The 230,686-nt window shown below is 49.1% G+C and carries 194 protein-coding genes, 2 tRNA genes and 1 pseudogene (1 of these 197 cut by a window edge); 111 read left to right on the top strand and 86 right to left on the bottom strand.

Features of this window, described 5'->3' with window-relative positions:
- From B153_RS35540 to B153_RS0120900, 16 genes and pseudogenes are all read right to left on the bottom strand, one after another.
- A partial coding sequence (locus B153_RS35540) for a hypothetical protein (RefSeq protein WP_040761785.1) occupies positions 1 to 564 on the bottom strand: 564 nt, incomplete at its 3' end.
- 109 nt (positions 565 to 673) lie between these two features.
- Positions 674 to 907, bottom strand: coding sequence for a hypothetical protein (locus tag B153_RS0120830; protein ID WP_020598680.1), 234 nt, complete (start codon positions 905 to 907; stop codon positions 674 to 676).
- Positions 894 to 1,814 (bottom strand): DUF6371 domain-containing protein, encoded by a 921-nt coding sequence (locus tag B153_RS35545; RefSeq protein WP_020598681.1) that lies wholly within the window; start codon positions 1,812 to 1,814, stop codon positions 894 to 896. The genes B153_RS0120830 and B153_RS35545 overlap by 14 nt, the downstream gene beginning before the upstream one ends.
- Positions 1,815 to 1,910: 96 nt before the next feature.
- A pseudogene (locus B153_RS38590) lies at positions 1,911 to 2,087 on the bottom strand (PG0870-related protein); the annotation flags it as partial.
- Positions 2,088 to 2,252: 165 nt separating this feature from the next.
- Positions 2,253 to 3,872, bottom strand: coding sequence for an AAA family ATPase (locus tag B153_RS36795; RefSeq protein WP_157634770.1), 1,620 nt, complete (start codon positions 3,870 to 3,872; stop codon positions 2,253 to 2,255).
- A 52-nt stretch (positions 3,873 to 3,924) separates the two neighbouring features.
- Positions 3,925 to 4,356: a VRR-NUC domain-containing protein gene (locus tag B153_RS36800; protein WP_020598683.1), complete on the bottom strand. Its 432-nt coding sequence runs from the start codon at positions 4,354 to 4,356 to the stop codon at positions 3,925 to 3,927.
- On the bottom strand, positions 4,353 to 4,733 hold the full coding sequence (locus B153_RS36805; RefSeq protein WP_020598684.1) for a helix-turn-helix domain-containing protein: 381 nt from the start codon (positions 4,731 to 4,733) through the stop codon (positions 4,353 to 4,355). The genes B153_RS36800 and B153_RS36805 overlap by 4 nt, the downstream gene beginning before the upstream one ends.
- 89 nt (positions 4,734 to 4,822) lie before the next feature.
- Positions 4,823 to 5,725 carry a hypothetical protein gene (locus B153_RS0120855; RefSeq protein WP_020598685.1) on the bottom strand — a complete coding sequence of 301 codons (903 nt, stop codon included), beginning with the start codon at positions 5,723 to 5,725 and terminating at the stop codon, positions 4,823 to 4,825.
- A 2-nt stretch (positions 5,726 to 5,727) separates the two neighbouring features.
- Complete coding sequence (locus B153_RS0120860; RefSeq protein WP_020598686.1) at positions 5,728 to 6,966, bottom strand: site-specific integrase; 1,239 nt, start codon at positions 6,964 to 6,966, stop codon at positions 5,728 to 5,730.
- Between the two features lie 519 nt (positions 6,967 to 7,485).
- Positions 7,486 to 8,772, bottom strand: coding sequence for a polysaccharide pyruvyl transferase family protein (locus B153_RS0120870; protein ID WP_020598688.1), 1,287 nt, complete (start codon positions 8,770 to 8,772; stop codon positions 7,486 to 7,488).
- Between the two features lie 4 nt (positions 8,773 to 8,776).
- Positions 8,777 to 10,066 (bottom strand): polysaccharide pyruvyl transferase family protein, encoded by a 1,290-nt coding sequence (locus tag B153_RS0120875; RefSeq protein WP_020598689.1) that lies wholly within the window; start codon positions 10,064 to 10,066, stop codon positions 8,777 to 8,779.
- Between the two features lie 119 nt (positions 10,067 to 10,185).
- The gene (locus B153_RS0120880; RefSeq protein ID WP_020598690.1) at positions 10,186 to 11,628 is read right to left on the bottom strand and encodes a RagB/SusD family nutrient uptake outer membrane protein; all 1,443 of its coding nucleotides are present in this window, start codon (positions 11,626 to 11,628) and stop codon (positions 10,186 to 10,188) included.
- Between the two features lie 17 nt (positions 11,629 to 11,645).
- Positions 11,646 to 14,999: a TonB-dependent receptor gene (locus tag B153_RS0120885; protein ID WP_020598691.1), complete on the bottom strand. Its 3,354-nt coding sequence runs from the start codon at positions 14,997 to 14,999 to the stop codon at positions 11,646 to 11,648.
- Positions 15,000 to 15,155: 156 nt separating this feature from the next.
- The gene (locus B153_RS0120890) at positions 15,156 to 16,262 is read right to left on the bottom strand and encodes a FecR family protein (RefSeq protein ID WP_020598692.1); all 1,107 of its coding nucleotides are present in this window, start codon (positions 16,260 to 16,262) and stop codon (positions 15,156 to 15,158) included.
- A gap of 138 nt (positions 16,263 to 16,400) precedes the next feature.
- Positions 16,401 to 17,012 (bottom strand): RNA polymerase sigma factor, encoded by a 612-nt coding sequence (locus B153_RS0120895; protein ID WP_020598693.1) that lies wholly within the window; start codon positions 17,010 to 17,012, stop codon positions 16,401 to 16,403.
- Positions 17,013 to 17,369: 357 nt separating this feature from the next.
- Positions 17,370 to 17,891 (bottom strand): hypothetical protein, encoded by a 522-nt coding sequence (locus B153_RS0120900; RefSeq protein WP_020598694.1) that lies wholly within the window; start codon positions 17,889 to 17,891, stop codon positions 17,370 to 17,372.
- A gap of 579 nt (positions 17,892 to 18,470) precedes the next feature.
- On the opposite strand from B153_RS0120900, the gene B153_RS37770 reads away from it, so the two are divergent.
- Positions 18,471 to 18,659, top strand: a complete 189-nt coding sequence (locus tag B153_RS37770; protein WP_157634771.1) for a hypothetical protein — start codon at positions 18,471 to 18,473, stop codon at positions 18,657 to 18,659.
- A 103-nt stretch (positions 18,660 to 18,762) separates the two neighbouring features.
- Here B153_RS37770 and B153_RS0120910 read toward each other — a convergent pair whose 3' ends face one another.
- From B153_RS0120910 to B153_RS0120930, 5 genes are all read right to left on the bottom strand, one after another.
- On the bottom strand, positions 18,763 to 18,981 hold the full coding sequence (locus tag B153_RS0120910; RefSeq protein ID WP_020598696.1) for a response regulator transcription factor: 219 nt from the start codon (positions 18,979 to 18,981) through the stop codon (positions 18,763 to 18,765).
- 109 nt (positions 18,982 to 19,090) lie between these two features.
- A complete protein-coding gene (gene trpS / locus B153_RS0120915) occupies positions 19,091 to 20,068 on the bottom strand; it encodes a tryptophan--tRNA ligase (RefSeq protein ID WP_020598697.1) in 978 nt (325 codons plus the stop codon).
- 107 nt (positions 20,069 to 20,175) lie between these two features.
- A complete protein-coding gene (locus tag B153_RS0120920) occupies positions 20,176 to 22,443 on the bottom strand; it encodes an NADP-dependent malic enzyme (protein WP_020598698.1) in 2,268 nt (755 codons plus the stop codon).
- 76 nt (positions 22,444 to 22,519) lie between these two features.
- Positions 22,520 to 23,554, bottom strand: coding sequence for a hypothetical protein (locus B153_RS35565; protein WP_020598699.1), 1,035 nt, complete (start codon positions 23,552 to 23,554; stop codon positions 22,520 to 22,522).
- Positions 23,555 to 23,746: 192 nt separating this feature from the next.
- Positions 23,747 to 24,163, bottom strand: coding sequence for a hotdog fold thioesterase (locus B153_RS0120930; RefSeq protein WP_020598700.1), 417 nt, complete (start codon positions 24,161 to 24,163; stop codon positions 23,747 to 23,749).
- 149 nt (positions 24,164 to 24,312) lie between these two features.
- On the opposite strand from B153_RS0120930, the gene B153_RS0120935 reads away from it, so the two are divergent.
- From B153_RS0120935 to B153_RS0120965, 6 genes are all read left to right on the top strand, one after another.
- Positions 24,313 to 24,951, top strand: a complete 639-nt coding sequence (locus B153_RS0120935; protein ID WP_020598701.1) for a histidine phosphatase family protein — start codon at positions 24,313 to 24,315, stop codon at positions 24,949 to 24,951.
- A 149-nt stretch (positions 24,952 to 25,100) separates the two neighbouring features.
- On the top strand, positions 25,101 to 26,189 hold the full coding sequence (locus B153_RS0120940) for a sensor histidine kinase (RefSeq protein ID WP_020598702.1): 1,089 nt from the start codon (positions 25,101 to 25,103) through the stop codon (positions 26,187 to 26,189).
- A 91-nt stretch (positions 26,190 to 26,280) separates the two neighbouring features.
- Positions 26,281 to 27,015 (top strand): LytR/AlgR family response regulator transcription factor, encoded by a 735-nt coding sequence (locus B153_RS0120945; protein ID WP_020598703.1) that lies wholly within the window; start codon positions 26,281 to 26,283, stop codon positions 27,013 to 27,015.
- Between the two features lie 83 nt (positions 27,016 to 27,098).
- On the top strand, positions 27,099 to 27,896 hold the full coding sequence (locus B153_RS0120955) for a DUF3298 and DUF4163 domain-containing protein (protein WP_020598704.1): 798 nt from the start codon (positions 27,099 to 27,101) through the stop codon (positions 27,894 to 27,896).
- Positions 27,897 to 28,038: 142 nt separating this feature from the next.
- On the top strand, positions 28,039 to 29,577 hold the full coding sequence (locus tag B153_RS0120960; protein WP_020598705.1) for a hypothetical protein: 1,539 nt from the start codon (positions 28,039 to 28,041) through the stop codon (positions 29,575 to 29,577).
- Positions 29,574 to 29,861: a hypothetical protein gene (locus tag B153_RS0120965; protein ID WP_020598706.1), complete on the top strand. Its 288-nt coding sequence runs from the start codon at positions 29,574 to 29,576 to the stop codon at positions 29,859 to 29,861. Before B153_RS0120960 ends, B153_RS0120965 begins: the two co-directional genes overlap by 4 nt.
- Positions 29,862 to 29,889: 28 nt before the next feature.
- Here the strand turns inward: B153_RS0120965 and B153_RS0120970 are convergent, their stop codons facing one another.
- Positions 29,890 to 31,326, bottom strand: a complete 1,437-nt coding sequence (locus tag B153_RS0120970) for a glycosyltransferase (RefSeq protein WP_020598707.1) — start codon at positions 31,324 to 31,326, stop codon at positions 29,890 to 29,892.
- Positions 31,327 to 31,466: 140 nt separating this feature from the next.
- On the opposite strand from B153_RS0120970, the gene B153_RS0120975 reads away from it, so the two are divergent.
- Positions 31,467 to 33,005: a glycosyltransferase family protein gene (locus B153_RS0120975; protein ID WP_026262327.1), complete on the top strand. Its 1,539-nt coding sequence runs from the start codon at positions 31,467 to 31,469 to the stop codon at positions 33,003 to 33,005.
- 19 nt (positions 33,006 to 33,024) lie between these two features.
- Here B153_RS0120975 and B153_RS0120980 read toward each other — a convergent pair whose 3' ends face one another.
- Both B153_RS0120980 and ald read right to left on the bottom strand, forming a co-directional pair.
- Complete coding sequence (locus B153_RS0120980; RefSeq protein WP_020598709.1) at positions 33,025 to 33,507, bottom strand: group II truncated hemoglobin; 483 nt, start codon at positions 33,505 to 33,507, stop codon at positions 33,025 to 33,027.
- A gap of 119 nt (positions 33,508 to 33,626) precedes the next feature.
- The gene (gene ald / locus B153_RS0120985; RefSeq protein ID WP_020598710.1) at positions 33,627 to 34,763 is read right to left on the bottom strand and encodes an alanine dehydrogenase; all 1,137 of its coding nucleotides are present in this window, start codon (positions 34,761 to 34,763) and stop codon (positions 33,627 to 33,629) included.
- Positions 34,764 to 34,935: 172 nt separating this feature from the next.
- Here ald and B153_RS0120990 point away from each other — a divergent pair, with 172 nt between their 5' ends.
- The 10 genes from B153_RS0120990 (at position 34,936) to B153_RS0121035 (ending at position 44,058) form a co-directional block, all read left to right on the top strand.
- Entirely contained in the window at positions 34,936 to 35,397 is a 462-nt protein-coding gene (locus tag B153_RS0120990) for an Lrp/AsnC family transcriptional regulator (protein WP_020598711.1), read from the top strand.
- Between the two features lie 91 nt (positions 35,398 to 35,488).
- The gene (locus B153_RS35570) at positions 35,489 to 36,205 is read left to right on the top strand and encodes a DsbA family oxidoreductase (RefSeq protein ID WP_020598712.1); all 717 of its coding nucleotides are present in this window, start codon (positions 35,489 to 35,491) and stop codon (positions 36,203 to 36,205) included.
- A 184-nt stretch (positions 36,206 to 36,389) separates the two neighbouring features.
- The gene (locus B153_RS0121000) at positions 36,390 to 37,352 is read left to right on the top strand and encodes a Kelch repeat-containing protein (protein WP_020598713.1); all 963 of its coding nucleotides are present in this window, start codon (positions 36,390 to 36,392) and stop codon (positions 37,350 to 37,352) included.
- 31 nt (positions 37,353 to 37,383) lie between these two features.
- Positions 37,384 to 38,280, top strand: coding sequence for a 3-keto-disaccharide hydrolase (locus B153_RS0121005; RefSeq protein WP_020598714.1), 897 nt, complete (start codon positions 37,384 to 37,386; stop codon positions 38,278 to 38,280).
- A gap of 43 nt (positions 38,281 to 38,323) precedes the next feature.
- The gene (locus B153_RS0121010) at positions 38,324 to 39,490 is read left to right on the top strand and encodes an acetyltransferase domain-containing protein (RefSeq protein ID WP_026262328.1); all 1,167 of its coding nucleotides are present in this window, start codon (positions 38,324 to 38,326) and stop codon (positions 39,488 to 39,490) included.
- Positions 39,491 to 39,611: 121 nt separating this feature from the next.
- Positions 39,612 to 40,367 carry an SDR family NAD(P)-dependent oxidoreductase gene (locus B153_RS0121015; protein WP_020598716.1) on the top strand — a complete coding sequence of 252 codons (756 nt, stop codon included), beginning with the start codon at positions 39,612 to 39,614 and terminating at the stop codon, positions 40,365 to 40,367.
- A gap of 193 nt (positions 40,368 to 40,560) precedes the next feature.
- A complete protein-coding gene (locus tag B153_RS35575; RefSeq protein ID WP_020598717.1) occupies positions 40,561 to 41,754 on the top strand; it encodes a sensor histidine kinase in 1,194 nt (397 codons plus the stop codon).
- 77 nt (positions 41,755 to 41,831) lie between these two features.
- The gene (locus B153_RS0121025; RefSeq protein ID WP_020598718.1) at positions 41,832 to 42,605 is read left to right on the top strand and encodes a LytR/AlgR family response regulator transcription factor; all 774 of its coding nucleotides are present in this window, start codon (positions 41,832 to 41,834) and stop codon (positions 42,603 to 42,605) included.
- Between the two features lie 373 nt (positions 42,606 to 42,978).
- A complete protein-coding gene (locus B153_RS0121030) occupies positions 42,979 to 43,680 on the top strand; it encodes a hypothetical protein (RefSeq protein WP_020598719.1) in 702 nt (233 codons plus the stop codon).
- A gap of 132 nt (positions 43,681 to 43,812) precedes the next feature.
- Complete coding sequence (locus B153_RS0121035; RefSeq protein WP_020598720.1) at positions 43,813 to 44,058, top strand: hypothetical protein; 246 nt, start codon at positions 43,813 to 43,815, stop codon at positions 44,056 to 44,058.
- Between the two features lie 96 nt (positions 44,059 to 44,154).
- Here the strand turns inward: B153_RS0121035 and B153_RS37775 are convergent, their stop codons facing one another.
- Positions 44,155 to 44,331 (bottom strand): hypothetical protein, encoded by a 177-nt coding sequence (locus tag B153_RS37775; protein WP_157634772.1) that lies wholly within the window; start codon positions 44,329 to 44,331, stop codon positions 44,155 to 44,157.
- Here B153_RS37775 and B153_RS0121040 point away from each other — a divergent pair.
- Complete coding sequence (locus B153_RS0121040) at positions 44,330 to 45,253, top strand: RluA family pseudouridine synthase (RefSeq protein WP_020598721.1); 924 nt, start codon at positions 44,330 to 44,332, stop codon at positions 45,251 to 45,253. The two genes, B153_RS37775 and B153_RS0121040, sit on opposite strands and share 2 nt — an antisense overlap.
- 70 nt (positions 45,254 to 45,323) lie before the next feature.
- Here the strand turns inward: B153_RS0121040 and B153_RS0121045 are convergent, their stop codons facing one another.
- Together B153_RS0121045 and B153_RS0121050 are read right to left on the bottom strand one after the other, a co-directional pair.
- Complete coding sequence (locus B153_RS0121045) at positions 45,324 to 46,007, bottom strand: glycosyltransferase family 2 protein (protein ID WP_020598722.1); 684 nt, start codon at positions 46,005 to 46,007, stop codon at positions 45,324 to 45,326.
- A gap of 39 nt (positions 46,008 to 46,046) precedes the next feature.
- Positions 46,047 to 47,507: a glycosyltransferase family 39 protein gene (locus B153_RS0121050; protein WP_020598723.1), complete on the bottom strand. Its 1,461-nt coding sequence runs from the start codon at positions 47,505 to 47,507 to the stop codon at positions 46,047 to 46,049.
- Between the two features lie 405 nt (positions 47,508 to 47,912).
- Here B153_RS0121050 and B153_RS0121055 point away from each other — a divergent pair, with 405 nt between their 5' ends.
- From B153_RS0121055 to B153_RS0121065, 3 genes are all read left to right on the top strand, one after another.
- Complete coding sequence (locus B153_RS0121055; protein WP_020598724.1) at positions 47,913 to 50,738, top strand: TonB-dependent receptor domain-containing protein; 2,826 nt, start codon at positions 47,913 to 47,915, stop codon at positions 50,736 to 50,738.
- Between the two features lie 283 nt (positions 50,739 to 51,021).
- Positions 51,022 to 51,732, top strand: a complete 711-nt coding sequence (locus tag B153_RS0121060; protein WP_020598725.1) for a DUF4405 domain-containing protein — start codon at positions 51,022 to 51,024, stop codon at positions 51,730 to 51,732.
- A 287-nt stretch (positions 51,733 to 52,019) separates the two neighbouring features.
- Complete coding sequence (locus tag B153_RS0121065; RefSeq protein ID WP_026262329.1) at positions 52,020 to 54,554, top strand: DUF5686 and carboxypeptidase-like regulatory domain-containing protein; 2,535 nt, start codon at positions 52,020 to 52,022, stop codon at positions 54,552 to 54,554.
- A 10-nt stretch (positions 54,555 to 54,564) separates the two neighbouring features.
- Here B153_RS0121065 and pgmB read toward each other — a convergent pair whose 3' ends face one another.
- Positions 54,565 to 55,218, bottom strand: a complete 654-nt coding sequence (pgmB, locus tag B153_RS0121070; protein ID WP_020598727.1) for a beta-phosphoglucomutase — start codon at positions 55,216 to 55,218, stop codon at positions 54,565 to 54,567.
- 142 nt (positions 55,219 to 55,360) lie between these two features.
- Here pgmB and creD point away from each other — a divergent pair, with 142 nt between their 5' ends.
- A complete protein-coding gene (creD, locus tag B153_RS0121075; RefSeq protein ID WP_020598728.1) occupies positions 55,361 to 56,740 on the top strand; it encodes a cell envelope integrity protein CreD in 1,380 nt (459 codons plus the stop codon).
- 65 nt (positions 56,741 to 56,805) lie between these two features.
- On the opposite strand, the gene B153_RS0121080 is transcribed toward creD, so the two are convergent.
- From B153_RS0121080 to B153_RS0121090, 3 genes are all read right to left on the bottom strand, one after another.
- Positions 56,806 to 57,216, bottom strand: coding sequence for a hypothetical protein (locus tag B153_RS0121080; RefSeq protein ID WP_157634773.1), 411 nt, complete (start codon positions 57,214 to 57,216; stop codon positions 56,806 to 56,808).
- A 115-nt stretch (positions 57,217 to 57,331) separates the two neighbouring features.
- Positions 57,332 to 58,915 (bottom strand): sensor histidine kinase, encoded by a 1,584-nt coding sequence (locus B153_RS0121085; RefSeq protein ID WP_051097328.1) that lies wholly within the window; start codon positions 58,913 to 58,915, stop codon positions 57,332 to 57,334.
- 89 nt (positions 58,916 to 59,004) lie between these two features.
- Positions 59,005 to 60,879, bottom strand: a complete 1,875-nt coding sequence (locus tag B153_RS0121090; protein ID WP_020598731.1) for a glycoside hydrolase family 13 protein — start codon at positions 60,877 to 60,879, stop codon at positions 59,005 to 59,007.
- 197 nt (positions 60,880 to 61,076) lie between these two features.
- Between B153_RS0121090 and B153_RS0121095 the strand changes: the two genes are divergently transcribed.
- Both B153_RS0121095 and B153_RS0121100 read left to right on the top strand, forming a co-directional pair.
- On the top strand, positions 61,077 to 62,786 hold the full coding sequence (locus B153_RS0121095; RefSeq protein WP_026262330.1) for an alpha-amylase family glycosyl hydrolase: 1,710 nt from the start codon (positions 61,077 to 61,079) through the stop codon (positions 62,784 to 62,786).
- 61 nt (positions 62,787 to 62,847) lie between these two features.
- A complete protein-coding gene (locus tag B153_RS0121100) occupies positions 62,848 to 63,735 on the top strand; it encodes an N-acetylmuramoyl-L-alanine amidase-like domain-containing protein (protein WP_020598733.1) in 888 nt (295 codons plus the stop codon).
- 17 nt (positions 63,736 to 63,752) lie between these two features.
- Here B153_RS0121100 and B153_RS0121105 read toward each other — a convergent pair whose 3' ends face one another.
- Both B153_RS0121105 and B153_RS38280 read right to left on the bottom strand, forming a co-directional pair.
- Positions 63,753 to 64,346, bottom strand: a complete 594-nt coding sequence (locus B153_RS0121105; RefSeq protein ID WP_020598734.1) for a hypothetical protein — start codon at positions 64,344 to 64,346, stop codon at positions 63,753 to 63,755.
- A gap of 127 nt (positions 64,347 to 64,473) precedes the next feature.
- On the bottom strand, positions 64,474 to 64,995 hold the full coding sequence (locus B153_RS38280; RefSeq protein ID WP_020598735.1) for a hypothetical protein: 522 nt from the start codon (positions 64,993 to 64,995) through the stop codon (positions 64,474 to 64,476).
- A gap of 356 nt (positions 64,996 to 65,351) precedes the next feature.
- Between B153_RS38280 and deoC the strand changes: the two genes are divergently transcribed.
- From deoC to B153_RS0121135, 5 genes are all read left to right on the top strand, one after another.
- The gene (gene deoC / locus B153_RS0121115) at positions 65,352 to 66,125 is read left to right on the top strand and encodes a deoxyribose-phosphate aldolase (protein WP_020598736.1); all 774 of its coding nucleotides are present in this window, start codon (positions 65,352 to 65,354) and stop codon (positions 66,123 to 66,125) included.
- A gap of 78 nt (positions 66,126 to 66,203) precedes the next feature.
- Positions 66,204 to 67,118: a sugar phosphate isomerase/epimerase family protein gene (locus B153_RS0121120; RefSeq protein WP_020598737.1), complete on the top strand. Its 915-nt coding sequence runs from the start codon at positions 66,204 to 66,206 to the stop codon at positions 67,116 to 67,118.
- Positions 67,119 to 67,220: 102 nt separating this feature from the next.
- Positions 67,221 to 67,886: a Uma2 family endonuclease gene (locus B153_RS0121125; RefSeq protein ID WP_020598738.1), complete on the top strand. Its 666-nt coding sequence runs from the start codon at positions 67,221 to 67,223 to the stop codon at positions 67,884 to 67,886.
- Positions 67,870 to 68,454, top strand: coding sequence for a phosphatase PAP2 family protein (locus tag B153_RS0121130; RefSeq protein ID WP_040761812.1), 585 nt, complete (start codon positions 67,870 to 67,872; stop codon positions 68,452 to 68,454). Before B153_RS0121125 ends, B153_RS0121130 begins: the two co-directional genes overlap by 17 nt.
- A gap of 78 nt (positions 68,455 to 68,532) precedes the next feature.
- Positions 68,533 to 69,525 (top strand): ComEA family DNA-binding protein, encoded by a 993-nt coding sequence (locus tag B153_RS0121135; RefSeq protein ID WP_020598740.1) that lies wholly within the window; start codon positions 68,533 to 68,535, stop codon positions 69,523 to 69,525.
- Positions 69,526 to 69,597: 72 nt separating this feature from the next.
- Here the strand turns inward: B153_RS0121135 and rlmD are convergent, their stop codons facing one another.
- Positions 69,598 to 71,043, bottom strand: coding sequence for a 23S rRNA (uracil(1939)-C(5))-methyltransferase RlmD (gene rlmD, locus B153_RS0121140; protein ID WP_026262332.1), 1,446 nt, complete (start codon positions 71,041 to 71,043; stop codon positions 69,598 to 69,600).
- A 69-nt stretch (positions 71,044 to 71,112) separates the two neighbouring features.
- On the opposite strand from rlmD, the gene B153_RS0121145 reads away from it, so the two are divergent.
- Together B153_RS0121145 and B153_RS0121150 are read left to right on the top strand one after the other, a co-directional pair.
- Entirely contained in the window at positions 71,113 to 73,350 is a 2,238-nt protein-coding gene (locus B153_RS0121145) for a T9SS type B sorting domain-containing protein (protein ID WP_020598742.1), read from the top strand.
- 77 nt (positions 73,351 to 73,427) lie between these two features.
- Positions 73,428 to 74,237 carry an SDR family oxidoreductase gene (locus tag B153_RS0121150; RefSeq protein WP_020598743.1) on the top strand — a complete coding sequence of 270 codons (810 nt, stop codon included), beginning with the start codon at positions 73,428 to 73,430 and terminating at the stop codon, positions 74,235 to 74,237.
- A gap of 60 nt (positions 74,238 to 74,297) precedes the next feature.
- Here the strand turns inward: B153_RS0121150 and B153_RS0121155 are convergent, their stop codons facing one another.
- A complete protein-coding gene (locus B153_RS0121155) occupies positions 74,298 to 74,981 on the bottom strand; it encodes a tetratricopeptide repeat protein (RefSeq protein WP_020598744.1) in 684 nt (227 codons plus the stop codon).
- Positions 74,982 to 75,097: 116 nt separating this feature from the next.
- On the opposite strand from B153_RS0121155, the gene B153_RS0121160 reads away from it, so the two are divergent.
- A tRNA-Lys gene (locus tag B153_RS0121160) sits at positions 75,098 to 75,170 on the top strand.
- Positions 75,171 to 75,257: 87 nt separating this feature from the next.
- Here the strand turns inward: B153_RS0121160 and B153_RS0121165 are convergent.
- Positions 75,258 to 75,671 carry a DUF3127 domain-containing protein gene (locus tag B153_RS0121165; RefSeq protein WP_020598745.1) on the bottom strand — a complete coding sequence of 138 codons (414 nt, stop codon included), beginning with the start codon at positions 75,669 to 75,671 and terminating at the stop codon, positions 75,258 to 75,260.
- Positions 75,672 to 75,823: 152 nt separating this feature from the next.
- Between B153_RS0121165 and B153_RS0121170 the strand changes: the two genes are divergently transcribed.
- Positions 75,824 to 75,905 (top strand) — tRNA-Leu (locus B153_RS0121170).
- Positions 75,899 to 76,468: a hypothetical protein gene (locus tag B153_RS37350; protein ID WP_157634774.1), complete on the top strand. Its 570-nt coding sequence runs from the start codon at positions 75,899 to 75,901 to the stop codon at positions 76,466 to 76,468. Before B153_RS0121170 ends, B153_RS37350 begins: the two co-directional genes overlap by 7 nt.
- A gap of 113 nt (positions 76,469 to 76,581) precedes the next feature.
- On the opposite strand, the gene B153_RS0121180 is transcribed toward B153_RS37350, so the two are convergent.
- Positions 76,582 to 76,755 (bottom strand): hypothetical protein, encoded by a 174-nt coding sequence (locus B153_RS0121180; protein ID WP_157634775.1) that lies wholly within the window; start codon positions 76,753 to 76,755, stop codon positions 76,582 to 76,584.
- Positions 76,756 to 77,153: 398 nt separating this feature from the next.
- Between B153_RS0121180 and B153_RS0121185 the strand changes: the two genes are divergently transcribed.
- From B153_RS0121185 to B153_RS38040, 18 genes are all read left to right on the top strand, one after another.
- Positions 77,154 to 77,789, top strand: coding sequence for a Pvc16 family protein (locus B153_RS0121185; RefSeq protein ID WP_020598747.1), 636 nt, complete (start codon positions 77,154 to 77,156; stop codon positions 77,787 to 77,789).
- Between the two features lie 34 nt (positions 77,790 to 77,823).
- On the top strand, positions 77,824 to 79,137 hold the full coding sequence (locus B153_RS0121190) for a hypothetical protein (RefSeq protein WP_020598748.1): 1,314 nt from the start codon (positions 77,824 to 77,826) through the stop codon (positions 79,135 to 79,137).
- Positions 79,138 to 79,164: 27 nt separating this feature from the next.
- Positions 79,165 to 80,568 (top strand): phage tail sheath family protein, encoded by a 1,404-nt coding sequence (locus B153_RS0121195; protein WP_020598749.1) that lies wholly within the window; start codon positions 79,165 to 79,167, stop codon positions 80,566 to 80,568.
- Positions 80,569 to 80,607: 39 nt separating this feature from the next.
- The gene (locus B153_RS0121200) at positions 80,608 to 81,486 is read left to right on the top strand and encodes a hypothetical protein (protein WP_020598750.1); all 879 of its coding nucleotides are present in this window, start codon (positions 80,608 to 80,610) and stop codon (positions 81,484 to 81,486) included.
- Positions 81,487 to 81,563: 77 nt separating this feature from the next.
- Entirely contained in the window at positions 81,564 to 82,451 is an 888-nt protein-coding gene (locus B153_RS0121205; RefSeq protein WP_020598751.1) for a hypothetical protein, read from the top strand.
- 35 nt (positions 82,452 to 82,486) lie between these two features.
- Entirely contained in the window at positions 82,487 to 82,951 is a 465-nt protein-coding gene (locus tag B153_RS0121210) for a phage tail protein (RefSeq protein ID WP_020598752.1), read from the top strand.
- Between the two features lie 18 nt (positions 82,952 to 82,969).
- Positions 82,970 to 83,449, top strand: a complete 480-nt coding sequence (locus B153_RS0121215; RefSeq protein WP_020598753.1) for a phage tail protein — start codon at positions 82,970 to 82,972, stop codon at positions 83,447 to 83,449.
- A 2-nt stretch (positions 83,450 to 83,451) separates the two neighbouring features.
- Positions 83,452 to 83,631, top strand: coding sequence for a DUF5908 family protein (locus B153_RS0121220; RefSeq protein WP_020598754.1), 180 nt, complete (start codon positions 83,452 to 83,454; stop codon positions 83,629 to 83,631).
- A 6-nt stretch (positions 83,632 to 83,637) separates the two neighbouring features.
- Positions 83,638 to 84,336: a CIS tube protein gene (locus B153_RS0121225; RefSeq protein ID WP_020598755.1), complete on the top strand. Its 699-nt coding sequence runs from the start codon at positions 83,638 to 83,640 to the stop codon at positions 84,334 to 84,336.
- The gene (gene vgrG, locus B153_RS0121230; protein ID WP_020598756.1) at positions 84,333 to 86,105 is read left to right on the top strand and encodes a type VI secretion system tip protein VgrG; all 1,773 of its coding nucleotides are present in this window, start codon (positions 84,333 to 84,335) and stop codon (positions 86,103 to 86,105) included. Before B153_RS0121225 ends, vgrG begins: the two co-directional genes overlap by 4 nt.
- A 12-nt stretch (positions 86,106 to 86,117) precedes the next feature.
- Positions 86,118 to 86,408 carry a PAAR domain-containing protein gene (locus B153_RS0121235; protein ID WP_020598757.1) on the top strand — a complete coding sequence of 97 codons (291 nt, stop codon included), beginning with the start codon at positions 86,118 to 86,120 and terminating at the stop codon, positions 86,406 to 86,408.
- Between the two features lie 21 nt (positions 86,409 to 86,429).
- On the top strand, positions 86,430 to 86,843 hold the full coding sequence (locus B153_RS0121240) for a GPW/gp25 family protein (RefSeq protein ID WP_020598758.1): 414 nt from the start codon (positions 86,430 to 86,432) through the stop codon (positions 86,841 to 86,843).
- Between the two features lie 250 nt (positions 86,844 to 87,093).
- Positions 87,094 to 91,218 carry a hypothetical protein gene (locus B153_RS0121245; RefSeq protein WP_157634776.1) on the top strand — a complete coding sequence of 1,375 codons (4,125 nt, stop codon included), beginning with the start codon at positions 87,094 to 87,096 and terminating at the stop codon, positions 91,216 to 91,218.
- A 22-nt stretch (positions 91,219 to 91,240) separates the two neighbouring features.
- On the top strand, positions 91,241 to 97,345 hold the full coding sequence (locus B153_RS0121250; protein WP_020598760.1) for a hypothetical protein: 6,105 nt from the start codon (positions 91,241 to 91,243) through the stop codon (positions 97,343 to 97,345).
- A 32-nt stretch (positions 97,346 to 97,377) separates the two neighbouring features.
- Positions 97,378 to 99,132 carry a contractile injection system tape measure protein gene (locus B153_RS36810; RefSeq protein WP_020598761.1) on the top strand — a complete coding sequence of 585 codons (1,755 nt, stop codon included), beginning with the start codon at positions 97,378 to 97,380 and terminating at the stop codon, positions 99,130 to 99,132.
- Between the two features lie 15 nt (positions 99,133 to 99,147).
- A complete protein-coding gene (locus B153_RS36815; protein ID WP_020598762.1) occupies positions 99,148 to 101,286 on the top strand; it encodes an eCIS core domain-containing protein in 2,139 nt (712 codons plus the stop codon).
- A gap of 16 nt (positions 101,287 to 101,302) precedes the next feature.
- Positions 101,303 to 101,662 (top strand): hypothetical protein, encoded by a 360-nt coding sequence (locus tag B153_RS0121265; protein ID WP_020598763.1) that lies wholly within the window; start codon positions 101,303 to 101,305, stop codon positions 101,660 to 101,662.
- Positions 101,663 to 101,679: 17 nt separating this feature from the next.
- Positions 101,680 to 101,886: a hypothetical protein gene (locus B153_RS38040; protein WP_020598764.1), complete on the top strand. Its 207-nt coding sequence runs from the start codon at positions 101,680 to 101,682 to the stop codon at positions 101,884 to 101,886.
- A gap of 109 nt (positions 101,887 to 101,995) precedes the next feature.
- Here the strand turns inward: B153_RS38040 and B153_RS38285 are convergent, their stop codons facing one another.
- Positions 101,996 to 102,238, bottom strand: a complete 243-nt coding sequence (locus tag B153_RS38285; RefSeq protein ID WP_211221695.1) for a hypothetical protein — start codon at positions 102,236 to 102,238, stop codon at positions 101,996 to 101,998.
- On the opposite strand from B153_RS38285, the gene B153_RS36820 reads away from it, so the two are divergent.
- The 7 genes from B153_RS36820 to B153_RS0121300 all read left to right on the top strand — a co-directional run bounded on the left by B153_RS36820 (position 102,227) and on the right by B153_RS0121300 (position 111,738).
- Positions 102,227 to 105,508 (top strand): eCIS core domain-containing protein, encoded by a 3,282-nt coding sequence (locus B153_RS36820; protein WP_211221696.1) that lies wholly within the window; start codon positions 102,227 to 102,229, stop codon positions 105,506 to 105,508. The genes B153_RS38285 and B153_RS36820 overlap by 12 nt on opposite strands.
- Before the next feature lie 39 nt (positions 105,509 to 105,547).
- Positions 105,548 to 106,012 (top strand): hypothetical protein, encoded by a 465-nt coding sequence (locus tag B153_RS0121280; protein WP_020598766.1) that lies wholly within the window; start codon positions 105,548 to 105,550, stop codon positions 106,010 to 106,012.
- A gap of 25 nt (positions 106,013 to 106,037) precedes the next feature.
- Positions 106,038 to 107,795 (top strand): peptidoglycan-binding protein, encoded by a 1,758-nt coding sequence (locus B153_RS37780; protein ID WP_020598767.1) that lies wholly within the window; start codon positions 106,038 to 106,040, stop codon positions 107,793 to 107,795.
- A gap of 236 nt (positions 107,796 to 108,031) precedes the next feature.
- On the top strand, positions 108,032 to 109,417 hold the full coding sequence (locus B153_RS0121290) for an ATP-binding protein (RefSeq protein WP_020598768.1): 1,386 nt from the start codon (positions 108,032 to 108,034) through the stop codon (positions 109,415 to 109,417).
- Positions 109,418 to 109,863: 446 nt separating this feature from the next.
- Positions 109,864 to 110,322 (top strand): hypothetical protein, encoded by a 459-nt coding sequence (locus B153_RS35595; RefSeq protein WP_211221697.1) that lies wholly within the window; start codon positions 109,864 to 109,866, stop codon positions 110,320 to 110,322.
- Positions 110,300 to 110,548 (top strand): hypothetical protein, encoded by a 249-nt coding sequence (locus tag B153_RS37785; protein WP_157634777.1) that lies wholly within the window; start codon positions 110,300 to 110,302, stop codon positions 110,546 to 110,548. The genes B153_RS35595 and B153_RS37785 overlap by 23 nt, the downstream gene beginning before the upstream one ends.
- Before the next feature lie 212 nt (positions 110,549 to 110,760).
- On the top strand, positions 110,761 to 111,738 hold the full coding sequence (locus tag B153_RS0121300; protein WP_020598770.1) for a ThuA domain-containing protein: 978 nt from the start codon (positions 110,761 to 110,763) through the stop codon (positions 111,736 to 111,738).
- 793 nt (positions 111,739 to 112,531) lie between these two features.
- On the opposite strand, the gene B153_RS0121305 is transcribed toward B153_RS0121300, so the two are convergent.
- The 3 genes from B153_RS0121305 to B153_RS35600 all read right to left on the bottom strand — a co-directional run bounded on the left by B153_RS0121305 (position 112,532) and on the right by B153_RS35600 (position 114,277).
- The gene (locus B153_RS0121305; RefSeq protein WP_020598771.1) at positions 112,532 to 112,873 is read right to left on the bottom strand and encodes a LytR/AlgR family response regulator transcription factor; all 342 of its coding nucleotides are present in this window, start codon (positions 112,871 to 112,873) and stop codon (positions 112,532 to 112,534) included.
- Between the two features lie 212 nt (positions 112,874 to 113,085).
- A complete protein-coding gene (locus B153_RS0121310; protein WP_026262335.1) occupies positions 113,086 to 113,355 on the bottom strand; it encodes a hypothetical protein in 270 nt (89 codons plus the stop codon).
- 424 nt (positions 113,356 to 113,779) lie between these two features.
- Positions 113,780 to 114,277, bottom strand: a complete 498-nt coding sequence (locus tag B153_RS35600) for a LytR/AlgR family response regulator transcription factor (RefSeq protein WP_063672847.1) — start codon at positions 114,275 to 114,277, stop codon at positions 113,780 to 113,782.
- A gap of 527 nt (positions 114,278 to 114,804) precedes the next feature.
- On the opposite strand from B153_RS35600, the gene B153_RS36825 reads away from it, so the two are divergent.
- Positions 114,805 to 119,508: a beta strand repeat-containing protein gene (locus B153_RS36825; protein ID WP_020598775.1), complete on the top strand. Its 4,704-nt coding sequence runs from the start codon at positions 114,805 to 114,807 to the stop codon at positions 119,506 to 119,508.
- On the opposite strand, the gene B153_RS0121335 is transcribed toward B153_RS36825, so the two are convergent.
- A complete protein-coding gene (locus B153_RS0121335; RefSeq protein WP_020598776.1) occupies positions 119,503 to 120,150 on the bottom strand; it encodes a deoxynucleoside kinase in 648 nt (215 codons plus the stop codon). The genes B153_RS36825 and B153_RS0121335 overlap by 6 nt on opposite strands.
- Before the next feature lie 224 nt (positions 120,151 to 120,374).
- On the opposite strand from B153_RS0121335, the gene trhO reads away from it, so the two are divergent.
- Positions 120,375 to 121,346, top strand: coding sequence for an oxygen-dependent tRNA uridine(34) hydroxylase TrhO (gene trhO, locus B153_RS0121340; protein WP_020598777.1), 972 nt, complete (start codon positions 120,375 to 120,377; stop codon positions 121,344 to 121,346).
- A gap of 67 nt (positions 121,347 to 121,413) precedes the next feature.
- Here the strand turns inward: trhO and B153_RS0121345 are convergent, their stop codons facing one another.
- Positions 121,414 to 122,613, bottom strand: a complete 1,200-nt coding sequence (locus tag B153_RS0121345; RefSeq protein ID WP_026262336.1) for a threonine synthase — start codon at positions 122,611 to 122,613, stop codon at positions 121,414 to 121,416.
- A 64-nt stretch (positions 122,614 to 122,677) separates the two neighbouring features.
- Positions 122,678 to 123,583 carry a LysR substrate-binding domain-containing protein gene (locus B153_RS0121350; RefSeq protein ID WP_026262337.1) on the bottom strand — a complete coding sequence of 302 codons (906 nt, stop codon included), beginning with the start codon at positions 123,581 to 123,583 and terminating at the stop codon, positions 122,678 to 122,680.
- A gap of 220 nt (positions 123,584 to 123,803) precedes the next feature.
- Between B153_RS0121350 and surE the strand changes: the two genes are divergently transcribed.
- On the top strand, positions 123,804 to 124,580 hold the full coding sequence (gene surE / locus B153_RS0121355) for a 5'/3'-nucleotidase SurE (RefSeq protein ID WP_020598780.1): 777 nt from the start codon (positions 123,804 to 123,806) through the stop codon (positions 124,578 to 124,580).
- 122 nt (positions 124,581 to 124,702) lie between these two features.
- Positions 124,703 to 126,250 (top strand): GH3 family acyl-acid amido synthetase, encoded by a 1,548-nt coding sequence (locus B153_RS0121360; RefSeq protein ID WP_020598781.1) that lies wholly within the window; start codon positions 124,703 to 124,705, stop codon positions 126,248 to 126,250.
- A 76-nt stretch (positions 126,251 to 126,326) separates the two neighbouring features.
- Here B153_RS0121360 and B153_RS0121365 read toward each other — a convergent pair whose 3' ends face one another.
- On the bottom strand, positions 126,327 to 126,965 hold the full coding sequence (locus B153_RS0121365) for a LysE family translocator (protein ID WP_020598782.1): 639 nt from the start codon (positions 126,963 to 126,965) through the stop codon (positions 126,327 to 126,329).
- 114 nt (positions 126,966 to 127,079) lie between these two features.
- Entirely contained in the window at positions 127,080 to 127,628 is a 549-nt protein-coding gene (locus B153_RS0121370; protein ID WP_020598783.1) for an NUDIX domain-containing protein, read from the bottom strand.
- A 285-nt stretch (positions 127,629 to 127,913) separates the two neighbouring features.
- Here B153_RS0121370 and B153_RS0121375 point away from each other — a divergent pair, with 285 nt between their 5' ends.
- Together B153_RS0121375 and B153_RS0121380 are read left to right on the top strand one after the other, a co-directional pair.
- Positions 127,914 to 129,476: a M28 family metallopeptidase gene (locus B153_RS0121375; RefSeq protein WP_020598784.1), complete on the top strand. Its 1,563-nt coding sequence runs from the start codon at positions 127,914 to 127,916 to the stop codon at positions 129,474 to 129,476.
- 23 nt (positions 129,477 to 129,499) lie between these two features.
- Complete coding sequence (locus B153_RS0121380; protein WP_020598785.1) at positions 129,500 to 131,314, top strand: M61 family metallopeptidase; 1,815 nt, start codon at positions 129,500 to 129,502, stop codon at positions 131,312 to 131,314.
- Between the two features lie 120 nt (positions 131,315 to 131,434).
- Here the strand turns inward: B153_RS0121380 and B153_RS0121385 are convergent, their stop codons facing one another.
- Positions 131,435 to 132,427 (bottom strand): amidohydrolase family protein, encoded by a 993-nt coding sequence (locus B153_RS0121385; protein ID WP_026262338.1) that lies wholly within the window; start codon positions 132,425 to 132,427, stop codon positions 131,435 to 131,437.
- A 251-nt stretch (positions 132,428 to 132,678) separates the two neighbouring features.
- Between B153_RS0121385 and B153_RS0121390 the strand changes: the two genes are divergently transcribed.
- A complete protein-coding gene (locus B153_RS0121390; RefSeq protein ID WP_020598787.1) occupies positions 132,679 to 134,832 on the top strand; it encodes a glycoside hydrolase family 31 protein in 2,154 nt (717 codons plus the stop codon).
- A 106-nt stretch (positions 134,833 to 134,938) separates the two neighbouring features.
- Entirely contained in the window at positions 134,939 to 135,949 is a 1,011-nt protein-coding gene (locus B153_RS0121395) for a cation diffusion facilitator family transporter (protein ID WP_020598788.1), read from the top strand.
- Positions 135,950 to 135,963: 14 nt separating this feature from the next.
- On the opposite strand, the gene B153_RS0121400 is transcribed toward B153_RS0121395, so the two are convergent.
- The 4 genes from B153_RS0121400 to B153_RS0121415 all read right to left on the bottom strand — a co-directional run bounded on the left by B153_RS0121400 (position 135,964) and on the right by B153_RS0121415 (position 141,536).
- A complete protein-coding gene (locus B153_RS0121400) occupies positions 135,964 to 136,626 on the bottom strand; it encodes a Uma2 family endonuclease (RefSeq protein WP_020598789.1) in 663 nt (220 codons plus the stop codon).
- A gap of 66 nt (positions 136,627 to 136,692) precedes the next feature.
- Positions 136,693 to 139,026: a TonB-dependent receptor gene (locus B153_RS0121405; protein WP_245564921.1), complete on the bottom strand. Its 2,334-nt coding sequence runs from the start codon at positions 139,024 to 139,026 to the stop codon at positions 136,693 to 136,695.
- A gap of 89 nt (positions 139,027 to 139,115) precedes the next feature.
- Complete coding sequence (locus B153_RS0121410) at positions 139,116 to 140,156, bottom strand: DUF4249 domain-containing protein (RefSeq protein WP_020598791.1); 1,041 nt, start codon at positions 140,154 to 140,156, stop codon at positions 139,116 to 139,118.
- A 60-nt stretch (positions 140,157 to 140,216) separates the two neighbouring features.
- A complete protein-coding gene (locus B153_RS0121415) occupies positions 140,217 to 141,536 on the bottom strand; it encodes a Kelch repeat-containing protein (RefSeq protein WP_157634778.1) in 1,320 nt (439 codons plus the stop codon).
- 385 nt (positions 141,537 to 141,921) lie between these two features.
- On the opposite strand from B153_RS0121415, the gene B153_RS0121420 reads away from it, so the two are divergent.
- The 4 genes from B153_RS0121420 (at position 141,922) to B153_RS0121435 (ending at position 148,108) form a co-directional block, all read left to right on the top strand.
- A complete protein-coding gene (locus B153_RS0121420; RefSeq protein WP_020598793.1) occupies positions 141,922 to 142,968 on the top strand; it encodes a YheT family hydrolase in 1,047 nt (348 codons plus the stop codon).
- 119 nt (positions 142,969 to 143,087) lie between these two features.
- On the top strand, positions 143,088 to 144,992 hold the full coding sequence (serA, locus tag B153_RS0121425; protein WP_020598794.1) for a phosphoglycerate dehydrogenase: 1,905 nt from the start codon (positions 143,088 to 143,090) through the stop codon (positions 144,990 to 144,992).
- Between the two features lie 97 nt (positions 144,993 to 145,089).
- Entirely contained in the window at positions 145,090 to 147,021 is a 1,932-nt protein-coding gene (locus B153_RS0121430; protein WP_020598795.1) for a hypothetical protein, read from the top strand.
- A gap of 10 nt (positions 147,022 to 147,031) precedes the next feature.
- Positions 147,032 to 148,108, top strand: coding sequence for an aminotransferase class V-fold PLP-dependent enzyme (locus tag B153_RS0121435; protein WP_026262339.1), 1,077 nt, complete (start codon positions 147,032 to 147,034; stop codon positions 148,106 to 148,108).
- A gap of 64 nt (positions 148,109 to 148,172) precedes the next feature.
- Here B153_RS0121435 and B153_RS0121440 read toward each other — a convergent pair whose 3' ends face one another.
- Positions 148,173 to 148,685 carry a DinB family protein gene (locus B153_RS0121440; protein ID WP_020598797.1) on the bottom strand — a complete coding sequence of 171 codons (513 nt, stop codon included), beginning with the start codon at positions 148,683 to 148,685 and terminating at the stop codon, positions 148,173 to 148,175.
- A gap of 65 nt (positions 148,686 to 148,750) precedes the next feature.
- Between B153_RS0121440 and B153_RS0121445 the strand changes: the two genes are divergently transcribed.
- The 4 genes from B153_RS0121445 to B153_RS0121460 all read left to right on the top strand — a co-directional run bounded on the left by B153_RS0121445 (position 148,751) and on the right by B153_RS0121460 (position 151,500).
- The gene (locus B153_RS0121445; RefSeq protein ID WP_020598798.1) at positions 148,751 to 149,200 is read left to right on the top strand and encodes a DUF4920 domain-containing protein; all 450 of its coding nucleotides are present in this window, start codon (positions 148,751 to 148,753) and stop codon (positions 149,198 to 149,200) included.
- A 56-nt stretch (positions 149,201 to 149,256) separates the two neighbouring features.
- Complete coding sequence (locus B153_RS0121450) at positions 149,257 to 149,685, top strand: hypothetical protein (protein WP_020598799.1); 429 nt, start codon at positions 149,257 to 149,259, stop codon at positions 149,683 to 149,685.
- A 41-nt stretch (positions 149,686 to 149,726) separates the two neighbouring features.
- Positions 149,727 to 150,143 (top strand): hypothetical protein, encoded by a 417-nt coding sequence (locus tag B153_RS0121455; RefSeq protein WP_020598800.1) that lies wholly within the window; start codon positions 149,727 to 149,729, stop codon positions 150,141 to 150,143.
- A 79-nt stretch (positions 150,144 to 150,222) separates the two neighbouring features.
- A complete protein-coding gene (locus B153_RS0121460) occupies positions 150,223 to 151,500 on the top strand; it encodes a metal-dependent hydrolase family protein (RefSeq protein WP_020598801.1) in 1,278 nt (425 codons plus the stop codon).
- A 97-nt stretch (positions 151,501 to 151,597) separates the two neighbouring features.
- Here B153_RS0121460 and B153_RS0121465 read toward each other — a convergent pair whose 3' ends face one another.
- Together B153_RS0121465 and uxuA are read right to left on the bottom strand one after the other, a co-directional pair.
- The gene (locus tag B153_RS0121465) at positions 151,598 to 152,230 is read right to left on the bottom strand and encodes a PDDEXK family nuclease (protein WP_020598802.1); all 633 of its coding nucleotides are present in this window, start codon (positions 152,228 to 152,230) and stop codon (positions 151,598 to 151,600) included.
- A 105-nt stretch (positions 152,231 to 152,335) separates the two neighbouring features.
- The gene (gene uxuA, locus B153_RS0121470; RefSeq protein ID WP_020598803.1) at positions 152,336 to 153,514 is read right to left on the bottom strand and encodes a mannonate dehydratase; all 1,179 of its coding nucleotides are present in this window, start codon (positions 153,512 to 153,514) and stop codon (positions 152,336 to 152,338) included.
- Between the two features lie 181 nt (positions 153,515 to 153,695).
- Between uxuA and B153_RS35610 the strand changes: the two genes are divergently transcribed.
- The 4 genes from B153_RS35610 (at position 153,696) to B153_RS0121490 (ending at position 158,649) form a co-directional block, all read left to right on the top strand.
- The gene (locus B153_RS35610) at positions 153,696 to 155,057 is read left to right on the top strand and encodes an MFS transporter (protein ID WP_020598804.1); all 1,362 of its coding nucleotides are present in this window, start codon (positions 153,696 to 153,698) and stop codon (positions 155,055 to 155,057) included.
- 6 nt (positions 155,058 to 155,063) lie between these two features.
- The gene (locus B153_RS0121480; protein ID WP_026262340.1) at positions 155,064 to 156,056 is read left to right on the top strand and encodes a sugar kinase; all 993 of its coding nucleotides are present in this window, start codon (positions 155,064 to 155,066) and stop codon (positions 156,054 to 156,056) included.
- Between the two features lie 204 nt (positions 156,057 to 156,260).
- Positions 156,261 to 157,766: a tagaturonate reductase gene (locus B153_RS0121485; RefSeq protein WP_040761823.1), complete on the top strand. Its 1,506-nt coding sequence runs from the start codon at positions 156,261 to 156,263 to the stop codon at positions 157,764 to 157,766.
- A gap of 130 nt (positions 157,767 to 157,896) precedes the next feature.
- Positions 157,897 to 158,649, top strand: coding sequence for a hypothetical protein (locus B153_RS0121490; RefSeq protein ID WP_020598807.1), 753 nt, complete (start codon positions 157,897 to 157,899; stop codon positions 158,647 to 158,649).
- Between the two features lie 120 nt (positions 158,650 to 158,769).
- Here B153_RS0121490 and B153_RS0121495 read toward each other — a convergent pair whose 3' ends face one another.
- Both B153_RS0121495 and greA read right to left on the bottom strand, forming a co-directional pair.
- Positions 158,770 to 159,159 carry an HIT family protein gene (locus B153_RS0121495; RefSeq protein WP_020598808.1) on the bottom strand — a complete coding sequence of 130 codons (390 nt, stop codon included), beginning with the start codon at positions 159,157 to 159,159 and terminating at the stop codon, positions 158,770 to 158,772.
- Between the two features lie 101 nt (positions 159,160 to 159,260).
- The gene (gene greA / locus B153_RS0121500; RefSeq protein WP_020598809.1) at positions 159,261 to 159,734 is read right to left on the bottom strand and encodes a transcription elongation factor GreA; all 474 of its coding nucleotides are present in this window, start codon (positions 159,732 to 159,734) and stop codon (positions 159,261 to 159,263) included.
- A gap of 311 nt (positions 159,735 to 160,045) precedes the next feature.
- Here greA and fmt point away from each other — a divergent pair, with 311 nt between their 5' ends.
- Positions 160,046 to 160,969 (top strand): methionyl-tRNA formyltransferase, encoded by a 924-nt coding sequence (gene fmt, locus B153_RS0121505; RefSeq protein WP_020598810.1) that lies wholly within the window; start codon positions 160,046 to 160,048, stop codon positions 160,967 to 160,969.
- 81 nt (positions 160,970 to 161,050) lie between these two features.
- Here fmt and B153_RS0121510 read toward each other — a convergent pair whose 3' ends face one another.
- The 6 genes from B153_RS0121510 to B153_RS0121535 form a co-directional block, all read right to left on the bottom strand.
- A complete protein-coding gene (locus tag B153_RS0121510) occupies positions 161,051 to 161,506 on the bottom strand; it encodes a DUF3291 domain-containing protein (RefSeq protein ID WP_020598811.1) in 456 nt (151 codons plus the stop codon).
- A 36-nt stretch (positions 161,507 to 161,542) separates the two neighbouring features.
- Positions 161,543 to 162,526 carry an NmrA family NAD(P)-binding protein gene (locus tag B153_RS35615; protein WP_020598812.1) on the bottom strand — a complete coding sequence of 328 codons (984 nt, stop codon included), beginning with the start codon at positions 162,524 to 162,526 and terminating at the stop codon, positions 161,543 to 161,545.
- Between the two features lie 18 nt (positions 162,527 to 162,544).
- Positions 162,545 to 163,330, bottom strand: coding sequence for an SDR family NAD(P)-dependent oxidoreductase (locus B153_RS35620; RefSeq protein ID WP_020598813.1), 786 nt, complete (start codon positions 163,328 to 163,330; stop codon positions 162,545 to 162,547).
- 118 nt (positions 163,331 to 163,448) lie between these two features.
- Positions 163,449 to 163,826, bottom strand: coding sequence for a SnoaL-like domain-containing protein (locus B153_RS0121525; RefSeq protein ID WP_020598814.1), 378 nt, complete (start codon positions 163,824 to 163,826; stop codon positions 163,449 to 163,451).
- A gap of 60 nt (positions 163,827 to 163,886) precedes the next feature.
- A complete protein-coding gene (locus tag B153_RS0121530; RefSeq protein ID WP_020598815.1) occupies positions 163,887 to 164,750 on the bottom strand; it encodes an SDR family oxidoreductase in 864 nt (287 codons plus the stop codon).
- A 70-nt stretch (positions 164,751 to 164,820) separates the two neighbouring features.
- On the bottom strand, positions 164,821 to 165,612 hold the full coding sequence (locus tag B153_RS0121535; RefSeq protein WP_020598816.1) for an SDR family NAD(P)-dependent oxidoreductase: 792 nt from the start codon (positions 165,610 to 165,612) through the stop codon (positions 164,821 to 164,823).
- A 146-nt stretch (positions 165,613 to 165,758) separates the two neighbouring features.
- On the opposite strand from B153_RS0121535, the gene B153_RS0121540 reads away from it, so the two are divergent.
- Positions 165,759 to 166,736 (top strand): GlxA family transcriptional regulator, encoded by a 978-nt coding sequence (locus B153_RS0121540; RefSeq protein WP_020598817.1) that lies wholly within the window; start codon positions 165,759 to 165,761, stop codon positions 166,734 to 166,736.
- Positions 166,737 to 166,968: 232 nt separating this feature from the next.
- Here the strand turns inward: B153_RS0121540 and B153_RS0121545 are convergent, their stop codons facing one another.
- Positions 166,969 to 167,559: a GrpB family protein gene (locus B153_RS0121545; RefSeq protein WP_026262342.1), complete on the bottom strand. Its 591-nt coding sequence runs from the start codon at positions 167,557 to 167,559 to the stop codon at positions 166,969 to 166,971.
- A 274-nt stretch (positions 167,560 to 167,833) separates the two neighbouring features.
- On the opposite strand from B153_RS0121545, the gene B153_RS0121550 reads away from it, so the two are divergent.
- Entirely contained in the window at positions 167,834 to 168,469 is a 636-nt protein-coding gene (locus B153_RS0121550) for a porin family protein (protein ID WP_020598819.1), read from the top strand.
- Positions 168,470 to 168,600: 131 nt separating this feature from the next.
- Entirely contained in the window at positions 168,601 to 169,413 is an 813-nt protein-coding gene (locus tag B153_RS0121555) for an AraC family transcriptional regulator (protein WP_020598820.1), read from the top strand.
- 24 nt (positions 169,414 to 169,437) lie between these two features.
- Here the strand turns inward: B153_RS0121555 and B153_RS0121560 are convergent, their stop codons facing one another.
- The 4 genes from B153_RS0121560 to B153_RS0121575 all read right to left on the bottom strand — a co-directional run bounded on the left by B153_RS0121560 (position 169,438) and on the right by B153_RS0121575 (position 171,424).
- Positions 169,438 to 169,782, bottom strand: a complete 345-nt coding sequence (locus B153_RS0121560; RefSeq protein ID WP_020598821.1) for a nuclear transport factor 2 family protein — start codon at positions 169,780 to 169,782, stop codon at positions 169,438 to 169,440.
- A gap of 51 nt (positions 169,783 to 169,833) precedes the next feature.
- Positions 169,834 to 170,340: a GNAT family N-acetyltransferase gene (locus B153_RS0121565; protein ID WP_211221698.1), complete on the bottom strand. Its 507-nt coding sequence runs from the start codon at positions 170,338 to 170,340 to the stop codon at positions 169,834 to 169,836.
- A 115-nt stretch (positions 170,341 to 170,455) separates the two neighbouring features.
- Positions 170,456 to 170,866: a nuclear transport factor 2 family protein gene (locus B153_RS0121570; protein ID WP_020598823.1), complete on the bottom strand. Its 411-nt coding sequence runs from the start codon at positions 170,864 to 170,866 to the stop codon at positions 170,456 to 170,458.
- Positions 170,867 to 170,923: 57 nt separating this feature from the next.
- Positions 170,924 to 171,424 (bottom strand): hypothetical protein, encoded by a 501-nt coding sequence (locus B153_RS0121575; protein WP_020598824.1) that lies wholly within the window; start codon positions 171,422 to 171,424, stop codon positions 170,924 to 170,926.
- A 317-nt stretch (positions 171,425 to 171,741) separates the two neighbouring features.
- Between B153_RS0121575 and B153_RS0121580 the strand changes: the two genes are divergently transcribed.
- From B153_RS0121580 to B153_RS0121595, 4 genes are all read left to right on the top strand, one after another.
- On the top strand, positions 171,742 to 172,548 hold the full coding sequence (locus B153_RS0121580) for a helix-turn-helix domain-containing protein (protein WP_020598825.1): 807 nt from the start codon (positions 171,742 to 171,744) through the stop codon (positions 172,546 to 172,548).
- 89 nt (positions 172,549 to 172,637) lie between these two features.
- Positions 172,638 to 173,522 carry an NAD(P)H-binding protein gene (locus B153_RS35625; protein ID WP_020598826.1) on the top strand — a complete coding sequence of 295 codons (885 nt, stop codon included), beginning with the start codon at positions 172,638 to 172,640 and terminating at the stop codon, positions 173,520 to 173,522.
- 63 nt (positions 173,523 to 173,585) lie between these two features.
- A complete protein-coding gene (locus tag B153_RS0121590) occupies positions 173,586 to 174,083 on the top strand; it encodes an anthrone oxygenase family protein (protein WP_020598827.1) in 498 nt (165 codons plus the stop codon).
- Positions 174,084 to 174,173: 90 nt separating this feature from the next.
- Complete coding sequence (locus B153_RS0121595) at positions 174,174 to 174,725, top strand: dihydrofolate reductase family protein (protein ID WP_020598828.1); 552 nt, start codon at positions 174,174 to 174,176, stop codon at positions 174,723 to 174,725.
- Positions 174,726 to 174,745: 20 nt separating this feature from the next.
- Here B153_RS0121595 and B153_RS0121600 read toward each other — a convergent pair whose 3' ends face one another.
- The 4 genes from B153_RS0121600 to B153_RS0121615 form a co-directional block, all read right to left on the bottom strand.
- A complete protein-coding gene (locus tag B153_RS0121600) occupies positions 174,746 to 175,741 on the bottom strand; it encodes an alpha/beta fold hydrolase (protein WP_020598829.1) in 996 nt (331 codons plus the stop codon).
- A 387-nt stretch (positions 175,742 to 176,128) separates the two neighbouring features.
- Positions 176,129 to 176,806: a ClpP family protease gene (locus tag B153_RS0121605; RefSeq protein WP_020598830.1), complete on the bottom strand. Its 678-nt coding sequence runs from the start codon at positions 176,804 to 176,806 to the stop codon at positions 176,129 to 176,131.
- A gap of 130 nt (positions 176,807 to 176,936) precedes the next feature.
- Positions 176,937 to 177,155 carry a hypothetical protein gene (locus tag B153_RS0121610; protein WP_020598831.1) on the bottom strand — a complete coding sequence of 73 codons (219 nt, stop codon included), beginning with the start codon at positions 177,153 to 177,155 and terminating at the stop codon, positions 176,937 to 176,939.
- 5 nt (positions 177,156 to 177,160) lie between these two features.
- A complete protein-coding gene (locus B153_RS0121615; protein WP_020598832.1) occupies positions 177,161 to 177,718 on the bottom strand; it encodes an RNA polymerase sigma factor in 558 nt (185 codons plus the stop codon).
- A gap of 728 nt (positions 177,719 to 178,446) precedes the next feature.
- On the opposite strand from B153_RS0121615, the gene B153_RS0121620 reads away from it, so the two are divergent.
- A complete protein-coding gene (locus B153_RS0121620; RefSeq protein WP_020598833.1) occupies positions 178,447 to 179,445 on the top strand; it encodes a polysaccharide deacetylase family protein in 999 nt (332 codons plus the stop codon).
- A gap of 74 nt (positions 179,446 to 179,519) precedes the next feature.
- Positions 179,520 to 180,014, top strand: a complete 495-nt coding sequence (locus B153_RS0121625; RefSeq protein WP_020598834.1) for a dihydrofolate reductase — start codon at positions 179,520 to 179,522, stop codon at positions 180,012 to 180,014.
- 116 nt (positions 180,015 to 180,130) lie between these two features.
- Here the strand turns inward: B153_RS0121625 and B153_RS0121630 are convergent, their stop codons facing one another.
- The 6 genes from B153_RS0121630 to B153_RS0121655 all read right to left on the bottom strand — a co-directional run bounded on the left by B153_RS0121630 (position 180,131) and on the right by B153_RS0121655 (position 190,634).
- Positions 180,131 to 180,532, bottom strand: coding sequence for a hypothetical protein (locus B153_RS0121630; protein ID WP_020598835.1), 402 nt, complete (start codon positions 180,530 to 180,532; stop codon positions 180,131 to 180,133).
- Between the two features lie 82 nt (positions 180,533 to 180,614).
- Positions 180,615 to 181,541, bottom strand: coding sequence for a sugar phosphate isomerase/epimerase family protein (locus tag B153_RS0121635; protein ID WP_020598836.1), 927 nt, complete (start codon positions 181,539 to 181,541; stop codon positions 180,615 to 180,617).
- Positions 181,542 to 181,567: 26 nt separating this feature from the next.
- Positions 181,568 to 183,907, bottom strand: coding sequence for a glycoside hydrolase family 3 protein (locus B153_RS0121640; RefSeq protein ID WP_020598837.1), 2,340 nt, complete (start codon positions 183,905 to 183,907; stop codon positions 181,568 to 181,570).
- 119 nt (positions 183,908 to 184,026) lie between these two features.
- A complete protein-coding gene (locus tag B153_RS0121645; RefSeq protein ID WP_020598838.1) occupies positions 184,027 to 188,139 on the bottom strand; it encodes a glycosyl hydrolase in 4,113 nt (1,370 codons plus the stop codon).
- Between the two features lie 112 nt (positions 188,140 to 188,251).
- Positions 188,252 to 189,406 carry an esterase gene (locus B153_RS0121650; RefSeq protein ID WP_020598839.1) on the bottom strand — a complete coding sequence of 385 codons (1,155 nt, stop codon included), beginning with the start codon at positions 189,404 to 189,406 and terminating at the stop codon, positions 188,252 to 188,254.
- 43 nt (positions 189,407 to 189,449) lie between these two features.
- Complete coding sequence (locus tag B153_RS0121655; RefSeq protein WP_040761829.1) at positions 189,450 to 190,634, bottom strand: esterase; 1,185 nt, start codon at positions 190,632 to 190,634, stop codon at positions 189,450 to 189,452.
- A 379-nt stretch (positions 190,635 to 191,013) separates the two neighbouring features.
- Here B153_RS0121655 and B153_RS0121660 point away from each other — a divergent pair, with 379 nt between their 5' ends.
- Together B153_RS0121660 and B153_RS37790 are read left to right on the top strand one after the other, a co-directional pair.
- Positions 191,014 to 192,678 (top strand): glycoside hydrolase family 28 protein, encoded by a 1,665-nt coding sequence (locus B153_RS0121660; protein ID WP_020598841.1) that lies wholly within the window; start codon positions 191,014 to 191,016, stop codon positions 192,676 to 192,678.
- 405 nt (positions 192,679 to 193,083) lie between these two features.
- Positions 193,084 to 193,311 (top strand): hypothetical protein, encoded by a 228-nt coding sequence (locus tag B153_RS37790; protein ID WP_211221699.1) that lies wholly within the window; start codon positions 193,084 to 193,086, stop codon positions 193,309 to 193,311.
- Here B153_RS37790 and B153_RS37795 read toward each other — a convergent pair.
- Positions 193,279 to 193,602, bottom strand: coding sequence for a hypothetical protein (locus B153_RS37795; RefSeq protein ID WP_157634780.1), 324 nt, complete (start codon positions 193,600 to 193,602; stop codon positions 193,279 to 193,281). The two genes, B153_RS37790 and B153_RS37795, sit on opposite strands and share 33 nt — an antisense overlap.
- Before the next feature lie 737 nt (positions 193,603 to 194,339).
- Entirely contained in the window at positions 194,340 to 195,350 is a 1,011-nt protein-coding gene (locus B153_RS0121675) for an IS110 family RNA-guided transposase (RefSeq protein ID WP_020598844.1), read from the bottom strand.
- A 559-nt stretch (positions 195,351 to 195,909) separates the two neighbouring features.
- Between B153_RS0121675 and B153_RS0121680 the strand changes: the two genes are divergently transcribed.
- The 3 genes from B153_RS0121680 (at position 195,910) to B153_RS0121690 (ending at position 198,336) form a co-directional block, all read left to right on the top strand.
- Positions 195,910 to 196,497, top strand: a complete 588-nt coding sequence (locus B153_RS0121680; RefSeq protein WP_026262345.1) for a hypothetical protein — start codon at positions 195,910 to 195,912, stop codon at positions 196,495 to 196,497.
- Positions 196,498 to 196,948: 451 nt separating this feature from the next.
- A complete protein-coding gene (locus B153_RS36830) occupies positions 196,949 to 197,542 on the top strand; it encodes a hypothetical protein (RefSeq protein ID WP_020598846.1) in 594 nt (197 codons plus the stop codon).
- 278 nt (positions 197,543 to 197,820) lie between these two features.
- Positions 197,821 to 198,336: a hypothetical protein gene (locus B153_RS0121690; RefSeq protein WP_020598847.1), complete on the top strand. Its 516-nt coding sequence runs from the start codon at positions 197,821 to 197,823 to the stop codon at positions 198,334 to 198,336.
- Here the strand turns inward: B153_RS0121690 and B153_RS0121695 are convergent.
- Complete coding sequence (locus tag B153_RS0121695; protein WP_026262346.1) at positions 198,329 to 199,363, bottom strand: LacI family DNA-binding transcriptional regulator; 1,035 nt, start codon at positions 199,361 to 199,363, stop codon at positions 198,329 to 198,331. The genes B153_RS0121690 and B153_RS0121695 overlap by 8 nt on opposite strands.
- Positions 199,364 to 199,658: 295 nt before the next feature.
- Here B153_RS0121695 and B153_RS0121700 point away from each other — a divergent pair, with 295 nt between their 5' ends.
- The 7 genes from B153_RS0121700 (at position 199,659) to fbp (ending at position 208,807) form a co-directional block, all read left to right on the top strand.
- Positions 199,659 to 201,188: a tagaturonate reductase gene (locus B153_RS0121700; protein ID WP_020598849.1), complete on the top strand. Its 1,530-nt coding sequence runs from the start codon at positions 199,659 to 199,661 to the stop codon at positions 201,186 to 201,188.
- Positions 201,185 to 202,840 (top strand): UxaA family hydrolase, encoded by a 1,656-nt coding sequence (locus B153_RS0121705; protein WP_020598850.1) that lies wholly within the window; start codon positions 201,185 to 201,187, stop codon positions 202,838 to 202,840. The genes B153_RS0121700 and B153_RS0121705 overlap by 4 nt, the downstream gene beginning before the upstream one ends.
- 90 nt (positions 202,841 to 202,930) lie before the next feature.
- Positions 202,931 to 204,361, top strand: a complete 1,431-nt coding sequence (gene uxaC, locus B153_RS0121710; RefSeq protein ID WP_020598851.1) for a glucuronate isomerase — start codon at positions 202,931 to 202,933, stop codon at positions 204,359 to 204,361.
- 106 nt (positions 204,362 to 204,467) lie between these two features.
- Entirely contained in the window at positions 204,468 to 205,496 is a 1,029-nt protein-coding gene (locus B153_RS0121715; RefSeq protein WP_026262347.1) for a sugar kinase, read from the top strand.
- A 119-nt stretch (positions 205,497 to 205,615) separates the two neighbouring features.
- Positions 205,616 to 206,275, top strand: a complete 660-nt coding sequence (locus B153_RS0121720) for a beta/alpha barrel domain-containing protein (RefSeq protein ID WP_020598853.1) — start codon at positions 205,616 to 205,618, stop codon at positions 206,273 to 206,275.
- On the top strand, positions 206,272 to 207,591 hold the full coding sequence (locus B153_RS0121725; protein ID WP_020598854.1) for an MFS transporter: 1,320 nt from the start codon (positions 206,272 to 206,274) through the stop codon (positions 207,589 to 207,591). The genes B153_RS0121720 and B153_RS0121725 overlap by 4 nt, the downstream gene beginning before the upstream one ends.
- A 199-nt stretch (positions 207,592 to 207,790) precedes the next feature.
- Positions 207,791 to 208,807, top strand: coding sequence for a class 1 fructose-bisphosphatase (gene fbp, locus B153_RS0121730; protein WP_245564922.1), 1,017 nt, complete (start codon positions 207,791 to 207,793; stop codon positions 208,805 to 208,807).
- Between the two features lie 139 nt (positions 208,808 to 208,946).
- Here the strand turns inward: fbp and B153_RS0121735 are convergent, their stop codons facing one another.
- Together B153_RS0121735 and B153_RS0121740 are read right to left on the bottom strand one after the other, a co-directional pair.
- Positions 208,947 to 209,675, bottom strand: a complete 729-nt coding sequence (locus B153_RS0121735) for a LytR/AlgR family response regulator transcription factor (protein WP_020598856.1) — start codon at positions 209,673 to 209,675, stop codon at positions 208,947 to 208,949.
- A 109-nt stretch (positions 209,676 to 209,784) separates the two neighbouring features.
- On the bottom strand, positions 209,785 to 210,921 hold the full coding sequence (locus B153_RS0121740; RefSeq protein WP_245564923.1) for a sensor histidine kinase: 1,137 nt from the start codon (positions 210,919 to 210,921) through the stop codon (positions 209,785 to 209,787).
- 259 nt (positions 210,922 to 211,180) lie between these two features.
- Between B153_RS0121740 and B153_RS0121745 the strand changes: the two genes are divergently transcribed.
- The 9 genes from B153_RS0121745 (at position 211,181) to B153_RS0121785 (ending at position 224,713) form a co-directional block, all read left to right on the top strand.
- Entirely contained in the window at positions 211,181 to 211,657 is a 477-nt protein-coding gene (locus tag B153_RS0121745; RefSeq protein WP_026262348.1) for a (2Fe-2S)-binding protein, read from the top strand.
- The gene (locus B153_RS0121750; protein WP_020598859.1) at positions 211,654 to 213,822 is read left to right on the top strand and encodes a xanthine dehydrogenase family protein molybdopterin-binding subunit; all 2,169 of its coding nucleotides are present in this window, start codon (positions 211,654 to 211,656) and stop codon (positions 213,820 to 213,822) included. Before B153_RS0121745 ends, B153_RS0121750 begins: the two co-directional genes overlap by 4 nt.
- Positions 213,823 to 213,919: 97 nt before the next feature.
- Positions 213,920 to 216,064 carry a xanthine dehydrogenase family protein molybdopterin-binding subunit gene (locus tag B153_RS0121755; protein WP_020598860.1) on the top strand — a complete coding sequence of 715 codons (2,145 nt, stop codon included), beginning with the start codon at positions 213,920 to 213,922 and terminating at the stop codon, positions 216,062 to 216,064.
- A gap of 142 nt (positions 216,065 to 216,206) precedes the next feature.
- Complete coding sequence (locus B153_RS0121760) at positions 216,207 to 218,288, top strand: glycoside hydrolase family 97 protein (protein ID WP_020598861.1); 2,082 nt, start codon at positions 216,207 to 216,209, stop codon at positions 218,286 to 218,288.
- Between the two features lie 68 nt (positions 218,289 to 218,356).
- Positions 218,357 to 218,944 (top strand): hypothetical protein, encoded by a 588-nt coding sequence (locus B153_RS0121765; RefSeq protein WP_020598862.1) that lies wholly within the window; start codon positions 218,357 to 218,359, stop codon positions 218,942 to 218,944.
- Positions 218,945 to 219,122: 178 nt separating this feature from the next.
- Complete coding sequence (locus B153_RS0121770) at positions 219,123 to 219,476, top strand: PadR family transcriptional regulator (RefSeq protein ID WP_020598863.1); 354 nt, start codon at positions 219,123 to 219,125, stop codon at positions 219,474 to 219,476.
- 38 nt (positions 219,477 to 219,514) lie between these two features.
- On the top strand, positions 219,515 to 220,012 hold the full coding sequence (locus tag B153_RS0121775; protein ID WP_020598864.1) for a hypothetical protein: 498 nt from the start codon (positions 219,515 to 219,517) through the stop codon (positions 220,010 to 220,012).
- A gap of 127 nt (positions 220,013 to 220,139) precedes the next feature.
- Positions 220,140 to 222,542, top strand: a complete 2,403-nt coding sequence (locus B153_RS0121780) for an ABC transporter permease (RefSeq protein ID WP_020598865.1) — start codon at positions 220,140 to 220,142, stop codon at positions 222,540 to 222,542.
- A 68-nt stretch (positions 222,543 to 222,610) separates the two neighbouring features.
- Positions 222,611 to 224,713: an acylase gene (locus B153_RS0121785; RefSeq protein WP_020598866.1), complete on the top strand. Its 2,103-nt coding sequence runs from the start codon at positions 222,611 to 222,613 to the stop codon at positions 224,711 to 224,713.
- A gap of 88 nt (positions 224,714 to 224,801) precedes the next feature.
- On the opposite strand, the gene B153_RS0121790 is transcribed toward B153_RS0121785, so the two are convergent.
- From B153_RS0121790 to B153_RS0121805, 4 genes are all read right to left on the bottom strand, one after another.
- The gene (locus tag B153_RS0121790) at positions 224,802 to 225,389 is read right to left on the bottom strand and encodes a carboxymuconolactone decarboxylase family protein (protein ID WP_020598867.1); all 588 of its coding nucleotides are present in this window, start codon (positions 225,387 to 225,389) and stop codon (positions 224,802 to 224,804) included.
- 90 nt (positions 225,390 to 225,479) lie between these two features.
- The gene (locus B153_RS0121795; RefSeq protein WP_020598868.1) at positions 225,480 to 226,034 is read right to left on the bottom strand and encodes a peroxiredoxin; all 555 of its coding nucleotides are present in this window, start codon (positions 226,032 to 226,034) and stop codon (positions 225,480 to 225,482) included.
- A gap of 342 nt (positions 226,035 to 226,376) precedes the next feature.
- Positions 226,377 to 229,007 (bottom strand): ABC transporter permease, encoded by a 2,631-nt coding sequence (locus B153_RS0121800; protein WP_020598869.1) that lies wholly within the window; start codon positions 229,005 to 229,007, stop codon positions 226,377 to 226,379.
- A gap of 79 nt (positions 229,008 to 229,086) precedes the next feature.
- Positions 229,087 to 230,686, bottom strand: partial view of an ABC transporter permease gene (locus tag B153_RS0121805; protein ID WP_020598870.1) — the 3' portion only. 1,052 nt of this gene lie beyond the right edge of the window; 1,600 of the gene's 2,652 nt are visible here — the last part of the coding sequence; its start codon lies beyond the right edge, outside the window — the gene reads right to left on this strand; its stop codon occupies positions 229,087 to 229,089.

Consider the following 230,686-nt stretch of genomic DNA (forward strand, 5'->3'; position numbering starts at 1 on the left):
CGTTGGCAGCATATCGCCTGTTGGCTTGAGGAGCTCAAGTTTAGCGGCCGTCGGGGAGCTAGCTGTACTCAGGCCATTGATAAGCTGATTTTTCCCATCCTGAAGACTGCTCATGTCGAGTATACCAGTGTTTAGTGCTCCATTGTCGGGAGTCGGATTAACCGATTGCAGCTTGTTGAGTCGATCGGTAGACAACCCCTCTCTTCCCGGAACGATGTTGACCAGGCTGGAGAGGTTACTGAGTAGACCCGCTCGTGCCATCTCAGGAGCCAGGTCATCTTCGATCGTATTGAGGGCGTCGGTGGCCCCTTGTAGTCGGGCTTCGGCCGCATCGCGTCGGTTCATACCTGCCACAATGCCCTGACCCAGGGCCTGGCCAGCGGCTGAACCCAGCGGGCCACCCAGGGCCGTGCCCGCAATCGTGGTTAGTACCGGAACGGCCGTTTTGATGGTATCACCAAAGAAGGTGCTCTCGCCATTGCGTTTTCGAAACCAGGTCGGTTTCTGAAACTGCGGCAGGTCGGCTACCTGCGTGAGGGGTTGTAAATAATCGTAAACAGCCATAAGTAAACCTCGTCTAATTAAATGAAGTAAGTTATTGGCTTCTTGGTGAAGCCAGAAATGATTATTTACCGGATATGACCATACTGATCTTTTATTCTGGCTTTAATCATTAGTTCAGCCGAGGAGCGAGAGGCAGCAGATCATAGTGCTCCAGACACCCCTGCATAATGGCAATCAGCCGCATATTTTGATTAACCACTTGCTTATTCAGATCGGACAGTTGTTTATTCAAATCAGCCGTCTCACTGGCTGTACGCCGGATACTCTGATACTCCTCCTCCGTCTGATGTTGTAGCCTTTGCCAGTGCCTCAATTCTTGTTGTAATTGCTCAAGTTCTGTCATAATTTAAATATTTTTCAAGGGTGGTGATTTGCAAACTGGGTATAGCATTCGGTTCGATTGGCTTATCCCAATCCGGTGGATAGCCCTGCCAGTCAGCTAACAGGCAGTCAGCAAAGTCAATCCCTTCCTGACGGCCCAGGTCAGTAACTCTCTCTTCTAAAAAATTGGAAACATCGATCTGAAAAGCCGGATGATCTACTTCAGCCTTACGGAGCTGTTCGGCTTTCCGACTCCAGTTCAGATAGGCTTTTCCATAATTGGAGTCTTTTCCTAGCAGAGCAGCGTCGGGGAAGGCAGTAATGGATCGGCCTACCAGCGGTGCTAACCGTTCGGCATTGAGGTAAGACAGAGCCCCTACCGCCAGCCAAACAAACTGGTCAAAATAGAGACTACATATCACGGCTGTTTTAGGAGCCTCCACTAGCGCAACGGGTTTACCCTTTGGTACTGTCACTAATTGAGGAAGACCAAAAAGACAGGGCGAGAACTCTTTCTGCTCAATGTATGCCGTTAACCAGGCAGGGTAGGGTTGATTTTTCTGGGCTAACCGATAGGCTAAGGAGGTATGTACCCAATCGGTCTTACTACACTTTTTCCCTGCGGCATTAACATATTTAACCGTATGCCAGTTATCGTCAAATAACTTTATCTGCCCCCCTCGTTTACGGTTCTTCTCATCGATATACCAAAAAACACAAGCCCCAGGCCAACGACTAGACGTACCAATCTGAAACTGAGCCAAGGCTTGATTTGCGGCTTGGGCACCAAAATGTCGACTTAACAGTCTGGCAAACTGATTACGTTCATAATGGCCTATGGACTGCTGAAATACATCCTCTGGAATGGAGTAAACTGGCTTTTCGGGCTGACTAACGGGTGGGTTCTGGCTGACGGACTGAAGATACATTGAGTGATAAGCAGGCTGCCTTTGCGTTTCTTCTTTCCAACATTGATACACTTCGTCAGCATAACTTAGGCCAGATGGGCTTTTTGCATAAGGACTCAAGTGATAGCCACAATTCACTTCCCGATCGCAACGTCCATATGGTTCAGGCAGTGGCTCATCACTTCGCGTATCGATGTAACGACTCAAGGTTCGACGATACTTAGGACTACAATTGGGACAATCGCCTTTAATGGCTTTCTGAGGGAGTCGATATCGTAAGGAAGGGCTCGTCATACTATCTGTTCATCAATCGTCCTAACTGTCCTAACTGATTGTCCTAAGCGTCCTAAAAATCAATCGTCCTAACCGTCCTAACCAACCATCCTAAGCGTCCTAAAAATCAACTGTCCTAACTGTCCTAATACCCCCCCTATATAGGGGGGTATTCAGGACAGTTAATTAGGACGATTGAATCGTAATTTTTTCTGGGTTAAGTTGGTAAACTTCATACCGCTCTTTAGTCGGCTTAAACTTCGTTAGATAGCCATCAACTTGTAATCGATGAATCAACTGCTCGACTTTTGTCTTTCCTAGGGGCGAACCGACATACTCGGATGCCTCCATTAAATTGGTTCGTAACTCAGAAAAACGTAATGACTTATTTTCGGCAAATGCTCGGCGAACAAGGCTTTCCACCACTTCGGGCGATATACTACTTTTCTCTGCACCAGCTCCTCTAGTTGACTTCCCTTGATTAACGTCTACTAAATAAGGCAGTCCGTCTTCATCGATGGAAAAGGCAAAAGGCTCAAACTCTTTATCCCGGCAATATTCAGCCGTTACAATGGATGACTCTTTATCGGCTGGATCACGACTTACTGACACTACAGTTTCAGCTTTATTGACTAGCTCACTGCCTAGATGTCCCCGGGCGTTATTGCTCGATTTGTTTTCGTGAATAATGGTAATTAGATGTGCACCGGTCTCTTCGGTCCATCGAAGTAAATCAGTAGCCCGATCGGTGGCTTCCCTACCATCATTGATATCAAACGTTAGATCTCTAATTCCATCAATGATAATCGCTCCCAGATTGGTGGTATCATAAATCGCCACCTGGATTGCATTTAGCCGTTGACTGGGAGGATACTTTTTTAAGTGGAAAATCCGAAGGGTAGGTAACGTCTGCTGGCCAGCCAGTGTGGCAATCCGTCGAAGAATTCGCTTTACATGTCCAGGATGCTGCTCAGTGTCAAAATATAGAAGGGATCGCTGATTAGGAGGTAAACGTCCACGAATCTTCTGCATAACCGTATCGTTGGAGATTAAAGCAGCGACCAAGGCACTAACCAGGAAAGTCTTACGGCTTTTTGCTTTACCAACAATGAGCGAGAAGTTACCTAAGGAAGCGAAGGTAGTTTCCTGCTCCCCAGTAACAATCTCCAGGCAAGGCAAAGGCTCCTCAATTACATCATCCAGTTTGATTTCGGCCTTGCTTAGTAACTCTCGGTAAAAGGTATAATACTCAGCATTGCCCAATGGGGCTGACCGTTCTTCCGCGCTCAATGGCACTGATGCTTGCTGATCAGATATGTTAGGCGTACTATTCGATACAGGACTCGACAATTCCCGATCTTTTGTCAGCGAAGGGGAAGTGTCATCCAGTATTGTAGTTGCATAGTTGTTGAACTGCTCAACAAACGAACTTCCCAAATCGACTGAGCTTGGTAAACCAATAAGCTTACTCAGCCCTCCTGGGCTTTCTTTCTTCCGAAATGACTTTTGGTGTTCAGGCAGAATCCAGTAGTCAAAAAAATCATTACAAAAACCTTCCTGGTAGCCTGCTCGGCCCAATTCATTCCGGAGCTCATCGACGACAAAACTGGCGATGAGCGGTCGTTTCCGCTTGAGGTGATAATCAATCACTTGGGATTTGACAACAGTCGGTAAGGTCTCAATTTTATGCACCGATAGTCGCTTTGTATCAGGGTCATTAAGCTGCTGTCGAAGTTCATTCCACTGGGTGTCATCCATCAAGAGTTGCCGATCATCAAGTACTGACATCGTTTGATTAACTTGCATGGCAGTTACAATTTTACAGGCTGTCGCCAAGCTGGCCGATGGCCTGCTTTGATTAGAGAAAAGGTGGCCGGGTAAATTCTTCGTACCAGCGGTAGAATCCTTCAAATGACCGGACTTCAAGAAAAAAGCCAAGAGATGCTTCTATCTGGCGAGCGATAGCTTTTTGCGCTTCACTTAGTTTATCGGAACCAGATTTGATTTCAAGACCAACAAAACGTCCACGAATACAGCATAAAACGTCTGGGGTGCCCCGTGTAGATCCAGAAGGTCGATACTTACCTAAATTCTCATCGTAAATTCCGCCAGTGTTGATTCTAGCACAGAAGTGACCATTAAGCTGTAGCCAGGCCATGACACAAGTTGTCAGGCCATTGGCAGTTCTATCGGTGTATTTACTTCTGGGAATGCGACTCGCTGGAATATTGGGATATTTAGCAATTTTTGCTTCGTCGGCTATTCGACAAAGGTGCTGAAGGGCGTTCATTGGGCTTTACGCCCTCCTAAACGTTGCTTTGATTGTTTGCGGCGATCAAGACGAACTGCGACTTGGATACGCGATTCTTCATCTAGTTCTTGGGCTGTTGATTGACGTCCTTGCTTAATCCAAGCGACTAATTCAGACTTGATGAAGTAGATCCTTCCTCCTCCACTAGGTTTGCAAAAGGGTATCTTTCGCTCAAAAATATATCCGTAAATAGTAGCGTTGGTTACATTAAGCAATTCAGCAGCCTGACCAACTGTCAGTAGTTCATCAGTAGGTATCGAGGAAGTAATAGGCTGATTTAGTCTATCCAGAAGCGTTTGCACCAGACGGTGCGTTTCGGATACCTGACTTTGGAGTTTTTCAAAATCGATTGTCATACATCGGCTGGGTTATCGAAGCCGATGGCAAAAAAATAGGCGAAACATACCGCAACTCAATACCTAAGGTACACTTTGAGGTACGTTTTTTAAGGATTATATAGTATACGATGTGATTTCGCTGGCTTTTTATCTTTCGATAAAGCATCATATATAGTGGAAGGCTTTAATTTATTTATTGACATTCCGTCATATGCTCGAATCCAATAGACCAGCCAGTCTCTAATTTTGGTTTTTTCCTCAGTTATATAATCAGCCTCTTTTGCTTGTCGAAAGACATAAGCTATACTCCCTTGCATATGTTTAATTATTATAGGCCTGGAAGCCTGTTCACCCTTAAGTAATTTCAAAAAATCCTTACGTTGGCTTTCGTCTTCTATAAAATTTTCAAATGCCTTGCAAAGATCATCGCAGGCTTCAGTGGTAATTCGCAATCTTGGGACATCATAGTTATTTAGAGAATTATCAAGCTGCTCATCCTCTTCGATATCTGAGCCTAAAGTAGTTTTGATCCAATTATCAATATGTTGACGCGTATGGACAAGTGCATCCATATAGGACTGGTTCTGCCGAAATAGCTTTTCTTGGAATTTTAGTTTGAGAAAGTTTTTCTGATAATATTCACGAGCCTCTTCCAGTTGGTTGCTATCTATCTTAGCTAGTACTTCTTCCTGCAAAATAGCTTCTTGCTTTTCGTTGGCTCGCTGCTTTTCCCACAATGCTTTACAATACGTATCTCCTATTTGCATATAATCAGCATCAAACTGATTCTGCACCTGCTTGTAATAAATAATCTTTTCCCGCCATTCTGAATCAGGCAACGTCTTATATTGCCTGTCGATAAGTAATCTTACCTCGCTAGCCATTAGGTGATAATTCTGAGGCAAACTCTCTAATACACTCCAATCAGCGCGACCATTAAACACTAGTCGTAATGTCTTGATATAAGCCCGCATTAGCTTTAAATAAGCATCAAAATCGCTGTTCTGCATAGCTAATTGGACTTTTTGAAACCAGTTAACACGCTGGCATATTGCCGCTTGACATCGTCCTCAAAGCTGTCTAGATAGTTCTTGGTAGTAGCTACACTCTGATGGCCTAAGCTTTCACTAATAAATTCGGTTGGAGCACCTGAACGCTTCAGAATAGTCGCAAAAGAATGGCGAGCCGTGTAAGTCGTTACATCCTTCTCCACACCGACTGCTTTGGCAATCTGTCGAACATAGATGTTCGTCATCTTAACGAATTGTCGGATTTTGCCGATTTCTTGCTGAGGAGTCAGTCCTGGTGATAAAATTGAAAAGATATATTGATTTGGCTTGATAGGCCGCTGCCCCCATCGATCAATAATAGCTCGTACCTCATCCGTTAAGGGAATACTGATCGGCAAGGCATCCCGCTTAGTACGTTGGGTCTTAGCTCGTACAAACCTGATATAGTTGCCGTCAATTTGGGAATAGGTTAACCGACCAATATCCTTCGGGTTCATACCATTGCAGAGGTATGAAAATAGCCATAGGTCCCGATACCGCTCCTCGCTACTCCCCTCTTCTGCTGGATAAGTATAAATCTTTTCGATGTCCGAAAGCGTCAGTGCTTTCTTGACATTTCGACCCGCAGGGATCTGGTAGCGTCGCTTTGAGAAGGGATATGCCTCCCGGTCTATGATGCCATCCTCTATTGCCCTATTATAAATCGTTCTGAGGCTACGCAGATAAATCCCCACGGTCGTTAGTGCTCTCCCCTTCCCTGTCATCCACTGCTCAAAGCCTTTCAGCCAAGCAGGTGTTATCGCCGAAAATGGTAAAGGCTTCTTACTGTTATGGTAGGCTTTTACCGCCGTTAGCCCATCTTTATAGCTGTTAGCCGTTCCTGCCCTCCCCTCTTCCAGCAAGGCTTCTAAGTACTGTTCAAATACTAGTACGACGTTATCGGGTTGATCATTGGCACTCGTTGAATAGCGTTTCTCAAACTCCTCAAAACTAAAGACCGGCAAGGCCGAAATGACTCGTTCAGCACGGCGGCTAATAGCGCCAAGCATTGCCTTGGTATCCTTTATAAAATCCTCACGAGGTTTCAATGAGCTTACCTTCTTCCACTGCTCCAAGGTCAGGTTAATCTCTGTCGGGTAATACCGCTGTTGGCGCTGATAGGTAATGCGTAGCTTGACGGGATAGGTACCGTCCTGCTTTTGTCGCCTAGTATCGAAATAGAAGTTTGCCGTTGCGCTCATGCTGCTGAATGCCAGTAGTCAGGCATGCCTTTCTCAGTGTCAGGCATGCGACTCATTTGCATACAAATTTGCATACACACTTCCGTAATTACCAGTAATAGGACGAAAACATTTTACAAAAATAAGCCTATAATCATCGTATAGGGCTATTTTATTTTGACCTGTTTTGTCCCCTTTTCCTATGAAAACCGATTTGTAATCAGGATGCGCAAGCGCGTCGGGGGTTCGAATCCCTCCACTGGCTCTGTCAAAATCAGATAGTTACAAACAAAAAACCGCCTTCAGCAATGTTGGCGGTTTTTTGTTTGCATTCGTATTTGCCTGAACGATGTAGTATCAATCTCACAGGTATAAAATCCGTTTTATTGATCACGTCGAAAGTATTTATGGCGGGCTTAACTTTTAGCCTTTGTAAGTTTCTGAATTTGGAGAGAACCTTCGAAATTTCGGAAGCCATGTACGAACTAGCTTCATTTCCAGTCTCATCAACAGACCCGCCAGATACCCCCAAATATACTTTCAGGCTGACTGTACATTTTTCTTCAACACGCCCATCGTTTCACGCTGGCGCTGTTCAACGTATTGGCGCGCTTTGGCCACTTTCCTCTGGGCGTCTTTCGGATCTTTCGCCATAGCCAGAACAGCAGGTACGATCCCGGCTACCTCCTTGGGGTTGTCCATGTCGAAGAGCCAGTCGTCCAGACCAATATCCCGCCACATAAAGCCTTTACTCGTTTGCTCATCAAATCGGCAAACGATAGCTGGGATATTATTGGCAATACACATAATGGGCGAATGCATTTCAAGACCGAATAACCCCGCCGAGCGGATGTAGGTGCTCACCGCTTCGTCGGTGAGCCAGTAATGATCTCGCCAGACCACTTTCGCTTTTACATCGTCGGGAAGCGGATCGTAGAGCATCTCCTTCCCAATGCGAACCTGGGTTTCGTTTTCGGGAACGAGTAAAATTTTCAGGGGTGTCTGCCGAACAACAGCAATAATCGCTTCGCGGATGGGTGCATTGTCCTGCTCTTTCATTTTGTCGTTATAGGCTCGCCGGATCTCATTGGGTACCTGCTTTTTGCTGGGAAGCTCCCACCAGGGCGAGAATCGATACTGCGGAATGGCGCACAAAAACTTGCCCTTTTCCAAACCATGTTCGTTTAGAAACGCGATAGCCGCTTCGTCATTTTTTAAATCAACCGCAAATGCGCCGTCGGGGCAAAACTCCATAATGGGGCAATGAACCCCTTTTTGTTTGGCAAAAGCCAGCGAGACCGAATCCCGGAAATACGCAAATGTAGCGTTGCTCAACAACGCAATATCAACTGGGTTTACCTGCTGTCGCTCCTCAGCAAACCCATACACGCCGGGGAAGGTAATCCCGTAAATCCCGTATGGCTTACCCGTTTCTTTAGCCCAGCGTTCCACATCCTTTCGGGCCACAAGAGAAGGGCCCGATCCATGCAGCAAAAACACACAGTCCGAAAAAGCGAGGCTAATTTCTTCAGGCGTTTGGATGATGGGGACGGCAGGAAAGCGTTTTCGCAACATCTCTTCTACCCCATTCGCTACATTGGACGGCCACAAGCGCACTTCCACATCGGGCAGGTATTTTTCCAACAGGGCCAATACACCAGGCGTATGACCAATGTCGCCGATATTTTCGGTTTGCCAGGACGAGCGAAGAATAATTGATTTTTTCGCGAGTGCCCCGACGGTCGCTGCTTGTGCCAATGCCGGAACACTCGCCAGTAATCCAACCACTGCCGAAAACTGATTCAGAAAAGCTCTACGGTCTTGCATCGACTCAAACGGCAGTTACGTTCTTTTTGACTAAGCCCATCGTTTCGCGCTGGCGTTGCTCCACAAATTTGCGGGCTTTAGCCGCTTTCGCTTTAGCCGCTTTGGGGTCTTTGGCCATCGCCAGTACGGTTGGTGCATAGCGCGCAATATCCTGTTCGTTATCCATATCGAAGAGCCAGTCGCCCAGACCAATATCCCGCCACATAAACCCTTTGCTGGTTTGTTCGAAGAAACGCCCCACGATGGCCGGAATACCATTGCCAATACACATAATGGGGGAGTGCATTTCGAGACCGAACAACCCCGCCGAGCGAATGTAAGTACTCACGGCTTCGTCGGTGAGCCAGTAATGATCACGCCAGACCACTTTCGCTTTCACATCGTCGGGGAGTTTGTCCAGCAGAATTTCCTTACCTAGTTTCACCTGCGTTTCATCTTCCGGGCAAATCAGAATTTTCATCGGTGTCTGACGAACAACGGCGATGATGGCTTCCCGGAGTGGAGCGTTGTCGTGTTCACGCATCTCCTTATTTCGGGCATCCCGCTTTTCGTCGAAGGGCGTTTTTTTGGCCGGAATTTCCCAGTAGGGTGTGAAGCGGGTGCGCGGAATGACGCACATGAATTTCCCCTCTTCCAGCCCATGCGCTTTCAAAAATGCCGTGGCCGCCTGATCATTGCGCAGATCCACGCCAAATGCTCCGTCCGGGCAAAACTCCATGACCGGGCTGGTTACTCCGTTCTTTTGGGCAAACTCCAGCGAAATCGAATCACGAAAAAGAGCAAACCGGGCCTTACTTAGCAACTCAATATCGATTGGGTTGGGCGTCACGGCAGCTTTGGGGTCGTTGCTATATACCCCAGGAAATGTGATCCCGTAAATGCCAAAAGGTTTGCCCGTTTCTTTATCCCATCGCTTCACGTCGTTGCGAGCCACCAGCGAAGGGCCGGAGCCATGCAGCAGAAACACACATTCTTTCATTGCCAGCGCGATCTCGTCCGGCGTTTTGATAATAGGTACTTTCGGAAATCGTCGACGCAACAATTCATCTACGCCATTATCCACGCTGGATGGCCATAAACGTACTTCCACATCGGGCAGGTATTTTTCCAATAGGGCCAATACGCCGGGCGTATGACCAATGTCGCCAATGTTGACCGTTTGCCAGGACGAACGGAGAATGATCGATTTTTTACTAGCCAGGTTGTCTGTAGCCGATTGTGCCAGAGCAGGCAGGCTGGCCAGAAGGCCAATCAGGCTGGGAGTCTGTTTGAGAAAGTCTCTACGGTTTGCCATAGTTTTTAGTCAGTTGCTTGGCGTCAGTTCATCGTCATTTGCCATCAGTAGTTGTTCAGAAATGCCTTCGCTAACAACCCAACGACGCACAGCATATGATAATTGACTGACCTTTTATCTTAATAACCAGGGTTTTGTGTCAGGTTTGGATTCGCATCCATGTCGTTTTGCGGAATAGGCATCAACACATGGTAGGGCTGAATGGTCGGATTTCGGACGAAACTCGTCTCGGCTTTTACAGCATCGAGTAGACGTCCGGTCCGGATTAGATCGAAGCGACGATTGTTCTCAAAAACCAGTTCCAGTCGACGTTCCAGCCAGACAGCTTCCTTGAACTGCTGGTACGTCAGGGTTGCCAATGGCTCAAGGCCTGCCCGCGTTCTTACCTTGTTCAAAGCAGCATACGCATCGGCCGTAGGGTTCTTATTGGCCTCGTTCGTAGCTTCTGCAAACATGAGCAGCACATCGGAATAGCGGAGAATAGGTTTGCTGGTACCCTCTCCCCCAGCCACTTTGGAGGTTTTATCCCACAGTTTCTGAAACGATATAGCCTTGGTGAAATCAGGGTCTGAGATCGATAGATTGGTCGTTACCCCGTTGTACACGTATGAGGTCAGGAAGGTAACCGCTTTCCGGGTATCCTTCGCCGAATACAGGTTATACAGTTGGGCCGTAGGTCGGGCGATTCCTGAACCCGTACCCGGATAAATGGGCGCTGAGCGAACTCCGTAGCCGCGCCCGTCGCCATGCCCTTTTACATCGGTCAGGTACTGAATCTCAAAAATATTCTCTTTCCCACCCCGTGCGGTCAGCGCAAAAGCATCGGCAAAGTTGGCATACAGATCATGCACCCCAAGGTCCATTACTTCTTTGGCTTTCGCGGCTGCCTGCGCCCAATACGGTGAGCCTGCTGTAGTACCGGCACGGGTCAGATACACTTTTGCCAGAATACCTTTGGCAGCGCCCAGGGTAGCCCGGCCCGATTCGCTGGCCGGATAGCTTTTAGGCAGTACCGTTTCCGCATCTTTCAAATCGGCTTCAATCAGTTCATAGACCTTGTCGACCGGCTGCCGCGTAACGCCCAGTCCGTCCAACGACGTGGTTTCGGTAGTTACAATGGGCACATCGCCATACAGCCGAACCAGATTGAAATAATGCAGCGCCCGAAGGAATTTCGCTTCGGCGATGTACCGGCTTTTCAAGGACTCGTCCATCGAAATGGCGGGCAATCGGCTAATGACAGTATTGGATCGGTTGATACCGCTATAAGCCCCTGCAAATTGCGATACAAATGTGTTGGAAGGGGTAATGTTATACCGCCAGAGTAAAGGGCGGTCGGCCGATCCGGTCAGAAAAGGGATGGCGTCATCAGTTGTAACCAGGTCCAGGAACGGATCGGTACCCCCAATTTGGGCGTAGCAGGCCCCTACGGCTGCTTTCGCATCTTCGGCAGTCTTGTAATACGTGACGTTGGTCAGATTGGTGACGGGCGAGAGGTCCAGTTGATTTTCGCAGGCCGTCAGAAAAAGCGCCACGACCGGGGCTATGTGTTTGAATTTCATGGCTCTAGGTGAGTGGGTTAAAATTTCAGATTTAAGCCGACCAATACGGTTTTGGCTGCCGGGTACGCACCATAATCCAGCCCCTGGCTGAGCGACGAACTCCCATAACGGTTCACTTCGGGGTCGTAGCCCGTGTATTTCGTGATGGTGAACCAGTTTTGCGCGGTCACATAAATCCGGGCCGAGGTCATCGACAGGCGGGTCAGCAGCGTTTTAGGGATTGTATAGCCCAGCGAGATATTTTTGACGCGTAAGTAGGAACCATCTTCCACCTGAAAGCTCGATAGAATCCGCGAGCCACCGGCGCTGTTAGCCCTGGGAATTTCGTTGCTGGGATTTGTGGGCGTCCAGCGATCCAGTACACGAGCCGATTGATTATTCCCCCCCGTGAGGTTGAGCAAGTCGAAACTACCGTAATTGAGAATCTGATTGCCATACGTACCCTGAATGAAAACATTCAGGTCGAAACCTTTGTACGAAAAGGTGTTATTAAAGCCACCAAACGACTTCGGATTCGAATTGCCAATAATGTCGCGATCATTGTCGTTGATAACGCCATCACCATTCAGGTCTTTGTACCGGATGTCGCCGGGTTTGGCGCTGCCTTTCTGAGCCGATGCATCGATTTCGGCCTGATTCTGGAAAATACCATCCGTCACGCGTCCGTAGAAATTGCCCAGTGGGCTCCCCACTTTCAGCAGGATCGGATTAACTGTCGTATTAAAAATCTGAGCATCGGTTCCGGTGGTAAACTGCTGCCGCCCGTCGAGCGTCAGGATTTTGTTCTGGTTAAAGGTGATGTTGAACTCCGACGTCCAGCGAAAACCACCCCGGTCTATATTGATGGTGTTCAGCGAGAGTTCAAACCCTTTATTCTGGACACTTCCGATATTTTTAAGGGTTGTCGAAAAACCCGACGAGGTCGGAATTCCAACTCTAAATAGCAGATCGGAGGTGTTCTTAATGTAATAATCGGCCGTTACCTGAATCCGGTTGTTGAGCAATCCAAAATCTATACCCGCGTCGAACTGCGCATTTTTCTCCCAACGAAGGTCTGGATTGGCAACACCCGCTGTGGTAGCACCCGTATTGAGCGCCCCCCCCAGAATGTACGGGTAAGAGCTGATATTGGCTAAGTACTGATAATTGCCGATTTCCTGATTGCCCGATAAGCCATAGCTCAGTCGTAGTTTCGCATCGGAAATAGCTGTCAGATTTTTCATCCATTTCTCATTAGCCAGTTTCCAGGCCAGGGCTCCTGACGGGAAAAAACCGAATTTTTGGTTTGGCCCGAACCGACTGGACCCATCCCGCCGACCTGTGAGCGTCAGCAGAAATCGGTCGTCGAAACCATAGTTCACCCGGGCAATGTAGGAAATCAGCCGCCAGTCGCTGGACCCGGAATTCGGTGCTACCAGCGACGAGCCCGCCCCCAGGTTATTGAACTCCGCAAAGTCATCGGAAAAAGTATTGGCGTTGGCCGCTACGGTTTCGTTGGCAAGCCCCTGAATGGTATACCCCAACAACGCATTCAGGCTATGACGAGGAGCCAATTGCCGGGTGTAGTTCAGCGTATTCTCGTTCAGCCAGCCAATATTCTGGCTGTTGCCTACCGAAGCACGTCCACCCAGGGTGGCCCCATCGGTGGTAAGTCGGGTCGCGTAATAATTGGTTTTCGTATTTTGAAGATCGGCACCGAAGCTGGCTCGAATATTCAGGCCGTCGATAAGGGTGTAATCCAGAAATGAATTGGCCAGTAATCGGATCGTAGTGGCTGTATTGGTAATCTCGTTGGCGATGGCCAGCGGATTATCAACGCCATAGCCATTCAGTGCCCCGGTATTTTTGTAGTAGCTTCCGTCGGCGTTATAAACCGGAAAATTGGGGGCATAACTCAGCGCAGCACTGGTAACGCCCCCGCCATTGTTTCCATCGACTTCGGTGCGAGCATTGTTGCCCGTCGTAAAAGCGCCCTGCATGGTCAGTCCCGCTTTTAAGCGCGAGGTCAGGTTATTGTCGAGATTGGCGCGTAGCGTATACCGTTTAAAATTCGAGTTCAGGATAATCCCCTGCTGGTCGTAATAGCCAAACGAAACGGCATACCGGGATTTGTCGGACCCACCCGACGCCGACAACTGGTGACTCTGAATGGGCGCATTCCGAAAAATAAGCGATTGCCAGTCTGTTCCTGCACCCAGCGTAGATGGCAGGGGCTGGTCAGCCGTGGAGCCATCGAAATACGGTTTGGCTCCTCCATTTACCCGCGCTTCGTTGACAAAATCGGCAAACTGCTGCGCATTCAGCAACGGAATCGTATGACGTACCGATTGAACCCCGTAATAGCCATCGTAGCTGATGACGGTTTTACCGGCTTTACCCCGCTTGGTCGTAACCAGCACAACCCCATTCGAACCCCGCGACCCGTAAATAGCAGTGGCAGAAGCATCCTTTAAGACCTCAATACTTTCAATGTCGTCGGTGTTAATGGAATTCAGGTTGCCTGTTGGAAATCCATCGATGACGTAGAGCGGGTCATTACTGGCGTTGACCGAGCCAGATCCCCGGATACGAATGGTAGCACTGCCCCCCGGCCGGGCCGAATTCGTAATAACCTGTACGCCAGCCGCCCGGCCCTGCATGGCCCGATCCAGCGAAGGGATTGGCGTAGCTTTGATGTTGGCTTCACCGACTTTCGCAACAGCCCCGGTCAGATCACTTTTTTTGACGGTACCGTAGCCCACCACCACCACTTCGTCCAGATTTTTATTGTCGGTTTTAAGCGTAATATCGATCCGACTGCGTTTTTCTACTGTGAGTTCCTGCGTCTGAAACCCGACAAAACTGAACACCAGCACCGCCGATTCGTCCGGTACGACAATCTGATACTTTCCCTCTGTATTCGTCGATGTTCCGCGCTGCGTACCCTTTACCAGCACGCTCACCCCCGGCAATCCTTCCCCTTTTTCGTCGGTCACCGTACCCGTAACCGTCAGATCGGCCAGTAATTCGACAGGGTTCAATGTATTCAAAGCCGGACTGGCACTCTGATTGTCATTTTTAAACAGAATAATCTGTTTTCCAGCTACTTCGTACCGGATGTGCAAGGGCGTTAACAGTTCATTGAGAGCCTCCTTCAGAGTGGCATAACGAGATTCCAGCGTAACTTTCTGATTCACGGGGATTTCTCTGGGATTGTAAACAAAGAGCACCTCGGTCGATCGCTCGAGCGTTACCAATGCTTTCTTCAGATTTGTTTTTTCGGTTTTAAGCGTGATGCGCTGGTTGAGAACTTCCTGCCCACGGGCATTGTGTGCATAGGTTGCACCCATGAACAGGATGGTTATCAGCAACTGAATAACCGAGAGTTTCATAAGCTCCTGAAAGGGAAGTAAAGTTCTATAACATCGATCCATGAGATATAAGGGGTTTGCTCATGGATAGCAGCAACGAAGAATAGATACTGTTTTTTTGTGATTATTTTTAGAAAAAATTTATCACTACTAATTAATCAGTTCATTATCAATTACTTATTTTTCGCATCCTTTGCTATAAATAACAATCTGACCGTCGACCAGCTCGTACGACGAGCGGGTAATTTTGCAAATAATATTTAGTTTATCGAAGAGTGATTCGCCCGTCAGGTTGGCCGTCAGGTAGCAATTTTCCAAACTCGATGCATCATACACCACGGGTAATCCGTACGTTTTCTCGAGCAGGGTGAACACATCCGTAATCGGAGCTTCGTCAAAAATATAGTTGTTTACGGGTACTTTCTGGATCGCAATGGGCTGTTCAACCACCGATTTCACCAGCCGTTTTTCGGTCATCGAGAACACCGCTTGCTGGTTGGGCGTCAACACAACACCCGCTGATTCATGCTTGCCCGATGGCTGTTCGCGCTGTACATCTGTGCGCATATAAACCGAAACGCGCCCCGAGCGAACGGCTACTTTCGCGTGGCGGGCATCGGCTGTTACCAGAAAACTGGTTCCTAAAACCTGAGTCGAAATCTGATCAGTATAGACCCAGAACGGTTGCTGCGGATTTCGTTTGACCGAAAAGAAGGCCTGTCCTGTCAGGTACACTTCACGCTTAGCCTTATCGAACTGCTTAGGATACCGCAGTTTCCCATTTGGGTATAAGACAATGCGGCTACTATCCTGCAACAGGAACGTTCGGGGCTGGGTATTTTGGTTATTGATTTCGATATAGTCACTCGTCAGCGCCGGGCTAAAGTCTTCCAGAGAAGCAGGCACCTGATGGGTAACCTGTTCAGTATCTGCCTTTCGCACGTAGGTAAAGGCCAGATAACCCGCGCATAGTATGAGCAGAACTGTAGCCGCTACCCGAAAAGCAGGTCTTTGCCAAAAGGGAACGATCGTGGGCCCGCTAGCCTGGACAATTTTGGTGAATATATCTTCCAACTCAACGGGCGACAGGCCCGTGTCTTTTTCTTCAAGCGCCAGCAAAAATGCCCTGGCCAACTGTACTTTATCGGCACAGTCGGCATTTTCGGTCAGCCATTCCAGCCAAAACACTTCACTCAGGCTGTTACGATTGATCACCCAATCCCGGAACAGTTCGTCCTGAGTAAGGTCATCAACGCTATAGTCTCGATAATGGGCGTTTTTCATGAGAAACTATGGAGTGGAATTGAGCCGCTGTAACGGATCAGAAACCGATTTTAATCACATTCACATCCTTTGGTTCGACGGCTTGCTGTAAACAGATGGCAACAAAGCCGTTGGGATACTCGCTATTCGATGCCTTTTTCAGAATACTACGTCGCCCAGCCAGATCGCCAGCAGCACAGCTCCCGCCCAGTTTTCCCGAAAGGTCTTAAAAGCAGCCTGCAATAAGTTCGACACCGACTGTGGATTGACGCCCATAATTTCGGCAATCTCGTCCCGATCCAAATTTTGATAGTAACGCAGATAAATGACTTCGCGCTGCCGTTTTGGCAATTGATTCAGGGCATCCGAAATGCGCTGGGTGGTCTCGGCCAGGCTTTCCTGTTCAATCACTGACCATTCGGGAGAGAATTCGACAAACGTCAGATCATTTTCGAAGTCCGTAGATTCATCATCCCGATTGATCCGCTGCCGAAACCCCTCCCGTAACACCCGTTTACGCACTGAACCCAGCAGATAAGCCCGAACACTTTCTGGTGTGCTGATACGCGTCCGACGGCTCCAGATTTCAATAAACACTTCCTGCACACAGTCTTTTACGAAATCTTCATCCCGTACGAATTTGTAGCCATAATTCTGTAGGGCATTAAAATAGCGCTCTATCAGTTTTTTTAAGCCCAGTTCACTACCCCCTTGCAACTGCTGCCAGTACAGTATATCCAGATTGGCCTGAGTTTGTACATGCGTTTTCATGAAAAAGACCAATTTAATGACGAGTTAGGAACCATGGTGGCATCAGGAAAAGGCAAACACACGCTCGGTCGCTCGTGCGAAAAGAGATGACAAACGACAAGGGCATGCATAGAAACGAAATGAGTCGATAAACTACCGAATAAAAAAAGCAGAGTTGATTTGTTTCTACCCAGGCTCAACGGCTCCTGCCCTCCTTTAAGCGCAACAAAGCTCCTCTTCCTTAGTGGGAAATGACGGTGTCGAAGCACTATATACTGACTAATATAGCATTGGCGGCCATCCAACACCAGTACCCAAATAGCTTACTGACAGTAAATAGGTTGTCTATTCGATAAACTAGTAAACAGAAATCGTCAGCTACTCCCGCTGGGGGCTTTTAGCCGCTACTAATCGTTCAATCGAAGCACTGTGATGAATTAATGAACGACTACAGCGATCAATCGTCGTCTGATATTGCTGGATAAGCCTTGTTTTACGAGGTCCTTCTGGCAGACAGCAATGAGCGCTGTCCCACAAGAAAAGCATCTGGCTCAAGGTTTGTTCAATATTGACAATAAATGACTGGTGAAGGGCAATGAGCCGCTGGTTCAAATAGTTTCTACTGCCAGCACCTGACGGCTTACAGGCTGTTGCAGGAATGAGCCATTGCTCCCACTGCTGCCGGAGTTCCCGAAACGGATTAACCGGTTGCCCCTGGTTTAGTGTGTCCAGGGGTAGGCCATACCGATCCTGGTGATGGATCAATTCGGCCTTGAGAAACGTATCTCCTTTTTTGTGAATACCCCGCAGAAAATCCCAGGATTCTTCCAGGTCATCAAATTGGCAGCAAAAGTCTTTTACTTGCTGATCTGTGGTACGAACAAGGATGTATAGCAGCATGTCAAACGTCTGAATACCGATTAATGCCTTATCAGCAAGCTGTTACTAATTTAGAGAAATGGCTAACCAATCTACAAAAGAGTATCGATTAGTTACCAATATCCCTGTCTAATTAAGTTCAGTATACTATATATCAGACAGGCCCATAGGGTAACTAGCTACTAACAAAATGGTTTGAAATGCATGTAACTACCGCATACAAGTCTTTATATTTAGTAGTCTAATTCTATTTTCTAAGCTCAAATTTTATCACTAAAACCTATAAAAAATATACTAAAACCTATTTTTGTTGAACATATTAAATCATTTATGCGATACAAGATAAACAAAATCAAATTGACCTGCTTATACTATTTATGAACCTGTTCTATATTTTACAGATGAGGCTCAATCGATTTCCTTTTTGTACTTCCGACGAAGGAGAAAAAGGAAATCGAAAGAAAAGTCTAAACCGATTCGATGTTAACAACAGTACATCAAATCGAATACGAAGTATTTAAACGGCATGAAGTCATGACGGTGTATGCATTACGTAAACGGATCGCACACCTTCTAGAGCACCTGGCTCGCTTCCAGAGAATGCATCTGCAGCTCAAATTATTCTACGAGCAATCACTTCCACGCATCTGCAACCTGGCTGCCCAATGCGAATTCATGGAAAAGTATAGCATTCATCTGGATCGACAGCAAAAAGCCATCCAGACCATGACTCAACTCTATAAACAGGCAGTTGACCAATTAGAAGCCTTAGCATCGAAACAAAGCTAGCTTCGGCGGTACTTCCACGCACTACACAGCAAAGCTATTCCTGCGCTGACACCCGTTGAGGAGCGCTGTTCAGGAATAGCTTAAGTACATTACCATCTTTTACTTATAATGCCACCACACCTGTGCGTACAGCCCATAAGGCCAGGCCAACCCGGCTTTTTACCTGCAGCCGATCAAAGAGTGATTCGCGGTACCCATCTACCGTGCGAGGGCTGACACACATTTGGTCTGCAATCTGAACATAGGTGAGTTCCGAGCAGGCTAATTGCAAAAACTGCGTTTCGCGTTGATTTAGTTTGACAGAGTTACGTTGAACAGGCATAGTATGGAGGGTGCTTAATTAACCATTTGTTTAATTAGTCGATTGAATCTAACTAAACCGAAAGCCTAACTCCAAATCATATGAGTTAACGGTAGCTTTTTGCTACTTTTCAACTAAATCCCAATTTTTCACGTGCCCGTTCAATGGTCCGACGAGCCACTAAACGCGCTTTTTCTTCACCCGCTTTTAGTTCAGCTTCCAGCGCATCGTTGTTGGTCATGTAGTAATTAAACCGCTCCCGCTCGGTAGCGAACTGACTCAGGATCAATTCATAAAAGGCCTTTTTAGCCATTCCATATCCGTAATTGCCGCCTTCATACAGATTGCGCATTTCGGCAATCTGCGCATCGGAAGCGAGCAGTGAATACAGTTGAAAAGTAATATCTGTATCCGGATTTTTGGGATCTTCCAAAGGTGTCGAATCCGACTTGATCTTCTTAATTACCTTCCACAACTCATTTTCAGGCAGGAAAATATCGATGTAGTTGTTATAGGATTTACTCATTTTAGCCCCATCAATACCGGGTATCGTCATTAGTCTATCGTCGATACGAGCCTCGGGCAGCACGAACACTTCTTCGCCATACTGATGATTGAATGCACTGGCAATATCGCGGGTCATTTCAATATGCTGGCGCTGGTCTTTCCCGACCGGAATAATTTCCGCATCATACAGCAAAATATCCGCAGCCTGCAATACTGGGTAAACAAACAACCCCGCATTCACCCCCGATAACGCCCGGTCCGACTTCTCCTTAAACGAGGTGGCATTATTGAGCATTGGAAACGGGGTAAAACAGCTCAGATGCCAGGCCAATTCCGTATGCTCAGCTACCCTCGATTGACGCCAAAAGGTGTTTTTTTCGGTATCCAGCCCAAACGCCAGCCAGGTAGCGGCCACAGCCCGGGTAAACTCCCGGCGCTGATCGCCATCTTTGATCGTTGTCAGCGAATGCAGGTCCGCTATAAACAAAAACGACTCATTGTCAGGGTGTTTTGACAACTCGATGGCTGGTTTGATGGCCCCCAGAATATTGCCTAAATGCGGTCGTCCGCTGGATTGAATACCGGTTAATATACGTGACATAATTATGAGTATTAGGAGCGGGGAGGGAGCAGTGAGAATGCTGATGCATATTTTTTAGGTGCACCAGCATTCTCACTGCTCCCTCCCCGTTCCTCGCTTCTAGTACTTTACTTTCCCTGTGCCTCAACTACGGCGATGGCGACCATATTGACAATTTCGCGTTCAGAAGAGCCCAACTGCAATACATAGACGGGTTTACGAATACCCAACAGAATAGGCCCAATAGCATCGAACCCAGCCGCTTCGCTCATCAGGTTATAGGCGATGTTGGCGGCCGACAGGTTCGGAAAAATAAGCGTGTTGGCCCCTTCGGCTGCCAGCTTGCTGAACGGGTGATTCTGCTGCATCAACTCTGTATTAAAGGCTAAGTGGGCCTGAATTTCGCCATCAACGATTAAATCCGGGTGCTTTTTCTGCAAAATCTCGACCGCCCTGTTCATCTTCTCAGCATCTTCGCCTTTAGCACTGCCAAAATTGGAATACGTAACTAAGGCTATACGTGGTTTAATATTGAATCGCTCTACTGTTCGGGCTGTTAGTTCGGTAATTTCGACAATTTCCTCAGCCGTTGGGTTAAAATTAACCGTTGTATCTGAGAAAAACAGAGGACCGCGTTTGGTCAGCAGGATATACATACCCGCCACTTTCTGTACACCCGACTCTTTGCCAATGATCTGTAAAGCCGGACGAATCGTATCCGGGTACGAGCGGGTTAAGCCCGAAATCAGGGCATCGGCTTCGCCCGTTTCGACCATCATGGCTCCGAAGTAGTTGCGAACATTCATCGTTTTTCGCGCTTCGGTAGGGTTCACCCCTTTGCGTTTGCGTTTTTCAAAGAACAGATCACCGAATCGCTGAATGAGTGCTTCCTGCTCAGGCGATCGGGGATCGAGAATGGGGGTTCCGCCCAGATCCAGGCTATTTTCACGAATGAGCTTTTCAATCTTGTCCTTTTCACCCAGTAGTATAGGATGGGCAATGCCTTCGTCCCGCACCTGCTGAGCAGCCTTTAATACTTTCAGGTTCTCGGCATCGGCAAATACGACCCGCTTCGGATTGGCTTTGGCTTTACTCAGAATCACTCTGGAAATCTGGTTGTCCTGTCCCAATCGGCGGGCCAGTTGCTGCTCATACCCTTCCCAGTCGGTAATTGGCAAACGAGCCACACCCGATTCCATAGCCGCTTTGGCTACTGCCGGTGCTACCGTTGTCAGCAACCGGGGGTCGACGGGTTTGGGCAGGATGTAATTCCGGCCAAAAATCAGATTCGACTCACCGTAAGCCAGGTTGACCAGGTCAGGAACGGGCTTTTTTGCCAGTTCGGCCAGAGCATAGGTGGCAGCCAGCTTCATTGCTTCGTTGATTTCCGTGGCCCGTACATCCAGCGCCCCCCGGAATATGTAAGGAAACCCAAGTACATTATTCACCTGATTGGGATAATCCGAACGCCCAGTAGCCATAATGATATCGGGTCGGGCAGCCATGGCATCATCATAGCTGATTTCAGGATTTGGATTGGCCATAGCAAACACAATAGCGTCCTGCGCCATAGTGCGAATCAGCTCCTGACTGACAATGTTCCCTTTCGATAAGCCAACAAACACATCAGCCCCGGCAAATGCATCAGCGAGCGATTGAATAGGGCGGGATGTAGCAAACGGACGCATGATGTCGCTCAGGTCGGTGCGGTCGGTTGTTAGTGGCCCGTTCACATCGAACATAACCATATTCTCGTGCCTGGCCCCTAGTGCGATGTATTGCCGGGCGCAGGATATAGCGGCTGCGCCCGCTCCCAGAATAACGAATTTAGCGGTATCGATCGACTTACGAACGAGTTCCAGCGCATTGAGCAACGCGGCTCCACTCACAATAGCTGTACCATGCTGGTCGTCGTGCATGACGGGGATATTCATCTCGCGCTTCAGCCGCTCTTCGATCTCGAAACACTCCGGCGCTTTGATGTCTTCCAGATTGACCCCGCCAAAAGTAGGCTCCAGAATTTTAACCGTACGCACAAATTCGTCGATGTTCTTCGTATTCAGTTCAATGTCGAACACGTCGATATCGGCGTAAATCTTAAACAGCAGCCCTTTGCCTTCCATAACGGGCTTGCTGGCTGCCGCACCGATATCGCCTAAGCCTAACACAGCTGTTCCGTTGCTGATAACAGCTACCAGATTGCCTTTGGTCGTGTATTTAAAGGCGTCGTCGGGGTTGGCTTCAATAGCCAGACAAGGTTCGGCTACGCCCGGCGAATAAGCCAGCGAGAGGTCGCGCTGGGTGTTATATTCTTTACTCGGAATCACTTCCAGTTTACCAGGGCGCCCTTTGGCGTGGTAATCGAGCGCATCTTCGCGACGAATTTTTTGCTGCATACGGATTGTGTAGTTGATGAGCTTTGTTGTACCCCTTTGGGACCGCGAAGGTACGGAAACTAAGCGGAGTGGCGTATCACGACCTGTTTAATACTTTCTGCCGATCGACATAGACCCAGCCAGCCCAGCAAAAAAGCAGCAGAAAGCTTAAGAAAATCGTTCGCTGCACGGGCCTGGTATGGACGGGCTCCAGGACGGGTACAGTTGCCCGCAAACGGAGGCCATTGATCTGATCGATTCCAAAGACCGGGATTTGCTTAAAATCATCGTGCTTATCGCCAAACGTCAAGGGTTCAGTCTTTAACAACTTCTTCTGATAATCACTGTCCCGAATCCACATCCGAACGGTTCGGTCAGTTTCGATTGCTGGTTCCAGCGTCTGTATATCTTCTGGATAGGCTTTCCGACTGATGTAAAACTCAAAACCGGGCCAGGGGCTTAGCTGAACAGTCAATCCTTTCAGCCTCCCCACCCGGTCGGTATCTGGCCTGATACGTTCCAACGTACTCGTCAAGGCGACAAGCTGAGCGGGCTGATTTCCATTGGGATTATGGGCCACGTAAGCGTACACGATATTGGCAACAATCAGCAAACCCAGACTACCAATAAGCCACCGCAATCGACTCCGTTCTGCCCTCGTGATTACCTTCTGCCGGGTCACTACCAAACGCTGGTCAGTAAGTCGGTCTTTCAGTACGTCATAACCCTCAAAGTCAATCGACCGGATGGTAAAATAATCGTCGTGGAGGTAAACCGTCAACGCCATAAACGAGCCCCTCCTATCCCAATCTTCGTATTCATGATATCCTTCGATTGAATCATAGGCAAAATCCCGGGCCGATTGCATCCATTTTTTGACCGTAAACCGACAGGCGCCCAACTTTATTCTTGTGGTTTGTTTCCAGGCTTCAGACAGCCAAAGTATCCAGATAAACCCCAGCATCATACAAAAAATCGGTGCCTGACTCAGATCAGGGTAGAGCTGACCATCCGTTGCGAGTCGATAAGGTATATACAGGATAGACACCATCAGCCCAAACAGGAATCGGTGCAGCCATAGCCAGCGGCTTTTGATTCGAAACGTTTTTTCATGTTGAGTAAGCGTAGTCATTATTTTTTCGGCTAAAATCTAAATTTGGTATGACTCCAGAGCCTGTACGGGTAATAGCTAATCCTCATGACGAAGCATGCTTAATCCTCACAGATACAGACGAATAAGACCCCAGGAAGTACTTAGCCAATTCTACAAGCTCACCTGTTATGAGCTACTGAAGCGAAGCAGGCTGAACGCTGAACGAGAAGCCTATACTCCAATCACAGCTACCGTCAATCGGCTTATACAGACAAGTTTTTCCTGTTCGTCGGTTATACGAATATCCCAAACGTGGGTAGTACGCCCGGTATGAATGGGTGTGCAGCGCCCATAGACCCACCCCTCACGTACCGAGCGGATATGGTTGGCATTAATTTCCAGACCAACGGCCCGCTGTTTTGTCGGATCGGTCAGGAGCATATAGGAGGCCACGCTACCTAATGTCTCGGCCAGTACCACAGAAGCTCCCCCATGAAGAATACCAAACGGTTGATGGGTCCGTTTATCGACGGGCATACGGGCAGTCAGGTAGCCCTCCCCCGCTTCCAGAAACTCTATGCCGAGGTGTTTGGCAATTGAATCGTTATGAATAAAATCGAGCGCATTCAGGTCGAAGCCAGCTTTCATATTCGTTTGTTTCAAAATTCAGGTTTGAGGTTTCAGATTCACCCAGCAATGGTAACCCGAAACTTAAAACCTGAAACAATTTATAACCTGTTTTTTCGTAATTTTGCGGCTCAAATTTGACAAAAATTGCCGATAGGCAAAGGGGCAGCTTGACACAAAAAACAATTTATCTGATTCGCCACGGCGAGACAGACTTCAACCGACGGGGTATAGTTCAGGGAAGTGGCGTCGATTCGGACCTTAACGAAATGGGTCGGGCCCAGGCAATGGCTTTTTTTCTGGCTTACCAGCATGTGCCATTCAACAAAATTTATATTTCCGGCCTGAAGCGCACCTACCAAACAGCCGAACCCTTTATTGAGCTGGGAATTCCGTACGAAAAACTTACCGGACTTAATGAAATTAGCTGGGGCGTTATGGAGGGCAAAGCGCCTGGCAATCTGGACAATGAGTACTATCGGGCGCTCATCGAAGCCTGGGAATCGGGCCATACCGACCAGCCAACCGAGGGTGGTGAAAGCCCCGATCAGGTAGCGGCTCGTCAAAAAGAAGCCATCGACGTTATTCTTTCCCATCCCGATGAAGAAACCGTTCTGGTAGCTATGCATGGTCGGGCTATGCGTATTCTGCTTAGCTGGCTCACCAGCCAGCCACTGGCCCACATGGATCAGTTTGAACATAGCAACGTCTGTCTGTACAAACTCCTCTACGATTACGAGTCGACTACGTTTACTATTACACAAGCCAACGATACAGCTCATTTGCTGTCGCTGGCCCTCACGCAGTAAACGTTGCCGAACTTTGGCCTTACCAGTCAGCAATCGTCATTGGCCGATAATCCACGTATATTTCCATTAATAATTGCCGGAAACCAATTCTGTTCCGAAACGCGTATATTCGTTTATAGTCCAGTGATCAGCGGAAAAATGAAGTGAGCATGTCGAAGCAGAAAATATATTGGTATTGTCAGCTATTTGGCTGGTCTCTCCTGATGACAGTGGAGTATACGGCTTATCTGCTGCAAGACGGTTTCGACCCGGATGCACTATATCTGGCAATTGCTAATATTTTCCTGGGCATTACGCTTACTCACCTATACCGGCTGATGATCCGACACTGGAATTGGGTACGGCTGCCTTTCTTTCAGTTAGCTCCGCGTGTTCTCTTGTCTGTTTTTGTGCTCGCCCTAATTATGACGATGGTCAATCTGCCAATGGATCGACTCATCGTTCCTCAGCACCTAGTCGATGAACCCTGGCTAGTTATCGGTTACATTATGACGTGGGGAAAAACGATGCTGACCTGGGTGCTTACCTACACGGCTTTTCACTATGTTGAGCAAAATCGGAACGACGAAATTGAGAAGCTTTTACTGAAAACCAGCGTGCGCGAAACTGAAGCTAAAGTGCTGCGCTCGCAGTTGAACCCGCACTTTGTGTTCAATGCCCTGAACAGCATCCGGGCGCTGGTGTTTGAAAACCCAACCAAAGCCCAGCAGGGTATTACCCAGTTGTCCAATTTACTGCGCAACTCATTGCTTGCCGACCGACGAAAGACCGTCGAATTACGCGAAGAGATCAAAACGGTAGAGGATTATTTATCGCTCGAAAAAGTTCGCTACGAAGATCGGCTTACCTCCTATATTGAACTCGACAACCGGACGCTCTTCTGGCAGGTTCCCCCCATGATGCTTCAAACGCTGGTCGAAAACGCGATCAAGCATGGGGTTTCAAAAGCCGTTGGCGGTGGATTCATCGACATTCGGTCGGGCCTTGAAAGCGACAAGTTGCACATTACCATTCGAAACACCGGCATTTTGGGTGATAAAGAAGCGTCGGGTGGTTTCGGACTGGCCAATACGGCCCAGCGACTTGATTTACTATACGGACCCGAAGCAAAATTCAAGATCTATCAGGAAAACGATACCCGTGGCGACGGGCCCATCGTGTGTGCCGAAATTACCATCCCTGCCCAGTCGGAGGGTATGTTCCGACGTGAAAAACAGTCCTTGGGAGCGAGGAGTTAAGAGCGAGGAGTGAGAATCCATCCGGCAGCAATTTTCTTGCGCCAGCATTCTCACTCCTCACTCCTCGCTCCTAACTCCTACCCTCGAAACTATGAAGACCCTTATTATTGACGACGAGCGTTTAGCCCGCAACGAACTCCGCAGGCTTCTCGAAAACTTCCCTAAAATTCAGATTATCGGTGAGGCTGCCAACGCGGATGAAGCCTTACCCATGATCGAAGAGCTGGAACCAGAACTTCTGTTTCTGGATATTCAGATGCCCGGAAAAAATGGCTTTGAGCTACTGCAATCCATAGAAGGCAAAACTCCCGAAGTGATTTTCACGACGGCCTATGATGAATACGCCATTAAAGCGTTCGAATTCAATGCCCTCGACTATCTACTCAAACCTGTCGAACTGTCCCGGCTGTCGGAAGCCATCCATCGGGTAGAGGAAGAACAGCACATACCTGAGGCAACGGGCCAATCGGCCGGGGCATCTACAAAAATTCTGGGCGAAAATGACCAGGTCTTTGTAAAAGATGGCGAGAAATGCTGGTTTGTCAAACTGGGTAAAGTACGGCTATTCGAATCGATGGGCAACTACGTCCGTCTTTATTTCGACGACCAGAAACCCCTGGTTCTCAAATCCTTAAATGCGCTCGAAGACCGGCTCAACCCTACTACGTTTTTCCGGGCCAATCGTAAACACATTATCAATCTCCAGTGGATTGAGAAAATCGAACCCTGGTTTAGTGGCGGATTGCTGGTCACGTTACGCGGGGGCGATAAAATCGAAATTAGCCGTCGACAGGCTATTCGGTTTAAAGATTTATTAAGTTTGTAATAGCAGCTACCTGAACGTGAATGGCTTTTCGATAAACCAGGTACAGATTCATAGCTGCTTCCTCGATTAGCCATTGACGCTTCATGAAGTATATACATATCGTTTTACTGGCAGGTTTAGCCAGCACGTTTGCCGCTTGCCATACCTCTCAGAACGACCCTCCGGTATTAGATCGTCAGCAGTATACACTGGGAAGCCCTACCCCCTGCGATACCACAACCAACACGGGTGTAGATGTATCGGTGTCGTACATCCAGTTGAAAGATGATACCGAAGGGGCTCGTAAAATCAACGACAGTTTACGACTGCTAGCGGTCAACAGTGTGGTCAATTGGCTCGATAGTGCCACCATCGCCAGCCACCCCGACGTACGTAATAACCTGGCTAAAGCCGCATCACTTTTTGCCAAAGACTATGAAGTGATGCGGAAGGATATGGGAAGCCTGGGCGGGTGCTGGGAATTGGAAACCAGCGCCGACACAATGCATGTGGGACCCAAATCCTTAACGGTCAGGGTCGAAACAAGGGCATACACAGGCGGAGCCCACCCAAACTCGAATCTTTCCTTTTATACATTTGACCGGGAAACGGGGCGGGTGCTTACGTTAAACGATATGATTGCCGACACTTCTGCCCTGCTTGGGGTTCTGGAATCAGCCTTTCGGCAGCAGCAACACCTGTTGCCACAGACTAATCTGGAAGAACAGGGCTATTTTTTGCGCGATGGTCGCTTTTTCTTACCTGCCAATGTGGGTACCAGCCGGGAAGGGATGGTTTTCTATTACAATCCATACGAAATTGCGGCCTACGCTGTCGGACCTATTGAGGTGACTGTTCCGTACGAAAAACTGAACGGTATTCTGCGCGACGACTGGCAATAAATCAGCTCGTCAAATGCCACCGTTTGATTCCCCTCCTATCATCCGGCTATCAGGTGTGCAGGTCAATTAGCGCTATAATTCTCTATTTTTGCCTTTTACAACGAGTCGTGCCCCATGCGATGGAAGCTCGTTTCCGTACTGTATGAGACCAAACTGGATTGGCCCCGTAGCCCTCAGTAGCCTTGTTTTACTCTTCTTTTTCTGCTTCAAAGTCGTTCGATTTCAGGCGTTGTATTATACGTACAACGATATGTACATTTTCCTCCAGGAGTCGTATAGCTGGATGAATGGACGCCCTGTTTTGTACGAAAATATCTGGGGCTACGATGATCGGATTCATAATAACTACAGTATGCTCCTCTGGGGGCCTCTCATCTATATCTGGGGGGCTTATGGCGCTTTTTTCGTTCAGTTTGGTCTCACACTACTCAGTTACCTGTTACTCCTGCGGCACCTGGCTATTCGGTTGGCCAACTGGGCTATGTGGCTGATACTGGCCGTACTCCTGCTGGGGCCGGTCTGGTTCTGGTTCTATGAACACCCCAATATTGGCTGGCATCCCGAATTAACGTACTTCCCGCTGTCGATTCTTTTCCTTTTAGCTTTACTTCACGCACACACAGGCTGGTTCCTGGTAACGGCCTTACTTCTCGTTCTGGTAAAAGAGGACGGGGCTTTATTGGCCGGATCCATTCACCTGGCATTCCTGTGCCTTCAGTATCTGGTCACGAACCGACAGCAGTCAGTATTTGGTATTCTGCAGAAGCGCTGGTTTTGGCTGGTTCTTGGCGCATGGGCCATGCTGTTTATAGCTGGTATGGCCTTTTTATCGTTTAAAAACCATGCGGCAGAGCCTGAACCTCGTCTGCAACAGGCCCTCAATGCCATACGCACTGGCTTAAGTTCCCGTGCGTTTATTAATACCAATCTGCTGTTGCTTATCCAGACCCTATTGCTTCTGGCGCCCCCAATTGGCTTACTGAAATACGGTTTATATCGACTGGGCTGGCATCAGGCTGGTAGTATTTTGCTGGTATATAGTGCAGCCTTGCTGGCTATTCTGCTATCGAACTGGGTGCAGGGGGCCACGTATTACGGAACCAACGCCCTCTTCGATCTGGTGTCGCTGACCTGGCCGCCCCGCTTCGTGCTGGTTTATGCCTTTTCGACTGTTTATACAATTGGTTTCTGGGTACTGTACAAACCCGACCAAGTGCCCATACTGCGCTGGCAGCCCATACGAATTGGCCTTCTGCTGTTCTTTGTTCAACTGCCAATCGTACAATATGCCCGGCCCGATTTCCGGTTGTTGCCTATATTCTACGACCGTTTTACGCACCGTTTCGACCCGCAAAAAGAGCCTTTGCTCCCAGAAACCGAGGTGGCTGTTATCGAGAAGCTGGCCCAAACGCTCCCCCCCCACTCCAACGTATTTGTCTTTGATTATCTGGTTCCCCTATTTCACAAACATTACAACATCTGGCCTACTGAAAACCAGTGGGAAAATGCGGATCTTGCGGTTATTCCGACCAATGATTTTCAAAAACTGAGCGAGCGTTTGCCAAGGGTCATGAAACGCCCTTACAAACCCATCCGGCTCAGTACGTATACGCTTTATGTGACCCCGGCCTACGAACCTTACATTAACGCAGTACTTACCCCTAACGCCAACCCAAAATGACGTTCGATCAATTTACAGCGACGCTTACCGAACCACAACCTCCAACCCAGTTGCACCCGGTTTTACAAGGGCTCTGGTACGATGCCAAAGGCGATTGGGAGCAAGCCCATTCGATAGCCCAGAGCCGTGAAGGCACCCAATCGTACGACCGACTGCATGCGTATCTTCACCGAAAAGAGGGCGACCGCTTTAATGCCAATTACTGGTATCGACGGGCGGGGGCTTCGTTTTTCTCAGGTACGCTGGATGAAGAATGGGCCGTACTCGTCCAACAAAATCTATAAACAGGCTGACTCGACTGCGTTCAGGTCCTTAAACGAATTTGATTTTGTTTAGGGCGAAGAAAGTCATCTTCAGCAGAAGCCAGCCATGCTTAAACCGCGAAATATTGGTTTCGCCGTAGGTACGGGCTCGGTATCGAATCGGAATTTCGACAAACTTGAGGTTTAGCTTGGCCGATCCAAAAATAAGGTCAAAGTCGCCAAAGGGGTCAAAATCACCAAAATAGGCCCGGTTAGCACTTAATCGCTTATAGTTAGCCCGCGTAAGTACTTTGGTACCACAGAGGGTATCTTTGATACGCTGGTTGAGTAGCCAGGAGAAGGCAATGGAAAAGAATTTGTTGCCAATCAGGTTCAGCGTACGCATGGCTTCTTTCTCCATTGGATACACCAGACGGGTACCGTTGATGTACTCGCCCTTACCGTTGGCGATGGCTTCGTAAAACTTGGGAAGATCTTCGGGAGGTACAGTCATATCGGCATCCAGGATCATCAGGATGTCGCCCGTAGCCATGCCAAATCCTTTCCGAACCGCATCGCCTTTGCCTTTACCCTCCTGCTGCACGCACTTGATGTCATACTCAGCGCTGTATTTGGCGGTTATCCGCTGAATTTCGGACCAGGTATCGTCTGTTGAGTTACCTTCCACAAAAATCAACTCCGTATGGCTTCCCATAGCGGGCAGTCGCTGTACAATGGTTTCAATATTTCCTTTTTCGTTACGGGCTGGCACAATGACACTTACCGATGGCAAATTAGCCGATTTGTGGGCCTGCATCGAGCGGGCCACCATAAACGTGCACAAGCCGAGCCGATTGAAAAGAGGAAGATTCGCAATATACTTGTTGAGCAGCCCGGAAAGCAGGGGGATGTATCGGGGCATCAAAAACTTACGTCCTTCCCGAACCACATCAAACCCAGTGACATCGAGCAGATTTTCGATATCGCCCCGGTCGAGCCAGTTTTGACGATGTTCCGGCATTTTAAGCCCAATGGCTTCAGCCACCGACAGTACGGGCGTCCAGAGTTGATTTCGATAGGTAATGATGATGCGCGTATCGGCATGACAAACGTGATGCAGTTGATTAAAAACCTGCTGAACGTCATCAAAATAACCGATGGTATCGGAGATAACGATAAAGTCAAATACCAAACCATCCAGATCCAATTGCTTGGCATCGATGGCGCGTAAATCCAGATTTGGGTACTTTTGCTGACCGTAGTGAATGAGTTCTGCAGAGCTATCAATCCCTACTCCATGAGCGGGCTGCAACTGATTCAATACATAGCCCGTTCCACAGCCTATTTCCAGGATTGATTGGTTGGCGGGGATGTTATATCTCAGAAAATTTACTAAAATGCGATAATAATAGCTGTTTCGCTTAATCCAATGTTCCCGCTTAGAACCTTGTAAGTCTGATAGAGTACTATTTACCGGAAGATCTTCAACATGCCTGAATTCACTCATACTATTACGTCAGGAAGCGGCTAATTATAGGGGGTTAGCGTTAAAAGACAAAAATCATGTGCATTCCTAAGCACAAATAAAGTTATTTTATTTTTCAGTCACTCATACTGAGTCGCTTTTTTACCATATAGTCCTAATTCATGATGCCTAAAACCAACAGGCTATTCCTCCTTGCATGTACCGCAGGTTTACTCTTTTTCGCGTTCAAACTGGTTCGATTTCAGACCCTCGGCTATACCTTCAACGACATGTATGCCTTTATCCAGATGTCGTGTAGTTATATGGACGGGCGACCCTTCATGTACGACAACATCTGGGGATTTCACCATCGTATCCACAACTATTATACAGTACTCTTTTGGGGACCTCTTTGCTACCTGTGGGGCGCCTATGGTTTATTTGCCATACAGGCGTTACTCCTGACCATCAGTTACACACTGGTATACAAGCGCTTACAGGAACGGCAGGTTCCGGCCTGGGCCCGGCAGGGATTGCTTCTCGTGATTCTGCTCGGCCCGGTAGCCTTCTGGCTCAACGACCATCCTAATATTGGCTGGCATACCGAACTGACCTACTTACCCTTTGCTCTGTTCTTTATTCTGGCCCTGACGAGTCGGTCGGCCTCCCGGCCGTACTGGGTTATCAGTACGGGTCTACTTTTAGTATTGATAAAAGAAGATGGAGCCGTAGTAGCCGCATTGATCCACCTGGGTTGGCTGGCCCTAACCTTCCGGAAGGAATCTGACCGACCGTTGCTACAGCTGTTAAGTCAGGGCGCATTCTGGCGCATTGTCGGTACCTGGATAGCCATTTTTCTGCTCGGTATGTTTTGGCTATCCTGGAAAAATCACGCAGCCAAACCAGAACCACGCCTTCAACAGGCCCTGGCTTTATTGACTCAAAACGTTACGACAAAGGCGTTCTGGAAAGAAATGCTGTTCTTACTGGGGGCCGTTATTGTATTGCTACTGCCAGCCGTGGGATTTCTGGCTTTACTGGCACGGCAACAAAGCGCCAGAGTAGTCTGGAGTTGGCTGACGATAGCCGGAGTTGGTCTGATCGCATTAACAGCGCTGAACTTCGTACAAAGTGTGTTGTATTACGGCCAGCCTCTATTTTATCTGGTATCGCTGACCTGGCCTCCCCGGTTTATACTGGTTTGGTCGTTTGTGGCTGCTTTCCTGATCGCCTGCTCGCTCATTTTTAATGACCGACTGCCGGTCCGGGCCACTTCAGGGACAACAATAGCCCTGGTGGGATTGTGGCTCTTCCAAATTCCTATTGTATACATAGCGCGTCCTGATATCCCTCCTCTGAAAGATTGGGTAAGCCTGATTCGCTATCGACCCGCAAAAGACAAAAATCCAACCCTCATCCAGTCGGCTGATTTGGCAGCTATTAAGTGCATAGCCGCTCAGCTCCCCCCCCGGTCCAGTGTGTTTGCGTTCGATTATGTAATGCCTTTTTTTCATCGACACTATGGGATATGGCCCACAGGCAATGCCTACCGTCCTGCCGATATAGCCATCATTCCAACCACTGATCCTCAGCATTTAGCTCAGACGTCGGCCATGCCAAAAGCAGACACTACATTCCGGCTGAATGCCTATACGATTTATACCAGCCGCGCTTATGCTCGTTACGTCGGCTCATGCCTACCCGATACGGGCTCAAAATAATAGCGTGACTCGTTAAACATTAGGGAACATAAGGACCGCCTGTTTCACCCCATCCCCAGGTTGGCATAGGCGCGTCCAATTCCTCTTGTATCGAATCAGCGTTTGAATTGATGACGGCTAACCGGGAGCCCCACTCCAGGTAACCAACCAAGGCCGAACGGAACTCTGGATCATCGGGCATGCCAATGGAATCGGCCGTATCCAGGATCAGTTCAATCCAGCGCCGACGCTGGAGTTCAGTCAGGTGTCGCCCCAAATGTTTGCGAATCATCTGGAAGTGGCTTCCTCCTTCGGCGCTATACCGGGCAGGGCCACGAAACACTTCGGCGATAAAATGGGCTACATGCTGGGAATGTTCGGGCGCCATGTGTCGGAATACCGGCTCAAGGATCGAATCCTGTCGAACACGCTGATAAAAGAGATTGGTCCAGACTTCAAAGTTTTCCATACCGCCTACCCACTCATATAAAGTAGGGACGGAGCCTTTCGGTTGAGTTTCCATATAGCGTTTGCTCAGTTGCTTAAATTCGACTGTTTTCAGAAATAGCGTCCTGGCAAATTACAAAAAAAGGCCACACCCCGAAGAGTGCGGCCTGCGTCTGTCGATGAATTAGTAATATCTTAATGCGTTAGTTCTTCTTCTGTAATCAGTACCGAGCTTACATCGGTCAGAGGCAATCCAAACGCTTCGGCTACTCCTTTGTAGACCACTTTGCCTTCTACAACGTTCAATCCCAGTTTGAGGTCAGCATTGTCGCGGCAGGCTTGCTGCCAGCCCTTGTTGGCCAGTTGAATGGCATACGGCAAGGTTGCATTGGTCAACGCAACCGTGCTGGTATACGGAACAGCACCCGGCATATTGGCCACGCAATAATGCACTACACCGTCGATCACGTAGGTCGGATTTTCGTGCGTTGTGGGGTGGCAGGTCTCGATACAACCGCCCTGATCAACCGCTACATCGACCAGTACCGTACCCGGCCGCATTTGCTTCAGCATTTCGCGGGTAATCAGGTGTGGCGCTTTTGCGCCCGGAATCAATACGGCCCCAACAATCAGATCACAGACTTTGATCATCTCCCGAATGTTGTATTCGTTCGACATCATGGTCTGCACATTTGGGGGCATAATATCCGACAGATACCGCAACCGGGGCAGACTAACATCCATAATGGTTACGTGCGCTCCCAGACCGGCGGCCATCTTAGCTGCCTGTGTACCAACGATACCACCGCCCAGTATCAGGACATTGGCGGGTTTTACACCCGGTACACCACCGAGCAGAATGCCCCGGCCTTTCATTGGTTTTTCGAGGTACTTGGCTCCCTCCTGAATGGCCATACGACCCGCTACTTCCGACATGGGCACCAGCAACGGAAGGCTCCGGTCAGGGCGTTCGACGGTTTCGTAAGCCAGGCAAACGGCACCTTTCGCCAGCATGGCCTGGGTCAGCTCTTCCGACGAAGCAAAGTGGAAATACGTGAACAGCAGTTGATTTTCTTTAATCAGGTCGTACTCAGGAGCGATTGGCTCCTTAACCTTCATGATCATCTCCGCAATACCGTACACCTCTTCGATGGTCGGCAACATCACTGCACCAGCCGCTATATATTCCTCATCTTCAAAACCACTTCCCTCGCCCGCATTCACCTGCACATACACAGTATGTCCATGTTTACGGAGTTCGGTAACACCAGCCGGTGTAAGCGCAACGCGATTCTCGTTGTTTTTGATTTCTTTAGGAACACCAATGACCATAGCGGCTTAAATGAATGTTTGTTGTACGTCGATACCACAAAGGTAAAGGAGCTATAAACGTTTTCTAGTGGTTTTTATTTTTTCAGGAAAACAGGCATTACCTTTATGTGTTTATAGGAATATTTCCTATAAAGAAAATAAATCAGGAACTGTTGCCGTAAAAATTCCGCTTATGGCTCTCGTTGACGCTACTGACCGAAAAATCCTGGACTTACTGCAACAGGACGCCCATCTGACCATTCAGGATATTGGCCGGAAGATCAATCTGTCTAAAACGCCCGTCCATGAACGCATCAAACGGCTCGAGCGTGAGGGCGTTATTGAGCGTTATGTGACCCTGGTAGACAAAAAAAAACTGGGTAATTCGCTTATGGTCTATTGCCAGGTAACCCTCGACCGACAGACCCGCGATGCATTTACCGCGTTTGAAGTCGATGTACGCGAACTACCCGAAGTCCTCGAATGCAATCGGGTATCGGGTACATTCGACTACCTGATCAAGATCATCAGCCAGGATATGGACACGTATAACCATTTTTATCAGGAAAAATTATCGGTCATCCCCGGCACCCTGCACATCAGCAGCTTCTTTGTGATGTCGGAAATCAAGAATTCGACCCTTGTTCCTGTGTAACCGCTTGTCGGCCTTCCACAGAAATCAACCTGGTTCAGGAAGGAATTCGGGGATTCTGGTGTTCTGTGACCGTACCAGAATATCCCACGATATGGAAATTGAAATTTGGAGTGATGTCATGTGTCCGTTTTGCTACATCGGCAAGCGGAAGTTTGAAGCTGGTTTAGCCCAATTTGCTCATAATACGGATGTCAACGTTGTCTGGAAAAGTTTTCAGCTTAATCCCGGCCTGAAAACCGACCCCTCTAAAAATGTAAACCAATACCTGGCCGATATAAAAGGCTGGAGCCTTCAGCAGGCCGAGCAAATGAACGACCGGGTAACCGATATGGCCCGCGAAGTAGGGCTGGAGTATCATTTCGATAAGGCCATTGTTGCCAATTCCTGGGATGCTCACCGACTCGTCCAGTTAGCGAAAACAAAGGGACTGGGCGACGCAGCCGAAGAGCGGTTGTTCCGGGCTTATTTTACCGAAGGGAAAAATACATCGGATCCTACCACCCTGATCGAACTCGGTACCGACATTGGTCTGGATGCCTCGGCGATTAGCCAGATGCTGACTTCCAATGCCTTTCATGATGAAGTAAATCACGACCTGTACGAAGCCCAGCAACTGGGCATACGAGGGGTTCCATTCTTTGTTTTGAATCGGAAATATGCCGTTTCGGGTGCACAGGCCCCTGAAACCTTTTTGGGTGCCCTGGAAACGGCCTGGGCTGAGTGGGAGCAACAACATCCCAAACTCACCGAAGTAGCCGCCAGTGAAGCCGCCTGCACGTCAGAAGATGGCTGCGTATTGCCTGATTAACTAACTGCCAATAACCACAGCGGCAGGGAGAATACAGTGCTTTCAGTTCAATATCGTTGTATCCTCCCTGCCGTTGTGGTTGATAAACGGTACTTCATAGGGCCCGGAATAGGAGAAAATTGGTGGTTTAGCCTTTTAAAACAGCATATCAATCCATCAGGTCCACTTATTTTTCCCCTCTTCTATGAAGATCGTGTTTGCGGGTAGTGTAGGTTTATTGTTGAGCAGTCTGGTACAGGCACAAAGCTGGCAGCCTGTTACCACTCAGAACAGTTGTTCGGCCCGTCATGAAAATGCAGCTACCCTCATTGGTGATAGCTTATACGCCGTTGGCGGGCGAGGCATTAAACCACTGGAAGCCCTGAACCTAAAAACACTGGTTTGGCAAACCCTACCGACGCCCCCCGTTGAAATGAATCACTTTCAGGCCATTACCTACAACGGCGAGCTTTATGTGATGGGGGCTTTTCAGGGGCAATACCCACACGAGACCCCTCTTCCCAACATCTACATATATAGCCCTAAGCAAGGCAAATGGCGGGTAGGGCCCGAAATCCCCAAAGATCGGTTACGGGGCTCGGCGGGGGTAGTGGTTTATAAAAACAAAATTTACATGGCCTGCGGCATCATTGATGGGCACTATGATGGGCATGTAGCCTGGCTGGACGAATACGACCCCAAAACCAATACCTGGAAAAAACTGACCGATGCGCCCCGCACTCGCGACCACATCAGCGCAGCCGTTGTCGACGACAGACTTTATCTGGCAGGAGGGCGCAATTCAACCGCCCGGATCAATAAAGTACTGGAAACGACCATCGCTGAAGTGGATGTCTACGATTTTAAAACCGGACGATGGAGCACGCTACCTTCCAGCTCGAACATTCCGACCCAACGCGCGGGTGGCACTGCCGTCACCCAGGGCGGTAAGGTCTGGATCATTGGGGGCGAAACAGTCCAATTGAAAGCGCACAACGAAGCCGAAGCCCTCGACCCTAAAACCAACACCTGGACATCCGGCCCCCGACTTAACCAGGGGCGTCATGGTACGCAGGCTGTTGTATATAAAGAGAACATCTACATTGTAGCCGGATCGGCCAATCACGGCGGTGGACCCGAGCTAAATACAGTGGAGGTGTTAAAATAGTTGGCTATCTGAACGGTTAAAACCCCTACTTATGAAACAAGTTGTACTCATAGTAACAGGTCTGTTTATCACACTTTCCTCACTGGCGCAGTCTGCAGCCAATCGGGAAGAATGGGTTCGGATTTTCAATGGCAAAGATCTCACGGGCTGGGACATCAAGATTGCCGGACAGCCCCTGAACGACAATTATAAAAATACCTTCCGCGTCGAAAACGGGATGCTACGGGTCATGTACGATCAGTATAAAACCTTCGACGGCAAATACGGACATATCTACTACAACAAACCTTACGCCTACTACCGGGTTCGTTTTTCGTATCGGTTTCTGGGCAAACAAACGCCGGGTGGCGACCCCTGGAATGTACGAAACAGCGGCATCATGCTCCATTCGCAATCGGCTCAGAGTCTATCGCTCAACCAGACGTTCCCGGTATCGCTCGAAATGCAGTTGCTCGGTGGGCTGGGCGATGGGCCACGTCATACAGGTAACCTTTGTACGCCCGGTACGCAGGTATACATGAGCGGCAAACTTCGGCCGGAGCACTGTACGGATTCTGACTCAAAAACCTACGATGGAGATCGATGGATAACGGCCGAAGCCATTGTATTAGGCGACTCGATCATTCATCATATTATCGAAGGCGATACGGTACTTACCTACGAACGGCCCCAGGTTGGTGGCGGGTTTGTGAGCAAAGATCATAACTGGGAAGCGGGCCGATTCGATAGCCAATCAGCAAACCACTGGACCAGTCTGGCCAATACCGCTCTTGGCGAAGGGTTCATTGCTTTACAGGCCGAAAGCCACGCCATCGACTTCCGCAACGTCGAAGTGCTGGATTTAAAAGGCTGCACCGATCCCAAAGCGGTCAACTATAAATCTTATTTTGTCAAGTCCGATAATAGCCGGTGCCGCTATAAAAAGTAGTGTTTCAGATTTCGACTAGCTGAGCAACTTAACTGCCTCCCGAATGAAACGAGTCGCTGCCATTGATGTAACGCGGGGTTTAGTGATGGTCATTATGGCGCTGGACCATGTCCGTGATCTGCTCCACACACCAGCCTTAACCCAGAACCCAACCGACCTGACCACAACGACGCCCGCCATTTTCCTGACGCGCTGGGTCACCCATCTTTGCGCGCCTACCTTCGTGTTTCTGTCGGGCACTTCAGCTTATTTATCCCTGCGCAAGCAGACTAGCCATGAGCAGACCAACGCGCTTCGGTTTCTGCGTAGCCGAGGGTTTGTACTGCTTTTTCTGGAACTAACGGTCATCAACTTTGCCTTCTGGTTCGATCTGCCTTTCCAGTCGCTGATGCTCCAGGTAATTTACGCCATCGGCTTCGGGCTGGTTATCCTCTCTTTTCTGGCCAGGCTGTCGGCCCGAACGGTTGGTATCATCGGTCTTGTGATTATCGTTGGGCACAATATCCTGCAACTGGTTCCCACCTTTACCGATCCGGCGGCTCGTTTAGTCTGGGCGCTGCTGTTTCGAACGGATTTTTTTTCCATCAGCCCGACTTTTGCCTTGCTGGTCGCTTATCCGGTTATTCCCTGGCTGGGCATCATGCTAGTCGGTTTTGCCTGCGGCCAATGGCTGCAAGAGCCGATTCAGGAACGCAAACGACGTTTTTTACGCATCGGTCTCGGGGCGCTGGCGCTGTTTATAGTACTCCGTTTTCTAAACATGTATGGGGACCCAGCTCCCTGGTCGTCCCAGAAAAATGCCCTGTTTACCTTCTTTTCATTCATCAACGTGACCAAGTACCCGCCTTCGCTGCTGTATGACCTGGTCACGCTGGGTCTGATGCTGGTCTTTTTCGCCAGTATCGACGGCATCGAGAATGCATTTACCCGCTGGATGACCGTATACGGTAAGGTTCCGATGTTTTACTACATCCTGCACTGGTATCTGGTCCATCTGTCCATGATTGGGATGGCCTTATGGCAAGGCTACTCACTGGCCGATCTGCCGTCGGGCCCGATGAATTTCGGACGCCCGGCTAATGCGGGTATTTCATTGGAATACGTCTATCTGGTCTGGATGACTATCGTACTTTTTCTGTATCCGCTATGCCGTTGGTATGGTCGCTACAAATCGGAGCATCCGACTATGAGATGGCTTCGGTACATCTGAAGGGTATCCGACCAAAACAATCCGTTGAATTCAGTCGGTTCAATAACTAAGCCAGTAAGTTCATTTTCAGCTAAGCTTCTGGTCGATCACGAATCATCATATCCTAAACCACGCATAGAATATGTCAACCCGGTTTGCAAAACAGGTGGCCATTGTAACAGGAGGAGCCGATGGCATTGGCAAGGGCATTGCCAAACGACTGGCTTCAGAAGGAGCCACTATCGCTCTGTTCGACATTAATCACGTAACCCTCGAACGCACCGTCGCCGAATTTACCAGGCAGGGCCATACGGTTTCGGGCCATGTGGTCGATGTGTCGCATGAGAGTTCGGTTGAGAAAGCGGTTCAGACAGTCGAAGATGCGTTTGGCCGATTAGACATCATGGTCAATTCGGCCGGTATTGTCGGACCTACCAACACCCGGATTACGGATTTCTCAGTAGCCGATTACGATCGCGTGTACCATACCAACCTACGAGGTGCTTTTCTGATGACCAAATACGCTCTGAAAGCGATGGAAAAAGCCAACTATGGCCGCATTCTGCATCTGGCTTCTATTGCGGGGAAAGAAGGCAATCCATTCATGACGGGCTACTCATCAATGAAAGCGGGGGTTATCGGGCTGGTCAAAGGCATTGGAAAAGAGTATGCCGAAACAGGCATTACGGTCAACGGAATTGCTCCGGCCGTTATTAAAACGGCTCTGAACAACGATACAGCTCCTGAACAACTTGCCTACATGACTGCTAAAATCCCCATGAAACGGCTGGGAACGGTAGACGAAGTGGCGGCACTGGCAGCCTGGATTGTCTCGGAAGAAGCCAGTTTTACTACCGGATTCATTTACGATTTATCTGGCGGACGGGCAACCTACTGAAGAGTCGACTCTGTTATACTCGTTTTTACCCCAATCGTACTATTCGTCAGGCGTGGATTAACAACATTTTAATAAATTACGCTCTACTCGCCGACTCAATCGGGGCACTTAAACACCCGAAATCGGCATTCCGCTGGTTTGTTTTTTGTTGGCTGATCAGAATGAGTAGCTTTGTTTATAAACCAACCGAGCTATGACCTACCGTCTGACGAATTCGCAAAAGTGGCAACTCGCCTTTAGCGTGTTCGTTATCTACTGGCCTATCCGCATGTATGCCAATGGAGCAAGCTTTAGCTGGATCTTTTCGGCCCGTCAAATACCGTTCTGGGCGCTTGAATTCCTGGTGTCCGTTCTGTTCTTCTATGCCTGGATTACGGTAACGGAGTGGTTACAGCAACGTTTTTTCAAGAATTTTGGGGAGGGGTTTCTGATCGAATTCAAGATTCCAGCCCAGATCGCTACGCTACTCATTGCCAGCGCCTTAGCCGTCGGCTTCAACAGTGCTTTTGCGGTATTGTGGCATAATCTGGATGAGGTTATGGAACAGCGGTTCGGTGTATCGCGTGATCCTGACCCGCGTCAGCAACGTCTGCCAACGCCCCCACGTTCACCCGAAGAACGGCAACGAATCCGCGAGCGACGCCAGCGTACCAACAACTCGCTGATGGTGATGGCCATGCTGTCAGCCTTTTATCTGTCGGCCAATCGACGGGCCTTCCGGCGGCTGGAGGATGTACAGCTTCGGGCTGAGCGCCTGGAAAAGGAGAATGTACAGGCTCAGTTTGCTGCCCTGAAAAGCCAGGTCAACCCCCACTTTTTGTTCAATAGCCTGAGTATCCTGTCGTCGCTGGTACACGCCGACGCTGAACTGTCGGAGAAATTTATCGACCAGTTGTCGCGGGCGTATCGGTACATTCTGGAACAGAAGGATAACGAACGGGTGCTGCTGAAAACCGAGCTGGAATTCATTCAGGCGTATCGGTTTCTGCTGAATATCCGCTTCGAAAATAAATTCGACGTATTCATCGACGTGCCCGAATGGGCGCAGAGCCGCTACAGCATAGCTCCGCTGACCCTGCAACTGCTCGTCGAAAATGCGGTAAAACACAACCGAATGTCGACCAAAGAGCCGCTTCGGGTTCACATCCTGCTCGAAGGCGATTATCTGGTAGTTAGCAATAATTTACAACCCCGGCCAAAATCAGAGAATTCGACAGGCGTTGGGCTAGAGAATATCATTACTCGTTATGCCCTGCTGACCGACCAGTCGGTTTGGGTGGGCGAGCGTGATGGCGATTTTGTGGTAAGAATACCGCTATTGGTTAGTGAAAAAGTTTTAGTGAGCGAGGTAGAGAAAGAGCGAAAGAGCGTACGCGTGAACGGGTGAAAGAGCATTGCTGCGACAATTTTTCACTCACTCTTACAATCTAACACTCTTTTGCTCTTACGCTCTTTTTTCTCCATATGAACGTAGTCATTATTGAAGACGAGAGCCTGACCGCTAAACGGCTCGAAAGTCTGCTTCAGAAATACGATCCAACTATACACGTATTGGCCAAACTACCCTCTGTAGCCGAAGCGGTCGACTGGTTTAATGAGTCACACCCGTCCGTCGAACTGGTCTTTATGGATATTCACCTCGAAGATGACCTGGGGTTCCGCATTTTCGAACAAACGTCGCTGACCACACCTGTTATTTTCACGACAGCCTACGACGAATACATGATTCAGGCGTTTAAGGTCAACAGCATCGACTATCTGCTCAAACCCATCAATTACGATGAACTGGTAGCCGCCATTGAGAAATTTAAAGCCTTAAAAAAGCAGTTTGGCCAGACAGGCTCGGCGCCCGACATTGAAACGCTCCTCAATCTGATCGGCAAATCACGACAGACGGACTACAAAGATCGCTTCATGATTACGGTAGGCACCAAGATCCGTAGCATCGAAACCTCCGAAATCGCCTACTTTTTTCTGGAAGAGAAAGTGGTTTTTCTGGTGACGAAAGATGGGCTGAACTTACCCGTCGATTACAGTCTGGATAAACTCACGCAATTGCTCAATCCTCGTCAGTTTTTCCGCATCAGTCGTCAGTTTCTGGTGTCGTTACCTGCTATCCAGACTATTCATACCTTTTCGGCGGGTAAACTCAAACTCGATTTACAACCTAAATCCCGACAGGAAGTATTCGTCAGTGGCGACCGAATGACCGAATTTAAAGAATGGCTGGGAAAGTGAACCATCCCAAATGGATTCTGTATGGCCCGTGTTTTAGCGGGCTTTTTTTATTTCTCAAAGTTGGTAGTCAGTAGATAGCTCTTTGGCCGGACAGCCGTCATTCGACTCTTACTACCATCGGCCCTCATTTGGAGGTTGGGTAAGGCCCCAACGAAATATGAATAGGCCAAAAATATGGAGACAGGTCACACGCCGTTACAATCAGGCTTTTTCCTTATATTCCAGCTTCCCTGGCGAAAAGCTATACAGCTACGTCTCAATAAGTTAGGCGAATGGGGCCCAAATAGCGAGTATTTAAAGGCTATCAACTACTCGTGCTCAGGAAACTAAGGCCGTCTGTTTAGCATATTGGTCAAACGCAAATTTCATACATATGGAAGAAAAAAAAGTGCAGCATCCTGTTATAGCTATTCTTGAAAAATATATTTCTGAGATTCTGGTTATTTTCATTGGCATTTCAATTTCTTTTTTCTTTGATGAGTGGCGCGACAACCGAAAAGATGAAGAAACTATAAAAAAACATTTAACTGTTCTCAGAGAAAACCTAGTACAGGACACTCTACAATTGGCCTATATAATAAACCACGGTAACAAATTAGTCAGCAGCATCAATAAACTGACCTATTTTAAATCTGATTCAGAAATAAAAGATAGTATAAATTTCCACATTGACAACGCAGCCAGCTATCTGGTTTTTAAGCCAAACCAAATGGCATATGAGGAAATCAGACAAACAGCCCATACAAATTTGATTAAAAATGACTCGTTAAAAACCCTGTTCTTAGCCTATTATACATCAACAATACCTAACTGTTCAGAGTGGTGTAACGTCGACGAGACGCATACGATGACCCAATTAATCCCAGAGATGAGCAACCACTTTCCGGTAGTGGTTGACTCGTTAAACCTAATTTCTTCGACGGAAAAGATTAAGGCATTAAAGCTAAAAAAGTTAAGAAATTTGCTTTTAACAAACGCTGTCTATAAAAAAGAGACTATACATATTTTTATTCTCACCAAAAGAGCTACTATAAGGCTTCTAAAAAAAGTTAATGACGAACTAAAAAAATCATAATGTCCATAAAAAGGATACCCAATCGGATGTAGAATTTATTCATTTTTGAACAGGGCAAATCGGACAGTTCTCAATTTTTTCTAAAAAAGCATAAACCTTAAATCCTATCATTGTTTCAACGTATCTGATACTATGTTTTCGAACAAAGATTATTCAAAAATGACACTTGACGAATTAGTGTTAGAAGAAAAAGAAATGAAATCAGGAACAACCGCATCAGCATTTATCATTGGTATGCTGGTTGGTGTGGCTGTGTGGTCCGCCACAAGTGGTAAATTTCTCCTGACCATTAGTCTGCTGGGGGTTGCTCTTTTTGTTGGTTACAAAAATTCACAGACCAGGAAGGCTATCCAGGCAGAAATAATGCGCAGACAATAGGGAGTACGGCCATTTTAATCAAGGCATCCATCAACAAACCCCAGAAGTCCTTTGCCTACGCTCCCAAGATGGACGACTTTAGGCAGACAAGGTCTTTTATTCCAGCCAGAAGTCAACAGTTCCTGAAGGAAGATATGTAACGGTGTAGATGGCTCGCATTCGGTCTAGTTGTTCGCCCACTGCCAGTACCTGCGGGGCTGGTGGCCTGAAACAATAAAGTGCATCGGTCCAGGGCTTTACTAGTTCGACTACGAAAGCGTACCTTTGTGGCATGGAGAATACCGAACAACCCCGTCGGCCGGGGGGCAAACGTGCCGATCTGCAGTTGACAGTAACAGAACCAGCTGAATTAATGGCGTTTCTAATTGCCAGACTGCCGCACAAAAATCGAAACAACATCAAATCGCTGCTTCGGAACAAACAGATTCTGATTGACGGCAAAGTCTATACGCAGTTTAACCATCCCCTTCAGCCTGAACAGATCGTGACGGTGGCAGCCAATCGGGCTCCCGAAACATCACAATACCGGGGCCTGACCCTGTTGTATGAAGATCCGGACATCATCGTGATCAACAAACAGGCCGGGCTGCTGTCGATGGCTACAGCCAAAGAACGGGATCGTACAGCTTATGGTATTCTGAGCGATTACGTCAAGAAAGAAAGCCCCAAAAATAAAATATTCATCATCCATCGGCTCGACCGCGAAACGTCGGGCGTGATGATGTTTGCCCGCAGTGAGAAAGTCCAGCAGTTGATGCAGGAGTCCTGGAATGACACCACCAAACAGCGAACCTACGTTGCGCTGGTCGAGGGCGTCCCTAAACCATCCGAAGGCACCATTACGTCGTACCTGCGCGAGAGTAAAGCCCTGATTGTATACTCCAGCCAGAACCCCGACAACGGCCAACTATCGGTTACCAACTACCGGGTTGCCAAAGCTGCCAATGGCTATGCATTGGTTGAACTCGAACTGGAAACAGGCCGTAAAAACCAGATACGGGTCCACATGAATGACATTGGCCATCCCATTGTGGGTGATGCCAAGTACGGTGCCAAGACTGACCCTATCGGGCGACTGGGGTTACATGCCGAAACTCTGGCCTTTACCCACCCCATCACGGGCCAGGCCATGCGCTTCGATGCGCCCGTGCCAAAAACATTTCTGACTGTAGTAAAAGAACGGGGGCAAGAATAGTCAGGAGTGGTCAGGGACTGGTATCGATTGATAATTTTTGACCATCCCTGACCACTCCTGACTATGGTGGCTAGTTTACAAACCGATATTTAAACAGTACCCAGATGGCTTCGATGCCATCGAACCAGGAGATTTTTTTGCCCTCGGCAATGGAGCGGGGGTAATAACTAATCGGCAACTCTTTGATTTTTATACCCCGTTTGGCCACTTTAGCCGTTACTTCGGGGCAAAATTCAAAACGCGTACAGTCGAGCGGAATTGAGCGCAGAAAATCGGCCTTGAACACTTTATAGCAGGTGGGTTCGTCGGTTAACCGCTGGTTGTACAGGATATTTGCCAGCATGGTCACAACTTGACCGCCAATATAAAAACTCATGTACGAATGGCGATTTTCAGGCTTCAGAAATCGCGACCCATACACAACCTGCTCTTTACCATCGAGAATGGGCTGAACCAACGCAACATAATCCTGTGGTTCGTATTCCAGATCGGCATCCTGTACGATAGCAATGTCGCCCGTCATATGCTGGATGGCCGTACGAATCGCTGCCCCTTTTCCCTGATTTTGCTCATGAAAAACGATCGTCATGTTCGGCACAGAGCGATAGGTGTTCAGCCGATCGCGCGTACCATCGGTAGAGCCGTCGTCGACAATAATAATTTCTTTCGTTAACGGAACAGCCTGAACTTTCTCAATGAGTGTATCTATATTTTTAAACTCGTTGTAAGCAGGAATCAGAACAGATAGCAACATAAAACAAAGATAATCGAAAAGAAGCCAACTGTGCAGGGTTTACTTCCGCACCCAGTAGGTCAGTGGAAATCGAGGGTCTTTCACCTTCACGAAATGCTGTTGTAAACCCGCCTGCAATTGTCGGATCGCATACGCATTCGTAGGTTTATTGATGGCCGTACTATCATCGATCAAGCTGGACCGATTGCCGAAAATAACCAGTTTCAGGCTAGTATCGGCCAGCGCTTTCCCATATGTATCCGGATGCGATTCAATATAATGGGTCGTCTGCATTTCGGTAAAGATAAAGGGCACATTCGGCTCCCGGTCCGACAGATAGTACAAGCTCATGGCATTGTCGAAGAGTAACACATGACCGTTACCCGCCTGTTCCCGAATAAATGCACCTGCCTGTTCTTCACCCGCATAATCGGCGATGGACGTAAACCGTTTGAGGGCCTCAGGCCGATAAAGCAGCAGGCTCACGAGTAGTAGGACACCTACCCCACCGGCCCCAACCAACAGTAGTCGGTACGGTATATTGCGATGACGGGCTTCGTACAACTCCAGCCATTGATCGGCCAGAAAACCCAGGTGCAGCGAAAAGAACACAGCCGCCTGAAAGAAATAATGACTAGCCTGCGTTTTCAGCATGGGTACACAGGCAAAAGCAGCCAGGAGTAGTACCAGCCAGATGGCAGGGGTTTTCTGATAAATAATCCGGTAAGGACGCTGTACAACCAATACAGCCGATATCAGCAAGAGCAGTATCAGCCAGCTCAGCTTAATAAAAAATTTGATCAGAAATAAGGTATGCGCCGGGTAACCACTGAACGGATAAATGTAGGTCCACTCCAGATGCGCATCCAGCCGATTGGTTGTATAAAAGTAGAAAAGAGAGAAGAGTAGTGGCAAAGCAAACCCCAGTAAAACGAGCATACCCCGAACGACCATTGGCCAGAAAGCAATCCGTCCTGTCAGACACAAGAGCAGGATGTAAGCGCCAAACCCGACCACATAGAACGCAGCTACACTCTTAAAGCACATGCCGATCCCCAGCAAAAAGCCAGCAGCCAGCCAGCGCCAGTTCGGTTTACCGTTGTTTCCCACAGCTACCGTAAAAGCATTCAAACCGCAGATAGCCACCCAACTTTCTGGCTCCAGAAAGTTCATCTCCATAAAGAAGCAGCCAATCGCAGTCAGTACCACGGTCAATAAGGCGACCCGTTCCCCAAATAGTCGTCCGGCTCGCCAGGCCGAAATCAGTACCCCAACGGCCAGCAGCGTAATGAGAGCTGAAACGGTAATGTGGTTATAACCGCCCAACAGATTCAGCAATACGCTCGTGGATGAATACAGCAGATACGATTTTGATGGAATGAAGTCGTATAATTGATAGCCTTCACTGAGCGAACGCGCAATTACCAGGTACTCATAGGCATCGTAGCCGTAACCAGAATTATAGGTAAACAGGTAAAAAACAGGGCAGAATAAGGCTAAAATCAACAGAAGCCGCGTCATAAAACGTCGATAGCGCGTTAAGCAAGTTACTACTTTACCGACAAATGTACTGGTTTAGACCCAAGCCATCACCTTTCCCATCGCCTTTTTGTCGACCGTTCGATCATTTCCTCCCACATCGACTGACTGAAAATCAGGTTCGGCAAATCGCGATTTTTAAGAAATAATGCCCCATCCGAACCTCTCCGATTCGTATCCTGGCGCATCAACGGCTGCTACTCCAAAATCGTTTACAATCTGTTTTACAAACGTTTTCTGGGAAAACAGGTTTTGATAAATGTAGGTGCATTCATATTCTTCACCCGGCTATTTATCCTCTTCGACAGCCAAAAACGGGCATTCCGCCAAATTGATTTTCCAGGTAAGTCCGTTCATTGGACATTTGACGCGTCAATTTTAACCGTTATGAAAACGCTGATTTTTTCTATACTCATCGCTAGTGCTACCCTTGCGTTTGGGCAGGTGCCGACCACACCAGGCAGTACCAACCCTACTACGCCCCAAAGCACGCAGCCCGGCAGCTTAACTGTTCCTGCGGCTACGCCCCCCGATCCATTCGGAGCAACGCCTAAATCAACAACGCCCGACAGTTTTACAGCGCCCCCCGATTCGGCTCCATCGACCATTTCGCCCGAAGGTATTCCTTCTCAAACCGGCGCTACGCCTTCGGAAGCAGATCCCATTGCCCGTGGTAATGGAAAAATTACGGGTGTTCTGATGGACTCAAGCACCAATCAGCCCGTTGAATTTGCCACCGTTGCCCTGCTGAGCACATCGACCAATAAACCCATTGATGGAACAACGGCCGATGCCAAAGGGCAGTTTACCCTAAACCGGATAGCACCGGGCAAATACCGACTGCTCTATTCGTTCATCGGTTATAAAGACAAACGCAGTGCCATACTGACCATTGCCAAAGGCGGCTCTATCAGTGTAGGCACCGTTAAACTTTCGGCAGATGTCAAAACGCTGGCCGAAGTAAACGTAGTGGGTCAGGCCGCGATGGTCGAGGAGAAAGTAGACCGGCTGGTCTACAACGCCGATAAGGATCTTGCGGCCAAAGGGGGCGACGCCACCGACATTATGCGTAAAGTACCGATGCTATCGGTCGATCTGGACGGCAATGTCCAGTTACGAGGGAGCAGCAACGTTCGGGTCTTAATCAATAACAAACCCAGCACCATAGTTGCCAGCAGCGTTGCCGATGCCTTGAAACAGATTCCGGCCGACCAGATCAAGACCGTTGAAGTAATTACTTCGCCATCGGCCAAGTACGATGCGGAAGGCTCGGCGGGGATTATCAACATCATCACCAAGAAAAATACCCTTCAGGGCATGACGCTCGATGCGAACGGCGGTGCCGGCAACCGAGGCAGTATGCTTGGTTTGCATGGCAACTACCGGACGGGTAAAATGGGCTTTTCGCTAGGTGGCTTCGGCCGGGCGGAATACAACATCAAGGGATCGTTTCTGAACGACCAGACGACCCGGTCTTACGACGCTGCCACCAATACCTACTCAGCTCCGACCCGGACGCTCCAGAGCGCCAACACCCTGAACCAGCGGCTAAATGGCAACTTCCAACTGGGCTGGGATTACGACATCGACAAAAATACCTCGCTCACGGCCAGCATCCGCTACGGTGCCCGCAATGGGATTACCAACCAAACCAACCTGCTGACTCAAACAACGGCTCCAAGTAGCTATTTCCCCATCGTCACGAATCGGAATGTAAAAACAACGGACTTATCGGGAACGGTCGATGCCAATGTAACGTACACCAAAATTTACAAGCCCCAGCAGGAATTTAGTGTATTGGCACTTTACAGCCGAAACAACCGAACCAATGATTTCGTGGCCGACCTGCTTGGTGGTACCGACTTCCATACCGTGACGGGTCGTCAGAAGAACGACAACACCAGCTACAACCAAGAGTCAACGCTTCAGCTCGATTACCAGACACCGATCAAAACCAATCAATTGCTCGAATTCGGTGGTAAAGGCATTTTCCGGCAGGCCAACAGCGATTATCAATACTATTTCGCTACGGGCGAAACAGGTGGTTATCAACTCGACACCTCGCGCCCGGCCAATGCCCTGTTCTACGATCAGAACATAGCCGCTACCTATCTGTCGTATACGCTGACCACCAAGAGCAAGTTTACCATTAAGGCGGGGGCCCGGTATGAATATACCTTCATCAACGCCCGGTTCAGCAACGAAACAGTGACTCCGGCAGCTACCATCCCGAACTATGGCAATATTGTGCCGAGTGTGAATATCTCGAAAAGCCTGAAGGGGGGTAAAATCATCAAACTGGCCTACAACCGCCGGATTCAGCGCCCCGGTATTCAGTTCCTGAATCCGAACATCAACGCAGCGAACCCTACCAACATCACGATTGGTAACCCTTATCTATCGCCCGAACTTACCGATAACGTAGAGTTCAGCACCAGCGCCAATATCAAAGGTTTGTACCTGAACGCGTCGCTCTTTGCCCGCCGGACCAACAACGAAATCACGGCCGTTCGGGATGTATCCCAGCAGTCGATTGGCGACCCGACCAACCCCGTGCTGCAACAGGTAATCCGCACCAGCTACCAGAACGTTGGTCACGAAGATGCGGCTGGTCTGAACCTGTTTGGGAACGGGATGCTGTTCAAAAAACTACAGCTCGGCGGTGGTATCGACTTGTATCACGTAAACCTGACCAACAACAACGCCAACCCAATTTATTCGGCTACTAACTCAGGGTGGGTCATTGGTGGCCGAATCATGAGCAGCCTCTCACTCGCCAATGGCTGGGGCTTCCAGCTCTTCGGTGGCGGACGCGGCAAGCAGGTCCAGTTGCAGGGCTACCAGAGTCCCATGTATTTCTACAGTCTGGGACTACGGAAAGAATTTAACAACAAGAAAGCCAGCTTAGGCTTAGCGGCTGAAAACATTTTCAACCATCCGTTTATCCAGCGTGCCGAGCTGTCGTCACCCATTCTGACCCAGAGTTCGCAAACGAGCTTCTACAACGCCGGGGTTCGGTTGACGTTCAGCTACAAGCTTGGCAAAATGAGCTTCGATCAACCACAGAAACGCCGGAAATCCATTGAAAACGATGACCTGAAAGGAAACGAGGGTGGCAATGACAACACTGAAGGCCAACAGCAATCGTCGCCGTCGGGCAATGGAGGGAACCGGAGCGGTGGCAGTGGACGCGGAGGTCGCCCCCGATCGTAAGGTATGCGAATAGCCGGGCACCAGAAGGCGGTGCGTTCTTTTGTCCTGGCTCTAACTCAACGACAATTACACTTCATCAGATTAGATTAGGTTAAGACAACTCCTCCTGCCTTGCGGGAGGAGTTTCTTTTGTGGGGTCTGATAAACCAAAAGTTAACTCTGTCTGGTTTACAGGTCATTCTTTACACACATTCAAATTACCTTTGTATTTCACTTTTACAAACTTTGTTCTGAATGGCAGCCGATGCGTACACTCGGCTCTATTCCCACCTAATCTTGTTTTATGAAATCTAAAAATTTAGTCAGTCTGTTTGTTGCTGCCATTTTTCTGGTACTGGCCGTTACGGGTCTCCTGATTTACTTCGGTCAGGGTTCGCACATTGTCGATCATACCCATGCGTGGTTCGGCATACTGTTCTTCACAGCCGCCGTCTTTCATATTGTCAATAACTGGTCGTCGCTGGTGGGGTACAGCCGAAATCGCCGGACGGGGAGCCTCCAGAAAGAACTCATCCTGCCCGCACTCGTCGCCATCGTTTTTGCGGCTGGTATCGGGTTCGATGTACCCGTTTTCAATAAACTGGCCAATGCGGGTAAAAACTGGGTGCGAGGCAACAAACCCCGTCCGGAGTCGATGCCACAGGCTAAAGTTGACTCCATTGCCAATGCGGTTGAAACCGCTTACGCCAATGCGTACAGCAAAGGAGATACGGCTGCTCTGGCTGCTGTGATGAACCCAAAAACCGCTTTACTAACCGAAGCCGGAACGCTTCTTCACGGGTCGGATGTCCAACAAAACCTTCTCAAACGCACAGCCCCCGAAGCGATCCAAACCAAAGTTACGAATGCTGAAGCGCTTGATGATCGACTCATTGTTGTCCGGGGTACGTTGACCGGAGCCCCAACCCCTTCGGTATATACCCATATACTGCGGGAACAGGATAAAAAATGGCGTATCGTAGCCGCTCAACAGGCGTATCCATCTGTGCAATAGCCCGTCAGAACATCCCCATTCGCTTACCAATAGGAATGTAGCCAGGCTATGTTCCTATTGTTTTTTGGTATCTCCGGGTGCAACGGAAATGTACCAGCTTACGTACTGATACACAGACTGGCAGCTAGCTCAATCAGCGAAATAGTACAATAACAACCTTTTTTAGAATATCCCGAAGGTTTTACGGAGCAAGCTGATTTTGAAAGCGTTTTTTTTAGTTTATAGTAAACTCTATTGACTAATTTTCGCTTACGTATACGGCAACAGTTCGCATACATACTGTTTGGATGAATTCACGACTACGCACCTTAATGGCTAGTGCTCTTTTGCTGATGGGATGGTCTATCCAGATCATAGCGCAGCCCAGGGTCTATACCATCAGCGGTCAGGTGACCGATGCGGCTACGGGCGAAGGCATTCCCTTCGCCAGCATTGCGTTGAAAGGAAAAACAGCAGGTACAACCTCTGATGTCAACGGCCGTTATACCCTACGGATCAGTGCGTTAGCAGACTCATTACAGGTGCTTAGTTTGGGGTATCGAACAGCGACCTACCCCGTTCTGATACAGACCACGCAAGTAATCGACGCCCGTTTAGCGGCTGCGGCTACCAGCTTACAGGAAGTAAAAGTATATGCCAAAGGGGGCGACCCGGCCTATCGGGTAATGCGTGAAGCCGTACGTCGGAGCGACCAGTACAATCCGGCCCAGTTGCAGGCGTATCAGTACGATAGTTATACTAAAATCGAGGCATATATCAACAACTTCGCCCAGACGCGAAAGAACAAGAAAGGGCCAGGGCCAATTGGCAAGCTCCTCGGAAAGCTTCCAGCCATCACCGACGAAAATGGTCAGCCAGCCGTGCCCGTGTTCATCTCCGAAACGCTCTCGAACTTTTACGCCCGCACAAATCCCGAAAAAACGAAAGAATACCTGTTGAAATCGCACGTTACCGGGGTAGGCGTATCGGATGGTGGGTTGATTGCACAACTCACAGGTGCCTCGTTCCAGCAATACAATTTTTACCGGAACGCGCTCATTGTACTCCGAAAAGACATCCCTTCGCCGATTGGGGCTCAGTGGGAAACGATGTATACGTTCCGCCTGAAAGATACGGTTCAGCTCAATAACGCCATTTGTTATGCCATTGAATTTACCCCCAAACGGCTGAGCGATCTGGCCTTCAACGGCACCATCTGGATCGATACAACCCACTACGCGCTGGCCCAGATCGACGCTCAGGTAGATAAACGCGCGAATATCAACTTTGTCGATGCACTTCACATTGAACAGGTTTGGGAAACGACCCCTTCAGGCTTACGGTTTCCAATCCAGACCCAGGTGACCATCGACAGCGATGAGCCTACGCCCCGGTCGCCGGGCGCGTTGGTCCGCTTTTTCACGTCGGCGCAGCATATCATCGAGAACCATCCGAAGGATATTTCATTCTACAATCCGGCTATCGAACTGGCCGACGATTACAAAGAAGCCGACCCGGCTTTCTGGCAAAGTGTACGGCCAAGCTCGCTCTCACCCAATGAACTACGCGCCATGAACGTAGTCGATTCAGTGCGCAATGTACCCCTGATGAAAGTAGGTGGTGAGATCATCAAACTGGGCGTAATCGGGTATAAACCTCTTGGCAAATCGAACCTTGAACTGGGCCCAATTCTGTACTCCTACGCCAGCAATGATGTGGAGGGGAGCCGAATTCGACTGGGCTTACGAACAACTACCGGATTTAGTAAAAAATGGCTGCTGAGTGGCTATGTGGCCTATGGTACCCGCGATGAGCAACTGAAGTACAGTGCCAACATCGAATACATTCTGAGTCGGAAACCCTGGACGGTTATTGGGGTGAAGCGTTCGTATGATCTGGAGCGACTGGGCGTTTCGGCCGATAATATTGGAAATAACTCGCTCTTTGCCGCTTACTCCCGATTCGGCACCCTCCGACGGCCTTATTTCCAGGAAGAAAATCTGGTTTATTTCCGACGCGAGATGGGCCGGGGATTCACACAAACGCTGGCCCTGCGCAATCGTAGTTTTGAGCCCTTGTTCCCGTTTGCCTTTACCCCCCAGCAGCACGACGATGACCAGTCTATCCGAAGTACGTATGAAACGACCGAGCTGATTTCAGAAACCCGCTTCGCCCCCGACGAACTCATTCTTCAGAATGACAACGTCCGTGTCAGCACCGGAGCCATTCGCAAACCGATTCTGACGCTACGCTACACATTGGGCCTTCGGAATGTACTCGACGGCGATTTCGCCTACCATCGCCTGGCGCTTACCCTGAAGCACTCCTTCCGAATGGGTGTACTCGGCCGAACCTATTATACGATCGGGACAGGTATTATTCCCTCTACAGTACCCTATCCGTTGCTCTACATGCCACTGGGCAATGAGTCGTCGTTCTACGTAGGCAATGCCTATAACCTGATGAACTATTTTGAGTTTGTCTGTGACCGCTGGGCTACGATCCAGTTCGAGCACAACTTCAACGGCCTGCTGTTCAATCGTTTGCCTTTACTGCGCCGGCTCAAATGGCGGGAATTAGTGACGGCCAAAGTGCTGGCCGGGAGCGTTTCGACCCAGAATCTGGCTATGATTCCGGCAACCAACGCTACCGGTCAGGCTGTCGAAGGGTTTAGCTCGCTCACAGGAACTCCCTATGTGGAAGTCGGCTATGGCATCGACAACATCTTCAAGGTACTGCGCATCGACGCTGTTCACCGGCTCACCTACCGCGACAACATAGGCCGTACGGGTATTCCGGTAACGCCTTTCGCCATCAAACTATCGGGCTGGCTGGCGTTTTAAGTTGTTCCGGTTAGCTCGCTTTCGCCAATACTTCCTCAACCGTTAAGGCTTCGAGCGAGGGAGCAACCAGATCAGCCTGCGCCAGAATTTCGGGCGATCCTAGCCCGACAACAAACATACCGCCCCGCTTACCTGCTTCTACACCCGCAACAGCATCTTCAAATACAACACACTCGGTCGGGCTAAAACCCAGTTCGGCAGCCCCTTTGGTAAACACTTCAGGGTCCGGTTTGCCTTTGCTGATTTTATTCCCGTCGATGACGGCATCGAACGCTTCGCTCATCCCAATCCGGTCCAGAATCGTGCCTGCATTTTTGCTAACCGATCCCAGTGCGGTTTTAAGTCCGGCTTTACGCACCTGTGCGAAAAAGCTGGCCACACCGGGCAGAATATCTTCGGGTGTCATCCGACTGACCAGTTCCAGATACCAGGCATTTTTCTGAGCCGCGAGTTCGACCTTTTTCTCATCGGGCAGCGTAAGGCCTCCATGCTCCAGAATCAAATCCAGTGATTCCATTCGGCTCACTCCTTTCAGACGCTCGTTAAACGCTTCCGAAATATCGAAGCCAAGTTCATTGGCGAGTCGCTTCCAGGCCTGGTAATGGTAAATAGCGGTATCGACAATAACCCCATCGAGATCGAACAGAAAGGCTTTGATAGACATAGTAATTCAGGTTGACAAACGGCAAAAGTAACGGATTCGCTGGTAGCATACAGCCCGAACAAAAAAACTTGGCTGAAAAATTGGAAAAACGATCTGTGTATCATTTACTTTGCATTACAAAGTACTTTTAAAAACTTAAATCATGGAACCATTATCGACTCCGGATCAGCCTGTATCCTTATTTGATCGAGTAAACTATTGGATTCGTACCTCAACGATGCTGAAAATAGCCGTGATTGGTGTCCTTATCCTAGTATTGCTAATTCCAACCGAAATGCTCCAGGGGCTAATTCGCGAACGGGAATCTACCCGCGACGAAGCCATAACCGAGGTTAGTGCCAAGTGGGGTGGTCAGCAGGTGATTGGGGGTCCGGTCTTGTCGGTTCCCTACGAGGTAATCAGCAAGGACGACAAAGGCGTTGAACAGCGCCAAACCCTTTTCGCCCATTTTCTACCCGACGACTTACAGATTAATGGCAACGTACAACCCGAACAACGCAACCGGGGCATCTTTGTGGTCATGCTGTACAATACCCGGCTGACCATCCGGGGTAGTTTTCATAAACCATCTGTTGCATCGCTGGGTATTCCGCCCGAGGCCATGCAATGGGATAAGGCGTTTTTATCCTTGGGTATCAGCGACATGAAAGGCATTCGGGATGCCATTACCTTCCGGATCAATAAGGCCCCACTTTCGGCCGAGCCGGGTATTCCCAGCAACGACCTGATGCCATCGGGTGTCAGTGCATCTATCCCGCTCCGGCCCGATACCACAAACCTTCAGTTTGAAACAGCTATCAATCTGAATGGCAGTACGCAATTGAGCTTTTTACCATTTGGCAAAGAAACGCATGTGACTCTGCAATCCCCCTGGTCAACGCCAAGCTTTACGGGGTCGTTTCTGCCCGATCAGCGACGTATAAGCGAAAAGGGATTTCAGGCTTCATGGAAAGTCCTGCAATTCAACCGAAATTTCCCACAGCAGGGCGTTGGTAATTTCCTGGCGAAATCAATTTCGGGCTATGACGAATTACCCTCCTTTGGGGTTAAGTTGCTGCTCCCTGTCGATGAATACCAGAAAACGATGCGGTCGGCCAAATACGGTATTCTGTTCGTGATTCTGACGTTTGTATCGTTCTTCTTCGTTGAAATTCTCGACCGCCGACGCATTCACCCGATTCAATACCTACTGGTCGGATTTGCGATCTGCCTGTTTTATCTGCTGCTACTCTCCATTTCAGAGCACCTGTCGTTCGATGGCGCTTACCTGATCGGCAGTGGGCTTATCCTGGCGCTGATCACGTTTTATGTCCGCTATGTATTCCAGAATCTGCGACTTACGGCCCTGTTTAGCGTGATTCTTGCCCTACTCTACGGGTTCTTCTACTCACTGCTTCAGTTGGAAGATTACTCACTCTTGCTAGGCAGCTTTGGCTTGTTACTCATTCTAGGGGTCATTATGTACCTAACCCGACATGTGAACTGGTACAAAGCGTATGAGGCCGAAGGAGTGACAGCCTAGTTTGCCGATTCATTCAACTTCCCGACTGGTTTGCGCTTTCGGGAAGTTGAACAGTCCGTTTTCGTTTACTCTTTCATGCCCATAAATTCAAGCCCATCGGCTTCGCCCAACCGATGCCGCACCATCAGTACCCACCCTTTTCGGGCGCCCCGTAGGGTACTAATTTCATCAATGGCATACTGCCCAATCGATTGCCCATCAACCGACAGATCATAGGCCGTTGAACTACTCTTTGTGGCTTTCACCCCAGCGAGCTGATAGGTTCCCACACCAAAACGATCGTAGGTGAAGCGGTAGCTGGACGAACCCGTCTGCTCGATCAACAACCGTTGGGAGGTAGGCATTGCACAGCGGACTGGGTCAATTTCAACTCGAAACTGGCCCGGCAACGTGCCATCATCCGTTGGGCTGACGCCGTCTTTCTGGCAACCAGCGATGCAGAGAATTACGGATAAAAGGAGGAAAAATGGTTTCATGCGATTGGCGGTTTTCAATAGGATTCCAAACGGATTCAAACCGTTGGAATTACTTTTCGACAGAATGAACCGCATTGCGTATCAACCCTAAAGTGCTGTTCACTCCGTCGAAAAGCTAAACCGGCAGATACACTGTAAACGTGGTTCCTTCGCCGATCCGGCTCTGAACCTGCACAGCCCCATCATGCTGTTCAACCACTTTTTTGACAATGGCCAGTCCAATGCCAGTGCCTGTAAACTCATGCCGGGCATGAAGCCGCTGAAAAACCTGAAAAATCTGCTCGGCATATTTCGAATCGAATCCGATCCCATTATCCGTAATCGCAATAGCCCAATAGGCTCGTTTGGTGGATAAAACAGGCTGGATGGCTACTGGCACTGCCGAACCGGGAATTTGCTGGGCTGAAATATGCACAATTGGAGCGATGGGCAAGCCGTTCCCATCTTTTTGGCAAAATTTAAGCGCATTGGAAAGCAAATTCTGAAAAAGCTGGCGGAGTTGTAATCGGTCGCCCGTTATGTCGGGTAAGTCCTCATGGGCTCCCAACCGAATCGTTGCATTGGTTTGTTCAATTGGGTACCAGAGGTCTTCTATAATGTCTTCAATAAGTTTTGCCAGTGAGAACGACCGAAAAGTTTCGCGGTGGGTCGCAATTCGGGAATAGTCCAGCAAATCCCGGATCAGTAACGACATTCGTTCGGCCGCAGCCTGCATACGTTCGACAATTTCAATGCCTTCCTGATCCAACTGGCTGGCATACTGGCTCCGAAGGATATCGCCAAACGACTGAATTTTTCGTAACGGTTCCTGTAAATCATGACTGGCGATGTACGCGAACGATTGCAGGTTTTCGTTTGACCGCTTCAGTTCCAGATTCGTCGCTTCCACCTGGAGCCGGTAGCGTTGGTTCTCCGTAATATCGACATTCGAAATCACGACTCCATCGCCCGACCGGGTCGTCAGGCGCAACCACCATTGATCGCCAATACTAAATTCGCTCAGATCAGGTTCACCCGTTTCAACCACGCGCACGTACTTTGCAAAGTCAATTTGCTGCTGTTCAGGCGAAGCCACCTCAAAAAACCGTTTCGTCAGGATGGGTTCGGCCAGATCGCCCCACATCCGAATCGCCTGTTGATTGGCCAGGATTGTATGAAAGTCAATGATGGTCCCGGTTTCGTCACGAATGGCTTCGTGCAGCGAAATGGCCGCCTGCGTATGATCGAGTACGGCCTGTAACAGATCCGCCTGCTGTTTTATTTTCTGTTCAGCCTGCTTGCTGTCGGTTATGTTGATGAACGTGACCACTACCTGTTCGGGCGCTGCGCGTACCGCCGACACCTCAAACCAGCCCTGTAAGCCATATACGTCGGTATAATGCTCGACAATTTGCTCGGCCTCTCCGGTTTCGACCACCCGTTCATACAACGAAAACATCCCCGACTCAACGTTGCCCGGAAACGTCTCCAACAATCGCGTACCTACGATTCGGTCGGGCGCCATCGTCAAAATACGCTCCACGGCACGATTGGCTGTCAGCATCAGAAAATCGACCACTTTTCCCTCCCGATTGCGAATAGCCTGCATCGAAATGATCCCATTCAGCGAAGCGTCGTAGGCCGCCAGCGCCAACTGTACAGCCTCTGACGACTGTAGGCGCTCGGCTGCTAAACCATCCGATCCATTTGACGAGTTCATAGCGAAAATCCACGTTTCAAGTTGCACAACTCCCTGTACGGTAGAAAGTTTGGGCAATTCAGTGTATAATCAGCCGATCAGGAAACTGATTACTTCATCAACTCCAGTACCAGTGCCGACTTGGCGGGTAGTTTCAGCAGTTTCAGATCCGTTACGGGTTGGTCGGTCAGTACATTTCGGGCCTTTGTGAAGCCGCTCATGCGCTCGGCAAACCGGGCCGTATCGAGCGTAATTTCTTTTTCGTTGGTATTGGTAGCTACCATTACGGTCTTGCTGCCATCGTAACGAAAATACACGTATGTGCCATCCTGCGGTAAAAACTGCATGAGTTTTCCGGTATGCATTACCGGGTTATCGCGTCGGTACGTAGCCAGTTTGCGCACAAACTGAAAGGCTTCGTTTTCACGATCCGTTCGACCAGCGGCTTCAAATTTGTTTTGTTTATCGCCCGGAAACCCACCCGGAAAATCACGGCGTACTTCGGCATCCGACGGATCTTTGAAATTCTTCATCAAAATCTCGGTTCCGTAATACATCGACGGAATGCCGCGTGTTGTCAACAGCCAGGTCAGGCCAATTTTATACTTGTCGAAATCTTCGCCAATAACCGACAGATAGCGGTCGGTATCGTGGTTGTCCAGAAAGGTGACCAGCTTATTCGGATCAGCATAAACGGCGTCCTGTGCCAGCGCCTGATAAAACCGATTGACGCCATCGTCCCAGCTAAATTTCTGTTTCAGAGCATCGAGCATGGATGCATAGAGCACAAAGTCGAGTCCACCCGGCTGATTCGATTTAAACGGAAAGTCGATTTTGTTGCGTGTGTAATAGGCCTGATCGACTACGTTGTTCACCCACGATTCGCCAAATATGTGAATCTTCGGATACTGATCCATCAGCGCCTGGTTGCAGCGATTCATGAAGGGTTGATCGTTGTACATATACGTATCGACCCGCCACGCATCGACGCCAAAATTTTCGACCGTCCAGATAGCGTGCTGAATCAGGAAATTAGCCACGAACGGATTGCTTTGATTCAGATCGGGCAGGAAGGGGACAAACCAGCCGTCGAGCGTAACCTTGCGGTCGCGTTCGGCCCCATGTGGATCGGTGATGGGCTGGTATTTGTAGGAGGTATTGGTGTAGGTAGGCCATTGGTGTAACCAGTCTTTGCTGGGCATATCTTTCAAAAGCCAGTGATTGATGCCGCAGTGATTATAGACCGCATCCTGCACCACCTTCAGACCCATAGCGTGGGCTTTTTTGACAAATGACTTGTACGCTTCGTTGCCACCCAGCCGTTTATCGACGTTGTAATGGTCGGTAAAGCCGTATCCGTGATAAGCTGACCGCATCGCTCCGCCTTCGTTGGTCAGGGGTTGGTTGTTTTCCAGAACGGGCGTAAACCACAAGGCCGTAACGCCCAGGTCTTTCAGGTAATCGAGTCGCTGAGCAGCCCCCGCCAGATCACCACCGTGCCGATAGAATGGGTTGGAACGGTCGGCATTGGGATCGGCCATATCGGCAAACTTATCGTTGCTCTCGTCACCATTGGCAAAGCGGTCGGGCATGGCCAGATAAATAAAATCGGCTGCCGAAACGCCCTGACCTTTGGGGCTGCTATCCCGCGCTTTCAGCTCAAACGGCTGGGTAAGGGTCTGACTGCCACGTTTACCAACCAGTTTAAGAACGCCCGGTTTAGCGGTGGGTGCAATAGTCAAATCAAGAAAGGCGTAGTTCGGATTTTCGACCGTATGGGTTTTGACCAGTTTTACACCCGGGTAGTTCAGCGAGTAGGCCAGCGTTCCGGCATTGGGGCCGTAAATCAACAGTTGCAGGGACGGATTTTTCATCCCCACCCACCAATTGGTTGGATTGACGCGCTGGATAGTCGCACTCTGGGCCCGAGCCGTTTGGTATACGGTTAGCAGGATCAGCAAGCTGGTAAACGTGAATCGTTTCATAGAGATCATAGGTAGCCATGAGAATAATGCAACAAGAACGCAAAATTAGCCCAATATTTTAGCCGAAAAAGACCCTAGTTTTGTGTTGAAAAATTAAAGAGCGAAAGGGTGAAAGAGTGAAAGAGCGAACGCCATCCGCAGATTCGCTCCGCTTCGCTACCACTCTTTCACTCTTTCACCCTTTCGCTCTTTAAAATATGTACACCGCATCTGCTGTTCCGGTGATGGACAAACTGATCATTTACCAGATTTTCACCCGCCTGTTTGGCAATCAGAACACAACCAACCACTGGCATGGAACCCTACAGGAAAACGGCGTAGGGAAATTTAACGACATCAATGCTACCGCCCTGCAAGCCATCAAACAATTTGGCGCAACACACATCTGGTTTACGGGTGTTATTGAACACGCTACCCAAACCGACTACTCAGCCTATGGAATCCGCCCCGACGACCCGGTGGTGGTAAAAGGGCGGGCGGGTTCTCCCTATGCGGTCAAAGATTATTACGATGTCGATCCTGATCTGGCGGTCAGTGTTCCCGACCGAATGGCCGAGTTTGACGCCCTTGTTCAACGGACGCACGCCCATAACCTGAAAGTCATTATCGATTTCGTACCCAATCACGTAGCGCGTCAATACCAGTCGGATGCTAAGCCTGCGGGGGTAGTTGATCTGGGGCAGAAAGACGATAAGACCGTTGGGTTTTCGACCAGCAACAATTTCTATTATTTACCCGGCCAAACGTTTCAGTCGCCCGAAGGAGCTACGACTACCCTACAGGAGTTTCCGGCCAAAGTAACAGGCAGCGGCTCGATCACGGCCACCCCCGATATCAACGACTGGTACGAAACCGTCAAGCTCAATTATGGCATCAATGTTTTTGACGGAAGCCGCCACTTCGACCCGATTCCTGCCACCTGGTATCAGATGCTGGACATTCTGCTCTTCTGGTCGGCGAAGGGGATAGATGGTTTCCGGTGTGATATGGCGCATCTGGTCCCCGTAGAGTTCTGGCAGTGGGCCATCAGCCGGGTAAAACGGCGTTACCCGCACATGATTTTTATCGCTGAGATTTACGATCCGGGTTTGTATCGACCCTTTATTTTCGTGGGAGGTTTCGATTATCTCTACGATAAAGTGGGGCTTTACGATTCCGTTCGGCGGCTCATGGAAGGGCATGGTTCCTGTTACGACCTTACGCGGGTATGGCAGCAGGAGTCCGGCGATTTTGCCCAGCACATGCTTCGGTTTCTGGAAACTCACGACGAGCAACGCATTGCTTCCCGTTTTTTTGCCAACGACCCCTGGGCGGCCGTTCCGGCCATGACGCTGACAGCTACCATGCACACAGGCCCTGTGTTGATTTATTTCGGGCAGGAAGTGGGTGTCAAGGCCGAAGGGTCCGAAGGATTCAGTGGCGATGATGGCCGGACTACCATTTTCGATTATTGGGGAATGCCGCGTTGGCAGGGCTGGCTCAATGGGGGCAACTATGATGGTGGCCGACTCTCCGACGATCAGCGAAATTTGCGGGCTTTTTATCAGCAGTTAAATTATCTGGTTATAGGCTCCGACGCCATTCAAAACGGCTATTTTTACGACCTTCAATACGTAAACGATAATGGGCAAAGTCCTGGCTACGACGCCCATCAGATTTACAGCTACCTCCGCTACACCGACCGCCAGAAACTCCTGATTGTCTGCAACTTCTCGGCGTACAACACCTACGACACCGTGGTTCAGATTCCCAAAGCGGCCTTTGATACTATGGCACTAAACATGGCCAATACGTATCAGTTTGTGGATATTTTCCTGACCGATACCGAACTTGACGTTGTCGGTTCGGCAGGTGTACCCCTGGTACTTCCACCACGGAGTGTACGCGTACTGGAAATAAAATCGTAACTTTTGGGTACTTTTTAGGGTTTGCTTCGTCAGTACATGAGAAACCGAGCCCCAAACCACCATGATGAAACTGTTTACCGCATTCTTTTTCTTACTTATACCATTTAGTACACAGGCTCAGGAAATTACGCTATCGTCGAATCAGCAGTCGCTGACCATCGTCGGTGGTAAAACCACGCCTGAAACGATTCTGTCGATTGGTAAACAGTTTATCAACTGTCCGTATGTACCGCATACGCTCGATACCAATCCGACCGAACAATTGGTGGTGAACCTGCGGGAGTTCGATTGTACTACCTATCTGGAAACTGTGCTGGCCCTCTCGCTGGCGTGGCAGGATATGGGGGCGAAACCGAATCAGGCTGTTTTTGAGCAATCCTTTCGAACCTATCTGACGAAACTCCGATACCGGGATGGCCGGATTGATGGCTACGCCAGCCGACTCCACTATTTCTCCGACTGGCTCCGCGATAATGAGCGCAAAGGGCTGGTAACCGACGTAACCCGTGACCTACCGGGTAGTATGTCTGTTGCCAAACCCGTTTCATACATGACGACGGCAACGTATAAGTACCCGCGTTTAACTGATCCAGCTATTCTTAAACAAGTAGCCCAAACGGAAGCGGCTATTAGCCAGCAAACCTTTTCTTTTATCCCCAAAAAGGCCGTCAAACAGGCTGAAGCGTCTATTCGTGAAGGAGATATTGTGATGCTGATGGCGGCCCGGCCCGGTCTGGACATGAAGCATGTGGGGATTGCGGTTCGGCAACCTAATGGACAATTACACCTGATGCACGCTTCATCTGAACAGGGCGCGGTGGTTATTACACCGTACTCGCTCAGTGATTATGTACTATGGCATCGAGGTTTATCGGGTATTCGGATCGCCCGACTCCGCTCTGAAAGTGGCACTCCTCCGATAATGGCTCGGGGTAAACAGGCGGAATAAGCGCTCAGATACGTAGTTTATCTACGGCTACTGTTTAGTTGATCAAACGCTTCCAGAAACGGATCTATTGCCGACAGATCACAGGCCGAGCAAAGGGCCGAAACACGCTGATCGGTAATAACCAGTCGTTGGGAAGTTATCGTCTGGCAGTTGCTGTCATACCCTCTGGCTTGTACAAGACGCGCTCCTATATCCCCCTTCTGCCAGATTTCGCCCTCAATGGTCAGCAATTTGTTCGCCTGAATGCCGCACAAATTCAGCCTACGGACTGCCGCATGAACCCCCTGCCCGTATTGCTGTCGAAATGTCTTTCGTAGCTCATCGCTGGCATCGCAGGAAATCTGGAACAGTTTGCCCTCGTAAAACACCAGGGATACATTCGTAACCGACAAGCCATCTACATCTGCCGAACGAGCGATAAACAAACGCACCTGATTGCAGGTCAGGGCCAGCGTACCCTTTACCAGTACTGGTTCGATCTCCCGAAAATCGTTTTGTCGGAGCGAGTCAGGCGAAGTCGCCCCGAGTATATACCGCCCTAACCCTGCAATTTTGTGAGGATCTTCAACGATACGACCGAAAAGAGACAGGAAAACAATAGACCAGATCATCAGTTACGGCTCATTATCTGGTAAAGCTAATCTGTATAACGTCGGTTCCATTCGATAAGCCAGCAAGTTAGTAGCGTTTCTATGTCCACCCGGCAAAGACACATCGAAATAAACGTTTAAACCAGTTCTATGGGTGAAATACGAACCTATTAAATAGCTTCGACTTCTTCTTGATTGAGATAGGATCGATTCGATGAGATTGATAATGAATAGACGATCTGGATGAATCTCTCCAATTCCATTGACCTGGACTTATTTGCACACGTACCCAACCCTTGGTGGCTTTTGAGGGATAGTAAACAAATTTTTCGGGGCCTGAATCATCTCTATTATAATACATCGAGAATTTCCCTTTGGGTAGTGCTATAGTTCCTGAGTTAACAAATGTCGTGTCAGGTTTGTCCAAATGCGAAGTCGTCCGCTGGGTTTGATGTTCAATGGCAGCATCACCATTAAGCTCTCCATCAATTAACACCGAATACATACGTTCGCCTAATGGAATCGTTGTAATGTCGTACGTCCATTGCTTAGACTGAGTCACTGGATCAATTTGAATATCCTGTTCATCACTGTAACAGCTATAGGCCAGGTACGCTACTGATAAAGCTAAAAGTACTCGAGCGCCTACTTTTATAAATCTTCCTACCATCAGAACAGGGTCATTTCGATTGGTGTTACGAGCGCCAATAGGTGAACTACCAGCCAAATAGGCATTAGTTCACCGCTTAAAGACATATCAATGACAAAAAAACAATCAACTCACTGCTCTCGGGATTATGTATTTTCGGTTAATCATGCATAACTATTAGTATACACCCTAATGATCTAGTAAGAAGCCTTGACGTGACAAGATATAACCGAAACGACGAATTTTATAATCTGTAGTTTCCATACTGCCAAAGGTCCCGAAGCGTCCACACTTCCGACCTGGGCCAGTCGATGCTATCGCTCGTTTTCCCATTACTTTTCCAGCCAATACCGTATCTTAGCCGACCATTTTCCGATATGGCTATGAACCCTACCCTAATCCGCGAGCTGGCCAAAATGATCGACCACTCGCTCCTTCACCCTACCCTGACCGATGCCGAACTCCGCGAAGGCTGCGAACTGGCCCTCAAATACGATGTGGCTTCGGTTTGCATTAAACCGTATGCAGTACGTATGGCGGCCGAATTACTGGCTAGCTCCGATGTGCTGGTGGGTACAGTGATCGGATTTCCACACGGCAACAGCGCTACCAGCATCAAAGTAGCCGAAACTGAACAAGCTTGCCAGGATGGGGCCGTTGAGATCGATATGGTTGTCAACATTGGTAAAGTACTGGGTGAAGACTGGCAGTACGTAAGCGACGAAATCTGGGTGGTTCATAAAGCCTGTCAGGCACATGGCGCTATTCTGAAAGTCATTTTCGAAAATGATTATCTTCCCGACGACTCGTACAAAATCAAACTCTGTGAAATTTGCACGGAGGTCGGCGCTGAGTTTGTCAAAACATCGACCGGGTATGGTTTTGTGAAAGGCCCCGACGGCAAATACAGCTACGAAGGCGCTACCGAACACGACCTCCAACTCATGCTCGACCATGTTGGCCCCGACGTTCGGGTAAAAGCAGCCGGTGGCGTACGCACACTGGATGGCCTGTTGACAGTCAAAGAGATGGGAGTTGCCCGGCTGGGAGCATCGGCCACAGCCGCCATCATGGAAGAAGCGTATCGCCGATTTGGCGTCGTATCGGCTGATGTACCAACAGGCCCCATAGCAGAATCGAAAGGCTATTAATAAAGTAGTGAAAACCGCTACTCACGTTTCATAATGGTGGGTAAAACCCGCCCTATTCCCTAATCTATAAACCTGTCTATGCTTCACCTTGGTTTTGTTTCGGCCATAATGGCCGATTATGATCTGAATAGTGTACTAAAATTTGCGTCGGAGCATCAGTTTTCCTGCGTGGAGGTTATGTGCTGGCCTGGTAGCAACGCCGATACACGCCGATACGCGGGCGTTACGCACATCGATGTCGACAACCTCGATATTGATCAGATACGCACCCTGACGCGGCTCTATAAGGTTTCGATTTCGGGGCTGGGGTACTATCCAAACCCCCTTGACCCAAACCCCGAACAGGCGGAGTATTACCGGGAACATATTAAGAAACTAATTCGGGCGGCTGCCAAGCTGGGCGTTCCGGTCGTAAATACCTTCATCGGTCGAAATCCTTCGTTGAGTATCACCGAAAACCTGAAGCTCTACGCCGAACACTGGCCAGCCATTGTAAAAGAGGCCGAAGCCTGTAACGTGAAAATTGGCATTGAAAACTGCCCCATGTGGTTTACCGACGATGAATGGCCGGGCGGTAAAAACCTGGCAACAGCCCCCGCCATCTGGGATCGTATGTTCGAGATTATTCCCTCACGGGCGCTGGGCCTGAACTACGACCCGAGCCACCTGATCTGGCAAATGATGGACGAAGTTCGCCCTATTTACGACTATCGGGACCGGCTGCATCATATTCACCTGAAAGACGTGAAGCTGTATCCCGACAAGTTGAATCGCGTGGGCATTATGGCAAATCCGCTTGAGTACCATTCGCCTAAACTGCCGGGACTGGGCGACGTACGCTGGCGCCATTTCTTTGCGGCACTCACCGATGTCCGTTACCGGGGTCCTGTGTGCATCGAAGTCGAAGACAAAGCGTTTGAAGGTAGTCCCGAAGATGTAAAAACCGCCATCCTGACCGCCCGGAATTATCTGAAGCAGTTTTTGGTGTTGTAGTTTGCGAGTTAGCGTTTGAGGTTTGTCACATCTGGCACGAACCTCAAACCTCCAATTGTACCATTCCGGCAAATTTCGTATCTTTATCAAAAAACTACGCGCATGGTTGCCACTGCCTCGCTTGTAACGCAAATCAACGAACGACTTAAGCAGGAGCCCGAAATTTTCATTTCGGCCACGCTGGATGAGTATTGGACCTTACTGGACGAGTTACGTGACGAATCGCTTCCTCTTGATTATGACATCGAATACATTAATGGACAGATCAGAGCCCGAATCGGCATGGCCAGCGACAGACACGAAACAATAGTTGCCAATATTATCAGCGTATTACGAACGATTTTTTACGATATGCCCGATGTCCGGGTAATGGGAAGCAATAAACTAGTCTTCGTTTCAGATTGTGAACTGGCGGTGAAACCCGATGTGCTGGTTATGAAGGGTGAAAGTCAGCTTATTCTTCGGCAAGGGCAAGAAGCAGGTATTACAAATCCGCATGTGCTGGTCGAAGTGCATTCCGATTCAACCTATCGTCAGGATTTATCGACCAAGTTACGGTGTTACAAACAGCTCGAATCGGTACAGTATATTGTCTACATCGATCAGACTCTACACTTCGTGTCGGTATACACCAAACAGCAGGATAGTCGTCACTGGCTCAACGAGGATTATAATTCGCTGGATATGGCCGTGCGCCTTGGCGACTTCAGCATTCCCATGCAGGATATTTACCACAAAGTGGTCATTGACCGTGCTACAAACGCTTAATCAACTCGATACCGATCTATTTCTTTGGCTCAACGGCCAGTATGCCTCCTGGCTCGACCCGATCATGATTTGGGTAACGGAGCGCAACAGTTGGTTTCCGCTCTACGCACTCCTTATCGGCTGGCTCATTTATCGCTATGGTAAACAAGCTATTGGTATCCTGATTACGCTCATTGCAGCCGTTGCCATCAGCGACCAGACGGCTTCGTCGGTGCTAAAACCGCTCACGCATCGACTACGTCCCTGCCACGTCGTTACGCTTCAGAAGCTGATTCACCCCGTTATGGAATGTGGAGGGCCGTATGGCTTTGCGTCGTCCCATGCGGCTAATACCTTCGCGCTGGCGACCTGCCTCTGGCTCTTGTTCGGGAAACAATACCCCTGGTTGATTGTGGGGTATTCATGGGCCATTGTTGTGTCGTACAGTCGTATTTACGTAGCTGCCCACTACCCGCTGGATGTATTGACCGGCGCAGGCATTGGTGTATTGGCAGCATGGCTTTGTGTGTACGTATATCGTCGGTGGCAATCCCGGGATACCAGGCAGAACGGGCGTTTTATCAACTAAATACTCGAAAAAGTTGCGTAGCATAAACTTACGATTTAGTTTGCAGTAGTTACATACCACCGCAACGAATCGTTATTCATGCTTAATCGGCTCCATGCGCTTGTCCGCGACTACTTTGGTCTATCTCATAAAGAGGCACGGGGATTTATCGTCCTACTTTTTCTATGCATCCTGTTTCTACTGATCCCGTTCGTATATCGTTTTTTTGCTGATCGAAAACCCATCGACACGACCTCAACCGATCAGCGGAAACTCGACAGCCTGGTAGCGATTATGCAGGCAGAAGAAGCGAAACAACCTAAATATGGCCGTCGATCGGAGAAAGAAAAAACGACCAGCGAACACTTTAACGAACCCAAACTATTCCCGTTTGATCCAAACACGGCTACTATTGGGCAATGGCAGCAGCTCGGTCTGCCCCGTTGGCTGGCCGAACGAATCGACAAGTTTCGAAGCAAGGGTGGGCAGTTTCGAAAGAAAGAAGACTTGCTGCGTATCTATGATTTCCCACCTGAACTATACGACCAGTTAGAACCTTACATCACCCTAAAGGAAACCTCACCCAGTCAACGGTTTAGCTCTACGAAAGCCAACTCCGATGACGCATCCATAACAAGCGACCGTCCGGCTTTTACCAATCGGCCTACTTTCGTTGAGCGCCCGGCCAAGCCCGTATTGCAGTCTTTTGATATCAATACGGCTGACACCTCGCAACTGATCGCCCTGAAAGGGATTGGGGCCACCCTCGCCGGACGTATCGTAAAATTTCGGGATGCCCTTGGTGGCTTTATCTCAACAGAACAATACCGTGACATTTACGGACTAGACTCGCTGGCGTTGGACGAGTTGCTAAAATTCGGTAAAATCCAGTCGGGCGTACGTAAAATCTCCATCAATACGGCGACTGTTGACGAACTGGACCGGCATCCGTTTCTATCCCGTCGACAGGCGCAGATCATTGTCAATTATCGTGAACAACACGGAGCCTATACGTCCGCCGAATCTTTGAAGCCCATCCGGGTTCTGGACCCTAAAACCATCGATAAGATTGCTCCCTATCTGGCCTTTTAGTGAAATCAGGGGCCATTTCTTTCACCCCTGGTTTCACGCTGTCTCCCCTTCCCTACTCCATGCCCTTGTCCTTTACCGCTTTACCAACAGCGCCACATTTTCGACATGGTGCGTATGCGGAAACATATCTACCGGCTGCACATCGGCCACCCGGTAGCCTTCGTCCAGAATGCCCAAATCACGGGCCTGGGTAGCGGTATTGCAACTTACATACACAATCCGTTCAGGAGCTGCTTTGAGCAGTTGCCGCGTCACGGCCTCATCCATTCCTGCACGGGGTGGATCGGTGATGACCACTTCCGGACGACCATGCTGGTCAAAAAAGCCATCGGTCAGAATGTCCCGCATGTCGCCAGCGACAAACGTGGTATTGGTAATGCCATTTACTTCGGCGTTGATCCGCGCATCGGCTACCGAAGCTTCGACATACTCGACCCCAATCACCTGTCTGGACCGACGGGCTACAAACAGGGCGATGGTTCCCGTTCCGGTATATAAGTCGTACACACGCTCGCGTCCGGTAAGCCCGGCCCATTCACGGGTAATCTTGTACAGATTATGGGCTTGCTGGGCGTTGGTCTGGTAAAATGATTTAGGGCCTATCCGGAATGTTAATGGGGCGCCATCGGCTTCATCCATTTGTTCCTCAATGTAGGGTTTTCCGGCCCAGTTAATTACCTCCTGATCCTGATAGCTATCGTTTTTCTTCGTATTCAGGATGTAATTCAACGACGTAATCTCCGGGAATTGAACTTGCAGATACCTTAACAACCCATTGAGTAACTCGGTGTTATCCTGGGCCACCTGCAACGTTACCATAACCTGCTGCGTAGTAGCGGCAGTACGAATGATGAGCGTCCGCAGAAAACCCGTGTGCGCTTTCAGATTATACAACGTCAGGCCATGCGCAAATACATAGTCGTTCACGGCCTGTCGAATGGCATTGGACGGATCGGGCTGAAGGTAACAATGATGAATCGGAAGCACTTTATCGAACCGTCCGGGAACGTGAAAACCGACCGCCCGCTGATCCATCGGTTGGTCGGTAGCCACTTCGCGCGTGGTCAGCCAACGCCCTTCGGCACAGGTAAACTCCAGTTTGTTCCGGTAGTACTGGGTAGGATGAGCCGGCAGAATAGGCCGAATTTCGGGCAACGCTACCTTGCCGATACGGGTCAGATGATCGACCACCTGCTGGTGTTTAAAGCCCAGTTGTTCGCTGTATTGAATATGTTGCCATTTGCAGCCGCCACAGGTTCCAAAATGCTCACAGAACGGCTCAGTACGCACCGACGACCACGCATGAATGTGTTCCGCTACCGCTTCGCGATACTGTTTTTTCCGATTTGTAATGCGCAGATCGACCACATCGCCGGGCGCTACACCGGGGCCTCCGGTTGGGTTATCCACGAAAATGACGCCCTCGTCGGTACGTACAATACACTTCCCTTCGGCTGCTACGGCATCAATGCGGACGCTTGCCAACCGTTCGGGGGTTTTATGAATCCTTCTACGCATAAGTCCTAAAAAGTCGCTAATTTAAGCATCCATTTTCGGACGCTCTCCATTCCGAACAATTTCTAACGTATGCTCAACTTATACCGTCTTGTACGACTACCTTTTCTACTGACCACTTTATTACTGGTTATCAGTCACTTTAGCTCGGCAACACACATTGTCGGAGGAGAGTTGGAACTACGGTATCTGGGCACACAGTCGGCCTATACCCACCGCGTCAATCTGAATCTGTATTTCGACCTTGTCAATGGTAGTCAGGGCGCCAGAGATAGCTACATACGCGTTGGTGTTTTCTCCAAACGGACCAACCAGCTTATGGGTGATATTTCCCTTTTTTACGTCAGTGAGCAACCTGTTGTATACACAAGACCGGCCTGTGCAACTTCCAGTCTGAGTACGTTATTGATCAAATACAGTAACGACGTAACGTTCGACCCCAATATCTTCAACGACCCGGGCGGTTACTACATCTCCTGGGAACGCTGCTGCCGAAATGGCGTCATCAATAACATCATAAATCCGGGTGGGGCAGGCTCGGCCTTCTATCTGGAATTTCCCGCCTTATCCACCAAAAACTCATCGCCAAATTTTACGATTCCCAAAGGCGATTACGCCTGCGTTGGCCAACCCTTCACGCTCGATTTCAGTGCCAAAGATGCCGATGGCGACAGCCTGACGTATACATTGGTTACACCCTATAATGGTTTCAGCACGGCGGCAGTACCCATTCCCAGCATTCCTAGTTTTGGCCAGCCCACCTTTTACTCGGGCCCTTATCCAACCATACAATGGAGTAGCGGTATCTCAGTGGCCAATGAAATTCCGGGCTCTGTACCCCTTCGCGTCAATGCAAGCACAGGTTTACTGAGTGTCACCCCCGACCGGGCGGGTTTATTTGTATTTTCAGTCGAAGTAGCCGAGTTCCGGGCTGGTAAACGAATCGGGGTAGTCCGGCGTGATTTTCAGGTACTGGTGCTCGATTGCCCCCGCAACAATCCGCCCCAACTCCTTTTCCGGCCCGATGGGCAGAAGACTTTTTACAAAGAAGGCACTGTGCTGACCATTGCCGAAAAAGATACCAACTGCCTGAATCTTTATGTTACTGACATCGACCCCAATCAACGCATCACCATTGTCAATATGAGCGGATCGTTGCCCGGCCTGACCATTGCTCCCGGCGATTTATTTACCCGGAGCAATAAAGATACCCTTCAGGCGAAATTCTGCTTTGGTCGATGTGTTGGGGCCGATGGCAAACCCGTTACGCTGATGATTCGGGCCACCGACGATGGCTGCCCACAAGGGTTAAGTGATACCATCAGTATCCGGCTATCCATAACGCCATCCTTGAATCATAAACCAGCCGCCAGTACCAATCTGCTCAACAACCTGGCCAAAATCAACGTGGGCACTTCGTTGACATTCACCGCCTTCGGGAATGACATAGATAACGACAATATTACCATTCAGGCTGTTGGTCGGGGATTTACGCTGGCCCAGGCAGGAATGACCTTCGCGTCGGCATCGGGAGTTGGTAAAGTTTCCCAGCTCTTCACCTGGAAACCCACCTGTACGCAGGCTACCCAATCCAACTACATCGTTGATTTCATTGTCACAGACACCCGCTGTAACCAGAACTTACGTGATACGGTCTCCGTCAACCTGTCGGCAGTGGGAAAACCGAGTCAGCCGCCGAGTGTACAAACAACCCTCTCCCAACCTGTAGTTGAGCTTACAGTCAGCCCCAACGATTCGACAGGTCGTACAACCTTCAATGTTCTGGGCAATGACCCCGATCGGGATACGATTCAGCTTACGGGAACAGGGCGCGGTTTTGATGTAAAAGAAATGGGAATGAGTTTCACCAACAAAGCCGGGCTCCCTATGCTTCAGTCAGCCTTTGACTGGAAACCCACCTGCGAGCTGATGGCAGGAAAAACCGAAGCAACGTTTGTGGTCGATTTTGTAGTCGATGACCGATCCTGTCAGCCTAATCATACCGCCACCACGACCGTTACGTTTCACGTTATCAATCCAACCTTTGCCGCCGATATCAAAGTCCCCAATGTTTTCACACCCAATGGCGACGGTATTAACGACTATTTTGCCGTCAAAGACCTGCCCGAAAACTCCTGTTCTGAGCAGTTCAGGCGTGTCGACATTACCAATCGCTGGGGGGCAACCATTTTTTCGTCGACCGACCCGAAATTCCGGTGGTACGGAACCAACGCCCCTACCGGAACCTATTACTACCTGCTACTCACCACCCAGCGAACCTTGAAAGGGACCGTTACATTGATTCGCTAAACCCAGTCAACGGGCAGCTCATCAATACGATTTCTCTCCGCAGACTATCGATGAATTGCCCTATCTTTGTCTCCTCTATGAAAAATAAAGTTGTATTGATTACCGGGGCTTCGTCGGGTATTGGTCGGGCACTGGCTTTTGCGTTTGGGCGCGAAGGAGCCCACATAGTCATCTGCGGACGAAAAGCCGACGCGCTACAAACCGTAACGAGCGAACTAAAGCAGGCAGGTATCGATGTATTTGCCATAACAGCCGACGTAAGTGTGGAAACGGATGTTAAACGACTTATTGAACAAACCATTGCCCAATACGGTCACCTGGATATTCTGATCAATAATGCGGGGATCTCCATGCGTTCCATGCTGATTGATACCGATCCATCGGTCATTCAGAAAGTGATGGACATCAACTTCATGGGAACCGTTTATGCTACCCGACACGCCCTGCCGTTCCTTATCGAATCAAAAGGGTCTATCGTAGGTATTTCCTCGATTGCCGGGTATCGGGGGCTGCCTGTCCGATCAGGCTATTCAGCCTCTAAGTTTGCCATGAATGGTTTTCTGGAAGCTGTCCGTACCGAACTACTGCATACGGGTGTTCATGTACTGACGGCCTGTCCGGGCTTTACAGCTTCGAATATTCGCTACTCAGCCCTGGATGCTCATGGAAATGCGAAAGGTGAAACCATGCGCGACGAAAACAACATGATGAGTGCCGAAGAATGTGCCGACCATATTCTGAAGGCTGTGAAGTCCCGCAAGCGTGAACTCATCCTGACTACCCAGGGCAAACTGACCGTATTCATCAACAAGTGGCTCCCCAGCCTCGCCGACAAACTTGTTTACAACACACTGGCCAAAGAAAAAGACTCGCCACTAAGAAAATGAATGTTTGGATAATTTAATGATAGAATGATTGAATTGTTCAACAATTCAATCATTCTATCATTAAATTATCCAAACATTGTCGCGTCGGATGAAGTAGAGTTCGTTGTGCCAGAGGATGCGCAGGTAGATGTCTTTTTTGCCCAGAATGTTGAGCTTATGCCCACGGCCAATTACCTCCACTACGGGCGCAGCCGCTGAGGGGTCTGTGCGAAGCAATACCCGATCATGACTGGTAATACCCGACTGAACCCCTTCGGGCAGATTGGTAAAGATGAGCAACAGAAACAGGTATAGAAATACAATCCACTTCTGTCGGTTTGGAATTTCTTCTTTGCGGATAACCTTCAGAATAAGCACACTAAAAACGTAGCCTGCGGGAATTAGCAAAAAGAGTAAAAAATAAATACCGTATTTGCGGTAAAACAGGTAAAAATAATTCAGATCGTCGGTCTCGTAGCCACTAAGGTTATTGGCCCGGGCAATTTCATTCATTCGGCGCAGAACCGCATCGTCGGGGTGGCGATCGAAATAGACATCCAGATAATACAGCAATCGGGGAATGTCATTTTGCTGCTCATAAATGCTGGCAAGTTTTAAAAGCATGGGGTCAGTAGCGGTATGCCCTTCGGCCAGAGCCATCTCAAATAAATACGCAGCATGGACATAATTTCCCCTGGCAAACAGGGAATCTGCCCGCCGAAGAGAATCGGTTAAGGCCGTCTGTGCCAGCGCAGTAACTGACATCAAACAAAAAAATAGACTTATTTTAAGACGAATAGCTTGCAATGAACGAAATAAGGCCATAATTTTGCACCGCGATTACGAACAAAGGCGCTCTCAAAAGCGTAATCTGTTCAACTGATTTGGTAGCTCAGCTGGTAGAGCAATACACTTTTAATGTATGGGTCCTGGGTTCGAATCCCAGCCGAATCACTAAAAGCGGAGTAAAGGGAGGAGGGGGAAGAAAGGGAGAATGGTATCACCATTCTCCCTTTCTTCCCCCTCCTCCCTTTACTCCGTTTAAAATGGTAAATCGTTGCTTTCTTCTTCGAAGGCAGCATTGAACGACACAGCCGAGGATTGAGCTGGCTGTGTTGACCGGGATTGTGGCTGCTGCATTGTAGCGGGCCTTGAGGGTGTAGCCGGTGCATTGTCGCCATCCGTCAGTTCGATCCGAAACGCACGCAGTTCAGTATACCAACGATCGTTGTATTCGCGCGATTCGGCACTAAACGTAGCCTTCAGCGTATCCCCTTCGGCAAACTGCTTCAGGTCATTCGCTTTGTCCCCCCAGGCGGTCATACATACTTTCTTAGGGTATTGACTATCCAGTGTTTCAATAACAAATTCTTGTTTATTCCAGGCCCCGTTTCGACCCTGACCCGTTACTTCGGGCAATACTTTTATAAGCTTTCCGACTAATTCAAGTGCCATACGATATGGGCTTTAATCTGTTAATTTAGAAAGATAAAAGTACGAAATTTCCACCAGCTTTCCCCCTGTCTTCATGAAAAAAGCAAAAGTTTTCGAAGCGTCTTTTGCAGAAAAATCCTAAACCGCTATATTTGCACCTCGATAACCGAATCGGCCACGTGGTGAAACTGGTAGACACGCCATCTTGAGGGGGTGGTGCTTCACGGCATGGGAGTTCGAGTCTCCCCGTGGTCACTCTGAAAAACGCTCAAATCAGCTTGATTTGGGCGTTTTTTGTTGTAGCAGGAGTTCTAATGGCAAAGAAATGGCAGAAACTCCTGCCTATCAAACAGGGTTTAGTACGTCCTAAAATGCCGAAAAATTACCCCTACAAAGAACCCTTTTTATCGAAGCCAACCGACAATGATTTATCAAAGCAATGGGTTGTCGATTATAGTATCTGGTCAAAGCAAAGAGAGAAACTCGTACGCAAACGAGTCGTTATAAAAGGCGATTCAATTGAAGCCCGTTTGAAAGATGCTAATGAGGTAATTGCACTCCTTCAGGACGACTTAAAAAACAGTGCCTATATAGAACCGTTAGAACAGCCAGAACCAACTATCTCAAAAGTCGACCTCAAACGAGAGATTGGTTGTAAAGAAGCAATTGACTATTACCTTGACACAATCAATAGCTCATTGAGCAAGGGGTCACAGCGTACCTACAGATGTAATTTCCGGGTTCCCAGGCTAGGCACATCTCGCCTGAGCGCTGTGACCAAGTCCATTACTAGCATCGTATGGCTCACCGATCGCTGAGCGCGTTGTTTTCTAGCATGAAACGCTTGTCGGCTCACACCAAACAGTCGACAAAGGCTTCCGACACTCACCTTTGCTATTTCGTTTTCACGAAGGATTAGGACCGTTTGGTGCTAGACCTTTTTCTGATCGGCACGTTTAAGCGCACGGGCGCCCCCGTCTTTTTCAGCGGTCTCAATCATCGTGTTGAGCGCTAGGATCAGCAAATTGGCTTGCTGTAGAGTCTGCTCCAACTCCTCATTACACTGTTTTAAGGCGGCCATATCGCGTTTTTGCGCTTGCTTCATGGCGAAAAAAAATAGCATACCCGTCTTCTCTTCTGGCGATAGAGTTGGACCCTGCTACGCAAAGTATGGCCACTATGAATGTCTAATCCTTCATCACCTGGCTGCCTTCTTCACAGCCAAAGAGGATGCGAAAAACGGCGGTCTCGCGGAGTTGTTCACTGTACAGGAAGCGACTCCGCGAGACCGCGAATGTGGGCTTGCATGATTGTCGATTTTTGGTGAAAATCTGACAACCTATTTCAGCGTAAGACAGGATATTAGAGAGATTTACGTATAAACACTCAATAAAAAGGGTATTTATACGGGATTTTATAGAATAAAATAGTTCAGATCTTTGATCTGCAATATACTGTTCATAGACGGTAAGCCATAAAGCCTATTTTGTTCGATTCTGCCCAATGATAGATTTTGCCCTACAATTGCTTCAAAGCGAACTGGAGACCTACCTCAAAACTATTATTATAGATAGAGATACCTTACCAGATGATGATGGGGTTGTATTGGATAATATCGCATTTCTCCAGACGACAGATGGAGCAGCTATGAAAAGCAAAGTAGTTATTACCCTAGTTAATATTGAAGAGGAAAAAGCTTTAAAGAATATAAATCCAATTCATCGAACTCTATCAGGGTTTGAGCACAGGCCTAATCCGGTTTCATTAAATTTATATTTATTATTTACGGCCTACTATCCAGGAACCGATACCTATATAGGCGCACTGAAGCGACTCTCTTATGTGATTAGTTTCTTCCAAATGCGTAATCATTTTACCATTCAGAATTCATCAGCTTTTCTCGCTAAAAACGACAAAATATTTAACCCCGCTTTTTATGAAGAAGCATCTAAACTCCGATTAGTTCTTGACCTATATACACTTACGTTTGAGCAGATTAATCACCTATGGGCGTCACTGGGAGGTCGGCAGGTTCCTTTTGTAATGTATAAAGCTCGATTAGTGCAGATTCGTGAGCCTGACGTTCGTCAGGAAGTGCCGGTTATCGAAGAAATTCGGAGTACTGTTCAGCCTTTATAATAAGGGACTTTTTTTCTATGCCCTGTTTAATAACATGCCAACGATTCTCTATAAACGTTTGATAGAAGTACGTCTGCTTCACGAGTACTATCTAATAAAAGGTGATGGCAGTAATTTTTTTGTGCTGTCTCCTCAAGCAAGGCGTGCCTATCTGCGAACGCAGATATTATCTGGGAATTATAACCTGCTGAACGACTTAACTATTGAACCAACTGAAACAACGCAGCAATTACTTCAGCAATATAAGCTAAAATTCAGTGCAACGTATACAGGGTGCGTTATCGGCATTGAAGTACATAAATATCTATCAGAAACCGATCAGACAATCTCGTTTCGCCCCAAAACTGTACTGCCCAACGATCTGGTATTTGAGTTTATCATACTACCTAAAAACCCTCTCTTCCGAAACTTTACCAATACTCGACTGCAGACTTTTGCGCCCGCTATTTATGTGCTTGATAGTGCTGATACGCGTAACGTTTTTCCGAATTTATCAGTGCCAGTTGCTGATTTTACCGATCAAAATTCCTATGAAACCGGCGAATTGGCAGCTTTTATGGAAAATGGAGCTCGGGTAGTAAAACAGGCACTGCAGACAACTAAGGTAGACGATCCTGCTGATTGGCAGATAGTGACGCCAACGCAGGGCTTTTTGAATGAATCAGATCGTCGATTGTTGCCTAAACGATTTTATGTAAATCTATCTGGCACCCAAAAACAATCTATTGACGCACAACTAAGTCGACCGACGGGTGAGGTTGTCGGTAAGGTGGTGCAGGAGGCTAAAGAACGGGCCTGGTTAGATTTTTCCCGGATTAATAAAACCACAATTAAGCTTCCCGATGGCGCATATCAACTGACTATTAACGGGCCTGACGGTTTGCTGATGAACCAACTCGTTTACCTGAGCGACTCGTATAATCCGACAGCATTTGCCTTGATTCGATTGCACCATCAGGACGATCTGGGTGATTTTTCGTTGCTTCAGAATGGCGCGCTAAAATACAATGCATCAACTACCGAAGACCCGCAATTGATTTTTGAGATCTGGTTGCAGAGCCGCTTAACTTATTGGCGGTATTCTGCCAAAACTCAGAAAGGACTTACGCTAGAGCCTCCCCTGGGCAACCTACTAACGCTTTCTGCTGACAAACAGTATGTGGAAACAAAAAAGCCCTACTCATTACGCTTTAAACAAACAACAACGCAAAACCTGGATGTTCCTCTTCCTAATCCATCACCCGTATTAATCAAACAAACAGGCTCGCCCCGTTTTTACACCTACGTTGATACACCCATTCATAAAATTGCGCTCTACGATCAGTCAAAACCGATAATCTTTCTTTAGAAACTCAGACTAAATATCCTTTCCTTTATGAACTACCAACACCCTGGAGTGTATATTGAGGAGATTCCCAAGTTTCCTCCCTCCATTGCTGCCGTCGAAACGGCGATCCCTGTCTTTATCGGGTATACGGAGAAAATAACAAATTCCCTTGATGAGTCGCTCCTATTGCGACCTATTCACATTACGTCGCTGCTTGAATACGAAAATTTATTTGGTTACGCAGCCCCTGAAACCGGAATAAAAGTAGAAGTCCGAACTAAATCGGATGGTTCAACCGATATTATTCCGAAACTAGCAGCTCAGGAGCGACGGCCTTACAACATGTATTACTCGTTGCAGTTATTTTACGGTAATGGAGGGGGCGACTGTTACATTATATCAGTGGGTGATTATACTAATGGAGCCATTGAAAAAACAGCACTTCTAGATGGGTTAGAAGCTTCCGATCAACAGGATGAAATTACACTAATCGTGTTCCCTGACGCCCAAAACCTACCCTCAACTGTTGACTATTATGATGTATATAAGCAGGCGCTGGACAAGTGTGCGGGGTTAAAGGATCGTTTCACGGTAATGGACGTGTACAAAGTAGTCTCCGATACGGCAAATCTTACAGAATATATAGATACAAATATTCAAGCCTTAAGAAATGCTGGTCTAGGTGAAATCGATACGTTAAAGTACGGTGCCGCTTACTTCCCAAATCTCAACACGTCCTTAGATTTTGCCTATGATGAAGCTACTGTTGATGTGACGGGTGTTGGTGCATTAGCAGAATTGAAGTCAAGCAATAATGCCCTGTATTTCCGAGTTAAGTCAGCTATTCAACAAATGCCCGTTGAGATGCCTCCTTCGGGTGCAGTTGTTGGTATATATGCTAGTGTTGATAATTCGCGTGGAGTCTGGAAAGCGCCCGCCAACGTGAACATAGATTTTGTAATTGGCCCTGTCATTGACATTACAGACAAACGCCAGGATGGTCTCAATGTTGATCCAGTGGCTGGTAAATCCGTAAACGTAATCCGCAGTTTTCGAGGGCGAGGACCGGCATTAATCTGGGGAGCCAGAACCTTGGCGGGTAATGACAATGAATGGCGGTACGTACCGGTTCGGCGCTTTTTTATTATGGTTGAAGAGTCGGCCAAAAACGCGGCATTTCAATTTGTATTTGAGCCAAACGATACAAATACCTGGGTGCGGGTGCGTTCGATGATCGAGAATTTTCTGGTTCAGCAATGGAAAGCAGGTGCCCTGATGGGAACCACTGCTCAGCAAGCATTTTACGTCCGAGTAGGGCTAAACGAAACCATGTCGGCAATCGACATTCTGGAAGGCCGTATGAATGTTGAAATCGGTATGGCCGTTGTGCGTCCGGCTGAATTTATTATCCTGAAGTTTAGCCACAAAATGCCGGAAGTGTCAGCGGCCTAAGCGTTCTATTCTATCTGTCATTTCTTACTCTTCATTCTCATGGCAAAGAAATATAAAGACCCGATCAATAATCCTTATAAAGGGAATGCGAATACGCATACGCAGGATTTTATCAATAAACTCTGTATCGAATGGCAGTCATCCATTAATGGTGGTAAACCAGCAGCTAAAAGCGCTTACGATGCCAGTGTGAAAAACACGAACTCCCGGCTTTGTTTTGTTACTAAAGCTGACGATAACCTTTCCGTTTATCGACAACTCGATAATTGTGTAGCAACACAGGTGGGTAGTGGTGCTGATAGTATCAAAACAGCCATCGACGCCTTAAGTAAGGATGAGGATGGTCTGAAGAAAAAGTTTGATGAGGTCTTAAAGGCAGTTAAAGATGCGAATAAAAAACTGGACGAAGTAAAAACTGCTGCCCAGGCCTTACAGAGTGCGTACGAGGACGCTGGCAATACAGATGCCCGGCAGGCTCTCCATCGGGCTTTCCCGGACATTAAGAAACGGATCGACGATGTTGTTGACAAAGCCGACGATTGCAATAGTCGTATCGATGATGTACAGGAAGAAGTAGTGATCACCATCGGCAAACAGACCTTTTTAAATATTAAAGGATTGACGGATTTTGTTAGTCGTTTAGGAGGTAATGTGAAACTACTGACGGCCGATGTTGCTGACAATATCAAGAACAGTACTGATCACGCAAAAGATACGCAGACTAAATTGACCGACGCTATACGGCAACAAGCCACGGCTCAGATTACGTATTTCGATGCCGCTGTACTGGCCGATGGATTGACCAAGCTTAAGAACTTTATCTGCACGCCAAATCAACCTAAACAACCTCTCGACCGCAAGCCGGACCGGAGTACTAAGCAGGTTAAACAGACGGCAGCTACGCAGGCAGAAGACTGACGGAGTTAATAGACGGCATGCTATCATAGACAAAAAATAAGACTGATCGCATTAAAAATTTTAACCTTCTTACACATATGCCAAACCGAACCTTAATCTGTTGCGATAGTCCACAACAGACAAATTCGCAACCCGCTGAAGATTATGTTGAGCTTTGGATCAAACAGGCTCAGGATGCAGCGAATGATTTATCCATTAAAAAGGCCGCATTTTCGGAGTTAGATACCCAGTTTAAAAATAATACGGAGTGGGAACAACGGCTTAAATTATATTGGGATGCCCTTCAGAAAACAGATCGATTGGCTGAAGATATTGCCTCCGAAATTAATCTGTTTTATGACCAAGCCGAAGAGCTTTGCCAGAATATTCGCTGGTTGACCAGATCAACAAAAAATCTGATCGGATTATTATGGGAAACACACTATCATACTGAAGAGCTTCAGGAACTAATTACGGCTCTGAGTAACGATATCAATACCGTTTTACAAAATGGTAATATCTGGCAGGCAAAAGAAGACCTGAAAAAGAAAACAACTGCTGCGATGATTGCCCTTGAAGAAGCCATCAAACCTATGCTTGATGCGCTACGGATAGTAATCATGTTACGATCCAGCATTTGCCGAAACGACTGGGATTATGGACTAAATAAGTCTAATAATGAAGGCGAAAATGGATTAGTAGGCAAGCTGGATGAACTCAAAAAATATTTCAACTGGCGACCTGATGATGGAGATAACCTTGTTTGCGAACTATATGATAGACCGGTGTATCGTACAATAACTATGCCATTGAATGGAGATGCCTATTACAAAAACACAAAGGCACAGTACGAAAAAGCGTCCAAAGAGGTAGCTTCTACCCGAACAAAGTTAGAGGATGCCAAGAAAGCGAGAGACCTGGCACAATCGCGCAAAACAGGCTTGGATAACGCCATCAAAGCAGCTCAGGAGGCCCGAAAAAACTAAACCTCATTCATCAGATTCTTAATCTTTAACCATACATGGCACGTACAGGATACCCACTGCCTAAGTTTCACTTTGAAGTGGACTGGGGCAACGAAACCCGCATGGGATTCACCGAAGTAAGCGGCCTGGACTTTGAGTCGGAAGTGATTGAATACCGGGAAGGCACCGATATTCTGCTGACCAAAATGAAACAGCCGGGTCTACGTAAATTCAGCAACATTACCCTCAAACGCGGTACGTTTCAGGGCGACATTAAATTCTTCAACGAATGGAAGAAAACCGTTTTCTTCCAGGAGAAAAACGATGGCAATAAATACCGTAGTACAGTCACAATTAAGTTGTTGAACGAAGAACATCAGCCTATTCTGGTCTGGACTGTTCGGAACGCGTGGCCGTCTAAAATCCAGTCGTCGGATATGAAGGCAGATGCCAATGAAATTGCCATCGAGACCATCGAACTGGTTCACGAAGGGCTGGCCTTAGCTACCCAGGGTGCTTAATTTATTTAGCGAATAGCAATGGCAGCACAGCCTAGTTACCAACACGTTAATTTTTATTTCGCCGTAACCTTTGAGGGATTGGGTGTAAAGGATATCAAAAGTATTGACGCCCGCTTTCAATCGGTTACAGGATTAGAGGCACAAATCGAAACCGAAACCGTGAAGGAAGGCGGAGTGAATGGCTTTGAACATACACTGCCTGGTCGTCGGAAATACAGTGATCTGGTGCTGAAACGTGGCCTACTCACCCCCGAAGCTAGCTCAGAACTAACGAAATGGTGTCTGAAAGCCTTTGAACAACTTGAGGTGCAGCCTATCAATTTAGAAGTAGCTCTGTTGGGTGAAGGCGACGAACGTCCGCAAACGTTGTGTTTATGGAAGGTGATTCATGCCTGGCCTAAAAGCTGGAAAATGGGCGAGTTAAATGCCGAACGGGGTGAAGTCCTGATTGAAACGCTCGAACTGAGTTATAATCGGTTTGAATTTAAAGCTGCCTAGCTATGCCTATCGAAATCCGGGAGCTAATCATTAAAGCCACGCTCGAAGAAGCCCAGCCACCACCTGACAGCGCAGCTTCGGGCTCTGCCGCAGCAGCCACTAACGGAGCCAATACGGAATCGTTGGTGAATTTGGTGGTTGAGAAGGTGATGGAAATTTTACGGGAAAAACAAGAACGGTAAAGCAACATGGCAGACAACGGTACACTCGAAAAAGTCATGATTCAGGCATATGAGGATCGGGATATGCAGAAGAAAGCGACTGAGCGACCTTTTGCCTTGCCCATTAATCCGGAAACCTATTCGCAGAGTTACAAGGTCGAAAACGAATCGAGAGTAGGTAGTGGTAATCAGGGTACAAATCCGAATTATGTAGCCACATTGCCTGAAGAGCTAAAATTGGATTTTTTCTTCGATGGTACCAATACGGTGGAAGGGTATGCTCAGTCGGGTAATGTTCGGGAGCAAATTCAGTCCTTTCTGACGGTTGTCTATCGGATGGATGGCAAAAAGCACAGACCCAATTTCCTCCAGATCATTTGGGGAAAGGATACTACCTTCTTTTGTGTACTGAAAAACCTGGACATCAACTATACACTCTTCCAGCCAAATGGTACACCGCTGCGGGCTAAACTTTCGGCCGTCTTTACCGAGTATAAATCGCCTGAATACCGAGTTCGCACCGAAAACAAACAATCGCCCGATCTGACGCATCGTCGGCAGGTAACGAAAGGCGACCGGCTTGATCTGATGACCTATCGGATTTATGAAGATAGCCAGTATGTGCTGCAGATCGCCAAAGCCAATCGACTGACTACTTTTCGCCAACTGAAACCAGGTCAAACGTTGTTGTTTCCACCCTTCGATCCAAACGAAATCGTGGTATGAGCAAAGCCCCGCGCACGATCCCCGAAACCGCCCCACATGATGTGGTCACGTTTGATATTCTCACGGGTAATCAACCGATTGATCCTTCGTATGCAGTTTTATCGATCGATATTAACAAAGAAGTCAATCGAATACCTACTGCTCGGTTAGTGATCAGAGACGGCGAAGCAGCAACTGCCCAGTTTGCCATTAGTAATACCGATGCGTTTGTCCCGGGCAAACCTATTCATATTAAAATAGGGCACGACCAGAATAATGTAACGGTGTTTCAGGGAGTGATTGTGAAGCAAGCAGTTAAGGTACGAAGTAACGGGCAGTCGGAACTTACCGTTGAGTGCCGGGATGCTGCCGTTCGAATGACCTTGGGGCGTAATAGCCGGTACTATGAACGAAAGAAAGACAGCGATGTCTGGAACGATCTGATTCGGCCCTATTCTGGTTTACAAACCGACTTCAAGGCCACGTCGTATACGCATCCTGAGTTGGTACAGTATCATGTTACTGACTGGGATTTTCTGTTGATGCGAGCAGAAGCAAATGGTCGACTGGTAATAGTTGATGATGGTAAAGTCAGCGTTACAACGCCAGCTACAACCGGTAATCCAGTTCTTCAGCTGCTGTATGGCGATACGTTACTGGAATTTGAAGCCGAACTTGATGCCCGTCAGCAATGGCAACAAGCGAATGCCCAGGCCTGGAATTATTCGGACCAGCAACTTTTCAACGCCAGTTCGAGTTCGTCATCGCTCAGTGAAGCCGGGAATATATCCGGGCAGGAATTGGCGAGGGCTTTAGGGGCACAAAGTAGTTTGCGTCATGCTGGAATCGTAGCCACAGAAGAGCTTCAGGAATGGACAAACGGACAAATGCTGCGAAGTCGACTGGCAAAAATTCGAGGCCGTGCCCGTTGTCGGGGCGTGGGAGCAATCAAACCAGGACAAGTGCTCGAAATTCAGGGAGTAGGCAATCGCTTTAATGGGAAATTGTTTGTCAGTGCTGTGCGTCATGAGATTGGCGTTGGCCGGTGGGAAACCCACATTCAGTTTGGACTCCCCTCTGATTTGTTCGCCCGGCAACCCGATATAGCCGATCCGCCTGCCAGTGGGCTTATTCCACCTATTCAGGGATTGCAGATTGGAAAGGTCGTTAAGCTTGAAAATGACCCTGAAGGCCAGGATCGGATTCTGGTTCGGTTACCTGTACTGGACAATAACGCACAAGGGACCTGGGCACGCGTGGCCAGCCTGGATGCGGGTAAGCAACGCGGTTTCTTTTTCCGGCCTGAAATTGGCGATGAAGTGCTGGTAGGCTTTGTCAATGATGATCCGCGCGATGCTGTAGTGCTGGGAATGCTTCATAGCCGCGCTAATCCGGCGCCAATTCAGGCGAAGGATGTCAATCATGAAAAAGGACTGACAACCCGAAGCAAGCTCCGGGTACATTTTAACGATGATACCAAAACGATCACTATCGATACGCCAGCCGGAAATAGTCTTATTCTGGATGAACAAAGTCAGTCGATTAAGATTCAGGATCAAAACCAGAATAAAATAACAATGGGGCCATCTGGTATTGAAATTAGTAGTAATTCGGCGCTGACGTTACAGGCGAAAACGACGCTGACCATAACCGCGCAGGCAGGATTAAGCGTAAGTGGGGCCAATGTATCGGTTGAAGCGAAGGGGCCGATCTCGCTTCAGGGCGCAACGGCTAAGCTGTCATCGCCGGGTATTACCGAGCTTTCCGGTTCACTAATCCGCATTAACTAACCTAACCGATATATGCCTTTTGCCGCTCGATTATCCGATATGCATACCTGTCCTCTCACGAATGGGCCTGTTCCTCATGTAGGTGGCCCGGTTGTGGGGCCCGGTGTTCCAACTGTGCTGATTGGTGGCCAGCCTGCGGCTGTAGTTGGCGACCTGCTTACTTGCGTTGGTCCGCCCGACAGTATCGTTAAAGGGTCAGCAACAGTCCTTATTGGTGGTCGTCCAGCTGCCCGATTAGGTGATCTGACAGCCCACGGTGGCGTTGTTGTGATGGGATTACCAACAGTAGACATTGGTGGATAAGTTACCCAACTGAATACTACAATGGACAATAACACATCGTTTCTAGGTATCGGTTGGAGTTTTCCGCCTGCTTTTGATGAAGACAGTCGCACCGTACAATTAGTACAGGCTGAAGAAGATATTGATCAGAGCCTACATATTTTACTTTCGACTAGCTTAGGCGAACGGGTCATGCAGCCCACCTACGGTTGTAATTTGTCGGATTATCAGTTTGAATCCCTGAGTGCGTCATTGATCGGTTTTATACGCGACCTGGTTGAACGAGCCATCTTGTTTCATGAGCCTCGTATTCGGCTAGATAAAGTAACCATCACTAGCCCTGACTCAGCAGATTTGCTGGAAGGAAAGCTCTTAATTTCCGTTGATTACACGATTGTCGAGACCAACTCTCGATACAATTTTGTTTACCCGTTCTATCTTCAGGAAGGCGTCTAACTTCTTCCCTGAACGATTCATCTAGCCAACGTTCGATATGCTTCCTATCTCCTGCAACCCTTTGGCAACTCATCCGCTGCTCACCGATTCGGGAGTTAGTCAACCTGAACGGTTTTTACCGGCGGTTGATCCAACCCGTATTCGGATCGACGACCGGAGTCTGCCCGAACTGCTGGGGTTTATCCTGCGACTATCGAAACGCATTGCCTACTATACGACCGGTACAGATCCTGAAACGACCGAACGGCTTGTGCTTACGCGCAGTTGGATCAAATTTTTTGAAGGTAGCCAGCCTTTTCTACTGGCTAGCATAAGTCAGACGGATCTGGATGGTATTGAGAAAGACTATCACCAACGTCTTGACGAAGCTCGCCGTGATCCCTCTCTGGAAGGCTTGCAGCTGTGGATTTCGTATGGACATGCAGAGATTATAAAACTTTTATTGACCTGGCAGGGCCAACTTCGGCAGCAGGAAATTTCAGTAACATCGAAATTGGATGCGTTGATCGTCAATCAACTGCGCGATCATTTTAAAGCGTACATCGCCTTGTTGAACGGAGCCAATCGCTGGTATTATACAGGACAATACGATTTTAATCCGTTGATTGATATTGCCGTTTGGGACCTTGATTTAATCGACCTGTATACGACCGATGAATCTTTTTATAACGCTGGCAAGGACGGCGAAAGCATTAGTACTCTACTAAATCTCTTAGATGATGTATTCAGCGCCTTCTTACGAGTCAGTCGGCAATTAGTTGAACTCATGCCCGATGCGTTTGATGAAAGTCTGAATCCCTTACTGGAAGAACATCGGCAAACCCATGCCCCACATCTTGGCCTCCTGTTTGCCTTTCTGGAATTATTCAACCTGTTCCAGGGCGACCTTAACCGCATCAGTCAGCAGCACCTTGAGTTTTTTTACCAGAAAGTATTACGGATTAAGCCGCTACCGGCTATACCTGACTCCGTTCACCTGCTTCTGGAAACAGCCCAAACCGTTAAGGATCCTTACTTAGTTAAGCAAGGAACGCCCCTTTTGGCTACTAGTAAAGACAATAATAACGCCGATGTTCGGTTTGAAACAGACAACGAAATTATTGTCGACAAAGCGCAGGTTAAGGAGTTAAAAACCTTGTACCTAAACCCCGTTCAGGTAGGTGGTAAACCATTTGTTGAGGGGCTCTATGTAGCCCCTGTAGCTGACTCGATGGATGGGCAAGGTGTTGCATTCCCTGACCCCAAAGTGGTACAATGGCCTACGCTGGGACGGAAAGAAAGCCCACGTCAATTTCCTGGCAAAGAAATAGGCGAGCCTTATCCTCCGGCCCGTTTAGGGTGGATTTTTGCCTCGCCGGTATTGTTGCTGAACGAAGGTAAGCGCACGATTACAATTACTATTCAGGGAATACATGATAAGAACAGAATTAATAGTCTAGAAGGGCCTGGTAAAGAGAGAGTCCTTGAGAAGTTGTCGAAATTAATTGCCGATTCAATGGGGATTAGTTTCAGCGGGAAAGAAAAATGGATTGCCCCTTCGATAAAGCCGGAAATTCAGATTGATGGGCTAGATACAGATAACCTAACAATTACCATTAAGGCTACTCTTGACGATGATCTTCCACCAGTTGTGTTCCTCGACAAAGAAGCCTGGAAAGTAAAAGAAAACGACTACCGCCCTGACCTTCCTTCGGTTCGGGTATTATTGAATCCAGAATTTTTTATTGACGAAAAGGCAGGTAATGTTCAATCGAAGTGTGGGCTACAAATAGATCCACCTTCAACGGGTAGCGTTAGTCTGTATTATTACCTACGGGAACTACGAATAACCGATACACAAATAAACGTGGAAGTGTGTGGCGTTAAAAACCTGATTGTTCAGAATGACGAAAATTTACAGGACGTTAACAACCCCATTTATCCGTTTGGGACTCGACCAAATATTCCTGATTTTTCGATTATAAATAGAGAGGAAATAGAAGAAGGCAAGCTTTTGACAGGCCCCAATTTTTACATTGGTAGCCAGGAAGTATTACTCAAGAACTGGCAGGATGTATCGGTTAATATTCGCTGGAAAGATAAGCCGGACAATCTTGATAAATATTATGCAGCTTATGGGTATTCGGAAATAGACCCTGTAAAAAAAACGTTTGAGAGAAACTTTGGCCTGCGAATAGGTGCTCTGACTGATAAAATATGGCATGAAGGCCTTCATCCGCGAGAATTATTTAAAAGCGATCCTGCTAAAGAACGCTCCTGTTCGCCGGTTATTTCCGATAAGCCTGACCCCGACAAGCCTGATAAGGAAGCACAACATATTCTAATTCAGCGAACGGATATTGATCCTGAACTCATTGTTCCTTCAGTTGACGAGTTTAAAAAACCATTTACTGAGTTAACCGTTGATACTCGCTTTGGTTTCCTCCGCTTTACGCTAGAAAATCAGGATTTTCTGCATAAGGATTACCCTATTGTTCTAGCCCGCCAGATGATGGCTTTGGGGAAATACCCAACCGAATTTATTATTAATGCTACTTATCTTCGAACAACGGAAGGTGATGTATTTGGCTTTACTAATCCAGCAGAAGAGGTTAAAAAATTTGAAGCGGCAATTCAGCTAGCCAGAAAAAAAAGCAAAGGTGCTTCTGACGCAATCGACGAAACGATTGACGCATTAAACCCTATCGATATTCCGGATGACCCTACTCCAGATGATGCCGACTTAATTAGAATAAAAGAAAATAATACTTCTGAGAAAACTCTTATTACAAAAAGAGAAATTGATGCCACTAAAGATGCTATAAGTGATTTAAATAAAGCCAAAAAAGAATTATTTAAATTCTTGGGAGGAATAAATGAATGGCGAAGAAATCCTGAAAAAATAAAAGTTCTTATTCCCCAAGAGCCTTATACGCCAGTTATTAAAGAAATTTCTGTTGATTATAGAGCAGTAGCATCAGTCTGCGATATTGACTTGGTGCATTTGTATCCGTTTGAAAGGACATATAAAAACGAATCGCTCCATAGTAATAAAGATGGTAAATGCGTCTGTTTGTCGCCAACGCTTCTCCCTACTTTCACAGACGAAGGTACGTTGTATATTGGCCTGAGCGATTTGCGACCAAATGGAACCCTAAATCTGCTATTTCAACTAGCCGAAAACACAGCTGACTCTGAGCTTGACAAGGTAGAGGTACACTGGAGTTATTTACTGCATAATGAATGGAAAACCTTAAATCCACTAACGAATATACTTGCCGATGGTACGGATGGATTGACTCGATCAGGAATCATAAAAATTGCCGTTCCGTACGACATTCCTCCGGTTATTTCAGATGAGTTTCCCGATCCGAAAGCGACAATCCTGCCACCCAATCGCTACTGGTTGCGGGCATCAGTGCGCTGTAACGCACGCGCTATCGCCAATACCATTGGGATTCATACCCAGGCAGTAAGAGCAACATTTGTTCCTACACCTGCCAACGATACCAACCGCCTGAGTGAAGCCTTACCCGCTGAGAGTATTTCCAAACTGCTTGAAGCTGATTCCAGCATCAGTACTATTCAACAGCCCTATGCCTCGTTTGGAGGTAAACCTGCTGAGCAAACTAATAATCTATATCGTCGAATTGGAGAGCAGCTTCGGCACAAAGGCCGGGCTATCAGTTTGTTTGATTACGAACGGTTAGCCCTTGAAGCTTTTCCTACATTATTTCGGGCTAAATGTATTACACATACGTTGGGGCTACCGGCCAGTCTACAAATTGAGTGCTCGACGTCGAATGCCCAAACGCCAACTAAGAACGCATCAGACAAAACATGCCAAACAGGGCCATTCTGCCAAGATCTGGAAATCGCTCCGGGTTTTGTGTTGGTGGCAGTGATTCCACATGTAGGGCAGCTCCAAACGAATGAGCGGTATGAGCCGCGCGTACCCGTGGGTGTTCTCAATGAGATCGAATCGCTCCTGAAACAGAAAGCATCGCCTTTTGTACGGCTAAAAGCGATGAATCCCCGGTATGAGAAGGTAGATGTCGAAATCAGCGTTCGCTTCTGCGACGGCCTTGATCGAACATTTTATGAAAAAAAACTGAATGAGGATATTCGACTCTTCTTTTCGCCCTGGGTAACGGGCGATACGACCCGGCTGGCTTTTGGCCTTTCAGTACGCTATTCTGATTTGGTACAGTTTGTTGAGAAGCTATCGTATGTTGATTACATTACGAACCTGAGCTTAACTCATCAGGAAATTAGTACTTCTGGTAAGAAAAATAAGGCTTCTGGTAAGGAGATAAAGCCTTTAACGGCACGATCCATCTTAACAGCGGGTGTGATTTTAGTCACAAAAGATCCCAACCAGCCGCTCTGTTCATAACGCTTGCTTAACCATACCCGCCATGCCTAGTTCGACGCCCGAAACCGCCCCATCATTTATCCTGAAAAACGATCCGTCGTTTCATAAGAATGGTAACGATCATTTCAATTTTGCGGAACTACGGCAAATAGGCCTGAAGCATATTCAAGATCTGTCGGGTAAAATCTGGACGGACCATAATACCCATGATCCAGGTATCACTACGCTCGAAGTCCTGATTTATGCACTTATGGATTTGGGCTACCGAGCCCGATTGCCTATCGAAGACTTACTAACTCAGCAAACAGCTACTGAACCCAGCAGTCGGGATGATAATTTCTTCACGCCTGCTGAGATACTAACGGTTAATCCGCTTACAATAACCGACTATCGCAAGTTATTGATGGAATTGCCTGGTATTCGGAATGCCTGGCTCGAAATGAATCGGGAGCCAATTAGTCTGAATGATTGTCTGCTAGTAGATAAAGACAAACAGACTGTAGTACTAAATGGCCTATACAGGATTATACTTGAAAAGGAACCTGATAATGCCCCCGACGATAATACCTTGACCCATAGCGTTCTGCGTAGAATGGCTCAGTATCGTAATCTGGGAGAAGACGTACAGCCTGGATCGATTACTTTATTAAAACCCACTGAAATAACGGTAACCATTGAGCTGGAAGTTGAGAAATCGGCTAACCTTGACGAGGTTTATGCTCGTCTTGTAGAGGAGCTGAAAGCATACTTTTCACCAACTGTTCCTTATTACACGCTCTCGGCACTCCTAGAACAGAAGTTACCTCAGAAGGCACCTGTACCTATTGAAGAGGCATTTGCTGGACGACCTTATACGACTGAGAGTAAAGGATTTATTGATACCCGTGAGCTGGAAAAACTCAAACGTCGGCGCGAAATCCACGTTTCTGATTTATATACAGTTGCCCAAGGTGTGAAAGGGGTAGTATCTGTGCGTGAACTCGAGGCAAGTGATGGTGGTAACACAGATCCCTGGGTTATTAAACTGAGTGAAGAAAAGGTAGCCAAACTGGCTGCATTAACTGTCCAATTCTATAAAGAGGGAATCAAGCAAGCGTTTCAGATTCCCGATATCGACGGAAAGAAGAAAAAAGGGGAAGCATTATTAACGGGTGATGCACTCGACTATGCCGTACCGACTGGGCAGTTTCGGCAGGATTTAGGCGATTACTATTCTATTCAGAACGATTTCCCGAGTGTATATGGCATTGGGAATGAAGAACTTCCAGCGTCGGTTGGGGTTATACGGCAGGTTCAGGCCAATCAATTAAAGGGGTATCTGTTCTTTTATGACCAGCTATTGGCGGGTTATTTAAGTCAACTTACGCAGCTACGTGAGCTATTTTCGTTAAGACCTGACAGTCAGCGGCAACTTAATCAACAACATGTTCTGTTCGGAAAACCGATAGATGCGGTACCACACTGGCAGGAATTGATCCGTTTCCAGACAAACCAACCTTTAAATCGCGGGATCGGGACGCCTTTCGTTTGGCCGATTCGGAAAACCAATGAGTTAACTACAGCCCTGCAAAATCAGGATTGGCTACGTCAGCAATTATTCTGGAAACAGGCATCAGCTAATCTGCTGGTCTACTCCCGAACCCTTCATCGGGATTTTGCTGTCCAGCAGGTGCAGAATGATCTCCGGCAAGGACGATTTCGGATTGATTATTATGAAGATAAGTCAGGATGGTTTTTCATCATGACGCCAGAGTCTCTGAACGGATTGGTGTTGATCAGTACCCAAACCTACCCGACCTACCAAAAGGCGCGTTCGGATGCAGAAGCTGTTGATGTATTCGGTAGTCAGCCGCAAAATAGCCGTTCCATTAACCACTATGACCAGAATACGTATACGTTTGAATTGCTCTATAATCCTGTCGACTATGTTGCGTACTTGCAGGATTTATTGGAAAATGAAACCCGATATCTGACTCGCCGAAGTGCATTTTTGGATCATTTGCTGGCTCGCTTTGCTGAATCCTTTACAGATTTCAGTTTACTCGCATACCAACAGGTAGCACAATCTCAAAAACAGGTAAATGAAACCAAAGGTCTGTTTCTGAGCCAATACGACGAGTTAAGCCGAAACCGGGGTAAAGCGTACAATTACCTACGCGGTTTCTGGAACACCAACAATCGTTCTGGCCTGGAAAAACGGGTACTGACGCAGGCAGGTGTTCCAAATTTAATGGCGCATTCACTTGGCCACTTCGAAGTGGTTCAACGGCCCGATGCCTATACGATTGAGCTTCAGGATGACCAGGGAAAAAATATCCTTAAAAGTCCTGACCCATATGAGACAGAAAACGACGCTCAACAGGGATTTACGCTGTTGCAAAAAGCATTAGCGCAATTAACCGCTTATCAACCTGTTCAAAATAAGGATAAAGACAAGTATCTGTTTCAGGTAATTACCGATGAAAACGATGTGCTAATCAGTACTCGTTCCTTTGATACACCAACGGAGCGTGATGCCCATCTCAGGGCGGTGCAGCGGCTATACAGTCCTGAACCTACTTCCGAGAATATTATTCCGGCCTATGCTCTGCAGTTGTACGATGCCCAGCAAAACCTTTTTGATCAAAAAACCTCATTATATAGCCCGGATATAGAGCAGGCTATTAGTGAATTTATCGAGTCGCTACAGGATAGACTTGATCTCGACGTACATCCAGACTCGGTAGGTAATGACACCTCACGGCTGTATCTGAATAAACGACCTTTTACTCCCGACTTGCCTCCGCTAGTATGGCAGTGGTCCGTTAATAATACTGCCGATAAGCAAGCCTATGTTTCAGATAAAGAAGCTATTGGGGCACTTGCGTCTGTTCTGGAAGCAGGCCAGTTTCCCGATGTTTTTCAGGAGTTGTTTCCAATTCAGCAGGAGGGATTTCGCTGGCGATTGAGCCTGGAAGGAAATCCCGTACTGGAAAGCCAGGCTATTTTCCGGGATAAAGATGCCTTAAAGGCTGATTACCGACGGCTTGCCCAATTGCTAAAAAAACCTGATCGATTCACTGTAATTGACCTGGGCGGGAATGAGTTCCTGCTTGAGTTTCGGAACAGGCAGGATCGGTTAGTTGCTACATCGCCACGTCTGCAAGGCGATGCCAATGGACTTATCAACCAAATCGTAACTGCTGCGCAACGAACCTTCGAACCTATCACTGTCGAGGAACCCTATTCATTCAAAATGGCTCGTCAGACCGAGAAGGGGGAAGTAGTTTATCTGCAAAGCTATAATTACTATAGTCAGTTAACCGACGCTATTGACGATTATATCTGGACACTAAAACAGGCTAAACTGCCGAAAGGAACTAAACGGTCTGAAGTCTACATTCACCAGGGCGATCCTGAATCGTCTCAATACTCGTTTATTCTGCAGGATAATGACAAACGATTGTTGGCTGATTATCCGGGTGAATTCGATGATGAAGCCGAACGGGACAAGTTTCTTCAGGAGACTGTAAATTGGTTTAAGCGGTATGTTGCCCCTATTCAACTCTATACGCTTAAAGCACCTGTCGGCTACACCTACCGCTGGCATCCCATTGACGCGATTTCGTTTCAATCAGTCCGTAACTATGCGACGGAACAGGAGGCTAGGAGCGATTTCTACCATACACTCCATTTTGCAGCTAATGAACGTTTATTTACGGACCAACTGGAATTAATTGTTGACAAGGAAGTACGAGCAACGATTGTTTATACCAGGCAATCCAAACCAGTTCCTGATCCTGCTACACTTATTCACAATGTAAGCACTCCCATTCAGCAGCAGCAATACCGGCTGGAACGAGTTTTTCTGAATGATTTTTGGCGATTCCACTATTACTTGCCCGATGGCGTATCGTGGTATGAAAGCACCGATGAATTGACAAGCGAATCCCAAGTCCAGGAAGCCTATCATCAGTTTGTGCTGGCTTTAGGGAAGCTACAGTTAGTCAGGCTAGAAGGTACAGACGAATTAGTAGTAAAGCAGTCAGATGGCAAACAAGTCGCCCAACTGCATACACCGAACGTACCTGATATTGACCAGCAGCAACATTTTCTGGATTATAAAGACCTGCTGTTCGCAAAGCCTTATGCCGACGTCGTGTTGACTTCGCATCCGGAAGAGTGGCTCTATCGCGTCGTTCGAAATGACAAGCCGCTGGCTTATCATCCGCAAAAGATCGAGTATACAGACGAAGATCCAGACGAAGATGAGGTAAAGGATGCTCGGAAACATGAAGCCACTCAAAAGCGAAAGTATCTGTTCGATCGCTGGAATTGGCCGAAGGCTCCGCTTCAGTGGTTGCAAATCTGCCTCAGTGGCGACCATGTGCTTGAGCGTACGTACCGGTCAACGAAGGTTTATCATTACGTGATTCGCCGTCAGGAAGACCACCAGATTCTGTTTATCAGCTATGCCCGGTTCCCGACTTCCGAAGCGGCTGATGAAGCCTGTCAACAGAACTACCTGGCGTTGCTTACCCTGGCATCCGACAAAGCTAATTATGCCCGCTATGACGCAACCGATGGCTTCGTTCGCTTGTATGGTAATTCTCTGACGGCAATGCCCAATCAGGTCATCAGTATCGACGAGGTGTATGACTACGAAATCGAAAATCCCTTACCGCCGGGTAGCCCGATTCCTATAGCTGTGATACCCAAGTCGGGAGCGTTGGGCCGATCAGACATCTTTGCTGAATTAGATAAACTGGTTACGCTTGTTGTAAGCTATCCCATTCGACAATATGCCGATGGGAGCCAATTCAAATTCCAGCTATATGACCAACAGGAGAAAGCAGTACTATGGCGTAGCGTTTCTTTTTACTCCTCGGCCGACGAAGCTATGAGCGCTTTCCTTCAGTTTCTGCCGGTCCTGAAAAATCGAGATAATTACATGGCTCCCCTGATCATAGAAGCATTAAGGGCGCAGAAAACAACAGGAGAAAAAGTACCCAGGAAATACCAGTTACGGCTGCTGATTCGGGAAATAGTGCTGGAGAGCCTCGGTACCTATGATTATCAGAAAAAAAAATGGAAGGATTTCGGTAGTGAGCAGGAGGCATGGGTGGCTCTTCAGGAAATGATTGGAGGTTCGCACGATGCACAGGCTTTTGTGCTGGAACCAGATGGAAATAACTACTCATTTTCCGTTGTTTCGCCCAGCGAATACTATACGGTTCGCCATCCGTTTCTTTTTGAGACACAGGAAGCCTGTCAGCAGGCTATCAATCAATTACACGAACTGGCTAAGGATAATAAACTTGAGTCATTTGTACGTCAGGCAAAGCAGCCAACTCGCTGGATGTATCAGTTTACCCTTACCCCTGGAAAACCAACAGAAACAAAGTCAGGCTCTGGACGAATTGTCTGGCAAAGCTTCCATACCTATGAGACAGAAGCACTTGCCCAAAACGCACTGGATGATGTGTTGGACCCCGATCGTAATTACGAACCAAAGCATCCCATAAATCCGAAACATACCCTGCTTCAATCGATTGACAACTATGCCTGCTTTCCCACGGAGGATGGTCGGTATGAAATTCGGATTGTCAATAAGGAGTTAGGCAGGAAAGCAAAGCATCCGGTTACGTATGCAACACGAATCGCTACTCACCAGGCTATTCAGCGAACGCAGAGCTGTTTGAACGACGATGGTATGCATCTGCTTGAACATTTGCTGTTGATTCCTCACGCACCAGTTGCGTCACTTAAGGTATCGGACGATTGTGTGGTCTGTTGGACCGATGAGCCAGAGCCCAACGATCCGTGCAGCCGACCGGTCATAAGGCCTTATATTCCCTGCGCTGACCCTTACTCATTTTGGGCGACAATCGTTTTGCCTAACTGGACACAACGGTTTAGTGAACAATCGATTCGTGAGGCTTTTGAAAAAGTGCTTCGTCGACAAAGTCCAGCGCATATAGGCCTGAAAATTTATTGGGCTACTCCGCAGGCGATGTGCTCATTTGAAAAGGCCTACTATGCATGGCTGAAGGCCTTCCGTCGTTATAAGTTGTATTCCTGTACCGAAGAGCAGCCTCAAACGATTCCGTGTCCTGCCGAAGCTTCTTATGCATTGATAAAAAGCTTAAGTGATCTACCACGAGTATAGATAGTTAGCCGAGTTAAAACTATAGCCAGGTCATGAATCATCACATTCGTACACTCACAGTGGATCTTCGTCTGGCACCGGATTCAGATGCGTTTGAGATTCAGCAGCAGGTCAGCCAATTCTGTCGTCGAGCTATTGAGCCGACAATAGAACCGATTCTTGACGAGTTTAGCGTCGAAAAATCGATTCAAATTGATCGGTTAGAGGTTGACCTTGGAGCGATTTCATTCGATACCCGACAATGGGAGAATCTACTGACAGATGCGTTACGTGATGCCTTGCGCAAATCGATTCAGGAATGGCTCGCAACGGCTCCTGCTGATCGCGTCCAATCGCTGCCTGAATCCGTATTTACTCATTGGCTACACTTCCTGCAAACTGGTCGGCTAGGCTGGAGTTCAAGGAATTTACCTACTGGTTGGCAGATGGATGTACTGGCCATTTTATCCAGCCGACAAGGGGCTATTCGGGAGTTACAGCAATGCCTGAAATTGCATCCGGAAGCACTGCAACGACTTATTCAGCAACATTCGGCCTTGTTTTTAAAGCAAATTATTGAGTGTGCAACAGCGCAACCGCAACAACTAGTATTGACTGGGCTAAGCGAATTGATTCGTGTTGTTGAGCATGTTCGTACAAATCGAGTCCTGGCTCATGAATTGGCCTTACAAGCTTCCAGCGTTCCTTTTTTGGCTGAGCTGAAGCAAGGGGTTTCGCCCCGAAAACTGGAACTATACTTCTGGCACTTCATACTGACGGAAACGATTCTCAGAGCGAGCCAGCCAACCGATGTTGACTTGTTGCAGCACACCTGGCAAGCCTTCTTTGGCACCTTACCCAGACTAACCAATTCCGTTAAACGAAAGAAACGTCAATTCCCGACCTTATCAAAAGTCTTATCGTCAATACGTCAGTCAGATGCACCACCGGGTGAGCCATTGACCGATAAACCTGATAGGAGTGGACAGAATACCCCAACTTCCAGCCAACCAAATACGCAATCTAATCATCCGCTGGAAACACCCAATAATAGTCTACTAACCGATTCGCCTACTACGGAATCTTCGAGTGACACGGATCGGGTTAAGGTAATTGCTCAGAAAGACTATAAGCAGACTGGTGTGGCGCCGGATGCTTCTAATCGGGAAACACGCCCAAGCTCAGCTGAGTCAACTAACCAATCCGAACCAAGTGAGTCTTTTACTAACCTAATTACTTCTTTTAAGTCGGCAGATAAGGAGCAACTAATTAATCAGTTGGATAATTCTGCTGAACTGCTCGAAGGTGTTTTTCTCAATAATGCAGGTATTGTATTGCTCTATCCATTTATCAGCTCCTTATTTCAGCAGGTCGATTATCTGGAAGGGAAGGATTTTAAAGATGAAATCGTCCAACAGAAGGCAATGCTGATGCTCCATTATGCGGCTACTGGTGAAACGAGCACCCTGGAATATGACCTGTTATTGCCGAAACTATTATGTGGCTGGCCGCTGAACCAACCCCTGGACCACACGCTTGGCCTTGATCAATCCGAGATAGACGAAATAAACGAACTGCTGTATGCGACTATTGAACACTGGGGAGCGTTAGGGAGTGCATCGCCCGAAGCCCTGCGCGAAGGTTTCTTACGACGCCCTGGAAAACTCCGCCGACTACAGGGAGTATGGTGGCTGCATATGGAGACGAACACGCTTGATATTTTGCTAGATCGACTGCCCTACACCTGGGGCTTCAATCATATAATGCTCCCCTGGATGCCTGAACTACTACGTGTAGAATGGCGCTAAACTACTTATGAACTAATGAAAGCAGCCCCCAAAACGAGTACAGCCTCCACGCTGCAACGCAAACCCGCCCAACCTTTCTTTGGCAAGGCTGGCAGTGGTACGTTTATGGGCGGTTCGCCGTTTATTCAGGCTAAACTCACCGTTGGCCAGCCCAACGACCCCTACGAACGGGAAGCCGATCGGATGGCCGACCATGTCGTTCAACGATTGGCCCAAACTCCAGCCCCATTCGCTCCTGCTGCTCCATCAGCTAATGACGCATCGACCAGTTCACAGCCACCGTTGATTCAGGCCAAATGTGCGGACTGTGAAGCCGAGGAAAAACTCCACAAAAAAGAAGAGAAGAAAGACGAAAAACCACACCTGCAAACCAAACCTATTTTTGAGACGGGTACGACCGACGAGCAGCTTCAACGCAAGTGTGCTGATTGTGAGGGTGAAGACCAACTCCTTCAGCGTGAGGAAACAGGCTCAGCCGAACCCACCGTTTCGTCTTCGCTCGAAAGTCGGTTAGTGGCCAGCAAAGGTAGCGGTTCGGCCTTACCGGAGGCTGCCCGCCAGCAGATGGAGCGTTCGATGGGGGCTGATTTTTCGGGGGTACGGGTGCATACGGGCAGTTCGGCGGTGCAGATGAGCCAAGAATTAAGTGCCCATGCCTTCACGCATGGTAGTGATATTTATTTCAATTCGGGGAAATACAATCCCGCTTCGACAGGTGGGCAACACTTACTAGCCCATGAGTTGACCCATACAGTGCAGCAGGGGGGAGGAACTGAAGCTATTCGACGAGTTCCTACACGTGGAGCAGGAGGCTGTGGACCGGCTAATTCGGTAGATGAAGATAATAATGGGGCTCGAGGAGCGGGTAAAACGGCGCATGCCCAAATACAAAATTTTCTTCTGCCCACTGTTCTTGGTGAATTACCTATATCAAGAGGCACGAAAGCCAATATGTCTGAAGCAGGTTGTCAAAATACTGGAACTGAACTTGGGTTTGCCGATCTCTTTATACTAGGCATGAATGTAGAAATTGCCGAAATAAAACCATTCCTCGGAGCCAGAAATGGTCAGGCCAAAGAAGAAGCAGAGCATTATATACGTAGAGGTCGTCAATCTATGGAAAGATTTTCGTCCATTGGAGAATGTGGATTACAGGGAGCCGGACAGGACGATAGAAATTTTGCGGCCAGGATAGGTGCTTCATCTAATAGGCCCCCTTCGTTTTATAAGATCAATTCTATTTTGCAAAACGATACCGTAATTGGTCGATTTGATGGAGATCCTACTAGGACCTTGAAGGCTAAATTGGTTGAGCCTGGGGCGGTGGGATATTGGTGCACGGGTACAGGTACTGACACCTATGTATGTGGAGTTTCTCAAAATGAAACCGATGCCTATATTGACAGTGTATTATTGCCGGCTCAGAATCTTATTGATGATCTACTAAAGCGAACAATAGAAGAGCCATTAGATAGCTTAATAGGCTCAATTACAGTAAATAGAGCATTTGGCACCGGCCAGCAATATGCAGGCGGGCTTTTGGGGTCACAGCTTCAGCTTATCAACTCCTATCTACCTCCCGGAGTTACAATAGATCAGCTAATAAACCTTGCACTGACTCATATAAACCCATATGCACATGGAATTATAGTAGGTGCCTTGAGAAGGCTGAAGTCTATTCTTTTGAATGACATGCGAATTGCGTTACGAAACATGCTTCGAGGATTAGTTCAGGAAGCTTTAGCAGCCCTATGTATAGGAGCACCTGTTGTAACGTTTGTTCAATTAATGGAAGAATTGGAACGACGCATACGGGCTATGTCTAGAGAACTGATTCCAGTAATGGTGGCAGCAGCTGCTATGCAGATAGTAGGTGAAATGATGATGGCATTATTACAAGCGGCAGGGCAGGTAATGTCAGATATGATTCAGGCACTTGGGGAATTTTTAGGATGGGTTCTGGATATGCTTATCTCCATCATAGAAATTGTGTTAAGAATTGTGTTGGCTTTAGTCGTGGCTCTGCTTGCACTAGGGGTTTTCATTCTGGCCATAATCGCTATTTTCGATCCTGTTCCTGGTGATGAAACATTACTTGGGGCTATTGCGCTATTGCTCGCACGACTAGTACCTTTAATCTTGGGATTTGCCTGATAAATAGAAAATAGAGATGAAGGAACGATTTAAAAGGTTACCGAATGGAGAAGCTATTGGATTCAGAATTAGTACTCGATTAGGTATTAATCCGTCTCTTGAAAAAGCAGAAGCATATGATGAAGATAGGTTTTTGCATGCATTGAGAAAGTTATTTGGAGAACCAGATCAGCCAGGCGATTCAAGGTTAAGTTATTCAATTCTTGATTTGAAAAATAATGTTGTGTTTGAAGCTTTTTGCGGGCATAGTGCGCCTTCCTATGGAGGAACTATTGCTCATTTTCAAGACATTGGAACAGCTACATTAAAAGCAGAAGTTAAAGAAAGCTTAATGGTTTTTGATAAACTAATTGAAGCAAATAATTCTGATGCATAGTGAAAATTCTCTGATTGATGCAAACTCTCATCCGTCGCCCGATCCATATAGATTTTTCGCAGCCGTTCTTCTCTCCAAATGGACAGGAAATATTCTTTGCGCCCATGGTAGAGGCATCTGGTCATTCGACGAGTGTTCATCAACTGGCTGGTCGAACCATAGGTAACCCCGATAAAATGAAACTGCAGGAAACTGATTTGGATCTGCTCGGAATATTATTGTAGTGGCGGAGGTATGGATGAAAATTACCAATATCTCTAGCAATGGAACACAGACAGAATGGATAATTAGTGTACGATCTATCAGCGATGGAGTGTCTCGAGATAGTAAGATTTATAGCATAACCAGCCTATCGGGAACCGACACCGTCCGATTTTCGGTGACAAGACGTTTACCATGAAAACGGCACCTAAAACGAGTACAGCCTCCACGCTGCAACGCAAACCCGCCCAGCCCTTCTTTGGCAAGGCTGGGAGCGGTACGTTTATGGGCGGCTCGCCGTTTATCCAGGCTAAACTTACTGTCGGCCAACCCAACGACCCCTACGAACGAGAAGCCGATCGGATGGCCGACCATGTTGTGCAGCGGCTCGCCCAATCTCCGACTCCATTTGCTCCTGCCGCTCCATCAGCTAATGACGCATCGATTAACACACAACCGCCCTTGATTCAGGCCAAGTGTGCCGACTGTGAAGCCGAGGAGAAACTCCACAAAAAAGAAGAGAAGAAAGACGAAAAACCACACCTGCAAACCAAACCCATTTTTGAGACAGGTACGCCTGAAGACCAGCTTCAACGCAAATGCGCTGATTGTGAGAGTGAAGAACAACTCCTTCAGCGTGAGCAAACAGGCTCAGCCGAACCCACCGTTTCGTCTTCGCTCGAAAGTCGGTTAGTGGCCAGCAAAGGTGGCGGTTCGGCCTTACCGGAGGCTGCCCGCCAGCAGATGGAGCGTTCGATGGGGGCTGATTTTTCGGGGGTACGGGTGCATACGGGCAGTTCGGCGGTGCAGATGAGTCAGGAGTTAAACGCACAGGCATTCACGCACGGAAATGATATTTACTTCAATTCGGGCAAGTATGATCTCGGTTCAGGGTGTGGGCAGCATTTACTGGCCCACGAGTTGACCCATACCGTTCAGCAGGGGAAAAGTGTACGCCGAAGACTAACAGAACCAGTTAAGCCTACCGTTTCTTCTACGAATATGAGGTCAACTTATTCCGATACTATTCAACGTAGTTGGTTGGGGGATGCTGCTGATTGGGTGGCAGACAAGGGTTCAGACGCTGTATCATCCGTAAAAGATGGAGCGGAGTGGGTAGGTGAACAAGTTGGAGACGGAGCCGCCTGGGTACGCGAACAGGTAAAAAATGGAGCTGGCTGGGTAAAGGATAAAGCAGTAGAAGGCTTTGACTGGGTAGTTGATCGCATAAAAGGATTAATTACATCGGGCAAGGATTGGCTTAATGAAAAATGGATTTATATAAAAGAATTTGCCACGTCTGGATTTGACCAAATAAAGAGTACAGTTGGTGAAGTTGCGACCCTGATCACTTCGCCAATGAGCACCCTGTTTAATGCATTCATGACTATGGATGCCAATTTACTTGGGACAATTTGGAATGTACTAACCGGAGGAGCGACTCAAGTCTGGCAAACCGTAAAAGCTATCACTGACCAAGTTCTGAATATAGGCGCGGGAATGTGGTCAACCGTATCGGGATTTGTGTCATCTTTATTTGATTCGGTCGATTCACTTATTAATAACAGAGCTTTTGGGTTTCTGCCAGAGTCGCTCCAAAATGAGGCACGGAGTCTTTACAATACTATACGCTCTCTTTGGATATCTATCCGTACGTTTTGGACTGATCTTTGGCAGCGACTGACCTCTTTTATTAGAACGATTTTAGCTGCTATTGAAAATTTTGTTAATCAGGTACTTTCTTATGCTATAGGTCGAGTTATAAATATTGTACGGACAACCAAAGAGTTTTATACTCTTCTACAACAAGCAATCGAAGATCCCAGATCTGTTTTAATGCCAGTTATAGAGCCTATTGCAACAACTTTGGATCTGGAAGCTCCAGGAAAATCAAAAGAAGTTGGACAGGATAAACTACAGGAAGCCAATCAAAAAAAGGTACAGCCGTCATCAGTTAATTTTATTCAACGAGCGCCCACAAGTAACCCAGACAACACACGTACTGTAGGCACTTTTGATGAAATAGGAAGGGGTCTTGATAAGAATATAACTCAACTTTGGCGAAGTCTCAATATACGCGAAATGCTTTGGGAGACTTTGGTCAATATGTTTTGGCCACCGGCAACAATACGAGCTATAGGCCATGAATTTTCCGAACTATGGACTAAAGAATGGGCAAACGCGGCTGATAATCTTTTTATGCCACGTAACATTTTTGACGATACATCGGGATGTTTACATGATATATGGTCAAATTTCTTAACCTTATTAGATTTTCCACTGGCCCTATGGCGACGTCTTAATAATGTCGCAATGCTGTTGATGGGCTATGTTACCATATTGCTAATCATTCTTGGAGCTGTTGGAGGATCACTTGCCGGAACAATAATTGGTGGCATTATTTCTGGACTTGCCAGTGTAGGTATTGCGGCACCGGCAGGCGCAGCGGCTGGTGCTGGAGCCGGAGGTCTAGCTGGCGCAGCCGCCGGATTAGCAGCGGCTGGAATGATCGGGAAAGCTCTTTTAGTCTCCTTCCTTTTGGCAGAAGGGCTAACAATAAGCAAACTAATACTCGAACTATTTACAGCCAGACAAACTCAAAAACAGAAGCAACAGGATTATTTTCAAATTGCGAGTAGCTTAATTGCGATTGGTGTTGTTTTAGTATTAGAACTGATTCTTTGGCTAATTTCGTCAGCCATATCTGCACTTGCAGGCCGAATAAAAGGCTTTTTTTCTACGGATCCCAATATAAAAGCTGATGTAGAGCCAAAGCCGACCGATCCGGTTGAAGCAAAAGAAGGAACTTCAAGTGAGGGAAAAGGAGCAGGAGAAGCGCCTAAATTGGAAGGTGAATTAGGTTCAAGAGATGGCCAACGCTCAATAAAAGTTACAGAGAGAGGAGAGATATGGGTATGCGCTTCTCCTTGTGAAAGGATTCGATTAAAATATGAGGCACAGATCAAAGATAATCCTGCACTTAGTGATCGGATAAAAGCCATGGAGGAAGGATATTCTGACTTATCTCCTGAACAGAAGTCGGTGAGAGATACGCAGATTAAGCAACTGGAACAGGAACTTGCCAATGCTAAATTGGCACAGGAAGGTGGAGTTCGCCCCCCTAAGGACATAAAATGGCCACCAGAACCTCCTCAAGGAAATAAACCTCCTATTAATTCGCCTGATGCCGCCGAATGGCGGTATCAGCGATATGCTTATGAAAAGTTTCAACAGGGAGCCGGACCTAAAGATATTCTCCCTCCTGACGAATGGATGCGTAGATACTTTGATCCGGCATCTGAGGGAGGCAGACCTGGCAGACCTGGCGGACCTGAGCAAGTTGCGGCTAAGAATGAATTAGCCAGAGAAGGAATTAGAATTGTTGAAAATGTTGAGTTAGGGGGTAGGTATCCAGACGGAATAGACCCCAAGCTAAATCCACAGGGAGGTAGAAGTTATTTTGAAGTTGGGAAAATGCTGGAGAGTGGGATTCCAGAAGCTAGAGAGCGTATAAAAATTGCGGATGAAATTAAAGCAATGGAGAATAACGACACTGTCACATTCGTAGACAAAACTTCCCCCTCTAAGCGTATAACTTATACTAAAGGAAGTACTCCTGAAAATCCAACATCAAGGACTTTTTAAACACTTTAACATAGTTATTTATTTTTTAGAGTTAAAACAATGGATTATTTTTTAAGAATATTTTGTCAAAATGAAAATCGACTTCCTCCAGAAGAAATTATAGCCTTTGTTAAAGATGGATTCTTTTTTGAGAAAGAACCACTTTTTCTTATACATCAAGAAAATGCTACTGATTGGAAAATTGATATAATTTATGATTCCATTAAAAGCCCGGTAACTATTTCTACCTCAACGAATGATAAGGAGAGTCAGAAAGAGATAGATGAGATAGTTTTTATTTTGTCATTACCTAGCAAAAAAAAGACGAAGGAGATGATCCTACAAATAATTGGAGAAACAAAATTTGTATACACTTTAAAAATCAATCAAGCTGAGATTACAAATGACGGTTGGGAAATGTTAGATACGATTGAATCAATGTTAATGCGCTCTGGAGACGGAATTCTATTTAACTCTGATAATGAATTCTTTGATAGAAACTTAAAAAAGATTTATAAGCTTTGACATCTCTTAGGAGAAAACCTTACTCATGCTAGCCCGCACTCGTCGCCCAAGTCAAATTGTTGCCCCGCAGACGCAGCCGTTTTTCTCCCGAAACGGCCAGGGAGGGTTCTTTGCGCCTATGGCACGAGCATTTGGTCAGTCGGTAAGTGGGCTTCAAACTGAACGAGATACGGGTAAACACGATACCAGGAAACAACAGGATGCCGGACTGGTTATCCAACGGCTACCAGCATTGGAAGCTGTGGGCCAGGCCGAACCGAGCGATAAACATGATCTGACCTCAGCAGCACTCGCTGGCGATCCTATTCTTGAGCAGTGCTTCGATGGTAATCTTGTTGTAAAAACGCCCCATAAAGGTGATCATGTTACCAGACTTCAGAAAGCCCTGATTCGCTTAGGATTTACGTTGCCGAAACATGGAGCCGATAGCAACTATGGGGATGAAACAACACAGGCTGTACGACAATTTCAGAAAGCGGCAGGTATGTCGAGTAGCGAATTGGATGGGCGGGTAGGAAAGAAAACAATCGGGCTGCTCGATCGAAGTTTGCGTAATGATGGAGTGGAACTAGATCCCGATAAAGCCGGTGATGATTTTAAGACAGAAGATGAGGCCCAGGCGTGTCAGGATAAGGAATGCAAAGGGAAGCCAACCCGTGAGAAATGTTCAGATGAGACAACCAAAGGCATAAATAAAGCTGCTGGCGATGCGATTACGATCATTGATAAAGCGTTAAAACAACTTCCTCCTGACGAAGAGCATGTTGACCTGTTCAATCAGATTTTTCGCTTCAATGATCCTGGTACGGTAAAGGCTAAAGCCCAAAAAGTGCGGGAAATTTATGAAGCTATTAAAGCTCATCTTGGCAAGATTCAAAACGATCCGAACCTCTATGAATGTGGCACTTGCTGCGACGGTGGGTGTCGTAGCCGAATCGCTTATCAGACAGGCGGCATTATTGTTTTCTGCCCGTCGGTGGTGGGCGATACCGAGTGCAAGCCCAAAAATGAGTGTAAACCCAAAAAAGATGAACCACCTAAAGAGAAACCTAAGAAAGACGACCCCAAACTGGTTATTCTGCATGAAGTGCATCATGTGGTAGTTCCGGGATCACGCGATAAAGCCTATAATTTTACACGCCTATTTACCCGACTCGATCATAACGAGGCTTTATTGAATGCGGCTTCGTTCCATGTATATGCTGCCTGGGTCGAAGATCCTCAAAACATCGGTGAACGCTCTGAACAACAGATTGGACAGAAAATAAAAGATACCAATTTGGTTAGTGATCCTACTCAAAAAGATAGAGTAGCGCAGGCACTGGCTCATCTGGAAATGTGGTTTGAATTGATTCCCTTCGACTTATCACAAACAATTGTGGGCGTGGAGAAAGCAAACCAAACTGGTCGATATGAGGGCGATGGGCCCGAGGTACGAATGAATTTTATTGGCTGGTGGTTTAACCTGACGCGACCTCCACGCAAACCAACTCAGGACGATATTCAGAAGCTTAAGGCTATTGAAGAGCGACTTAAGAAGATGGAGGATGTTTTTGGTAGTCCTTTCCTGATTTTACCTTCCGATGCGAGCAGTTTCTGGGAACGTGGTCCTGGATCTGGTATTGCAGTTAATGATGAACTATTGCAGTTGGATCTTAATCACATGATTACGGCGCTGCTTCAGGAATTAGTGCATGCTACGCCCACTATTAGTGCCGATAGGGAAGCACTCTATGTCGGTATGATCAACGATCTGCGAAACTTGCGGAATTTGGCTCCTTAGTCAATAAAATAGACTTCAAAATTCATATCTATATGAGCCTATTCAAGTGGTTAAACCAATCTATACGCAGGCGAAAAGCCGTCGAAAGTGAGCCCGAGGATGAGCCAGTAGAGTCGGACAATGAAAGCACTAGCGAAGAGCCACAAGTGACAACTGATGATGTTGGCCCTAAGCGAAAAAGATCAGTACCAGATAGTACTCCTTCACCCCTCCCAGAATCGTCATCCTCAGTAGCTATGAATCCAACTCCCTATTCCCCTGCTAGCCATAAACCTGGAACCTCGGCTCTGGAGAAGGCCGTCGAATACTTTCATAAAGTGGTTCAGCTACGGCTCAATTACAGTATTCGTCCACATGTAAACCACGAGCCTCTTCCCGAATTCTCTGTGCCTAACGATGGGTCCGAATTTGCGAAATTTTTGCTAAAACAAAAGCTAGAGAGAAATGAGTTAATTGTACTGATGACTGCGCTTCTTCCGCATATAGACCCTGGTTTTTATTGGCGGCTCATTGCAGAATATTTTCCTAACGGAGGTGAATTTCCTGAATTTGGTGGCGTAAAAGGCACAAACCATCGGGGTATTTTACCTACTGGCGAAACCGCTTTGTTTATTGCAGCAGGCAACGAAATGCAACAGCGGTTTGACGTACAAAAAATTCTTTCGGGCGATCATTTTATGGTTCGAGATCGGATTGTTTGGCTGGATGATGCACCCGCTGGTGATCCGGCCATCAGTGGAAGATTGTTGATGGCCACGGAGCAGGTCAGCTTGTTTACACTCGGTTACGAGCCATCGCCACAGTTTAGTACCCAGTTTCCTGCTCAGCGAATTGACACAAATTTGACTTGGGATGATCTGATTCTGCCGGGAAATGTAAAACAGCAGCTTGACGAGATTCAGACCTGGGTGGAGCAGGAAGAGAATTTGCGAAATGCCTGGGGAATGCATAAACGGATGAAACCGGGTTACCGGGTACTCTTTTACGGACCTCCTGGTACAGGAAAAACCTTAACGGCTTCTTTATTGGGCAGACATGCAAAAAAGAATGGCGAACAGTTTGAGCGGGAAGTGTATAAAGTGGACCTGTCGATGGTAGTTTCCAAGTATATTGGTGAAACTGAGAAAAACTTAGCCAACCTATTTGCCCGCGCTGAAAACAAAAAATGGATTTTATTTTTTGATGAAGCAGATGCTCTTTTCGGTAAACGTACTGATGTTCGTGATGCTCATGATAAGTATGCCAACCAAGAGGTTTCTTATCTATTGCAACGTATTGAAGAGTATAATGGTTTGATCATACTTGCTTCTAACATGAAGAGCAACATGGACGAAGCTTTTCTGCGCCGATTTAATACGATCATAAAATTCCCACCACCCGACGAGATTGAACGATTACAGATTTGGAAGAATGCATTCCCTACACAAATAGCACTACGTGATAGTGATACTTTTTTTAATAAAGCTGCCAAGTACAATTTGACAGGAGGGAACATTATTAACATAGTGCACTATGTATGTCTAAAAATAGCTTCTGCGAAAACGGATTTTCTGGAAACTGATGCGTTATTAGAAGGTATAAAACGGGAATATGCTAAAGAAGGAAAAATTTTTCAAATGTAACATATGTTACTGATTGGATTGGGCAGGTGGTAAAATTACCTAAATACGGCTTCATATTGCATATTTCTATTCCTGACTTTCTTTTACGATAAACTTAAGTGTCACTTGCGTTGATGAATCTGATGAGATTCGAGCCGGCGTTGCGGTCAAGTAGTTCAATTATACATGTTGCTCCAGCGCCCGAGTGTATCTTCTGACTATGTCATGTTAATAGTGACATTTTTTTGATGGAAGTGCTCTAGTGTAATACTTCCATGAGCAATATAGCGTATATTATTCAGACTCGTCAAGTGTCTTGTACTGATTTTGAACGGGCGTTTTCTGAACGTTGATCGGGTAGGAAGGAAACATGATTCATCCCGAATTTTGTCGGGATGTTAAAAAAGAACCTCCTTTCTTAGTTTTGAGCATCACCACAACGCCAAAACCAGATGAGAGGCCTTTTTATGTCCAGGACATGTCAGCATAATACGGCTTTTCACGCTCTAAAATCAACTAGTGCCGCCTTTTTAGAGGCCAAGGTCCAGCACTATCTCCGCCCCCTGGAAGACAAACTTCTGGAGCAGATTGATAAACGGCTGGTAGCTACCTTCTCAACCCTATTTAAAACCATCCTCCTATTTCGTAACACCAAGATGGGCTTGCTGCTTAGTGAGTTAGGTGGATACATTGCTGGCCATGCGCATGCCCCAGCGGGCACTAAACGCATCAGCAACCTCTTACGATACCCAAAATGGTCGGCCTCCTTAGTGGACGAGTTCTTCTTTGCCAGGGCAAAACAACGCATTGATCAACTAAGGGAGGTGGGCAAACGCCCGCTGCTGTTATGGGATGATAGCCGGTTGGAGAAGCCCGAGATCGGATCGCCGAAGCGGTTGGTTTGTGGAAGGCCTCTGTTCGGTTGAAAGCAGTAAAGGCAAGCGGCTGACCAAGATCAAGAAAGGCTTTTTTAAGCCCCCTTCGGCTCGCATCTGCGTACCAGGCTTTCAGTGGACGGGCGTACTCGTGTCGGCGCTAGGTGAGGTACCCAGTGTGGTGCAGATGAGTTGGTGGGGCACCCGGAGCAAATTGGCCCCCGAACAGGCAATCGGCACCGTAATATTGCGGTGCCGATCTACAGACTTCGTTTAGCCATCGCCAATGCGTTGATGGTCGCTTTTGCCATCACTCAAAATTCGGTATGACTCATGTTTTGACCTTGATCCGATATATTCAGGGTCCAATGGTATTCACTTACTCTAATAGGCGCTAGCTATTAAAGTAGATTCAGCCCATTCCTCGTTTTTTTAAATCAGCTATTCCTCGTTCAATCCTATACGACCCGTATCGCCAAATAAATGCTTATGAAAACCCTGTACGTCCTGATAGTCCTGTTAGCCATCAATAGCCTGGCAACTGCTCAGTCACCTCAAAAAAGTAAAACGAAAATCATTCGAACCTTAATTGTTGACGGGCAGAACAACCATGAACAATGGCCTAAAATTACGTTTATGATAAAACGCTACTTCGAAGAAACAGGCAAGTTTTCTGTCGACGTGAAGCGAACCTATTATACCTGGAACGGAGCTGATTTGATCGATAAATACAAGATCCCGGGAGTTCAGACTACAAAAGCTTTATCCAAAGCCAAAGCCGATTCCAGCTTTCACCCCGACTTCTCGAAGTACGATCTCGTTGTCTGCAATTTTGGTTGGAATGCCGCTCCCTGGTCTGACGAAACGCAGGCCGATTTCGAAAAATTTATCAAAAAGGGGGGCGGTCTGGTAGTGGTTCATGCGGCCGATAATTCCTTTCCGCTGTGGCCTGCCTATAATAAAATGATTGGCCTGGGAGGCTGGGGAGACCGTACAGAGAAAGATGGCCCGTATGTATACTATGACAACGATGGAAAGCTGATTAAAGACCCTCAGCCAGGTCGGGCAGGCTCACATGGGGCTCAACAAGAGTTTCTGATAACCGTCCGCGATCCAAATCATCCAATTACGAAAGGGATGCCCCTGACCTGGATGCATACCAAAGATGAGATGTACGATCGGTTGCGTGGCCCTGCCGAGAATATGACCGTACTCGCCACTGCTTTTTCCTCCAAGGAGAACAGAGGCACCGATCGCAACGAACCTATGCTGATGACCATCAACTATGGGAAAGGTCGTATTTTCCACACCCCATTAGGCCATGTCGATTATTCGGTTGAATGCGTCGGGTTTATCACCGCTTTACAACGAGGTGCTCAGTGGGCCGCTACCGGCAACGTTGATATTCCTATTCCTTCCGATTTTCCAACATCAAATTCGATCAGCAAACGAAATTTTACGGAGTAGAGCCTACAAGCCGACACTACACCCATCTTGCCCGGTTATCCCATGATACAGGCGATCGAAGAAGGGTATATTATCTAGGGACTTTCAGGGAATTGAGCCCCAATCCATGAGTTACTTTATTGAAAATTTTACAAATTACTAGTATATCTATTTTCAAAGTAGCTCCTTATCTCTGATTAAGACACATTAAAAAGCTTGTATGTTGTTTAGCTTTTTAAAATATCCTTTAAACAAAGGAAAATAATTTTGTTTCTTATATACTTATGGTATTAATATTGTTTACCAATAAGTAAGTAGTATAGCAGGCAGTTTACATATATGGTCTTTAACTGTCTTTAAGTGTCTACTTTACACCTTGCAATTAAACAGGCCACACTACTTAGTATGGCCTGTTTCTCTATCTATCTGTTCCTGCTGATGCGACGACTTCAAGCCCGCAAAGCTGATAATCCAATTCGTTTGGGGAGTATAGCTGATTATCTACCGGGTTTAGCTTAAGCCATGATCTTCCAGCTCATTACAGTGTCAGATCTACGACATGCCCAGACATTTAGAAACGCATACAGACTAGTGCGCACTAAACAATAAAGCCCAGCTACCGAAGCCAGGCTTTATGCTTATGGGTTAGTACTGGAGAAAGTGAGCTATGGAGACGAACAAATCCTCCAAAAGTCACAGCTAATAAAAATCATTTTTAATACGAGCTGTTAACCGTTTGCGTCTCGCTGTACTAACCAGTAAAAACTAACCTCACTGTTCACAGGACGCTTAGTCCTAAATGACTCTTCCTTGGCTACGACTTAGCCACAGTTGAAGCAGCTAATGTTGGTCTTAGTCGACGAATTTGCCGACGGGATACGGTTAGTTGCCGTTCACGGGAAAGTTCTACAAATGGATTCGATTCGTAGCGAATTCGGTATGTAACAATGTGAGATGGATTGACCAGCATCCCTTTATGAATTCTGAGGAAAGATGGCAGACGTTCCTCAAACCGTTTTAGCGTAATGGCTACCAGCATAGGTTTTTGCCCCATCAGGTGAACCATGGTATAATTGCCCATCGCTTCCAGGTATTCAATGGTCTGAACAGGGATCGAGCGTTTGGAGGTAAAGTGAGGAAGAAGTAGCGTGTCCATTAGTAAGGGGGTGTTTAAATTCTTTGTCGTTGTTTCATGAACAAAGGTAAACGCCCCCTACACCAGCCAAATACCAGGATGAATGAACTGGTAAAAACAGCCGCTGAACTGTAAAAAAGTGCTACTTAACGCTTTTTCTTTGGTAGTTCATAATACCGAAGGGTTGAGCATTAACGAATCCCAGCTACTTCGATTTACCCATAAGGAGCGTATTAGCCGCCGATATGCGCACCTCGTAATTTGTACAAGCCTCCTCCGATCAGTCCGTTAGCCAGGTCAATCCCTTTGTAAAGACCAGTACTTTTCACAAATCCATTTCCGATAAATCCATCGGCCAGGCCATTTCGACTGGTCCCTCCCTCAATCACTAATGTTTTATGGGCCTTGTTGCGTCGATTACTAATCAATTTATAAATACCGAAACCAGCCAGCAACGATGCTCCTACGGCAAGACCAACCAGAGTGGTTACTTTTCTATCCATGATATTTAAAGGTTGTTTATGGAGATAACTGCCGTGATGCCAAATAGTTTTGTCAATTTTGGGCATCATGACGTTATCAAGCTAAACTTTTTTATTTTTTTTTAGTTAACGTCAATCCAAACGCTACGAACCAACGTACATAGGCTATAAACTCATCAATTAGTTGCAAAAAACGCCCGACCACTATTGAGTCGGGTGTTTTTGTACGTACGCAAACAATTTTCTTTTACAATTCGTAGCATCAACTCTGACAAGACGTAACAACAAAAAGCCTGATTCAGCACTTGCTGTCAGGCTTTTTTAGGGCTAATAGTATCAAAAGTGAGTTTAATACAGCCAATCGTCCGGTGCAGAGTCAGCCCCGACCAATCATCGAAGAAGATACAACCCAATTTAAAGTATATCGGCTGCTTCTACCCCTGAATTAATCGCGCAGCATAATAGAGGCCAGAACATTTTTTTCAGGAGGGTACATAGTCAGTCTGGGCGAAACTACCGGGCGAACAGTATGGGATTCTGGTTCCGTCATTTCCGTTTGTGCTATGCCCGACCACTCCCGACGGAGAAGTGACCATCGACGCCGAGAAATTGGCAATGCCGTGCCGTTTGCCAGATGCAGGGTGGCACAGGAATTACCAAGCTCAATCCGCTCCATAAACCGTTGGCTAACTACATAATGGCGATGCGTGCGCGTAAACCAGGCCGAGGGCAGTTTAGCTTCTATGCGTTTAAGCGTATACGGAACCAGTACGGGTGGACCGCTGGCCCAGTGGAGCCATGTATAATTGGCTTCACCCTGCAAATACATTAAGTCGGCCACAGCACGCCATTTGGCTCCGCTATCGCTTGAGTATACCCGTAAGGGAGGCCAGGAATGTAACTCAGCGGGATTACTGGCTGGTTGATGAATGTAAACAATCATTCGATAGGCAAACCGGTTGAGTAAGTTAATTCGGTTTTCAACAGATAGGGTCCGAACCCCTGGTAAATTCCAAGCGTATGGCCGAACAACCCTTTTAGCTTGTCCATTGCCCATCGCATTACTTAGTGGATTTTACCTATCAATCACCGTTACAAGAATTACGCCAAACCCCAGTGTGGGAATCAGATTTTATGGCAACCGTTTTCCTTTTGATATTGAATGTACTTGTGATCAGTATTTTGTACGGTTAAACCGCTTCAATACCAAAACTGCTTACCCTATCCGATCAATTGTTCAATAGCCTGCCTATTCAGGCAGAGGCACTTTGCAATTACTAAGCCAAACTTTGCAACTACCTGCAGCCCATATGTATATTTCTGTAACTATTGCAGGAAGAGCCGCTTGTAGATTTAACAAAAAAATAACATTCTTTCGGCAAAAAGCTATTGTTTTTGTAACCAATTTTCGACTTTTATCCTAAAAAACATTCTCATTCAAAGCTATCCCATCCGTTAAACCAATCAACTATGAAAAACCGTGTACCGATTAGCAACGTACTGTTCATCACCTTATGCCTGGCCCAGCTTCTGCTGGCTAGCTACCCTGCTATGGCCCAGTATACCCCCGGCAACGTGGTAGTGCTACAGGCTGGCAACGGAAGTGGTGCTCTTGTCAATACGGGCAATCCGATCGTTCTTCGGGAGTTTTCGCCCTCAGGAGTGGCGAGTACAACCGTGACCATTCCATCATCTGGAGGAAATCCTTTAGTGATCAGTGGCAGCGCGGGTTCAGAAGGTCTGCTCACTCGTTCGGGCAATGGAAGTTCGCTGGTTTTTGGAGGGTATGCTCAAAGCCTGCCCAATACAGCCCAGCTAGCCAATGCCTCATCGACTACCCTCAATCGTGGCATTGGTCTGGTCAGTGCTGCAGGTACGTTCAGTCGCGCGGCAACCAGCAATACATTCCACTCTGGCAATAACATCCGGGGAGCAGCATCCGACGGATTGTCGAATTACTGGTCGGCCGGTGGAAATGATGGCACGGATTATTTTGGCACAGGTACAGCCGTCACGGTCCAAAATACGAAAGCCAATACGCGTTCGGTAGCCGTATTTAATGGTAATCTTTATTTCTCGACTCAATCCGGTGCGGGTGCTTCCACCGCCTTAGGTATTTATCAGGTAGGCACTGGTTTACCTACCACATCCGGGCAGTCTATAACCAATATCATCAATACTGGAGCCAGCTCGCAGGCAGCCGGTTTTTTCTTTAACTCTACCAGAACGATCTGCTACATTGCCGACGGCCGGGCCGTTAGCAGCGGAGGGGGTATTCAGAAATGGACATTTGATGGCAGTACCTGGTCGCTGGCATATACATTTGGTACGGGGGCCGCTTCAACCGTGGGTGCCTTTGGCCTAACCGTCGATTTCTCAGGCAGTAATCCAATCATCTTTGCCACTACGACCGAAGCTACTGAAAATCGGTTAATTACCGTTACTGATAATGGCGCGGGCTCTACAGTGACAGCGATTGCCACCGCTCCGGTTAATACGAGCTTTCGGGGAGTTGCGCTGGCTCCGGTCACTCCCCAGCCCGACCTGACTATCGCCCTCACAGCACCCACTGCGGCTACCCTGAATCAGCCTTTCAACTATTCGCTCGTTGTCAGAAACCAGGGAAGTGCGGATGCCTCGGGCATTACGGTTCAGTTTGGCTTGCCTACATCGACCAGCGCCACCTATAACGCATCAGTTGGTGCCAGCGGATTTACAGCGAATCAGTCGGCAGGTATTGTCACCTTTTCGGGTGGCTCGCTGGCAGCCGGAAGCAGTACAACACTTACCGTAAATATTACGCCAACCGTGAGTGGTAACCTGATGAGTGGCACCGCGCTCGTTGACCCCTCCAACAGTATTACCGAAAGCAACGAAACCAACAACTCGGCCGATGCCATCGTAACACTCATTGGCTCAGGCAATCAACCCCCTACCCTTCCAACCTTTACGAACCAAAGCGGCATAACAGCGGTTCCTTTTAGTTTTACAGTACCGGCATTTACTGACCCGGAAAACCAAGCGCTAACGTACGTTATTACGGGCCTACCGGCCGGGCTCTCGGCCGATAACACTAGCCGGGTGATCAGCGGTACGCCCACCGCCACAGGTGTTTCGACGGTTACGGTTGTCGCCACCGACCCCGCTTCCCTCTCCGCGTCAGGCAACTTCACGATCACGATCAATGCCAATCAGCCCCCGGTAGCCCCGACTATTGCCGATCAGATCGCTACTGTCAATACGCCGTTCAGCTTTACGGTACCCGCTTTTACTGACCTGGAAAACCAATCGATCACCTATACGATAACCGGGTTAAACAATGGGTTATCAGCCGATAACACAACCCGCATCATCAACGGAACCCCTACAGCTACAGGCGTACAATCGGTGACGGTTGTCGCCACCGACCCCGCCAGCAATACGAGTAGTGCAACCTTTTCGGTTTCCGTCAATGCAGCTCCCTCTGGACAAATCCGAATTACTGAATTTGCCTATAACGGTTCAGGAACGGCCAATGAATTTATTGAATTAACAAACGTCGGCAACGCCCCAATTGACCTGACAGGCTGGAGTTTCGACGACAATACCCGTGTGGCTGGCTCGTTTTCCATTGGCGCTTTTGGCATCGTACAACCCGGCGAATCGGTTGTTATTGCCGAAGCGCCTGCTGCCACCTTCCGAACAGCCTGGTATTTGCCCACTACCGTAAAAGTGGTCGGCAGCAATAATCAAAACCTGGGCAATGGCGATGAAATCAATATTTATGATGCGTCGAACACATTGGTCGATCGGCTCACTTATCCAAGCAGCAGTGCGGGAGGCAGCACCGTATTTACCAATGGGGTCAGTGCCTGGACAGCACAGGCCAATCTCGGCACGAATAGCATTGCGGGCTGGGTGCTATCGACTGTCAATGATGCGCAGAACTCCTACACATCTGCCGATGGCAATATAGGTAGCCCAGGCGGGTATTTCACACCCCTCAATCGTGTATTGGTGCGTATATCGGGGCCTACAACCGCCGTTACCGAAGGTGGTGCCACCGACACGTATACGGTATCGCTGGCCAGCCAGCCAACCGCCAATGTGGTTGTGACGATTACGTCGGGCTCTCAACTGACTACTGATGTGCCAACGCTAACCTTTACTCCTGCCAATTATAGTCAGGCTCAGACCGTGACCGTTTCGGCCGTAGACGATAACCTGGTGGAAGGGGTTCATTCGGCAACCATTACGCATAGCGCTACCAGCACCGACCCCGCTTATAATGGTATTGCGATCAATCCGGTTTCGGTTACCATCACGGATAACGATGTAGCCGTTGGCACTCCCCCTACCATCAGCCTAGCCGGCACGACGACTAGCTACCTCAATGGGTCAGTCATCAGTGGCGTCATCAACGATCCTACCGATCCGGCTCGTACACTGGGGATTGATTTCACGCTGGCCGATACCGACACACCCGTTGGTAGTCTGACGCTAACTGCCACTAGCAGCAATGCCAGTGTTGTACCCAACACCAATCTGGCTATAACCGGAAGTGGAGCCAGCCGAAATCTAAAAATTACGCCTACCGGAGTTGGCTATACGACTCTCCTTGCCACCGTATCGGACGGCAGCAACATCACTTCCTACACCCTCAGTTATGCAGCCTCAGCGGCTTCAACGACTACCAGCCGATTTCATACGGGTGCCAGCGACGCATCCACAGCTCAGGCCTTAGACGCAGACTATATGCTGGTCGGTGACGACGATAATCAGGTACTTCGCCTGTATAACCGGGCCAATTCAGGTTTACCGATCAACGGGTTCGATTATACATCCTCGCTGGGGCTGACGGACATTTCGGGGGGCATACCTCGTCAGGTGAACATTGAAGCCTCCGTTCGCATAGGCAATCGCATTTATTGGCTGGGGTCACACACCAACGCATCGAGTGGAGCTGCCAGACCCAATCGCAATCGGCTGTTCGCTACCGACCTAACGGGCAGCGGAGCCAGTACAACCCTGAGTTATGTGGGTCGCTACGATGGTCTCAAAACAGACCTGGTCAATTGGGATGTAAACAACCAGCATGGGTTAGGGGCCAATTATTTTGGTCTACAAGCCAGTTCGGCCGATGGGGTTGACCCCGAAGCCGCTGGTGGCGCTGGGTTCGGGATTGAAGGGCTTACCGTTGCGCCCGATGGTACAACGGGCTATCTGGCCTTCAGAGCCCCCATCTCTCCGGCATCGAATCGAACCAAAGCCCTGATTGTTCCCGTCACCAACTTTGCATCGCTGGTTTCAGCCAACCCAGCATCGGGTCCGGCTACCTTCGGGGCACCGATCTTACTTGACCTTGGCGGACGCGGTATTCGGGAAATCAAAGGGAATGGCAATGGGCAGTATCTGATCGTGGCAGGCCCATCGGGCAGTGCCGGGTCTGATCCCAATGCCTTCAAACTCTTTACCTGGACAGGGAATCCAGCCGATCCGGCTCGGCAGCGATCGGCCGATCTGAGCGGTCTGAGTGGTGTTAGCGGGGGCAGCAGCATCGAATCGATTGTCGACCTGCCAGCTACACTCGATGCCACCAGTTCCATTCAGTTTCTGATGGATAATGGAAGCCAGGTATTCTACAACGATGGAACAGGTGCCAAAGACCTTTCGCAAAACAATTTCAAAAAATTCCGCAGCGATTTCGCCACCTTAGGCACTATCCAGACGCCCGACCTCAGTCTAAACCTGGTGCTGCCTCAGGGAAACTTTGGTTCCAGCAGCCCGGACAATGCGCGCGATTTTGTCGTGAACCTATTTGAAACGGCTGGCTTGCCAACCACTAGTGGTAGCGTTGTCATTACGATTACGGTTCCCGTTGGCTATTCGATTTCGTTCAATTCGGCACTGACCAGCATCAATTTAATCGAGGGGAACAATAACCCCGTTGCTGTTGAAAATGCCAGATGGCATATTACCGACTCCAAAGACACTCAGCAACTTACGCTGACGATGAATACCGGACAGAGTATTGCCGCCAATGCCACGGCGGTACTGGGTTTTACCGCTACCCGCACAACCGCCAACTTAGGCAGTGTGTCCAACATCACCGTAAACGTGAAAAATGATGCCACACAAACCTATGACGGTAACCCAGCCAACAATATTTACGCCCGAATCATCAATGCCTTATAAGCCGGATGAAGCGAGCGACGTATTGATGAGGTTAACCACCTCATCGAAATCGGACGAACGAGCTACATAATCCAGTTTATCGACATCAAGTACCAGCAAAGGTCCTAACCGATAGCCTGAAGCAAACTCTTCGTAGAGTTGATTCAGGCTATCGAGGTATTCATCGCTGATGGCCTGCTCAAAATCCCGGCCCCGCTTTCGAATGCGCTGGCGAAGCCGGAGCAAACTGGCTCGCAGGTAGATCATCAGGTCGGGCGGCCGAACCAGACTGGTCATGTTGTCGAACACTTGTCGATACGTCAGATAATCACGCTGGGTCATATCGCCACGCTGGTACAGGTTACGGGCGAATATGGCCGCATCCTCGTAAATGGTCCGATCCTGAATCATCACACCTGGCCGCCCCGAAATGGCTTCTGTAGCCTGCTGAAGGTCCAGAATGCGTTTCATTTGGGCAAAGCGGCTGTTCAGAAAAAAGATTTGCAGATTGAACGACCAGCGCGGCATGTCTGCATAAAAATCGGCCAGATACGGATTCCCCTCAACCGCTTCGTAGAGAACTTCCCAGCCAAACTGAGCTGCGAGCATTTCGGCCAGTGTGGTTTTTCCGGCGCCGATATTTCCAGTAATCGCGATGTGCATAAGCAAGCGGATAAGGGAGTAGCCAATAAAGGCGAAAGGAAGATCACCACTGCATGCTTTCACCCCTTTCTCCTTCCACCTTTATTCCTTCTATAACGAACTTTCGTGTTTTGAGTTTAATTTTGTATCTGAAAAGAGCTATAATCAGGAGCCTGATTTGCCGTTGCGAATCCGATCCTTCACTGGTGCGCCAGCCTGGTCATTCACTCTTTCACTTTTTGCCTATGAAACCGTATCAAGTGCTTTTGTATTACATCTATTCGCCCATTGCGAACCCGGAGCAATATCGGGAGGAGCACCATATGCTGTGCCTCAATCTCAACTTGCTGGGCAGGATCATCGTTGCGCCTGAAGGACTTAACGGAACGGTGTCGGGCCTTACCGCCGATTGCGAAGCGTATATGGATACACTTCGCAACGACCCTCGTTTTGCCGGTATAGAATTCAAAGTCGATGAATCGGATGGCCACACGTTTCAAAAATTACACGTGCGGGTGAAACCCGAAATCGTTCACTCCGACCTTCCCGTCGATCCACTTCGGCAAACGGGCGTTTACGTTGAGCCCGATGAGTTTCTGAATTTGAAAAATGACCCCGATGTGGTGCTGGTCGATATGCGGTCCAATTATGAACACTCGGTAGGCAAGTTCAAAGGAGCCATCACGTTCGACATGGAAAATCTGCGTGAACTTCCTGAGCACATCGCTGAAATCGAACATTTGAAAGGCTCCGGCAAAAAGATTGTCACCTACTGTACGGGGGGGATCAAATGCGAAAAAGCATCGGCCTACCTGCTGGCCCAGGGCTTCGAAAATGTGTATCAACTCCATGGGGGTATTATCAAATACGGAATGGAAGCGGGTGGCGAAGATTTTGACGGCGAATGTTATGTGTTCGACAACCGGGTTACGGTCCCCGTCAACCATGTCAATCCGGCTGTTATATCGACCTGTCAGCGGTGTGGCACGCCTACCAGCCGCATGGTCAACTGCGCCAGTCCTGCCTGCAACAATCATTTTACGATGTGCGAAGCCTGCGGCATTGAACACCAGGGTACCTGTACCGATGCGTGCAAAAACGATCCGCAACTCCGTGAATACGACGGTACGGGGTATTATGGCAAAGCAACCGAAAGCTACTCCCCATTGCAGGGTTTCAAAAGCCGCAAAGGGCAAACGTTAGCCGTGAATTTGTGATTCGATTCGCGAAGTAAGCGGTTGATTGGCGTAGGAAATCCGGTCCCGTCAATCAACCGCTTTGCATTCAATCGGTCAACCTCCCTTTCAGATTATCCAGATAGCTTTGTCCTGAGCCCGTATTCAGAAGTAGTACCCGCTCGTGAGGCTGAATCCAGCCTTGCTGGAGAAGTTTCTTTGTGGCAGCCCATACGGCGCCCCCTTCCGGCGCGACAAAAAGCCCTTCGTATCGACTGAGTTCGCGTACGCCCTCTAGCATTTCATCGTCCGAAACGGCAATCGCTGTGCCACCCGACTCCAGCAATGTACGCAGAATAAGCGGCTCACCAATAGGCCGGGGAACAGCCAGCCCATTAGCCAGCGTCGGCTGACCAACGTATTGTTTGCTGTTGAGTTGTTTGCCCTGCCAGGTCGTCACGATGGGGCAGCACTGTTCAGCCTGCACCGCTACCATACGAGGAAGGGTCACTTTGCTGGGCAACCAGCCCAGCGATTCCATTTCGTCAAATGCTTTCCATATCCCGATCAGGCCGGTTCCTCCGCCTGTTGGGTAAACAATCACGTCGGGTAGTTGCCAGGCCATCTGTTCCGCAATTTCAAACCCCATGGTCTTCTTGCCTTCCAGCCGATAAGGCTCTTTTAGCGTCGATACATCGAAATACGTACCGTTCTGATTCAATTGCTGCACCTTAGTTGCGCAGTCGTTGATCAATCCGTCCACCTCAACCAATTGGGCATTATAAGCCCGGCAGACCTCTTTAAACGCATCGGGGGTATGGCGGGGCATCACCACCACGGCTTCCATACCCGCTCGTGCACAGTAGGCCGCCATCGCCACCCCAGCGTTACCCGCCGTTGGAATGATACAGGCCTGCTCACCGTTTTCTTTGGCTTTTGAGATCGCCATGCTTAATCCCCGTGCTTTGAAAGAACCCGTCGGGTTTAGCCCTTCATCCTTCAAAACCAGGTGTTGCAGATTATATTGACCTGCCAGCCGACTTAGTGGTAGTATCGGAGTGAAGCCTTCACCCAGGCTCACCTGATTTTCGGGCTGAATAACCGGCAGAAGCTCTTCATAGCGCCAGAGCGACTTAGGCCTGGAGGCTAGATCGCCGGGCAATACACTGCCTACATCCAGCACATACTCACACAGCAAAGGAGCCTGACAACAATGGGAAAGCGTCTGACGGGTAAACGGATCATGTGTTTTGCCACATTGTGAACAATGCAAATTGCCCAGCAAAGATGAAGTAACTGCTACGTTCATGGTTGTATTTTTTCCGAAAAATCCCGGTTAACCATCCATGAAGCAAATACCATTTTGAGATGAGTTATTCCCGTTTGGAATAATACCTGAGCGCAAACTGAATAAATCCGCTGACGAGCCGATTATTTTCGGTGCCTTTGCGCTGGATAAAATAGAAAGTCCGTTGAAGCGTCAACTCCTGAATGGGTACTTCAACCAGTTCCCCTGCTGCCAATTCTTTCAGGATCGCTCGCTTTGGTAAAAACGCCAGACAGGTATCGGCCAGAACAAAGTTCTTTAGAGCTTCGGTGCCGCCTAACCGAATCAGTACACGCAGTGAGGCTACATTAATACCCTTTTTGCTAAGTGCATCCTCAACGACCGCCAATGTCCCCGAGCCATTCTCACGTAAGGCCAATGGAATCGTGGGTAAATCGGTAACCGTAAGCGTTCGATCTCGCAACGGGCTCCGGGCCGAACATACGGCCAGTACATCGTCGGTCATAAAGGGTGTGTAGGTCAGGGTGTTGATTCGGGTCATGACCTCCACAATACCGACATCGATGTCGTGTGCCAGCAGGGCGTTCTGGATGTTGTTCGAGTTACGGTTCAGCACATTGATCTGAATCGTTGTATAGCGTTTTAAATAGGCCGACAGCACAGGGGGCAACACGTATAAACTTATGGTGGTGCTGGACCCAACGGCCAGTTTGGTAGGCGGCAGAAACTGTTCATTGATCTGCTGAAGTTCCTGATGCAGTTCTTCCTGCAACTGCCCGGCTTCCAGGAGTTTGGCATAGAGCGTTTGCCCAGCCGGGGTCAGGCTGATGCTGGTACCATGCCGTTCAAACAGTCCGGTCTTGTAAAAATATTCCAGTGACTTGATGTGCTTGCTAATGGCCGACTGGCTCAGAAACAACGTCTGGCTGGCTTTGGTAAAACTCAGCAGCCGAGCCACTTCCATAAAAATTCGGTGCCTTGATGAAAGCATAAATCCGGCGATAATAAATCAGGTACTAATTTCGAGTTATTCGCTGAATTCAAGACGATACATGATTATTTAACGCAGCATTCACTGGTTTTTGAGCCCGAAGGTTGGGCCGATTTCCGTAGTATTGCATTTCAATAGTCGATAGTCGTCGGTCTATAGTCCTTAGCCGATAAGGCTTGATGGCGCATAAACCGGGTATACCTATCGACTTTTGACGTGTATGTCTGAACAAAAACCACTGATTTTAGTAACCAATGATGATGGGATCACTTCCCATGGCATTCGCACCCTGGTAGACCTGATGAAACAACTTGGCTCGGTCGTTGTTGTAGCGCCCAACAGTCCGCAGTCGGGTATGGGGCATGCGATCACTATAGCCAATCCTATACGCCTGTATCCATCCGATATTTTCGGTGATGTACCGGCTTATGAATGTTCAGGCACCCCCGCCGACTGTGTAAAACTGGCCAAACATCATGTGCTGAAAGATCGCTCCCCCGACCTGGTGGTCAGTGGTATCAATCACGGTAGCAATTCGTCGATCAGCATTTTGTATTCGGGCACCATGTCGGCAGCCATCGAAGCGGCTATCGAAGGTATCCCGGCCATCGGCTTTTCGCTGAGCGACTTTACGCGGCAGCCCGATTTTTCGCATACACACGAGCACATCCTGGCCATTGCCCGGAATGTACTGCAACAGGGCATTCAACGTGGTACGGCGCTGAATGTCAACTTTCCGGCCCGTGGACCTGAGCCCCTGAAAGGGATTCAGATCTGTCGGCAGGCCAATGCAAAATGGCAGGAGGTATTCGATGAACGACGCGATCCGCACGGACGTCGGTATTTCTGGCTGGCGGGCGACTTCGTCAACTTCGACACGCACGCCGAAGACACCGACGAATACGCCCTGGCCAATAATTATACCTCTGTTGTCCCCTGTCATTACGACCTGACAGCCTATAGCATGATGGACGAATTAAAAAACTGGAAACTGTAATATTATATGATGTATGAAGTATGATATATGATATAGGGGAAGCTGGAGTCTGGCGTGTATATACCCTACATCATATATTATATATTATACATCATATATTATACATCATACATCAACAAAATATGGCTCTTTTAGGAAGTTTGCTCAAAAGCGGTATTCGACTGACCAATGCCGTTCGACTACGGAAAACCAATCCGTTCGGTCAGCAACGAAAAGCCTTTCGTAAACTCATTCAGAAAGCACAGTTTACAGAATTTGGCACAACCTATCATTTTGACGAACTACTCCGGGCAGTCGAATTCGGCGGCCACCATGAGTTCTATGAGAAATTCAAGAAAAACGTCCCCATTCACGACTACAACAAGATGTTCGATGGCTGGTGGCACCGAACCTTGGCTGGTGAACGAAATATAGCCTGGCCCGGCCGGGTTAAATATTTCGCTTTAAGCTCAGGTACATCCGAAGCGTCTACGAAATACATTCCGGTAACGAAAGCCATGTCAAGGGCCATTCAACGGGCCAGTATCCGGCAAATCCTGACATTGGGAAAATACCAGAACCTTCCGGCTACGCTCTACGAAAAAGGTTATCTGATGCTGGGTGGCAGTACGAATCTGAATGCGCGTCAGGGGCATTTTGAGGGCGATCTGAGTGGCATTACAGCCAGCCAGATTCCATTCTGGTTTCAGCGATTTTATAAACCAGGTAAAGATATAGCCCAGGAACGCGACTGGGCCCTGAAACTGGACGAAATTACAGAGCAGGCTGCCGATTGGGATATTGGTTATGTGGTGGGCGTTCCGGCCTGGATTCAGTTGCTGATGGAGAAAATCATTGCGCGGTACAATGTCAAAACCATCCACGACATCTGGCCCAACTTAATGGTATTTGGTCATGGTGGCGTGTCCTTTGAGCCTTACAAAGCCGGATTTGAAAAGCTGCTCGCGCACCCCATCACCTACATCGAAACCTATCTGGCCTCCGAAGGCTTCATTGCGTTTCAGACGCATCCCAATGCCGAAGGCATGCAACTGGTACTGAATAACGGGCTGTTTTTTGAATTTATCCCCTTCAACGAAAAGAACTTCTCCCCCGATGGTGAACTGACCGAGAATCCGCAAACGCTCATGATTGATGAGGTGGAGGAAGGGAAAGAATATGCCCTGCTTCTCTCAACCTGTGCGGGTGCCTGGCGCTATCTGATTGGCGATACCATCCGGTTTGTCAATAAGAAGCAGGCTGAAATTGTCATTACAGGCCGTACCAAGCACTTCCTGAGTTTGTGTGGCGAACACCTTTCCGTCGACAATATGAATAAGGCGATTGAACTGGTGTCGCAGGAACTGGGGATTTCAGTGCGGGAGTTTACGGTAGCGGGTGTAGCACACGGTACCCTCTTTGCGCACGACTGGTATATCGGAACCGACGACAAGGTGGACGCCAGCCTCCTCCGCGACCGCATCGACGACCGGCTCAAAGAACTCAACGACGATTACGCCGTTGAACGCCAGCATGCTCTGAAAGATATTTCGGTGACTGTGCTTCCGGCCAAAACCTTCTATGACTGGATGAAATCGCGTGGTAAAATGGGCGGCCAGCACAAATTTCCGCGCGTCCTGAAAAAAGGGCTGATTCAGGAGTGGGAAAACTTTTTAAAGAGCGAAAGATAGAAAGAGTGAAAGAGCGATAAAAGCTTGCGACAGCCATTCGCTCTTTCACTCTTTCTATCTTTCGCTCTTTAACTTCCTACCAATTCATCGCCTTCGATAGGGGCTCCAGCAGGCGCGTATAGGCAATGTTGGCAGCCCCGATCAGGAAAACAACGCCGGTGGTACGGTTAAAAATCTTAACGACACGGGGCGTAAACAACCGTTTCAGTCGGTTGGCATAATAAGCCAGGGCCGATTCGGTGGTAAATACGCCAACTAAAGCCGCAATCATAAAGGCATACTGCTGGGGGTCGGTATAATGCAGGTGCGACCGAATATAAGCCACGATAGCGACCCACGCGACAAAGTTGACCGGGTTGAGAGCGTTCAGAAAAAAACCCGTTGTGAAGTAATAAACGAAATTTCCGAGTCGGGTTTTGGGGTAAGCCAGTCGTGGCGTTCCTTTCAGGATATTGACCAGACCCAGAGCAACTAAAAAGACGACCCCAACGATCGCCATGATGTTTTCAAAACCCTGAACTTTCGGTATAAAGGATGTACCGATCAGGGCCGCAATGACAAATATGATATCGCCCACAATTACCCCGAATACCATCTTAAGTCCCGATCGAAATCCGTTATCGACGCTATTCTGAATCAGCGCAAAAAAGACGGTTCCAAAGGTGAGGCAAAGGGCAACGCCCAGTAAAAAGCCAAAGAGAATAGGTAAGAACACAGAAAATCAAGTTTAAAGCCAGGAGTTTACGGTTTATCACTTGCAGTGGTTCGACGTGCGCTTACAGGCACCTCAAATCACTGTAAACTGTAAACCATAAACGGTAAACTGTGTTTAAATTCCCCGCAATCGGGCTACAATCATCAGTCCACTCACACTGAGCGAATCCGTAATCTGACTGGTCATGACCATATTGACGGCTTCGGCCAGCGGCAACTTCCAGACGCGCAGGTCTTCCGTCTCTTCCGGCGCGTGTTCGCCCTGCACCAGTTCTTCAGCAATGTAGAGAAACCCTTCTTCGTCGGTAGCCGAATTTGAGGTATGAATACGGGCAATTTTGGTCCATTTTGCCGCTTCCAGGCCGGTTTCTTCTTTCAATTCGCGTTTAGCCGAATCGAGTGGATCGGTGCCGAGTGGACAGCCGCCCTCTGGGATCTCCCAGGAGTACTCATTCAGTGGATAACGGTATTGCCCAACCAGATAGGTATTTCCTTCGCTGTCGATGGGTACTACCCCAATGGCTTTATTTTTAAAGCTGACCACGCCATAAATGCCGGGCGTTCCGGCAGGAGTGACCACCTCTTCATGGCGGATCGTTAACCAGGGATTTTCGTATTTGACCGCTGAATTGAGTGTCTGCCAGGGGTTTTCAGTTGTTTCCATAAAGATGAAGACGGCGGTGGTATGGCTCTGTTTCAGAGGTTACCAGCCTGCTGATAATCGAATTAGGTAGTAAAAAGTCGCTAAGTTAACTCCTTTCGGCCATTCGTAACGAGCCGGCTTTTCTTTTCCGGGTCTTTTGGCAAACCAATCCCATTTTCTGCAGACTCATCCGAACCCACCTTTAGATGCTTAACCCAGGATTTTCAGATGAAAGATTATACGTGAATCACGGGGGGCTTTTCTAAAATCGGTATCTTCGGGCTGCTACTCAATTTACACGATCACATGCACAACAAACTTCTGTTAGCCAGTTTATTTCTTGGCACATCACTCCTATCCTATGGGCAGGACGAGAAACTGGATATGGCTACCATTCAGAAAATTCGCGAGGAAGGACTACAACACTCGCAGGTTATGGAAACGGCTTTTTACCTGACGGATGTCAACGGGCCACGCTTACAGGGGCCTGGCTTCATGAAAGCCGCCAATTGGGCCAAAACGAAATTGGCCAGTTGGGGCATCCAAAACCCCCGTCTGGAACCCTGGGGCGAATGGGGAAAAGGATGGGCTGTAGAGCATTGCTACCTGGCCATGACCGCTCCGTATTACAAATCGATCATTGCTGTACCCAGAGCCTGGAGCGGCAGCACCAACAAGCTACAGGCCGCCGATATTTTATACATCAGTGCCACCGATACAACGGCCCTGGAAAGTTACCGCAGCAAACTCAGGAATAAGGTTATCCTGATTGATCAGTCGTACAAGATTCCACCCACCTTCAAAGCCGATGCCACTCGCTTCACCGACGAAGAATTGCAAAAAATGGCGAGTGAAGCGGCTCCCAGTCCACGAGCCGGTGGCGACACAACCTTCCGAAGCCGGATGCTGGCCATGCGTACTCAAAACGCATTTAATCAGAAAATGCGGAAGCTGGCCAAGCAGGAAGGAGCGCTAGGCATACTCAACACCACCCAGAATAGCATTGACGGAACCCTGTTCGTCAGTGGCGACTATGCCAATGCTGCGCTAGGATCAACGCCCGACGACCTGGCCGATCTAACGATCTCGGTAGAGGATTACCTGACACTCTGCCGACTCATGAAGGCAAACGTTCCGGTTAAACTGGACATCGACGTAAAAACCAAATTTTACACCGACGATACCAAAGGCTATAACATACTGGCCGAAATTCCGGGCACCGACCCTAAACTGAAAGACGAAGTGGTGATGCTGGGCGCTCATTTCGACTCCTGGCATGCAGCTACCGGCGCTACTGACAATGCCGCCGGAAGCTCGGTGATGATGGAGGCTGTTCGGATTCTGAAAACAATTGGCATCAAACCTCGCCGTACGATTCGGCTGGCACTGTGGAGTGGTGAAGAACAGGGACTACATGGCTCTAAAAATTACGTAGCCAATCACCTGGTCGAATCGGGAACCACCAAGCTTACCAAAGAAGGTGATAATATAGCAGCCTATTTTAACGTCGACAACGGAACGGGCAAAATCCGGGGGGTGTATTTACAGGGCAATCAGGAAGTAGGGCCGATTTTTGCCCAGTGGCTCAAACCATTCAACGATTTAGGCGCTACCACCCTTACGCCCAGAAACACAGGTGGTACCGACCATCTTTCGTTCGACCGGGTTGGTCTGCCGGGATTCCAGTTCATTCAGGACCCGATTGAATACAGCACCCGCACGCACCATACCAACATGGACACGTACGACCACCTGCAACCCGACGACCTGAAACAGGCGGCTACCGTGGTGGCTGGTTTTGTTTATAATGCCGCCATGCGGGACCAGAAACTTCCCCGTAAAGCCCCGTCCACCCAGGCTGCCCGATAATTCACTATGCGCTCTTGCCACCCATGAAAATTGCCCCTTTCGTTTTTCTACTGCTCGCCCACCTGGGCGTTGCTCAATCGATCCGGTACGATGTTTCGTTTCCCAATGCCGTTCACCACGAAGCCGAAATCACCCTGACGGTTAACCAGTTACCCAAACAGGCGGCTATTTTCCGCATGAGCCGTTCGTCGCCGGGGCGCTATGCCACCCACGAATTTGGTAAAAATGTGTACAATGTACGGGCTACTGATGAGCAGAATCAGCCTTTGACCGTCACGCGGATCGACGGCGATGTGTATAGCGTACCCAATCACAAAGGGATGGTGAAGTTGAGCTATACCCTGTTTGGTAATTATCCCGATGGCACCTATCTGGGCATTGATCCGCAAAGTATTCACCTGAATATGCCCGCTACCTTCATGTGGATCAAAGGGTTTGATCAGCGGCCTATTGAGGTAAAATTCAACCTTCCCGCCGACAACATGGGGGTAGTGGCTACGCAACTGGTGCCTACGTCCGACCGATATACCTACACCGCTCCGGGGTTACAGTATTTTATGGACTCTCCCATAAAGATCGGGAAACTGGCCGTTAAGGAGTGGCAACGAACCAACACCGATGGGAAATCAATTACGTTCCGGGTAGCGCTGGAAGCGGCTGTACCCGATTCAACCGCCGATGGTTTCGCCAAAAAGATCAGCCGGATTGTCGATCAGGCGAAGGCAGTGTATGGCGAATTCCCCCGGTATGATTACGGAACGTATACCTTTCTGGCCAGCCTGAACCCCTACGTGCGGGGCGATGGTATGGAACATCGGAATTCGACCATGATTGCCGTACCCATTGCGTTCACAGGTCCTGAACGCGTGTTGGGCGTATTCGCACACGAATTTTTTCACTGCTGGAATGTAGAGCGTATTCGACCGAAAACCCTCGAACCGTTCAATTTCGAGAAAAGCAACATGAGCTATGAGCTTTGGTTCGCAGAGGGATTTACTCAATATTATGGTGAATTGCTGTTGGTTCGGGCAGGCTTTACTCCCGTTGATACTTACCTGTACACCCTCACCAGCATCGTATCGGGAAAGCAACTGACACCCGGCGGTACGTATTTCTCGCCCATCGATGCCAGTTGCCACGCTGTTTTTGTTGATGCAGGGGTGTCTGTTGACCGTACGAATTACGGCAACATGTTTACGTCCTATTACACGTATGGAGCAGCCGTGGCCCTGGCGTTGGATCTGGAATTACGGCAGCGGAATCTGTCTCTCGATGCGTACATGCAGGCAGTCTGGCAACGATTCGGCAAACCGGAACAACCCTATACCGTTGATGGCCTGCAAGCTGAGCTGGGCAAACTCACATCGCCCGATTTCGCCAGCCAATTTTTCAGTAAATACATCTACGGCCACGAAGCTATTGATTACGCTTCGCTGTTGACGAAAGCAGGGCTGGCCCTAAAAAAAGCGCAGGAAGGTAAAGCCTGGCTTGGTAACGTTCGTTATGCTGAAACAGACAAAGGGCTTACCCTTCTGAGCAGTACCATTCGGGATACCCCGCTCTACAAAGCAGGACTGGATATTGACGATATGATCACGAGCGTAGCTGGTCAGGCAGTTAGCAAAGTCACTGACCTGTCTACGGTTCTTGATCAGCACAAACCCGGCGACACCATCCAACTTGCGTATTTACACCGGGGCGAGCCGAAAACAACATCGGTTGTCCTGGCCGAAAATCCCGCTATCGCCGTTCTGCTATACGAAAAAAGTAGCCTCTCACTTACCCCGGCCATGCAGACATTTCGGGACAATTGGCTGGGCGCAAAACCCGTGAAGTAAACTCTCTGAAAAGCAAAGGGCTGTGGCCATTCGTTGTTACTGGATAAGATACCAGCGGCAACGAATGGCCACAGCCCTTTCTCAACCTCACTATGCGTGTGGCTCAGCAGTGGTTGCAGGCTACTTAAATTTGTTGGCGTCTAGCCGAAAAAAGCGAACAGCGTTATTGAACAGAATATCGCGCTTTTGATCGAAGGATAGGTAGTCGGCATTTTCAATCACGCTGATCGACGCTTCGAACAGCTTGGGCCACATCATAAAATCAGTGCCGTACAGAATCCGCTTGCCAAAACCAGCCTGTACCAGCCGCTTCAGGTAGGCATGAATTTCAGCCTGCGGATAGCTCCAGATAAACCCCGCCAGATCGACATACACATAGGCATTGGCCCCCATCAAGGCAATCATTTCATCAAGCATCGGGTAACCTGCGTGCATCACCCATATTTTCAATTTGGGATGCCGGGCCAGTACATCTTCGAGTAGGAACGGTCGTCCCAGCGATGCACGGTATTTTGCCTGCGTCAGGTTAGCCATCCCGTTTCCGCCTGTACCCATGTGAATCCCTACGGGAATGTTCAGTTTTTCGGCGGCCGCAAAATACCCATCCAGCGACATATCACTTGGCGAAAGTCCCTGATACTGAGGAGCTACTTCGCCCATCACTTTATAAAAACCGGACGACAGCGAATCGGTGAACGCCTGCACACTCATCTCATTGGGCGAGCTAACCCCAATGCCCGGAATGACCCGGTCAGGGGCCGCTTTTTTCCATTTTCGTAAAATCTGCGGATCACCGTAAGCAACAATAGTCATATTGAGCCGCTCCATCGTAGCCAGTACCGCCTTCTGCATTTCCTCGTCCGACTTAGCCGGTTGCAGTGGATCAACGCAGTCGGTATTCAGAAAAGCACGCATCTGTAAATTTTGGGTCGGGTCACCTCCGGGCATATCACGCAGAAACCAGGGGCACATTTCAACAGCAAACCCAGGGCTTACTTTCATGGCGTGCACATGGACATCGATGATTGGCAAAGGTCGCTTTGGCGGAGTCGTTTGCGCCAAAGCGCAACTTACTGTAAAAAGTGCAAGAACGAACAGGGCAATTTTTTTCATAAGAAATGGACTATAAATCGTTAGGAACGGGTACTCAGGATCGCACAGCGAAACCTTTACGTCAAAAGTACATAAAGACTCATTACGTAAAACCAACACAAAGACTTTTTTATAAGCCACCAGCCATTATTTTTTGGGTTGAAGACCGCTCATCCACAATTGTATCCCGGACAGCCCGGAAACAATGCTTGATTCGAGTAGCTACATACCCTAACCCGCTTATCGATACCAAAGCCATCTGAACGACTACCATGCTCACCAGGCGATATTTTACTTTTTTGCTCCTTATCAGACTGGGTGTAGGATCATTCGCTACAGCCCAATCGGCCAACTTTCAATGGCAATCTGTAGCCCCAGGCGTCTGGAAAGCCGTAGTGGGGCAGTCGGACCGAATTACGCCACTGGCCGTAGCAGGTATTACGCCCCGTATTGACCGCCTAAAATCGTTGGGCGAACCTCCATTCCCCAATGCGCTGGCTGGAAGTATCTATCAGTTAGTCGATGGAAAGACCTACCTACGCTTCCCGTTACAGAAGGAGGAGCAATTGTTTGGCTTAGGACTCAACTTCAAAACCGTTCAGCAGCGAGGCCAAATCAAAACCCTGCACGTTGATCATTACAATGGAAAAGACAACGGACGAACCCATGCCCCGGTCCCTTTTTATGTGTCCAGCCTGGGATACGGTGTGCTTATCAACTCAGCGCGATACATTACCGTGTATGCTGGCACAGCCGTCCGAACCGATAGCCCGAATAGGCCGCCCGAAAAAGACCGGAACACCCAACGTGACTGGAGCGCCCAGCCTTATTCCGATGCGGTCGAAATCCTGGTTCCGGCTTCCGGCACCGAAATCTATGTGTTTGCGGGGAAGTCGCCTATGGAGGTTGTTCAACGGTATAATCTCCACAATGGTGGAGGGGTTTTACCACCCAAATGGGGGCTGGGTTTCACGCATCGAACGCCAACGCTGTTTTCGGATAAGGAAATTCTGGCCGAAGTGGCCGATTTTGAAGCCAGAGGTTATCCGCTGAGCTTTGTCGGGCTGGAACCAGGCTGGCAATCGCGCTCCTATCCGAATAGTTTTGTCTGGGACAGTACCCGGTTTCCAAAGCCCCAGCAATTTCTGGAAACCCTCCGGCAAAAGAACATACGGGCCAATTTATGGATCAACCCCTATGTTTCATCACACTCTCCAATTTATAAAGACGTTTTACCCTACACAGGCTCGCATATGGTTTGGGTTGGGCGCGTACCCGATTTTAGCCTGCCACAGCCACAGGCATTGTACAAGCAATTATTCACTCAGCAACACCTGTCGATGGGGATTTCGGGCTATAAGGTCGATGAAGTGGATGGATACGACAACTGGCTCTGGCCCGATGTGGCTACGTTTCCGTCGGGTATTCCAGCCGAGCAGATGCGGCAGATCTATGGATTGCAATTTCAGACGATGACCGATGCCTGGTTTCGGGAACGCAATCAGCGGACTTACGGGCTGGTTCGAGGGTCTAATGCCGGAGCTTCGGCTTTACCCTACGTCATTTACAACGACTACTACGACCACCACGATTTCATTACGGCCCTGTGTACCAGCAGTTTTATTGGCGTATTGTGGACCCCCGAAGCCCGCTCGTCCAAAACCTCGGAGGAATGGCTCCGGCGGATGCAGTCGGTCTGTTTTTCGCCAATGGCGATGCTCAATGCCTGGGCCGATGGCACTAAACCCTGGTCATTTACCGATGTAGCACAGGATGTGAAAGACGTTATGCAGTTGCGTATGCAGCTACTCCCCTACCTGTACACGACCTTCGCGCAATACCATTTTGACGGCAAACCGCCCATCCGCGCCGTGCATCTGGTAGATGGGTTTTCGACCGTTTCGCAAACGACGGAGGGTCGATTGAATTCAACCGATAACCCCTACGCCCTGGCGGCTACCAAAGACCTGAACGACCAGTTTATGCTTGGCGATTATGTATTGGTAGCTCCCATGTTTGCCGGTCAAACCAAACGGGCGGTCTGGTTGCCTGCGGGCAAATGGTACGATTTCTATACCGGAAAATTGGCGGGCGAGGGGCAACTTATCGAGATCAGCCCCGGCCTTTCCCGTATACCCTTGTTTGTGAAAGATGGTGGAATCATTCCCATGCTTCCACCCCGGCTGCATACTCCCGACAGGCAGGAGGCCATTCCCCTCACAGTACGCCATTACGGAACGAAAGAAACAAGCTGGCCACTTTATGACGACGATGGCGAAACCTACGACTACAACCGGGGCGTATTCACCTGGACACCGCTAACCGTGAAGCGCGACCAACAGGGTAAACTCGTTGGTAGCTGGACCCGACCCAATACGCCTGACTTTCATTATACTACCATCAACTGGCAGTTTATGACGCCTTAAGCGTCTTTATCGTACATAACCAATGCTTGCTCTCTCTAACAAAATACCCGGCAATCCGCGTCAGAATCGTTATCTTTGTTGTTTCTAACAAGCTAAAAATGGCCTCATGAGTGCCAGTCAACAAACGAAATACCGCTGGATGGGCATATCGCTGGGGCTGAGTATTACCCTGCTGATTATTAAGTTCACGGCTTACTTCCTGACCTATTCGACAGCCATTCTGTCGGATGCTGTCGAATCGATTGTGAACGTGATTGCCAGCGGGTTCGCCTTCTACAGCATCTATCTGGCCGGGCAACCCCGCGATCTGAACCACCCGTACGGCCACGGAAAAATCGAGTTTTTGTCGTCTGGTTTCGAGGGAGCCATGATCCTGTCGGCCGGGATTGTCATAGTCTGGCAGGCCATTCTGAGTTTTTTTGAACCCAAAGTACTAACCAACCTCGACTGGGGCTTTGCTCTGGTTGGTATTACGGCGGCTGCCAATGCGTTTGTTGGCTGGATGCTCATCCGATCGGGTCGGCAAACCGATTCGGCAGCGCTCACCGCCGATGGTAAACATCTGCTCACGGATACATTCAGCAGTATTGTGGTCATGGTTGGCGTAGCCCTGGTGGCGCTGACGGGCCAGCACTGGATCGATAGTACACTGTCGTTAGGTATATCACTGGTCATCATCTACAACGGGTTCCAGATTACCCGCCAGTCGGTAGCCCGGCTTATGGACGAAACCGACATCCCGACCATGAACCGGGTCGTTGAGTTGCTCAATACCAACCGGGATCGCCACTGGATCGATGTCCATAACTTACGCGTACAGAAATACGGAGCCGATCTCCATATCGACTGCCATCTCACCCTTCCGTACTACTGGGAGCTGACCAGGGTACACGATGAAGTACACCATTTTGAGGATACGCTGAAGGAGGGTTTTGAGGCTGAGGTAGAAATTTTTGTACACACCGATCCGTGTATGCAGGACTGTTGCCAGTACTGCCAGGTGGCCAACTGCCCGGTGCGGGGATCAGCTTTTATGGGTGACGTAGAATGGACGGCCGAAAATCTGCAACTAAATCAAAAGCATTTTGTGCCGCCAACGGTACTTACCAACCCCTGACTGTTTCGTGTTACTCAGGAAGTAAGCAAATTTCGCAAAGCAAGGATATTTGCCGCTTCGTCAAACACAGCCCGAACCGGAATGGCAAAGCCCGCAACCGCATAACTACTGATTGTATCTTTCAGGCCAAACGTACCAGCAAGAGCATATTCCAGCGTATCGTCATCAATACCATATTGCTCAATGGTTCGACGTAACGGGTCGACAATCCAGTACTCAGCAATGCCGTGAGCCGCATAATCAGCAAATTTGATCTCGCGGTCAATTTTTTCGGTACTCTTTGATAACACTTCTACCACCAGATCAGGAGCGGGATAGTAGAGTTGATCGGGCATAATCTGCGCAGCTTTGGCTGACCCAAAATAACAAATATCTGGCTCATAACTATTGCGGGTTAGCTCAACCAGTGCTTTTTCAGCCCGGACATATCCCAGTTGGTGGTCGTCCACATAGATGCTTAATAGTCGAGCCAATAGTAGCATTGCCGAGTTGTGGCGGTCCAGGGCTGGCGAATGCACCACAACTTCCCCATTGATAAACTCGGCTTTTTTATCTTCATCCAGCCATTCGTAAAAGGCACGTCGTTTATGGCGCTCTTCATCCAGAATGGCCTGCACTTTTTGCAAAATAAGCGGAGCCTGAGGGGTATCTAAAATTTGCAGCAGTAGTTCAGACATGGCCTTGGCGGGTGTTTACCAAAGGTAACGATTTATCGGCTGATTCTATACAACCACAACCCGCTATTACCAGTTAAAATTCCAGCTTATCGACGGAACGATCGTCCCGAAAACGGATAGCTGATAGCTTTTCGTTGTGGTGTTTACGCGCTGAAAATAAATCGAATAAGGATTTTTACGAGCATAGACATTATAAAACGAAAAGGCCCAGTTGCTGTATCGACGCTGCCCCGGCGTTCGTCGGCCGTCTTTTGTAAAGGATACATCCAGTCGATGGTAATCGGGAATCCGGTCAATGTTTCGCTGCGAATAATCCAGTACCTTGGTACCATTGAGTCGGTATGTGCCATCCGGATAGGTAGTGGGCCGCCCACTGGTATAGACGAAGTTGGTCCCGAACGTCCAGCCCCGGCTCCATTTCCACTGGGTAGCGATGGTCAGGTTATGCGGCCGGTCGAAGGTAGATGGATACCAGTCTCCGCCATTGATCTGCACACTGGCATAAGGGCTTGGCACCCGAGCCAGTGTACGCGAGTAGGTGTACGCAACTAAGCCAGTCAGCAGACCACGCGTTTTCTGAATGCTGACTTCCACGCCATAGGCTCGCCCCTGCGCTCGTAATAAGTCGGCATCCAGCGCCGGATTGAGGAGTAAAGTCGCCCCGTTGCGGTACTCGACCAGGTTTTCAAGGGTTTTATGATACACCTCAATGGAGGTTTCAAGCGCATTATCCGAAAAGTTACGAAAGTAGCCCAGTGCAAACTGATCGGCAACTTGCGGAGGCACCAGCGCATCGCTCACTTTCCAGAAATCGACAGGCGAAATGGCGGTTGTATTTGAAATCAGGTGCAGGTACTGCCGAGTCCGGTTGTAGCTGATTTTCAGCGAGCTATTCTGATCCAGATTCGCCCGGATCGTCAGTCGGGGTTCCCAGCCCCTGTATTGCGCCAGCGGCTGCCCGCGCCCAAAGTGTAAGGTATCGGTTATACTCTCGCGGGTTCGGGGCTGCCCTTCGGTATAGGTATAGGCCACTCCCGGCCCTACATTGGTAAACTGTGCATACCGGATACCCGCCTGCACTGACAGCACGCGGGTAGGCGTCCACTCTTCCGACACATACCCTGCCCATTCGCGAGCCTGTTCGGTCGGCAAGGTTAAGCGGATGATGTTTGAATTAGCGCCCGTTGGGCTGATAGCTCCCGGCAACAACTGGTAGCCCGTCAACGAGCCGCCAAACTCAACCCGGTGAGCTGCCGTAGGTGTCCATAGTCCATCAAAACGGGCGTCCCGTTGGCGAATGGTCGACTGATAGCGGTAGGTGTTGGCGAATGTCAGCCCGTCCAGAAAGAACTGATACTCACTTTGGGTAGCATTCAGGTTAAATGAAAGTTTAGGGTTCAATCGCTGACTCCAGCGAGCCGTAAAAAGGGTCGATTGGGTAGTGTAAAGGGTGTCCTGCGGAAATTTGAAGGTATCATAGCTTCGATAGACCGTCGCTGACACCTGGCTGTTTTCGTTAATGCGGTACGTCAGTCGGCCATTCAGATCGTAGAAAAATGCCCGGTCTTTATTGGTTGGAGCCGGGAATAGCCCAAGTATAAATGACGGATAGGCGATTCGTCCGCCCGCCAGAAACGTTAGTTTTTTATTCCGGGTGGCGGGCCCCTGCACCAGCAATCGACTGGTCAATAAACCAATACCCCCATTTACACTGATCCGTTCCGTTTCGCCCGCTTTGGTATTCATCAGCAATAAAGACGACAATCGGCCGCCATAAGCAGCCGGAATGCCACCTTTGTAAAGCGTTACGTCTTGTATGGCATCGGCATTGAGGTTGCTCAGCAGCCCCAGCATATGGCTGGTGTTGAACAAGGGCGCTCCATCCAGCAGTACCAGATTCTGGTCGGTGCGTCCTCCACGCACATTGAAACCACCTGCGCCCTCTCCTACTGTACTGACGCCGGGTTGCAAGGTCAACGCTTTCATAATATCGACCTCGCCAAATACCACCGGAATGTTACGCAGGTTTTTCATGTCGAGCCGCACCACACTCATCTGCGTAGCCGATACATTGGCATCGGGCGTCCGGCCGGTTACATTCACTTCGTCGAGTTGGCGCGTATCCGGGTTTAGGGCCACTTCCATCCGTATCGTATTCCGTCCAACCTCCAGAAACCGGCTCCGCGAATAATATCCAACCGCCGAAAAAGTCAGATTATAGGCACCGGGCAACACCTGCATACTAAAAGCGCCTGTACTGTCGGTAGTGGTGCCTGCCCCCTGCTTTTTATCATAAACCGATGCGTTGGCTATCGGCTTACCCGTTACCCCATCGTTGACTTGCCCATAAACACGAAATCGAATCTGAGCCTGCACAACACAGGTATAGAAGCCAAGCAAGACCAGTAGTCCCCAGCGGGCAACTTTTCTTTCAGCCGTTGCAGCAGGAAGTCTACATCCTGAAAACACAGCCCTGCGTTTTGTCTGGTTTACCATCCTGCTGGTGCGTCTAGTTGATACTGCGGAAAATTTCCTCCGCAGTCGCCGGGTGGAATAAAGGATTTGTTCAGGCGATTGAGGAACTTATCATAGCCAATCGTATCGCCTGGAATAACCAGCCGTTGTTTACTAATGGCCGAAGCCCCAAAATACCCCAATGCCAGTACGGTCGTATCGGCCTGTAGATGCACATTACCTTCAATAGAAGCCGGTTGAGGGTCGAACAAGGAACCTGTACGACTACGCTGCTCTTCAAAATGGGTCCAGTATTGATAAGCTGCCCGGCTCAGGGAATATTGCCTGACCTCAACATATTGCCTGCCGACGGCATAGACTGGCGAATTGAACACCGAGCGGTGGCTGATGCGGTTGCCATTGATCAGCGCATCGGATAATACACTGGTCAACTGACTAAAGTAAGGCACCCAGCAGGAACAAGTGCTACAGAGTGTCAGAGCACCAACAGGGGGGTGTTTGGGGTCGTAGCTCGTCCAGCGTGGTACATAACTATAAGTCGACCACCGATAATAATTTCCCAGTATGGCCGGGTCCTGGGTATCGATCAGAACATTGTACAGGTCAGGCTGACCCGAATACCCATCCGACTGCCGATACTCAGCATAAACCCGTTCGATAGGCGCTACAGGTGCCAGCAGCTCCGGTGAGGAAACATAGATACGGCCGTCGGGTAGGACAATCTTCAACGTATACCGATGACCTGGCTGACCTCGAAAAGCCGGATCGCGCACCCAGTAATACGAAGGCAGCAGCGGGTCCTGTTCCAGCGTTACAGTTCGCTCGCCATTATCCGTAATCGTAACGACGGCCCCATTGATTATCAGTTCTTCCGGAAAAAGGTTACCCGACGAATAGGTTCCTGAAAAAGTCAGTTTGATCGGATAGGGTGGCGCTTCATCCGTAATGAATCCATCCACCACCAGGCGGGGTTCTACCTGACGAATCGGTAATTGCACCTCATCCACACAGGCGATCAGGAATATAAAAACACCAGCTAGTAACAGGTTTCGCATATATCAATAACAAACAGGTCAATACTACCAGGGCATCCTACGCTTTTCACGATCAGCGAATTAGGGAGCGAACCCCCAGAAGTCGGTACAGCCCACCAGCCTATGACCCGGCGCCCCGACCTCCGTCTGGCTTTCGTATCCCCAACCTAAATACGCCCGCTTAGGCCCGCTCCACACCACCAGATAGCGATTACCCTGCCCCGGATAGTCCGTCAGATATTGCCATTTGTCTGTAGCGGGATCATACTGCCAGATGTCACGCAGACCACGCTGATCGGTAGCAGTGCCTAAGCCAAAGTATCCTTTTCCATTCACCGAAAACGCAATGCCCCTCGATCGCTGTGTACCCGGGAAATCCGCTTTCCGAGTCCAGGTGTCCTTCTGCGAATCGTAGGCGAATACATGAGGTTGGCTTCCCAACACCTGATTGACCACATAGCCCGTTTCGCCCAGGCTAAACGTCGCCATAATCCCTGGTTTTTCGGGCAGGGGAGCACGGGCTTCCTGCTCGAACTGGGCATAAATACCACGCATGGCCGGTGAGCCATTATTGGTCAGAAAAAACGCCCATTCGGTGGTGGTAAAATATACCACTTCGCCATCTTCGCCCTGATAATATGGAAATACCCGACTGGCTCCGGCCGGAAAAATGGCGTATAAATCCCGTGAATAAATGTATTTATCAGGAAACAGATCGTCGGTCTGGTAGCCCATACCGTAAAAATAGGCCCGATCCGTATTGTGATAATAGAGCACGTACTCGACCAGCCCCCGTCGCAGTGTCAGATAAGGCGGAGTATAATCGTACCAGGTATTTAGCTCATAATTAAACAAGGCACGCTGCCAGGTTTCGGCATCCACATACCGCGTGACCTGTACGGTGCTGCCCGACCGATCCAGATCCGAAACGAAGCTGACAATCGACCCGGTAAAATCCCCACTATTGAACGGCAACTGAGCCAGTCGCTTCCAGGGGTTATAGGCCGTATGTTTATAGGTCCGCTCAAGGGTAAGGGTATCTTTCTGGTTATAGCGATAACCAAGCCGTAGCGTATAGGTTTCTCCCGCAACTACTCCCGACAGGCGGAATACTAACAGCGTAAACGGATCATACACTTGCTCATCGCCTGAGGTTAATGTTACCCCTGTACCGGATGCCGCCTGGGCTGTCAGCCGCCAGTCGGTTGGTTTAATGGCTGAGGTCAGCTTCACGATCACTTCGGCAGTTGTCGATCCGGTTGGTTGTACCGATACCAGGGCTGCCTGCGACGGCAATACCACTTTTGTGTTAACAATTTGGGCCGGTTCGGGTGCTTTTGAACGGCAGGTCATCAAAAACACAGCTAGCCCTGGCAGCCACCAACTAAACCGTTTATTCACAGGAAGGTGTTAGATATATGATCGTTATGCAATATAGAGCATGGAATAGAATGATTCGTACTAAAATAATTTTTTCTTTATCGAAATAGTTGTATTAAATCTTTTTATTTACCAATTTTGACTCACTTGCCGCTGACACGGCATCCACCATTGCTTTTTTCAATTCAGGTTGTATTCAATAGGAAAGGCTGGCCGCACTACGACCAGCCTTTTTATTTTGACACGTTCACATTCTTTCATTGTCTAGTTACTATCAATAGCGAATTGGCAATAGAATCCGGCAAATTGTAAAAGAAAGTGAACCAATCGCCCTATTTTTTTGAATTTAGCAGGGTTCTAAGCCTTAGAACCCTTACCTTTGCGGCTTCAATCGCCCGCGTGTGCAATGCCGCTGATTGCCTCATCCAGCTATGAGCCGCCCGCCCGTTTGTGGAACGGCCACCTACAAACCATTATTCCCTCGCTGTTTCGCAAGGTATCGGTTCCTTACGTCCGCGAACGAATCGAAACGCCCGACGATGATTTTCTGGACCTGGATTGGGGCAAAGGGCAAAGGGCAGAGGGCACGGGGCTCAGCATGAATGCCAATCCCCACAACCCCTCCTCTGCCCCAGGCCCCAGGCCCCTTGTCATTCTCTCCCACGGCCTGGAAGGCAGTTCGACGAGTCCGTATCTGGCGGGTATGGTAAAGCATCTGACCCATCATGGATTCGATTGTCTGGCCTGGCACTATCGCTCGTGCAGTGGAGAAATGAACCGCCAGCAGCGCTTCTACCACGTTGGTGAAACGGGGGACCTGGACTTTGTTGTAACGTATGCGCTCAGCAAAGGCTATTCAACAGTGTATTTGATGGGGTTCAGTGCAGGCGGAAATGTTACCTTAAAATACCTTGGTGAAAAAGGCACGGCAATCGATCCGGCCATAAAAAAAGCGGTGGTCTTTTCGGTGCCTCTCGATCTGATGGGTTCGGCACGACGGCTGGAGCAATGGGATAGCCGGGTATATAATTACCGATTCAATCGGACGCTTAAACGTAAGGTTTTGCAGAAAGCCGATGTGATGCCGGGCGTTTTTCCGACCGAAGCCATTCGCAAAGTGCGTAGCGTTCGGGAGTTCGACAATACCTTTACAGCACCTATGAATGGCTTTCGGGATGCGCTGGACTATTATACGCAAAGCAGTTCGCTCCAGTATATTCCGGCCATTGCCATTCCGACGCTGATTGTTAATGCAAAGAACGACCCGTTTCTTTCGCCCGAATGTTTCCCGGAATCGCTGGCGCGGGAACTACCCAACGTCTGGATGGAGTTTCCAGAGCAGGGCGGCCACTGCGGTTTCCCCGACAAACAAAGCAGCCTCCAGGGCACCTACTGGTCGGAAAAGCGGGCACTGGATTTTTTACGAATGACTCATCAACTATACTATGTCTAAGCGATCAGCTTACATCTTATTAACAGATATGCTGGAAGCTATCGATGCCATACAGAAATATAGTATAAATTTTAGATAGTTACCCGCTACCCAACGCGGATATTGAACCAACGCAAATCATGCTCACCAAACCACTGGAACAGACGTATTACATCATTGATTTCGACAGCACCTTCACCAAGGTAGAGGCCCTCGACGTGCTGGGTGAAATCTCACTCATCGGCCGACCCGACCGCGAGGATGTACTCAACGAAATTAAAGCCATTACCGACCGGGGCATGTCGGGCGAGATTTCGTTTACCGAATCACTTAATCTACGGCTAAGTCTGCTCAAAGCGCACCGCGACCATCTTCCGGCGCTCATCGACAATCTGATGGGCAAAATTTCTGACTCGTTTCAGCGAAACAAGGATTTTCTGACCGAAAATGCCGAGAACATTTACGTTGTCTCGAACGGATTTAAAGAGTTCATCGTCCCGATTGTTACATCACTGGGTATTCTGGCCGACAATGTGTTTGCCAATACGTTCGTGTTCGATGAAAGCGGTGCCGTTATTGGTTTCGATCCAGAAAACCCCCTGTCGGCCAATGGGGGTAAATCGCAGGTAATACGGAACCTGAATCTGGATGGCGAAGTCTATGTGATTGGGGATGGTTATACCGATTATGAAATCCGGGCATCGGGGCTGGCCAATCGTTTTTATGCCTTTACCGAAAACGTAATGCGGCCACGAGTGGTTGAAAAGGCGGACCATATTGCCCCATCGCTCGACGAATTTTTATACCATAACAACCTGAATCGTAGCCAGTCCTATCCCAAAAGCCGGATCAAAGTACTGCTCCTGGAGAACGTCCACCCCGTAGCGGTTCAGCTCTTCGAACAGGAAGGCTTCAACGTCGAAATCCGAAAAGGGGCGCTGGATGAAGAAGAACTCATCGAAGCCATCCGCGACGTATCGATACTGGGTATCCGTTCCAAAACCAACGTAACGGCCCGCGTACTCGAAAACGCGAATAAGTTGATGACGGTCGGCGCGTTCTGTATCGGTACCAATCAGATTGACCTGGACGCCTGCACCCGCAAAGGGATTGCCGTGTTCAATGCCCCTTACAGCAACACACGGTCCGTAGTCGAACTGGCTATCGGTGAAATCATCATGCTGATTCGGAGTATTGTTCCGAAAAGCAATTTGATGCACCAGGGAGGCTGGGATAAGTCGGCCAAGAACAGCTTTGAAGTACGGGGCAAAAAACTGGGACTGGTTGGCTACGGCAACATCGGTACGCAACTATCGGTTGTGGCCGAAGCGCTGGGTATGGAAGTCTATTTCTACGACATCGTGGACAAACTGGCGCTGGGTAATGCCCGTAAGTGTAAATCGCTGGACGAACTGCTGGCCATTGCCGACATCATCAGCCTGCATACCGACGGGCGCAAAGAAAACAAGAACCTGATCAGTTATCGGGAGTTCTCGCTCATGAAAGCTGGGGTTATCTTCCTGAACCTGTCGCGTGGTCATATTGTGGATGTTCCGGCTCTGGTCGATGCCATCGAACGAGGTAAAGTGGCGGGTGCAGGAGTCGATGTGTTCCCGCACGAACCCAAAACAAACAATGAAGAGTTTGTCAGCGCCCTCCGCAACTTACCGAATGTAATCCTGACCCCACACATTGGTGGTAGCACCGAAGAAGCCCAGGCAAACATTGGCAGCTTTGTACCGGGAAAACTACTCGAGTATATGAACAATGGCAGTACGTATGGCAGCGTCAATTTCCCGGAACTTCAGTTGCCCTTGCTCAAAGGGTCGCACCGATTATTGCACATTCATGCTAACGTACCGGGGATTCTGGCGAAGATGAATTCGATTTTTGCCCAGTATCACATCAATATTCATGGCCAATACCTCAAAACCAACGAGCATATTGGCTATGTGATAACGGACGTTGCCAAAGAGTACGGTCAGGAAGTTGTCGATGAACTCAAAAAAATCGACAACACAATCAAGTTTAGGCTTCTGTATTAGGAAGGGAGTAAAGGAAAAAGGAGGAAGGTACGAATGTTAAGCTACCCTCCTCCTTTTTTCCTTTACTCCCTTCCATTTTCCTCCTTTTTCCTCTTTTATGCCAAATATCTACTACCAACCTTCCTCATTCGAATCACGTTATGCGCAATGGACATCGCCCGATAGAGTAGCTATAGGCTTCGCCGGTCTGATACTGCTATACGGCGTTTTTTTTATCCGAAATTTCAGCGGCCCTCTGGCGAGTATAGTCCCCGGCGATACCGACCAGTGGGACTACATTGGCTATTATTTCGCTAAAAACCTGTCGTTCAACCCATTCCCTCACCTGAACCTATTGAACGACAAAACCTTTTACCCATACGGCACCAACCATGTTTTTCAGAGCTGGGCGTTTGAGCAGGATTACTGGTATGCCGGCTGGTATCAGTTGCTGGGCAATGGCCCCTGGCTGAACATCTATTATCTGATCAGCCTGTTTCTGCTCAGCTTTGGGCCGTATGTCTTGCTTCGGACCGATTATGGTAATTTCCGGGCCACTCTGGCAGGTCTGTTTATCTGCTTCTTCAATTTTTACGCGCTCAACAAATATCCGGGCCACTTCACCCATGCGGTTATTCACTGGACAGTGCTTAGCATCCTGACCGATTTTCTGCTAACCCGACGGGTTGTGTTGCAGGAACGCGTAAGCCTCCGGTTCCTTCTGCTAAAAATCCTTCTGCTAACTCTATGCCTGGGCCATGATATGACCTATATGGCAGGGTATGCCTTGAGTTCATTTACAATCACGTCGCTGTTTGTAACTGGGCTACTAGGCTGGCGATTGGTCCGAAGCCCGAAAAAACCGGGTGAGCAGGTGAGCGATCTGGTAGACACCTGGCGGGTTGACCTACAAAAGCCCCTGATTCCGATTGGGTTGCTGCTGACTGTTGCAGTGGTTGGGTTCCTGTATCTCCCCCTACTGGTCCAAATCGTTCAACAGACCCAATCGTTTGTGTTTAAAGACCGTTTTGCCAACGGACATGGCTGGGTTCATCCGCTTCGGTTACTAACCCCCTATTTACCAGGTTTTGATCCGGTCATCGACCCTTTGGGCCACTACCTGCACGACATGCCCGAAGGCTATGGGGCTGGGGGAGCTGGTTGGTTTCTACTGTTTCTGGGCCTACTTGGCTTCTGGACAACCCGCAAGCCCATTCGCTGGGCGTATGTTCCCCTTCTGGTTTTTGGTTTGATACACGCGTTATATCACCCGATTCGAATTCCTACGCTCCAGATTTTCCCCTGGGATCGGTTTAACCGGATGCCTTCGCGGGTTACCATTACCTATCCGGTCATTCTGGTCATTTTTGCCCTGCACTGGAGCGGTCGTGTTCGCCCGGCTTTCCTCGCTGTATGGGTTCTGATTGGCCTTGTAGAAGCGTTCAGCGTGTATCAATATCGCTACAGTCAGCAACCGTATTATTATTCAGCCTCGTTTAAAGCGTATATCGACCGAATCAGGCAACAACCCGGCGAAGCGATTTTAGACTGGCCTTTCTGTCTGATTGGCGGCAATTCGGTTGGTCTGCCCGAAGGCCTCTGTCCGTTGTACAACCGGACCAATATGCTCTATGCTCTTCAGCGTTTTCATAACAAGAAAACAATCGGGCATTATTTCGGACGCTTGCATGAGTCACAGATAAAGCCCTTCATACAAGCGGGCTGGCCTGCCCTGCTAAACCATCCCGACACCTCCAGCATCTGGGAGGCCAGACAACTGACCACTTGCCTGACCACCGAGCAATGGCGATTTTTTAAAGAATTCTATCAGGCCAATGACTTCGCAGGTATTAATCTTTGCATAGATTTGCTGCCTAAATCGTGCGTAGATGTGTTTTACCAACAGATGGGTCGGCCAGTAGCGGCTACGGAAGTACCTGGGGCCGGCCATGTTGTTTTCATCCCCAAATCAGCCGCTATGCGGCAAAAAGTCAATCGGTTAATGGGCCAGTTGGTTCGGTTTCCCTGCGGCTGCCCACTCAATCCCTAATTCAATGATTATGCCTCAAACGTACTTTACGCCCGGCCCCGCCGAACTCTATCCAACGTTTTACAAGCATTTACAAACGGCTATGGATGAGCAGATCGGCTCGATTTCGCACCGCAGTCAACGGTTTCGGGACCTCTATAAGTTCGCAGACGAGCAGCTTCGGACGTTGCTGACTATTCCGGCTACGCATGGTATTTTCTTTACGGGTTCGGCTTCCGAAGTGTGGGAACGCATGCTGCTAAACTGTGTGGAGTTTGAGAGTTTTCACCTCGTTAATGGCTCGTTCTCACAGAAGTTTTATGACTACGCCAATGCCCTCCACAAACACGCGCTAGTTTTTGAAAAGCCGTTTGGCGAAGGCTTCGACGCTGCCGAAATTCAGGTACCCGAGTATGCCGAAGTTGTCTGTCTGGCGCATAATGAAACCTCGTCGGGCGTGCAGATGAAAACGTCCGAAATTCATAAGCTGAAGCGAAAATACCCCAAAAAGCTATTCTGCGTCGATATGGTTTCGTCGGCGCCCTACCCCGATCTGGACTTTAGTATAATCGATTCGGCCTTTTTCTCAGTGCAAAAAGCCTTTGGTATGCCCGCCGGTCTGGGTGTCTGGATTGCCAGTGAAGCCTGTCTGACCAAAGCCGAACGGTTGCAGAAAAACGACTCACTCACCATTGGAGCGCATCACACCCTCCCAACCCTGTGGAAGCATTACAAAACGTTTGAAACACCGGCCACGCCGAACGTCCTGTTTATTTATCTGTTGGGCAAGATCGCTGAAGACTTCAACCGGATTGGTATCGATACCATTCGGAAGCAGACCGAAGAGAAGGCAAAAATGATTTATAAATTCATTGACAACTCCGATGCCTTTGAGGCTTTTGTGAAGCAGGAACGCCACCGTTCTCAAACCGTGGTTGTAGCCACTACGCAAAAACCATCGGCCGAGGTGATTGCAGGCGCCAAAGCCGCCAATATGGTAGTTGGCAGCGGCTATGGCAAGTTCAAGGAAAGTCAGATAAGGATTGCCAATTTCCCGGCTACTTCGGCAGATCAGGTAGCCGCTTTGCTAGAGCAGTTGACGAATTAGTTTAGTGCCGTCAGCAGCGAATTACGCTTTTCTGTGATTCGCTGCTGACAGTTTAAGGAATAGTTTATAATCGGTTCAGGTGATGCTGTGTGTGAATACTGATAAAGTAAAGCATCTCTCGTACAGTCAGTTTTCCTAAAGCCGGGTGGGGCATACAGTATTCATCCAATTCCTGTTCTGTCCAACCAGCCAGTGCATCGTTTACAGCCCGATACACCTCTGTAAACCGATCAATGACAACTTGTTTATCAGCATTCATATCCTCAGGACGAGGAACGAAGGGCGTCGGGGCTTTCATCCCAGTGGCAAGCACAGCGCTATATTCCGCTGCCAGTTGGTCGTATGTTTTGGGATGATGATCGGCTTTTCCCCACTGTGTCAATACCTCACGGGGCCCCGTCATTAATTTGGCAACCGGCCGGGCCGATAGGTACAGATGCTGTATCACATCCGCTACCGACCATTTGTCTCCCGTATGGCGCTGAAATTCCTCGTCCGATAACCGATTCGCTACATCGACAAATGCCTGACGATCGGCGGTTAAGTGTTGTGAAATGGTCCATTCAGTCGCTTGCATAGCGTTTTCCTATCCGTAAAAAGTTGTACTTTTGACTAACACTCGTTCATAAAAATAGCAAAGTAATGAAACACTTCCTGCTTACAGCATTCTTACTTACCGCTTCGGTGGGTGCCTTCGCCCAAACCAGCTTTCACGGTAAAAAAATTACAGAGACAGGAGCTATCCCTGCCACTCAGTTAGCCAGTAAAATGGGCGACAAGGCCCAAATGCCCGCTAAAATAGAAGGCACGGTTGAGTCGGTCTGTAAAGTAAAAGGTTGTTGGATGAAGGTCAAAACCACGGATGGCCAAACCATGCGCGTCACCTTTAAAGATTACGGTTTCTTTGTTCCGAAAGATATTGAAGGGAAGACCGTAGTGGTAGAAGGGCTGGCCGAAACCACCACGACACCCGTAGCCGACCTACGTCACTATGCGCAGGATGCGGGCAAATCGAAAGAAGAAATCGAGAAAATTACCCAGCCCGAAAAAGCGCTGACCTTTGTAGCTGATGGCGTTATCGTAAAAAGATAGCCGCCATTACAACCCTTTTTTTAGTTAATGAGTCCTGCTAAAAAAAGGAATATAGTATGCTACAGTTCAAGAAAACGCTTTCTGGTTTACTCTTCGTTGGAACATTTGTTTTTGCCGCTTGCCAACATGCCAACACTGACCCTACTGATCAGGTATCGCTAGGGCTTCATCAATCAGCCCGGATCGGCGCTGACGTAACCGTTCGGGTCGATTCTATTCAGGACAGTCGCTGCCCAGCCAATGCCACCTGCATCTGGGCAGGTCAGGCGAAGGTGAAGATGCTGCTATCGGCCAATCAGGATTCGACCACGGTGCGGCTGTCGTTAGGTGCTGATCCCGGCAGTACAAACAAACGCCCCGATTCAACGAATGTAACGCTCAGCAGTCAGACCTATAAAGTCATTCTGCGTGAAGTAAATCCCTATCCAGGCACACAGTCAGGCAATCAACCTCAAACGGCGGTTGTACAGGTTACGAAGTTATAGCCGCTCTGGCCGCACGTGATCAGTATAGTAAATTGGTCTCTATGAAACACCTCCTGCAAATCCTGCTTATTGGAACCGTTGTCTTTTCGGCCTGTCGATCCAATGACGCAATACCGGACAATCAGGTATCGGTAAGGCTTCATCAATCGGCCCGGTTAAGCTCCGACGTCCTGGTCCGCATGGATTCCATCTGGGATAGTCGCTGTCCGAACTCAACGTCCTTTTCCTGCTTAACAGCAGGATCAGTTACGGTCAAACTGCTGGTATCAAAGTCCGTCGATTCCAGCGCAGTCCGATTGACGCTAGGGTATTATGACAGGAACAAACGCCTGGATTCAACCCAGATCACGTTGGCTAATCAGGCTTACAAAGTGATTCTAAAGGGTGTAACACCGTATCCCACTTCGTTTATGCCAGAACCCAATCAAAAAGCAGTTGTTGAGGTAAGCCGTTTATAGGCTTTTTTAGCGTCTTTTCCGTATTTTCAGGCCGTAACGAGTTCGTTACGGCCTTTTTCGTACCCAACCACTTTAGTCAATGAAAAAATTCTACCTACTGGCCGGTCTTTCGCTACTGGCGTTTCCTCTTTTTGCTCAACGTACACTTATTCACTGTGGCAGTCTGTTCGACGGAGTGGGCAATAGTGTCCAGCCGCAAATGACCATCGTTGTCGAAGGCAACAAAATTACGGCCGTACAGAAAGGCTATACCGCAGCTTCGGGCCAGGATCAGGTTGTTGACCTTAAATCGAAAACCGTATTACCCGGCCTGATCGACATGCACGTTCACCTTGAGAGCCAGACCCGCCGTGGAGGAGCGATCGATGGTTTCACAAGCAATCCGGCCGATGTGGCGTTCCGGGCAGCCCGCTTTGCGAAAACAACGCTTCTGGCTGGTTTCACAACCGTTCGGGACCTGGGTGGCTCGGGCATCAATGTATCGCTCCGGAATGCCATCAATGCGGGACTGGTAGAAGGGCCACGCGTATTAACAGCGGGAAAATCCATTGCCACAACGGGCGGTCATGCCGATCCTACGAATGGCTACCGCAAAGATCTGATGGGAGATCCCGGCCCGGAAGATGGGGTTATCAATGGCCCGGATGATGCCCGCAAAGCCGTTCGGCAACGGTATAAAGATGGCTCTGACCTGATCAAAATTACGGCTACGGGTGGGGTTCTGAGCAATGCCAAAGATGGCTCCGGCCCCCAGTTTACGGAAGAGGAAGCCAAAGCGATTGTCGATGCGGCCAAAGATTACGGCTTTTCGGTAGCTGCCCATGCGCATGGTGCAGAAGGCATGAAACGGGCCATTCGGGCGGGTGTCCAGACCATCGAGCATGGTACCTACATGGACGATGAAACCATCGAACTGTTCAAAAAACACGGCACTCACTACGTACCTACCATCATTGCCGGAAAAACGGTAGCCGACTCAGCCAAACATTTTGGGTATTATACCGCGCTGGTTACGCCCAAAGCCTTAGCCATTGGGCCAAAAATTCAGGCCACGTTTGCCAAAGCGTACAAAGCCGGGGTAAAGATTGCGTTTGGAACCGACGCAGGTGTGTTTATTCACGGCTACAATGCCAAAGAGTTTGAGTACATGGTTGAAGCCGGAATGCCCTCCATCGAAGCCATTAAGTCGGCCCTGATGACTAATGCCAAACTCCTCGGTATGGACGCCCAGATCGGGTCGATTGAAACGGGAAAATTTGCGGATATTATCGCCGTCGACGAAAGCCCCATTCAGAACATCAAGACCCTTCAGGCCGTCAAGTTTGTCATGAAAGACGGGAAAGTATATAAACAGTAGAGCTGCTCCAACTCAAACTGAACCACGAGAACGCAAAGGACAAGGGTTACCCATGTCCTTTGCGTTCTCGTGGTTTGACTCAACTCTGGAGGGCTACTTATTTCTTTTTTGCAACCAGTTCATCGGGTATAAACTGGCATCCGGGCAACACCTCAACCATCTGGCTCCAGTCGCGAATGATCCAGTCTTTACCCGGTTCGGCAATCAATACCTTATGCGATTTGGTGAATAGCCAGATCACTTTTTCGACGCCAAACTGTAGGAGCTTCGTTGTTTTCTGCTCGTAGTAGTCAAATTCAGAGCCAAATTGGTTCAGGTTCGCTTTGGTATCTACTTCAATGGCAACTTTTGGGGGCACCCATGCATATTTTGTTTCATCCTGTCCTTCCAACGTACTCAGCTCAAAAATGGCTACATCACAAGCTCGCCAGTCGCCTTTATCGAACTGAATTCCTAGCTCATTTCCTAATACATCGTAGACATCTAAATTTAATGTAGATAATAAATAAGCAGACAGTCGAACGACTAAACGACTCTGTAAAATACTTGAACTCATAACCTGCTCTACTGTTTTTATCCCTTTCAGGACGTCTTCGTAACCAGCGTAATACACCGGCTTGCCGTTCCACATTTCGTAGACGAGCGATTTCAGCAAACGGGCGCGTTCGACCCGGCGCTGTTTCTGTTCAGCAGTAAGAGGAGGACGTTTGGACTTATTGGCAGTTTCCATCAGCAAACGATTTTACAGCACTAAGATACGAAAAACTGTCGATAGTCACCAGTTGCTCACCGTCAGTGACGGCCTTCGCAACCACGAACTATCGACAGCAGATTACTAACTCAGCAACCCCAGCATCAGGCCACGCAGCTCGGCCAAGCCCCGCAATCGGCCGATGGCGGTGTAGCCGGGATTGGTACGCTTGCCAGAGGTCAGGTCGTCGAGCATCCGGTGGCCGTGGTCGGGGCGGAACGGCATTCGGATATCCGATCGTCCTTCGTCCTGTCGGCGTTTTTGTTCGGTAAGTAGCGCCCGCATAACGGCTGGCATCGGCACATCGCCTTCCAGGTGGTTGGCTTCCTGAAAGCTACCGTCGGCATCACGCTGGGTGCTGCGGAGGTGAATAAAATGGATATTCGGTGCCAGTCGTTCAGCCATGCCCGCCAGATCGTTGTCGGCCCGGACCCCATAGGAGCCGGTACAGAAACATAACCCATTCGATGGCGAATCGGCAGCCGCCAGCAAGGCACGGGCATCGGCTTCGGTACTTACTACACGTGGAAGACCCAGAATCGGATACGGAGGATCGTCGGGGTGAATAGCCAGCCGGACCCCTACCGATTCGGCAACAGGGACAATTTCCCGCAGGAAAGCATACAGATTCTGCCGGAGTTCACGATCACTGATGTCCTTATACGCGGCCAGCGCATCCCGAAATTTCTCAACGGTGTAACTTTCTTCCGATCCCGGCAATCCGGCTATGATGGTGCGGGTCAGCCGTTTGACCTGGGCATCATTCATGCTCTCGAGCTTGGCTTTGGCCAGTCGTTTCTGCTCATCATTATACAGATATTCGGCACCCGGACGCTGGAGAATATACAACTCAAAAGCTGCAAACTCTGTAGCATCGAACCGCAGACCTGTCGAGCCATCGGGCATTGCATAATCAAGGTCCGTACGCGTCCAGTCGAGCACCGGCATGAAGTTGTAACAGACCGTATCGACCCCTACTTCAGCCAGATTGACAATCGATTCTTTGTAATTTTCGATATACCGCCGAAAATCGCCGGTTCGGGTCTTGATTCCTTCATGCACCGGAATACTTTCGACCACCGACCAGGTCAGGTGATTGGTTTCGATGAGGGTTTTACGGGTCTGAATTTCCTCAACGGTCCACACTTCGCCGTTCGGAATATGATGCAGAGCGGTTACAATACCCGTAGCGCCTGCCTGTCGGACGTCATTAAGCGATACCGGATCGTTCGGACCGAACCATCGCCAGGTTTGTTCAAGCATAAAAACAGTTATTAATCATCAAGGGTTGTTTGTTATTGACCGTTTATTGTATTCGGTTTACAATTTCGCTGGGTGCCGTTTGACGTTTCGCCCACAAACTGGATACGATAAACCGTGAACCACTTTTTTCGGGTAAATAAGCATTTTAATTTTCTTTTCTCCCCAACCTATTTCTATTGTTGTGCAAATTCCAACCCCTTCGGGCCGCTTTCGCTGGCGTATTGTCGCGTTGTTGTTTCTGGCAACAACCATAAATTACGTAGATCGCCAGGTCTTATCATTTACGATGACCGACGAATTATTCCGAAAGGAAATGCTCGATGTGGCTCCCAGCACGGTTCTGACCAAAGAAGCAACCGACCGCTTTAAAGTGCTGTACGGCGATGTCGATGCAGCCTTCAAATTTGCGTATGCGATTGGCTTTCTGCTGGTGGGTTGGCTGATTGATCGATTTGGCACCAAGCGCGGCTTTTCACTAGGCATCCTCGTGTGGAGTATTGCCGCTGTGATGACCGGATTTGTGCATAATATGTCGGGGCTTCGATGGGCGCGGGCATTTCTGGGGTTGGGCGAATCGGCCAATTTCCCGTCGGCCATTAAAACCGTATCCGAATGGTTCCCCAAAAGTGAGCGCTCTTTTGCCAGTGGGTTGTTCAATGCCGGCACCAACGTGGGCATTATCCTGACGGCCTTTATGGCGCCTTATCTGATTCTTGAGTTTGGCTGGCGTAGTTCATTTCTGATTACTGGAATGCTGGGTTTTTTACTGCTGATTATCTGGTGGTTTACCTACACCAAACCCGAACGACAGGCCAGCCTTTCGGCAGAAGAGCTTGCCTATATCCGCAGTGATAATGAGAAAAGAATTCCCGTAAATGTTTCGTGGGGGCAATTGCTGGGGTATAAACAGACCTGGGCTTTTGCGGTCGGCAAATTCATGGCCGACCCGATCTGGTGGTTTTATATTTCGTGGCTCCCTGACTTTTTCAACTCCAACGATGCTTTTGACGAAAAACTCGAACTCAAAACGTTTGGCGTACCTTTCCTCATCATTTACATCGTTTCGGATGCAGGCAGCATATTCTTCGGCTGGTTAAGTACCCAATTCATGAGCTGGGGCTGGACCGCCAATCAGGCTCGTAAAACTACCCTGCTGATTTGTGCCGTGTGTGTCATACCGATTTTCTTTGCCGCCCAAACCAGTAGCCTTACCGTAGCCATTGGCCTGTTAGCGCTGGCGACAGCCGCCCACCAGGGATGGGCAGCCAATATGTACACTTTTGCTTCGGATCTGTTTCCCAAAAATGTGGTGGCTTCCGTTACCGGCATCGGCGGTATGTTTGGCGCGGTAGGCGGTATCCTGCTGAGTTTGCTGGCGGGGCGAATCATTACCTCCTTCGGCTATTTACCCATGTTTATTATTGCCAGTTGCTCATATCTGATTGCCCTTGTACTTATTCATTTAATATTGCCGAAATTGGAGCCCTTAAAGGCCGAAGATTTAGAAAGTAGTACCCATTGGCTGGCAGGCACTAGATTATAAAAACGAATGAAAATAGTCACTTTTGGAGAAGTTATGCTCCGGCTCAGTCCGCCGGGTGTTGAGCGGTTTGCCCAAACCCATTCCCTTGAGATGCATTTCGGCGGTACCGAAGCCAATGTAGCCGTATCACTGGCCCAACTGGGCTTACAGGCGAACCATGTTACCCGATTTCCGGACCATGCACTGGGTAGAGCGGCCGCCGGGTATCTGCGCCGGTACGACGTCGACACGCAGTACATCCAATACGGTGATGGGCGCTTAGGGCTTTATTTTCTGGAAACAGGCGCTGGTAGCCGAGCCAGTCAGATCATCTACGATCGGGTCGATTCGGCCTTTGCCCGAATAAAGCCCGACGACATAGACTGGGAGCCTATTATGCAGGGGGCCAGCTGGTTTCACTGGACAGGCATTACCCCGGCCTTATCGCAAGGCGCGGCCGACTGCCTGCTCAAAGGCATTCAGACCGCCAATCGACTGGGCGTACCCGTGTCGGCCGATATTGTGTACCGGAGTAATCTCTGGCAATACGGTCGCCGTCCTCAGGAAATCATGCCTGCCCTCACTGAAGGCTGCACACTTGTACTCGGGAGCAAAGGGCTTTTCTCGGAGTTATATGATGTAGTAGGCAGCACCTTTCAGGAAGCCGGCCGTGCTATGTTCAAGCGCTTCCCGAATGTGCGGTATATTACCGATACCAAGCGGAATTCGCTCAGTGCTTCGCATAATCAGTTTTCGGGCAAACTGTTCGACGGGCAGTCGGTCTATAAATCAAGAACATACGACATACGCCCCATTACGGATCGTATTGGCACAGGTGATGCCTACATAGCCGGGCTGATTTATGGTTTACTAACCTTCAATGATCTACAGCGAGCCGTTGAGTTCGGTGCGGCAGCCTCTGCTTTGAAACACACCATTTCGGGCGATGTGAATCTGGCGACTGTAGCCGAAATAGAAACATTAGCCAGTGGTGATAGTTCAGGTAAATTAAAACGGTAGGTAAACGAGTATTTTTCCGATCGGTTATTCTATTTTATCAACATTGTACAGCCATCAGCACATTTACTAAAATGAAAGTACGGGTTATTGAAGTAGTTCGTAATATTGCTGAATGATGACGACACCAGCTAGAAAAACCGATTTTTGATAACAGTAACGACTACTTAACTGATGACTGAAGAGCCGATTGCCGCCCCTCCAACCATGCCTAAGCTAACGCGTTCGACGCATCCTGCTCCTGTTTATCCCGAAAAAATTCTCCAGTTCGGTACCGGCGTTCTTCTCCGGGGGTTGCCGGATTATCTAGTAAATAAAGCGAATGCCCATGGCCGTTTTGGTGGCTCAATCGTCGTTGTCAAATCGACGGATAGCCAGACGGATGAATTTGCGGAGCAGGATAATTTATACACAGTCGCTGTCCGTGGAGTCCAACAAGGGCAGGACGTTTCGGAAACGACCATTGTTTCGGCCATAAGCCGGGTACTGGCCGCTCAAACTCAGTGGAAAGACGTACTGATGCTGGCCCGTAATCCAAAACTTCAGATCGTTATTTCCAATACGACCGAAGTGGGCCTGAATTACGTCGAGGAAAGCATTTTCCAACACCCCCCTCAGTCGTTTCCAGCCAAACTGACGGCCTTTTTGTATGAGCGGTTCCGTAGTGTAGGGGGTTCCAAAGCCAAAGGATTAATTGTCATTCCGACCGAGCTTGTTACCGACAACGGGCTCAAACTTCGGGAAGCGGTTGAAAAACTGGCGCAGTTCAACGAATTGGGCAAGCTGTTTACCAAATGGCTCAAATTCCACGTTCGCTTTTGCAACTCGCTGGTCGACCGGATTGTAACTCGCCCGACTGAAGAAGCTCAACAGGCTCTTCAACAGGAAGCGGGTTATGAAGACAGCCTGCTCACCTTTACCGAGCCATACCATCTGTGGGCCATTGAGGGCGACGACCGGGTCAAGGAGACACTCGCCTTTGCCGATGGCCATACCCCACAAATCATTATTGATGAAGATATTAATTTTTACCGGGAGCGTAAACTTCGGGTACTAAACGGTACGCACACGCTCACCATGCCCCTGGGGTATCTGCTCGGTCTGGAAACTGTTGCCGACGAGATGCGGCATCCGCTCATGAGCCAGTTCGTTGAGTCGCTGATGCTGAACGAGATTGTCCCTACGGTACCCGACTACGGGGTATCGGGCATGGATAAAGAAGCCGTTCGCCAGTTCGCTCACGATGTTCTCGACCGATTCCGGAATCCCCATCTGGACCATTTGCTATTGAATATTTCATTGCAGGAAACCGCTAAAATGCAGGCTCGTAATGTTGCCACGATCCAGCGTTACTTCGACCAGTTCAAGGCGGTCCCGAAAATGACGGCTTTAGGGTTTGCGGCTTATCTGCTTTTCATGAAAGCCATTCGCGAAGAAAAAGGGCAGTTCTTCGGTGAAATCGCGGTAAATGGCGGTATTCTTACCTACCCAATCCGCGACGATAAAGCGGGCTATTTCTACGGTGACTGGAAAACCGTTAAACCCAAAGATAAATCGACCGTACAGGCGTTTGTGAAAAGTGTTCTTTCGGATCAAACCCTCTGGCTAACTGATCTTAGCACGCTACCTGGTTTTGTTGAAGCGGTTGCCGAAGAGCTTAGTTCGATGCTCACCGTAGGCGTTGAAAAAACGCTGGAGAAAGCGCTTGCATAAAATCAAGTCGAATTTTCTATTAAAAATAAGGCCTGCCAGAAAATGTCTGGCAGGCCTTATTTTTAATAGAAAATCTATTTCGATAACACTTTCAGGCGTAGGTAGTTACAGGCAGTAACCCCCTTGCCTTATGAAAACTCTTTCCGTTTGGGCCAGTCGTCATTCAGTATTGGCGATTGGGCTGATTATCCTTGGCGAACTAACCAATGGTTTCAACGCTATACTTACCGGAGCAAGTCTGTTTAATGGGCTACCCTTACCCTGGCTTTACTTCAGCTTAGCAGTCGTCATTGGCCTGGCCTTATCGATTCAGATTCGTATGACAACCTCCGAAGTCATCACCAGCTACTGGATGGTACGTCGTTGGGTTTTTACTGCATTTCTAGCCAATTTTTTCCTGTTCAGTCTATTGGGAGGTATCTGGAATCAACGAGTCCAGTATGCAGAATCAACGAGTAGTGCGCTGGGCAGCCGAAGCATTACGGTTATGAATGATAGCATCTCCCGACCCGACAACCTCCATCAAGTTGGTCGCCCCATTGGCAAAGCCAGGGTAACAACAGCAGACAAAAGTACTCCTCCACGCATCATATACATACTTCTGGGGGTAGCGGGGCTTGCCGTATCGTACGTACTGGCGGGTCTGGCCTGCAATATTCTTTGTGCCGGTTATGGTTTTGGCGCCTTATTGACCTTTTACCTCGGCCTCGGCGGGCTGGCGGGTTCTTTTTATTACTTCAGCAAAGCTCTTCAGCGTTCTCCAAAACGACGATGGGATATGACGACCGATGAACGGAAACGTGATAGTCGGCGGTTCTGGCTTTCCTGGCTGGCCCTGATTGCGGTCGCAACGGTGCTCTTACTTGTATCCGCCGACAATTGATCATTTATACGCTCACCTTAACCTGATCGCACAAAGAATGCCTTATCAAATCGTACAAATAAAATAAGGCGGGCTTTGTAGACCCGCCACTGCACTGGACAATCCCTAAATGTCAATCGATTACAAAAACGTCCGAATTTTTTCCGCTGTAGCGGCTAGTTCTTCCTGAGAAGGCTTCAGCTTATTGTGAAAATTCATATCGGCCATGGAATTGAGTGGGATCAGGTGAACGTGGGCATGGGGTACCTCAAGACCCACCACCGCTACACCAATGCGCTTACAGGGGATCGCTTTCTCGATAGCCGGAGCAATCTTTTTGGCAAAAGCCATAAGACCGATGTATAACTCGTCGTCCAGATCGAACAGATAATCGACTTCTTTTTTCGGAATTACGAGCGTGTGCCCCATAGTGGTAGGCATTACGTCCAGAAAAGCCAGATAGTCGTCCGTTTCGGCAATTTTATGCGCTGGAATTTCCCCAGCCACAATTCGGGAGAAGATAGAAGGCATAGGCTTAGTGAGTATCAGGAGCGAGGAGTGCGTATTAAGAGAGAAGACATGCGTCAGCAACTCCTACTACCTACTACCCACTCCTCGCTCCTAACTACTTTTTATCGTCCAATCTCGATTACTTCAAACTCCATAATACCCGCAGGTACCTTGATTTCAGCGACATCGCCAACGCGCTTGCCCAGCAGTCCTTTGCCGATTGGCGAACTCACGGAGATACGACCCGCTTTCAAATCAGCTTCTTCTTCCGAGACCAGGGTATAGGTTACTACCGCGCCGTTTTTCTTGTTCTTGATCTTCACCTTCGACAGTACCGAAACCAGCGAGGTGTCGATGGTCGACTCGTCCAGAACCCGCGCGTTGGAGAGTACTTCTTCGAGCTTCGATATTTTCAGTTCGTGAAGGCCCTGCGCATCTTTAGCGGCATCATACTCAGCGTTTTCGCTAAGATCGCCTTTATCCCGGGCTTCGGCAATCTGACGGGCAATGGCCGCCCGACCTTTGGTTTTCAACTCATTCAATTCCGCCTTAAGCCGGTTGAGTCCTTCCTCGGTGTAGTATGAAATCTTTCCCATAATCCATTAATACTTACTCGTTATTCACATTGGTTTAGCCTGCTCCTTAAAACAAAAAGAACGGTACACCGACCGTTCTGCAACCAAATTGGTTTTCTTTGCAGACACGTCAGAGTCGCCGTCGGATACCCGAAGCAAGCGATTCAGGAATATAAAAAATGGTTCGTCGCATAGGCTGTGCCAGTAAGCGGCTAATCACGTTTCTACTGTCATGCGATTGGAGCAGCGCATTGATGAGACAAAAATAGAAAGAGTTCCGCGCTATATCAACACATAGGCAATTGACCTGTTAAAAACTGATTTACTGATTCATGTCGACACCCCTTCGCATCATATTCATGGGTACGCCCGATTTTGCTGTTGCCAGCCTACAACGATTACTCGGGGCGGGTTTCCAGGTCGTTGCCGTTGTTACGGCACCCGACCGCCCATCGGGTCGTGGTCTGCAACTGACTTCGTCGCCCGTAAAAAAAGCTGCCGAAGCCGCTAATTTACCGATTCTGCAACCCGAAAAGCTACGCGACCCCGCTTTTCTGGAACAACTGGCGAGCTACCAGGCCGATTTGCAGGTGGTAGTTGCCTTTCGGATGCTTCCTGAGGTAGTCTGGGCGATGCCTACTATAGGAACGTTTAACCTGCATGGCTCATTGTTGCCGCAGTACCGGGGAGCCGCTCCGATCAACTGGGCCGTTATCAATGGCGAAACCGAAACAGGCGTTACGACTTTCTTCATCGAGAAAGAAATTGATACCGGCCAAATGATTTTTCAGGATCAAGAACCCATCTACCCCAGCGACACAGCCGGAACTTTACATGACCGACTCATGGAACGAGGGGCCAATCTGGTCGTAAAAACAGTCCGGGCCATTGAAGCCGGAGACTATCCACGCATTCCCCAACCCACAGCCGACGAACTAAAACCTGCTCCCAAACTCAGTCGCGAAACCACAGAAATCAATTGGAATCAGTCGGTTCTTGCGATTCGTAATTTCGTGCGGGGATTATCTCCTTATCCGGCTGCCTGGACCCTCATCAACGGCAAAGTGTTCAAACTGTATGAGGTCTCGGTTGCCAACGAATCGCCTTTTGCCGCCGAACCTGGTCAAGCCTATTCCGATAACAAAAAAACAATTCTGGTTCGGGCTGGCGATGGCTGGCTACAGATCGAATCGCTCCAGGCCGAAGGCAAGCGACGGATGACCACCGAGGAGTTTTTGCGGGGGAATAAATTGTAAGCCTGGGTTGTTGTAAAAAGTAAGTGATATACAGCGCAAACGCGAACGTAAAAAACGAGCTGCGACAAAGATTACGAGAGGCTATTGCCCGGGTGGGGCATAGGTCTTTTTGAAGTCAAAAGCCAGTTCGGTAGTGCCATTTTCCTGAAGATACGCCAATTTATCAACGGCTTCCTGCACGGTAGGCAGATGCCCGGCGGGTACCCACCACAAGGCCATATACACCGTGCCGAACCGGTGAAACCACTCGGCTCGACGTTTCAAAAAATCAGTATGAAACGTTTTGTACGTAAACGCTTTGAGGCTTTCCAGGTTCTCCCAGACGGATAGGTTGATGATGACCTGCTCATCGTCGAACGGGCTGATGCTGGTCGCATTGTTCGATTCATCTTTGAGCCGCCACACAAAACCCGCGCTGTTTTCAGCCAGGGCGTTCACCCGGTCCAGATTGTCGGCAAACTCGGCCATAACGGGGTCGTCTATTGATACTCCCTTCATTTTGGCAATGTTAATCTCAGCCAGGTGGTAAGTCATCATGTCAACAATAGAGCAATCTTATGAAACAGAGCAATCTTATGAAATAGATAGATAAATCCGCAGAAAAGCACCCTGAAGTTTCTGGAGTACCGTCGCTGCCGGAGCCTTACTATACGCAGGTGCAAATTTTTCTCGGGCAAATTTATCCAGCGTCGTTGGGGTTGTGTTGTGCGCTGTGCGGGGCTCGCCATGAACGCTGGAAGAATTAATACGCTCGTTGGTTTCGGCCAGCAACTGCGCCACATTGGCCGATATGGTTCCCGAGCTTTTCAGCCCTTTGATCATGACGGCTTTCGGGAATTTCAGGTAGCGCAACGAAGGGGTACCGATAGACGCCCCCAGGATGGCGGTCACCTCGTTCATTGTGTAGTCACGCGGCCCCTGAAGATAATGGATAACCTTCCCCGAAAAGTCTAATCGCTTCAGATACGCTGCCGCTACCATCCCGATATCCCGGCTATCGATACAGGGAAAGGCAAAGTCCGGGTCAATCGAAAGGCCGTTGATACCTGCCATTTTTATAAGCCCGATACCGTAAATGAAATTGTCCATGAACCACACGGCTCGCAAATGCACTACGTTGAGGCTGGGAAGGCTGTTCAGCAGGGTCTCCATCAGATAACAGCCGTAAATGGTGCCTTTCCTATCCGACAGTTCAGCTCCCCAACTGCTTAGAAACACGACATGCGTAAGACCAGCCGCTCGGATGGCTTCCACGATATGCTCGTTGTACTGACGCTGTTCGTCATGCAGATTGGGCGAGAGCGTATCGCCGGGCGTCAGCACAAAGGCGGCTTTGGCACCGGCAAACGCACGGTTCAGAAACGCCTGATCGAGCAGGGAGCCCGGCCATAGTTCAGCCCCCTGCTCGGACAGTTCCTTCAGTTTATCGGCATGCCGGGCTACCGCCCTTACGCCGACATTGGCTTTGAGTAGCTGGTGAGCCACAACACTCCCCACCCGGCCAGAAGCTCCCAGAACAACAATTGGTCGGTCGTCAGATCTCAGTTTATCGTTCATGCGAAGGTAGTTTATTGATCAGCGTTTTGCCCAGAAGGGCGCGCCTTTAAGCATGGCTGATTCGGTCGCTAGGCCATCGCTCGACACCACAAATACGTTGCCTTCGTCAGGCGTGGGCCATTGGTTAGCGAAGGCCACAACGGCGTCGGCAACGTCTTCTTTGGTTTGCGCCTGGGTCATTCCAGCTACGAAAACGTCTTCCGAAACGCCCGTAAACGCTGCGTATTTAGGCACGACAACATCACCAACGCCGGTATCTTTCATGAGTCGCCAGGGGACTAGCGTCAGGAAGCGTAAGCCAAGTCCCCCTCGGTTCGAGGCTAGCTGAGCGTAGTTGGCCAGAAACATCTGCATCCGCTTGGAACCCGCATAGCCGCCCGAAATCGGTGAGCCACCGATGGCCGCCCCACTGGATAGGAAGACGATCAGAGTGCCCGCTTTGGCTGGCCTTTTGAGAGCATATTGGGTCAGCAGATAGGCCGCTTTCACATCGGTATTCCAGTTCGTACTGAAGGTTTCCCAGTCCAGGTCAACGACCGGTTGAGAAGGGGGCATGGCTCCACCCGCGAGAATCACCAAGTCGGGAGATTCCTGAAATACGGTTTCAATGGTGGCGGTGTCCGTCATATCGGCCTGTAGCGTACGCACACTGGGCCATTGGCGAACAAGCTCGGCGAGCGAGTTGGGGTTTCTCGCCACTACCCGTACATCGGCACCCTCCTGCAGAAGGGCTTCAACAATGGCGCGACCAGTACCCCGGCTACCGCCAATAACGACTGCTTTTTTACTGTTTAGACGTTGCATAAATTAGGTTGCGTGCTTCACTCAGCACGGGGTGATGGATTCGTTTGTGTTCGCCCTGGGTCGCTCAGTTAGCCATGATGCGAATCGCTTTCAAGACGGGTATTTACCAGGGCATTTTCTAATAGAAAAACTGTTCAACTACGATCTGTCCGGCTTTTACTTCGTAGACCATGAGTTCCTCAATCTTTATCCGGCCAAACCCCTCTACGGTAATATCAAAGCTCCTGCCAACTGCAAAATGATTGCCACCGATGACGGGGTGGGTCGTGTAAGCGCCGTGAAAATCCAGTACCTTTTTAACCCAGTTTTCTCCCTTCTGCCGAACGGCGAGTTTACCTTCTGCATTCTTAAAATAGGGGGAGTTTGGTGGTTCAATGCTTCTCACCGTATCGGCAAAAAGCTCGTCGTGAATGTCGAACCACTTTTCTTGCTGAGCGAGCTCGTCAAACCGTGCCGCAACCTCCTCGGTTGTCAGCGTTGTTTTGCTTGGGGTCATGTGCTTTATTGTTAGATTGTATTGGAGGCTGAAGTTGTGTTGTTGAGATCGGTGGTCGTCTCAGCTCAGCATGGCCTGCATGCCAAAAGTGGTCAGGAACTGCTCGTACTGCTCCTTCACGGAATCATTCGCCTTTACGGTGAAGCTACCAGCGACGGGGTCAACCACGGTCCGTAAAGGTCGTTGACCGGCGGGGGTGTCTATCAGGCTAATGATCGCATCGGCAACCTGTTGCGGGTCTGGCTTCAGGGTGTCGAACAGTTGGGCGACCCCGGCTCCCATCTGACCGGGGACATGCGCCAGCTCACCATAGCTAGCAATAACGGTTGTGTCTGACCCACTGACAATTTTGCCGAAAATCTCCGTTGGGAAGGCCCCCGGCTGCACCATGACCACATCCACGCCCAGGGGTCTTACTTCATAATGCAACCCTTCGGTCAGTCCTTCAACGGCAAATTTGGCGCTGTTGTACACGGTCTGAAACGGAACCGAAAAGCGGCCCGCCACACTGGATATATTGATGATTAATCCTTCTTTCTGCTGACGCATAGGTGGCAAAACGGCTCGGATAAGTCGCCAGGGTCCTTTCACGTCTACGTCCATGACGTTGTCGAGGTCATCGTCGGTGAATGTTTCCGTGATGCCGGTAGCATACAGTCCGGCATTATTGATCAGCACATCGATACGGCCCTCTCTATCCAGAATAGTAGTTACTGCCTTGGTTACTAGCGCGCTACTGGTAACGTCGACATCCAGTACGGTTATACCCGCCTGTTGCATTAGTGCCTGCGCCTTATCGGCGTTTCGACCGTTTACGTCACGCATGGTCGCGTAGACACGATGCCCCGATGCGGCACAACTCCTGGCCGTGAGCCAGCCAAATCCACTGTTGGTACCGGTGATTAAAATAACTTTTTTGGTCATGTTTTCTGATTGTCAATGAGGTAGACATGTCCGATTTTTCGGACCGCTGCTCAGTACATAAGGGAACGGATTAGTCGGCAATGGCGCCCAGGCTCATGTTTATCACGGTGCCCATCATGGCGCTTGCGTTATCAGACGCCATGAATGACGCCACATCGGCCATCTCCTGAAGCGAGGGCAGGCGCTTTCGATGTGTTCGCTCGGCAACTAGCTGCTGAAATTGCTCGCGGGTCATGTTGTACGCCCTGGCGTGAAGACCGAAAACTTCGTTTATAGTGCCGCTGTCGGGCATTCCGTGTGTCCGAATCCCCAGCACGCGAACGCCTTTCGGGCCCAGTTCAACCGACATATCCCGAATCAGTGCTTCCTGGGCAGCCATCGCTACGGCGACCCCACCCATCAGGGGATTGGCAACCCGGGAGGGCGTCGAGGTAACGGTCATAATTACGCCCGATCCGGTGGCCGCCATTAGCCGTCCGGCCAGTCGTGCGGTGATAAAATTGGCTTGAACGTGGGTCTGAATGGGTGCCATAAACTGATCGAGCGCCAGGTCGGTGAGTGGAACGCCCTGTAAGGTGGTGTTTCGCAGCCCAACCGCGTTGAATGAAATGTCGAGCTTACCCGCCTGTTCGATCACCCCGTTCAGGTGCCTCTCAACGGCTCTTTCGTCCAATGCATCGACCTGTGCTGCTTGGGCAGATCCCCCCGCGGCATTAATTTTCGCGGCCAATTCGTCCACCCCTGTCCGTGAATGTCCGGCCAGGAAAAGCGTGGCCCCCTCCCGGGCGAAGGTCATGGCGACGGTACTTCCGACCGCACCGCTAGCCCCGTAGATAACCGCTACTTTGTTTGTTAATAGCATCGTTTTTTGTTGGTTTACTGAATCCTACTCGCTAGGAACGAGGCAAAAGTAGTGTCTTGATTTCGGCCTGACAGGGTGTAAACTAGACATTCTTCCGGGTTGATCTAGACAAAAATCAGCCGTAATTTTGATCCAAAAAACGGGTCATGAAACACGTCACCATACTGGTTCCCAAAGGCAACGCCAACCTCAGCAGCATAACTGGTTCGCATGAAATTCTGACCAGCGCAGACGCGTACTGGCAGCGGCAGGGCAACAAACCCAGGCTGGAGATCACCCTGGCCAGCACCGAATCGGAACTGAAACTGGATGCCGGGTTTGTTACGGTGCATCCGATCCATATCCAGACGATACAGAAGACGGACCTGCTGATTATTCCATCGGCGCCTTATTCAGCGCAATTGATCCGGGAGAACGAAGCAATGATTGGCTGGATCAGGGAGCAGTATCTGGGCGGGGCCGAAATTGCGAGTATGTGCACGGGAGCTTTTTTGCTGGCTGCTACCGGCCTGATGGACGGCAGACTATGTTCGACCCACTGGAGCGCGGAAGCCAGTTTCAGGCAGCTATACCCTAAGATTAAGTTGCAGGCCGATAAACTCATTACGGCCGAGAAAGGCATCTATACCAATGGGGGAGCGTACTCGTTTTTGAACCTGATCCTGTTTTTAGTCGAAAAATATTTTGATCGGCAGACCGCTATCTACTGTTCCAAACTATTTCAGATCGATATGGAGCGCAGCTCGCAATCGCCTTTCTTTATTTTTCAAACCCAGAAAAACCATGGCGATCCCCTGATTGAACAGGCCCAGACGTACATTGAAGAACATTTAAGCGGAAAGATTTCCTTTGAGGCATTAGCCGCTGACCTGGCCATCAGTCGACGCAATTTTGACCGGCGTTTTATCAAAGCCACCGGTAATACTCCCGTCGAATATTTGCAGCGGGTAAAAATCGAAGTCGCTAAAAAGTCGTTGGAAAAAGGTCGCAAATCAATTGTCGACGTGATGGACGAAGTTGGCTATTCCGACGACAAAGCCTTTCGGGAGGTGTTCAGAAAAATAACCAGCCTATCGCCCCTGGAATATAGAGCCAAATACAATCGGCACGCTGCTTCTGTATAGCGATGATTGGCAGGGTCAGCCACCTAAACTGAAAACTACTGGGCTTTAAAATGGCTAATAACTTCTGGGGAAAGTTATTGGCTTATAGGGCGAAAGTAGCTGTGTATGGCAAAAATGAACGACTCTTGGCGTATTGCAGTTGCCGTGATGAAAAACGGCCAGAACCGCTCAGAAAAACGTCGGTTAACTTCTAGTAGAAAATGGTTTGCATTTGCGTACAGTCAGCTGGTTTTTAGCTGGATATAGCAGCAAAAGCCCGATCATAGATTTCGTGAATGAGTGCCGATTTGGCATCGTTGTACTCAGACATATACTTAAAATCCTGATTGGCCAGCATTTTTTTGAGTTGGCTATAGCGCAGTCGATCGTCAGCGTTGGCCCGTAACCAATCACGAAATAGCAAATGTCGTTGCGCTTCTATACTACCAAGTGTCCATACATGAAGATTAATATCAGTACCCGGGCCTTTCAGCATTCGATGTTGTTGCCAGTCTGGCTCACGAATGATTAATTGATAACCGGCCGCTTCCAGAAGGGGAAGATAACTCCGTTCGTCGGCCGAATCGGCCACACTTAAATCAATGTCAATAATAGGTTTAGCGGCCAGGCCAGGTACTGCCGTTGAGCCGATATGATCGAGGGCCAAAATGGTAGAGCCTAGAATCTGGCGGATACATTTAGCTTCCTGATGAAATAAATCTGACCAATTGGACTGATAATCAATAATTTGAATAGGCTGTGTTAATTGAGGCATTTCCCCAATAAAAGCCGACCGACTTTGACTTTCACTAAGACGTTGAAAAGGTTGGTGAAGCGGATGCATTTTTGGTAAAATTAAAATAGCAACTCAAATCTTATAAAAAGCATCTAAAAGTGCCCAGAAAGAAAGTCTACATAGGAAGGTAGCAGGCCTGTCTGATTCAGCAAATTTCAAGGGTAGAGGAATCTACAAAAATTTTGCCTTCACACAGGTCCAGCTTCGTCTGTCGGATTTATTCTATTTCGACAAATGATGACCAGCTAGGTTTGCCCCTCCAAAAAAGAGCCGTGAACTGCTCTCTATTAAATTTTCTTTCTGTTACTATTAATTGCTTATTATGAACGTATTTTCTTTGGGGGCCGCTGGCCTTCTGTTATTAAGTTTTACGGCAACTGCGCAGGTCCGCCTTGGTGTAATCGGTAGTGGGCAACTGGCTAATCAAAAATATACCGTGAATGCCTATTCCACCAACGGAAATGCTAAGATAGGCTTTCGGGCCGGTATCATGCTCGATGCCCCTGTAGCCGACCGCTTATCTATACAGGCTCAACTGGTCTATTCGACAAAGGGGACAAAGCTAAACGAAGCCAACACGGGTTTGAGTGCCACCGAAACAACCCTAGCCTTCAACTACCTTGAATTGCCACTTCAGTTAACGTACGGATTTAGCGCTGGCACTGGTCGGGTTGTTGTGGGCGCTGGTCCTTACGTCGGCTATGCATTAAATGGAAAAATAACGGACAACGCGGGTGGGCAGACCACCAGTGAATCGCTTGAGTTTGGGTCTGGTGCAGACCAATCGAAACGGCTTGATGTCGGCCTGTACCTATCGGCGGGTTATGAATTAGCATCGGGACCTTTGCTTGCGATTCACTACGCGCCTGGTCTTTACAACATGGCCAATTCGAGCGCCGGAAGTATCCGAAATAACACGATAGGGCTTTCAATAGGCTTTTTGTTCGGTGGAAAATAAATGGACGAATTGGCTCGGGTGAACGCACAAGTTTACTGTCACGTTAGAAGGTAAAGGGTTATTAATCAGCCGGTGTTCGCATAAATGGGCATCGGCTGATTATTATAGGAAACAAGTTTCAAGTTACTGCTATGCACTATCAGATCATTCGACCACCTGAGGTATTGAGCGAGTACATCCGGTACTTCTGGACAATGGATTATGATGGTACTCACCAGCCCCCTAAACTGATTAAAATTTTGGCGGACCCTTGCCCCAGGCTTGTCTTTCAACATCTGAGTGGTAATACGGCTATCGCCAAGGGAGACGGCAGTGCGTTACCAACTACCTTTCTTAGGGGCGTCAACAGTAAAGTATTTATCCACCACGTCACCGCTTCATTCAGTGTTACCGGAGTTAGTTTTCAGCCGCATGCCATAAAAACCATTTTCAGGGTAGATGCCGTCGAGCTTGCTGACGCTTACCATAACCTGCAAGACTTTGCCCCGAACGAACTACAGGATCGGCTGCTCTATGCAGAAAATCACCAGGAAAGAGTCAATATCCTGATCAATTTCTTTCTGAAAAAACTTAATCAGCACACGGACAGCCATATGCCATTTTACAAAGGCATTAGTCAGGTTAAAAACGGCAACGTTGACACCCGTGTGCAGGAACTGCTTCGGTATTACTCCCTATCGGAAAGGAGTTTGGAACGCCGATTTAAACAGTCTATCGGGGTAAGTCCAAAACTGTTTTTACGGATCAATCGGTTCGAACGTGCCTTAAAACATCTTAAAGATCGGAACCCTACCCGATTAACTGAATTGAGTTATCTGCTCAATTACGCGGATCAATCTCATTTCTCGCGGGACTTCAGAGAATTTTCCGGACTGACACCCAATGAATATTTGCGTCAGCAAAAACTAATTGAAGAATCATCATCTTTCATGAGTGACCAATAGTTAAAATCGAATCCTCGCATCAGTCTACGTGTAATGGGCATACATTCGGCTTACTTTTCCCTGATCATTGAAAAACATGACTTCGATGGCTTTTTTGTTCATCACCGATTCATAATAAAGGGCAACCGAGTTTATCCCTATAGTCACCTCCAGCAGCTTAAAATGTAGATCAGGAATGTTATTCAGCGCTTTCTGCCAGTAAGCGCCAACGGCTTCTTTGCCAACCAATGACTCCTGATTACCACCCGCAGCCAGCTTGATCATTGGTGTAAAAATCTCTATATCATCCGCATAGTGCGCTAATATAGCCGTCAGATCGTGGGCATTCCAGGAGGCAATCCACTCGTCTGCAAATGCATGATAGTCCATGGTCTAATTTGTTTTAAGCTAAAAATTGACTCCTACTCTGGTTATTGATCGCTAAATTTCTTTTCTCATTGTTGTGTTTTGCGCATCAAATTGATGTTTTACAAAACCCATTTTTTCAACAAGCCGTATGGCGTTGGTATTTCTTGTTTTTGTATGCCCAACTAGCGCTTTTACCCCTAATTCCTGCGTCGCAATTTCTATCAACAAGTTAAATGCCGCCTGCATATACCCCTTTCCCCAATATTCCGGAGCCAGCGACCCACCTATAGCAATTTCCTTATTTTGTTGGTCCCAATGGTGTAAGGCGCAGTCACCAATACATACGTTTGGCTTTTCGGTTGATCGTATGGTAAAAATATAGTCGCAGAGAGACGTAATTCGCTCCGTAAATTCTGTTGGGGTTTCATCCGGTAAAAACGGGCTTTCGTCAACGTTTACAGTCAATGCCGGATGCGCATACAGTTGATAGAAAAAATTAGCATCCTCTACTGTAAGGGGTTGAAGTACGACTTTATCGTTGGCTAACATGTCAAAAATTTCTTTTACTCTCTTTATCACGAAAATCATCTGGTTTCGTTCACTGCCAGCCCTACATGAACTCTCAGGTTGTGTCAATGAAATTACTCTTGCTCAACGTACGTTTGTGAAATAGGTACTGAGTTAAACGATTGGCCTAGGGATTCCCTAAAACTTCGACGACTAACTGAGTGTCCAGGTACTCGACTAATTCAACTAATTTTCCATCGGCAAACCTGCAAACACAGCAGTAGAAATTGTTATAGGGTTTACCCGACTTTGTGTTGACTTTGCCCTGGCATTCGACAACCACAAAATCCCCTTCCGCAATAAATCGGTTTGCTGTATTTGTATACGCATCGGCAAATTTTTCGAAGAGCGGTTTCATTAAATGATTTCGAACGATCTCTTTGCCTCGATACTCCCCAGACCAGGCTGTTGTACCCATCATTTTCCAGCAAAAATCATCAGCCATCAACTCGCCAAATGGGAGCCGATTGCCTTTTGCCAGCTCACTCATTACAAATTGCATCTTTGCCTTGTTTTGCTCTGTTTTAGGTTCATTCATACGGATTGCCTATCGTTAATCGTACCCGTTTCGGGAACGTGTAAAATGTATAATATCCTACCGCTTAGCGGAACCAAAACGATACCCCAGATGAAGGGTAGGGAAAACAGACCACTTGGACTGGCTATAAACCTGATTTTGTTGCACAAGCGAGGAAGCACCTGGTGTATACAGTAAAGCAACCCACGGAACTACGTATAAGCCTCGGTAATGAGCAGTCGATTGGCCAAACATAAATCGATAGCCGGTACGAATACCCACCACAAAACCACTCAATAAGGTCGACTCAGTGGCCGACTTAAGGCTGATTTTATCAGTTCCGTAGTCGGATTGAACGCCAAAAAACAATCCTCGTTCCGGCTTCAGGAGGTAGTCTGCTTTCAGGCCAACCCCCGAACTAAACACAGAGAAGTTTTGATTCGTAATAGCAAACGAAGGCTGCTTAATACCAAAAGTACCGACATCGAATCGCCAGTGATTGACCATATAGCCGACATGAATGGAATAGCCACTGAAGATGAAAGCAATGGGATCAGCCTCAACTTCAATTCGTTTCATTTTTTCCAGAGTTTGCCCATTGAGCTTTAAACTCGTTATCGTTAGAAGGCCAATAAGGCAAAGCCACTGTCTAGCTGAGTTGTCCATACGTTGAGTGTTTACAGCTCGCAAAAGTAGTGCGGCTGTTAGTGGGCAAATAGAACAAAACCGACAGTTCTGTTCAGAAAGCCACCGGCCTGCCCGATACCTGTTCGGTTATAGCCATCCATAAGCTCTATTCATAACCAGCGTAAAACCGCCTGTCAAGCTTTTCTTGATTCGTAGGCTGTTGGGGTGAATATTTAACTTGTAAACCGGGGCAAACCAATCCCTCAACTATGCAGTATTGTCACTATCAGCCCCCCGCCTATCTCAGTGCGTACGTTCGCTGTTTCTGGACGATGGAAAGCCCTATGGCCAACCGGACTCCCCAAAGTTTCGGTCCACTGGTAGATGGTTGTCCGGGCCTTCTGTTTCAGCGGGCCGATGAAGGGCGTTTCTATGATCAGGACGGCACACCCATGCCTGAATTGTTCGCCTATGGGCAAACCATAAAGCGTACGGCTATTTATATGCTTGGCCGGTTCAAGACGGTGGGCGTTTGCCTGCAGCCTCATTCGCTGCCGTCTCTCTTCGGGCTGAATGCCCGTGAACTAACGGATGGGTGTTTAGACATAAAACTCATATCGCCCGGCTTGATTGATCAATTAGTACATACCCCGTCGGTTTCAGGCCAGATTGAGCTTCTTTCTGGTTTTCTTATCAGACAGATCAGGCGAATGAACCATCCGATCGACGAGCTGACTACCCATGTGCTGACCCAACTCATTGCCTCAAAAGGAACTATTTTTCTGCCCGATTTACAGCGTTCATTCCGAATCACCGAGCGAAGCCTGGAGCGAAAATTCGCGCATCAGGTGGGGATTCCGCCCCAATTATTTGCCCGTCTGTGTCGATTCCAGGCTTCGCTTACCCAGTTAAACGAAGGGAGCCTGACGAAGCTTTCGGATATTGCTTACGAAAACGGTTATGCGGACCAATCCCATTTTATTCGTTCTTTCAGAGAATTTACCGGCTTTACGCCGTCACAGTATCAGCAACAGGCCTATCATACGCTCAATGAAATCCCTTCCCTAATCAGCTAAATCACAGCCTGTCGGTTTTGTTCTATCCTGCGGTTTGGCGGCCAGCTACTTTTGCCCGAAAACAAATTCACAATCTAAAAAGCAAAAGGATGGCGCAGGACAAAATAAAGACACTGGTTTTAGGCGGTACCGGAAAAACGGGTAGCCGGATCGTTCAGCAATTAACGAACCGGGGCTTAGCTGTTCGTGTAGGGTCTCGGTCTGCCGAGATACCCTTCGATTGGCTGGATCAATCCACATGGATACCCGTATTACAGGACATAAAAGCCGTATACATCGCCTACCAGCCAGATTTGGCGGTTCCCGGAGCGGTTGAGGCCATCCGTGACTTTACCCGGATTGCCGTTAACCATGGCGTACAGCAACTTGTACTCTTATCAGGACGGGGTGAACCTGAAGCGCAGGAATGCGAGCAGGTGGTTATGCAATCCGGAGTCGAATGGACGATTTTACGGTCTAGCTGGTTTTGTCAAAACTTCAGTGAAGGCTATTTGCTGGAGCCCATACAGGCCGGCTATGTGGCCCTGCCGGTAGCCGATATTGGTGAACCGTTCATTGATATCGATGATATTGCCGATGTCGCCGTTGCCGCCCTGACCCAATCAGGACATACGGGGAAGATCTATGAGTTGACGGGGCCTCGCCTGTTGACGTTTGCCCAGGCTATTGACGAAATTGCCCGTGCTACGGGTCGATCCATTCACTATGAGCAGGTACCCATTGAGGTGTATAACGCTATGCTGGCCGAGTATGGTGTTCCGCAAGAAGCCATTGCCCTGACGACCTATTTATTTACGGAAGTGATGGATGGTCGCAACAGTCTGTTGGCTAGTGGTATCGAGCAGGCATTAGGCCGCAAGCCTACCGACTTTTCCGCTTTTGTTCAGAAGGCGATTGCTCTGGGAATGTGGACTGAACCGATAGTCAGCGAAGAAGGCAGTTCTATTCACTCATCAGAAATTAATACCCTCTAGAAAACCTACCGTTCTGCCCATGGCTTGACAAGCCGTGGGCAGACTAGAAATAACCTGCTACTCATGCACACGATTATACTTGGCTCAACCGCTACGGCAACCGCGCTGATGGGTGGGCTTTTCTATGCCTTCTCCTGGGCCGTAATGCCCGGCTTAAAACGCTTGCCCGATACAAGCTATATCATGGCCATGCAATCCATCAACCGGGCCATTCAAAACCCCGTATTTTTTGCTGCTTTTTTGGGAGCGGCTCTATTGCTTCCTTTTAGCACCTATCTGGACTATTCGCCTACAAAACCCGTGTCAACCCGATTTTGGTTATTGCTGGCGGCTTCTGGCGTCTATATGATTGGGGTAATCGGGGTCACAATGGGCGGCAATGTTCCGCTCAATGAAACCCTGGACGCTTTTGATGTACAGGCTGCGTCCGTGTCAGACGTGTTGAATCACCGCCGGGCTTTTGAGCTTCCCTGGACTCAATTCCATACGATCCGTACGGGAGCATCGTTCCTGACCGTTCTACTCGTAGTGGCCGCTTGTCTCCGTCCGGAAAACCACTGAGCCGTACACCTGTTTATAGATTTACCATCTGTTTAAAGCCGATTAGCAAAAGGCGTATACATTAACTTTTGACATACTCAACCTACAACCATGCGTAAACTGATTTATGATGTAGCAGCCTCGTTCGATAACTTTATTGCCCATAGCAATGGGTCTATCGAAGGCTTCCAGACAGAAGGCGATTTTGTCAGCGATTTTCTGAAACGTATAAATACGTATGACGCTGTTTTGATGGGTCGCAAAACCTACGAGTGGGGATTTGCTCTGGGTATGCAGCCCGGAGAACCCGCATACACGCAGATTAATCCTCAGCTAAAAAATTATATTTTCTCCTCATCCATACGATTTGAAGATGGACCTTTGATCCAATTGGTCACAGAAGAAGCTCCCAACTTCGTTCGGCGTTTAAAAACTCAGCCGGGCAATCCCATCTGGCTTTGTGGCGGGGGTGAGTTGGCAGGTCAATTGCTGGACGCCCACTTAATTGATGAATTAGTCGTCAAGCTGAATCCCGTCGTATTGGGCGAAGGCATCCGTCTGTTCGGATCAAGCCAGACTAAAGTCGGACTTATCCGAACAGACAGTAAGCCTTATGAAAACGGCCTGGTTCTACTGACGTACCAGATTCAGTATTTGACTTAACGTTGGCCTTTCCCTGTCGGCTATCGCTTGCCCTTTCTGGCATTGTCAATGATGAGGCTGGCTAACTGGCTCGTTAGTGTTTCCGGCAGGTCGTGCCCCATGCCGTTTATCAACTGAAAGACGGCTCCCGGTACGCTGGCGGCCACATCGCGACCAGCCTCCACGACGACGATGGGGTCTTCACTCCCATGAATCACCAACGTGGGTACCTTAATTGTTTTAAGCTGCTCCTGCCGGCCCGACAGGAAGCCCACCAGCGAGGCCGCTCCTTGTCGGTGTAAACCTTCCGGATAATAGGCTCGCTGAACCGCCTGCTGAACCCGGCTCTGCGCCTGCAATTCCGTTAACGGATATACGGGCCCCGCCAGGATTTTCATGGATTGCACTTCACGCTTGATGTAAGCCGCCGTATCGGAGGCAGCTCCCGGTGGGGGAATCTGCCCGGCAAGTTCTGGCTTTGCCACCAAAGGGAAAGTAGGCTTACCCCCACCGGCCATAATACTGGTCAGCGACAGCGTGTGCTCAGGATACGTGTAGGCAACCCGCTGGGCAATCATGCCACCCATGGACACGCCAACAATATGCGCTTTTTTAATGTCCAGTGCATCCAGCAGACCCACAGCATCAGCGGCCATATCATCGAGTGTATAGGGTAAAGGAGGTGTTTTCTGTTCGGCTAACGCTTTGCCTATGGCCGCCCAATCAGGTAGGCCCGCCTGGTCAAACTTGGAGGAAAGGCCCACGTCCCGATTATCGAGCCGAATGACCCGATAGCCCCGGCTGACTAACTGCTGACAAAACCCAGCTGGCCAGCCAGTGAGCTGCATGTTTGTACCGGCAATTAGTAAAATGACCGGGGCCTTGTACGATCCCTGACTTTCGTAAGCAATCGTTACGTTGCCGACGTTTACCTGCCCTTTCTCTGCTTTCGGATTAATTTGCGCTTCGCACCGACAGGCAACCAGAGCGCTTAGAAAAAAAATGAATCCGACAATTCGTTGATGACTACTACGCATGTGGTTGTTTTTGACGATTGACTGACAAATTTACTGGGCCCTGATTGGCGAGAATAGAACAAATCCGACAGTACCAGACAGGCGATAGCACCTGGATTTACCTCAACCCTGATCGCTCTTGAAGCTATGTCGACACACTCAAGGTCAGGCACCCTTATAGTCCATGATCAGGAATCTTATGTTTACTCGGCTACGTTTGTCGACTAAAAATGTACACGATACGATTGCGAGTCTCGTTTCGGCTTGTCCCAAATAAAACGAGCCGCCAGTCCTGGGCTTAGGCTGACGGCTCATTAGGTTGTAGCCAGGACTGCCTGTTCGGGTAGCCATTAGGCTAAGTAGTTGTCGTTACACCATCCGGAAGTAGATGCTAATCACTAGGCTACATTAGCGCACTAACACCTCATCGATAAAGCCATATTCTCTGGCTTCTTCGGCTTTCATCCAATAGTCACGGTCGGCCCGGCGTTCGAGTTCTTCGGCTGACTGGCCGCTATGAAGGGCCATGATTTCGTAGAGTTCAGTCCGAAGCTTGACTATTTCGCGGGCGGTGATTTCGATGTCCACCGATTGGCCCTGCGCGCCACCATGTGGCTGGTGAATCATGACGCGGGCGTGTGGGAGAGCCGATCGTTTACCGGGCGCACCAGCGCACAGCAAGACCGCCCCGAAGGATAAGGCAATGCCGGTACAAATGGTCGCCACGTCGGGCCGGATGTACTGCATGGTGTCATAAATGCCTAACCCGGCATAAACCGAACCCCCAGGACTGTTGATGTACATCAGAATGTCTTTTTTGGCATCGGCCGACTCGAGGAACAGCAACTGCGCGATGATGACGTTCGCTATGTTGTCGTCGACGGCCGCACCCATAAACACAATCCGATCCGCCATCAGGCGCGAGAAAACATCGACCTCCCGGAAATTCATCGGGCGTTCTTCAATGACCGACCGGGTCATGTTGTCGACCTGGTGTAGATACCGATCAACTGTAAGGCCGTTCAGGTGTTGATGATGTACGGCGAATCGGCGGAACTCGCTACGGCTAAACTCAGGGTAATTCATAAGATAGAAACTAACTAGGGGATGAAAATGGATTCGTGAAAAAGAGGGGCTAATCAGGGCAATACGAAGCCAGTTGGCTCGTAAAAAGCCACTATGGGATATCAAAACGGTTGGATGATAACTTGGGGGGTTATCCGAACAGGCGGATGTGGATGGCTTCTAACTCAGCGCGGAGTTGCCGACGACCAAACAGACGCAGTGCCCTATACGCCCGTTGCTGGCTGGCCAGCTTTTGTTGTACGTCCTGATCCCACAGCAAGCGAACTTCTACGTCGAGCTGCTGGTCTTCGGGTAAAGTGCCTTTGAGGTAGTCCTCCAGCAGTTGCACTTCGTTTAACAGAGGACGCATAGTTTTTATCGTTTAAACTGGTCGATGGACAGGTGGCTTACAGCTTTGCGCAGCCGCTCCAGACACTTAAATTTTTGCACTGTCGCGGAGCGTACGCTTCGGTAACCGTGCTGCTCAGCGATCTGCTCTAACCGCTGACCGAAGTAATAGAAGCTAACCAGAATGGATTTACAAGTCTCGCCCAGTTGCTCGACGAACGTCATTAGTGTAGCGGGCGATTGCTCATCATCTACCATTATCTCTTCACCAATTTCATCAACTGGCGCGTGCGATAACCCTGTTTTGCAGGCTCGCTTGCTCAACTCCTGCCGCCAGAGATTCTTGCAAATACCCATCAGATAGGTGCTTACCGATGACGTTAGGGTCAGTTGGCCGTCAATTGCCTTCTCGTAATAGGCGATGAGTGCTTCCTGAAAGATATCCTTGGCATCCTCGTCCGTACCCCTATTTTCCTTCACATAATGCCGCACCATCGGATACGTTTTCGCATAGATTCGTTCCAGCGTTCGCTCCCGGTCGGTTAGCAGAGCTGCGTCCATTGACAGGCTTTGTGTTGACATCATACACTTACGCTTTTTATGGTTTATCGGAATTATGCACAACTATCACCCAAGGTTAAGAAAAAATTTCCCAACGTAGCCAGATTCGATCTGGCTACGTTGAAGCGCGTAACCCAATTCATTGACCCTACCTCTTCTGGAAGAAAAAGACTTGTGTCAGCCCTTTTTCTGAATTAAACCGTTCAAGAAAACGTCCAGCTCATTTTAGAAAAGACCTCAGCATTTCGATCCTGGTTTTCAGCAGCCTAAACGGTTTGACAAGCCCGAACATCCTTACAATCAGCTACCCTCTTACCGCCTGCGCGTGAACTCGTTGACACCATACCTATACGGCGGCAGGACACTCGGGCGGCTTCGGCGCTGGCCAAATTAAAGATGGTCTGGTAGCACATCATTTTTCACGGAGCGTTTAATTTTGACGAAGCTATAACGCGTGATCCGCCGGCGAACTCGTAGGAAGCGATTTTATCGTATGAACCAACCGAGAAGCTTACTACTACGCAACGCAAGATGTATAGGAAGAAGCGGCTCTAAATCGTCAGGCTGACAAAACCTATTCCCGTGTAGCCAATGCCCTGTTTAACAATTTTGAGACTTTTGTGGTACAACAGTTCCCAGTGAACCAACAACCTTATATCAGACAAACTTTTAAGCCCTATCAGGCAGGTAAGCTATGGCCTGAATGATCTTTTCTACAGTACTATTCCAAGCAAAAACCGTCTATAATTAGTATGAAACCCCGTTCTTTACTTTTAGCCTACTTTTTCGTCACGCTCACCAAATTATCTGGTTACGCTCAGGCCCAAACCGAAACCTATGCCGAAAAGCTGGGATTTCCGAAGGGTAAAAAGGTCGTTATTCTCCACGTCGATGATGCAGGCATGAGTTATGACTCGAACATCGGGACGATCAATGCGATGGAAAAAGGCATCGCCAATTCGACCAGTATTATGATGCCCTGCGGTTGGGTTCCTCATTTTTTTGCCTACATGAAAGAGCATCCCACGATTGATGCGGGCGTACACCTGACGCTTACCTCCGAATGGAAAAATTACCGCTGGTATCCGATCGTTGGACGCGACAAAGCTCCGGGCCTTTATGATGGACAAGGCAGTTTCTGGCCCGAAGTTGCCGATGTGGTGGCCCATGCCACGCCCGACGAAGTAGAAGCCGAAGTTCGGGCACAACTGGCGCGTTATCGTTCGTTCGGTTTTCAGCCTACCCATATGGATTCGCACATGGGCACGCTGTTCGAGCCTAAATTTATTGGGCGCTATGTGAAAGTAGCCATCGACGAAAAAATCCCGATTCTTTTCCCTGGCGGCCACGCAGCACTGATTAGCAAAACCAATCGATTGGCAGCGCCTATGCAGCAAATGGCTCGTCAGTTAGGCAAACAACTTTGGGACGCGGGCCTGCCGGTACTCGATGATCTGGACGGAAGTATTACCAGTCTGAACCTGCCTGCCGGAGCGAAAGACTCAGATTTACAAAAATTCAAAACTCAAAAATTCATCGAACTGTTACAGTCCGTACAGCCCGGTTTGACGTACATCATCATGCACTGCACCGCGCCTACGCCAACGTTTGATCTGATCAGTAGCTCAGGGCAATCGCGAAAGGGCGACATGCTGGGCATGATGGACCCTGCTCTCAAAGCCTATATAGAAAAAGAGGGCATCATCGTAACCACCTGGCGGGAGTTAATGGAACGACGAAAAAAAATGTGAAAGAGCGAAAGAGTGAAAGAGCGAAACGTTTACAGGCGCTCTCACTCTTTCACTCTTTCACTCTTTCACTCTTTATGAAGATTAGTCTTATCTCCGCAGTGGCGGAAAATGGCGTTATTGGCCGAAATAATGAACTGCCGTGGCATTTGCCCGATGATTTTGCGTTTTTCAAGCGTAAAACCAGTCATCATCCGATTATTATGGGGCGCAAATCGCTGGACTCGTTAGGAAAGCCATTACCCAATCGCACCAATATTGTACTTACCCGAAATCCCGACTTTACAGCTCCCGGCGTAACGGTTGTGCATACACTGGATGAAGCCCTTGCCCAGGCAAAGGCTATTAATCAGACCGAAATCTTTGTGATAGGCGGATCTGAAATTTACAAAATGGCCCTTCCTGTTGCCACTACGTTATACCTGACCGAAGTCCAGGGCACTTTTGAAGGCGACGCTTACTTTCCTGCGTTCGAGAAAACCGAATGGCATGAAGTCAGCCGTCACCATCACCCCGCCGACGAACGACATGCCGTAGCATTCGACTTTGTGGAGTACGAACGAGTGGCTTGATAGCCTATCATCCCTCTAGTAACATTGGTTGAATTTGGCGATTTTTGTCATCCCTCCTGCATCGGGATGACAAAAATCGAGCTAACTCGCCCGATTACTTTACCAAAATAACACGCTCACTTCCGGGTAGTCAATATCGTAGGGCCGCTTGGACTCATCACCTCTGCGTTGTCTTCGGCTGTAACAAAGATGGTGGCGGGTTTAGCAATGGAGGTAGCTTTCAACCGACCTTCGAGCGCGCGCCCGGAAGGCATTATCTGACCCAGTTTATTGACGGGATCGTTACCCGACTCCATCCAGACTACGTAGGTATTTGACGGTGGACTGAGCTTTTTCGGCTCGGCCAGATTCCGTACGTTTACATTGACGACGTAGTTTTTGTTCTTATCTTTCCGAACACCGACTTTTCCCGACGCCGATGGCACAATCGACGAATCGCTGAAAACCAGTTGAGGAGTACAGGCGCTAACGGCCGCAGCTACGTATAAAGTAATAAGAATAGATCGGATCGTTTTCATGACGTTACCAATTGGTTAGTCTCTTAACCGATCCGATAATCCAGATGTTTGGCCGTTAACCGTTCATTAATCTCCCAATTGGTTAGCTTAACTTTCGGCCTTCAGCTTCCAAAAGGGCTTTAGTCCGACGAATACCTTCCTCTTCAGCCATCCCCTCTCCTTCGAACTCAACGCCGATGTAGCCTGTAAATCCAGCCGCTTTTACCAGTTTCAGCATTCGCCCATAATCGATTTTTGTTTCGTGACCTTTTGCATCGAACCTGTAGCTTTTGGCGCTAACCCCACCTTTGGCATACGGAAGCATTTCGGCAATCCCTTTATAGCGGTCGTATGGGCGGTCGCAGTCTTTTTCGGTGCTTCCCCAATCATGCGACTGACAGAAATTACCAAAATCGGGTAATAATCCGCAATTGGTCTTGTTAACCCCTTTCGCCACCGAGGCCATCCAACTGCCGTCGGATGAGTAACCGCCATGGTTTTCGGCTACTACATTCAGTCCCAGGGGTTTGATCCGGTCGGCCAGTTTCCCCATGCTGTCAATAGCGCGTTTCCGAACCTCATCGATGGCATCTTTATTTTGCAGATTAACCCGAATGGTTTTACAGCCCAGAAACTTAGCGGCTTCCGCCCAGGCATAATGTCGGTTTATGGAATCGGTCCGTTTGGCTGCGTTTGCATCGACCAGGCTCCCTGCCGTGTCGATCATGATGAGGTGATTCACAACGCCTTCGCTCTGACTCCGTTTGAGGAGTTCTTTCAGATAAGCCGGTTCGTTTTTCACAAACTGATCGACGTACTCGACAGCGGTAATACCAAAATCGCGTCGGGCACGGGTCGGAAAATCGAGCGTAGTCGTCTCTTTTTTGGCCAAAGCCCGGTGTAGCGACCACTGCGCCAGTGAAATCTTGAAAAATAAATCGTTGGGAGCTTCCAGGTCTAAATTGGGCATGAAGGGCAATGCGGATAAGGCCCCAAGCTGCCCTAAAAACTGACGACGGGTTGGATTCATGGTTGCTTTTTTTACTGTTTATTGTTCTACTTCGCACTCAAAACCGACTGCTTATATTTTGCGGTGCGGGCATCCCGAATGACGCCTTTCCAGTTCAGGCCGTAGCCAAAATCGTAGGTATTCCCTTCCGAATCTTTGTAGCAGGTCATGTCGCGGGGAACGTCTTCAGCTTGTGCTTCCACCGTTTTCATGTCGGCAGGCATTTGCATGGGCAACAGCGCCGAGGGTTCATGGGCTCCGGTCAGAATATCCAGCAAGGCCTGGTCCTGCACTCCGAAATGAACCAGTATCGCATTCGACAGTCCTTCAAACTCACTCACCACCGTCGGGTTTGCCATATTCAGGGCGACAATCACCGGCTTGCCATTCATTTTGGCGTAGGTTTCCGTTACCATCTTCAGATCCGTCGTGTTGATGGTCTTTGCTGTTTTGCCATTGTAGGTCCGGTTCGTGAATTTCTCCAGTGGGTCGCCCCCGGCAAGGCTTGGGTCACGGGTTCCCTGTGCGGTATAATCGCCATATTGCAAACTAACCGGAACATAACCCGTACCCCCAGCTTTGGCATCTGCACTACTGTAGCCGCCACCCGAATTCGGGCTTTGGATAAATACCAGCGCATAATCGGCTTCGGCCGGGTTATCCGTCACATTGACGTATTTCTTAACGATGTTCAGATTGACCGGATACGCCAGTTTTTCGGGCGTTTCCATACCGAGGAAATTCCGGCCAGCGGGTGTAAATTGTTTGGGAATGTAAACCGTTTTGCCTTTCGCAAGCGGTAACGCTTTAGCCTTGTTTTTGAGCATGACTACCGATTCCAGTTGGGTCTGATACCCCGCCTTCATGTACTCGGGCGTTCCCACCGATTTCTGCGATACCTGTGGGTCCAGATACGGGTTCTCGAACAGCCCAAGCCGAAAACTATTTTTGAGTAACCGTACCGCCGACTGCTCGAACCGGGTCCGCATGGCCGCTTCACCGTGGTCTTTCACGCCCATTTTATACGCTTCGATTACCGGGCCGGATTCGTTGTTGCCCCCAAACTGGTCTACGCCGTTCATCAGGATTTTATAGTGTCGTTCGGCCACGGTCAGCTTGTCAACACCCCACGATTTACCTGTCAGAAATACATCGACAGCCGTTTCATTCCCTGTAATTCCCCAGTCGGTGCAGACTACGCCATCGTACTTGTATTTGGTCCGCAGCAGATCGTGAATGATGTATTTGCTGTAGCTGTTCCCCACGTTCTCACCATATTTTTTGTCCTGGCCGTACGAGATGGTATAATAGGGCATCACAGCCGCTGCCGTCCCCGTTTTTCCGTTCAGTTTGAAAGCTCCGTTCAAAAACGGAAGCAAAGCCGTGTCGAAATTTTTGCTGGGATACACCGCGTATTTACCGTAACCGTAATGCGCGTCACGGCCGCCTTCGCCCGAACCACCACCCGGCCAGTGTTTTACCATCGCATTGACGCTATGATAGCCCCAGCCTCCCGTGATTTCGTTGGCTCCGTATGACGTCTGGAAGCCATCAATGTAGGCGCGGGCCATATCGGTAGCCAATTGCGGGTCTTCTCCAAATGTGCCACTCACCCTGTTCCAGCGCGGATCGGTAGCCAGATCGACCTGGGGCGACAAGGCCGTAGCGATACCCAGTGCCCGATATTCCGCAGCGGCAATCTGTCCAAACCGTTTTACGGCATCGGGATTGAAGGTCGCAGCCAGCCCCAGCGAACCGGGCCACATCGAAATAGCACCACCGGCTCCGGCATTGTATTCGGCATCGGCACGGGTACCATGCCGAGGGTCCGAGCTGCTGTTGATGGGTATACCCATACCCACCCCTTCGACTAATGCCTGAGCGTTGTTGTTCCACTCGGCAGCGATTTCAGGGCTTTGTATGGACGTAATAAGCACATGCCGCAGGTTATCCCGGGTCAGAAACTCTTTCTGCTGGTCCGACAGATCCGAAGCTTTGACCCCACTTTGGGCAAATACTTTGCCCCCATAGGTTCCTGCAAATGGTCCACCCGCAGCCGCCGGAATAGGCTGGTGACGGCTGTACAGCATTAGTCCGGCAATCTGGTCGATAGTCATTTTCGAGGCCAAATCTTTCGCCCGTTCCTCTACTGGCAAGCGCCAGTCTTCGTACTTATCCAGCCTGCCGTTTCTGTTCAGGTCTTTGAAGGCAAACCCTTTATCGGTCAGCAGTTTCACACCCGATGCGGGAGCGTATCCGATGGTTTTGCCGCCTTTATTAGTCACTTTCGTCCAGTTGCCCACCTTCGTTTCGGTCCAGTTCTGGCCAAACGCTGCCGAGGCCGATAACAGACCCAGTAGGTAGAGGCTAACGCTTCTTGTTTTCATAGATGTAGGTTAGTTTTCTAAATTTTGATCAAACCGCGAGGGCGCGAAGACGCAAAGAATTGTATTCTATTGCCTATTCTTTGCGTCTTCGCGCCCTCGCGGTTTGAATTATTTTAAAGTTAACTCAGTAATTTCAGCGCTACAGTCCGCAAAACGACAGGTCCGATCAGGCCGGAATCCAGCAATGGCGAATCTTTACTGTAGTGTTTCCAGGTTGTGAACGTAACTCGTCCGTCGACAGGTTTGGGCTTACCTTCTTTGTACCAGGCCGGTAGTTCGACAATAGCTCCGCTGCTCAGGCTGGCAAACCCACTGGCCCCACCACCCGGTGTAAACTTGTCAGGATCAGGCAGGTATTCATCACCAATTAGCCGGTTCGGCCATAAATTCGTTACGCCAATTTCCAGCGTATTGTTGCCTGCTTTAACCGCATCGGTGATGTCTAGCCGATACGGGCGCTTCCAGAGCGTGCCAAGATCTTTACCGTTGACAGAAACAGTAGCCAGTACCTCTACCCTGCCCAAATCCAGAAACAACCGCCGTCCCGACGAACCGGGTAACATGGACGCTGGGATCTGAATCGTTTTGATGTAGGTCGCCGTACCCGAAAAATGCTTCACTCCAGCCTGCTCATGCGTATTCAACGGAATCAGGTGGGCCAACGTGATCTGCTCGGGAGCGCCCATATTGGCCGGAAAACGCACCTGCCAGCTACCCGAAATTTCCATAGGCGGATTGATCCCGGAAACGGTCATTGGTGCCTGACGACCCGCCGTATCTCGCATTGTATACTGCCCATTCTGCCAGAAAATCAGGCCGGGCTTGCCATGAGCAGCGATTTCAACGGCCGGATTAGCCGCCGATGTGGGGCGTTCCTGAGCCGCTAGCTGCTTGATCCGGTCTTCCGATGTCGCTTCGGCAAGCAGTTGCGGTTCGGTCATGTCGCCATTGTAGAACGAAGCCCCATCGCTCAGATACGCCTGACCGATACCGGGGTGTACCTTGTTCGCTCCCGCTTTTCCCTGCTGAATGAGCTTTCCATTTACATAAATCGCCGGAACGCCTTCTTTGTATACCACCGCCACGTGAGTCCAGCCTGAAATGGGCGTTTGAGCCGACATCCGAAAGGTGGGCATACCCTCCGTTCGCTCCCAAATCGCCACGCCATTTCGCCCGATGGTTAGTCCGCAGGTAGCCTGACCAGCTCCGTACAGTTCCGTTCCCGAAGGTGGGTAAATGGCATAATAGTCGGTCCAGGGGCCTTTCACGTTTTCCAGCAAACCACCGGGAGCTAGCATGATATTGAGTTCTGGTTTGGCCCACAGGCTAATCGTAAAATTGTCGACAACGTCTCTATACAGTTTGCGGACTGGCGCGGGAAAAGGTTTAGCACTCAGTACTATTTCGGCCCCCTTACCGATTGACTGTATGGCTTTTTTAGCGGACGTACGGAACACAACAAATTCAGCGCCCGACGGATCGAACTGCAAAGGTACGCGGGTATATCCGGCTCCGGTTTCGTAGATCGGTATCGGCGTCATTTTCCCCGTCGAAGCATCCCATAATTCCGGCTGTTTCCCGGCTACCCGAAATGTGCAGACCGTTTCTTCGACCGTCCGGCGCTGATTAGCAACGAAGTACACCTGGGTATCGCCAATACGTCGGTGTATCCACGAAATGGGCGCATCGCCCGAACGGGAAGATACTTCCACATCTGGTTTAATGGCCAACGTATTGAGTACAGTCCGAATGGGTTGCCCCCAGAATACACGCCCTTTGTCCAGTTTATTTTCCGTAATCGTCGTGCCGTTGATGGAGCCCCAGAGGTCGGTCAATAGCTGCTTAAACTCCGTGTAGCCTTCCGAGTGCCGGTGCAGGCCAAGCGTTGTTTCTGGCTTTTCGCCCACAACCACCAACCCTTCTTGTACGAAGCCCCGCAGTTTTCGGAGCAGTGGCAAACTCAACGCCTTATGATCCTGAAGGACCAGAACCCGGTAGCTCATGCCATCAGACAAAATGAGTTTACCATCCTGAACCCGTGCGCGCTTGAGCAGAGTTTCTCCATTGATCAGGTCGTAGTCGTATCCCTGTGGCGGTGTTGGCGTTAACTCATACGGTTCAACTTTTGTGTACTGATTTCCTGTTTCACCCGTAAAATAAGCCAGGTCGGCTACGAATAGGCCCTGCTGCAACAGGCTCTGACAACGGGCCAGATAATCGAGCCAGGCCCGGCCCTGCTTCCACCAGGTAGTCGTCCGGTCGAAGTGAATGCCCCAGGGTCCCATGGTCATGCCTGGTACGGCCGTTGGGTGAGGCTGGTGCGCGTATCGGTGAAAAATAATCCGGTTCAACCCCTGCGTAAACATCCGATCACCCAGTGCTTTCATACCGAACGGATACTCCTGCCAACGGGCCGATTCGGGTTCGCCGGTAAAAGCTTCGGCCCCAACGATCTGTGGATTAGCGGGGGTACCGCCACCCGCCTGTTTCCCGTTGATATGCGCAATCGACGCAGCCAGTTTGGTCGTCCGGCGCATGGTCCAGTTGTTCTGAAACAACGACGACAACCCATGCCAGAATTCGCCCATGTTTACATCGACTCGTGAGCCAATCTGCATTTCTTCCATCGGTCCTCGGTCGTAGGGTTCGGCGTAGGCAATCATCCCCTGCTGGTGGCACAGTTCTGTAAATCGGGCGTAATAATGATCGGCCATCAGATCGGCCAGAACGCGACGAAAATCCCACAGGAAACGCTCAGTGAGGTCTATATTTTCCACGATGCGGCCCGTCAGGGTAGGCAAATATGCCAGCAACGAATCGCCCACTCGTTTCTGAAACTCCTGTGGAAGCTGAGCCGTCCAGTTTTGCATACCCACTTCGTAGCTGTCGATCAGCAAGCCAACCTTACCTTTACGGGCTAATGGTTTCAGCGTTGGCAGCAGGTTTTCCATCATCCTGTTGAAATGGAAATCGATGGCAGCCGGGTTGTATTTGTCGCATTCGAGGCCGATACCCGTATCGGGAGCCGAACGATTGAGTTCACCTTTGGGTGTATAACCAACCCGTAAAACAGTCCAGTTGCCGGATGGGGCATTCCAGCGTAACGAACCATCTTTATCCATGAACGTCGTCAGATCGACAATCGACGAGAGCCTGATAGCCGCTTTGCCCGCTCCTTCCGCATCATCCGTTACGCCCATTGCCCCAAAGGCCATATCCGTTTTCTTCCGCCAATCGGCTAACCGGGCCGTTCCCGAAAAGCGAAGCTGTGAAAAATGCCGTGCACCGGGCGCTGTGAGTCGAAAAAAGCGTGCTTTTATCGGAGCGAATTCAATGAGTGTCAACGCTTCTTCCGCTGAACGTCCGGCACTTCCTGACGCTACCTTACGAAACTGTGCACCATCGTCTGAGGCTTCCAAGGTGAGTTGAGGCCCGCCCCCAAAACCACCGCCCCCCGAGGGTACTTTTCCGATAGGTTTGCTCACAAAGGCAATTGACCGGGCTTCGTAAGGCTCCTTGAATTCAAGCAGAACGGTAGCGGGCTGGCCTTCGGCATTCGGTTGCACAGTGGCTCCTTCAGCACCAGCCAACCGCTCGGCCGACATAGGTTCAGTGCTACTGTTAGCCGTTATTTTAGCCATCAGTGATGCTAAAGATGCGTCGCCGGGAAGCGATGGGAAGGCCAGTACGGCTATGTCGCGGTAGTAATTGAGTTTTGCTGGCGGCTTGGGCAGCGATAACGTGACCGACTGCCCGCCCGTCAGGTAGGTTTCGCTCCAGGTTACCTCCTGCATGGCCAGTTCGGGCGTAATCCACGGACCGCCACTCGACGACCAGCCGGGGCAATTGTGCATGGTAAACTCCAGGCCCAGTCGGTCAGCTTCTTTCATAGCGTGCTGTTTCAGGCTGAGCCATTCGGGGCTCAGGTACACAACAGGGCCTTTCGGTATCCCCGTTCCGGCATCGAAATTCTGAAATCCACCCAGTCCGATCTGCTGCATGGCTTCCAGGTCGCGGGTGATGCCATCGGCCGTTACGTTGCCGTTCATCCAATGCCACCAGACCTGCGCCCGCGCTGACATGGCCGGATTAACAAAGGCCTCGACAAACGATTCAGCCGCTTCCGTATCCAGGGTCTTTGGCTTTCGATTGAATTCAATGATACCTGCGGGCGTAACCAGTGCCGCCAGACCAGCCGTAGAGCTATTCTTTAAAAAAGTTCGTCGTTTCATGAAGGGTGGGAGCCGAATTTACTTACCGCGAGGACGCAAAGGCGCGAAGAATTAAAGTCTGATAATTCTTCGCGCCTTTGCGTCCTCGCGGTGATTGAATAGTTTCTGCTACTTATTTAAACAGCATTGGGGTGTACTCATTCAGGTATTGCCGCCAGTTGATCCAGGTGTGGCCGCCCGACGATTCTTTGTACTGGTATTTGATATTGTGTTTATCCAGCAAAGCCAGCGTCTTTTTATTGGCGTCCATTACAAAGTCGTCTTTGCCGATGCTCACCCAGAACAACTTTTTACCCTTGTTGAAATTGGGGTCATTGAGCACTTTCGCATATTTGGTATCTGCTTCATCGGCCGTTGCGCCAAAAAAACCGGAGCTGAATACCCCTACGTAGTTGAATAATTCGGGATGAGTAAGGGTCACGTCCAGCGTCTGGAAACCACCCATCGACAACCCGGCAATGGCCCGATTTTCCGCATTCGTCAGGGTGCGGTAATTTTTCTCCACATGTGGCATAACCTCTTTCAGCAGTTCGCTCGAAAACAGGTCACGTAGCTGGTTCATCATCTGGGCATTGGGCATGCCATTCATGGGCGGCAGCGGCATACTTCCGTTTGGCATAACCACAATCATAGGTTTGGCCTTCCCGGCTGCGATCAGATTGTCCAGAATGAAACCCGACCGACCGATGGTGTTCCAGCCAGAATCGTCATCGCCACCGCCATGCAGCAGGTAGAAAACGGGGTATTTGGTATTGCCTTTTTCGTAGCCCGGTGGGGTGTACACATGCATCCGACGCATCATGTTCAGGGTGTTCGATGAGTACCAGACTTCCCGTACTTCGCCATGTGGAACGGCTTTGTTGTCTTCAAAAGCGGTTTCCGGCCCCGGCACGGCCATCATATTTTCCAGGCTACTGATTCCCTGCTTGATCACCGGATTCTTAGGGTCCATTGTCCGCACCCCATCGACCATCAACGTATACGAATAATAGTCGGGTTTTAGCGGCCCAATCAACACCGACCATACGCCCTGATCGTTCTTCTTCAGGCTTAGCGGCTGCGGAGTCGACAGAAAGTCGCCCCCTACGGTCACGTCACTGGCTTTAGGCGCATAAATCTGAATCAGTACCCGCTTATCGGCCAGTACGTTGGGTGATTTCAGGGTATCGTTGGGCGTAGGGGTTCGCTGTGGCGCCTGCGCCATTGCCAGTGGAGCCATAAAAACCGTCCATACGGCTGTATACAGGAGTTGTTTTGAGAAACGCATAATCGGATTGGGAATTAAGAAAATATAGGTTGGTTTGGAAGGCTTACTTACTCCGCCAGAGATTGGGCAGAAGTTTATAATACAGCAGATGCCGCCAGGTAGCCCAGTCATGGGCCCCATCGCCACCTACATAATACTCGTGTTTGATGTTGTGATGCTGAAGGGCATCGTGCAGGGCGATGGCCCGTTTTCCAATGGGCGCATTGGCTTCGTTAGTCCCCTGCCCTACCAGCAGATAATCGACTTTCTGATTGGCCGTTGGGTCGTTTAGAAACGCAGCACTGGTGGTTTCACTATCCACATCACCCGCGCTCAGGATGCCAAATGAACTGAACAGATCCAGATTTTTTAACCCGACAAACTGCGTGTGCCGCCCGCCCATCGACAAGCCCGCCAGGGCTCGGCCCTTCCGGGTTGCCACGGTGCTGTATGTCTTATCAACGAAGGGAATAATCTGCGTTTTCAGTTCTTCTTCAAATAGCGGAAAAGTTTTGGCCGTGTGGTTTGGGTCGCTGCGGTGAACCACCTGATTGTTCGGCATAGCAATAATCATCGGCACCATTTTGCCCTCGGCCAGCAGATTATCGGCAATGAAATTAGCCCGCCCATCCAACGCCCAGCCGGACGCCAGTTCGCCACTCCCTCCTACCAGATACAACACCGGGTATTTCTTTTTGGGCGAATAACCGGGTGGTGTATAGACATACATCTCCCGTTCGCCATTCAGAACCCCCGAATGATAAACATGCCGGGTTACGGCTCCATGCGGTACGGGTTTGGCATCGTAATAAGCGGGGCCATCGCCCGGAACCACCAGATTGCTATAGCCCGGCTGATCGTTGAAGCCTGTCAGGGTATTGTTCGGGTCCGGCACCGTTACGCCATCGATCACGAATTTATAGACGTAAATGTCCGGCTTTATGGGCCCAACGGTCAGTGTCCAGAGGCTGTCGTTATCTTTTTTGAACGGAATGGGATTTTTAGCCGATAGTGCCAGTAATATGGGGCCACCCGTCAGCATGACCTGCCTGGCTTCGGGCGCTTTAAGCCGGAACGTAACCGTGCGGTCGTCGTGTACTTCGGGCGAGATAACACTGGCTCCAAAAGGAAGCAGATGTTGCGTATTCTTCTGCGGATTCCAGTCCAGATTGACATGCGCCTGTTGGGCTTTCAGGCCGAAACCAGCCGTGAATACCAGAACAATACTCAGGCAGCGAACTCGATACATCGTCATGCAAGTAGCTTTGCGTCAAAACTACATAAAGATTGCGATCTATTGGTAATTCAGCAAGGTTTTTTTGTAGCTTTTCAGGATAGAGAATTGGAGGACGCTACAGGCCGTTAAATGGCAACTGCTTGCCAGGCAACAATACTGACTGGGCTTTCCAGATACCGTTCAAAATACATGGATGCTTTTATTGAAATAGCTCAGTTGATGGACACAGCCAAACCTGACAACGTTCCCGGCAACGATTGCGTAAAAAAAGGGCAATTGTTTCTTGAATGCCGCTTAATTTTTGGGTCACTTTACTCATCCGATTGGTCTCCAGGCTTCTTTACATCCAATAGTATTGGGGTAAAAAGCCACTGCATTTACCCTGACACTCATGAAACCGTTCGCTGGATTAGCCCTGGTTGTACTGGCAACCGCCTTCCGTGGCTCGCTTACTCATCAATCCACCAAGCTGTATACCTCAACCGCTGGATACGACCTGCCAACGGTATTAACCCCAGGCTTTCGAAATGACACGCTGCCTATCAACAAATTCGGTGCGGTAGCCGACGGCCTGACACTCAATACAGCCGCCATTACCAGGGCCATTGAGGAATGTAATCGGGCCGGAGGTGGCGTTGTGCTGATTCCGCGTGGATTGTGGCTGACAGGTCCGATCACCTTAAAAAGCAATGTCAATCTGCATCTGGCCGAAGGCGCGTTGCTGCAATTTACCGACCAGCGTAGTGCCTATCCCCTGGTCAATACAACCTGGGAAGGCGAAGAGGCCGTTCGGAATCAGGCTCCCATTTCGGGGACTGACCTTGAGAATATTGCCATTACCGGCAAAGGCATTCTGGACGGTTCGGGCGATGTATGGCGGATGGTGAAGCGGAGCAAACTGACCGACGATCAATGGAAGAAGCTGGTTGCATCGGGTGGCGTGGTCAACGAGAAGAAAGACATGTGGTACCCCTCCGAGCAGTCGTTCAAAGGGGCCACTATGTCGGCCGTGAAGTCGGGGCAGCCAATGAGCTACTACGAGGGGATCAAGGATTTTCTGCGCCCCAATATGCTCAGCCTGACCCGCTGCAAACGCATTCTGCTGGAGGGGGTCACGTTTCAGAACTCCCCCGCCTGGTGCCTGCACCCGCTACTCTGCGAGCACATTACCTTGCGGAATGTAACGGCTAAAAACCCCTGGTACGCCCAGAACGGCGATGGTCTTGATCTGGAATCGTGCCGAAACGGCCTGGTGGAAGGTTGCACATTCGATGTGGGCGACGATGGCATTTGTATCAAATCGGGCCGTGACGAGCAGGGCCGCAAACGGGGGGTTCCGACCGAAAATATCATGGTGCGCAACTGCCGGGTTTATCATGCACACGGTGGGTTTGTGATCGGTAGTGAAATGTCGGGCGGAGTGCGGAACCTATACGTAGCGAACTGTACCTTCATGGGGACGGATGTGGGGCTTCGTTTCAAAACCGCTCGTGGCCGGGGCGGTGTGGTCGAAAACATCTTTGTGGATGGTGTCGATATGACCAACATTGCCGGTGAAGCCATTTTGTTCGACATGTATTATGCCGCCAAAGATCCCGTTCCGCAACAGGGTGAGAGTAATGAATTGCCCCCGATTCCGGCTCAACCGCTGTCGGAAGGCACCCCTCAGTTTCGCTCATTCCAGATTCGGAATGTAATGTGCAAGGGTGCCGAAACGGGTATCCTGGTGCGCGGCTTACCCGAAATGGCGGTCAAGGATATTCTGATCGAGAACGCAGTATTGCAAAGCCGTAAGGGTTTGGTCTGCATCGAAGCAGAAAATATTCGCCTGAAAAACGTGGCCCTGATCTCACCCGCCAAAACCCTGATGCAGGTTCAGAACAGCCGCAACCTCACCCTCGACAACATCCACTATACCGACGGCACCGACTTATTGATGCATCTATCCGGCGACCGTACAAAAGACATCAAACTGCTCAACACCCCCACCTCAAAAGCGAAGAAAACCGTAGAAACCGACGCCAATGTATCGGCCAATGTACTGACGCTGAAGTAATCGCTACCGTTTACTAATTTCGCCGACCAAGGCTTGGACACTGTGCCAAAAGTACCTTGCTTTGTCAGGAGTCTCTTAGCGTTTATTTACCGACTTACGCAAGGTCACTTAATAGCAATCGACTTATAATCAACGCTTTGCTATTAAGTGTTCCGGCGTACAATAATATGTTGGGTGGCCCGTTCAGGCATTTGGCTTGTGCGTGGGTCAGGTTTCGCGCGACAGGCTGCACGTCCCGGAGCCGTCGGGCGGTGCGTGAGGGCAGTTGCGGTCGACAAACCGCACGCCGGAGTGAGTCAAGTTGAGGTCTTCAACGTCCATCGCTCGACTGACAGTCGGTACGCTTGCGTGAGTCAAGCGCAGAGTTTTAAAGGAATGAATGTGAATCACTTACCGGAAATTATTATGGAGAATTTTGAAAATAACCAGCAAGGAAGCGATAATTGGCAAAAAGCTCTTAAAGCACATAAAGAAGCTATGAAGCCTGAAACAGTTATGACACCAAAAGAATTAGAACAACGGAAAGCTGGAGAGAGAGGAGCGGAGTTAGTTAAAAAGGCATTGGAGGAAGACAACAAGAGAAATAAGAAAAAGACCTCTCTAACCGTAAATACGGAGTTTTTGAAAGGCTGAGTTCCGCTCTGCGCTGCCGCCTTTTCGTTCGACAGGCCGCACGTCCCGAAGGCCAGAGGCAGCCCAACGAGAGCGGGGGTGTAAAGGCGCAAAGTGCTGTTGTTCAGGCGACTTTCGCACCCCGCCATCAGCCCCCGCGGACGTTGGGTGCGGGTCCATAAAGTGCTTACATTTCCAGCTTTCGGGCGACAATTTGAACGCCCCGTTTGGCAGGTTCAGGCTTCCATTTCGGCGTTTCTGGCGACAAGCAGCGCGTCCCGACGGGGCAGGTTTTAGTTTGTAAGGCAACATTCGTGCGACAAGGCAAACGCCCCGACAGGCAAGGAATTTGGGTAAATTGCAAAATTGAATGTCAGCATACAAAGTGGTTCAAATTATCGTAATTGGGTGTTTATGTGCATTTCTGGCATTCTTTATCTGGTTTGAGGCATCATTTTATTCCAGACGGTTTATTGGCCAAGATGATTTACTACCAATTCTGTTAAAATTAGCTTTCTGCGCTCAAATTGGTATAGTTGCTTATGTCACTTATAAGCTGAAGTTCAAAGGGAGCTACGGTGATTTTGTATTGATTGTCATCATTATGACCATCTCTGTAATTATAAATGTCATTCTGTCATTTGTAAGCATTGAAATATTTACCGAGTCAAACGGAGTAGGGAAATTAGTTAACTTTCTAATCTATCTCGTTCTATTCAATATCTTGCCAGTAATGTTGATTAAAAGAAACTTATTGACGCAGACCTGAAAATTGCGCTCCGCGTGGGGTCGCTTTCGGTCGACAGGAAGCGCGTCCCGCAGGAAAGCGGGTCAGCCCAACCTCCGCTGAATTCGCGGGCGAATACATGCACGAAAACTGCTAAATCACCATAATATATAATGGCTGATAATCAGATAGTTACAATTTAGCACTACATCCAAGAAAGGGTGTAAAGGCCAAGCGTACGTGCGTTCAGGCAAGTAACTCGCGGGGCCATCAGCCCTTTCGGGCGATTCCTATGATTCAAACAAGACCTGCCAACTAAAAATTATGCAATTCTATCCCAAACAGGTTCATAAGCGGTTTGACGCTCAATAACAGCGACCATCCGATGCACAATTTTGTTCCTGACTGCATGCAATACGCTCATTTTATTCTTGCCTTCAGCTACTTTTCGTTCATAATAAGCTCGTAGTTCTACTTCCCTTTTAATGGCACCCAATGAGGCCAGATGCAACAGACACTTCAATTTCATGTTGGCCATTCGATTTACCTTCGTTCGGCCCCGGACCGACGTCCCCGATTCATAGGCGAAGGGAGCTATGCCTGAATAACTGGCCAGCTTTTTAGGGTCAGTAAAGCGGCTAAAGTTGCCGGTAAGCACCAGCATAAAAATGGCTGTTCGCTTACCTACTCCAGGAATGCTGGTCAGTAGATCAAAGTTGGTTTGGAGTGCTGGAGCAGCCTTGATTTCATGCTGAATCTGCCGCTCAATCAGCGCGATTTGCTTGTGCAGAATTGCCACAACGGGCTGGCTGGTTTGCTGATGCAGGAGCAATTCTGCCGCTAAATTCATGGCTTTGTAGTCAGTACTTAGATCAGCTAGCTCTTTAGCCATTTCCATTAACCGATCTCGCTGTTGAGCTAACTGGCGCACACGGCAAAGCACTTCGTCAGCTAAAGCAAATAACTGACAGTCACCGTGATTTCTGATACAATATCTGGCAATGGCCCGAGCATCGGCCTTGTCTGTCTTACCCCGCTTGATACCCAGGCTATGTTTAATCCTGACTGCCGAATCTAACCACAGTTTAGCGCCTTTAGGGTAAAAGAACCCTACCAGTGGTTGGCAGTAGATGCCGGTATGTTCCATGCAATGCAGCGTTGTGCCATGGGTGAAGTCCGGCAGTTTTTCCAGTCTCTTAAGTAGGGTCTCCATCCCTACTTTGGTGTTGGGTATGATTAGTTCGAGCACTATTTTTTCCTGAGTGTTGAGCACACAAACCGCCAGGGTTGTTTTGCCTAAGTCGCTGCCGATAAAATAGTTGTAGGGATTCATTTTTTGTTAGTTTTACGTTGATCAAAACCAGTACGCAGAACGTCTCCAACATAACCGTGATAATAGGGCTGAGACCTGAATTCCTATATGTTGCCGGGTTCTGTCAATTCAAGGGCCACAGGGGTCTGCATCGCACCAATGAGCCTGACTCCCGGTTGGGTGGATAGGTCAGTCCCTGTGTCCTTGAAAGATCTGTTTTTTAGTCAGCAAGGCAAAACCTGAATCTTGGTTTTAGCACGCGGACAAAACTAACGGTTGGGTGGTGGTCCATAAAGTGCTTGCGGGACGGGTCTCTTGTGACAAGTCGAACGCCCCGCTTGGCAGGTTTGGGCTTCCATTTCGGAGTTCCGGTTGGCAGGAAAAGCGCCTGAATCGGGCCGCTTTGGGGTCGCCATCTCCGGCTGGTCTGCGACAAATTGAACGTCCCAATTAGGCTACCTCGACAAGCAAGGCGGGTTATACCCGACAATGCGAACATTCTGGGTAGTTGCGGCTTGACGACCCGAAATCTATGTGGTTATGTATATTTTTTCTGCAACTTGTAAACTCTATCTACAAGATGAACAAAACCGAAATTTCTATTGATAATGAGGATATAAAGAAATTTTATACTCTTTTGGCAGAGCAAGAAAAAAGAGAAAAAGAAGAGATAAAAAAGAAAGAAGCGGCAACTACTTTCCAGAATGAAGAATTACCTAAGTTAGTCTGGTGGTCTCGGTTTGTTTTTATTTCGCTTATAGCTATAATTATCACTGGTTGTATTTTATTAAGCCTATATGAATCATTCCGCCCTTTTTGGGTTTGCATTATCTCGGGGGTTTTAGGAAGTGCATTTGCAGCTTTTTTATCAGCACTTGACCGTTCGGCTAATGGATGGGAAAGTAATAATGGAGATAAATATCCCAAAGAGGAGCCCAAAGATAAATTCAGCAAAAGAATGGCTACTTTCTTTTTGTGTAGACCAATATTTGGCCTACTGGCTGGGCTTTTAGTATATTTTGGTATGCAATCAAAAACCGTCGGCAAAGTAGATTTAAACACCAATAATTCAGATATTATATTTTTCTCCCTCGTAGCAGGATTTTTCATAAAACTACTTATGGACAAATTAAAAGACTTAATTGATAGTCTTTTCAAAATAAAGTAATGTTTGGAGCGGTTTCGCTCCGCGTGTGCTGGATTACCGCCGACAGGAACCACGTCCCAGAGGAGAGCGTTCAGCCCAACAAACAAAGGGTATAAAGATTGTAAAAACCTCGTGGCCAGGCAATTACCCCATCAACCATCAGTCCTTTGTGGCGTTGGGTGGCCCAAACAGTCATAAACAAGTGCGTATTTGCAATCTTTCGTGTGACAAGCTGCACGGTTCAACAGGAAAGCTGTTCTAACTCGTTCGTCAGCTTTCGGTCGGCACGAGGAGCGCCCCAGAGGTCAGATTGTAGGCTTCCATCTCTGGGTTTTGTGTGATATGAATACCTCGGTCGGGTAGGGCTTGTATTCCGAGTTTTTCATTGACATACCAAACTCATAACAAGACAAAGTTTTAGGTTTTAACTTCAGCCTTCCAGCCAATTAAAGAAATAGAAAGCAATAATAAAATGAAACAGGTAACTAAATTAGCTATAATCCTTTTACTAATTGCGAGTTCTCAAGTTTTTGCAAATCCAACACATGATGACAAAGAAAGTTCATCTATTCAGGGCCTTATCATTCCAGCAGTTATTGCCTTGATTGGATTTTTAGGGAAATCTATTTATGAAATCTATAACGACGGCAGAAAAAGAAGAATCCAAAACATTGAAGAGAAACTTAAATTTTTCTATTGGCCAATTCTTGTAAGACTTGAAAAAGATAATGCAATTTGGGAGACAATTCTATCTAAGAAACAGGATCAAAACACTGTTCAATACAAAATAGCAAATAGTGTTGAAAGAAACAGTATTCTTAAAAACCACCAAGAAGTTCTAGATATTATTGATAATTATCTTTATTTAGCTGAACCAGATGAACTATTCACCGCAGAAATAAAAAAATACATAAAAAATGTAACCATTTATAAAGCTTTACGTGAAGCTGGTGAAGAAACTAAATTTCCGCTTGAATTAGGTGCACCTTGGCCTAAGCAGTTTTTTCAAATTGTAAAAGATAAGACTGAGTATTTTCAAAATAAATTAAACAAAGAACCATTTTGAAAAAGCAGTATCTCTATTTCCCCATCTACAGGGATTACGTCCAGAAGGAAAATTTGCGACCTAACCGACCACGTGTGTAAAAGCTCCCAACGCCCACTATCAACACCCGTTGGCGTTGGATGGGAAAAGCAATGGGAAATCTATGTGTACTTTCTTAATAGCTGCCTTTTAAAAATTCCAGTTCTGGATTCCGTCACTGCCTGCGAATCAACTGTTTGTTCATTTCATTCACCAGCGACAACTTACAGGGCAAATGGAGCCATTTGACTTAACCTATTATGAGTGATTTCAGCGCTGCTTACCATTTAAAATCGGATAATCAACAGGATGCAATTGACCTTTTAAAGAAAGCTCAAGTAAAAGGCTATGTGTTTGAGCCCGTCAATGGCTGGACCACATTTGTTACAGAAGCTCACGAATGCAAACCTACTCCGTCTGTTACAACGCATAACAAAGGCTTGTTACTTCATTTCGACAGAACGAGCGATTTCCTTTGCTGGGGCTTCCATATCTACCAGAACCAAATCCAGGTTGGCAAGTATAGTATTTTGTCTGACGATGGAGAGACCTTAAAAATTATCGACCAGGTCGATACGGCCTCGCTTAGTCTGCTGGTTGATCCACCCCAAGTAGATATTCTGCAAAACTTGCTACACCCGGAAACTATAGATACCGCTTATCGACATGGTGATTACGAATTTGCACAGCTCGTCGGGTTGACCCATATCGAATGGGTTTCCTATTCGTTCATAACACGCCATATCGAAGACTATGCCGTCCTGATTGTCAATTAACGTTGCTTTTCGCATCAACGTCCACAACTGACGACTCGCGTACGACCATGCGGGTGGGAATCTTGATGCGCTCCGGTTGAAGTCCTTTGTATTTGCCCTCGATCAGATTGATCAATTGTTCGGCAGCTACCTGCCCAATTTCTAACGCAGGCTGTTCGACGGTACTCATCGGTGGGGCCAGCAAATCGGCCACGGGCGTGTTGGTAAAGCCAATCAATGACACCTGACCGGGGATGGCAATGCCCCGTTTTTTCAGGGCCGCTAATGTGCCCAGAGCGAGTCGGTCGCTGGCAGCAAAAAATGCGTCGGGCGACTGGCCCAACAGGTCATCAATAATCGGCTCGACTTCATTCTGCCCAAAACCGGCGTATCGCAAGAGATTTTCGTCGTAAGGAATCCCGTATTTTTCCAAAGCGGCCCGGTATCCGGCCAGCCGTTCCTGGGTGATGGAGATGTAAGGAGGAATGGTGATGTGGGCAATTCGTCGGCGCCCGGTCTGAATCAGGTGTTCGGTAGCCGCAAAGGCGGCTTCAAAATTATCGGCCGTTACACTGATCGAGTCAAGTTCTTTGGCAACCCGGTCGAAGAGAACAATGGGGAGTTTTTTTTCCTGAAGCTCCCGAATGTGCGTCACATCCGACGTGCTGCTCGACAGCGAAATCAGGAGGCCATCAGCCTTTCGGGCTACGGCCTGCTGCACTGTCAACACCTCCCGCTCGAACGATTCATGACTCTGAAAAATGATAACGTGGTACCCCCGGTTGTAGGCTATCGCTTCGATTCCATTGATTACCTGCGAGAAAAAGTTATTGGCAATCTGCGGCACAACGACCCCAATGACCCGGCTTCTATTTTCCCGTAAACTCAGCGCAATGGGGTTAGGTCGGTAATTCAGTCGCTCGGCATACTCAATCACTAACCGCTTGGTTTCCGGATTGATTTCGTAACTATCCCGCAACGCCCGCGAAACCGTCGATGTCGAAAGGTTCAGGGCACGGGCAATATCCTTTATCGTGATGGTATCCAAAGCAAAATAGTAGTAAAGTACAAAAATACACCGCCACTTGACCGAGGCAGCTCCCAAGGATCAACGTACCCGGCAACTCGCCATTTCGGAGCCATTAGCCAACAAATCCACCGATTGGCAACGTTCCCGACAACGTTTGCGTGAATAAATATCTTTAAAAGTTTAAATATAAAAAATACCCTACTTAATCTTACTTCATCAGCCCGCGAGTTACCCGTTTCAATGGCTACGGCAATTTCCATAAAAAAGACAATTTTCAGCATTAGTTAAATCGCTTTCAGACCCAGGACGTCTCATGCAATCCCTATCGGTTCAATCGCTCCCTACTGTCCAGTCTCAGCTTGCGCTGACCCTACCTTCCTCCAACGATGACCAACTTCCTGAGCGAGTGCTGCAGTTTGGTACGGGGGTTCTGCTACGCGGCCTTCCCGATTACTTTATCGACAAGGCCAACCGTCAGGGTGTTTTTAATGGTCGGATTGTGGTTGTGAAATCGACAAGTGGGGGCGATATGACTGCCTTTGCCCGTCAGGATAATCTCTACACGCTCTGTATTCGGGGGGTCGAAAACAGCGAACTGGTCGAGGAGACTGTCGTTTGCTCCGCCATCAGCCGGGTACTTTCGGCCAAACAGCAGTGGGATGAAGTCCTACAGGTAGCCACCAGCCCTGAGCTGCAAATCGTCATTTCCAATACAACCGAAGTCGGGATTCAGCTCATACAGGACGATGTCCGGCAGTCGCCCCCCGAGTCGTTTCCGGGCAAATTGCTGGCCGTTTTATACGCCCGTTACCAAGCCTTCAATGGTGACCCTACCAAAGGGTTGGTGATCGTACCGACTGAACTGATCCCTGACAACGGCACCAAACTCGAAGCGATTCTGCTTGAACTGGCTCACCGCAATGCGCTGGAAGGACCTTTTATCGACTGGCTCGAAAGCGCCAATACCTGCTGCAACTCACTGGTTGACCGTATCGTTCCCGGCCGCCCGGACCCGGCTACGCACCATGCTTTGACCGAGCAACTAGGCTACGAAGACGATCTGCTGACCATTTCGGAAGTGTACCGACTGTGGGCCATTGAAGGGGATGAGTCTGTACAAAACGTTCTGTCGTTCCATAAGGCCGACGAGAATATAGTTATCCGACCCAACATCGACCTGTTCCGCGAACTGAAACTCCGGCTTCTGAACGGTACGCATACACTCAGTTGCGGCCTGGCGTTTCTGAGTGGTTTCGACACCGTTCGCGAGGCTATGGACGATGAGCTTCTATCGTCTTTTATTAGCGGGGTGATGCTGGGCGAACTCATTCCAGGCATCCCCTATCCGGTTGATGAGAAGGCGGCCCAACGCTTCGGGTTTCAGGTGCTCGACCGATTTCGTAACCCATTTATTGAACACCGCTGGCTGGCCATTACGATGCAGTATTCGGCCAAAATGCAGATGCGGAATATTCCGACCCTGCTTCACTACTACAGGCAATTGGGCGTAACCCCTCGCTACATCACGCTGGGCTTTGCGGCTTACCTGCTCTTCATGAAGGCAACTACGCAGGAGGATGACGTTTGGTATGGCGAACGGGAGGGTGTCAACTACCCGATCTACGATGCCCAGGCCGGTTACTTCGCCGACCTATGGGCGCGGCTTTCCCCGCAGGCACTAACCATAACCGTTCTACAGAATACGACTTTATGGGGTCATGACCTGAATCAATTACCAGGATTTGCAGATTCGGTAAGCCTCTATTTAGTACAAATGATCGAAACCGGCGTATTCAATACGGTATCGGCCCAATTCGATCACCTTGAAACCCTATCAAAATGAAACAGAATGTTTTGAAAATACACCCTGACGATTCCGTCCTTGTAGCCCTTTCCGATCTGGAACCGGGCGATCGGGTGCACTGGGAAACTACAAATTTGATTGTCAGGGAAGCCATTCCGGCCAAACACAAAGTAGCCTTACAACCCTTCGAGCCCGGCGACACTATTACGATGTATGGCGTACTGGTGGGCAAAGCGAAGCAGCCCATTCCTATGGGTGGTCGGCTGACTACCTTCAATGTCCAGCACGCAACCAACAGCTACGATCTGAACGGGGCGTCGTATCAATGGACGGCTCCATCGGTTGAACGATGGGAAGGACAAACCTTTATGGGCTATCCCCGTTCGGACGGGCGGGTGGGAACAGCCAATTACTGGGTAGTGATTCCCCTCGTTTTCTGCGAGAACCGAAACATTCAGGTACTCGAAGACGCTCTGGTTCACGACCTGGGCTACGGTCGCCGGAACTCCTACCAGCAACAAGCGCAGGAACTGGTTTCGCTGGTACAGGCAGGCCGCTCAGTCGAAGAAATTTTACAGGCCGATCTGCAAACGGCGGAACAATCACTGGGGGCACCGTTGAAATTGTTTCCGAATGTCGATGGGGTGAAATTTCTTGTACACGACCTGGGCTGTGGCGGCACCCGCCAGGATGCGCAGGCCTTGTGTGGCTTGCTGGCGGGCTACGTCACCCACCCAAACGTAGCGGGTGCTACGATCCTGAGCCTGGGCTGTCAGAATGCGCAGGTAGCCATGCTTCAGGAAGAGATCCAGAAGCGCAGTCCGCAATTCGACAAGCCGCTGTTTATTCTTGAACAACAAGCACTTGGCACTGAAGAATCGCTGATCAGTCAGGCCTTACGCCAGACATTTGCCGGACTCATGCAGGCCAATACCTGTGTTCGAGAGCCGATGCCGCTGAGCAAACTGGTGGTTGGACTGGAGTGTGGTGGTTCCGATGGTTTTTCGGGCATTTCGGCCAACCCAGCGGTAGGCCACGCATCCGATTTGCTGGTAGCACTGGGTGGCACCGTCATTCTATCGGAATTCCCTGAACTCTGTGGTGTCGAACAGGAGCTATGCGATCGCTGTGTCGATGAAGCCACGGCCAGCCGATTCCGGGAGTTGATGAACGTATACGCCCAGCGTGCCAAAGAAGTTGGTTCGGGCTTCGACATGAATCCATCGCCCGGCAACATCCGCGACGGGCTGATTACCGATGCCATGAAATCGGCGGGAGCGTCGAAGAAAGGCGGCACCTCGCCCGTGGTGGCTGTGCTGGACTACCCCGAACTGGTCACGAAACCGGGTTTGAACCTGCTTTGCACCCCTGGAAACGACGTCGAATCGACCACGGCCGAAGTAGGGTCGGGAGCCACCGTCGTATTATTTACGACAGGTTTAGGCACACCAACCGGAAATCCTATCGCTCCTGTGATTAAAATTGCATCCAATACGGCTTTGGCTAACCGGATGCCTGATATTATTGATGTCAATACGGGTACCGTGATCGACGGCGACGAAACGATTCAACAGGCTGGCGAACGAATACTGAATCAAGTCATTCGGGTGGCCAGTGGTGCTATCGATGTCTTCGCCGTTCGTCACGGTCAGGACGATTTTATCCCCTGGAAACGGGGAGTTTCTCTTTAAAGAGTGAAAGAGCGAATGAGTGAAAGAGCGAAAACTAGCGCTCCTTGTTTATTCGCTCTTTCACTCATTCACTCTTTCACTCTTTAGTACATGAAAAAGCCCTTTCTGAACGAAGATTTTCTGCTGCAAACGGAGTCGGCACGGCAACTCTACCACGAATTTGCGAAGCCGATGCCCATCATCGATTACCACTGCCATCTGCCACCCGATCAGATTGCCGAAAACAGGCAGTTTGAGAACATTACGCAAATCTGGCTCTATGGTGACCATTACAAGTGGCGGGCCATGCGGACCAATGGCGTCAATGAGCGTTTCTGCACGGGAAATGCCGATGATTTCAGCAAGTTCCAGAAATGGGCCGAAACGGTTCCGTACACCCTCCGCAATCCACTGTTTCACTGGACACACCTTGAATTGCAACGGTATTTTGGCATTACGGAAACGCTCAACGGCAACAACGCCCGGCAGATCTACGATGCCTGCACCGAACAGTTGCAATCGCCCGATTTTTCGGTGCGCAACCTGCTGCGCCGGATGAACGTCGAAACCGTTTGCACTACCGATGATCCGGTCGATTCGCTGGAATATCATAAGAAACTGGCGGACGAAGGGTTTGAAATTGGCGTATTGCCTACTTTCCGCCCTGATAAGGCCATGGCCGTAGAAAGTGCGAGCACCTTCAACCAATACGTGGCCCGTCTGGAAGCAGCCAGTAATGTAGCGATCAGTAACTTCGCCGATTTCTTGACGGCCCTACGTCAGCGACACGATTTCTTTGCGGCTATGGGCTGTAAACTCTCCGACCACGGCCTGGAGCAGATTTACGCAGAAGACTATACCGAGGCTGAAATCGACGCTATTTTCGCCAAAATCCGTTCAGGTGCCGAGCTAAGCTCCGTAGAGGTACTCAAGTTCAAATCAGCGATGCTGGTGATTCTGGCCGAGATGGATTGGGAAAAAGGCTGGACGCAGCAGTTCCACCTGGGCGCCTTACGCAACAACAACTCCCGGATGCTTCGGGTGCTAGGACCTGATACCGGCTGGGACAGTATCGGCGATTTCTCCCAGGCACGAGCCATGGCCCGCTTCCTTGACCGACTGGACACCAACGATAAACTGGCAAAGACGATTATCTATAACCTCAACCCTGCCGACAACGAACTGATTGCAACCATGATTGGCAATTTCAACGATGGTTCGGTAGCCGGAAAAATCCAGTTTGGCTCGGGCTGGTGGTTTTTAGATCAGAAAGAGGGTATGGAACGGCAGATAAACGCTCTTTCTACTATGGGCCTGTTAAGTCGCTTTGTCGGTATGCTGACCGATTCCCGCAGTTTCCTGTCTTATCCACGGCATGAATATTTCCGGCGGATTCTGTGCAATATGCTCGGTAACGACATTGAAAACGGTGAACTCCCCAACGACATGGACTGGACAGGTCAGGTTGTACAAAACATCTGCTACGGCAACGCTAAAGCTTACTTCGGCTTCAGCAATAAACCCCTGTCGCTGGCGGTGTAATACGAGTTGGAACACAGGGATACACTGAGCCTACTAGAGATACGGAGATTTTCTTGGTGTATCTCTAGTGTACTTAGTGTATCTCTGTGGAATAATCTTTCTAAACATGATGCAAGTTTGTTGTTTCGGTGAGTTGTTGTTACGGTTTTCGCCAATTGCCAATGGGGAATGGATTCGACAGAAGGCTATGCCCGTATACGTGGGCGGGGCAGAACTAAATGTGGCTACGGCATTGGCAAAGTGGGGCATTCCGGTCAAATACAGCACCGTACTCCCCGAAAACTCACTGGCCGACGACATTATCGGGTACGTTTCGAGCCAGGGGATTGACCCATCGGGAATTGTCCGGTTTGGTCAGCGAGTCGGTAGCTATTTTCTGCCTCAAGGTTCCGATCTCAAAAATGCGGGTGTGATTTACGACCGGGCCCACTCGGCTTTTTCGGAACTGGCTCCTGGTAAAGTTGACTGGGATGCCGTTTTGGAACAGACAAGCTGGCTACATGTGAGCGCCATCAGTCCGGCCTTAAATGCCGATGTGGCTGCGGCCTGTACCGAACTGGTTGCTGTGGCTTCGGCCAAAGGGATAACGGTATCGATAGACCTCAACTACCGGGCGCGGCTGTGGCAATATGGGGTTTCGCCCATCGATGTTATGCCCGGAATTGTGGAGCATTGTCATGTGGTTATGGGTAATATCTGGGCAGCGAATACTTTGCTAGGTATCCCGATCGATACGGAAATCCATATAAAAGGTCAGCAAACCGATCTCCTGGCTCATTCTCTGGAAACCTCGAAAGCGATTCAGGAGCGATTTCCGCGCTGTGCTGTTGTAGCCAACACGTTCCGGTTTGATAAGGAACCAACGGGATTACGGTATTACACAACCCTGTATACCGAGGGAAAGCAGTATGTATCACCAGAATTGGTAACAGACTCCGTTGTTGATCGGGTAGGCAGTGGTGATTGCTTTATGGCTGGGCTCATTTATGGCCTTTACAAGCAGCATGATCCACAACAGATCGTCAATTTTGCGGCTGAAGCGGCCTTCGGAAAATTACAGGAGTTCGGTGATGCAACCAATCAGACCGTCGATGAAATTACCAAACGCCAACTATTGATAACGTCATTAATCTAAAAAGCCATTAAGTGGTCATTAGCCTTCGGCGTCATTAAGTACTCAATAAATGACTGATAATGAGCACTTGATAACACCGAAGACTAATGACTATTGAATGACCATTAAATGCCCTAGCTATGCCCTCTGATAAAATCCTCGATCTAGTCATCACTCACCCTATTGTCCCGGTATTCTATCATCCCGATGTCGACCACGCTAAGTCCATTTTGCAGGCTTGTTACGATGGTGGACTGCGTGTCTTTGAATTTACGAACCGGGGCGATAAAGCACTGGCCGTTTTCACGCAGTTGGCGAGCTATGTGAAGGACAAGTGTCCCGAAATGGCGCTGGGAATCGGTACCATTCTGACGCCCGAAGATGCCACCCGATTTATTGATGCGGGTGCTGCTTTTGTCGTGCAGCCCGTTATAACGGCTTCGGTTGGTGACGTCTGTCGTGAACGGGGTGTACCCTGGATGCCTGCCGGTTCAACCCTGAACGAAATCTATCAGGCTACCCTCCTGGGCGCCGAACTTGTCAAAGTATTTCCGGGCAATGTGGTAGGACCCGGATTCATCAAAGCCATCAAAGGGCCGATGCCTTCCCTGAAACTTATGGTAACCGGGGGCGTAGAGCCAACCAGCGAAAGCCTGAATGCCTGGTTCAAAGCAGGTGTAACAGCCGTAGGCATTGGCTCTCAGTTATTTTCCGGCGACAATGCCGACCCATCGGCGCTTCGTGACCGCATAGCCGCTTTAGTTCAGATTGTTACACCCTATATTCCGCAACCCGCATGAGCAAACCCGTTGGAAACTACCGCTGGACTATCGTAGCGCTCCTCTTTTTCGCTACGACCATTAACTACCTCGACCGGCAGGTAGTGGGGCTACTGAAACCTACGCTGGAAAAAGAATTCAACTGGTCGGAGCTGGATTACAGCCGCATTGTTCAGGTTTTCTCGGCCGCCTATGCCATTGGCCTGCTGATTTTTGGGCGGGTTATCGACCGGATCGGAACCAAAGTTGGCTATACGGTAGCCATTATCTTCTGGAGTATTGCGGCTATGGCGCATGCGATGGCTACAAGCACGATGGGATTTATTTTCGCCCGGATCGGCCTGGGGCTGGGCGAAGCGGGTAACTTTCCGGCTGCTATCAAAACCGTTGCCGAATGGTTCCCCAAAAAGGAACGGGCTCTGGCAACAGGTATTTTCAACTCGGGAGCCAACATCGGTGCGGTGGTCGCGCCCATTCTGGTACCCTGGATTTTAGGAATCTGGGGCTGGGAAATGGCCTTCATCGTAACGGGTGCCGTAGGGTTTATCTGGCTAATTTTCTGGTATGTTGGCTACGAAATTCCTTCCAAACAAGCCAAACTCTCGAAAGAGGAATATAATTACATCCACAGTGATAGCGAAGTCACGCCCGACGCAGTAGCCGATCATGGCAAACCCGTTTCATGGGGTCTGCTGCTGGGCAAGCGGCAAACCTGGGCATTTGTCTTCGGAAAGATGCTGACCGACCCCATCTGGTGGTTCTTCCTGTTCTGGCTACAGGACTATTTTTCAACCACGTTCCACCTCGACACCAAAAAGCCAAACCTCTATCTGGCCGTACTGTATACCCTGGTAAGCATCGGTAGTATTGGCGGTGGGTATCTGTCGTCGGCCTTGATAAGCCGGGGCTGGAGCGTCTGGAAAGCGCGTAAAACAGCGATGTTTATCTTCGCCCTCCTTGTCTTGCCCGTTATGGCGGTTCGCTTTGGTCCAGGCATCTGGGGTGCTGTAGCGCTGATTGGGTTGGCAGGTGCTGCTCACCAGGCCTGGAGTGCCAACATCTTCACAACGGCCTCCGACATGTTCCCCAAACGAGCCGTTAGCTCGGTGGTAGGTATCGGGAGTATGGCGGGTTCTATCGGTGGGATCATTTTTCCCGAGATCGTTGGTCGGATTCTGGACAGCTACAAAAAAGCGGGTGACCTCCAGAGCGGCTACGGCATTATTTTCCTGATGTGTGGCTCGGCCTACCTGCTGGCCTGGACGGTTATGCACCTATTGACCCCTAAAATGCAGCCTGTTCAGCTCGATATAACGGAGTCGGAGCCGGTTGTTTGATAACCCATTTTTGTCATGCTACCGGAGGAAACATTCTAGGTTCTCTTCAGCATTTTGAAGTCTTAAAATGCTTCCTGCGGCAGCATGACAAACTGAAAATAAAAAACCTATATCTATAAAACGTATCTCATTTTCCATCCTAAACAAAAGCCTACGATAATTCTAGAAACGATCTATTCATTATAACTTATTAGATGCGATGAATGTCCAACAAATGGAACTCACAGCTTCCCATCCATTGGCATTGCCGGTGGGCGTAACGCTCGACCGGTATATTATGCACCGTCAAACGGCTTTCCCGTATGCCACCGGCGAATTATCACAACTACTACGCGATATTGCCCTGGCCGGAAAGATTATCCACCGAGAGGTAAATCGGGCTGGATTAATCGATTTAACTGGCGGTATGGGCGTTCAGAACATACAGGGCGAAAGCCAGCAGAAGCTGGATATGATTGCCAACATCCGGTTTAGCCGTGCTCTGAAAAACGGTGGAGAAGCCTGCGCCATCATTTCGGAAGAAGAAGAGGGCATCATTTACACAGGTAACAACCACGGCAAATATGTGGTAGCTATTGACCCGCTGGATGGCTCATCCAATATCGACGTAAATGTATCGATCGGGACCATTTTTTCCATTTATCGGCGCGTTACGCCCATCGGTACTGACCCTACCCTGGATGATTTCCTTCAGGGGGGGCGTCGGCAGGTAGCGGCTGGGTATATTTTGTATGGTTCATCGACCATCATGGTCTATACGACCGGCCATAGCGTCAATGGCTTCACGTACGATGCGTCGCTGGGCGAATACATTCTCTCGCATCCCGATATTCATAGTCCTGCCAATGGTCAGATTTATTCCTGTAACGACGGTCATGTAGAAGGCTATGAGACTGGGGTTCAGGCGTATCTGGACGGTTGCCGCAAAAAGCAGTTCACAGCCCGTTATATCGGCTCATTAGTGGCTGATTTTCACCGAAATTTACTCAAAGGCGGAATCTATTTATACCCGCCAACCCGGAAAGCGCCCGACGGAAAGTTACGGCTATTGTACGAAGCCTTCCCGCTCGCCTTTCTGGCCGAAAAAGCAGGATGCCTGGCCACCTCCGGCCACAAGGCTATTCTGGATATCAAACCTACCCACCTTCACCAGCGCACCCCCTTGTACATTGGTGCGCCAACAATGGTGGAAAATCTGGTGGGAATGCTCAGCTAAGGCTTTTTCAAGTAAAGCTTATAAGCTTCCAAATCCGGTGGCTGTGAGGTCTCGTGCTATTTTGCCGGGGCCATTGCTACTGATCAGCGTACTCTACCATTTATTAGCCCATGGCCCAAGTCGTGGGCTAATATCATCCTCACTTCTTCCACAACTTGTCAGTCAATACATCCCGCATAACCTGATCGCGGTAATTACGGCTGATGGGAATGCGGTGCGACTGAATAAAGATCTCGTTGGCTTCGATGCCTTCTATTTTATTTATGGCCACCATGTACGATTTATGCACCCGGATAAAGGCGTGACTTTCCAGATTCTGTTCTAAATTTTTCAGATTCAGCAGGGTAATATACTTGCCTTTCGTAGTAAAAATGGTTACGTAATTCTGCAAGCCCTCCACGAACAGAATGTCGTCAAAAAAGAGCTTCTCGTATTTGTTGCCGCATTTTATGAAGAAATAATCATCAGCCGATTCAACCTTTGGAGAGCCCGAAGAGACTGACTGATTCAGGAGCCGGTGGTAGTCTTTGGCTTTGTTGGCCGACTTAAAAAACCGATCAAACGTGATGGGTTTCAGCAGGTAATCGAGCACATTCAACTGAAAACCCTCCAGGGCGTAGGTTGGGTAAGCCGTGGTGATTATCACCATGGGTGGCTTCTGGACAATTTTCAGAAAATCGATCCCGCTCATTTTGGGCATCTGAATGTCCAGAAAGATGAGATCTATCGGTTGCTTATCCAGCAAGGCAATGAGCTCGAGCGGATTCTCACAGGTGCCTGTCAGTTGCAGAAAATCGACCTCGCGCACATAATTCGCTAGTCCCTCCCGCGCCAATGGCTCATCATCGATAATGACACAGTTCAGCATAGGTATTTACATAACCAATAGAACACAGATTTTTATGATTAGTGTGATTTTTTATGATCTGTGAAAATCATATGGCTCATAAAAATTCGTGTTCCATTTTGATTCAGAACTAGTAAGCTACTTGTAACCTGATGGCCTGCGACATTTCTGCCAGATTTAGCCGCAATGCAACGTTGAAACTCGTTGTATCGTGTTGAATGGTCAGACTGTATTGTCCAGCATACAATAAGTCTAGTCGGCGCTGTACATTCTGCAACCCAATCCCCCCGTATTTAACGACTTCGTTCCCCTGCTCTGCCGCCAGGCTATTAGCCACAAACAACGTCAGGCAGGAGCCATCCAGTATTAGTTGAATTCGAATCCAGTTGGCCCGATCACTATGCCGCGAAACGTGCTTGAACGCATTTTCGACGAAAGTCATCACAATAAACGGAGCGATAGCCAAGTGATCGGTATACGTGGAATCAAGATCGACCGTCACCTCCATATTGCCGCTTTGTCTGAGTTTTTGCAGTTCAATAAAATTTTGCAGATACGAAATCTCTTTACCAAGCGGTATCTGCTGGTCGTTGCACTCATACAGTTGATACCGCAGCAGCTCCGAAAATTTAGCCAGCGAATCCGAGGCCATATCGGGGTTTTTATGGATCAGAAAAAAGATGGAATTGATGGTGTTGAATAGAAAATGGGGGTTGAACTGATTACGCAGAAATTTCAGTTCGGTCTCCAGCTTTTCGGTTTCCAGCAACTGCTGACGCTGCCGGGTCTGAATCCAGTTTTTGGTCAGCTTAATACTCATCGCCAGGGTCATACTGGCTACCGTAGAAGGCAATGCGTTGCTAAAGAACGTGTTAAAGCAGGCCGATTCGCCGAATAGGTTATAGATTGTTTGCCCACTAGCGTAAGCACTGAAGTAGTACCCGCCAACAATACACAGCGTAGCGATCACTATAGTGAACAGCAAATAACTGATGTAAACGGCAAATCGGTTTTTCTCCAGATACCTCGGCATCAGAAAATACAGATTGAAATAAACCGCCATTGCCTGAAAAATGACATAGAAACTGTATTTCAACGCATACGGCAAAACGGTCATGCTTTGCAGCACTTTCAACGGATTGCCCAGCGTAACCACCCACCAGAGATAGTGATACAGAAACCAGAACGGCAGGTGATAGATCCTGTACTTAAAAAACCAGTTCTGACTCACTGAATTATCGGATAGCGCATACATGGTCGGCTGCACAGTTGGTCTGATTGACGGGTCTGACAAGTTACGCGAATCGGCTGAGATTATACCGTCCCAATCCACGAACGGCCTAAACCAATTGACCAATTACCTGACTCAAAGGACAAGCCGCCCATTTGTCCTGAAAGGCATCCATTTCTGAATTCAGACCTTTTTTTTCGCAACTCATCAACTAAATCAGCTCAGTCGTCAATTGGGTTTTAACATCGTTTCGTTATCATTTTTCTTTGCCGTAGTCGTTTTAATTCATCTCGCTATGCCTGCTTACTCGTTACTGATCAACGGAAAAACCTATCCGGTCGACGCTGATGCGCAGATGCCCTTACTATGGGTGATTCGGGAATTGGTGGGCCTCACCGGAACAAAATATGGATGCGGCATAGCGCAATGTGGCGCTTGTACGGTGCATCTGAAAGGCGCTCCGGTACGTTCCTGTTCGTTTCCCGTATCAGCCGTGTTGAACCAACCCATCACCACGATTGAAGGGATTTCGAAAGACAATTCTCATCCGATCCAGAAAGCCTGGATTGCCGAGCAGGTTCCGCAATGTGGCTACTGCCAGAGTGGTCAGATCATGTCGGCTGTGGCTCTTTTGAAGACCAATCCGCAGCCAACCGACGACGCTATCGACGCTGCCATGCAGGGCAATATCTGCCGATGTGGTACGTATCCGCGTATCCGAAAAGCCATTAAACGAGCGGCTGGCATACCTCCTACACCCAATGGCCAATGAAAAACCCGCAGGAAATAACCCGCAGAGATTTTATCCGGCAGGCAGGGCTTTCGGGCGTCGCCCTAACGCTCGGACTTTCCAGAACGGTTGCTGATAAAACGACCACCGAAATCATCAATCTCCAAACGGCCAGCCCGCCAGGTATTGAATTGATGTCCTGGATTTCCATAGATAAGTCCGGGAAAGTGGTGATTGTAACTCACCGCTCGGAAATGGGGCAGGGAACGTTTCAGGCCATTCCGCAAATCGTTGCCGAAGAACTGGAAGTAGATCTGGATCAGGCAACGATACGGTTTGCCCCATCTCATCCCGAAAAATATGGCCCTCAGCCTCAGGAAGGCAGTTTTTCTGTTCGCGGTTGGTACAAACAACTGTTGCAGGTGGGTGCTACCGCGCGGGAAATGCTCATCAGCGTAGCCGCTAAACGATGGCAGGTGCCCCCTTCCGAATGTTATGCGGAAAATAGCCACGTCATCCATCGCCAATCGGGCAAAACGGTTCATTATGGACTGCTGGTCGAAGAGGCTTCAGCCTTAACACCCCCTCAGAACATATCGCTAAAAAGTCGGAAGGAGTATAAAATCATTGGAAAGTCGCTACACCGACAGGACATTCCGGTGAAAATCAATGGTACGGCTCAGTTCGGGCTCGACAAAAAACTGCCGGGGATGCTGTATGCGGTAGTCGAACGTAACCCCCGTTTCCGGGGGAAAGTAAGCCGATTTGATGCAACCAGGGCAATGGCCGTGTCGGGTGTAAAACGGGTTCTGCCAGTGCAGCGAGCCGTTTGGGGTAGCCTTTATGAAGGTGTGGCCGTTGTAGCGGACTCCCTTTGGGCCGCCCTGCAGGGCCGCAAAGCGTTGGTAGTGGAATGGGACGATTCAGGGTTTGAGCATCTGGGCAGCGAGCAACTGGACGCGCAAATGCGGGAAAACCTCAAAAAGCCTATACCTTCAGAACAATTCGAGGCCGTTTTTCAAAACGCGGCTAAACAATTGGAAGCGATTTACGAAACACCTTATCAGTCGCACAGTTGCATGGAACCCCTCAACTGCACAGCTCACGTGCAGGACAACCGGATCGAAATTTGGGGACCTATTCAGGAAGCGAACTGGATACAAGCCGATTTGAGCGAACGAATGGGGGTTCCGAAAGAGCGTGTCAAGGTCAACATGACCTTTCTGGGGGGCGGCTTTGGGCGCAAGGCCTTTACCGATTATCCTTACGAAGCAGCCTTGCTCTCGAAAGCGATGAACGTACCGATTCAGGTCGTTTGGACGCGTGAAGATGACATGACGGCAGGGCCATTCCGTCCCGGTGGTTTTTATGCCTGTAAGGGTGGAATTGATACGGCTGGTCGTATTCTGGCTTTTCAGGCAATAACCGCCACCCAGTGGCTCGGACAGGCGTGGAGCCCCGAACCTTATCCTGAACCCGGCCCGCTCACCTACAACACAGGCAGTCTGGAAGGTATGCCAAGCCCTTATTTCAAAGCCATTCCGCATTATAGTTTTGGGGGTGTAGGTACTCGATCGCCCATACCCGTGATGTGGTGGCGTGCGCCGACAGCCTGTACGGCTGGCTTTGCTGGCGAAAGCTTTATCGACGAACTGGCGCACCTGGCCGGTCAGGACCCGATGGTCTTTCGCAGGGCTCACTTACCCGATAAACGCTATCAAGCCCTCCTGGACCGACTGGAAGCAATTAGCAACTGGAAATCAAGAGGCAAAAATTCGGGTTGGGGCGTTGCCGTTACGGAGTGCTTTGGCGGCATCTGTGGGCATATCGTACAGGTGTCACGCAAGCCAGACGGAACGCTTAAGATCAATAAAGTAATTGCCCTGATGGATTGTGGCTGGTATGTCAATCCCGATATCATTCGAGCGCAGGTAGAAGGCAGTATCATTATGGGATTAGGGGCGGCTATTAAACATGCGACTACGTTTAAGGATGGCAAAGCCGTAGAGCGAAATTTTACTACCTATGCGATGCCCCGCATAACCGATACACCTGAGATTGAGGTGCATATCATGGAAAATGATGAACCCGCCGGGGGCGTTGGCGAACCGGGCTTACCCCCCTTCGCCCCTGCTTTATGCAATGCCATTTTTGACCTGACGGGCAAACGCATACGTACTTTGCCGTTTAAACTGAATGAGGTGTAATTGCCATAAACAATGGGTATTATCGAAGTCAACAACGACGTATTCGCCTTGAACGGCTATGCAGCAGAAGTACCTGGTATAACGAATTAGCAATACGATGAGCCAAAACGAACCGACAACCCGAAGAGACTTTCTGAAGATCGGCACCCTGGCTAGTGGCGGATTGCTAATTGCTTTTGCCGCACCAGGAAAATCAACCAGCCTCCGATCAGTTCCCGGCTCATCCATTACGTCGCTGAATACTTTCCTCAAGATCGGTACGGACAACAGCATTCATATCATACTGTCGAAAGTGGAGATGGGACAGGGCATCTGGACAACCTTACCGATGCTGATTGCCGAAGAACTCGATTGCGACTGGAGACGGATACAGGTTGAACATAGCCCTCCGGGGAAAGCTGCTGATTTTCTGGAGAATCCGGTTTATAGATCGACTGGCGGATCGGAAACGACCACGCAGGAATTTGACCGATACCGACGGGCCGGTGCTACGGCTCGTATGATGCTGGTACAGGCTGCCGCCCAAAAACTTGGCGTTCATCCCGAAGATTGCCGCACTGAAAATAGCTATGTGATTGCCGGGCCAAAGCGCATCAGGTATGGTGAAGTCGCTACCGAAGCCTCGTTGTTGCCGGTGCCCTCCGTTCAGCTCCGCGCCCCGAAAGATTGGAAACTGATCGGCAAATCGCAGAAACGACTGGATACTCCCGAGAAGATCAATGGCAAGGCTGTGTATGGCATTGATCTTCACTTTCCGGGCCTACTAACGGCTGTAGTGGCGCATTCGCCGGTGTTTGGCGGAACCGTAAAATCAGTTGACGCGACTAAGGCCAAAGCCATTCGGGGTGTTCGCCAGATAGTTCGGATTCCAACGGGTGTGGCCGTGCTGGCCGATACGTTCTGGGCAGCAAAACAAGGGCGTGATGCACTGAAAATCGACTGGAACCTCGGCGAAAATGCAACGCTTGATACCTCCGCACAGCTGGAAGACTATCGGCAAATCGCTAAAACAGAAGGTTTAATCATCCAGAAGAAGGGAGATGTGGGTGCTGCGCTGGCAAAAGCCGAAAAGACCATTGATGCGACGTTCAGTTTTCCTTACCTCGCCCATGCCCCCATGGAGCCACTGAATTGTACCGTTAAACTTACTAAAGACAACTGCGAGGTATGGACAGGGACCCAATCGCCGTTGCTGCATCAGGCCGAGGTGGCAACCTTTCTGGGGTTTAAGCCTGAGCAGATCAAGTTTTATACGCCCTATTTGGGGGGCAGTTTTGGCCGACGTGGTTCCTTCAGTGGCGACTGGATTATGGAAGCCATGCACATTGCCAAAGTAAGTGGCAAAGCCGTTAAACTCGTCTGGTCAAGGGAAGATGACATCAAAGGTGGCTACTACCGACCGATGTACGTCCATACCGTTCAGATCGGTATTGGAGCCAATGGCTTACCTGTAGCGTTGCAGCAGCGGATTGTGGGGCAGTCGCTATTTACGAATACACCATTGGCCGATATGCTTGTTCAGAAAGGCATTGACTATAGCTCGGTTACAACTGCATCGCCCTATTCCAATTCTATTCCCGACCACTCATTCGAGCTGCACACCACATCAGTAGCTGTTCCGGTTCTCCCCTGGCGATCAGTCGGCAGTACGCATACCGTTTTTGTCACGGAAACCCTACTTGATGAACTGGCCACGCTGGCCCAAACCGATCCCGTCGCCTATCGCCGGAAGTTCTTCACTAATCATCCCCGGCATTTAGCGGCACTCAATCTGGCGGCTGAAAAAGCGAACTGGGACAAGCCGTTGCCGAAAGGCCGATTCCGTGGGGTTGCTGTTTGCGAAGCGATGGGGAGCTACGTGGCCCAGATCGTTGAGTTATCCATTGATGAACAGGCCATTCGCGTACATCGAGTAGTCTGCGCGATCGACTGTGGACTGGCCGTAAACCCGGACGGCGTTCGCGCCCAGATGGAAAGTGGGATTATTTTTGGCTTGACGGCCGCGCTGTATGGGGAAATAACCCTAAAAAAAGGACAGGTTCAGCAAAGTAATTTTCACGACTACCCCATGCTCCGTATGGCTGAGACACCCGCTATTGACGTACACCTAGTACCCAGCACCGAGAAAATGGGCGGAGCGGGTGAGCCTGGCGTTGCGCCTATTGCCCCGGCCATAGCCAACGCCCTGTTTGCCGCTACGGGCCAACGTATCCGCCAACTGCCTATTCGACTGGGTCAGTAAAAAGGCACTGAAATAGATGCCTTGCCGATAGTAGGTTAAAAAAGTACAGAATACAGTTAAAATAATCTCAGTTTTATTGACACATTGCTGCGAACACACTACCTTGTTGGCCCCATCGTGAGTCTTTATTCGATCTGCCAACATGTTTCCGATCAAATCGTTTCTGCCTTTATTTCTTATAGCAGGTTCAGCCACTGCGCTATTTGCCCAGCGCCCTGTCTCGGTTTCTTCACCCGATAAAGCCATTCAACTATCGGTCAGCAACAACGAAACGGGCAGCGTTACGTATCGAATTTCGTATAAAGGCAAAAAGGTAATGGAGCCATCGGGGGTTGGCTTTGTACTAAGTAAACCCCAGGTAGCGCTCACGCAGTTTTCCATTTCGGCTACGGATTCTTCTGAGCATGACGACACCTGGAAGCCCGTTTGGGGCGAAGTGGCTCAAATTCGCAATCACTACAAGGAGTTAGCTTTGACCTTAACCGACAAAGGGACTTCGGGCATCAAGTTGCTGGTGCGGTTTCGTATTTTCAATGATGGGGTCGGCTTCCGCTATGAATTCCCGCAGCAAACAGCCCTGACGCATTTTATTGTTGCGGACGAAAAAACCCAGTTTGCGCTGTCAGGCGATCACAAGACCTTCTGGCAACCGGGTGATTACGACTCCAACGAATACCTGTACAACACCACCCGACTGAGTGAAATTGACGCTGTGGCAGCATCTGACCGAGAGAAAGATACCGCGCTAAAATCGGTCATCGGACCCAATGCCATTCAAACCCCGCTGCTGATTAAAACAGGCGATGGGCTCTACATCAGCATTTACGAAGCGGCCTTGCTCAACTACCCGGTCATGCATCTGCAACTGGATAAGAAAAAGCTCGTGCTTACCTCGCAGCTAACGCCCGATGCGGTTGGTAATAAAGCGTACATGCAAACCCCTACGCAAACGCCCTGGCGCACCATTCTGGTCAGCGATAAAGCGACGGATCTGCTGGCGTCGAAAATGATCCTGAACCTGAACGAACCCTCCACCATTGCCGATCCATCGTGGATTAAACCGCAGAAATTCGTAGGCATGTGGTGGGAGATGCATATCGGCAAAGCCACCTGGGAAAAAGCAGGAGGTAAACATGGAGCGAATACCCAGAACGTGAAGAAGTACATCGATTTTGCTGCTAAATATGGTTTCGATGGGGTGCTGGTCGAAGGCTGGAACGTTGGTTGGGAAGATTGGTTTGGCAATTGGAAGGAGAACGTCTTCGATTTTGTAACCCCCTACCCCGACTATAACCTGGACTCACTCACGGCCTATGCCCAGCAGAAAGGGGTTCGGATCATCATGCACCACGAAACGTCGGGCTCGGTCACCAACTACGAACGGCGGATGGATGCCGCGTTTCAGTATATGCAAAAGGAAGGCATGAACACGGTGAAAACGGGCTATGTCGGCCGGATTATTCCGCGTGGAGAGCATCACGATAGTCAGTGGATGGTAGGACATTACCAGCGGGTTGCCGAAAAAGCAGCTCAGTACAAAGTCATGATCGACTCGCATGAGTCGGCGCATCCAACCGGGCTACATCGTACCTACCCGAACTGGATGGCCAGCGAAGCCGCTCGCGGCAGTGAATTCAACAATGCTCCTACTCTGGGCATTACGCCCGAACACACCACTATTCTGCCCTTTACCCGGCTGCTGGGTGGCCCAATGGACTTCACACCGGGCCTGTTCCGGTTCAAACTGGACCAGTTCGACAATACCCGTACAACCCGCGTCCGTACCACACTGGCCAAGCAACTGGCGCTCTATCTTACCATCTACAGCCCGCTCCAAATGGCGGCCGACCTGCCCGAAAATTACGAAAAGCATCTCGACGCGTTTCAGTTTATCCGCGATGTACCCGTCGATTGGGACGATACAAAAATCATAGCCGCCGAACCGGGCGATTACATCACCATTGCCCGCAAGACCAAAGGAAAAGACAGTTGGTATCTGGGTGCCATCACCGACGAAAACAGCCGTGACATATCGGTAGACCTTGATTTTCTGGAACCGGGCAAAACTTACGAGGCCACTATTTACCGCGATGCCCTCACCGCCGACTGGCAGTCGAACCCGGAAGCTTACGTCATTGAGAAAAAACCCGTGAACAGCAAAACCAGACTTCCCATTCATTTAGCGAAAGGCGGTGGCTGTGCCATTCAATTCCTGAAACAGTAAATATCGGGTCGCTTTTTCCAACGGACATAGGCGTTGTGGAGTCTAACCAGAAACGACTCTCATTGACCATGAAAAACGGCTTATACTTACTCGTCCTGTTCGGTTGCCTCTGGGCCTGTTCGAAATCCAATAATGACACGAACATTCCCCCGCTTGACGACACCAAAAATGTAACGGCTTCGCTGAATGATTCCGTCTGGTATGGTCATGGGATAGCCTCTAAAGTATCGCCCCTGGTCGACGGTGATTGTGGCCGAAATCGGTTTAACCTGTCCATCTCAAACGATTTGCCGTATCCGAAAGGACTGCGGCAGGCAGCACCGTCCATCTGTGCAGGCCCTTGCGACAGAACCCAATACCTTAGCTTTGAGAAAGTACCACTAGCTGTCGGCAAATACGATATCGCCAGCCTGAATGCCTGTGCCAGCACGCAATTGACGGGGGTGAATTACGGTCTAATCATTGGCGGTGATGCCATATTTTCCTCTTATATCGCCAAAGAGCCCGCCAGTGGCTGGATCGAAGTGACTAAAGCCGATACCATCGCCAATGTACTGGAGGGGAAATTCGAAGTGACGCTAGTGAGTCGTTCCACAACCAGCACCGCCACTGCCCGCTTCCGCAATGGTCTTTTTTCCCTTAGCCTGACCAAGTAAGCCCTCCAAAGCCGCATACTACGAAAATGCCCTATTCAACTATGGATAGGGCGTTTTCATTTGTAGAGACCAGTGCGCCAGTGCGACGATCCCTACAAAAAATCATCCCATTTCTTGTATATATAATTTTCTTATATATTTTTGTTTCAGATTTAATGTTAATGACCGATCAAGTCCTATGGATTCATCGAATCAGGAATTTTTACGGGGAACTCTCAAGACGATAGTTCTTCGGTTGCTGGCCCAGCAGGGGCGCATGTACGGCTATGAAATCACGCAGGCCGTTGAAGAACGTACCCATGGTGAACTGATGCTTACGTTTGGGGCCTTGTATCCGGTGCTCCATAAGCTGGAAGACGAAGGACTGCTGATTACCCAAAGTCAGGAGGTAGACGGACGGCTGCGCAAATATTATATGCTTACCCCAACGGGTAGTGCCACAGCGGTTCGGAAAGTCGATGAGTTCGAACGGTTTATCCAGCTCATGCGGCTGCTCATTAACCCCTCTTCAACCATGACCTTCGGGCAATAATTTTTCTATTCGCTTCACATTAGCCCTTCAGTTAGTTTATGAACAAACTATCGCCCGAGCAACTTCTCCGCCTGCAACAACAGCTACAGCAAACCAGACCACACCAGGCATTACAGGCCGAACTGCTGGATCATATGGCCTCTCTGATTGAACAACATATGGATCAGGGACAACCTTTCTCAAGCGCATTCGATCAGGTAAGCCAACAGGCCAACCCGCAGGCGCTGGACCAGTTAAAACACCTGTATCTTCAGGAATTTCCTACCCAACCGTCAACTATTCCCATGCGAGCTACGCGGATTGGGTTACGCCATCAACGACGTCCGGCGACCAGGCCGTTTCAGTACATGCTACTCTCCAGTGTGCTTACGTTTCTGATTCTGATGGGGTTTCTGGTGGTGGTTAGTCGACCACTGGCTATACCCATCGATGCGTTCCGAACCGCCTGGGGAGCCCTGGGATTGACGGGCATACTCATCGTTCGGTGGTGGTTGTCCCGCAAGAACACCAAACCCAAACGATTGCGGACTACCTGATTACGATCTATTTTACCCCCAATTAATCCCTTCTTGTGTCCTCACATACACGGGAATTATTCCCAAAAATCGACTTACAGAAGCCTTAGCCAATAACCTTCTAACGCTACCCTAACTCCCTTTCCCGATGCTTATTCACTACCTCACAGTGGCCCGGCGCCAACTGTGGCAGAATCGTCATGTCAATTTAATCAGCGTGCTGGGGCTCGGTATAGGGCTGGCCAGCGGACTGGTTATTTTTCTGGTTGTCAACTACATGTTCAGTTTCGACCGCTACCATCCCCACCTGGACCGGAGTTACTGGATCGTTACCGATATTAAGCGGGAGCGAGTCATGCCTACCGATGCCGCCCCCCGCCCCCTCGCTGAAGTTCTCCGACGCAACTATGCCTTTGTGGAAAATGCGACCCGGCTGGAAACCTTCTTTGGCCGGACGCTGAGCGTACCAAACGGCAAGGGGGGCTGGGTAAAAAAGTTCGCCGAAGCCCGAAATGTCTGCTTTACGGAATCTCAATACTTTGACATGTTCGGGGTAGACTGGGTGAGTGGCAATCGCAAAACGGCCCTCAATGCCCCCAACACGATTGTCATCAGTGAGCGATATGCCCGCAAATTTTTTGACTCCCAACCGGCAATGGGCCGAACCCTGCGGCTGGACAATCGTACCGACCTAACCGTAACCGGGATTGTGAAAGATCCACCCGCCAACACCCAGCTTCGGTTCGATGCCTTCGTTTCGTATCCCACCATTCCGGTATTGGAAGGCCCAACCGCTTTGGCCGACTGGCAGGGGTTACAGGCCATGTGTTTTGTGCGACTGCGAGAAGGAACCGACCCTACACTGCTCCGCCAAAGCTTACCCGCCATTCGACGCAAAAACCTGCCTCCTCAGGAAGCCGCTCATTTCGACTACCACGTGTTGCCCCTGGCCGAACTCAACCACGAGCGCAGTGGCATGGCTCCACGGCCTGTTCTCTATGCGCTCATCGGCGTGGGTGTGTTGCTGGTGATGGCGGGTTGTATCAATTTTATCAATCTGGCCACGGCCCGGGCGCTCAAACGGGCGCGGGAAGTGGGGGTCCGGAAAGTGATGGGAAGTACACGCTGGCAATTGGTCGGGCAGTTTATGCTGGAAACCGCCTTGCTCGTGTGCCTGGCTATACTCGTCGCTGTGTTGCTGGCCCAACTGTGTTTACCCTTCATCAATCAAATCCTGGCCGCTACAGTCGAAAAGCTTCAACCGAATATGTCCGTTGCCGATCTGGTTCAGCAACGGGCCATAGGCTGGTTCCTGGGGCTGATCGTCGGGGTTATTATCCTTTCGGGTTTGTATCCTGCGTTTGTACTGGCCCGTTTCGACCCTGTAACGGCGTTTGCGACCCAATCGACCAATCGGTTCTCAGGCCGACTAACCGTCAGACAGGCGCTTATTTGGGGGCAGTTCGTGCTGATGCAGTTATTTATTCTGAGTGTGCTGGTCATTACCATTCAGCTCCGGCATATGAGTCAGGCCGAATGGGGATTTCACCGCGAATCGACAAAGGTCGTTTTCCTGCCCCAGCGGGAGGCTTCTCCCCTGTCCCTTCTGCGTGAACACTGGTTAGGCATACCCGGTGTTGAGCAGGTAACCTTCGGCAGCGATCCGCCCGCATCGCCCTATAATCGGTCCAGCTCGTTCAGTTACCATACGGCTACCGAACCCGAGCCGTTTGAAACCCGCGTGCGGGCAATCGATGACCACTATCTGTCGGTTTTTGACTTACGACTGATAGCCGGGCGAAATGTCCGGGCCGCTGATACTACCGGACGGGATGTATTGGTCAACGAAACGCTGGTGAAGCAATTGGGTATGCGTTCACCGGCAACGGTGGTGGGTAAACGCATCCGTATAAAAGATGCCGACCGGGTTATTGTCGGTGTTGTGCGCGACTTCCGCAGTGGCGATCTGCACCAGCCGGTTTTACCCGTAACGCTCATTCATGATCTTCCGCACAGCCGGATAGCCATGCTGCGCCTGAGTCCAACGGATTCGCCCCAAACTCAACAGGGGATTCAGCAGGTGTGGGATAAGTTGTTACCCGATCAGGTCTACCATGCCGAAACCCTGACAGACCTAATGGAAAACTTTACCGAAATCGAGCGTCTACTAGCCGGAATGGTTCAGGCCTTTGCGCTGGTGGCGATTGGACTGAGTTGCTTAGGCCTCTACGGGCTGGTCACGTTCCTGAGCGAAGCCAAAGCCAAAGAAATTGGCGTACGGCGGGTATTAGGGGCTCAAACTCCGCAACTTCTCTGGCTACTGGGCCGGGAGTTTGGTAAACTACTCGGTCTGGGCTTTCTGGTTGCGGCCCCACTCGGAGCGTGGCTATTATCAACCTGGCTCCAGCAGTACGCCTATCGCATTTCGGTGAACGGGTGGTTACTGGCGGGCACCTTTATCCTGACTCTACTGATCACAGCCATGACCATCGCTCGTCAGGCATTAAAAGCCGTCCGCACCAACCCGGTTCTTTACCTAAAAAGCGAATAAGTCGGTTTATGAACTCCCACATATCGCTACTCTCTTCATTCGTATTCTAACTTCTCAATTACCCGCGTATGAAACTCCTGACTATTTGTCTAGGGCTGATGAGTCTGACCACTCTGGCGCAAACCAGTAAATCGGACCGTCTAAAAACAGGCTCGCGTCCAACAGCTCCTGTCGAAATTCTATGGGATAGTGCCGGAGTGCCGCACATCTACGGGCAAACCCTGGAAGCCATGTATTACGGCTTTGGCTACGCTCAGATGCAGAACCACGCCAACCTGTTGCTCCAGTTATACGGACAGGCCCGAGGCAAAGCGGCTGAGTACTGGGGCCCCCGATACCTGGATTCGGACAAGATCGTGACCTTGTTCGGCGTGCCTGAACAGGCTCAAAAGCAGTACACCCAACAGCCTGCCGATTACAAGCCCTGTCTGGACAGTTTCGTCAGCGGCCTGAATGCCTATGCCAAAGCCCACCCGGAAGCCATTGGCGCTGAATTTAAGCAGGTACTGCCTATTACGCCCCAGGATATACTAGCCCACGCCAGCCGGGTAATCGGCCTGGAATTTATCGGTGGGGCCGAAGCGGGAGCCGCTCGGGTAATGCCCCCTGGTTCGAATGCGTACGCCATTGCTCCTGCCAAGTCTGCATCGAAAAAAGCCATGCTGATGGCAAACCCACACCTGCCCTGGGAAGGGTTCTTCCTGTTTTTTGAAGCCCACCTGAACGGCCCCGACTTCATGGCCTACGGTGCCTCCTTGTTGGGTCAGCCGGTGCTTAATATTGCGTTTAATCAGCATCTGGGCTGGACGCACACAGTCAATACAATCGATGCGGCCGACCGATACGTGCTCAACATACAGGATGGTGGCTACCTGCTGGACGGTGTCAAACAAGCCTTTGAAACAAAGCCCGTTACGCTTCAGGTACGCCAGCCCGATGGTCAACTTAAACCGCAAACACTTACTTACCGATACAGCAAACACGGGCCGGTCATGGAAAGCCAGGATGGGAAAACCTACGCCATGCGCTTTGCAGGCTTGACCAATCCGGCGATGGCTGCGCAACACCACGCGATGGCGAAAGCCAAAAATCTGGCCGAGTTCGAAACGGCCCTCCAGCGCATGCAGCTGCCGATGTTCAATGTCATTTATGCAGATCGGGCCGGTAATATTCTGTACCTGTTCAACGGGAGTGTACCGATTCGCAGTGAAGGCGACTGGCCTTTCTGGCAAGGTCCCGTCGACGGTTCGGTCTCGAAGTACATCTGGAGTCAAACGCACCCGTATCGGGATCTTCCCCGCGTACTCAATCCACCGTCGGGTTTTGTGCAAAACGCTAACGACGCGCCCTGGAGTTGTACATATCCAGCCGTACTTGATCCGAAGGCTTTTCCAGGGTATATGTCGCCCGTAGGGATACCCATACGGCTGCGTCCGCAACGATCCATCAATCTGGTAAAGGACGACGCGTCGATTCGTTTTGATGAATTAGTGGGCTATAAACTCAATACGGGTCTGGAAGCCGCCGACCGATTTCTGGACGATCTACTGGCAGCCGTCGATCAACATCCCGACTCACTGGCCCAGCAAGCGGCTTCGGTACTCAAAGCCTGGGACAAAACGACAAATCGCGATAGTAAAGGTGCCGTTTTGTTTACAGCCTGGTTCGACCAGTTTAACCCCAGAATGGCAGCCGTCGGCTGGGACCCGCAACGCCCTGTTAGTACGCCCGATGGATTGAGGGACCCTAAAAAAGCCGTTGAATTATTACGAAATGCAGCCATTCAGGTGCGTCAAAAATATGGTCGGCTGGATGTTGCCTGGGGTGAGGTGAACCGATTCGGGCCAGCCGGAAATGATTATCCAGCCAATGGCGGTTCAGAACAGTACGGTATCTACCGGACCATTCATTTTGTGCCGGACCCAAAACTGCCCCAACTGAATCGGGCCGTCGCGGGCGACACATACGTAGCGGTAACCGAGTTTGGCGATAACGTGCGGGCGCAGGTATCACTCAGCTACGGCAACGCGAGCCAGCCCGGCCACAAGCACAACGGCGACGGCTGGAAACGCATGTCGGACCAGAAGCTCCGAGAAGCGTTACTGGATAAACAAGCCATTCTGCGCCAGTTGGAGAAAAAAGAAATGGTACAATTTGATACGAATCCGTAACGCAGGCTGGAAGAGGTCAAGAAAAACCCCTCTCCCGTTTTGGGAGAGGGGTAGTCCGACGATTCGGATGAGGAGAAATCGCTTAATCTTACAGCAGTGTTATAAACCCTTTGATCACCGATGCCAGTCGGATAGCATCGAATACGCGGGCTTCGCTGGCACCGTGTTTGAGCACACTCTCTTCGTGCGAGCGAACACAGAGCTCGCAACCATTGACCGCCGAAACGGCCAGACTCATCAGTTCAAAAAACTCCTTACCCAGCACCGGATTCATCATGATACTCATCCGAATACCGGGTTGCGTTTGCTGGTAATATTCCTTGCCGACAAAATGCCGGAACCGATAACATACATTGTTCGTGCTCAGCAGCGACGTACAGGCGATTGTTTCGGCCACTTCAGCATCCGAAGCGCCTTCCTGTTTGGCAGCAGTCGTCAGCGAATCAACCAGTGGCTGGTGTTTTTCATTGGTTGCTACCGACAGGGCCAGCAGCAACGCTTCCTTCTTCGTCAGGTTCTGGCTGCTATTCAGCACATTACCGACATTTATTTTCAGATCGCGCAGATACCGATGCTCGGCCTGAGCCAGTGCATCGAGCCGGGGATACTCCCCTTCCGCACTAAGCCCTACCAGATTCAGCAGCGACGTAACGGTTTCGTTTTGTGTGGTTATCATCTTTTAAAGAGCGAAAGAATGAAAGAGCGAAAGAGTGAGTGAGTGTCCCAGCCTTCGCCCTTTCACTCTTTCATTCTTTCGCTCTTTAAATTAGGCTGTTAGCGTGGCTTCGCCTTTTGTCCAGTTGCAGGGGCAGAGTTCGTCAGTTTGCAGGGCATCCAGTACGCGGAGAACTTCGTTTACATTCCGACCTACTGATAGGTCGTTTACGCTAACCCATCGAACAATACCTTGTGGATCAACGATGTAGGTAACCCGGTACGCTACTTTTTCGTTGGCTTCCAGAATACCCAGATCTTCGGCCAGCGATTTCGAGGTATCGGCCAGCATCGGAAATTTCAGACCACGCAAGTCGTCATGGTTTTTGCGCCAGGCCAGGTGAACGAACTCGCTATCGGTCGAAGCACCGATCACCATCGTATCCCGATCCTGGAAATCTTCAAATTTTTTGTTGAACTCAGCAATTTCGGTTGGGCAAACGAAGGTGAAATCTTTCGGCCACCAGAACATGACCAGCCACTGCCCTGCCGCCTTGTGATCTTCTGACGAGATTTCGTAAAATTCCTTGTCTTTATCCAGCGAAACAACGGCCAGTTTCTTAAACTCAGGGAATTCCGATCCGACAGAAACAATATGATTTTTCATAGAATTTATGATGGTTGTATGCAATGCACATTCTTATTCAAGTGCAAAGTAAACCATCAATCCTTTCCAGAAATATGATTTTTATCAATCATGTTATAGATAAAAACTATCAAAATTTCGAACAAATAGTGGCTATCAGGTATTTAAGCCTTGTTCCAACAGTTCGTTCTCGAAAAACTTATTGAAAGAATAATACTATTCATTGAAATGATACCAGGTATAATTTTATTGATATGAATCATATGTAGGAGACGCATCCTTGCATCTCCTTTGCGTCAGCCATTGTTTACATCAAGAATAAGCCATCCGGCCAGGAGACGCAAAGATGCGTCTCTACACAAATCATTCCGACCGCAGCGATTTGACCGGGTTCATCAGTGCAGCTTTGATGCTTTGAAAACTCACCGTTAGTAAGGTGACGATCAAAGCCCCCAAGCCCGCTACGGCAAAAATCCACCACGAAAGTTCGGTTCGGTATTCATACTTATGAAGCCAGGTATTCAGGAAGTACCAGGCAATGGGGGTAGCGATGCCAAAAGCGATAACGACCAGCACTACAAAATCTCGGGAAAGTAACGCCCATACATTCGTTACGGATGCGCCCAGCACTTTACGCACGCCAATTTCTTTGGTACGCTGCTCGGCTACGAACGACGCCAGCCCAAACAGCCCCAGGCAACTGATCAGAATCGCGAGAATAGCAAACCCGGAAGCCAGCTTACCGATTCGTTCTTCAGCCGCAAATTTCAGCGCATACTGCTGGTCGGTAAACCGATAATCAAATGGACTGCCGGGGTTGTACTTCCGAAATACCGATTCGATTTTCGCCAGCGATTCTCTGGTACTATGAGCCGGATTGAGCTTAATATTGATGACATTCGCCCAGCCGTAATCCAGGACATAAACGGTCTGATATACAGGTTTAAAGGGCGAGTCCATGAGCATATCTTTGATAACTCCCACCACTCTGTATGGCTTACCATTCCATTTAACCTGTTTGCCAACCGGATCTTTTATACCCATATACCGTACGGCCGTTTCATTCAGGACCATGCCCGATGAATCACTGGTAAATTGCCGGGAGAAATCCCGGCCCTTCACGAACTGCCAGCCAACCGTTTTGCCAAAATCGTGCGTAACGGCAATGGTCCCGAAATTTTCTTTAAAGTTGGGGTCTTTTCCTTCCCAGTCGAAACCACTATTCTGCGAGTTCAGATCGGTTGCCGGAGTCGATGAGGTCGACATGTCGATCACGGCTCCCGTTCGTATCAGATCATCACGAAGGGCATTATAGTGCTGATGTAGTTCTGGCGTGTTCATGGCCACCGTAATTAATCCACTTCGGTCATACCCCACCGGGCGGTCTTTGGCGTGCTGAATTTGCCGGAATACGATGATGGTGCCAATAATGAGCGTGACCGATACCGTAAACTGCACCACAACCAACACCTGACGCGGAATTGACGCAAACCGACCAACCCGGAACGTGCCTTTCAGGACCTTGACGGCCTGGAACGACGACAGATACAAGGCCGGATAGCTACCCGCAATCAGTCCCGTCAATACACTAAAGCCAATCCCGCAAAGCCAGAACACCGGATTAGCCCATAAAATACCGATCTGTTTATCAGCGATTTCATTGAAAACGGGTAATATCAAAAGTACCAACCCTATAGCCAGAACGAACGCAAACGAAACCACCAGCAGCGACTCGCTGAAAAACTGGCTGATCAACTGGCTCCGTACCGAACCAACCGCCTTGCGAATGCCCACTTCTTTAGCGCGCTTTTCGCTCCGGGCGGTACTCAGGTTCATGAAATTGATACAGGCCAGCAGCAGCACAAACACACCGATAATCCCGAAGAGCCACACGTACTGAATCCGTCCTTCCAGGTTCCCGACTTTATCCCAGCCGGAGTAGAGATGCCATTTGCTCATAGGCAATAGATAAACCACAGGTTTAATAAAGGCTACCTCCGGATTATGCTTTAGCCGTATATTTTTGATTTTGGCCGAAACGGCATCAAAATCAGCATTGGGTGCAATCTGAGCCAGTACCTGCCAGGAGAAATTGCCCCATTCAACATTGTCCTGCACCCGCTTCACCCACGCTTCCGATGCGACATACAGATCCCAGGGAGCAATAAACTTCATATCCCGGAACTCGGTATTGTACGGAAAGTCTTCATACACGCCCGTCACTTTCACGTCCAGCTTATTGTCGATCTTCATCAGTTTTCCCACCGGATCGGCATCGCCAAACAACGCGTTAGCCGTTGTCTCTGATAGTAAAATCGAATTCTGGTCTTTCAAACCAGTTCGCGTTCCGCTAAGCATATTCAGTGTGAGCATATCCGGCGCATCGGCACTTAAGTAGTTCCCTCGTTTGGTTAATTTTTTGTCGCCAACTGCTAGAATGTGATCGCCTGTCCAGGATGACATAATGACGTGAGTGAAATTATCGCCGTAGACCGTCCGAAGTTCAGTTCCCATTGGCGCCGGATTGTATTCGCCATGGAACACTTCGCCGTTGAACTCTCCGTTTTGCATGACCTTGGCAATGCGGTCGTAGTTCTGAAAATACCGATCAAAGGAAAGCTCGTCATAGATCCACAGACCGATCAGCATGGCCACTGCCATGCCCACCGCCAGTCCACCAATGTTGATGAAGGAATAGACCCGGTTCTTGGCCAGGTTCCGAAAAGCGATTTTGATATAATTCCGTAGCATAGTTGTTATTGCTGGATTGGGGTAATGGTTCGTATTTCGTTTCATTAATGACGGGCGTAACAAACTCACTACGTCGCGTATATACCGCCAGCGGGCTTGTTGTAGGCCTACTTCCCGGACGCGCTGCTGAAACAGTTCGTCCAGATCCCCTTCCAGTTCTTCGGCCCGATGGGCAGCCAGAATCCAGTGAAGCAGATACGTAGCAAAGCGGGGTCCGACGGGTCGGGGCGGGTTGTTGGGCATAGGACAAGGGGGTAAGGGCAAGGGGTTGGGGGCGGGTTGCGGCTTCGCTTAGCCTATGCCCCTGGCCCCTTGCCCTACGCTATTCCGATCGCAATGATTTTACAGGATTCATCAGGGCGGCTTTGATGCTTTGAAAACTCACCGTCAGCAGGGCAAAGAACAGTACCGAAAGGCCAACCGATATGAATAGCCAGCCGCTCAAGTCCATGCGATACACAAACGTGTCGAGCCATTGTCGGGAAGCATACCAGCCGATAGGTACAGCGATCAGAAACGCCACTAGCACCAGCTTCAGAAACGAACCTGACAGCATTCGATTAATTTCCAGAACACTGGCTCCCAGCACTTTACGAACCCCGATCTCTTTCGTACGCTGTTCAACCGTCAACGTCACCATTCCAAACAATCCAAGACCCGCAATCAGGATTGCCAGCAGGGCCGCATCGGTCATAAGTTCTTTCCATCGGGCATCATCGGCATAATCATTCAGGCGGTCATCTTCCATAAAATGGTACGAAAAAGGCTGAAAGGGAATAATCTGCCGATAAGCCTGTTCGATGGTTTGCAAACCAGCCTGCATTTGGGTAGGGTTCAACCTAACGTATAACTGATTCATCTGTTCGGCCCGACCAAGCTGGAACAATACCGGCTCGGGCTTATCGCGCAGAGATCGATATTGATAATCGCGTACAACGCCAACTACTGTCAGATCATGCCGGACACCCCCTTCATCCTGTCGTTGTACGACCTGACCAATGGCTGACTGGTTAGTTGGAAGAAATCGCTTCGCAAAGGTTTCATTCACCAGAATATTGGACTGGCTATCGGCAGGGCTGTTGGCACGAAGCCCTCGGCCTTTTAAAATCGGTATATTCACAAAATGCAGATATTGATCGTCGACCCATTCGTTGCCTGATTTTACGGCCTTATTCCTGATGTAGTAGGTCCCGGCCCGATGCCCCCCTGATTTTCGGGCAACGGCTTCGATACCGGGCCGATTTTGCAAAGCCTGCTTTAGCAACTCACCCTGCCGTTCGCGCCCCCAGGGTATATACATTCGTACCCGGTCAGCCCGCTCATAGCCTACATTGGCTGTCTGAATATAGCGAAACTGTCCGTGTAAAACCGCCGTCCCGATCAGCAACGTAATGGCAATGACGAACTGTAAAACCAATAACGGTTTGCCGGTGCTATAGCTCCGGACCAGGCCCGACCGACCGTACAGCACCTTGGCCGGGTTGAAGCCGGAGAGCACCCGTGCCGGATAAAAACCTGCCAGCGCAGTAACCAGTACTATCAGGGCGGCAAAAAGGCCAACCGTCTGAGGGGTAAGCAGGTACTGAATGGTTAAAGCTTTGTTGGCAAGTGTACTGAATTGGGGCAGAAGCACATATACCAGAATCAGGGCCGGAACAAAGGCCAGGAGCGTCAGCAGGAAAGTCTCGCCAACAAATTGCCCGATCAACTGCTGGCGGGTGCTGCCCGTCACTTTTCGAATGCCGATCTCTTTAGTACGACGGAGCGACCTTGCCAGCGTGAGGTTGATGAAATTGATACCCGCCAGTAGTAAAATGAGCCCGGCAATACCACTCAACACATACGAATATACCGACGATGAACCACGTTCCAGACCATTACTCAACTCATAGCGGTCGTCGAGGTGCATAGAAAGAAAAGGC

This window comes from Spirosoma panaciterrae DSM 21099 (assembly GCF_000374025.1).
In the GTDB taxonomy this organism is placed as follows: domain Bacteria; phylum Bacteroidota; class Bacteroidia; order Cytophagales; family Spirosomataceae; genus Spirosoma; species Spirosoma panaciterrae.

Excerpts from the sequence above, each read along its gene's own strand:
- B153_RS0120830 (WP_020598680.1), bottom strand. The coding sequence starts at position 907 with ATGACAGAACTTGAGCAATTACAACAAGAATTGAGGCACTGGCAAAGG.
- B153_RS35545 (WP_020598681.1), bottom strand. The coding sequence starts at position 1,814 with ATGTATCTTCAGTCCGTCAGCCAGAACCCACCCGTTAGTCAGCCCGAA.
- B153_RS36795 (WP_157634770.1), bottom strand. The coding sequence starts at position 3,872 with ATGCAAGTTAATCAAACGATGTCAGTACTTGATGATCGGCAACTCTTG.
- B153_RS36800 (WP_020598683.1), bottom strand. The coding sequence starts at position 4,356 with ATGAACGCCCTTCAGCACCTTTGTCGAATAGCCGACGAAGCAAAAATT.
- B153_RS36805 (WP_020598684.1), bottom strand. The coding sequence starts at position 4,733 with ATGACAATCGATTTTGAAAAACTCCAAAGTCAGGTATCCGAAACGCAC.
- B153_RS0120855 (WP_020598685.1), bottom strand. The coding sequence starts at position 5,725 with ATGCAGAACAGCGATTTTGATGCTTATTTAAAGCTAATGCGGGCTTAT.
- B153_RS0120860 (WP_020598686.1), bottom strand. The coding sequence starts at position 6,966 with ATGAGCGCAACGGCAAACTTCTATTTCGATACTAGGCGACAAAAGCAG.
- B153_RS0120870 (WP_020598688.1), bottom strand. The coding sequence starts at position 8,772 with ATGCAAGACCGTAGAGCTTTTCTGAATCAGTTTTCGGCAGTGGTTGGA.
- B153_RS0120875 (WP_020598689.1), bottom strand. The coding sequence starts at position 10,066 with ATGGCAAACCGTAGAGACTTTCTCAAACAGACTCCCAGCCTGATTGGC.
- B153_RS0120880 (WP_020598690.1), bottom strand. The coding sequence starts at position 11,628 with ATGAAATTCAAACACATAGCCCCGGTCGTGGCGCTTTTTCTGACGGCC.
- B153_RS0120885 (WP_020598691.1), bottom strand. The coding sequence starts at position 14,999 with ATGAAACTCTCGGTTATTCAGTTGCTGATAACCATCCTGTTCATGGGT.
- B153_RS0120890 (WP_020598692.1), bottom strand. The coding sequence starts at position 16,262 with ATGAAAAACGCCCATTATCGAGACTATAGCGTTGATGACCTTACTCAG.
- B153_RS0120895 (WP_020598693.1), bottom strand. The coding sequence starts at position 17,012 with ATGAAAACGCATGTACAAACTCAGGCCAATCTGGATATACTGTACTGG.
- B153_RS0120900 (WP_020598694.1), bottom strand. The coding sequence starts at position 17,891 with ATGCTGCTATACATCCTTGTTCGTACCACAGATCAGCAAGTAAAAGAC.
- B153_RS37770 (WP_157634771.1), top strand. The coding sequence starts at position 18,471 with ATGCATCTGCAGCTCAAATTATTCTACGAGCAATCACTTCCACGCATC.
- B153_RS0120910 (WP_020598696.1), bottom strand. The coding sequence starts at position 18,981 with ATGCCTGTTCAACGTAACTCTGTCAAACTAAATCAACGCGAAACGCAG.
- trpS (WP_020598697.1), bottom strand. The coding sequence starts at position 20,068 with ATGTCACGTATATTAACCGGTATTCAATCCAGCGGACGACCGCATTTA.
- B153_RS0120920 (WP_020598698.1), bottom strand. The coding sequence starts at position 22,443 with ATGCAGCAAAAAATTCGTCGCGAAGATGCGCTCGATTACCACGCCAAA.
- B153_RS35565 (WP_020598699.1), bottom strand. The coding sequence starts at position 23,554 with ATGACTACGCTTACTCAACATGAAAAAACGTTTCGAATCAAAAGCCGC.
- B153_RS0120930 (WP_020598700.1), bottom strand. The coding sequence starts at position 24,163 with ATGAAAGCTGGCTTCGACCTGAATGCGCTCGATTTTATTCATAACGAT.
- B153_RS0120940 (WP_020598702.1), top strand. The coding sequence starts at position 25,101 with ATGTCGAAGCAGAAAATATATTGGTATTGTCAGCTATTTGGCTGGTCT.
- B153_RS0120945 (WP_020598703.1), top strand. The coding sequence starts at position 26,281 with ATGAAGACCCTTATTATTGACGACGAGCGTTTAGCCCGCAACGAACTC.
- B153_RS0120955 (WP_020598704.1), top strand. The coding sequence starts at position 27,099 with ATGAAGTATATACATATCGTTTTACTGGCAGGTTTAGCCAGCACGTTT.
- B153_RS0120960 (WP_020598705.1), top strand. The coding sequence starts at position 28,039 with ATGAGACCAAACTGGATTGGCCCCGTAGCCCTCAGTAGCCTTGTTTTA.
- B153_RS0120965 (WP_020598706.1), top strand. The coding sequence starts at position 29,574 with ATGACGTTCGATCAATTTACAGCGACGCTTACCGAACCACAACCTCCA.
- B153_RS0120970 (WP_020598707.1), bottom strand. The coding sequence starts at position 31,326 with ATGAGTGAATTCAGGCATGTTGAAGATCTTCCGGTAAATAGTACTCTA.
- B153_RS0120975 (WP_026262327.1), top strand. The coding sequence starts at position 31,467 with ATGATGCCTAAAACCAACAGGCTATTCCTCCTTGCATGTACCGCAGGT.
- B153_RS0120980 (WP_020598709.1), bottom strand. The coding sequence starts at position 33,507 with ATGGAAACTCAACCGAAAGGCTCCGTCCCTACTTTATATGAGTGGGTA.
- ald (WP_020598710.1), bottom strand. The coding sequence starts at position 34,763 with ATGGTCATTGGTGTTCCTAAAGAAATCAAAAACAACGAGAATCGCGTT.
- B153_RS0120990 (WP_020598711.1), top strand. The coding sequence starts at position 34,936 with ATGGCTCTCGTTGACGCTACTGACCGAAAAATCCTGGACTTACTGCAA.
- B153_RS35570 (WP_020598712.1), top strand. The coding sequence starts at position 35,489 with ATGGAAATTGAAATTTGGAGTGATGTCATGTGTCCGTTTTGCTACATC.
- B153_RS0121000 (WP_020598713.1), top strand. The coding sequence starts at position 36,390 with ATGAAGATCGTGTTTGCGGGTAGTGTAGGTTTATTGTTGAGCAGTCTG.
- B153_RS0121005 (WP_020598714.1), top strand. The coding sequence starts at position 37,384 with ATGAAACAAGTTGTACTCATAGTAACAGGTCTGTTTATCACACTTTCC.
- B153_RS0121010 (WP_026262328.1), top strand. The coding sequence starts at position 38,324 with ATGAAACGAGTCGCTGCCATTGATGTAACGCGGGGTTTAGTGATGGTC.
- B153_RS0121015 (WP_020598716.1), top strand. The coding sequence starts at position 39,612 with ATGTCAACCCGGTTTGCAAAACAGGTGGCCATTGTAACAGGAGGAGCC.
- B153_RS35575 (WP_020598717.1), top strand. The coding sequence starts at position 40,561 with ATGACCTACCGTCTGACGAATTCGCAAAAGTGGCAACTCGCCTTTAGC.
- B153_RS0121025 (WP_020598718.1), top strand. The coding sequence starts at position 41,832 with ATGAACGTAGTCATTATTGAAGACGAGAGCCTGACCGCTAAACGGCTC.
- B153_RS0121030 (WP_020598719.1), top strand. The coding sequence starts at position 42,979 with ATGGAAGAAAAAAAAGTGCAGCATCCTGTTATAGCTATTCTTGAAAAA.
- B153_RS0121035 (WP_020598720.1), top strand. The coding sequence starts at position 43,813 with ATGTTTTCGAACAAAGATTATTCAAAAATGACACTTGACGAATTAGTG.
- B153_RS0121040 (WP_020598721.1), top strand. The coding sequence starts at position 44,330 with ATGGAGAATACCGAACAACCCCGTCGGCCGGGGGGCAAACGTGCCGAT.
- B153_RS37775 (WP_157634772.1), bottom strand. The coding sequence starts at position 44,331 with ATGCCACAAAGGTACGCTTTCGTAGTCGAACTAGTAAAGCCCTGGACC.
- B153_RS0121045 (WP_020598722.1), bottom strand. The coding sequence starts at position 46,007 with ATGTTGCTATCTGTTCTGATTCCTGCTTACAACGAGTTTAAAAATATA.
- B153_RS0121050 (WP_020598723.1), bottom strand. The coding sequence starts at position 47,507 with ATGACGCGGCTTCTGTTGATTTTAGCCTTATTCTGCCCTGTTTTTTAC.
- B153_RS0121055 (WP_020598724.1), top strand. The coding sequence starts at position 47,913 with ATGAAAACGCTGATTTTTTCTATACTCATCGCTAGTGCTACCCTTGCG.
- B153_RS0121060 (WP_020598725.1), top strand. The coding sequence starts at position 51,022 with ATGAAATCTAAAAATTTAGTCAGTCTGTTTGTTGCTGCCATTTTTCTG.
- B153_RS0121065 (WP_026262329.1), top strand. The coding sequence starts at position 52,020 with ATGAATTCACGACTACGCACCTTAATGGCTAGTGCTCTTTTGCTGATG.
- pgmB (WP_020598727.1), bottom strand. The coding sequence starts at position 55,218 with ATGTCTATCAAAGCCTTTCTGTTCGATCTCGATGGGGTTATTGTCGAT.
- creD (WP_020598728.1), top strand. The coding sequence starts at position 55,361 with ATGGAACCATTATCGACTCCGGATCAGCCTGTATCCTTATTTGATCGA.
- B153_RS0121080 (WP_157634773.1), bottom strand. The coding sequence starts at position 57,216 with ATGAAACCATTTTTCCTCCTTTTATCCGTAATTCTCTGCATCGCTGGT.
- B153_RS0121085 (WP_051097328.1), bottom strand. The coding sequence starts at position 58,915 with ATGAACTCGTCAAATGGATCGGATGGTTTAGCAGCCGAGCGCCTACAG.
- B153_RS0121090 (WP_020598731.1), bottom strand. The coding sequence starts at position 60,879 with ATGAAACGATTCACGTTTACCAGCTTGCTGATCCTGCTAACCGTATAC.
- B153_RS0121095 (WP_026262330.1), top strand. The coding sequence starts at position 61,077 with ATGTACACCGCATCTGCTGTTCCGGTGATGGACAAACTGATCATTTAC.
- B153_RS0121100 (WP_020598733.1), top strand. The coding sequence starts at position 62,848 with ATGATGAAACTGTTTACCGCATTCTTTTTCTTACTTATACCATTTAGT.
- B153_RS0121105 (WP_020598734.1), bottom strand. The coding sequence starts at position 64,346 with ATGATCTGGTCTATTGTTTTCCTGTCTCTTTTCGGTCGTATCGTTGAA.
- B153_RS38280 (WP_020598735.1), bottom strand. The coding sequence starts at position 64,995 with ATGGTAGGAAGATTTATAAAAGTAGGCGCTCGAGTACTTTTAGCTTTA.
- deoC (WP_020598736.1), top strand. The coding sequence starts at position 65,352 with ATGGCTATGAACCCTACCCTAATCCGCGAGCTGGCCAAAATGATCGAC.
- B153_RS0121120 (WP_020598737.1), top strand. The coding sequence starts at position 66,204 with ATGCTTCACCTTGGTTTTGTTTCGGCCATAATGGCCGATTATGATCTG.
- B153_RS0121125 (WP_020598738.1), top strand. The coding sequence starts at position 67,221 with ATGGTTGCCACTGCCTCGCTTGTAACGCAAATCAACGAACGACTTAAG.
- B153_RS0121135 (WP_020598740.1), top strand. The coding sequence starts at position 68,533 with ATGCTTAATCGGCTCCATGCGCTTGTCCGCGACTACTTTGGTCTATCT.
- rlmD (WP_026262332.1), bottom strand. The coding sequence starts at position 71,043 with ATGCGTAGAAGGATTCATAAAACCCCCGAACGGTTGGCAAGCGTCCGC.
- B153_RS0121145 (WP_020598742.1), top strand. The coding sequence starts at position 71,113 with ATGCTCAACTTATACCGTCTTGTACGACTACCTTTTCTACTGACCACT.
- B153_RS0121150 (WP_020598743.1), top strand. The coding sequence starts at position 73,428 with ATGAAAAATAAAGTTGTATTGATTACCGGGGCTTCGTCGGGTATTGGT.
- B153_RS0121155 (WP_020598744.1), bottom strand. The coding sequence starts at position 74,981 with ATGTCAGTTACTGCGCTGGCACAGACGGCCTTAACCGATTCTCTTCGG.
- B153_RS0121165 (WP_020598745.1), bottom strand. The coding sequence starts at position 75,671 with ATGGCACTTGAATTAGTCGGAAAGCTTATAAAAGTATTGCCCGAAGTA.
- B153_RS0121180 (WP_157634775.1), bottom strand. The coding sequence starts at position 76,755 with ATGAAGCAAGCGCAAAAACGCGATATGGCCGCCTTAAAACAGTGTAAT.
- B153_RS0121185 (WP_020598747.1), top strand. The coding sequence starts at position 77,154 with ATGATAGATTTTGCCCTACAATTGCTTCAAAGCGAACTGGAGACCTAC.
- B153_RS0121190 (WP_020598748.1), top strand. The coding sequence starts at position 77,824 with ATGCCAACGATTCTCTATAAACGTTTGATAGAAGTACGTCTGCTTCAC.
- B153_RS0121195 (WP_020598749.1), top strand. The coding sequence starts at position 79,165 with ATGAACTACCAACACCCTGGAGTGTATATTGAGGAGATTCCCAAGTTT.
- B153_RS0121200 (WP_020598750.1), top strand. The coding sequence starts at position 80,608 with ATGGCAAAGAAATATAAAGACCCGATCAATAATCCTTATAAAGGGAAT.
- B153_RS0121205 (WP_020598751.1), top strand. The coding sequence starts at position 81,564 with ATGCCAAACCGAACCTTAATCTGTTGCGATAGTCCACAACAGACAAAT.
- B153_RS0121210 (WP_020598752.1), top strand. The coding sequence starts at position 82,487 with ATGGCACGTACAGGATACCCACTGCCTAAGTTTCACTTTGAAGTGGAC.
- B153_RS0121215 (WP_020598753.1), top strand. The coding sequence starts at position 82,970 with ATGGCAGCACAGCCTAGTTACCAACACGTTAATTTTTATTTCGCCGTA.
- B153_RS0121220 (WP_020598754.1), top strand. The coding sequence starts at position 83,452 with ATGCCTATCGAAATCCGGGAGCTAATCATTAAAGCCACGCTCGAAGAA.
- B153_RS0121225 (WP_020598755.1), top strand. The coding sequence starts at position 83,638 with ATGGCAGACAACGGTACACTCGAAAAAGTCATGATTCAGGCATATGAG.
- vgrG (WP_020598756.1), top strand. The coding sequence starts at position 84,333 with ATGAGCAAAGCCCCGCGCACGATCCCCGAAACCGCCCCACATGATGTG.
- B153_RS0121235 (WP_020598757.1), top strand. The coding sequence starts at position 86,118 with ATGCCTTTTGCCGCTCGATTATCCGATATGCATACCTGTCCTCTCACG.
- B153_RS0121240 (WP_020598758.1), top strand. The coding sequence starts at position 86,430 with ATGGACAATAACACATCGTTTCTAGGTATCGGTTGGAGTTTTCCGCCT.
- B153_RS0121250 (WP_020598760.1), top strand. The coding sequence starts at position 91,241 with ATGCCTAGTTCGACGCCCGAAACCGCCCCATCATTTATCCTGAAAAAC.
- B153_RS36810 (WP_020598761.1), top strand. The coding sequence starts at position 97,378 with ATGAATCATCACATTCGTACACTCACAGTGGATCTTCGTCTGGCACCG.
- B153_RS36815 (WP_020598762.1), top strand. The coding sequence starts at position 99,148 with ATGAAAGCAGCCCCCAAAACGAGTACAGCCTCCACGCTGCAACGCAAA.
- B153_RS0121265 (WP_020598763.1), top strand. The coding sequence starts at position 101,303 with ATGAAGGAACGATTTAAAAGGTTACCGAATGGAGAAGCTATTGGATTC.
- B153_RS38040 (WP_020598764.1), top strand. The coding sequence starts at position 101,680 with ATGCAAACTCTCATCCGTCGCCCGATCCATATAGATTTTTCGCAGCCG.
- B153_RS36820 (WP_211221696.1), top strand. The coding sequence starts at position 102,227 with ATGGCCGACCATGTTGTGCAGCGGCTCGCCCAATCTCCGACTCCATTT.
- B153_RS38285 (WP_211221695.1), bottom strand. The coding sequence starts at position 102,238 with ATGGTCGGCCATCCGATCGGCTTCTCGTTCGTAGGGGTCGTTGGGTTG.
- B153_RS0121280 (WP_020598766.1), top strand. The coding sequence starts at position 105,548 with ATGGATTATTTTTTAAGAATATTTTGTCAAAATGAAAATCGACTTCCT.
- B153_RS37780 (WP_020598767.1), top strand. The coding sequence starts at position 106,038 with ATGCTAGCCCGCACTCGTCGCCCAAGTCAAATTGTTGCCCCGCAGACG.
- B153_RS0121290 (WP_020598768.1), top strand. The coding sequence starts at position 108,032 with ATGAATCCAACTCCCTATTCCCCTGCTAGCCATAAACCTGGAACCTCG.
- B153_RS35595 (WP_211221697.1), top strand. The coding sequence starts at position 109,864 with ATGTCCAGGACATGTCAGCATAATACGGCTTTTCACGCTCTAAAATCA.
- B153_RS0121300 (WP_020598770.1), top strand. The coding sequence starts at position 110,761 with ATGAAAACCCTGTACGTCCTGATAGTCCTGTTAGCCATCAATAGCCTG.
- B153_RS0121305 (WP_020598771.1), bottom strand. The coding sequence starts at position 112,873 with ATGGACACGCTACTTCTTCCTCACTTTACCTCCAAACGCTCGATCCCT.
- B153_RS0121310 (WP_026262335.1), bottom strand. The coding sequence starts at position 113,355 with ATGGATAGAAAAGTAACCACTCTGGTTGGTCTTGCCGTAGGAGCATCG.
- B153_RS35600 (WP_063672847.1), bottom strand. The coding sequence starts at position 114,277 with ATGATTGTTTACATTCATCAACCAGCCAGTAATCCCGCTGAGTTACAT.
- B153_RS36825 (WP_020598775.1), top strand. The coding sequence starts at position 114,805 with ATGAAAAACCGTGTACCGATTAGCAACGTACTGTTCATCACCTTATGC.
- B153_RS0121335 (WP_020598776.1), bottom strand. The coding sequence starts at position 120,150 with ATGCACATCGCGATTACTGGAAATATCGGCGCCGGAAAAACCACACTG.
- trhO (WP_020598777.1), top strand. The coding sequence starts at position 120,375 with ATGAAACCGTATCAAGTGCTTTTGTATTACATCTATTCGCCCATTGCG.
- B153_RS0121345 (WP_026262336.1), bottom strand. The coding sequence starts at position 122,613 with ATGAACGTAGCAGTTACTTCATCTTTGCTGGGCAATTTGCATTGTTCA.
- B153_RS0121350 (WP_026262337.1), bottom strand. The coding sequence starts at position 123,583 with ATGCTTTCATCAAGGCACCGAATTTTTATGGAAGTGGCTCGGCTGCTG.
- surE (WP_020598780.1), top strand. The coding sequence starts at position 123,804 with ATGTCTGAACAAAAACCACTGATTTTAGTAACCAATGATGATGGGATC.
- B153_RS0121360 (WP_020598781.1), top strand. The coding sequence starts at position 124,703 with ATGGCTCTTTTAGGAAGTTTGCTCAAAAGCGGTATTCGACTGACCAAT.
- B153_RS0121370 (WP_020598783.1), bottom strand. The coding sequence starts at position 127,628 with ATGGAAACAACTGAAAACCCCTGGCAGACACTCAATTCAGCGGTCAAA.
- B153_RS0121375 (WP_020598784.1), top strand. The coding sequence starts at position 127,914 with ATGCACAACAAACTTCTGTTAGCCAGTTTATTTCTTGGCACATCACTC.
- B153_RS0121380 (WP_020598785.1), top strand. The coding sequence starts at position 129,500 with ATGAAAATTGCCCCTTTCGTTTTTCTACTGCTCGCCCACCTGGGCGTT.
- B153_RS0121385 (WP_026262338.1), bottom strand. The coding sequence starts at position 132,427 with ATGAAAAAAATTGCCCTGTTCGTTCTTGCACTTTTTACAGTAAGTTGC.
- B153_RS0121390 (WP_020598787.1), top strand. The coding sequence starts at position 132,679 with ATGCTCACCAGGCGATATTTTACTTTTTTGCTCCTTATCAGACTGGGT.
- B153_RS0121395 (WP_020598788.1), top strand. The coding sequence starts at position 134,939 with ATGAGTGCCAGTCAACAAACGAAATACCGCTGGATGGGCATATCGCTG.
- B153_RS0121400 (WP_020598789.1), bottom strand. The coding sequence starts at position 136,626 with ATGTCTGAACTACTGCTGCAAATTTTAGATACCCCTCAGGCTCCGCTT.
- B153_RS0121410 (WP_020598791.1), bottom strand. The coding sequence starts at position 140,156 with ATGCGAAACCTGTTACTAGCTGGTGTTTTTATATTCCTGATCGCCTGT.
- B153_RS0121420 (WP_020598793.1), top strand. The coding sequence starts at position 141,922 with ATGCCGCTGATTGCCTCATCCAGCTATGAGCCGCCCGCCCGTTTGTGG.
- serA (WP_020598794.1), top strand. The coding sequence starts at position 143,088 with ATGCTCACCAAACCACTGGAACAGACGTATTACATCATTGATTTCGAC.
- B153_RS0121430 (WP_020598795.1), top strand. The coding sequence starts at position 145,090 with ATGCCAAATATCTACTACCAACCTTCCTCATTCGAATCACGTTATGCG.
- B153_RS0121435 (WP_026262339.1), top strand. The coding sequence starts at position 147,032 with ATGCCTCAAACGTACTTTACGCCCGGCCCCGCCGAACTCTATCCAACG.
- B153_RS0121440 (WP_020598797.1), bottom strand. The coding sequence starts at position 148,685 with ATGCAAGCGACTGAATGGACCATTTCACAACACTTAACCGCCGATCGT.
- B153_RS0121445 (WP_020598798.1), top strand. The coding sequence starts at position 148,751 with ATGAAACACTTCCTGCTTACAGCATTCTTACTTACCGCTTCGGTGGGT.
- B153_RS0121450 (WP_020598799.1), top strand. The coding sequence starts at position 149,257 with ATGCTACAGTTCAAGAAAACGCTTTCTGGTTTACTCTTCGTTGGAACA.
- B153_RS0121455 (WP_020598800.1), top strand. The coding sequence starts at position 149,727 with ATGAAACACCTCCTGCAAATCCTGCTTATTGGAACCGTTGTCTTTTCG.
- B153_RS0121460 (WP_020598801.1), top strand. The coding sequence starts at position 150,223 with ATGAAAAAATTCTACCTACTGGCCGGTCTTTCGCTACTGGCGTTTCCT.
- B153_RS0121465 (WP_020598802.1), bottom strand. The coding sequence starts at position 152,230 with ATGGAAACTGCCAATAAGTCCAAACGTCCTCCTCTTACTGCTGAACAG.
- uxuA (WP_020598803.1), bottom strand. The coding sequence starts at position 153,514 with ATGCTTGAACAAACCTGGCGATGGTTCGGTCCGAACGATCCGGTATCG.
- B153_RS0121480 (WP_026262340.1), top strand. The coding sequence starts at position 155,064 with ATGAAAATAGTCACTTTTGGAGAAGTTATGCTCCGGCTCAGTCCGCCG.
- B153_RS0121485 (WP_040761823.1), top strand. The coding sequence starts at position 156,261 with ATGCCTAAGCTAACGCGTTCGACGCATCCTGCTCCTGTTTATCCCGAA.
- B153_RS0121490 (WP_020598807.1), top strand. The coding sequence starts at position 157,897 with ATGAAAACTCTTTCCGTTTGGGCCAGTCGTCATTCAGTATTGGCGATT.
- B153_RS0121495 (WP_020598808.1), bottom strand. The coding sequence starts at position 159,159 with ATGCCTTCTATCTTCTCCCGAATTGTGGCTGGGGAAATTCCAGCGCAT.
- greA (WP_020598809.1), bottom strand. The coding sequence starts at position 159,734 with ATGGGAAAGATTTCATACTACACCGAGGAAGGACTCAACCGGCTTAAG.
- fmt (WP_020598810.1), top strand. The coding sequence starts at position 160,046 with ATGTCGACACCCCTTCGCATCATATTCATGGGTACGCCCGATTTTGCT.
- B153_RS0121510 (WP_020598811.1), bottom strand. The coding sequence starts at position 161,506 with ATGATGACTTACCACCTGGCTGAGATTAACATTGCCAAAATGAAGGGA.
- B153_RS35615 (WP_020598812.1), bottom strand. The coding sequence starts at position 162,526 with ATGAACGATAAACTGAGATCTGACGACCGACCAATTGTTGTTCTGGGA.
- B153_RS35620 (WP_020598813.1), bottom strand. The coding sequence starts at position 163,330 with ATGCAACGTCTAAACAGTAAAAAAGCAGTCGTTATTGGCGGTAGCCGG.
- B153_RS0121525 (WP_020598814.1), bottom strand. The coding sequence starts at position 163,826 with ATGACCCCAAGCAAAACAACGCTGACAACCGAGGAGGTTGCGGCACGG.
- B153_RS0121530 (WP_020598815.1), bottom strand. The coding sequence starts at position 164,750 with ATGACCAAAAAAGTTATTTTAATCACCGGTACCAACAGTGGATTTGGC.
- B153_RS0121535 (WP_020598816.1), bottom strand. The coding sequence starts at position 165,612 with ATGCTATTAACAAACAAAGTAGCGGTTATCTACGGGGCTAGCGGTGCG.
- B153_RS0121540 (WP_020598817.1), top strand. The coding sequence starts at position 165,759 with ATGAAACACGTCACCATACTGGTTCCCAAAGGCAACGCCAACCTCAGC.
- B153_RS0121545 (WP_026262342.1), bottom strand. The coding sequence starts at position 167,559 with ATGCATCCGCTTCACCAACCTTTTCAACGTCTTAGTGAAAGTCAAAGT.
- B153_RS0121550 (WP_020598819.1), top strand. The coding sequence starts at position 167,834 with ATGAACGTATTTTCTTTGGGGGCCGCTGGCCTTCTGTTATTAAGTTTT.
- B153_RS0121555 (WP_020598820.1), top strand. The coding sequence starts at position 168,601 with ATGCACTATCAGATCATTCGACCACCTGAGGTATTGAGCGAGTACATC.
- B153_RS0121560 (WP_020598821.1), bottom strand. The coding sequence starts at position 169,782 with ATGGACTATCATGCATTTGCAGACGAGTGGATTGCCTCCTGGAATGCC.
- B153_RS0121570 (WP_020598823.1), bottom strand. The coding sequence starts at position 170,866 with ATGAATGAACCTAAAACAGAGCAAAACAAGGCAAAGATGCAATTTGTA.
- B153_RS0121575 (WP_020598824.1), bottom strand. The coding sequence starts at position 171,424 with ATGAAACGAATTGAAGTTGAGGCTGATCCCATTGCTTTCATCTTCAGT.
- B153_RS0121580 (WP_020598825.1), top strand. The coding sequence starts at position 171,742 with ATGCAGTATTGTCACTATCAGCCCCCCGCCTATCTCAGTGCGTACGTT.
- B153_RS35625 (WP_020598826.1), top strand. The coding sequence starts at position 172,638 with ATGGCGCAGGACAAAATAAAGACACTGGTTTTAGGCGGTACCGGAAAA.
- B153_RS0121590 (WP_020598827.1), top strand. The coding sequence starts at position 173,586 with ATGCACACGATTATACTTGGCTCAACCGCTACGGCAACCGCGCTGATG.
- B153_RS0121595 (WP_020598828.1), top strand. The coding sequence starts at position 174,174 with ATGCGTAAACTGATTTATGATGTAGCAGCCTCGTTCGATAACTTTATT.
- B153_RS0121600 (WP_020598829.1), bottom strand. The coding sequence starts at position 175,741 with ATGCGTAGTAGTCATCAACGAATTGTCGGATTCATTTTTTTTCTAAGC.
- B153_RS0121605 (WP_020598830.1), bottom strand. The coding sequence starts at position 176,806 with ATGAATTACCCTGAGTTTAGCCGTAGCGAGTTCCGCCGATTCGCCGTA.
- B153_RS0121610 (WP_020598831.1), bottom strand. The coding sequence starts at position 177,155 with ATGCGTCCTCTGTTAAACGAAGTGCAACTGCTGGAGGACTACCTCAAA.
- B153_RS0121615 (WP_020598832.1), bottom strand. The coding sequence starts at position 177,718 with ATGATGTCAACACAAAGCCTGTCAATGGACGCAGCTCTGCTAACCGAC.
- B153_RS0121620 (WP_020598833.1), top strand. The coding sequence starts at position 178,447 with ATGAAACCCCGTTCTTTACTTTTAGCCTACTTTTTCGTCACGCTCACC.
- B153_RS0121625 (WP_020598834.1), top strand. The coding sequence starts at position 179,520 with ATGAAGATTAGTCTTATCTCCGCAGTGGCGGAAAATGGCGTTATTGGC.
- B153_RS0121630 (WP_020598835.1), bottom strand. The coding sequence starts at position 180,532 with ATGAAAACGATCCGATCTATTCTTATTACTTTATACGTAGCTGCGGCC.
- B153_RS0121635 (WP_020598836.1), bottom strand. The coding sequence starts at position 181,541 with ATGAATCCAACCCGTCGTCAGTTTTTAGGGCAGCTTGGGGCCTTATCC.
- B153_RS0121640 (WP_020598837.1), bottom strand. The coding sequence starts at position 183,907 with ATGAAAACAAGAAGCGTTAGCCTCTACCTACTGGGTCTGTTATCGGCC.
- B153_RS0121645 (WP_020598838.1), bottom strand. The coding sequence starts at position 188,139 with ATGAAACGACGAACTTTTTTAAAGAATAGCTCTACGGCTGGTCTGGCG.
- B153_RS0121650 (WP_020598839.1), bottom strand. The coding sequence starts at position 189,406 with ATGCGTTTCTCAAAACAACTCCTGTATACAGCCGTATGGACGGTTTTT.
- B153_RS0121655 (WP_040761829.1), bottom strand. The coding sequence starts at position 190,634 with ATGTATCGAGTTCGCTGCCTGAGTATTGTTCTGGTATTCACGGCTGGT.
- B153_RS0121660 (WP_020598841.1), top strand. The coding sequence starts at position 191,014 with ATGAAACCGTTCGCTGGATTAGCCCTGGTTGTACTGGCAACCGCCTTC.
- B153_RS37790 (WP_211221699.1), top strand. The coding sequence starts at position 193,084 with ATGGAGAATTTTGAAAATAACCAGCAAGGAAGCGATAATTGGCAAAAA.
- B153_RS37795 (WP_157634780.1), bottom strand. The coding sequence starts at position 193,602 with ATGTTGCCTTACAAACTAAAACCTGCCCCGTCGGGACGCGCTGCTTGT.
- B153_RS0121675 (WP_020598844.1), bottom strand. The coding sequence starts at position 195,350 with ATGAATCCCTACAACTATTTTATCGGCAGCGACTTAGGCAAAACAACC.
- B153_RS0121680 (WP_026262345.1), top strand. The coding sequence starts at position 195,910 with ATGAACAAAACCGAAATTTCTATTGATAATGAGGATATAAAGAAATTT.
- B153_RS36830 (WP_020598846.1), top strand. The coding sequence starts at position 196,949 with ATGAAACAGGTAACTAAATTAGCTATAATCCTTTTACTAATTGCGAGT.
- B153_RS0121690 (WP_020598847.1), top strand. The coding sequence starts at position 197,821 with ATGAGTGATTTCAGCGCTGCTTACCATTTAAAATCGGATAATCAACAG.
- B153_RS0121700 (WP_020598849.1), top strand. The coding sequence starts at position 199,659 with ATGCAATCCCTATCGGTTCAATCGCTCCCTACTGTCCAGTCTCAGCTT.
- B153_RS0121705 (WP_020598850.1), top strand. The coding sequence starts at position 201,185 with ATGAAACAGAATGTTTTGAAAATACACCCTGACGATTCCGTCCTTGTA.
- uxaC (WP_020598851.1), top strand. The coding sequence starts at position 202,931 with ATGAAAAAGCCCTTTCTGAACGAAGATTTTCTGCTGCAAACGGAGTCG.
- B153_RS0121715 (WP_026262347.1), top strand. The coding sequence starts at position 204,468 with ATGATGCAAGTTTGTTGTTTCGGTGAGTTGTTGTTACGGTTTTCGCCA.
- B153_RS0121720 (WP_020598853.1), top strand. The coding sequence starts at position 205,616 with ATGCCCTCTGATAAAATCCTCGATCTAGTCATCACTCACCCTATTGTC.
- B153_RS0121725 (WP_020598854.1), top strand. The coding sequence starts at position 206,272 with ATGAGCAAACCCGTTGGAAACTACCGCTGGACTATCGTAGCGCTCCTC.
- fbp (WP_245564922.1), top strand. The coding sequence starts at position 207,791 with ATGAATGTCCAACAAATGGAACTCACAGCTTCCCATCCATTGGCATTG.
- B153_RS0121735 (WP_020598856.1), bottom strand. The coding sequence starts at position 209,675 with ATGCTGAACTGTGTCATTATCGATGATGAGCCATTGGCGCGGGAGGGA.
- B153_RS0121745 (WP_026262348.1), top strand. The coding sequence starts at position 211,181 with ATGCCTGCTTACTCGTTACTGATCAACGGAAAAACCTATCCGGTCGAC.
- B153_RS0121750 (WP_020598859.1), top strand. The coding sequence starts at position 211,654 with ATGAAAAACCCGCAGGAAATAACCCGCAGAGATTTTATCCGGCAGGCA.
- B153_RS0121755 (WP_020598860.1), top strand. The coding sequence starts at position 213,920 with ATGAGCCAAAACGAACCGACAACCCGAAGAGACTTTCTGAAGATCGGC.
- B153_RS0121760 (WP_020598861.1), top strand. The coding sequence starts at position 216,207 with ATGTTTCCGATCAAATCGTTTCTGCCTTTATTTCTTATAGCAGGTTCA.
- B153_RS0121765 (WP_020598862.1), top strand. The coding sequence starts at position 218,357 with ATGAAAAACGGCTTATACTTACTCGTCCTGTTCGGTTGCCTCTGGGCC.
- B153_RS0121770 (WP_020598863.1), top strand. The coding sequence starts at position 219,123 with ATGGATTCATCGAATCAGGAATTTTTACGGGGAACTCTCAAGACGATA.
- B153_RS0121775 (WP_020598864.1), top strand. The coding sequence starts at position 219,515 with ATGAACAAACTATCGCCCGAGCAACTTCTCCGCCTGCAACAACAGCTA.
- B153_RS0121780 (WP_020598865.1), top strand. The coding sequence starts at position 220,140 with ATGCTTATTCACTACCTCACAGTGGCCCGGCGCCAACTGTGGCAGAAT.
- B153_RS0121785 (WP_020598866.1), top strand. The coding sequence starts at position 222,611 with ATGAAACTCCTGACTATTTGTCTAGGGCTGATGAGTCTGACCACTCTG.
- B153_RS0121790 (WP_020598867.1), bottom strand. The coding sequence starts at position 225,389 with ATGATAACCACACAAAACGAAACCGTTACGTCGCTGCTGAATCTGGTA.
- B153_RS0121795 (WP_020598868.1), bottom strand. The coding sequence starts at position 226,034 with ATGAAAAATCATATTGTTTCTGTCGGATCGGAATTCCCTGAGTTTAAG.
- B153_RS0121800 (WP_020598869.1), bottom strand. The coding sequence starts at position 229,007 with ATGCCCAACAACCCGCCCCGACCCGTCGGACCCCGCTTTGCTACGTAT.